The following is a 225,688-nucleotide window of genomic DNA, read 5'->3' as shown; positions in this document are numbered from 1 at the left end:
GCACACCGCTCGCCATGGCCTCCTGCACCGTCTGGCAGAACGTCTCGAACGGGCCGGTGTGCACGAAGACGTCCAGCGAGGCGAAGATCCGGGCGAGTTCGTCACCGGTGCGACGGCCCAGGAAGGCGGCGCCGGGCAGGACGTTTCGCAGGGTGGCCTCGCTCGGCCCGTCGCCCACGACGACGACGCGTACGCCGTCGAGGCCGCAGGCACCGGCGAGGAGTTCGACGTGCTTCTCGGGCGCGAGGCGGCCGACGTATCCGACGATCAACTCGCCGTTCGGGGCGAGCTCCCGGCGGATCGCCTCGTCCCGCAGGTCGGAGCGGAAGCGCTCCGTGTCGACGCCGCGGGGCCACAGCTGCACCCGGGGCACACCGTGCGCCTCCAGGTCCTTCTGGGCCGCGCTGGAGGGCGCGAGGGTGCGGTCGGCGGCGGCGTGCACGGAGCGGATGCGCCGCCAGGCCGCGGCCTCACCGGCGCCCATGTAGGTACGGGCGTATCCGGCCAGGGCGGTCTGGTAGATGGCGACGGCCGGGATGCCCAGCCGGGAGGCGGCCGCCATGCCACGGACGCCGAGGACGAAGGGGCTGGCCAGATGCACGATGTCGGCGCGGTGTTCGGTGATGGCCGCGGCGACGCGTCGGCTGGGGAGTGCCACGCGTACCTGGGGATACCCGGGGAGCGGTAGAGAGGGGATACGGACGATGGGCCACGGCGCATGGGCGTCGGGCCCGCTCCCGGCACCGGTGGCCGGGGCGACGACGAGGGGAGCGTGACCGCGATCGACGAGGTGCCGGGCGGTCTGGAGCGCGCAATGGGCCACGCCGTTCACATCGGGGGGAAAGGATTCGGTCACGATGACGACACGCATACCCGTGTTGTCGCCGTACCGGACGTGGCCGCGTCAACGTCGATCTTTCCGGACGGAGAACGTCCCATGAGCGTTGGGCTGCACAGGTGGGCAAGCCAGCCTGTGTCCACACTCCCCTGACTTCACAGTCACCGAACGTTCATACGGTGGGCATGTCGGGCCCGATCCGGCTGCGAACGGCGGTCTGGACCTCGGCCTCCTCGGCCGGATCCGCCGCCAGCCGGCGAAGCCGCTCGACGACACGGGTGTCACCCGTCTCGGCGTGCCGCGCGGCGATCTCCCGGGTGGACTCTTCGCAGTCCCAGAGGCATTCGACGGCGAAGCCCGCCGGGAATGAGGGGTCGGTCGCGGCCAGGGCTCGGGCGGCGCGGCCGCGGAGGTGGGACGAGGCGGTCTCACGGTAAATATGGCGCAGAACCGGCGCTGCACAGGCGATTTCAAGCCGTCCGGCGCCGTCGACGAGGGTCCACAGCGTCGCCGCGTCCGGGCCCTCGCCGCGTACCGCCTCCCGCAGGGCCGCCAGCACCAGGTCGCTGTCCTGTGCGCCACCGCGGCAGGCGAGCATGCGCCCGGCGGCCCCGCCCAGTGCGTCGGGCCGGTGCGCCCAGCCGCGCGCCCGGTCGACGGCAGCGACACTGCGCATGCGTTCGAAGGCGTCCAGGGCCGCGTCGACGACCAGCGCGGACCCGGTGGACACGGCGCCCTCGATCAGGTCGAGGGCGTCCGGATCGTTTCCGTCGGCGAGATAGCGAAGGGCCGTACAGCGGGCTCCGTCGCCGCCGGAGCGGGCGGCCTCGACGATCTCGGGCCGGTCCTCGGGACCGGCTACGGCGGTGAGACACCGGGCGGCCGGCACATGGAGCACGGCACCGCGTTCGATGCCCTGCTGGGCCCAGTCGAAGACGGCCTGCACGCTCCAACCCGGCCGGGGGCCGCCTGCCTGCAACTGCCGCTGCCAGCGGTCGAAACAGCCGGCCTCCTGGGCGGCACGCACCCGCGTGGCGATGGACTCGCGCGGGTCCTCGGCCCACAGCCGCCAGGGCCGTGGCTCGAAGGCGTCCCGGACGGCGGCGGCGAGTTCGGCCTCGCCCTCGGCGTCGGCCGGGAAACGCGCCAGCACGGGCGCGGCGAGGGAGCGCAGCCCCGCGTCGTCGTCACGCAGCGCCAGCTCGTCCAGGGCCCAGGCCCAGTTGGTGCCCGAGGCCGCGTACCTGCGCAGCAGGTGGAGCGCGTCCAGCCTGCCGTACGAGGCGAGGTGCCCGAGAACCGCGAGGGCGAGCCCGGTGCGGCACTCGTCGGTGTCGAGGACGTCCTCGGCGCCGAAGAGGTGCGCCTCGATCTCGTCCAGCTCGCCGTTCAGGTCCAGGAAGAGCCGGGCGTAGTAGAGAGAGCGGTTCTCCACCTGCCAGTCGTGGCGGGGATCCCGCAGCACACAGTGGTTGAGAGCCGCGAGCGCCTCGGCCCGCGGCGCGGTGAGCGCGTGCAGTGTGCCGTCGCCGCGGCCCCTCTGGAGGAGGCCGAGCAGCGTACCGCTGGGCGCTATGACCGGTTCGAACATGGGAAACAGCCTCACATCAAGCGTCGACGCAACCGGGGGACTTGCACTACCTGGTCGCGTGACAACACGTCGGTGCGCCCGCCGTCTCTTGCTTGCTGTAGACCATCTTCCTCTGCCTCTCGTCGGTGGCCCATGCGGACCGATCACGGCCCGCGCGGTGCGGCAACACCTGCCCAGCCATCGCGTCCGTGAATCACGACGTCATGATGACCCGGCGTCTCGCGCTGCCGCGACCTTATTTCGGGCGGCCCCGTACCGCCTCCCCCGTTTTCGTTGTTTTCGCTGGTCAGAGCAGTCGCATCAATGTGCGCCGAACAACTCGAGCAAGTCGTTCTTTCCGAACATCCGAGCGGTGTCGATGGCCGAGGGGGTGCCTGCGGCAGGGTCTGCACCGCCGTCCAAGAGCGCCCGGATGACCTCGATCTCACCCTTGAAGACCGCGCCGGCTAGCGGGGTCTGACCCCGGTCGTTGACGCGGTCGGCCTCGGCGCCGCGCTCCAGCAGGGCGCGGACGGCGTCGGCGTGGCCGTGGTAGGCGGCGAGCATCACCAGGGAGTCGCCGCGGTCGTTGGTGAGGTTGGCCGGAACGCCCGCGTCGACGTACGCCACGAGCGCCTCGGTCTCGCCTCGGCGCGCAAGATCGAAGATCTTGGTCGCCAACGCCACGACCTCGGGGTCGGGGGCTTCGCTCATCGGCCGGACCGCCTCTCACTACTGCTACTGGGGACTGCGGGCGCATGCGACGGCGAGCGGGGCGGTCGCACACGGCTCGTACGGCGACGAGCGGTGACGTCGTACGGGTGAATCGCCAGCGTACTGGCTTCGGCGGCACATGGCGGGCACCGCACGAGGCAAAGATCACTACAGGCTCCGGCGAGCGCGACAGACGGGCCCGGAGGACGCGGGGCAGCTGCGCCGTTCGGGGGAAATCTGTGCAATTTCACCCAGTTGCAGCTTTTATCCTATGGATACATTCTGTGAACCTGGAAGAACTCATGGTGACTGTCCCCCGTGAACCAGGAGAGAGCAATGATCCTCAACATCTCGGGCGTTGTCGTGCTCGGCAGCGTCGTCTTCCTGTTCTGCCGCAACCACGGGCTGAAGAGCTCGCACGCGACGGTGTGCGGGCTCTTCGGGTTCTACCTCTCGAGCACCGCCGTGGCCCCGAGCATCAAGGCGGGGGGCGCAAGCCTCGCGAGCCTACTGGGCGGGATCAATTTCTGAATCCGCCGCCCCTTCGCACGCACCCCTGGAGCAAGACGTGTCCCGGCGCCCTCTCCCTCGCATTCTGAGCAACGGCAGCGCACAGATCGCCCGCGGCCGGAAGCTGGCCCGGACGGCGGCGGGCGGCGCCACGGATGTCCTCCACCCGCTGATCACCATCACGCGCGGTCTGCGCCGGCTGGCCCTGGCCGGGCGGCGCAAGTGGGCGGAGACACCGAAGGACCGGCGGGGACCGCTCCTCTTCCTGGTCACCTCGGTGATCCTGGTCGTGGCCCTGGTGCCGTACGGGCCGCTGCTCGCCGGCATCGCCCTCATGGCGGCGGCGGGCTGGCGGGGCCGCGAGCGCGGACCGGCGCAGCCGACGGGTCCGGACGACGCCCAGACCAAGCGTCTGCGGTCGCTGTACGAGGCGCTGGCGCCGTACTTCTCGGTCGTCGGCGACCCGGCTCCGCTGTACTCGCCCGGCGGGGACTGGACCCAGACGTTGTCCTCGTTCGCGTTCGACGAGACAGGCCGTATCTCACAGCTCCGGATCCGCTACCCCCCCTACTTCAAGGACGGCGAGGCCGAGTCGCGGGCGCGGATCGAGCAGATCGTACACGTCAAGTCCGGCCGGGGCCGCGAGTACCACTTCCAGTGGGACGAGGAGGGCAACGAGCTCACCATGACCGTGCTGCCCCCGCTGCCCACCGACATCACCGCGCAGCGGTTCGTGACCGCGCCCGGCGAGACGGTCCTCGGCTTCACCGACCCCACCGGAGTCCAGCGCACCCTCCCCCTCACCCACGGCGACGAGCAGCGTGACGTTCCTCCGGTGGTCTGGCGCACGGGGACGCGCTCAACGGAACCTCATCTGCTCATCGCCGGGGCACCCGGCAGCGGTGCGACGACGCTGGTGCGCTCGATCGCCCTCCAGGCCCTGCAGCACGGCGACATCCTGATCGTCGAGGGCGGTGCCACCGGCGAGTACGCGTGCCTGACGGGCCGGGACGGCGTACTCGCGGTCGAGTCCGGCCTCGCGGGCGCGGCGGCGAGCCTGGAGTGGGCCACCCATGAAACCGAGCGGCGGCTGATCGCGGCGAACCGGGCCCGGCAGTCCGGACAAGCCGCACCGGACGACGTCAGGCGCCCGCTGTGGATCCTGCTGGACCGGCCGAGCGTGCTGGGACATCTCGCGGCGGCCGGCGGGCGGGACGATCCCCAGACGCTGCTCCAGGTGCCTCTGCGGCACGGCCGCGCGGCGAACGTCACGGTCGTGGTCGCCGAGCAGTTCGACGGGCTCGACGGCCTGTCCAACGTGGTGCGCCAGTACACCCGCGCACGGGTCGCGCTGGGCCCCGCGACCAGGGAGGAACTGGAGGCCGTGCTCGGCGCGCCGCCGCACACCACGCCCACCAAGGAGGTACCGCCCGGCCGCGGCTACGCCCGCCTGGGCTCGGGCCCGGTCCACCGACTCCAGGTTCCGGCCACCCCGGACCCGTACGACGACGCGACCAGCGAACACCACCGGCAGGCGGTCCTGGGGCTTCTGCCGGGGCGTGGCACGTCCACCCGTGCGGTGACGGCGGAAGCCGTGGCCGCGGAGGGCTGAGCGGACCACTGGGGGCGCCACCCAGGCGCTCCCGGGGCAAGGCCGGGTCAGGCGACGAAGCTGCGCGGCGCCTCGGCCGGACCCGAGGCGCCCGTCTCCACCAGGCGGGCCGCCGCCGCGAGGCGCACCGCCGCCTCCTGCGCCACCGCGCCGCCGACTGTGAACGGCAACCGCACATATCCCTCGAACGCGCCGTCCACGCCGAAACGCGGCCCGGACGGCACCCTGACACCGACCCGCTCCCCCACCTCGGCCAGACGGGACCCCGACAGGCCGCCGGTGCGCACCCACAGCGTCAGGCCGCCCTGCGGCAACGAGAACTCCCACGACGGCAGTTGGGTGCGCACCGCGTCGACCAGGGCGTCCCGGTTCTCCCTGGCCTGCTTGCGGCGCAGGTCGACCGCCTGTTCCCAGCCCCCGGTGCTGAGCAGCCAGTTGACGGCGAGCTGCTCCAGCACCGGTGTGCCCAGGTCCGCGTAGGCACGGGCCGCGACCAGGCTGCGGATCACATCGGGGGCGGCCCGCACCCAGCCGATACGCATACCGGCCCAGAAGGCCTTGCTCGCCGAGCCCACGGTGATCACCGTCGAGCCCGCCGGGTCGAAGCCGCTCACCGGGCGCGGCATCTCCAGGCCCTCCTCCAGGTACAGCTCGCTCATCGTCTCGTCGACGACCAGGACCGTCCCGGCGGAGCGGGCCGCCTCCACCAGCCGGCGGCGCTGGTCCTCGTCGGCCAGCGCGCCCGTGGGGTTGTGGAAGTCCGCCACCACATAGGCGAGTCGTGGTGCGGCCTCCCGCAGCACCTGGCGCCAGCGGTCCAGGTCCCAGCCGCCGAGCCCCTCGGCCATGGCCACGGGGACCAGCCGGGCGCCCGCCTCCCGCATCAGCTGGAGGATGTTGGCGTACGAGGGCGACTCCACCGCGACGCGTTCGCCGCGACCGGCGAAGAGATGGCAGATCGCGTCCATCGCGCCCATGGCTCCCGTTGTCACCATGATCTGCTCGGGCATGGTCGGGATGCCGCGCGCCGTATAGCGGTCGGCGAGCATGGAACGCAGTGCGGGCAGGCCCGCGGGATAGTCGCCGTGCGTGTGGGCGTAGGGAGGCAGCTCCTCCAGCGCACCCTGCACGGCGCGGGTGAGCCAGGGCTCGGGTGCGGGAAGCGCCGCGCAGCCCAGGTCGATCATCGAGCCCAGCGCCTCCGGCGGCAGCGGCTCGAGCCCTCGCGCCGGAAGCGGGTTCCCGGCCGGCACGGCCGTCCAGCTGCCCGCTCCGCGGCGGGACTCGAGGAAGCCCTCGGTGCGCAGCGCCTCGTAGGCGGCCGCGACCGTGGTACGGCTCACGGACAGGGCGAGCGCCAGTTCCCGCTCGGCGGGCAGCCGGGCCGCGACGGGGACACGGCCCTCGAGCACGAGCAGCCGGATGCCGTCGGCGAGCGCGCGGTAGGCGGCCGGGCGGCGGGTGCCTGGGCCTGCGGGTCGGTCCTGCTGGGAGCTGAGCAGCCGCGCGAGCTGTGCCGCACCCATCGCTGAGGTCCACTGCGCCATGTTCCCAGTCCACCTTCCCGGAATTGGCCATGGATGGCTTCTGTTTCCAAGCCACAGAGTGACATGCGTCAGGCCACTGTCACCACAGGGGGGTTCGTTTTGTTCACTGGCATGTCCACGAGGAGCCGGCTCGGACGGCGGTTGATCCAGTTGTACGCAGGTCTCGCGCTGTACGGCGTGAGCTCCGCCCTCCTGGTCGAGGCGGGCCTCGGCCTCGAGCCGTGGAACGTCCTCCACCAGGGCCTGGCGAAGCTGACGGGACTCAGCATGGGTGTAGTGCTGACGATCGTGGGCGCCATCGTGCTGCTGCTGTGGATCCCACTGCGCCAGCGCCCCGGTCTCGGCACTGTCTCCAACGTCCTCGTGATCGGTGCCGCCATGGACGCCACGTTGGCCGTACTCCCCGACGTACGCGCCCTGACGGTACGGGTTCCCCTTCTCCTCGCGGGCATCGTGCTCAACGGTGCCGCGACCGGCCTCTACATCGCGGCGAACTTCGGCCCCGGCCCGCGCGACGGCCTGATGACCGGCCTGCACCGGCGCACCGGGCGCTCGGTCCGGCTGATCCGCACGGCGGTCGAGGTCGCCGTCGTCGCGACCGGGTTCGCCCTCGGCGGCACCGTCGGAGCCGGGACCCTGCTGTACGCGCTGTCCATCGGCCCGCTCGTCCAGCTCTTCCTGCGTGTGTTCGCCGTCCCCTCGGCATCGCAGCGCAGCACGGTCGTTGCCGCCGGGCAACCGGAGGGAGCGATACTGCCCCAGTGACCACGCTCATACGCCATCCCTATCTCGACCACCCCGGCCCGATCGCCTTCGCCCACCGGGGCGGGGCCGCGGACGGTCTGGAGAACACCCTCACCCAGTTCCGGCGCGCTGTGGCGGCGGGCTACCGCTACATCGAGACGGACGTGCACGCCACCGCCGACGGCAAACTCGTGGCGTTCCACGACTCGACGCTCGACCGGGTGACGGACGGGGCCGGGCGGATCGCCGATCTGCCCTGGGAGGACGTGCGGCACGCGCGCGTGGCCGGCAGCGAGCCGGTGCCCCTCTTCGAGGACCTGCTCGAGGAGTTCCCCGAGGTGCGCTGGAACGTCGACATCAAGGCGGAGCCGGCCCTGCACCCCCTGCTCGACCTGATCGAGCGCATCGACGGCTGGGACCGGATCTGCGTCGGCTCGTTCTCGGAGTCGCGTGTCGTGCGCGCCCAGCGCCTGGCCGGGCCGCGCCTGGCGACGTCGTACGGCACCCGCGGTGTCCTGGGCCTCAGGTTGCGCTCCTGGGGCATGCCGGCGAAGCTGCGCCGCTCGGCGGTCGCCGCCCAGGTCCCCGAGTCCCAGTGGGGAATCCCCGTGGCCGACCGCCGCTTCGTGCGCAAGGCCCACGCACTCGGCCTTCAGGTGCACGTCTGGACGATCAACGACCCCGATCGCATGCACCGGCTGCTGGACCTGGGTGTGGATGGCATCATGACCGATCACATCGACACGCTGCGCAAGGTCCTCGAGGACCGGGGCTCCTGGGTCTGAACGCCCCCGCGCACAACCACGTTCCACGGGGAAGCGAGGGGCACGGGTGAGCACCGACACCGTGCAGGCACGGGGAGACGGCGGCGTCGCCGAGCGGCGGCGCGAACAGCGCGGCTGGTACTTCTACGACTGGGCGTGCTCCGTCTACTCGACGAGCGTGCTGACCGTGTTCCTCGGCCCCTATCTCACCTCGGTGGCCAAGTCGGCGGCGGACGCCGACGGTTATGTGCACCCGCTGGGCGTCCCCGTTCGCGCGGGCTCGTTCTTCGCGTACTCGGTCTCGGCCTCCGTCATCGTGGCGATCCTCGTCATGCCGCTTGCGGGCGCGGCGGCCGACCGCACCGGGCGCAAGAAGCCGCTGCTCGGTCTCTGTGCGTATCTGGGCGCCGTGGCCACCACGGGCATGTTCTTCCTGGACGGGCACCGCTATCTGCTCGGCGGCCTCCTCCTCGTCGTCGCGAACGCGTCGGTGGCCGTCTCGATGGTCATCTACAACTCGTATCTGCCACAGATCGCGCCGCCCGAGGAGCGCGACGCGGTCTCCTCGCGCGGCTGGGCCTTCGGCTACGCGGCCGGCTCGCTGGTCCTGATTGCGAACCTGGTCCTGTTCACCGCACACGACTCCTTCGGCGTCTCGGAGACCACCGCGGTGCGCATCTGCCTGGCCTCGGCGGGCATCTGGTGGGGTGCCTTCACGCTGGTGCCGCTCAGACGGCTGCGCGACCGCCGTACGACGTCCGCGCGACCCGCGGTGCACGGCTGGCGGCAGCTGGCGGCCACCTTCCGCGACATGCGCGGCAAGCCCCTCACGCTCGCCTTTCTGCTGGCGTACCTCATCTACAACGACGGCATCCAGACGGTCATCTCCCAGGCGTCGGTGTACGGCTCGGAGGAACTGGGACTGAGCCAGTCGACGCTGATCTCCGCCGTGCTGCTGGTCCAGGTGCTGGCGGTCGGCGGCGCCCTCGGCATGGGACGGCTGGCCCGTACGTACGGTGCCAAGCGCACCATCCTCGGCTCGCTCGTCGCCTGGACCCTGACGCTTTGCGCCGGCTACTTCATGCCGGCGCACGCACCGGTCTGGTTCTTCGTCCTGGCGTCCGGTATCGGGCTGGTCCTCGGCGGCAGCCAGGCGCTGTCCCGCTCGCTCTTCTCGCATCTCGTGCCGCCCGGCAAGGAGGCGGAGTACTTCTCGGCCTACGAGATGAGCGACCGCGGCATGAGCTGGCTGGGCCCGCTTCTGTTCGGAATCACCTACCAGCTGACCGGAAGTTACCGGGACGCGATCATCTCGCTGGTGGCCTTCTTCATCATCGGATTCGTGCTGCTGGCCCGGGTCCCGGTGCGGCAGGCGGTGCGCGACGCGGGCAATCCGGTCCCCGGAATGATTTAGCACCTGAAGGCAAACCGCTGTAGTGTACGCGTTTGGCCTGCCAGGCGTACCGTTACTGCGCGTCAAAGGATTCGAAACGCTGGGTGACATCTGCTAGCAGATGTGACAAACCGGGCGCCGGTGGGTACAACAAGGGGCGGCTACGACGGCGACGCATGACCCGGAACGGGAATCTTTACCGCCGACCGGACGTTGACCGGATGACGACGACAGCGACACCTGTCCTGTGGGCGACAAGCCCGGGAGGCACGATTCATGAGTGAGCGAGCTCTTCGCGGCACGCGCCTCGTGGTGACCAGCTACGAGACCGACCGCGGTATCGACCTGGCTCCGCGCCAGGCCGTGGAGTACGCATGCGAGAAGGGGCACCGTTTCGAGATGCCCTTCTCCGTCGAGGCGGAGATCCCGCCGGAGTGGGAGTGCAAGGTCTGCGGGGCCCCGGCACTCCTGGTGGACGGCGACGGCCCGGAAGAGAAGAAGGCCAAGCCGGCGCGTACACATTGGGACATGCTGATGGAGCGGCGCACCCGTGAGGAGCTCGAAGAGGTCCTCGAGGAACGCCTGGCCGTTCTCCGATCCGGCGCGATGAACATCGCGGTTCATCCGCGGGACAGCCGAAAGTCCGCGTAAGACCTCCACGGCTCGGGCGGTTCTCCGCGCACACGAGCGAGCGATCAGTGGGCGCCGTGCGTCGCTATGACGTGCGGCGCCCACTGTTTGCTGCGCGCACAGGCAAAGCTGTCCGCCGGGCCTCAGTGGGTCAGTGGCGGCCGCGGGTCCTGCGGGGCCCGTGACGGCGGCTCGTCCCTGATGACCTCACCTTGGACGACCTTCCCGTCGGGACGGTGAATACGAGCCTGCTGGAAGGCGTCACCGAAGCTGCCAGGTGTGACCCCGCGGAGCTTGCGGTCGAGAGTGCGCCCGGCGGAGCGGCTCACCAGTCGCTGGACCGGCAGTATGAGAAGCAGCAGGCCGACCGCGTCGGAGATCAGACCGGGCAGCATCAGGAGCAACCCGCCCAGCATCATGAGCCCGTTGCCACGGCCGCCCGTGGGCGCCTCGCCGCCGGCCGGCCGGGGCTGGGCCCCCAGCGTCGCGCTGAGATTGCGGAAGGCCCGGCGTCCGGCCCGCTTGATGACTACGGAGCCGACCACGAAACCGGCGACCAGCAGCAGGAAGACCGTGAGCCCGCCGGCCGCGCGTCCCACCACCGTGAGCAGCCAGATCTCCAGCACCAGCCACGCGGCGACACCGAGCGGCAGGAACGTGCGCAGCCGGGAACGCCGGGGCCGGGTGGAGTAAGGGGGAGCGGGTACGCCAGTCGTCATGCTCCCAGTGTGCACACAGCGCGCTCAGTGCGGGATTAGGGGTCGATCACTCGCCCTCGCGCTCCCGCAGGACCGGCCTGTGCCCACCCGTACGAGCGACGGCGGGAAACGTTCCCCGGTTGACCCGGAGCCCGTCCGTCCCCGCCCCGCGGTGGCGGTCGGTGCCGCCGAACCACTCAGGAGGACTTGCGCCGGCCCGTCACCTTGGCGACACGGTCGCTCACACCCCACGCCGTGACGCGCCACAGCGCCTCGACGAGGATGTTGCGGCTCATCTTGGAGTCGCCCAGCTCCCGCTCGACGAAGGTGATCGGTACCTCGACCACGTGGTAGCCCGCCTTGACGGCGCGCCGGGCCAGATCGACCTGGAAGCAGTAGCCCTGCGAGGCGACCTCCTGGAGGCCGAGTCCCTCGAGGGTCTCGCGCCGGAAGGCGCGGTAGCCGCCGGTGATGTCGCGCAACGGCAGGTCGAGCGCCATGCGCGAGTAGAAGCTGCCGCCACGGGAGATGAACTCGCGGGACTTGGGCCAGTTCACCACCCGGCCGCCCGGCACCCAGCGGGAGCCCAGCACCAGGTCGGCCCCCTTGAGCGCGGTCAGCAGGCGCGGCAGCTCCTCCGGCTGGTGGGAGCCGTCCGCGTCCATCTCGATCAGGACGCCGTAGTCGTGCTCCAGGCCCCAGCGGAAGCCCGCGAGGTACGCCGCACCCAGGCCTTCCTTGCCCTTGCGGTGCATTACGTGGACGTGCTCGTCCTCGGCCGCCAGCTCGTCCGCGAGTTTGCCCGTGCCGTCGGGGCTGTTGTCGTCGGCCACGAGGACGTGTGCCTCAGGCACGGCCGACCGCACCCGGCCGACGATCGTCTTGATGTTCTCCGCCTCGTTGTAGGTCGGAATGATCACCAAGGACGTGCCGAGCGGACCGAACTGCCTCCCCTGGGCCTTTGCCTCAAGGGTCCCGTCGCCGTCGTTCACTACTGCCCCTTCATGTCCGTACGCAGGGGTCCACCATAGTGGCCCCGGCCTGCACCGACGTATCAGCAGGTTCGTATGGCGATGTCGATTCCGCAAGAGTCGGGTAAGAGTGACGGTTTGCGTAACCGTCTGCGGGGCCCGATGCCACCCCGCGGCCAAGAGGCCGCGGCGACCGGGATTCGATGCGCGCCGCCGACGGGGCCGCGCTGCGGATCGGGGCCCGGCGCCCTTCGGGCCGACCTGGGGCCCGCTGGCTGCGGGTCGACCGAAAGCCGTTGTCTACTGGACGTCCGGGCCCCACCCGGGTCACACCCAGCCGACCGACCGGAACGTTGCCCTCGCCGTGGCGCGGGCGCTGAGCCTGGCTCCCAGTGGTGGTGCGCCGGTGCGGCACATCACCCCTGACCCAGCGGCGCCCCGGCGACTGCGCGGAGGTTCTCCGGTCGGGGCGTCGGTGGACCCGGCCGAACCTACCGGCCCCCTGCGCCTCGCTGTCAACAGCCGTTCGACCAGCGGTTTCTCCACCGATGCCCTGGTGAGGGCGGAGGATACGCAGGTCGCGCAGCAAGGTGGCGGCCACAACGCCACCCGGGAGATCACTCGCCCGGACGCACGAACACCGTCCGGCCGCCCACCACGGTGCGCAGGCAGACCGGCAGGTCGGAGCCGGGGGTCAGATCGGGCAGGCCAGGGGTGCCGGAGCGGGGGTCCGTCGACCAGCGGGCCACTCGGTCGTCGGGCGCCTGTACGACCAGCTCGTCGGTGCGCCAGACCGCGTAGTCCGCGGGTGCGCCCGGTACCAGAACACCCGCGTCGTCCCGTCCGATCGCCCGCCAGCCGCCCCGCGTATGAGCGGTGAACGCGGCACGCACGGAGACCCGGTGCTCCGGGGTGCGATGGAAGGCCGCCGCACGGACCGTGCCCCACGGATCCAGCGGGGTGACGGGGCTGTCGGAGCCGAAGGCGAGCGGGACGCCGGTGCGCAGGAGGGCCGCGAACGGGTTGAGGGTGCGGGCCCGCTCGACGCCGAGGCGCTGGGCGTACATGCCCTCGTCGCCGCCCCACAGCGCGTCGAAGGCGGGCTGGACGGAGGCGGTCAGGCCCAGTTCGGCGAAGGCCGCGATGGTCTCGGACGTGAGCATCTCGGCGTGCTCGACCCGGTGGCGGGCGGCCCGGACGGCAGCCAGGCCGATCTTCTCGGCGGCGGCGCGCATTCCGTCGACCACGGCGCCGACGGCGGCGTCGCCGATGGCGTGGAAGCCCGCCTGCAGTCCTGCCTCGGTGCACGCGAGGACGTGCGCCGCGACGGCGGAGGCGTCCAGATAGGCGGTGCCGGTGTGGGGGGCGTCGGCGTACGGCGCGCACAGGCAGGCGGTGTGCGAGCCGATGGAGCCGTCGACGAACAGGTCCCCGGCCGCGCCGATCGCGCCCAACTCCCGCGCCCTGGCGACACCCTCCTCGCCGTGCTGCGCCCAGTAGCCGACCACCCGGGGCCCGGCCTGCTCCGCGGCGACGCGCAGCAACCCGGTGAAGTCGTCCTCCGAGGAGATCTCCGGGCCGGCGCACTCATGGACCGAACCGATGCCGAGGGAGGCGGCGTGCGCGAGGGCGGCACGCTGGGCCTCGGTGCGCTGAGCCTCGGTCACCCCCGCGAAGGCGGCGGCGCGTACGGCGTGGTGGGCGTCCCGTACGAGGGGTTCCCCGTCCGTGAACCCGGCCCTGTCGCGCACGCCCGGCACCAGGTCCAGCAGGGCCGTGGTCACCACGGCGGAGTGGACGTCGATCCGGCTGAGATAGAGGGGACGGCCACCGGTGGCCGCGTCGAGTTCGGCCCGCCGGGGCGCCCGGAATTCGGGCCAGCGGGCCGAGTCCCAGCCGTGGCCCAGCAGGACGCGGTCGTGCGGGCGGGCGGCGGCGAAGTCACGGACGAGCTCGAGGGCGGCGGTCAGCGAGGGCGCACCGGAGAGGTCGAGCCCGGTGAGCGCGAGGCCCGTGGCGGTGGTGTGCACATGTGCGTCGGTGAACGCCGGGGTGACGAGTGCCCCGTCCAGGTCGACGACCTCGTCCACGCCGCCCGCGAAGGCGTCCGCGGCGCCCTCGGAGCCCACCCAGGCGATCTGACCGCGCTCGACGACCATGGCGGTGGCGAAGGGATCCGCGGGGCTGTGGACTTCCCCTCGGCGCAACAGGACGGTCTGCGGCGGGGCGGTGCGCTCGTTCATGGGGAACAGTCTCGCGCCTCGCTTCTGCCGCCCGGCACGCAGGTCGGTCAGATGCGGGGCGGCCGCGACTCGTACGGGGTGGACAGCACCACCGTCGTGCGCGTGGACACCCCCGCGAGGGACCGCAGCCGCGCCAGCAGCTCCTCCAGCTCGTGGGGCGTGGCCACGCGGACCTTGAGGATGTAGTTCTCCTCGCCCGCGACGCTGTGGCAGGCCTCGATCTCCGGGACGCCGGCGAGGCGCTCGGCGATGTCGTCGGGGGCGCTGGGATCGAACGGTTTCACCGAGATGAAGGCGGTCATCGGCAGCCCGATGGCCTCCGCGTCGACGACCGCCGCATACCCGCGAATGACACCGCGCTGCTCAAGCCGGCGCACCCGCTGATGCACGGCCGATGTGGACAGGCCCGTGGCCTTGCCCAGATCGGTGTAACTCATCCGCCCGTCCTTGACGAGCAGCTGCACGATCTGTCGGTCCAGCTCCTCCATGCCGGTAGAACCTACAGTGCGCCCGTTCCCCGCGGATACCCGAGCGGCGCAGGTCATGCCCGGTTTGTCATGGTGCAGGGAGCGTCGTCCGAGCCCCCGGCCGGGGCCGGGATCGCCGCATCCGGCACCTTCGAACGGCATGTGACCAACGCCACAGTGCCCGAACAGGCTTCGTGATGTCTTCGTGATTACCGCCCGGACCGGACGGGAAGTGCTTGCTGTGGTCGAGGCCACAGCTCCTGGCCGGCCCAGCCCGAGGGGGAGAATCCATGCACAGTCTGAAGCGCTCTGGTCGTCCTGCGTCCAAGCGGCAGCAGCCGGTCGTCGAGCCCGAGCCGGAGGGCGTCGAAGTGGGCGACGACGAGCTCGACGCGTACGACACCTTCGAGATGTACCGGGTGATCTGCCCGGACTGCGCGCAGCCCATCGCACTCCTGGCGGACGAGGAGTTCCTGCCCGAGCACGCGCTGTGCGCCTCGCCGTGGAACCCGTTCGGGCTCACGGTCTGCCGCGGCACCGGGCGCGCGGCGTCCGAAGCCCGGCCCGCGGACGAGTCCGCGGTACCCCAGGAGCAGGACACGGCCCTGCTGCTGACGCTCCCTCAGGGGCTCGACTGGCGGATGCAGCCGTTCTCGCACGTCGGCGGCGCGGGTTCGCGCCCGATGCGCATGCCGGTGATGCGGCACCAGGCCGCCTGACCCACACGGCACCCCCCGGCGTCGCACCTCGTCCCGATGACTGCCCCGCCCCGTGGAGCGCGGACCCCCATGGTGCAGAGCGGGCACACCCCCGCCGGCCGCCGAGCCGATACCGTGCGACGGGATCGCCGTGCCCTTTGAACGCGCGCCATGCCCCCGTACGGGCCCGAGGGGAACTCACTCTCGATTAGCGGGGCCGGTGACCTGCGCAGGGGCGCCGGCGTTCCCCCCGCATGACTGCCACGTATTCGGCGCCCGCGCGTCGGCGACGGGTGTTCGTGCCGGCACCCACACGAACGCTCGCGCCGGCGCAGCCCCAGGATCCCCCCATCTACCGCGATCTGATGCGGACCTGGGCCGACGGCGGGCGTACGCTGCCGGGGCGCCACGACCCGGAGTGGGTGCGACTGGTGGCGCCTCAGACAGGCCTGGGCCGGCTCACTGCGGGCCCGGAGCAGCTCAGCGGGACTCGGGACCCGCGAGGTGACGGGCGATGACCATCCGCTGGATCTGATTCGTCCCCTCGACGATCTGCAGGGCCTTGGCCTCGCGCATGTAGCGCTCTGCCGGGAAGTCCGCCGTGTAGCCGTACCCGCCGAGCACCTGGACGGCGTCCGTGGTGACCTTCATCGCGGTGTCGGTGCAGTGCAGCTTGGCCATGGCCGCCTGCTTGGCGAACGGCCGGCCGGCGTCGCGCAGCCGCGCCGCCGACAGATAAAGCGCCCGGCCGGCCTCGATCTGCGTCGCCATGTCGGCCAGCATGAAGCGCAGGCCCTCGAAGTCCGAGATCGGCCGGCCGAACTGCCGCCGCCCGATGGCGTACGCGAGGGCCTCGTCCAGGGCCGCCTGGGCGAGGCCGATGGCGCAGGCCGCGATGCCGAGCCGCCCGGAGTCGAGCGCGGACAGGGCGATCGCGAAGCCCTGGCCCTCCTCGCCGATGCGCCGGTCGTCGGACACGCGCACCCCGTCGAAGTGGACCTGCGCGGTGGGCGAGCCCTTCATGCCCATCTTCTTCTCGGGCGCCGCCCCGCTCAGCCCCTCGGCGTCGCCGGGCACCAGGAACGCGGTGATCCCCCGCGGGCCCTCCTGGCCGGTGCGCGCCATCACGGTGTAGAAGTCGGCGATCCCGCCGTGGGTGATCCACGACTTGGTGCCGGTGATCGACCAGGCTCCCCCGCGGCTGGCTCCGCTCCCGCCGGAGGCGTCCGCATCCTCCCGGACGGCCCTGGTGCGCAAGGCGGCGGCGTCGGAACCGGACGATGCCTCGGACAGGCAGTAGGCACCCAGCAGGTCGCCGCCGAGCATCGCGGGCAGATGCTCGACCTGCTGCTCCTTGGTGCCGTAGTGCGCGAGGGCATGGCAGGACAGGGTGTGGACGCTGACGCCCAGGCCGACGGTGAGGCGGGCCGCGGCAAGCTCCTCGAGGACCTGGAGGTAGACCTCGTACGGCTGGTCACCGCCGCCGTAGTCGGAGTCGTAGGGGAGGCCGAGGAGTCCTGATTCGGAGAGCAGTCGGAAGACCTCGCGCGGGAAACGTCCCGCGTCCTCTTCCTCGGCCGCCTTCGGGGCGATCTCGTGCTGCGCGATGTCACGGACGAGCGAGATCAGATCCCGGGCCTCGTCCGTGGGCAGTTGCCGGTCCACCGGCTGCGGGGCGCGGTCGGGCATGGCGACGCTCTCCTCCCTGTCGGGCGCATCGACGGACGCCTGCCGTGGGTGGGAGTGGCGCCGCCGGGTCTCACTGGGCCTGGCCGATGCTCGTCGCTCCGGGTCTCGGAGGCGGCTGACCAGCAGTTGTGGCGTTTGGAGTATGCCCGATCGGAGGCACCGAGTCACCAGTTAACGACCGCTTACTCGAAGAAAGATCCGGGGCCCGAAATTGGTCCGAACCAATCACCCGAGTGGTCTAGTCCCCTTGGAGATTTCGGGCCCGTCGCTTCCGCTGCCCCTCAGGTGTCGTCCCGGCGGGCCGGCGCCGGCGCAGCGTACGCGGGCTCGAGCTCCTCGATGGCGCGCAGCGTGCCGCCGAGCATCTTCACCAGCAGGTCGCGCAGGGTCTCGCGGGTCAGCTGCGGCCGGGCGATCCAGTCGAGGGTCGCGCCCTCCACGCTGCACACCCATCCGAGCAGACCCATACGCACCAGCGGAGGGATGTCGCGCCGGGCATAGGCCCCCTCGGCGATGGTGGCGACGATCACCTCGCGCACCCCGTCCCGGATGGCGTGCACCTGGGTGTCGAAACCCACGCCGCCGCTGACGATCGTCCGGTAGGCGGCCTGACTGTGCTCGGCGTACCTCAGATAGCGGTCGATCGTGCGATGCACCCGCTCCACCGACGGCAGTTCCAGACCGCCGGCCGCGGAGGTGGCGAGGTCGGCCACCGAATCCTCGACGATGGCCAGGTAATAGCCTCGCTTGGATTTGAAGTAGTAGTAGATCAGTCCTTTCGCCACATGGGCATGGCGCGCGATGTCATCCATCGACAACGCGTCGTAGGAGGTGTCGGCGAACAACTTCCGCCCGATGGCGATGAGTTCGGCGCGGCGCGCCAGCGAGCGATCGGTACCGCGCGGCTGCGCGGATATCGCACCTCGCTGTTGACTGATATTCAATTTCTACCCAAGTCTCCGATTTCCGGCGGGATATCCGCAGTATTGCAGAACCACACCGGCATCATGTTCGACTCTGATCGACCAGTCGGACACTGTTCGGAAAGCGGGGCGCGATCCGGCCACTCAGCTCACAGCAGACCGAGCTGCGTGACGAACATCGCTAGGACCAGCACGAGCGCCCAGCCCGCGACATGCTCGAGGATCTTCGGTCCGTCGTCCTTGGGACCGCCCGTACGGGTGCGGACGCGGGCGGCGGTGGCTGAGTTGGCGGTCATGGCATCTCGCTGGTCTAGGGCTGCACGGTGGACTCCCCCCGCCGATGTGTCCACCTTGCCACCGGAATGCGCCGCTGCGGCGGAGAGCTTGCTCACACGGCGGCCACCGGTCCCCCGGGCCGCACCGGGTGACCGGGGCCGCGTGCGTCAGCGGACGCCGACGGCCGCGAGGGCCTTGCGCTGCCCCGCGGTGGGACGGGCCGGGAAGTACAGGTAGCAGACGCCGCCGGTGCCGGAGACGACCTTGCCCGAGGCGTTGTACCGCTTGGTCCTGAGCCAGATGTTCTCCCACTCACGCCTCTTGTAGACCCGGCGCACCGCCTCGTCACCGGGCGAGGCCGGATCGTTGGCGATCACATCGCCGTCGGCGGTGAAGCCGATCACGGTCATGAGATGGCCCGAGGTGCCGTACCCGGCTCCCGTCAGCTCCTCCTTCAGGAACGACTGTGACGTTATGGCCGGGATGCCCGCGGCGATCAGCGTCTCCAGATCGGTGAGCGAGGACAGCCGGGTGACGACCCCGCGCAGGTCCTTGTACGTCGCCGCGTAGGCGGCGTTGAACGGCCAGTTTCCGCAGCCCTGGTACTGGTGGTCGTAGGTGGAGCGGGCGGCGAGGCAGACCTGAGGGTCGGCATAGGACGGATCGACCCAGGAAAGCTGCTCGGCGGTGGGTTTCCGCCCCCAGTACTCGATGATCATCTGGGAGGAGGTCGGGCTGCACCAGGCCTCGCCACCGTTGTCGTACTGCGGGTACTGGCCCTTGTGGATCTCCTGCGAGTACCGCGGGACGATCAGTTCCTTGGCCAGCGTGGGCGTGGAGGCGGGGACGGTGAAGCGGTCGGGGATGTCGGAGCCCATGGCGCCGAGCCGCCACACGACCGGGGTGAGCTTGGTGCCCGGGGTGCGGTAGAGGGTCAGGCGCAACTGGTACGAGACCAGCCGCAGGCCTGATGCCGCGTCTGCGATGACGAAGGTGTCGGTCGAGATGCTGCTCTTGCCGTCCTTCTGATCGTCGACGGAGGTCCGCTTGATGTCGTCGTCTCCGGCCGCCCAGCGGCCCATCACGTACCAGGGGGTCTGCGTGCCGTCGGAGTAGCCGCCCTGCAGTTCGACCTGGAGCCAGGTGCCGGCCGGGGTCTGGGCGTTCCAGGAGGCGATGGCCTCGGTGGACGGGACGGACAGCCGGTGCACCGGGGAGGTCCAGACGGCGTACTCCCAGGTGGCGGTCTTGCCGGTGTGCGGATCGGTGTAGTCGAAGCGGCCTGCGGGGGTGGCGATCACCACCGAGGGGCGCAGGCCCGCGACGGGCCGGACACCCTGCGCGGACCCGGTGCGCCAGTCGGAGTACGAGGTCCAGGCACGGTAGTCCACCGGAGGCGGGGATTCCTTGGTGGACCCCCCGGCCGGGACGGCCGCTGCCGCCGGGACGGCGGCCGCTCCGGTCGCCGTGGCCGCGGCGACCGCGGCGGCGAGGAGGGTTCTGCGGGACGGCTCTGAAGCTTTGCTCATCGGTGGGTGACTCCCAGTCGTCCTGAAGCGCTGGTTCAGATGCACGGTGTGCGCCAACTATGGCCGCCGTGCGGGCACCGTGCCAGCTGTTCGGCCGTCGGCGCGTCCACCAATATTGGTCTCGACCACTGGCATGACCTGGGGTGCCGCCATCCCCGACAGGCACCGGCGCGCCAGGTCTAACCGGGCGCCGGTGCCCTTCCCGTGCCGGGGCCGCTGTGCCCTCAGACGAGGTCCATCGCCGCCACCTCGTCCGGGCGGCCGTAGCTGACCGGTCCCCGGAAGCGGCGGCGTGCGGTGGCGAACCACCACACGGTGGCCACGAGCAGCACCACCGCGAGGGCGATCGGTGCGTAGTTGAAGGAGTCCACGGTGACCGGCGCGGCCTGGGGCAGCATGAAGAGCACGCTGCTGAGCAGGATCCACACGACGGCGACGACGCCCACGGGGGCGCTCCACCGTCCGAGGTGCCAAGGTCCGGGGCGGAACTCGGCGCCGAGCCTGAGTCGCAGGAAGATCGGCACGGCGTAGGCGAGGAAGAGGCCCACCACGTTGACGCTGACGATCGCCGTGAAGGCGGTGTGGGACCACCAGCCGGGCAGCACCAGGAGCAGCGAGCAGGCAACGGCGAGCCAGACCGCCTTGACGGGTGTGCGGGTACGCGGCGAGACGGAGTGCCACCAGCGGGAGCCGGGCATCGCACCGTCTCGCGAGAACGCGAAGATCTGCCGGGTGTTGCTGGTCAGATTGGCGAGCCCGCAGAAGAGCATGGCACCGATGACGACCAGCAGCAGCACCTTCGCGACGCCCGTGCCGAGCCCGTCGATGAGGATCTGCACGGGCGGCGCCGAGGAACCGGCCACCTTGGCGTAGTCGCCGATGCTGTACACCAGGGCCAGCATAAGGATCAGACCGGTGATCGCCGAGTAGCCGATGGCCCGGGTGATGCCCCGGGGAGCGTTGACCGTCGCCCGTACCGTCTCCTCGGACATGTGGAAGCTGCCGTCGAAGCCGGTGAAGGTCCAACTGGTGACGAGCAGGCCGAGCATGCCGCCGTAGAGCCCGTTGGTGAAGCCGGTGTTGTTCGCGAAGTGTGTGACGAAGGACGCGGGACGGTGCTCGTCCGGGACGGCCACGAGCGCGCCCACGATCGCCACGAGCCCGATCAGCAGCCACCACACCGAGATCCGGTTGAGGACGGCGACCAGCCGCACGGTGTACGTGTTGGCCAGCCCCTGCACCACGATGATCACCGCCGTGATGAGCACGGTCTGGTGCGCGGTCGGCTCGTACGAGGGCCGCTCAAGGGCGATGAACGCCTGGATGAAGGTGGCTGCCGCGTATCCGGTGGCCGCGGTACCGCCCACCTGACCGACGAAGTTGAGCCAGCCCGTGTACCAGGACCAGGCCCCCTGATGCCGCTTGGCGAGCTTTCCGGCGGAGAAATACAGGGCTCCGCTCGTCGGATAGGCGGACGCCACCTCCGCCATCGCCGCGCCGATGAAAAGCACCATGACGGAGACGCCGATCCAGCCGAAGACCAGAACGCGCGGCCCGCCCGCGTTCATACCGAACCCGAACGACGAGAAGATTCCGGAGAGGATGTTGATGATGGTGAAGGAAATGGCGAAATTGTCGAAGGCCTGAAACCTCCGGGTGAGTTTCCTCGGATACCCCATCGCGTGGAGTGTGGCGTCGTCGTCTATCGCGACGGGATCCCTTCCCGCATGTCGTCGCGTACGGGGTGCGGATATCCGTTCTGACACGAGCGGACCTTTCTGTGTGGGGGGTTGAGCGGGACAGCGGACGCACGCGTCAGGCGGTGCCCGGCACGGGCAGTCCGCAGCTGCGTCGGGCGCGAGAGAGCTGCTCCACCGGGTCGCCGAAGACGCTCCAGGGCATGCGCGAGGCGTAGGGCCCCATGGCCATGAGCACGGCGCGTGCCTCGAAGGAGCACTCGGCCATGACCAGTGCGTGCGCCAGATACGCCAGGTCGAGCACCGGGGTGAAGCGGTAGCCGGCGACCTGCGGCAGCCAGTTCTGGTAGATCGCGAGCGCGGCGGAGCGCCACTGGGGCTGCTCCCAGACCCAGTCGGCCAGCAGCCGGGAGGGGCTGTAGCTCTCGACGAGCGCGACCAGAGGCAGCAGCCGCAGCGAGGACGTGGCAGGCGCGCGCTGGCCGAGGAAGGCGGCGACGTCCCAGGCAGCGTTCGCCGAGCCGCCGTTCCGGCCGAAGAAATAGGCGAGGAACCGATGGTGGCCCTCACGGTGGAAGGGGGCGAGCCGCAGCACGTGCGAGAACAGCTGCCAGGGACCGGCCGGTGCGGTGAGCAGTCCCTGCGGGGCGGGCTCATGGACGGCGTGCAGGCGCGTCAGCGCGAGCCGCGCCACCCAGGGCGTGGGGTCGTACGGCGCCGCCGTCGTGGCGCGTTCGCACGCGTTGAGCGCGATGCGCTCCAGCGCACGGGCCCGCTCGTCCTGCGCGTCGGCGGCGCGCAGGGCCCGTAGCACGGCGACCCGCGCCCACATCAGTGCGGCCTCCGGGCCGGGCTCCTCGGCCAGCCAGCGTTCGGCCAGATCGGAGTCGGCGGCTTCGGAGGCGAGGACCAGGGAGCGGTGGGCGCGCAGCCCGGTGTCCTCGCGCGTCTCTGCGAGCAGTTCCCGAGCGCTCAGATAGCGGCCGACCCGTACTTCCACACATACGCTCGCCAGGTCGCGGTCGTCGGCCGCCGGATGCCACACATACTGCCCTTCGAATAACCCAGCGGCCATGCTCCCCCGTCCATCCCCGTACGAACGCCTGGCGGTTGCGCTCCAGGCACCCTACTCAGCAAGGGCAACAACCGGAACGGGCGTTTCCCGAATACTCACCCGGAACACATCCGAGGCCGGGTGCGCACGAATAGAAGGAGCCAAAGATTGATGAATGAACAGTTCAATGTGGCACCAATTTCTTCGCCGCACACCGTCGACTCGGACACCCGCCCGACGGGCACCGACAGGGCCCGATAGAATCTTCCGGCGAAATATGCCAGCCCCTCGTACCCCGGGAATCGCCATTCACGCCCTCGCGTCCCTTCTGCGGCAACTGCCACCGTCCTGCGGCCCCGTCCGTCTCATCGGCGTCGACGGGCATGCGGGCTCCGGGAAGTCCACGTTCGCCGGGCAGTTGGCGACCGCGCTCGACGGCGCTCCCGTGCTGCACCTCGACGACATCGCCACCCACGAGGAGTTGTTCGCCTGGGTCGAGCGTCTGCTGCGGGAAGTGATCGAACCGCTCGGCAGGGCCGAGACGGCGCACTACCGCCCTTACGACTGGCGCGCTCGCGCCTTCGGGACCGCCCGCGCGCTGGCGCCCGCTCCCGTGATCCTGGTCGAGGGCGTCGGTGCCGGCCGCCGGGCCGTGCGGCGGTATCTGGCGGGGCTGCTCTGGATGGAGCTGCCGGCCGAGGAGGCCTGGACACGCGGCCGGTCCAGGGACGGGGAGGAGCAGCGCGCGTTCTGGAACGGCTGGATCGAGGCGGAACGCCGCCACTTCGCCGGGAACCCTTCACGCCCCTTCGCCGATCTCCTGGTGCACCAGAGGGACAAGGGGTACGAGGTACTTCCGGGGCCCGGGAGAAGTGTTGGTCCGGACCGCGTCCTCACCCTCCGTGATGGATCATCCGCAGTGTGCTGAACTGGTGAAGACCCTTGCCGGAGAACTTCTTTGACTGCTCCAAGTCGGCTTGACCCGGGAGCCGTACAGGTCTTACGTTCTCAATGAGCGGCTTTCGTGGCCGCCATCAGAACGCGAAGCCCCCGGTTGTTCCCCCGTGATCGGGGGCTTCGTTCTGCCCGGAACACCTTCTGCGGGCGCCATGAGGCGTGATTCACTCACCCTCAGTCACCATGCGCGACGCGCCCTGTCTGCTCCCACCTCGTCAAACGGCCTGTGCGGCACCCTTCGGTGCGCCGGTGTCCCGCAGGTACGATGCCTTTCGGTGCGACCTTCGGACACTGCTCTGCGCACGGTTGCAACTCCGGTCCGTGCAAAGGCGGTTCGCGCAAGGCGGCCGACGGGCACGGGCTCGCCGGTGAACCAACGGGGGCACGGTTTGTGGGGGACGTGATGGACTTCGGCACGCGAGGCCCCGAGGCTCCGGCCGACCTCGCCTGGCTGCGAGGCGTCGACGCCTACACCATGGGCGCGTATCCGCAGGCGGAGGAGGAGTTCCGCGCCGCGGTGCGGATCGATCCCGGAATGGCCGACGGCTGGCTCGGACTGCACGCACTGCGCGTCGACACCACGACCGCACTGCTGCGGATGTTCCGTCACCGGGACCGTTTCGGGGAGCAGCGGGCGCGGCACCGGCGCACCCTCAACTCCTGGTACTGGCTGGGCTGGTGGGTGCAACCCGTGCTGGAGAGCTCGCGCGACCTGCTGCTCGCGCACGCCTCGCACTGGCTGGACGGCCGCCACGTCCCCGAACTCGACCGGGCGCTCGCGGGACTGCCGCCCGTCGACGCCGACCCCCAGGTCCGCTTCCTGCACTCCTGCCGGGCCTACCTGGTCAAGGACTGGGAGCAGTTGGTCCGGCACACGGATCCGCTGATCGACGACCCGATGCTCGGCATAGAGGCCGGCCTCTTCGGAGGGATGGCCCGGGTGCGTCTGGAGATGTACGGGCAGGCGGAGCCGCTGCTCGCCGCCGCCCTGATGCGCTGCCGCAGCGAGCAGCCCCAGCGCAAGGAGCTGCGGTACTGGCTGGCCCGCGCGCACGAGGGAACCGGCCGTTCCGCGGCCGCACTGCCGCTGTACCGGGCAGTGCACCGGGTGGACCCGGCGTTCATGGACACCTCCGCACGACTCGCGGCGATCGCCGAGGGAGACGGGTACGACGAGGCGGCCGACTTCGCCGCCATGGCGCTCACCGGGGGCGGGGACGTGCTGGACGGGCCGGACGGGCTCGATCCGCTGTTCGGCGCCGAGGGACGGGACGTGAAGCTCTCCGATCCCGAACCGCCGCCGGGCGCGATGCCCGCCCAGCGGGACCTCGTACGGGAGAAGTCCCCGGTGCCGGGACCGCCGCTGCCGACCGGACCGACGGATCCGGCGATGCTGGAGGAAGCGCTCGCCGAGTTGGAGCGCATGGTCGGCCTCGAGCCGGTGAAGCGCCAGGTCAAGGCGCTGTCCGCGCAGTTGAACATGGCCCGGCTACGGGCCGGGCAGGGCTTACCCGTGCAGCCGCCGAAACGGCACTTCGTCTTCTCCGGCCCCTCGGGCACCGGCAAGACGACGGTGGCGCGGATCCTGGGCCGGGTCTTCTACGCCCTCGGCCTGCTCGGCGGCGATCATCTGGTGGAAGCACAGCGCGCGGACCTGGTCGGCGAGTACCTGGGCCAGACCGCGGTGAAGGCGAACGAGCTGATCGACTCGGCGATCGGCGGCGTACTGTTCGTGGACGAGGCCTACTCGCTGTCCAACTCGGGATACGGCAAGGGCGACGCCTACGGTGACGAGGCCCTGCAGGTACTGCTGAAGCGGGCCGAGGACAATCGCGACCACCTCGTGGTGATCCTGGCCGGCTATCCCGAGGGCATGGACCGTCTGCTGGCCGCCAACCCGGGTCTGTCCTCACGGTTCACGACCCGCGTCGACTTCCCCTCCTACCGCCCCCTGGAACTGACCTCGATCGGCGAGGTGCTGGCGGCGGACAACGGCGACCTCTGGGACGAGGAGGCCCTGGAGGAGCTCCGCTCCATCGCCGGTCACGTCGTGGACCAGGGCTGGATCGACGAGCTCGGCAACGGGCGGTTCCTGCGGACGCTGTACGAGAAGAGCTGTGCCTATCGGGACCTGCGGCTGACGGGCTATCCCGCGACACCGACCCGGGACGATCTGTCGACCTTGCGGCTGCCGGACCTGATGCAGGCGTACGGCGAGGTACTTTCCGGCCGGGGGCCGCAGGATCCTCCGGGGCCGTGAGTACCTGACAGCGCGAACCGCCGACCGTCCGGCGGCCGGCGGTTCGCTGTCGTGGGTCGCGTGGTGCGTCCGCGCCCCACGCGGGGCGCGGACGCACCACAGCCGATCAGCTCGGTACCGCTTCCTTCTGCTCCGGTTCCGCCACGAGCTCCTTCTGCTCCGGTTCCGCGACGCGTTCCTGCCGCTCCGGCTCCGCCGTGCGCGGCTGGGGCGGGGCTTCGCGGTGGGCCGGGTCCCTGACCTCGCCGACCAGGAGTTCCAGGACGTCCTCCAGGGCGACCAGACCGAGCACCCGGCCGGAGGCACCGGCGACCTGGGCGAGGTGCGTGGCGGCCCTGCGCATCACCGTCAGCGCGTCGTCCAGCGGCAGCTCCGCGGCGAGCGTGGTCATCGGCCGCCACAGCTGCTGCGGCACCGCCCGATCGGAGTCCTCCAGGTCGAGGACGTCCTTCACATGCAGGTAGCCCATGAAGGCGCCGTTCGCCGCGACCACGGGGAAACGCGAGTACCCGGTGCGCGCCGTGAGCGCCACCACCTCGCCCGGAGTCACCGTGGGCTCCACCGTCACCAGCAGAGCCGAGTCGAGAAGCACGTCGGTCACCGGGCGCGAGCCCAGCTCCAGCGCGTCCTCCAGCCGCTCCTGCTCCTCGGGGTCGAGCAGCCCCGCCTGGCCGGAGTCCTCCACCAGCTGGTTGAGCTGTTCGCTGGTGAAGACCGCCTCGACCTCGTCCTTCGGCTCCACCCGGAAGAGCCGGAGGATCACCTTGGCGCAGGCGCTCAGCGCGACCGTCACCGGCCGGCACAGCCGGGCGAAGGCCACAAGGCCCGGGCTCAGCCACAGCGCGGCCCGCTCCGGCGCCGCCATCGCCAGGTTCTTCGGCACCATCTCGCCGATCACCAGGTGGAAGAAGACGACGGCGGCGAGCGCGATCACATAGCCGAGCGGATGGATCACCCCGTCGGGGATGTGCACCACCTCGAACACCGGCTCGAGCAGATGGGCCACCGTCGGTTCGGCCACGGCGCCCAGCGTCAGCGAGCACACGGTGATGCCGAACTGGGCGGCGGCCATCATCTGCGGCAGCCGTTCGAGTCCGTACAGCACCTGACGGGCCTGTGCGGTCCCGAGGGGCTCGATCTGGCTGCGCCGCACGGACACGAGCGCGAACTCGGCGCCGACGAAGAAGCCGTTCACCAGCACCAGCAGGCAGGCGAACGCCAGTTGGAGCACGCTCATCGCAGCGCCTCCGCGGCCGGGGCGGAGACGTCCGCGAGCTTCACGAGCCTGACCCGCTCGGCGCGGTAGTGCCCCACCTGGCGCACCGTAAGCCGCCAGCCGGGCAGCTCGGCCCGGTCACCGGGAGCGGGGATCCGGCCGAGGAGGTCGGCCACAAGACCGGCCACGGTCTCGTACGGCCCCTCCGGCACGTCGAGGCCTATGCGCTGCAGGATGTCGACACGGCAGCTGCCGTCGGCGTCCCACGCGGGCCGTCCGTCCTCGGCGGGCGCGACGGCGAGTTCGGGCAGGTCCTGCCGGTCGTGCTCGTCACGCACCTCGCCGACCAGTTCCTCGACGATGTCCTCGAGGGTGACGACGCCCGCCGTCCCGCCGTACTCGTCGACGACGACGGCGATGGGCTGCTCGCTGCGCAGTCGCTCCAGCAGGGGCTGCACGGGCAGCGTCTCCGGGACGAGCAGCGGCGTCTGGGCGATCCGGGTGACCGGCGTACGCAGCCGTTCGCGCGAGGGCACCGCGAGGGCGTCCTTGAGGTGCGCCATGCCGACGATCTCGTCGATCTTCTCCCGGTAGACGGGGAAGCGGGACAGACCCGTGGCCCGGGTCAGATTGACCACGTCCTGCGCGGTGGCCGACGACTGCAGCGCGCTCACCTTCACACGCGGGGTCATCACGTGCTGCGCGGTCAGCTCGCCCAGCGACAGCGTCCGGACGAACAGGTCGGCCGTGTCCTGCTCCAGCGCGCCGGCCCGCGCCGAGTGGCGGGCCAGGGAGACGAGCTCCCCGGGGGTGCGGGCGGAGGCCAGCTCCTCGGTGGGCTCGACGCCGAGGGCGCGCACCAGCCGGTTGGCGACCGTGTTGAGGGCCGCGATCACCGGCCGGAACAGCCGCGAGAAGAAGTGCTGCGGACCCGCCACGAAGCGTGCGACCTGGAGCGGCCGGGACACGGCCCAGTTCTTGGGTACGAGCTCGCCGATCACCATCTGCACGGCCGAGGCCAGCAGCATGCCGACGACCACGGCGACACCGGAGAGCGCGCCCTCGGGGATGCCTGTCGCGGCGAGCGGGCCGCGCAGCAGCTCGGCCAGTGCCGGTTCGGCGAGCATGCCGACGACGAGGGAGGTGATGGTGATGCCGAGCTGGGTGCCGGAGAGCTGGAAGGACAGCTCCCTGAGCGCGACGACGACGGTGCGAGCCCGTCGGTCGCCCTCCGCGGCCGCCTTCTCGGCGTCGGGCCGCTCGACCGTCACGAGTCCGAATTCGGCCGCGACGAAGAAGCCATTGGCCAGAATGAGCAGGAACGCCGCCCCGAGGAGCAGCAGGGGGATGGTCATGATGCCGCCGCCTCCGCGTTCACGCGGACACGGTCCGCGCTATGTCGGCAGGGGGCGGCGCAGGTACTACAGGACGATCCGTCCATCGCCGGAGGGAGTCACTCCTCGGATAGCAGGAGCCTCTGAGCACCGGGCGGAACACCAGAGGCGGAGGCGCCACGCAAGCGCCTCTGCATCCAGATTAATCAAGACTTCGGTGTGTGCGGCAGGGTGGACGGGCCCGAGTCAGCTGTGATGTCGCCCGGGGCCGGCCGTGGAACGCGCCTCGGCGAGGGCCCGGAGCGTGCTCGCATCCTCGATGGCCCGGTGTTTTGCGATGCCCGGCTGGATGCCGAGGGCGGGCAGGCTGGTGCCGTCGCTGAGGTCGAGGAAGACCCAGGGGTCACCCGGACGCAGGTTGACCCGCAGGATCTGCGCCCAGGCCAGATGGCGGCTGCCGGCGATGTTGACGACGGTGACCCCGGCCTCGTCGGCCACCACCTTGGGCCGGGCCAGCAGGAGCAGCACTCCGCAGAGAAGGGCCGCCGTGAGGACGAAGCTGAGCCGCTCCCCTGTGCTGAGCTGGTCCAGCAGCAGGGCGACTGTGGTGATGACCACGAATATCGCGGCTCCGGCGCTCAGCAGCACGGCGCGGGTGCGGCCCGGCCGGAAAGTGACCGGGAGACTGGGCAGATCGGGCATCGGTGTGCGGTTCCTCACAGCCGGCAGGCGTGGATGGCCGTGGTCAGGATGGCCCGGGCGCCGATGGCGTACAGATCGTCCATGATCCGCTGGGCCTCCTTGGCCGGGACCATGGCGCGGACCGCGACCCAGCCCTCGTTGTGCAGCGGGGAGACGGTCGGGGACTCCAGGCCCGGAGTCAGCGCGACGGCCTTCTCCAGCTGCTCGACCCGGCAGTCGTAGTCCATCATCACGTAGGTCCGGGCCACCAGGACACCCTGGAGGCGGCGCAGGAACTGCTGGACCTTGGGTTCCTCGATGTCGGCGCCGGTGCGGCGGACGACGATCGCCTCGGACTTCATGATCGGCTCGCCGATGACCTCCAGGCCCGCGTTGCGCAGCGAGGTGCCGGTCTCCACGACGTCGGCGATGACCTCGGCGACACCGAGTTCGATGGCGGTCTCGACGGCGCCGTCCAGGTGGACGACAGAGGCGTCGATGCCGCGGTCGGCGAGGTGCTTGGCGACGATGCCCTCGTAGGAGGTGGCGACCGTCATGCCGTCGAGGTCGGCCACGCCGTTCGCCGTGCCCGGCTTGGTGGCGAAGCGGAAGGTGGAGCGGGCGAAGCCGAGCGGAAGGATCTCCTCCGCGTTGGCGCCGGAGTCGATGAGCAGGTCGCGGCCGGTGATGCCGATGTCGAGGCGCCCGGAGGAGACATAGATCGCGATGTCGCGGGGGCGGAGATAGAAGAACTCAACCTCGTTCTCCGGGTCGACGATCCTCAGCTCCTTGGACTCCCTGCGCTGCTGGTAGCCGGCCTCATGCAGCATCTCCGCCGCAGGGCCGGACAGTGAACCCTTGTTGGGGACGGCGATGCGCAGCATGAGGTCGGCTTCCTTCGTTCGTGCGTCGGGTGTGCGGATGTTCGGTTGGCAGCTCAGAGGTAGGCGTAGACGTCGTCCAGGGAGATCCCGCGCGCCACCATCATCACCTGGACGTGGTAGAGCAACTGGGAGATCTCCTCGGCGGCCGCCTCTTTGCCCTCGTGCTCGGCGGCCATCCAGACCTCTGCGGCTTCCTCGACGACCTTCTTGCCGATGGCGTGCACGCCCTTGCCGACCAGTTCTGCGGTGCGGGAAGTGGCGGGATCGCCGTGGGCGGCCTTCTGCTGGAGCTCGGTGAAGAGCTCCTCGAACGTCTTCTTGGACATGGTGGTCCTTACCCTACGCGCTTCGGACCGTCTCTCAGTGCCAGGGTTCGGATACCGAGCGCAGCGTGGCGGCGGTCGCCACCGCAGCGGTCACGGCCTCGTGTCCCTTGTCCTCGTGGGAGCCCTCGAGGCCGGCACGGTCCAGCGCCTGCTCCTCGGTGTCACAGGTGAGCACGCCGAAGCCGACGGGGACACCCGTCTCCACGGACACCTGGGTCAGGCCCTGGGTGACGCCCTGGCACACATAGTCGAAGTGGGGGGTACCGCCGCGGATGACCACGCCGAGGGCGACGATCGCGTCGTATCCCCGGCCCGCGAGTACCTTTGCGGCAACCGGGAGTTCGAAGCTGCCGGGGACCCGCAGCAGGGTCGGCTCGTCGATTCCCAACTCCCGCAGGGCGCGCAGGGCGCCCTCCACCAGACCGTCCATCACCTTGTCGTGCCACTGTGCCGCGATGACGGCGACCCGCAGGTCGCTCGCATTGCGTACGGACAGTTCCGGTGCACCCTTGCCGCTCACGTCTCTCCTTCGTGCTCTGTTACTGGTTGCCGCAGGCGGACACGGCGTTCGTGTCCAGCCAGGGCAGGTCGTGCCCCATCCGGTCCCGCTTGGTGCGCAGGTAACGGAGATTGTGCTCCCCCGCCTGTACGGGCATGGGCTCCCGGGTGGTGACCGTCAGGCCGTACTTCAGCATCGCCTCGGTCTTGTCGGGGTTGTTGGTCAGCAGGCGCACGCTGTGGACCCCGAGGTCCTGCAGGATCCGGGCCCCGGCGGCGTAGTCGCGGGCGTCGGCCGGCAGCCCGAGCTCCAGATTGGCGTCCAGGGTGTCGCGGCCGCGCTCCTGAAGTTCGTACGCGCGCAGCTTGGACATCAGCCCGATGCCGCGTCCCTCGTGGCCGCGCAGGTACACCACCACTCCCCTGCCCTCCGCCTGGATGCGCTCCAGTGCAGCGTTCAGCTGGGGACCGCAGTCGCAGCGCAGCGAGTGGAAGACGTCGCCGGTGAGGCACTCGGAGTGGACGCGGACGAGGACGTCCTCACCGTCGCCGATCTCGCCGTGGACGAGGGCCACGTGCTCGACGCCGTCGACGGTGGAGCGGTAGCCGTACGCCGTGAACTCGCCGAAGGCGGTGGGCAGCTGGACCTCGGCCTCGCGGCGGACGGTGGGCTCGGAGGAGCGCCGGTAGGCGATCAGGTCCTCGATGGAGATGATCGTCAGACCGTGCTTGCGGGCGAACGGGATCAGTTCCGGCAGCCGCAGCATATGGCCGTCCTCGCCGGCGATCTCGACGATGGCCCCGGCCGGGCGGAGCCCGGCGAGCCGGGCGAGGTCCACGGCGGCCTCGGTGTGGCCGTTGCGGACGAGCACGCCGCCGGGCCTGGCGCGCAGCGGGAAGATGTGGCCGGGGCGGACGAAGTCCCCGGGACCCGCTTCTCCCCCGGCGAGCAGCCGCAGTGTGGTGGCGCGGTCGGAGGCGGAGATGCCGGTGGTCACACCGTGGGCGCCACCGGCGTCGACGGAGACGGTGAACGCGGTGCGCATCGACTCGGTGTTGTGCTCCACCATCTGCGGGAGTTCGAGACGGTCGAGTTCGTCGCCCTCCATGGGGGCACAGATCAGACCGCGGCACTCGCTCATCATGAAGGCGACGATCTCGGGGGTCGCCTTCTCGGCGGCGATGACGAGGTCGCCCTCGTTCTCCCGGTCCTCGTCGTCGACGACCACGACGGGCTTGCCCGCCGCTATGTCGGCGATGGCCTGCTCGACCGGATCGAGCGCGAAGTCCTCGATGTTGTCCATGCTGTACAGGACCGGCGCAGACGTCATGCGTGGGCTCCTTCCAGGACGGGCTGTGCTGCCCTGCGGGAGCGCAGCCACCAGTCGCGCATGCCCCACAGGACGAGCGCGCCGTAGATGACGTAGACGAAACCGGAGAAGGCGAAGCCGTTGGCGAAGTTGAGCGGGACGCCGACGGCGTCCACCAGCAGCCAGGCGAACCAGAACTCGACCATGCCGCGCGCCTGGGCGTACATGGCGACGATCGTGCCGACGAAGATGTACGCGTCCGGCCAGGGGTCCCAGGACAGCGACGGGTAGGCGGTGAACAGGGCCGCCACCGCGAGCGTGCCCACGGCCGCGGCGCCGACCAGGATCGCCCGCTCGCGCCAGGTGGCGAAGCGCACGGCGATGTGGCCGTCCGCCGCCTGGCCCTTGCCGCGGCTCCACTGCACCCAGCCGTACACGGCGACGACCATCACGACGATCTGCTTGCCGGCGCTGCCGGAGAGATGGGCCGTGGCGAAGGCCGCGAACAGGACGAGGCCGGACAGGAACTGAACCGGCCAGCTCCATATGGAGCGCCGCCAGCCGAAGGCGAGGGCGATCAGACCGATCACGTTGCCGATCATGTCCGACCACTTGATGTGCTGGCCGAAGAGGGTGAACGCCTCGGAGTTGAGCCAGTTCACCGGGTGGCCCCCTCACCGGGGGCCAGCAGGCGCTCGACGTACTTGGCGATGATGTCGACCTCGAGGTTGACCGGGTCGCCGGGCTGCTTGAGGCCGAGCGTGGTCAGCGCGAGGGTCGTCGGGATGAGGCTCACGGTGAAGCGGTCGGCGCCCACCTCCACGACGGTGAGGCTGATGCCGTCGACGGTGATGGAGCCCTTCTCCACCACGTAGCGGGCGAGGTGGTCCGGGAGGGAGACGGTGACGAGCTCCCAGTTGTCGGAGGGCCGGCGCTCCAGGACCGTGCCCGTGCCGTCGACGTGTCCCTGCACGATGTGTCCGCCGAGGCGCGCGCCGACGGCGGTGGGACGTTCGAGGTTGACGCGGGAGCCGACCGCGAGGGCGCCGAGGCTGGAACGGCTGAGGGTCTCCGCCATGACGTCGGCGGTGAATTCGTCGCCCTCGTGCTCCACGACCGTGAGACAGACACCGTTGACGGCGATCGAGTCACCGTGCCGGGCGCCTTCGGTCACGACGGGTCCACGGAGGCGGAAACGGGACGAGTCGCCGAGGTTCTCGACGGCGGTGACCTCACCCAGCTCTTCGACGATTCCGGTGAACACTTCCCGGGTCCTCCTGCCTCATTCGGGCACGGACTCCGGGGACTGTCGAAGACGACAGCAGACTACGGGCGAGGACACCGGGACGACGCCTGACGCGGTCCGTCCCACTGGACGAACCGAAACGGCGGCGTGCACTCAATGCCCGCCCGCCGCGCACTGCCTCCCATCCGGACTTTAACCGTCGGTCCAGGAATTCCACCTGGTCAACCGGCCGCTGGAAGCGACCGGGTCGCGGACTATAACCGCCGGTTCGGACTTTCACCGACCCCGGAGTGCGCTGCTTCTGGTACAGCATCAGTGTGCCACGCCCGATCGGCGGCCATGCGGGTGAACCGCTGTGTGGTGGCTCACAGGTTCACATACTGGACTTCTCAGGCTTGCTCGACCGGCGCAGACCCCCCGCCACAGAGGGGCAACAGCCCTCCCGTCTACGGCACTTGACAATTGGTCCATACCTATTGACCGGCATGGTCTAGTCCTTTTAGGGTCAGCGGTCCCGGGACGGCACACCGCCCACGAGCGGCCCGGCGGCGGTGACGGAGGCCCTTGCCCCGCCGCCGGGCCTCCCCCACGGCGTCTGCCAAGCTGACGGTGTGACACCCGTCGACGAGTTCGAGAGCCACCGTCCGCGCCTGTTCGGCCTCGCCTACCGGATGCTGGGCTCCGCCGCGGAGGCGGAGGACACCGTGCAGGACGCGTATCTGCGCTGGAGCCGCACGGACACGCGAGCCGTGGAACGACCGGGAGCCTGGCTCGCGAAAGTGGTGACCAACCTCTGCCTCACCCGGCTGACCTCGGCCCGTGCCCGGCGCGAGCAGTACCCCGGCCCCTGGCTGCCGGAGCCCGTGGCCACCGCGGACGGCACGCTCGGCCCCCTGGAGTCGGCCGAGCAGCGTGACGCCGTCTCGCTCGCCCTGCTCGTCCTGCTGGAGCGGCTCACCCCGGCCGAGCGGGCGGTGTACGTCCTGCGGGAGGCGTTCGCCTACGGCCACCGGGAGATCGCGGAGGTGCTGGGGCTGAGCGAGGCCAACTGCCGTCAGCTCTACCGCCGGGCGGTGCGGCAGGTGGCCGCGCCCGGGACGCGGTTCGAGGCGGCGCCCCGGAGACAGGCCCAGCTCGTCGAGTCGTTCCTCGCCGCCGCCCGGGAGGGAGATCTGGCCGCCCTGGAGAAAGTGCTCGCGGCGGACGTGACCTGGTGGGGCGACGGCGGCGGCAAGGTCACCGCGGCACGGCGGCCGATCGAGGGCCGGGACAAGGTGCTCAGGTTCCTGGCGGGCGCGTCGAGGGGCTTCGCGGCCGACGCGGACCTATCGATCGCGCAGATCAACGGTGCGGCGGGGCTCGTGGCCCGGGACGGCGGGCGCGTCGTCGCGGTCGTCGCCTTCGAGGTCGGCGACGGGCTCGTTTCCCGCATTCGGGCGGTGGTGAACCCGGACAAGCTGGCGTTCGTGGCACGGCAGCTCGAGCACTCCTGAGCCCTGTCACATTTCGCGGGGCCCGGCCAGTCGTAGCGGACGAGGGGCGTTCCACGAGGGGGCGCCCGGTATCCGACAGGGGCTGAACAGCATGACCACGATCCTGGTGACCGGCGGCACCGGAACCCTCGGCCGGCTCGTCGCCGAGCGGCTCCGGACGGACGGGCACGAGGTGCGCGTCCTGTCCCGGCACGCACAGCCGTACGCCGTCGATCTGATCCGGGGCGACGGCCTGGACGCGGCCGTCGCGGGGGTCCACACAATCGTTCACTGCGCCAGCACACCGCGCGGAGGCGACGAGAAGGCCGCCGCCAACCTCATCGCGGCGGCCCGCCGGGCGGGTGTGACCCATCTCGTCTACATCTCGATCGTCGGCGTGGACGTGGTGCCGATCGGTTACTACCGGGCGAAGTACGCGGTGGAGAAGCAGATCCAGGAGTCGGGCCTGGGCTGGACGGTGCTGCGGGCGACCCAGTTCCATGATCTGGTCGTTCAGGTGTTTGAGACCGTGGGCAGGCTGCCGGTGCTGCCGCTCCCGGCAGGCGTGAGCGACCAGCCGGTCGAAGTCGCCGAGGTGGCGGACCGGCTGGTCGAGCTGGCGACGGGCGAGCCGGCCGGGCGGGTCGAGGACATGGGCGGCCCCCAGGTCCGGAGGTTCGCCGACCTCGCCCGCACCTGGCTGCGGGCCACGGGGCGCAGGCGGCCGGTCGTGAGCGTGCCGATCCCGGGCCGGGCGTTCCGCGCGGTGAGGGCCGGCGGGCTGCTGACGCCCGAGAACGCGGTGGGCAAGGGCACGTTCGAGGAGTATCTGGCGGCGCGCTACGGGAACCGCGCGTCCGCGCGCTGAGCGGCCCGGCCACCGGGAGCGCGGCGGGGGCTCATCGGGAGGGCGGCGCGAACAACTCGTCCTGAGCCCCGTCCCGCGCGGTCAGCAGTGCCCCGCGCAGCACGGCCCCGCCGCCCAGCACGCTCGCCCGTACCTCGGTCGGCAGCGGTGACATACGGGTCAGCCGCTCGGCGACGCGCGCGGCGAGCACCTCCCCGCCGGCCTGCCCGATCTCACCGCCGAGCACCACACAACCGGGGTCGAGGACAGCGGTGACGGAGGCCGCCCCGATGGCGAGCCGGTCGGCGAGGGCGTCGAGAAAGCGGGACGCGGGCCCGGCACCGAAGGAGCCGCCGCCCGCCTCGCGCACGCCGGTCGCCTCCGCCCCGTCGCCCGTGGCGGAGCCGGTGCGCGCAGGGCTGACCGCCGCCACCGCCCGCCGCACCAGGCCCGCCGCGGGCGGCTCGGGTCCCGTGCCCTCGGTGGACAGCCCGTGCTCGAGGGCGAGTTCGGCGATGGCCGCCGCGGCCGCGAGGGAGTGGAAGCCGCCCTCGCAGTCCGTCGCCGACGGCAGGGACCGGGTGCCAGGGACCGGTAGGAAGCCGATCTCGCCGGTGCCGCCCGAGGCGCCGCGGCGCAGCGCTCCGTCCAGGACCACGGCCGCGCCCGTCCCGTACCCGAGCCACAGCAGCACAAAGGTGTCCCGGTCGCGGGCGGCGCCCTCGCGCTGCTCCGCCAGGGCGGCGAGATTGGTCTCGTTCTCCACCATCACGCGCGCGGGCAACCGCTCCTGCAGCGCCGCGGCCAGTCGGCGGTGCCACTCCGGGAGCCCGGTGGAGTTGCGGAGTTCGCCGGTCGCGGGGTCGATGAGTCCGGGCGCGCCGATGCCGACCGTGTGCAGCGACCCGGCGCCGGCCTCCTTCGCGGCGCGCTCCACCAGCGCCACCACCTGTTCGACGGCGGTCCCCGTTCCGGTGTCGCCCGCGATGGGCACCGAGGCCTCGGCGAGCACCCCGCCGAGCAGATCGGAGACGAGTACGGAGACTCCCTCGGTGCGCACGTCCAGGGCCGCCAGATGGGCGCGGTTGGCGACGATCCCGTACAGCCGTGCGTTGGGGCCGCGCCGCTGCTCGCCCGACTCCCCCACCACCGTGATCAGACCGGCCGCGGTGAGCCGTTCCACCAGATCGGCCACGGTGGGCCGGGACAGCCCGGTGAGCTGTTTCAACTGCCCTGCCGTCAACGGGCCTTCCTGCTGCATGAGGCGCAGGGCAGCCCGGTCGTTCAGGGCCCTGGCGGTGCTCGGGGATGCGGGCATGCCGGGATCCTCCCAGATCGGCGGAACCGCTCACCGCGGCCGGAGCTGCCCTATCTATCAGGCAGGGTTCCTGATAGTTTACGCCGACAGTGGGGCGACCACCCGGGGAGGGGCGGAGAATGAGCGGAATGGTCGAAGGGATCCATCAGCCGCGTGAGGTGAAGCGCGCCCGGTACGCGGTGGCGGCGGTGTTCGCCGTGCACGGCGCCGTCACCGGCTCGTTCGCGACCCGCGTGCCGTGGATCCAGGACCACGCCTCGGTGAGCGCCGGCCAACTCGGCTTCGCCCTGGCCTTCACCGCCTTTGGCGCCTCCTGCTCGATGCCGCTGGCCGGCCGGATCAGCCACCGCTTCGGCAGCCGCACGGCCCTGCGCGGACTGATCGCGCTGTGGACGATCTCCCTGGTCCTGCCGTCCCTCGCGCCCAATCTCTACACGCTGTGCCTGGCGATGTTCACCTACGGGGCGAGTGCGGGTATGGCCGATGTGGCGATGAACGCGCTGGGCGTGGAGGTCGAGCGGCTGCTCGGCAAGTCGATCATGTCGGGACTGCACGGCATGTGGAGCGCCGGCGCGCTGGTCGGCTCGGCGGCGGGCACGCTCGCCGCTCATCTCGGCGTCGACGCACGCCTGCACCACGCACTCGCGGCGGCCTGCCTCACCCTCCTCGGTGTACTGGCCTGTCGCTGGGTGCTGGATGTGCAGCCCGCGGAGGACGAGGAGCCTCCGCCGCGGTTCGCGCTGCCGCCGAAGTCGGCGCTGCTGATCGGCACGGTCGGCTTCTGCGCGGTGTTCGCGGAGGGCGCGAGCCTCGACTGGTCGGCCATCTACCTGCGTGACGAACTCGAAGCGTCGGCGGGTCTCGCGGCGGCGTCGACGACCGGATTCATGCTGACCATGGCCTTCGCCCGGATCGCCGGCGACTCGGTGGTCAACCGCTTCGGCGCGGTCCGCACCGTCCGCGCCGGCGGCATCCTCGCCGTCCTCGGCGGACTGCTCATCGTCGTCGCGGGCAACGCGGCGGTGGCAATGGGCGGCTTCGCACTGATGGGCCTCGGCATCGCGGTCGTCGTCCCACTGTGCTTCGCTGCGGCGGGCCACAGCGGCCCCAATCCCAGCCAGGCCATCGCGGGTGTGGCGACGATCACCTATACCTCGGGCCTGATCGCGCCGAGCGTCCTCGGCGGCCTGGCACAGGCGACCAGTCTGGTCGTGTCCTTCGGCCTGGTGACGGTGCTGGCCTGCGGGCTCGCCGGTTTCGCCGGGGTGTTGCGCGCAGGAGAGCGCGACCGTCCGAAGATCAGTCGGCCGAGCGCAGCAGTTCCCGACCCACGGCCCTGAACCGCTCGCTCCACGACGTCGGGCGCAGCGTCGCCGCGTCGAGCCGGACCAGGACCCGGGTGCCGTGCGCGTACGTCACCGCTCCGTCGGCCGAGCAGAACCGGAAGCCGTACGTCAGGCCCGTGTTCCCGAGCCGCTCCAGCCACAGGTGCACGGCGTACGCGCCCGGCTTCTTCACCGGCGCCTCGTAGGTGATCCGCAGTTCCTTGACGGCGTTGCAGAAGTCGCCCGCCGCCTCCCAGTCGCCCTCGAAGCCGAAGCCCTGCTCGTGCCAGAAGGCGGTCCAGGCGCGCTCGACCATGACCGGGTAGCGGGCGTTGTGGAGGAGGCCGAGCGCGTCCAGATCGTCGAAGTGGACGGCGACGGGCATCAGCCGGCCGTACGACAGGACGGGCGCGGTCTGGGCTTCGGCGGTCACGACGGGCTCCTCGATATGGCCTGGTGAGGCGCTCGCGACGCTGCGGCGCTGGACCCACCCATGGTAAGCGGTCGCTCAGCCCGGCCCGTCCAGGGGTCAGCCGGCGATCGAGTCCAGCTGCTCGGCGGCGGGCCTGAGGGCCCACAGGTCCCCGCCGGGCGGCGCTTCCAGCAGCAGCGCCGCCTCCTTGGCCCGCGCGTCTCCCGCGTCCGCGGCGGCGTGCACGACGTCGGCCGCCGCGTACTGGTGGAACTCGAGCTCCGGATACGCCCAGGGAACGGCGCCGGTCGCGGCGGGCAGCAGACAGTCGACCGCCTTGAACAGGCTCTGGCCGTCCGGGCCGCGATACGACCACAGGTTCACGCCGACATGGCGGCCGACGGCCGCGAGCCTGGTGTACGCCACCAGGTCGAAGGTCGAGTAGTGCCAGCTGCGGGTCCTGGCGAGCTCCTGCGGCTGGCTGCCGTCACCGGCGATCTGAGGGTCGATGCGCTTCGCGCGCGCGTCCAGGACCGTCTGCCGGGCGAGCCGCTCGTCGCCGGTCGCATACGCGAGGGCGGCGAGCTGCATGTCGTAGAAGGTGCCGTGATTGTTCGCCGCGGCGCCCTCCTCCTTGCCGAAGGCGCTGTCCGTCAGCCAGGTACGGAAGGCGGTGTTCCAGTCCCGCATCGCGGTCCGGTCGGACCTGGACCAGCCGGGGGCTCCGGTGTCCAGGATCGCGATCGCGTCCAGCACGCTGGTGTACGACTGCGAGAAGTCGATGATGCCGATGGCGCGGCCGTCGTACTTGCACGGGATGAACTGCCCGTGGTCCAGGTCGGGGTTCATCTTCGTCGCCGGGTCGAGGAACCAGGTGCGCAGGACCTGGGCGGCCTTCTCGGCGCACTGCTTCTTCCCCGTGTAGTACCAGGCGAGAGAGAGGTCGTAGGTCGAGTCGAAGACCTTCTCCACGTCCTGGCGGTCGGTGCCGGTGTCCACCTCGGGGTTGCGCTGGCCGTCCCGCTGGACGTAGGGGGGTTGTCGGCGGTCTTCAGCCGGCTGGGCCACCAGTACGGCGCCTGGCTGAGGTAGTCGTGGACGTCCCCGCCGGGTGCGGGCTGCGGCTTGTCGACGACCGTCCATGGGCCCTGGTCCAGCCAGGCGTCGGCACGCGCGGTCAGATTCTTGAGCGCGCTCCGCAGCCGGGATCCCCGTGGTCGAGCCGGATTCTGGTCTGCTGCAGCCGGGCGCCGTCGAGGACGGCGGTTCTGGGGACCTTCGGTGCCACATGGGCGGAGGCGGTGGGTACTCCGGCGACGGCGACGGCCGCGAAGGCGGTCACGGCCGCCAGGACGGTGGCCAGTCGGGGTCGTGCACTCATCAAGGCTCCGATCATCCATGTGAACGCAGTTCATGAGTGGAACCGTGTGAGCGTAGGACTGCCAGGTGCCCCTGACAATGGTCCGGACAGTTCTTCACGTACAGGGAAAGAGAAGCTTCACCATGGACCTCGGCGTGCGCTGGAAGCTGCACGGTGACGGGCGTACGCCCGCGCCCGGAGCGGTTGTCCGCCCCGACGAACGGCTCTCCTGGCCCCGAACGGTCGGGCTGGGCGCCCAGCATGTCGTGGCCATGTTCGGCGCTAGCTTCGTGGCGCCCGTGCTGATGGGGCTCGACCCCAATCTCGCGATCATGATGTCGGGCGTCGCGACCGTGCTCTTCCTGCTGGCCACCCGCGGCCGGGTGCCGAGCTATCTCGGCTGCTCGCTCTCCTTCGTGGGGGTCGCCGCGGTGATCCGGGCGCAGGGTGGCACCAGTGCGACCGTGACCGGCGCGGTGTTCGTCGTGGGCGTCGTCCTGTTCCTCGTGGGGCTCGCGGTCCAGCGGTTCGGGGCGCGGATCATCCACGCGGCGATGCCGCCGATCGTGACCGGTGCGGTGGTCATGCTGATCGGGTTCAACCTCGCGCCGGTGACCGCGTCGACGTACTGGCCGCAGGACCAGTGGACCGCGCTGCTGGTGATGCTGTTCACAGGGCTGGCCGTGGTGTGCCTGCGCGGCTTCTGGTCACGGATCGCGATCTTCCTCGGACTGGTCTTCGGATACGGGATCTCCTGGGCCTCCGACCGGATCTTCGGCAAGATCCACTCGGTGGACGCGAGCGGCAGGCTCACCGACCACTGGAGGCTGGACCTCTCGGGCGTCGGCAAGGCCGACTGGATCGGTCTGCCCCACTTCCACGGGCCGTCCTTCCAGTGGTCGGCGGTCCTGGTCGCGCTGCCCGTGGTGATCGCGCTGGTCGCGGAGAACGCGGGGCACGTCAAGGCGGTCGGCGAGATGACCGGCGATCCGCTGGACGACAAGCTGGGCACCGCCATCTCGGCGGACGGCGTGGCCTCCATGCTCTCCACCGCCGTCGGCGGCCCGCCCAACACGACGTACTCGGAGAACATCGGCGTGATGGCGGCCACCCGCGTCTACTCGACCGCCGCCTACTGGGCAGCGGCCGGCTTCGCGCTGCTGTTCGGCGTATGCCCCAAGTTCGGCGCGATCGTGGCCGCGATCCCCGCCGGCGTGCTCGGCGGCATCACCGTCATCCTGTACGGCATGATCGGCCTGCTCGGCGCGCAGATCTGGATCAACTCGAAGGTGGATCTGCGCAATCCGCTGAACCTGGTGCCCGCCGCGGCGGGCATCATCATCGGCGTCGGCAACGTCAGCCTGAAGTTCTCCAGCACCTTCTCACTGAGCGGTATCGCCCTGGGCACACTTGTCGTCATCACCGGCTACCACGCCCTGCGCGCGATGGCCCCCGCGCACCTCAAGACACAGGAACCGCTGCTGGACTCGGGCACCTCGTCGTACGACGAGGAAGGCGCCGCGGAGGGCGAGGGTACGAGGGACCGCGACGCGACCAGGCGCACCGACCGGTAGCGGCGCCCGGCGGCCGGCCTCCGGCTCGGAGCCCGTCCCCCACTCGGACCACCCGTGAGATCCCTCGTTCCGGGGAAGCCCACGGGCCGGAGGCGCTCCGGTGGGCCGGGGCCTGCGAGCCTTCCCCCATGGTGCGGTTGGAGCAGTTCACGACCGAGGTGGACACGGTCGTCTCACGTATGCGCGCGCTCGACGCGGTATGGCCGGAGCACGACGGCGTCGCGGTCTTCAACCGTGTCTACCTCGCGGTCACCGAGGAGGTCGACCGCCGCGTGGACGCCGGTGAATTCCCGGACCGGCGTGCCGCGGCGGCGCTCGGTGTCCGGTTCGCCGAGCGGTATCTGTCCGTCGCCGAGGACGGGCCGGTACCCGCGTGCTGGCGGCCGCTGTTCCAGTTCCGGCGCCATCCCGGCGTTCGCCCGCTGCAGTTCGCGCTCGCCGGGATCAATGCCCATATCGGGCATGATCTCGCACTCGCCGTGGTGGACTCCTGCCGCACGCTCGGCTGCGAACCGGCCGACCTCGAGGACGAGTTCGATCGCGTGGGCGACCTGCTCGGGTCGCTGGAGGAGCGCATCCGCGAGGATCTGATGCCCGGTCCCGATCTGCTCCAGGTTGCCGACCCCCTCACCCACCTGCTCGGCGCCTGGAGCCTGGAGCGGGCGCGCGAGGCCGCCTGGGCGGCGGCCCGCGCCCTGTGGGCCCTGCGGGACCTTCCCGAGGTGGGCGAGGAGTTCGCACGGCGGCTGGACGCGATCGTGGGATTCGCCAACCGGATCCTGCTCACCCCGCTGCCGGACTGATCGAATGCCCCTGCCTGTCGCGGCGAAGAACTGCCGTGACGTCGTTGTACGTTGAGCCGGGGGCACATCCACGGCGAAGGAGCAGCAGGTATGGCGACCCGGCTCGGACTCGGCCTCCCCCAGAACAATCACTACGAGATCGGGCGGGACGTGCCCGACGTGGCACGGGCCGCGGAGGAGATGGGCTACGAAAGCCTGTGGGTGTACGAGCGCGCCCTGTTCCCCACGGCGACCTCTCAGGGTCTGTACGACATCGAGGGGCTGCCCTGGCCGGACAGCTACCGCGGGGTCGCCGAGCCCCTGGTGACGCTCACGCTTGCCGCCGCCGCCACTCATCGCGCCCGGCTCGGCACCAGCGTGCTGGTGGCGCCCCTGCACGTGCCCTTCCAGCTCGCCAGGGCGCTCGCCTCACTGGACGCGGCCGCCGGCGGCCGGGTCGTGGCGGGTCTGGGCACCGGCTGGTCCCTCGACGAGTACGCGGCGTCCGCGGTCCGCCCCTTCGGGGAGCGCGGCAAGGCCCTGGACGAGGTGATCGACGTATGCCGCGCGGTCTGGGGCCCGGACCCCGTCTCTTACGAGGGCACGCTCACCAGGATCTCCTCCTCGGTGGTCGCCCCCAAGCCGGCCCGGCCGATCCCGATCCTGCTGGCGGCGAGCAACAGGACGGCCCGGCGGCGACTCGTCGACAAGGCCGACGGCTGGCTGCCGCTGGCCATGGGCGCCGACCAGGTGGCCGCGCAGTGGAGCGAACTGCAGGACCTGGCGGCCGAGCGAGGGCGGGTGACACCGCTCCGGGCCGTGCTGCGCGTCAATGCGACGTACTCGGCGAAGGCGTACGACGGTCCGGAGCGCTCTCCCTTCCAGGGGAACGTCGACCAGATCGTGGAGGACCTGGCCGCCTACACGGAGATCGGCCTGGACGAGATCCTGGTCGACGTGCAGAGCTCGACGCGGGACGCGGAGGAGCTCAAGGACGTGGCCGCGGAGCTGATGACGACGGCGCGAGCGGCCGGCGTCTGACCGACGGAATCCCGGGCGCCGCCCACCGGCACCGGCGCTGAGGCCCGACCGGCACCGGCATCAGGAGCCCCGCCGGCCGCCGCGACGCTGACGCGCGCGATCCGCGGCGGCGCGTCGCAGCACGGGGGTGCGCCGGCCCAGGCAAGCGCACCACGCCGCTGCTTCGCTCAGGTCCGGATCAGTCCTCCGGCAGTTCCACCGGCGCGATCTCGTCGTAGACGTCACCGGGGCCGGGGTTGGCCGGGTCGGTCGCGCCGCCGAAGTGGTGCATGACGCCCCACACGGCGTTGAGCGCGGTCTGCACGGCGCCCTCGGCCCAGCCGGCGGTCCACGAGATGTCGTCGCCGGCGAGGAAGATGCCCCGCTTGCCGGCGGGCAGCCGGTCCTGCATGAAGTGCGTGAACAGACGCCGCTGGTAGCGGTAGTGGCCGGGCAGGTTCGCCTTGAACGCGCCCATGAAGTAGGGCTCGTTCTCCCAGGAGACCGTCACCGGGTTGCCAATGATGTGCTTCCTGATGTCGACCTTGGGGTAGATCTCGCCGAGCGACTTCAGCATGACCTCCATCCGCTCGCTCGCGGACAGCGGCAGCCACTTCAGGCTGTCGTCGCACCAGGTGTAGGACAGGCAGATGACCGCGGGCTTGTCCGGGCCGTCGTCCAGCAGGTAGGTGCCGCGGGTCATCCGGTCGGTGAGCGTCATCGACATGACGTCACGGCCGGTCTGCTCGTCCTTGTCCAGCCAGAACGGCCGGTCCACCGGCACGAACAGCTTGCTGGACTCCATGTAGTGGGTGCGCTCGATCGCCGTCCAGTGGTCGATCGGGAACAGCTCGTCATCGCAGTCGATCTTGGAGAGCAGCATCCAGGACTGGGCGGTGAAGATCGCCGCGCGGTAGGTGCGGATGTCGCCGTTCGCGTCGGTGACGGTGATCGCGTTGCCTGCCGTGCGGTACAGCCGGGTCACCGCGGGGCGGGGCGCGCCGCCCTCGTGCAGGGAGCTGAGGGACGTCCCGTACGGCCAGTGCACGATCTTCTGCGGCTCGCGCTCCCACAGGCGCAGGGGCAGCTGCTGGGAGCCGCCGACGATGCCGCGGTGGTGGTCGTCGGCCTCGGAGTAGACGACGCGCAGGATCTCCAGGATGGAGTTCGGGAAGTCGGTGTCCCAGCCGCCGGTGCCGAAGCCGACCTGGCCGAAGATCTCGCGGTGCCGGAAGGACCTGAAGGCCTCGGAGTCGCAGAGGAAGCCGTAGAACGTCTGGTTGTCGAGCTTCTCGACCAGCTGGGACCAGATCTCGCGGATGCGCGGCACATCGCGCTCGCGCATGGCGCGGTTCATGTCGGAGAAGTCGGCGCCCTCCTCCAGGCAGGCGTTCCACGCGGCCGCCACGTCGCGGTAGACCTGCGGCAGGTCGTCGGGCGTCTCGGCGTAGTGGCTCTCGCCCTTGAGGTCGACGACGGTGGAGGGGGTCGCCTCGGCCAGCGGGTTGGGGAACGGCCGGGTCTCGAGGTCCACCAGGTCGATGTAGTGCTGCAATGCCGTGGAGGACGGCGGGAAGCGCATGGCGCCCATCTCGGCCGTCAGGGACGGCTCGCAGCCCTCGAAGCCGACGGTGCGCAGCCGGCCGCCGATCTGGTCGGCCTCGTAGACGACGGGCTTGAGGCCCATCTTCATCAGCTCGTACGCGGCCACGATGCCGGACAGTCCGCCGCCGATGACCGCGACCTCGGCGCCGTGCTCGGTCGCGGGTATCTGGCCGAGGCCCGCCGGGTGGGCGAGGAAGTCGTCGTACGCGTAGGGGAAGTCCGGCCCGAACATCGTGATCGGGGGCTGCTGCTCGTCTGCGTGCTGGACGGCGTTGGGCACCGTGGACGTCATGGGGTACGGACTCCTTGCGCGGAAAGAACTCTGGGGAAGGCTGAGGGTCAGACGAGGGACCCGTAGAGGCCGGGGCGGCGGTCCTTGAGGTAGGGGTTCGCCTCGCGGGACGCGGCGAGGTGGACGGGGTCCACGTCGGCGAGGACCAGCTCCTCCACGCGGCCCGCACGTGCCCGGGCGATCCCGTCGGGCCCGGCGAGGGTGGAGAGCCCGACGAACTCGAACTCGCCTTCCTGGCCGACCCGGTTGACGTACGCGACGTACATCTGGTTCTCGAAGGCCCGCACCGGGACGAGGGACTCGGCGACGAACTGGAAGGGGTGCATCTGCGCCGTCGGGACCACGAGGAGGTCGGTGCCGGCCAGGGCGTGGGCGCGGACGTTCTCCGGGAACTCGACGTCGTAGCAGATCATCAGCCCGATCCGCAGGCCGTTCAGCTCGGCCTGCACGACGGGCCTCTCGCCCGGGGTGAAGTGGTCGCGCTCGAAGCCGCCGTAGAGGTGGGTCTTGCGGTAGTTCGCGAGGCGGGTGCCGTCGGCGGAAACGAGCTGCGCGGAGTTGAAGACGCTCTCGCCGTCCCGCTCCGGGTACCCGTAGGCGATCGCCAGTCCGTGCTTGGTGGTGATCTCGGCCACGGCGTCCGCGGAGTCTCCGTCGGCGGGCTCGGCGAGCCGGGCGATGCCGTCGCCGATCGCGTATCCGGTGAGGAACAACTCCGTCGCGATCAGCAGCCCGGCGCCCGCGGCGGCGGCACGGCCCGCGGCCTCGTCGAGGACCTTGAGGTTCTCGACGACCGAGCCGGGCTGTCCGGAGCTCTGGAGCAGGGCGGTGCGCATACGTGTTCTCCACCGGTACCGAAGGGGGTTGGGGGGGCCAGTTAGACGGTACGGTCGCGCCCCCGGCCGGAACAAGGAGAAGCCGTTGCGCGCCAGTGAGCGGATCGTTGCGTCCGGCGAGGGTGGAGCGGCGATTCGTTGCGCACCCCATGTACCGCTGAGGCGCAGGTCACAGCGGTGTCCCTGCGGACGGCCCGCGCCGCCCCTGCTGCCCGGGAAGGTGGCGGCGGGTCGGCGGCCGCTACAGCTCCCGCAACCGCTGCACGATCTCCTGCAGCAGCTCGGGGCCGGCCGCCGCTCCGCCTCGCGGTGAGCGCCGTGGCGGATCGATGCGCACCAGGCCGGCCTCGGCCAGATCGCCGAGCAGCACGCGTACGACCGTCAGCGGCAGGTCGGCGTCCGCGGCGAGCTCGACCACGGGCCGCGGGCCGCGCCGCACAAGGTCGAGGAGCCGGGCACGGGCGTGATCCACCCCCGGCCGGCCGTCCTCCGGCTCCAGGACGGTGACGTAGGACATCAGGTCGATGGTGTGCCTGTCCGAGGGCCGGGTGCGGCCTCGGGTGACGGTGTACGGACGCACCATCGACCCGGTCTCGTCCTCGTACCACTGGTCGTCGGTCACAGCCGGATCAGGAAGCCCCCGGGTCGGCGGCCGAGCGGACGGCGGCGTCCATGTGGCGGCCGACACGGCGGACGAGCAGCGCCATCTCGTGGGCCAGCTGCCCCACGTCGGTCTGGACCTCGCTGAGCACGGCCAGCCGGCTGCCGTCGCCGGCCGGGGTGATGAAGAGGTAGGCGTCATCGAGCATGACCATGGTCTGCCGCACCTCACCGGCCTCGAACCGCTCCCCGGTGGAGCGGGCGAGGCTGTGGAAGCCGGAACAGACGGCGGCGAGGTGCTCGATGTCCCTTCTGCGCATGCCGTCCGAGGAGCTCAGCGGGAGGCCGTCCGCGGTCAGGAGCACGGCCTGGCGCACATGGTCGGTTCTGGCCACCAGGTCGTCAAGCAGCCAGCCGAGGTCCGAGCCTGGCGGCTGACCGGCCTCGTCGGTGGACTCGGGGCTCTGGTCACGGCGCATCGTGGGAGTCCGTCCCTTCCTCGGTTTCGGTTGGCTCCGTGGGGGGCTCGGCCCGCTCCGTGGGTGCGGTGCTCGTGGGGATGCCCTTGCGGCCGCGGTCCAGGCCGCGCTGGAAGGCGCCGAGGATCGACCGCAGCTCGTCGGCACTCACCTCGCGCTCCGCTGCGGCGTCGGCGGAGGGGGATTCGGTGCGCAGACCGGGAGCGAGCGAGGTCTGGCGCACGCGGGTGGGGAGGGCGGGGACATCCGCCGTACCAGCCATCAGCCCACCGCCCGGCCAGTCCGCCGCACGGGACGGGGCCTCGATGTCCGCCGTGGGCATCGGGATCCTGTGCTCCTCCCCCCGGGTCAGCTCCGGGGCCCGCTCGGGGGCGAGCACCGCCGTCCCGCGCCGCGAAGGCAGCGCCCGTGCGGGAGCCTCGGCCGCGGGCGCCACGGCCCCGGCCGCCACGTCCGCCAGCAGCGCCTCGGGCAGCAGCACGACTGCCGTCGTACCGCCGTAGGGCGACCGGCACAACGTGACGTCGATCCCGTGCCGGGCGGCGAGCCGGCCGACGACGTACAGGCCGAGCCGGTCGTGCCGCGTCGGGTCGAAGTCGTCCGGGCGGGTGAGGGTGCGGTGGGCCTCGTCGATCTGCTCGGGGTCGAGTCCGAGGCCGCGGTCGTCGATCTCCAGGACGAATCCGCCGCGGGCACGGCTGGTGCGCAGCGTGACCTGGGCGTTGGGCGGGGAGAACACGGCGGCGTTCTCGACGAGTTCGGCGATCAGATGGACGACGTCGGCGACCGCGTCCGCGGCGATGCCCACCTCCGCCATCGGCGGGATCACGACCCGCGCATAGTCCTCGATCTCGCTGACCGCAGAGGCGACGACGTCGGCGACGGGCACGGGCCGCCGCCATCTGCGGCCGGGCGCCGCGCCGGAGAGGATGATCAGACTCTCCGCGTGCCGCCGCATCCGGGTGGTCAGATGATCGATGCGGAAGAGCTCGTCCAGGACGTCCGGGTCCTCCGTGCGCCGCTCCAGCGTGTCGACGAGCTTCAGTTGTCGGTGCACGAGTGCCTGGTTGCGCCGGGCGATGTTGAGTAGGACGGCGAACAGCCCGCGCCGCAGGGTGGCCTGCTTGACGGCGGCCTCGACGGCCGCGAGACGGGCGGTGTTGAAGGACCGGCCCACCTGCTCGATCTCGTCGGAGCCGGACTCCCCGCCGGCCAGGGGCGGCGCCGCGGCCTGGGCGTCCACCTCCTCACCCGCGCTCAACCGCTCCATCACGTCCGGGAGCTGACGGGTGGCCAGCAGGTCGGCCGCGTCCCGCAGAATCTCCAGGCGACGGGAGATGCGGCGGGCGCCGCGCACCGCGAACCACAGCGACAGACCCGCGGCGGCCAGTCCCAGCGCTCCGACGACGATGGCCTTCGTGAGCTCCCGGTAGGCGAACGCCCGGGCGCGTGCGGCCGCGTTCTTGGCCGACTGGGTGCACAGCAGCATGTAGCGCTTGACGGCACGGTCGGTGGTCGTGCGCCAGGAGTCCGCCGCTACGGCCTTGCCCGCACCGTCGGCGCCAGCCCGCAGCAGGGCGTCCTCGCCCGTGGTCAACGCGCGGTACACGTCCCCGCGTTGGAACGTCTCGAACAGGGTCCGCGAGTCGGAGGGCAGATCGGGCACGTACGTCCGCTGGAAGACCCGGCGGTCCTCGATCGTCGCCGTGAGGGTGTCGTACTGGCGGTCGGTCAGCTTGCCTGCGGCGCGCGCCCCGGCGACCAGGGCGTCCTCGCGCGAGACGAACTCGCGTACCCGTACGAGCTCGCTGACGACCTGCGCCTCCCGCGCCATCTGCCCGGCCTGCAGTGCGGTGAGGGCGGACTGGTTGTCGAAGCCCGGCTCCACCAGCACGCTGTACTCGGCGACCGCGTCGTCCCAGGAGATACGGCCCGCGAGCACGCGCTCGCGCAGTCCCTCCAGCTTGTCGGCGGCGGCGAGCATGGAGTCGAGCACCTGCCGCTGCCGGTCGGAGAGGCGGCCGCGGTCCCCGTTGTGGATCGCGTCGCGCATCGCGCCGACGGCCCGGTCGGTGCGGCGCTGCTGCTGGAGCAGGTCGAGGGCCGCCCCGTTGCGGTGGCCCCCGCCCAGGTACGCGGCCGCGAGCCGCCGTTCGATCTGGATCTGTCCGATCGCCGTGTCGACGGGCGTGCCGAAGTCCACGTACACGCCCTGGACCCGTACCAGCGCGCGGAGTTCGCCGGTGACCGACACCATGGCGAAGCTCCACAGAGTCATCAGGGCGAGAGCCGGCGCGAACGCCAGCGCCACGATCCTGCCGCGGACCGTGGTGGGACGGCCGAAGGACCAGCGCATGATTTCCCCAGAACGACAGGACGATCGGGTGGCCGGGGCAAAAAACCGCTGACCGGCGAGATTTACCCGCCGGTAGCAAGCGCGCACAACCTATGGGATGCCATGTATCACCCGCAATGGTTGCCTCCGGTAACACCCGCCTCAGCCGTCCCCACCGGCGCGCTCAGTCCGCGCGGTACACGGCGAATCTGGTGATCACCGCCGCGTGGTCCGACGGCCAGTCGTTGCCGAAGACATCGGGCCAGGGGCGGGGGGTGCCGCAGACGTATGTCCGGGAGTCGAGCACCGCGAGACCCCGGTGCAGCACGTAGTCGATCCGGTCCTGCGGTTCGGGACGTCCGCTGCCGTCCTCGTTCACCGGGTGGATCGGCGACCAGGTGTGGCCGGGCTCGGCGGCCGGGTCGGGGTTGGCCTCGCGATAGGAGTCGCGCAGGCCCGCCTCCTCGGCCGCCTTCGTCACCGGCCACGCGACGTCCGGCCGGTCGAGGTGCGAGGGGCAGTTGAAGTCGCCCGTGAGCACGACCGGGACACCGTTCCCGGCCGACTCGCCGATCCGCTGGAGGGCGTCCCTCATCTGGGCCAGGCGCACCTCCTCGTGCGCGATCAGCTCGGCCGCGGGCAGCCCGTCGTAGACGGATTCATAGGGCCCGTACGGGGTGTAGTCCAGATGGGCCGTCCAGACGTCCACCTCGCTCCCCCGGCCGATGCGCAGACGGACGCCCGCCGCCCCGTAGAAGCCCACGTCCGGATCGCCGAAGTGCGCGGTGATGGGGTACCGGCTGATGACGCCCAGGTTCTCGCCCGCCCGGTGGTGGTACCAGCCGAGCGCCTCGGCCAGTTCCCCGGCCGCGGTACCGCCCGTCTCCTGCAGGCCCACCACATCGGCCCCGGTCTCCAGGACGGCCTTCAACTGCTTGGCCCGGTGGTCGTCGACCCGGCTGCCGCCGAGCCAGAGGTTCCAGGTCATCACCCGCAGTTCGTACGGCAGCAGCGAGCGCAGCCGCTCGGGCGTGACCTCCTCCAGGCTGGCCAGCACGGTCCGCCCCGGCGCCGCGCCGATCGGCGCGAGCGACGGTACTGCGAGCACGGAGCAGCCTGCGGCCTCGGCGGAGGCGACGCCGGTCTGGGTGTCCTCGACGGCCACGCAGCCGATGGGGTCGACGCCGAGCGCACGGCAGGCGACGAGGTACGGGTCGGGCGCCGGCTTGGTGCGTTCGGTGTCGTCCGCGGTGACGGAGACCGCGAAACGCCCGGCGCCGAGCGCTTCGAGCACGGTGTCGGCGACGGCGCGGGAGGAGGCGGTCACGAGTGCGGTGGGGATGCCCTCACGGGCGAGGGCATCGAGCAGGTCGAGCGCGCCGGGGCGGGGCACGATCCCGCCCCGGACGCGGTCCGCGAACTCACGGTGCAGCTCGGTGGCGAGGTCGGCGGCGTGGGCGCCGGTGAGTCCGGCCAGCCAGTCGGCCGTGTGCTCGACGGGACGGCCGAGCACCTGCGGCTGGTCCTCCTCGCCCAGCGGCCGTCCGAGTCCGCCCGCGACTCTCTCCACCGCCTCCCACCACAGCCGCTCGGTGTCGACGAGCGTGCCGTCCATGTCGAAGAGGACGGCTTGGAGAGGCAGTTGCGTCACGGTGTTCTCTTTCATGTGTGGGGGGATCGGTAGCAGGGATCACATCGGGGGCAGGGGCAGGGGGCAGGGCGCCGGTCAGCGGGTGCGTTCGGCGACCAGAACCGGGCGCTGAGGGAGCGTCACCGTCACCGCGGCACCCGCGGTGAGGGCGGCGGCCTCGTGTGCCGGCAGGTCGGCCTTCACCTCCGTGGCGTCGGACAGGCGTACCGTCAGCCGGATCGTGGCGCCGAGGAAAGCGGTGGCAACCACGCGCGCGCCACCCTCGTCGTCCGGGACCACCCGGACCGCCTCCGGCCGCACCAGCACGTCCACCTCTCCCGCGGCGGGAGCGTCCCCGTCGACGGGTAGCCGCTGCCCGAGCACGTCCACCTCGCCCGAGGTCAGCCGGCCCGGGATCCGGCTCATCGTGCCGACGAACTCGGCGACGAAAGCGGTGGCCGGGCGGCCGTACAACTCGGAGGGGGCCGCGCACTGTTCGAGCTTCCCGGCACGCATCACCGCCACCCGGTCGGCCATGGAGAGCGCCTCCTCCTGGTCGTGGGTGACGAACAGCGTGGTGATGCCGAGTTCCTGCTGAAGCCGGCGGATCTCCTCGCGCAGCGTGAGGCGCACCTTGGCGTCCAGGGCGGACAGCGGCTCGTCGAGCAGCAGGACGCGCGGGCGCAGGGCGAGCGCCCGGGCCAGTGCGACGCGCTGCTGCTGGCCGCCGGAGAGCTGGTGGGGGAAGCGGCCGCCCTTGTCGCCCAGACCCACCAGGTCGAGCAACTCGGCCGCGCGGGCCCGCCGTTCGGAGGTGCGCACCTTGCGCATCCGCAGCCCGAAGGCCACGTTGTCGAGCGCGCTGAGGTGCGGGAAGAGGCTGTAGGACTGGAAGACCATTCCCGCGTCGCGGCGGTGGGCCGGAACACGGGTGACGTCCTCGCCGTCGACGCGCACCTCGCCCGCGTCCGGGTGCTCGAACCCGGCGAGCATGCGCAGCGCGGTGGTCTTGCCGCAGCCGGACGGACCGAGCAGGGCGAGGAGCTCCCCGGGCCGCACGGTCAGGTCGAGTCCGTCCAGGGCGACGGTCGGGCCGAACTCGCGGCGCAGACCGTGGAATTCGACTGTCGCTGCGTTGTCGCGCGCCGCAGCCTTGTCGGTGGTCATGTGGTTCATCCCTTGGCGGCGGTACGGGAGCGCCCGCCGAAGACGGCGAGCGAGAGGAGCAGGGCCCAGGTGACGAGCAGGCTGAGCACGGAGACGGCGACGGACAGCTGGGCCTGGGAGCCGCCGACGCTGTAGATCCACACGACGAACGGGGTGAAGCCCAGCAGCTGGGCGACGGTGAACTCACCGAGGACCAGGGCCAGGGTGAGGAAGGAGGCGTTCAGCAGCGCGCCGCGCAGATTGGGCAGGACGGCCTGGAGCAGGGCCTGCGCCCAGTTCGCCCCGCAGCTGCGCGCGGCCTCGACGAGGGTGCGCACGTCGATGGCGCGCAGCCCCGCGTCCAGGGCCCGGTACACGAAAGGCAGCGCCATCACGACGTACGCCAGGACCAGCACGAACGGGAAGTCCGGGTTCTGGATGGCCACGAACGTCTGGAACAGCGGCGTGCGGGAGAGGTACTCGGGCCCCCATTTGAGCACCGTGGAGATCCCGGCGACGAAGGCGATCGGCGGCACGACCAGCGGCAGTGAGCAGATCACCTCGACGGCCGGCCGCAGCCGGGGCGCCCCGAGCCGCAGCGCGACCAGGGCGGGCACCATCAGCAGCAGGACCAGAACGATCGTGGCGGCAGCCAGCTCCAGCGAGAGCACCAGACTGGAGCCGAATCCGGCGGTGGAGACGATCTGGCTGTAGGCGTCGAAGGTGACGCCCTGGCCGGGCACGTCCACCGTGAAGATCACGGAGGCGGCGAGCGGCACCAGGAAGTACAGGCCGGCGCAGGCCAGGACGGCCCAGCGCCACAGGTTCAGGCGAGCCATCGCGTGCTCCGTCGTTGCAGGGGCAGGTACACGGCCATGACCAGGCCCGCGACGAGGACCATGTCGAGGCTGAGGGCCAGCGCCACATTCTCCTGACCGACGAGGACGTTGCCGGAGATGGCGTCGGCGATCTGCAGGGTGACCAGCGGGACGGCACTGCCCACCATGGCCGCGGCCGTCGCGTACGCGGCGAAGGCGCTGCCGAAGAGCAGGACGAATCCACCGAGCAGCGAGGGCAGCAGCACGGGCAGGGCCACATGCCGCCAGTACTGGAAGGCCGTCGCGCCGTTGTTCTGGGCGGCCTCGCGCCACTGGGTGCGCAGTCCGTCCAGGGCGGGGGTGATGGTGAGGACCATCAGCGGGATCAGGAAGTAGAGGTAGACGATCACCAGACCCCAGAAGCTGTAGAGGTTCCAGCCCTGGTCGGCGAGGCGCAGGTGGCGGGTGAGCACACCGGAGTTGCCGAGCGTGGCGACGAAGGCGAACGCCAGCGGGACGCCGCCGAAGTTCGCGAGCACACCGGACGCGGTGAGCACGGCCTCGCGCAGCGCGCGGAACCGGGAGGTCGCCACCACCTGCGCGAACAGCAGTCCGAACACGGTGCCGGCGGCGGCCGAGACCGCGGACAGTTTCACACTGCCGATCAGGGCCGTGAGGTAGGCGCCGTGCAGAGAGGTGGTCAGGTTGGCCGCGCTGTACGAGGTGGCGCCCGTGGCCGGGTCCTTGACCGTGAAGGCGCCGTTCAGCATGGCGATGGCGGGGATGCCGAAGGCGATCGCCGTGAAGGCGAGCAGCGGGAGGACGGCGAGTGCGCCCAAGGGGCGGCGCCGCCGCTGCTGCGGAGCAGCGGCGGGCGCCACCTCGGCCTCGGTGAGGACGGCGGTCATCCGGAGACGGCCTTCCCCCAGCCCTGCGCGAGGACCGTCTTGGCCTTGTCCTGCTGGGCCTCGGTGGGGAACGACGGCGTGCCGGAGACCGCGGGAAGCTTGGCAGCGGCGGTCTTGTCGAGCGTGCCGGCCGTGTCCATGGCCGTCATCAGGGCAGGGCGGGCGTAACCCGTGAGCCACAGGTTCTGGCCCTCGGCGCTGTACAGGTACTCCTGCCACAGGCGGGCGGCCGCCGGGTGCGGGGCGTCCTTGTTGATGGCCTGCGAGTAGTACTGGGCGTACTGGCCGTCGGTGGGGATGGCCACCTTCCAGTCCAGGCCCTTGGACTTGAACTCGTCGGCGTAGCCGGCGTTCAGGTAGTCCCAGTCGATGCTGATCGGGGTCTCGCCCTTCTCGACGGTGGCCGGGGTCGACTCGACGGGCGTGTAGTTGCCGTTCTTCTTCAGCTTGGCGAAAAAGTCGAGACCGGGCTGGATGTCGTCGAAGGACCCGCCGTTCGCGAGGGCGGCCGCGTAGACACCGCCGAAGGCCGAACCGGACTTGGTCGGGTTGCCGTTGAGCGCGACCTGCCCCTTGTACTGCGGCTTGAGGAGGTCCTTGAAGGTCGTCGGGCACACCTTGACGCGCTTGGCGTCGCAGCCGATGGAGACGTAGCCGCCGTAGTCGTTGTACCAGCGGGCCTGCGGGTCCTTCTGAGCGGTTGGGATGTCACCGAAGGAGGCCACCTTGTACGAGGCGAGCAGCCCCTGCTGTGCGGCGCTGAGCGCGAAGGAGCTGCCCAGGTCGAGGACGTCGGGCGCACGGTCCTGGCCCTTGCGGGAGGTCACGGCGTTGATCTCGTCCTGGCTGGAGCCGTCGGGGTTCTCGACGTCGATCTTGATGCCGTACTTCTTCTGGAAGCCGTCGATCAGGGCGCCGTAGTTGGCCCAGTCGCGGGGCAGGGCGATCGCGTGCAGCGTGCCCTCCTTCTTGGCCGCCTTGACCAGGGCGTCGAGGCCGCCCAGGTCCGCGGCCGAGGTCGCGGTGGCCGCGCTCTTGCCGTCCGCGGAGGTCGACGCATTGTCAGGGGCCGCGCCACAGGCGCTGAGGGCGAGTGCGGCGACGGCAAGGCCACCGGTGAGGACGGCGGTCCTCGGCAGGAACACGGTCACGGGTCTCTCCAGGAGTACGCACGAAGACTCGGGTCGGAAGGAGAACTTGTCTAAACAAGTCGACCCCAGTACGCCCGGCACCGGTGTCCTGTTCATGAACAGCGGCGAAACCCTGAACCTTACTTGCCTGCATATTCACCGCCGGTACTGATCACGTGCAGGTCTCGATTAGGCTGGTCAGGCTGTGCACAGCAGACGACCCAGAGGGGAAGCATGGCGGCGCGACACGAGGAGATCGCCGACGAACTGCGGCGGGCGATCGACCGCGAGGAGTACACGGTGGGCAGTCTGCTGCCCCCGGAGACGGACCTCGCGGCCCACTACGGCGTATCGCGCGGCACGGTCCGCCAGGCGATAGCGGCCCTGACGTCAGAGGGGCTCATCGGGTCCCGGCAGGGTGCCCGCCGGGTGGTGCTGGCCAGCAGGCGCAGCCAGAGCTTCGCGGAACTGCGCAGCTTCGCGCAGTGGGCGCGGGCGATGGGCCGCGAGGCGACCGGGCGGGTGGTGGCACAGGAGTACCGGCCGGCCTCCAAGGAGGACGCGGTACGCCTCCATCTGCCGGAAGGGACCCTGGTGTTGCACGTCCTGCGCGTCCGCGGTCTGGACGGCGAGCCGGTCCTGCTGGAGCGGACCGTGTACGCAGACTGGATCTCCCCGGCGGTCGAGTCCATCGAGCCCGACTGCCCCTCCGTGACCCAGCGGCTGTTCGAGGAGACGGGCCTGGTCTTCGCCTACGGCGAGCACATCATCGACGCGGTCGCGGCCGGCGCCCAGGACGCCGAACTGCTCGGCGTCCGCCGCACCAGTCCGCTGCTGCGGGTCCGCCGCGTCACGACCACACGCGAGGGGCGCCCGGTGGAGTGGTCGGACGACCGCTACCGCTCGGACGCCGTGAGCTTCAGCGTGCACAACTCGATCGGCAACAACGCGCTGGCGCGCAAGACTGCCGAGTGACCGGCCGGGCGGTGGGCGCTCAGCCGGAGGTCGCGGCCACGCAGAACTCGTTGCCCTCCGGGTCGGCCATCACGACGTGGTGGCCGTCGAACTCCCCGAGGATCCTTCCGCCCGCATCCACCAGGCGCCCGGCCTCCGCCCTGATGCGCGCCCACCGTTCCTCGGGAGTGCCGTGCCCCGGGACGCGGACGTCGATGTGCAGGCGGTTCTTGGCGGTCTTGGGCTCGGGCACCTTGAGGATCGACAGCAGGGGGCCGACACCGTCGGGATCGCACAGCCACGCGCCGTCGTCCACGGAGTCGTCCTCCGGCAGGTCGAACTGCGCGTGCCACTCCTCACGCGTCGCGAAGGGGGCGGGCGGCGGCTCGTCGATGTAGCCGAGTGCCGTCTTCCAGAACGCGGCGAGGAGCTGGGCGTCCGCGCAGTCGAGGGTCAGAGTGATTCTGGCTGCCATGGCGTGACCGTACTCCGCGCCACTGACATCGGCAGTCACGGCCGGATTCGCGGTGGCCGTGGTTCCGTCACCGGCCGGCAGCCGGGCCGCCTCAGGTCGGCGACCCCGACGAGAACCGTCGCAGCAGCGGGGACAGCACGAGTACCGACTTGGTGCGCTCCACGAACGGCTCCCCGGCGATCCGCTCCAGCACGCGCTCGAAGTGGCGCATGTCGGAGGCGAAGACCTGGGCGATCGCGTCCGCCTCACCGGTGACGGTGGAGGCGGCCACGACCTCCTGGTAGCGCTCAAGACCCCGCTGGATGGTCTCGGGCGAGGTGTTGCGACGGCAGTAGATCTCGACGAACCCCTCGGTCTCCCAGCCGAGCGCCCCCGGGTCGACCCGGACGGTGAACCCGGTGATGGCACCGGTCGCGCGCAGCCGGTCCACGCGCCGCTTGACGGCGGGTGCGGACAGGCCGACCAGTTGCCCGATGTCCGCGTAGGAGCGGCGGGCGTCCTCGGCGAGGGCGTGGACGATGCGTTCGTCGAGATCGTTCAGCAAGGCGGGTGGTTCACTTCTCTGCGGTGACTGCGGCCGGTGCGGGCTCCACGGCTGCCAGCCGGGAGCGCCGGTGGCCGTACACGAAGTAGAACACGAGCCCGACGGCCATCCAGACACCGAAGACCACCCAGGTGACGGTCGAGAGGCTGCCCATCATCCACACGCACAAGGCGAAGCCGAGCCCGGGCAGGACCGGGGACAGCGGGACCCGGAAGGTGCGCGGCATCTGCGGACGCGTCCGGCGCAGCACCACCACCGCGATGTTGACCAGCGCGAAGGCGAACAGCGTGCCGATGCTGGTGGCGTCGGCGAGCTGCCCGAGCGGGATGGCCGCGGCCAGGACGCCGCAGAAGAGCGACACGATCACGGTGTTGGCGCGGGGCGTGCCGGTCCGCGGGTGGACGCGCGAGAAGACCTTGGGCACCAGACCGTCCCGGGACATCGCGAAAAGAATGCGTGTCTGGCCGTACAGCACGGTCAGCACGACGCTCGCGATGGCGATGACCGCGCAGGCCGCGAGGAGCGTGCCCCAGAAGGTCTGGCCCGTGACGTCCTTCATGATCTGGGCGAGGGCGGCCTCCAAGTCGTCGAACTGCCGCCAGGGCTTCGCGCCCACGGCGACGGCCGCGACGAGGACGTACAGCGCCGTGACGATGACGAGGGACAGCATGATCGCCCGCGGCAGGTCGCGCTGCGCGTTCTTCGCCTCCTCGCCGGCCGTGGAGGCGGCGTCGAAGCCGATGTACGAGAAGAAGAGCGTGGCCCCGGCGGCGCTGACGCCGGCCATGCCGAGCGGCATGAAGTTCGCGTAGTTACCCGAGCGGAAGCCCTGGATGCCGATCAGGCAGAACAGCAGCAGCGCGGCGATCTTCACAACGACCATGATCGTGTTGGCCCGGGCGGACTCCTTGGCGCCGCCGAGGAGGAAGACCATGGCGAGGAGCACGACGATCAGGGCCGGAAGGTTGAAGATGCCTCCGTCTCCGGGCGGCGCGGACAGGGCGGCCGGAATGGTGACACCGAAGGTGCCGTCCAGCAGCTCGTTCAGGTACTCGCCCCAGCCGACCGCGACGGCGGCGACGGAGACGCCGTACTCCAGGACCAGACACCAGCCGCAGATCCAGGCGATCAGCTCGCCCATCGTTGCGTACGCGTACGAGTACGAGGACCCGGAGACCGGGATCGTGCCCGCCAGCTCGGCATACGACAGGGCGGAGAACAGCGCGGTGAGGCCGGCGATCACGAAGGAGAGGGTGACGGCGGGACCGGCCTTGGGGACGGCCTCTCCGAGCACCACGAAGATGCCGGTACCGAGGGTGGCACCGATGCTGATCATGGTGAGCTGCCACAGCCCAAGGGACCGCCGCAGGGTCCCTCCCTCGCCCTGGCCGCCCTCGGCGACCAAGCGCTCCACGGGCTTGCGACGCATCAGACGTGCGCCGAGGCCGGGGGTCGCGTAGGCCGGATGACTGGGGGACTGCGGGGGTGCGCCTTGGTCGAGCACGCGTCGGCTCCTTATCGCTGCCGGTCAAGGGGCAGGCGGGACCGGCGGCACCCTGCGACGGGGACCACCGAGCGGGGTCCTCGCCACGCCACGTACAGGGCATGACCTCCTAATGAGGTTGTCAAGCCGCACCAGTGACGGAGAACGCAGGGTCATAGCACCGTCCGTCACGGATCAGGGCCCACAGGACGTTCACCCGTCGGCGGGCCAGGGCGAGGACTGCCTGGGTGTGCCGCTTGCCTTCGGCGCGCTTGCGTTCATAGAAACGGCGAGAGGCGTCGCAGGCACGGATGCTGATGAGCGCGGAGGTGTAGAAGACACGCTGCAGTCCGCGGTCGTAGCGGCGGGGCCGGTGCAGATTGCCGCTGATGCGGCCGGAGTCACGGGGCACGGGGGCGACCCCGGCCAGGCTGGCCAGCCGGTCCGGGGTGCCGAAGCGGCTGAGGTCGCCGGCGGTGGCGGCCAGGAACTCCGCGCCCAGCAGCGGCCCGATGCCGGGCATGCTGCCGATGACCTCGGCGAGGTCGTGGGCACGGAACCGGGCCTCGATGCGCTTGTCGATCTCGGCGATCTGCTCGCTCAGATCCCGCACCTCCTTCGCCAGGGTGTGGATCACCTCTGCGGTGATCTGTTCCCCGGGCAGGGCGGTGTGCTGACGCTCGGCCGCGTCCAGCGCGGCCGCGGCCAGGGCTTCAGCACCGCGGACCTTGCGGTTGCGCAACCAGTTCTCCAGACGCTTGCGGCCGATCCGGCGCAGTGCGGCCGGGGTCTGGTAGCCGCTCAGCAGGGTCAGTGGGCCGAGGTTGCCCAGCTCCAGCTCTCGTTCCAACGCGGGGAAGATGTTGGAGAGTTGGCCTCGCAGACGGTTGATCTTCCGGGTACGGTCGGCGACGAGGTCGGCCCGCCGGTTGGTGAGGACCCGGAGCTCGACGACCTGTTCGTCCTCTGGTCGCAGGATGGTCAGGTCGTGGCGCATCCGGGCCTGGTCGGCGATGACAGTGGCGTCCTTGGCGTCAGTCTTGCCTGTGCCCCGGTAGCCGGCGGAGGCCCGGTTGACCGCGAGGCCGGGTATGTAGACGAGCTGCTGGCCGTGGTTGAGCAGGAGGCTGACCCACAGGGCGGCCATGCCGTCGGCAACGTCGACCGCCCAGACGACGTCCTCGTCCAGGGCCAGGACGTCGGCGAGCAGCTCCAGCAGTTCCGGCTCGTCGTTCAGCACCCGCCGGGACAGCAGTCGGTTGCCTTCACTGTCCAGCACCACGCAGTGGTGGTGGGTCTTGCCGATGTCCGTCCCCGCCCAGATGTTGGCCACGGGTTCCTCCGGTCGTTCGATGTGCATGTGCGTCCCGGCAACGACCGCGCCGACGTGGTCCTACTCAGCGATGCACCCGCAGGGGCCCGCAGCTCCTAATCAGTGGCCGGGTCGTCGTGAGACACCGGGCGGCCAGGTCAGGCGAACCATCAGGGGCAACCCTATGAAAGCCATACCCGGTGTCTCTGGGCCTCTGGACCTTACGACTGGCCCGTCCAACCCGATGAAGAAGGTAGGACCCTATGAGTCACGCTTCACGGGCGTAATGCAGCAACCTTGCGCACCGTCGCAAGATCATTGCGTTCATCGGAGCGTCGCGGAAATTTGTTGCGCAAGCCCTTTCGCTGTTTTCGCCTGGACACCAGAGCCCGCCGCTCAGCCCTCCTTGCACGCTCCGGCGACCGCTCGCGCCTCGGTTTCGTGCATCGCGTCGCAGCCCGTCCGTGCGGACCTTCCGCGGGCCGTCGGACGTCGATCCAGCGGGTGCGGGCCGCCTGCTCGGCGGCTCCGGGACGCCGGGGCGCGTGCCCAACGGACCGGGCTCCTACGGCGACGGCCCCGTCATCCCGGCCTGGGACAACAGGGCCGTCCGGCGCCTGACGAGCTGTCAGTTCCAGCTGGCGTGCAGCGGCTTGCCCTCCGCGTAACCCGCCGCGCTCTGGATGCCCACCACCGCGCGCTCGGCGAACTCCTCCAGGGAGTTCGCGCCCGCGTACGTGCAGGAGGAGCGGACGCCCGCGATGATCGAGTCGATCAGGTCCTCGACACCCGGACGGACCGGGTCGAGGAACATCCGGGAGGTGGAGATGCCCTCCTCGAACAGGGCCTTGCGGGCTCGGTCGTAGGCCGACTCCTCCGACGTACGGTTGCGCACCGCGCGCGCCGAGGCCATGCCGAACGACTCCTTGTAGAGGCGGCCCTCCGCGTCCTGCTGCAGGTCGCCGGGTGACTCGTAGGTGCCCGCGAACCACGAGCCGATCATCACGTTGGACGCCCCGGCGGCCAGCGCCATGGCGACGTCGCGCGGGTGCCGGACACCGCCGTCGGCCCACACGTGCTTGCCGTACTTCCGCGCCTCGGCCGCGCACTCCAGGACCGCCGAGAACTGCGGGCGGCCGACGCCCGTCATCATGCGCGTGGTGCACATGGCGCCGGGGCCCACACCGACCTTGACGATGTCCGCGCCCGCCTCGATCAGGTCGCGCACACCCTCGGCGGCGACGACGTTGCCCGCGACGATCGGCACCTGCGGGTCCAGCCCCCGGACCGTCCTGATGGCACTGATCATGGACTCCTGGTGGCCGTGCGCGGTGTCGATGACGAGCGTGTCCACGCCCGCGTCGAGCAGCTGCTTGGCCTTGCCCGCGACGTCGCCGTTGATGCCCACGGCGGCGGCGATGCGCAGCCTGCCCGCGGCGTCCGTGGCCGGGGTGTACAGCGTGGCCCGCAGGGCGCCCTTGCGGGTGAGGATGCCGACGAGCCTGCCCTTCTCGTCGACGGCCGGGGCGTAGCGGCGGTTGGCGGTGTCGAGGGTGATGAAGGCCTCGCGCGGGTCGATGCTCGCGTCGAGGATCAGCAGGTCCTTCGACATGACCACTTCGAGCTGGGTGAAGCGGTCCACACCGGACAGGTCGGCGTCGGTGACCACGCCGATGGGCCGGTGGTCCTCGTCGACGACCACACCGGCGTTGTGGGCGCGCTTCGGCAGCAGCGCGAGGGCGTCGGCGACGGTCTGGTGGGGGGCCAGCACGATCGGGGTGTCCAGCACCAGGTGGCGGCTCTTGACCCAGGAGATGACCTCGGTGACCACGTCGATCGGGATGTCCTGCGGTACGACCACCAGACCCCCGCGACGGGCCACCGTCTCCGCCATGCGGCGGCCGGCGATGGCGGTCATGTTGGCCACGACGAGCGGGATGGTGGTGCCCGTTCCGTCGGGTGAGGCGAGGTCCACACCCTGGCGGGAACCGACCGCGGAGCGGCTCGGCACCATGAAGACGTCGTCGTAGGTCAGGTCGTACGCAGGCTGGATGTCATTGAGGAAACGCACGTGCTGCACATCCCAGTCGATCAAAGGCGGCCCCCGGGCAGGACAGCCAAGGGGAAGAGCACGTACTTCATTGTCCCATGCCGGGTGGAATGCGGTCCCCGGACAGATCATCCAGGCAGGTCAGCGCCGTCTTCGTGGGATCCTCCAAGGGCGAGCGCGATACGGAGTCCCGGCTCGCGGTCCACCGCCGAGGTGAACACCTGCTCGGCGATCTCCCAGTCCTCCGGCCGCGCCGTCGCGTAACCTCTCCAACCGGTGACGAGGATCAGCAGGCCTCTGTCGGCGGCGGCCTCCGGCCAGACCGACAGATCGGTGAGTGAGTCGGAGAGTGCGTCCCAGTTGCGCCCGAACCAGCCCGGCAGCTCCAGTGCGCGCACGACCTGCTCCATGAACGCGGCCTTGTCGGTGACCTCATGGAGGTCCAGCGTCACGACGAGCGGGCCCGTCAGGTCCTCGGTCATCTCGGCACCGCCCGGAACGAGTTGCAGTGATCAGCAGGACGGGCATACGAGGGCGGCCCTGGTGGCACACCGGGGACGCGGGACGCACTGCGTCCACACGGCCCGGATGCCGCCACGACCGCCCTCGTATGCCCGGTGGTCAGGGCCCGTCGGGGTCCATCCGGTTCAGGGCGGGCCTGGGCGGCGGCCCCGCCGTCATGAGAACGTCCGCCGCCGACGTGTCCGTCACCAAGCTGGTGACGAGCCCGGACCGCAGGACCGCGTCGATCGCCGTCGCCTTGCGCTGCCCGCCCGCTATCGCGACGACCTCGGGGATACGGCGCAACTGGTCCGCCTTGACGGTGATGCAGCGTTCCCCGAGATCCCGTCCGACCCGGCGGCCCTCGGCGTCGAAGAGGTGCGCGGACATCTCGGCGGCGACACCCAGGGAGGCGTAGTGCGCGCGCTCCTCCTCGGTGAGCATGTCGTGGACCGTCGAGATGCCCGGCTCCCAGGAGCCGATGGAGACGCAGGCGACCGTGACCTTGTCGAAGTACTCGAAGGCGCGGGCGATCCCCGTCTGGTTGCGCAGCGCCGCCGCGGTCGCCGCATCGGGCAGCAGCATCGGCGCATAGATCGGGTGGGCGTCGCCGCCGGAGACCTGCGCGGCCCGACGGACGGCCTCCACCGAGCCGCGCTCGGCGGTCCCGGCGTCGTACACGCCCGTCAGCTGCACCACCGTGCAGGGCGGCAGACGGTCGAGGGCCGCCGCCATGTGGATGGTGGAGCGGCCCCAGGCCAGACCGAGCACATCGCCCTCGGTCACCAGTTCGCCGAGCAGGTCGGCGGCCACCTCACCGAGGTTCTCGGGGTCGGGAGACTCCTCGGCGTCGGCCGGGGACTCCACCACCACGGCGTGCCTGAGGCCGTACCGGGCGCGCAGCGCGTCGGAGCGCTCCGCATCCAGCTCGGCCGGCACCCGGATCTCGATCCGCACGAGATCACGTTCGAGAGCGGTCTCCAGGACCCGGGCCACTTTGAAGCGGCTGACACCGAACTCCTCCGCGATCTGGATCTTGGATTTGCCCTCGAGATAGAAGCGACGGGCCATGGCCGCCGCCTGCACCAGCTCAGCGGGTCCCATCCGCGTGGCTGACCGGCCCGCCGACATACCCGACACGGCCATCTCCTCACTGCTGTTCACACTCTGCATTCGCCTTCATCCTTGCAGATCCGGCGTGCTTGATCAGCCCAGACGGACGGCGTTCAGGTTCCGTTGTCTCACTCGTCGCACGCCCAGGACGCACGGGCGGCCGCCCGCTCCGCCTGGGTGCGCAATGCACGTACCGCGGCAGCCGGGTCGGCCGCCCCGTAGACCGCCGAACCGGCCACGAAGACGTCCGCCCCCGCCTCCGCGCACTGTTCGATGGTGGAGGCCGAGACACCGCCGTCGACCTGCAGCCACAGCTCGAGACCGTGCTTGCTGATCAGCTCCCGGGTACGGCGGATCTTCGGCAGCATGATGTCCAGGAAGGCCTGACCGCCGAAGCCGGGCTCGACCGTCATGATCAACAGCATGTCCAGCTCGGGCAGCAGGTCCTCGTACGGCTCGATGGGGGTCGCGGGCTTGAGGGCCATGGAGGCCCGCGCGCCCTTGGCCCGGATCTCGCGGGCGAGCCGCACGGGCGCGGCGGCCGCCTCGACGTGGAAGGTGACCGAGCCGGCACCCGCCTCGACGTACTGCGGCGCCCACCGGTCGGCGTCCTCGATCATCAGGTGGCAGTCCAGCGGGGTGTCCGTCGCACGCGTCAGGGCCTCCACGATCGGCGCTCCGAGCGTGAGGTTCGGTACGAAGTGGTTGTCCATGACGTCGACGTGGAGCCAGTCGGCCCCCTCCACCGCCCGCGCCTCCTCGGCGAGGCGGGCGAAGTCGGCGGACAGGATGCTGGGGTTGATCTGCACGGCCATGACCCAAGACTGCCATGCCCAGGCCATGCGTGTTGACGTCGGTCCGCCCCGGGGCACCGGGGGCCCGTTCTGCCGGGGCGGCTGCGGGAGGACGGCCGCGAGAGGCCGGAGGGCCGCGTGGAGCAGATCCTGGCCCAAGCCGTCCTCTCCCTCGCCGGAAGGGAACTCGCTCTGTGCGCGCGGGGGCCGGGTCCGCGCCCGTCACCGCGCCGCCGAGGCTCGCGTTCTGCGGCTGGTCGTTTTCCTACCTGCGGAAGAGGCCCCCGGTTCCCTGCGGAAGGGGCCCCTGGCCGGCGGTGACGCCGGCCAGGGGCCCCTTTTTACACGATGTGCCTAGTTTTTACGCGATGTGCCTAGCTCAGCCGTCGGACTCCGACGACGGGATGTAGGCGCCCGGTACGTCGTTCGGCGCGTACATCTTGCTCTCGCCGGGGTACGGCTTGGTCCAGTTGTGCGTCTCGTACCACGTGAAGTGGTTCATCTGCGCGGGGTTCGCGTAGTCCGGCACGGCGTGGGGACCGGTCAGCCGCTGGTGCGACTTCCACGCGTTCCACTGCGCCGCGAGCGCCTGCTCCTTCGCCGGCACCTTCGCCGACGTCGGTGCGGGGGCCGCACTCGCGTTCTGCGGCGCCGGGGTGTCCAGGCCGCAGGAGGGCGGGGTGCTCAGACCGAGGGTCAGCGAGGTCCGGTTGGGCAGCGCGGTGAACGGCGCGTTGTTCGGCGTCTTGGTGAACGCCGTGGCCATGGGGGTGGCCGCGCTGTCCTTCTGGTTCATCGGGTGGATCCCGAGGATCTGCTCGATGGTGCGGATCATCGTGATCTGCGAGTAGTAGCGGTTGTCGACAGCGCCGTGCTGCGCCCAGGGGCTGATGATCTGGATCGGGGCACGGTGGCCGTCGACGTGGTCGAGGCCGGCCTGGGAGTCGTCCTCGACGACGAAGATCGCCGAGTCCTTCCAGTACTTGCTGTGCGAGATCTTGTCGACCATCCGACCGACCGCGAGGTCGTTGTCCGCGACCTGCGCGGCCGAGTTCGCCGGACCACCGGTGTGGTCGTTGGACAGCCAGAACATGTTCAGGTTCGCAGGACCGTTCTGCGCGAAGTCCTGCTCCCAGATCTGCTCCTTGTAGATGTCCGGGACGCTGGTGTCGAACAGCGGGAAGCCAGGCACCGACACCTTGTTGAGCGAGGGGATCGCCGAGCCCGTCTTGATGGGGTAGGCGGTCTTCTGGCCGGTCGCCTGCATGTTCTTGGTGTCGCAGTACAGGTTCTGCCAGCTCGCGCCGGCCGGCTTGCTCTCGATCGACTGGAACTCGCCGTAGTCCTTGACGGACTTGCCGGCCGCCTGCGCCCCGGACCAGATGAAGCCGGACTTCTGGTGGCCGAGGGCGTCGTCCTCGGTGTCGTAGCTGCGCGTGTACTCGCCGGCCGAGGACTCGGTGTACTCCGGGTCGTCGGCCTGCATCAGCCAGTTGTGGCCCTCGGCGGAGTTCGTGCCGATGTCGTACGTGTTGTCGTACAGACCGAACTGCTCGGCCAGCGCGTGCTGGTTCGGCGTCACGTTCTCGCCGAACTGCGTCAGCGCCGAGTCGCCGTTGCCCTGCGGCATGTCACCGAAGACCTGGTCGTAGGTCCGGTTCTCCTTGACGATCAGGAAGACGTGCTTGATCGTCGAGGGGTCGCCGAGCCGCTTCGGGACCGGCACCGCCTTCGCCTTGCTGCCCTTGGCCACCTTGACCGAGCCGTTGGTCCAGCCGTTCTGCTTGAAGACCTTGGCCGTCTCGGACCTGATGACGCTGTCGTCCGGCAGCGTGAACTGCGTCAGGCTCGACGTGGTGTCGTGGGTGCCGTGCCCGGCGCTGCTGGTGGGGCGACGGGCGTCGATGCCACGGGTGTTGGAGACGACCACGTTCTTGCCCACGGTGGTGATCTCCGCGGGGAAGTAGTCCGTCGGAAGCAGGCCGACGTAGCTGACCGGCTCCTGCGCGGACTTGTAGCGGTAGACCGCGACCGCGTTGGCGCGGCCGAGCGTCACCAGCAGGTGACCGTCGTCGGTGAGCGTCACCGCGTCGGGCTCGTAGCCCACCGAGGCCTCCGGCCACGGCTGGGTGGAGATGGTCTGGACGACCTTGTCCTTGCGGCTGTCGATGACCGACACACCGTTGGTGGCGGTGTTGGTGACGAACACAACGCCGTTCTTGGCGTACACCGCGGTCGGGTGCAGACCGACGTCGATGCTCGAGGCGGCCGCGGCCGGGTTCGCCAGGTCGATGACGCTGACCGTGCCGGTGGTGGTGGCACCGGTGTCCGGGTTGGCCGGCACCTGGGTGCCGTAGGAGTTGATCGTGGTGTCGCCGGCCTTCGCCGGACGGCCGCCCTCGTTGCTGACGTAGAGCTTGTTGCCGACCATGGCCATGCCGCGGGGGGCGTTGCCGACGGCCCAGCTCTGCTTGATGGTCCCGGTCGCCGCGTCGATGGCGACCACGCGGTTCTGGCCGTTGACCGCGGAGTACACGGTGGAGCCGTCGGCCGAGAACACCGCCGCACCCACCAGCGCGTGCTTGGAGCCGTCGGCCGGGATCGAGACGGCCGTCGGGTTGGCGAGGGTGCCGTCCGCGTTCACGGTGAACTTGGTGTAGCCGTCGCTCTGACCCAACCACAGCTGCTTGCCGTCGGGCGAGTACGTCGGGCCTTCCTGGCCGACCGCGCTGCTGCTGATGCGCAGGTTGTCGGCGGCGTTGGTGCCGACCTTCTGCTTCACCTGGCCGGTCGCGAGGTCCATGATGACCAGGGCCGCATCGCCGTCGGTGACCGCAGCGGCGAGGTGCGTGCCGTCCGGGCTGACGGAGGACGACATGATCTTGCCGTCGTTGATGACGGTGTGGTTGCCGTACGGCGCGATGTACTGGTCGCTGGAGACGACCTGGCCGTTGGCGGTGACCTGGCCGACCTGGTCGGTTCCGAACTGCTGCGTCTGGGCAACAGCCGTGCCCGTGACGGCGAGGACGACAGCGGTGCCCACCGATACCAGAGTGGTACGGCGGCCGACGCGTCTACCGAAAAGGCTGATCTGTGCCTTCTCGTTGATCCGACGCTGCCGTGTTACCTGCATGGAATTATCCCTTCAGGGTGGTGTGCAGCAGTTCGACGTTGCCGTCGAACTGCCACAACGGGTTCGGAGCGTCACCGGTCGAAGTCCGGACGAGGAAGTAGCCGTTCACTTCCTTCGGACCGTCACCGTCGGCCATGAAACGCCCGTCAGGGGTGACGTCGAGCTGGTAGATGGCCTGTCCCGCGGCCTCGACGCCAGGAAGATGCCAGGACACAACGCACCGCCAGTCATTGCCCGGCCCCTCGGGCACGACCCTGGTGCTCCCCTTGTCACACGCCGCCGTGGCCCGCAACTGCGCCTCTGTCACAGCGGGCCGGTTCAGCTGGTCGGTCTGAAGGCGGTACAGGTGCGCGAACGCCGTCGCCACCGAGCGCTGCACCTTGTCCTGCTCGATCCCCGAGCCCGACGCCCCCGTCGTCGAAGCGAGTACGGCCACCGAGCAGGCCACCACCCCGACCAGCGGCAACACGCCGGCGACGACGGCGCGGCGGCCCGAACCGTCATAGGTCAGGTTGGTGAAGTCACGCCGCACGAACAGCACATACGCCAGCACGCTCGCCACCACGGCCCACACCAGACTGACCACGATGCCGATCCACAGCGCGCCCAACTGCTCCGAACTGGTGAACAGACCATTCCAGGAGATGAAGGCGTAGCTGGGCAGGGCCAGGCGCACGGACACGGGCAGCGGCATCATCTGGGCCAGCTGCATCGCCAACGCGACGACCGCGGGCAGCAGCAGCCCCATCGGGGACCGCCCCAACGCCACCGAGCCCAGGAGTCCGATCCCGGCCAGGGCCAGCGTCGGGGCAAGGACGCACGCCCAGGCGAGGAAGACCCTGGCCGCGGTGTCCCCGGGGGTGAGCAGGTGGCCGTCCAGACCGACCAGCGGCTGGTCGCCGACCGCCACCAGGCCGCCGACCGCGCTGGAGCAGGCGAGCCCCGCCACCAGCAGCACAATGACGGTCAGGCTGGCCAGGGCCTTGGCCAGGAAGATCCGCCGCGGCGAGCGGACGGCGACCAGCAGGTGCCGCCAGGTGCCCAGGCGGTCCTCGGAGGCGAAGACGTCACCGGCGACCACCGAGGTCAGCAGCGGCAACGCCCACGTCCCCGCGAACCCCAGCATCACCAACGGCCCCGCCCACCCCGTCGCATGCATCCAGCGACCGAACAGGGTGTCGACCGGGAGGGTGCTCTGCTGGCTCACCGCGGCCACGAACAACGCCGGAGCGATCCAGCACGCCAGCACCAGGAACCGGATCCGCCACTGCGAGACCAGCTTGACCAGCTCGAAACGGTAGCCAAGCGGCACCGACACCCGCCGGGCACCGGCAACGTTGTCGGCCACAAGGGTCGCGGTCATCGGTCGGCCTCCTGCGGCTCGGTCAGGGCAAGGAACGCCGCCTCCAGCGGCGAGACCACCGGGGCCAACTCACGTACCGCCACGCCCCCTTGCACCAGCGCGACCATCAACTCATCCAGAGCCGGTACCAGCGCGCGTACGACGAGGGCCTCGGTGTCACGCCGGGCCCCGGCGTCGGCGTCCGCCACGACATGGATGCCGGCCGTCTGCTCGGCCAGGCCGCGGGCGGCCTGCGCATCGGAGGTCACCAGCCGGTAGTCCAGCTCACGGTTCTCGGCGGCCAGCTTGCCCAGCGGCCCGGAGAAGACCACCCGGCCGGTGGCGACCAGGGTCACCTCCGAACACAACGCCTCGACATCGTCCATACGGTGGCTGGAGAGCACGACGCTGGTGCCCTCCTTCGCCAGCCGCGTCAGCACACCGTGCACATGCTTCTTCCCGGCCGGGTCCAGGCCATTGGACGGCTCGTCCAACACCAGCAGCCGGGGCTTGGTCAGCAGGGCGGTGGCGAGCCCCAGCCGCTGGCGCATCCCCAGCGAGAAGCCACGGGCCCGGTCGTCGGCGACATCGCTCAACCCGACCTCGGCCAGCGCATCCTCGATCCCGGCGGTGCGCGCGTCCCGGCCCTGCAGCGCGGCCAGCGCGGCCAGGTTCTGACGGGCCGTCAACGACGGGTACAGACCCGGCCCGTCCACAAAGCCCGCCACACCATCCGGAGCGGAAAGCGCCCGCCCCACCGGGGTGCCCAGGATCTCCAGCCGGCCGCTGTCCGCGACCGCCAGACCGAGCAACAGACCCAGCAACGTCGTCTTACCGGCCCCGTTCGGACCGACCAGACCGTGGATCTGTCCCTGTGTCACATCCAAGTCAACACCGTCGAGGGCGACGACATCACCAAAGGCCTTGGTGATCCCGCGGGCCCGGACTGCGAGGAGTGTGTCCATGAGTCCCTTCCTTCGAAAGCACCATGGACATTAGGTGCGGCACACAACGTCTTGCATGGGCGCCCGGTTGAACGCTCATGGAACGCATCGTCAAGGCCTGGCAAGTTGTGTGGACAAGTGACTGGCTTCGAGCCGGGTTTGGACAACGCCTGGACGGCCTGCGGCCGCAATGCGGTGCACTGCTCAGGCTGAGCTCAAGGAGTCCGGTGCGCTGATGACGCCGTCGTCCCTGGTCGGGCGGGCGGCGGGCAGTCAGTCTGGGGCCAGTCCTGAAACTTCCTCAGGTTCCGCTCGATCGCGCGGTTGAGGTAGGTGGGTTCGGCGACGGCGAAATCGGCCCGGTGCCGCTCGGAAAGCGACCGGACTCCTCGGTGCGGCTCGAGGAACGACCGCAGCCATCGGCCGGGTTCGGCTCCGGTGCGTAGAAGGGCATCTGGAAGTGCTGTGACCGGTCCCTGTGTTGGCCGGTGAAGTCGCCGGGTTCCGGCGCCGGATGCACCTTCAGGTGTCCCGAGAACCTACCCCGGCACGCCGGTTCAGCCGGTCCGGCGGATCAGCGCCAGGTACATCGCGTCCGTGCCGTGCAGATGCGGCCACAGTTGTACGTCGGGCCCCTCTCCGAGGGCCGGGACGTCCGGGAGCAGCGGGCGCGCGTCGATGAGCTCGGCCCCGGGGAACTGCTTGAGCACGTCGGCGACCACCGCGCGGGTCTCGGCGAGGTGGGGCGAGCAGGTGGCGTAGCCGACCACGCCGCCGACGCGTACGGACTCGAGTGCCGTGCGCAGCAGGGCGCGCTGGAGCGGGGCGAAGCCGTCCAGGTCCTCGGGACGGCGCCGCCACCTGGCCTCAGGACGGCGGCGCAGCGCCCCGAGCCCGGTGCAGGGAACGTCCATCAGCACCCGGTCGAAGGTGCCGGGGCCCCACGGAGGCCGGGTGCCGTCGGCGGCGATGACCTGGTAGGGGCCGGGGTTCCCGGCGAGCGCCTTGGCCACCAGGCCGGCCCGGTGCGGCTGCTTCTCGGATGCCAGCAGTGCGGCTCCGCGCTCGGCGGCGAGCGCCGCGAGCAGTGCCGCCTTGCCACCGGGACCCGCACACCCGTCGAGCCACTTCTCGTCGGGACCCTCCAGGGGCGCGTTCGCCAGGGCGAGGGCGACGAGCTGACTGCCCTCGTCCTGAACGCCCGCGCGGCCTTCCGCCACGGCCTTCACGGCACCGGGCTCGCCGCCCTCGGTGAGCCGGACGGCGTACGGCGACCAGCGGCCGGGCACCGCGGCCTCCTCGCGCAGCAGCTCCTCCGTGGTGGCGCGGCCGGGGCGGGCGACGAGCGTGACCTCGGGACGCTCGTTGTCGGCCTCCAGCAGGTCTTCGATCCCGGCGCGAGGTCCGCCGAGGGAGTCCCACAGGGCGGAGACGACCCAGCGCGGGTGCGAGTGGACGACGGCGAGGTGGTCCTCCGGGTCCTCGTCGTACGGCGGGGCCACCCGCTCCAGCCAGCCGTCGAGGTCGTCCTGGGCGACCTTGCGCAGCACGGCGTTGACGAACTTGGCCCGTCCGTCGCCGAGCACGACCCGGGCGAGCTCGACGGTGGCGGACACGGCCGCGTGGCTCGGGATCCGCGTCCCGAGCAGCTGATGGACGCCGAGACTCAGTACGTCGAGCACGGGCGGATCGACCTCGCGCAGCGGCCGGTCGACGCAGGCCGAGAGGATCGCGTCGTACGTCCCCTGCCTGCGCAGGGTCCCGTACACCAGCTCGGTGGCGAGCGCCGCGTCCCGCCCGTCGAAGTCGCCCTTGTCCCGCGCCTTGCGCAGCAGCGGCGGCAGCACGAGATTCGCGTACGCGTCCCGCTCGTCGACGGCTCGCAGCGCGTCGAAGGCGAGTATGCGGACGGGGTCCTTCTGGGGACGGCGGTACGGCTTGCCCGGCTTGCGGGGACGACGTGACTGGTCGCTCACGAAAAAGGTGCTCCGGATGTGGGATGACGTGCGCTTCCCAGCGTACGTCCACGCGTGCCGGGCCGGTCGCGGAGGGCGGCCCCCGGTCAGCTACCGAGGGTCTCCCCGTTGCCGATCCGCACCCCGCGCGCCCAGTCCGCGGCCCGCATGGGCTTCTTGCCCTGGGCCTGCACCCACACCAGCTCCACGGCGTACGAACCCGTGCCGACCTGCACGTTGTTCTTGCCGACGGCCAGCTGTCCCGGGGCAAGGTCGGTGCGCTCGGGCACCGGTGTGACCTGGATGAGCTTCAGCCGTTCGCCGCGGAAGGCGGTCCAGGCGCCCGGCGCGGGGGTGCAGGCGCGCACCATGCGGTCCACCCGGAGGGCGGGCGCGGACCAGTCGACGTGCGCGTCCTCCACGGTGATCTTGGGCGCGAGCGTCACGCCCTCGGCGGGCTGCGGGACGGCCTTCAGGCTGCCGTCCTCGATGCCGTCCATGGTGGCCGCGAGCAGTCCGGCACCGGCGAAGGCGAGACGGGTGAGGAGGTCGCCGCTGGTGTCGGTGGAACGGACCTGCTCCGTGATGGTGCCGTAGACGGGTCCGGAGTCGAGCCCTTCCTCGATGAGGAAGGTGGAGGCCCCGGTGATCTCGTCGCCCGCCAGCACGCTGTGCTGCACGGGGGCGGCGCCGCGCCAGGCGGGGAGCAGGGAGAAGTGCAGGTTCACCCAGCCGTGGGCGGGGATGTCGAGGGCGACACGCGGCAGGAGCGCACCGTAGGCGACCACCGGAGCGCAGTCGGGTGCGATCTCCCGCAGCCGGGCGAGGAAGTCCTCGTCCCGGGGCCTGTTCGGCTTGAGGACCTCGATCCCCGCCTCTTCCGCCCGCTCGGCGACGGGGCTGGCGACGAGTCTGCGCCCGCGCCCCGCCGGTGCGTCGGGCCGTGTGACGACGGCGGCCACCTCGTGCCGCTCGGACGCGATCAGGGCGTCCAGCGCGGGAACGGCGACCTCGGGGGTACCTGCGAAGACAAGCCTCATGGGTGGGTGACGGCCTCTCGGGCGGGAGTACTGACGGGCCCGTGCGCCCCCGGCTGCGCCGAGGGGGACGGGCAGCGCACCAGTCTATGGGGCCGGGGCGTGCGACGCGCTGCGGCCGCCTCGTGCCACGACGAACGCCCCATGGCAGCGCACGCCACTCATGGGGGCGTACGCATATGCCCTCGCGCCCCCGCACCGTGACCACAGGCCTGAAGGCGCGTTGGTCAAGTAAGAGTTGACCGCAACGGGCCGCGATCGCGCGGCCCGGCCCTTTTCAACGCCGGTTCGAGAGGCTTGTTCATGGCCGACCATGCAACCCACGACGCCCAGGCCCGGGCCAGCCTGCACTTGCTGGTGCGGGACATCGAGCGGGTCCGTCGGCAGGTGGACGCACTGCGCACCCTCACCGCCCAGTTGGGCAATGTGTACCGTCCGCGCCGCTCCGGCCCCTCCACGGGCTTCGTCGTCTACGGACGCGCCCCCGCTCCTACCGTCCGCCTCGCCCAGGAGTTGCGGGACAGTGTGGAGACCCTGGTGACGGCGGCCGTGGACTTCGACCGCTCGCTCGGCTTCTCGTGGGACGCCGTGGGCTCCGCGCTCGGCGTCACCAAGCAGGCGGTGCACCGCCGTTACGGTGCCCGCCGCGCGGCGGGCACCCAGCCGACCGGCGACACCGAGCGCTCCGCGGACTCGTCCGGCAGCCGCACGATCAATTTGGGCGCCGGTGTCCCCGCGGTCCCCGCGGCCCGCTCGATGCCGACTCAGCCGACGGCGAGCGGCCCCACCCTGCGCGACGAGGTCAGGCCGACGGCCTTCCCCGGCCCGCGCAACGGCTGAGCCGCTCCCCCGCCTGCCTCCCGGAACCTCCGGGAGGCAGCCGCACGGTCGCAGGGCGGGCCTGCGGACCGCGGGATGCCCGGCGGACGGCACACCGGCCACCGCCTCCGGGCCTCGCGGATACCGAGGCATCTCCTGACGCGCCGTCACCGGACGTCCGGCACGGCCGAATCGGCACTGCGCCGGAGGGCCTTGACCCGCTCGCGCGATCCGCTCGTACGACCCGCTCGGTCACCCGATGTCCGGTGGGTCGATCCGGATCCGGATCGGCTCGGCGCCGCCGCTCGCCCCACGTATCGTCCGGGCCGCCAGCGCGGTCTTCAGCGCCGCCGCCAGCGCGGCCCCGCTCCCCGGCGGCACCCGGACGAGCGCCCGTTCCCACCGCTGCCCCGGCGGCGGTGCACCGGCCCGCCGCGGCCGCCCGGCCTCGGTCGCCGGCACAGGCACCGGTCCCAGCACCTCCGCGTCCGCGGGAAGCCGTACCTCGCCGAGGAACCCGATCACCGTCTCGGCCGGACCCGAGACGGCCGCCATCCGCGAGACCGGCGGAAAGCCCAGCTCGGCCCGCTCCGCGAGCTCCCGCACCGCGTGCCCGACGGGATCCCACCGCACGAGCGCCTGCACCGGCCGCAGCGTCGGCTCGGCGACGACCACGACGGTCCCGCCGGCCGGCTGCGGTCTGACGAGCGCGCCCGCGCCGATCCACCTCCGCAGCGCGTCCTCGCCGGCCCGCAGATCCGGTCGCCCGAGCATGGCCCATCCGTCGAGCAGGAGCGCCGCCGCGTATCCGCCCTCGGCGACCGGCTCGGCCCCGGGTGTGCTCACGACCAGCGCGGGCGTCCCCGGCACCGTGTCGAGCACCTGCTCACGCCCCGATGTCCGCACCGGGACGGCCGGGAACGCGCGCCCCAGCTCCTCGGCGGTCCGCCGGGCCCCGACGACCTGGGCCCGCAGCCGGAAGCCGCCGCACTCCGGGCAGTGCCAGGACGTCTCCTCCCGTCCGCACCAGCCGCAGCGCAGCTCCCCCGCGTCCTGGGCGGCCAGCGGCCCGGCGCAGTGCCGGCACCGGGCGGGCGCGCGGCACTGGGCACAGGCCATACGGGGCACGTAACCGCGCCGTGGCACCTGCACCAGCACGGGGCCCGTCCGCAGCCCGTCCCGTACGACCTCCCAGGCGAGCGTGGGCAGGCGTGCCGCCCTCGCGGCCTCGTCCCGCGCAAGGTCGCCGTCCCCCACGGTCCGCACGAGGGGCGCGGCGGCCCGCACCCGCTCGCGGTCGGCGACGAGCGGTACGACCCAGCCGCTCTCGACGAGCTGGGCGGCCTCGACGGTGCAACTCCAACTCCCCAGCAGAAAGGCGCACTTGTCCCGTGAAGCGCGCAGCTCCAGCACTTCGCGGACATGAGGGAAGGGAGCGTTGTCGTCGCTGTGACTGGCGTCCCCGTCGTCCCAGACCACCACGAGCCCGAGATCCCGTACGGGCGCGAACATGGTGGCCCGCGTCCCGACGACGGCCCGCACGGCCCCGCGCCGTACGGCCAGCCACTCCCGGTAGCGGCGCTCCTGCCCGGCATCGGCGGTCAGGACCGCGTGCTGACCTTCTCCCATCAGCCCCTTGAGGGCGGCATCGACCCGCGCGGCGGCACGTCCGGCGGGCACGACGACCAGCGCTCCTCGGCCGGAAGCCAGCGTGGCCTGCACGGCCCGGGCGATCTCCTGCGCCCACTCAGGCCCGGGCAGGGCGGTCCACACGGCCCGGGGCGCCCCGCCGCCGGCCAGCGACTCCAGGAACTGCGTCCCCCGTGCATAGCGCCGCCAGGACCCGGGGTCGGGTGCGGAAGGCGGCGAGAGCGGCGCCCCCATCTCGGTGGCCTCGGCCCGGGCGTGCCGGGGTGGCACGGCGAGCTGGAGCACATCGGCGAGACTTCCCGCGTACCGGTCGGCGACGGCCCGGGTGAGTCCGAGCAGCTCGGGCGAGAGAACCGGCTCGGGAGACACGACCTGCGCCAGCGCGGCGAGCGGCCCGGAGTAGTCGGACTCGGCCACCCGCTCGACCAGGAACCCGTCGATGAGCCCACCGCCCTCGCGGCGCCCTTCCCGCACGGTGCGCCCACCGGCTCCGAAGCGCACCCTGACCCTGACCCCTGGCTGGGCCACCGCGTCGAGCTCCTCGGGGACCGCGTAGTCGAAGTACCGGTCCAGATGCAGCACGCCCTTGTCGACGAGCACGCGCGCCACGGGGCGCTCCTTGGCCAGCGCGGCTCCCCGCCAGGTCCGCGGCTTGGCCCTGGGCTCCTGGGCCTTCCGCACGGCCTCACGCATCAGCGCAAGCTGCTCGGGCGGCGTGGCTTCTTCCCCGCCCGCCCGCTGCTGCCCGTTCGCGCTGCTCACGCTTGCATTCTTACCAAACGTCACTGACACCGGCGCCGGCCCGAGCTCACTCCGCCGCGGCTCACGCACACTCCGAGGGCGCTTCGGGCATGGTCCGCTCGGCCGATACGGGTGCCGAGCCCGGGGCAGGATTCGAGCCTGGGAGGACAGAGGCCACCAGTGCCCGCACGCGCGCCGAGCATGCGATGGCGACTGTCCCAAGCCTTGTGCGAGGACGGCGATCCCGGGCCTCACAGCAGCCCACACGCGACCCTCGCGTTCCCCCGGGGCCCCACCGCAGCCTCCCTACCGCGAAGGGCCTCACACGGCCGTTTCCGGCACGACAAGGCCCGGCGTCCGAAAGACGGGCGCCGGGCCTTGTGCTACGCGTCGGGGGGTTACAGCCCCGCGGCCGTCCGCAGGGCCTCGATGCGGTCCGTGCGCTCCCAGGTGAAGTCGGGCAGCTCACGGCCGAAGTGACCGTACGCCGCCGTCTGGGAGTAGATCGGGCGGAGCAGGTCGAGATCACGGATGATCGCGGCCGGACGAAGGTCGAAGACCTCGGTGATCGCGTGCTCGATCTTCTCGGCGTCGACCTTGGCCGTGCCGAAGGTCTCCACGAACAGACCGACCGGCTCGGCCTTGCCGATCGCGTACGCGACCTGGACCTCGCAACGCGAGGCGAGACCCGCCGCGACCACGTTCTTGGCGACCCAGCGCATGGCGTACGCCGCCGAGCGGTCCACCTTCGACGGGTCCTTGCCCGAGAACGCGCCACCGCCGTGGCGGGCCATGCCGCCGTACGTGTCGATGATGATCTTGCGGCCCGTCAGGCCCGCGTCACCCATCGGGCCACCGATCTCGAACCGGCCGGTGGGGTTGACCAGCAGACGGTAGCCGTCCGTGTCCAGCTTGATGCCCTCGTCCAGCAGAGCCTTCAGCTCCGGCTCCACCACGAACTCGCGGATGTCGGGCGACAGCAGGGACTCCAGGTCGATGTCGCTGGCGTGCTGCGAGGAGATGACCACCGTGTCCAGCCGGACCGCCTTGTCGCCCTCGTACTCGATGGTGACCTGGGTCTTACCGTCCGGGCGCAGGTAGGGGATCGTGCCGTTCTTGCGGACGTCGGACAGCCGCTTGGACAGGCGGTGGGCCAGGAAGATCGGCAGCGGCATCAGCGTGGGCGTCTCGTCCGACGCGTAGCCGAACATCAGCCCCTGGTCGCCTGCGCCCTGGCGGTCCAGCTCGTCCTCGTCACCCTCGACACGGGCCTCGTAGGCCGCGTCCACACCCTGCGCGATGTCCGGGGACTGCGCGCCGATCGACACCGAGACGCCGCAGGAGGCGCCGTCGAAGCCCTTCTTCGACGAGTCGTAGCCGATCTCGAGGATCTTGCTGCGCACCAGCGTCGCGATGTCCGCGTAGGCCTTGGTGGTGACCTCACCGGCCACGTGCACCAGGCCGGTGGTGATCAGCGTCTCCACGGCGACCCGGGAAGTCGGGTCCTCACGCAGAAGCGCGTCGAGAATGGTGTCGCTGATCTGGTCAGCGATCTTGTCGGGGTGGCCCTCGGTCACGGACTCCGAGGTGAACAGGCGACGGGACACAACGCTCCCTGGGGTTGCAGCGGCTGCTGGCTGATCATTGGTGGACGGGACGGGGGCTGCGCCCGGCGTCGTCCGAGAACAGTTTATCGGTCGCGCTCGGCCACCCGCCCATGTGTCTCGCCTCTCGGGAACGCTGTGACCTGCGGCACGGGCATTCTGCCTATGCCGCGGGATCTTTTCCAGGGTCGCCACGCCTGAATGTTCCGAGCCGGCAGGTGTCCGAGGGCGGGTGAGATCCTCAGGTCAGACGGCGGGCGACCAGGTCCCACACCGTGTCGGCCAGTGCTTCCTTCGGGCCGTAGGGCACCGGGGTCTCACTGCCGTCGGCGCCCAGCACGACGGCCTCGTTCTCCTCGGAGCCGAAGGTCTTGCGCTCCCCCACCTCGTTCACCACGAGCAGGTCGCAGCCCTTGCGCTCCAGCTTCGCGCGGCCGTTGGCCAGCACATCGTCCGTCTCCGCGGCGAAGCCCACGACCACCTGGCCGGGACGGGCGCGCTCGGCGGAGATCTCCGCGAGGACGTCCGGGTTCCTGACCAGGACGACGGGCTCCGGGTCCCGGCCGTCCTGCTTCTTGATCTTCCCCGCCGCATAGGCCGCCGGGCGGAAGTCCGCCACCGCCGCCGCCATCACCACGGCGTCCGCCTCCGCGGCCGCCTTCACCACCGCCTCGCGCAGCTGGACCGCGGTGCCCACCCGGACGACATCCACTCCGGCCGGGTCGGGCAGGTCCGCGTTCGCCGCGATCAGGGTGACGCGGGCGCCTCGTGCCGCGGCCGTACGGGCCAGGGCGTAGCCCTGCTTGCCGGAGGAGCGGTTGCCGAGGAAGCGGACGGGGTCGAGAGGCTCCCGGGTGCCACCCGCGCTGACCACCACATGACGGCCCGCGAGATCCGGCTCGGTCACACCCCGGGCCAGCACCCGACGGCAGACCTCGAAGATCTCGGCGGGGTCGGGCAGTCGGCCCTTGCCCGTGTCCACACCGGTCAGCCGGCCCACGGCGGGCTCGATCACCACGGCACCGCGGCGCCGCAGCGTCGCCACGTTCTCCCGGGTGGCCGGGTGCTCCCACATCTCGGTGTGCATGGCCGGGGCGAAGACGACGGGGCAGCGTGCGGTCAGGAGCGTGTTGGTCAGCAGGTCGTCGGCCAGGCCGTGGGCGGCCTTGGCGAGCATGTCGGCCGTCGCCGGAGCCACGACCACCAGGTCGGCGTGCTGGCCGATGCGGACGTGCGGGACCTCGTGGACGCCGTCCCAGACCTCGGTGGAGACAGGGTGACCGGAGAGGGCGGACCAGGTCGCGGCACCCACGAAGTGCAGCGCGGACTCGGTCGGCACGACACGGACGTCATGGCCGGACTCGGTCAGTCTGCGCAGCAGCTCGCACGCCTTGTACGCGGCGATGCCACCGCTGACCCCCAGAACGACATTCGGCTTGCCCACCGGGCCTCCCGCACTCGACACCCGTACGCCGAGGTTCACCGGCGTACGGGTCTATGACACACCACGGGCCCGACAGCCGAGCTGCCGGGCCTGTGGAAAAACCCATCGCGACCCGCAGATATGACTACCTGCGAACGCGGTCCTGATGCGTACTGCTGTTACTGCGCCGGGCCTTCGATGGCCTCGGAGGTCAGCAGACCCGCGTTGATCTCGCGCAGGGCGATCGAGAGCGGCTTCTCGTGGACGTGGGTGTCGACGAGGGGACCGACGTACTCGAGGAGGCCCTCACCGAGCTGCGAGTAGTACGCGTTGATCTGACGGGCCCGCTTGGCCGCGTAGATCACGAGGCTGTACTTCGAGTCGGTGGCCTCGAGGAGCTCGTCGATCGGCGGGTTGATGATGCCCTCGGGCGCGGTGATGGAAGAGGACACGCTCTACCTTCCGAAGATGGGAAAGATCAGACCTGATCACACAACCCTGATCACACAACGTTCATCAAGGCTAGCAGCTCGCGCGCCACGCCTTCGACCGAGGTGTTGACCAGGGTGACATGGAACTCGGGCTCGGCCGCCAGCTCGATCTTGGCCGCCTCCAGACGGCGCTCGATCACCTCCGGCTGCTCGGTGCCCCGTCCGGTGAGTCTGCGCACGAGCTCCTCCCAGGTGGGAGGAGCCAGGAACACCAGCTGGGCCTCGGACATGGACTCGCGGACCTGCCGGGCGCCCTGGAGGTCGATCTCCAGCAGGACCGGCACTCCGGCCTCCAGGTGCTGGAGCACGGCGGCCCGGGGCGTGCCGTAGCGGTTGCCGGCGAACTCGGCCCACTCCAGCAGCTCCCCGTTGGCGATCAGCTTGTCCATCTCGTCGTCGGTGACGAAGAAGTAGTGGACTCCGTGCCGCTCGCCGGGGCGTGGCTTGCGGGTCGTCGCCGACACCGAGAGCCACACCTCGGGGTGTTCCTTGCGCATATGGGCGACGACCGTGCTCTTGCCGACCCCGGAGGGGCCGGAGAGCACGGTCAGCCGCGGACGTTCACTCATGCAGCGATTATTCCAGCAATACCGGAGTGCACCGGACTCAGCTGGTGGCGCCGCCGAACTCACGCTCCAGCGAGGCGATCTGGTTGGAACCGAGACCGCGCACGCGGCGGCTCTCGGAGATGCCCAGTCGCTCCATGATCTGCTTGGCGCGGACCTTGCCCACGCCGGGCAGAGACTCGAGAAGGGCGGAGACCTTCATCTTGCCGATGACGTCGTTCTCCTGGCCCTGCTTGATGACCTCGTGCAGAGAGGCGCCGGAGTGCTTGAGTCGATTCTTCACCTCGGCCCGCTCCCGGCGAGCCGCGGCGGCCTTTTCGAGCGCGGCTGCGCGCTGTTCAGGGGTAAGGGGCGGAAGAGCCACGCCTACGTCACCTCGGATGTCGAACTGTCGGATACGGACCGGTGAGGAACCTAGTCGGCCCACACCTGGGGAGCTACGAGCAACACGCTTGCCCGCTCTCTCGTCGGAGACTAGCGGGCGAGCGCGCCGGAGTCAGCGAGAACAGCGGAAAAGTCCTGGTCAGCCTCCATCGAGCCGGACTTTTCGGACATATTGCCCCGAATTTGAGGATGTATTCAGACTCAAGCCCTCCCGGAGACCCTCGTCGGAGGGCTGCTCGTGAAGCCAGAAGGGGACTAGAGGGCCGCCACGGCGGCCCTGATCTCGTCCGCGAAACGTTCCGCAGCGTCACGCAGAGCGACGACGTCGGGGCCGTGGCGCAGCACCCCCCGGCTCACGTTCGGCACCACGTTGCGCACCGCCGCCCCGAAGACGCGCGGCAGATCGGCCGCGGTGGCCCCCTGGGCCCCAATGCCCGGGGCGAGCAGGGGTCCGTTGATGTCCAGGTCGTACGACGACAGGTCGCCGAGCGTGGCACCCACGACGGCGCCGAACGAGCCGAGGGGCTTCTCCCCCGCGTTCTCGGCGGCGAGGTGTGCGAGCATCGTCGCCCCCACGTTCCGGCCGTCGGGTCGCACGGCGTGCTGCACCTCGCCGCCCTCCGGATTGGAGGTCAGGGCCAGCACGAAGAGACCCGCCCCGCTCTCCCTCGCCAGGTCCACGGCCGGCTTGAGCGATCCGTAGCCGAGGTACGGCGAGACCGTGAGCGCGTCGGAGAACAACGGGGAGTCCTTCCTCAGGAAGGACTCCCCGTAGGCGGCCATCGTCGAGCCGATGTCGCCGCGCTTGGCGTCCATGACCACCAGTGCCCCGGCCGCCCGCGCCTCCTCGACCGTCTTCTCCAGGACCGCCACGCCGCGCGAGCCGAAGCGCTCGAAGAAGGCGCTCTGCGGCTTGAGCACGGCGACCCGCCCGGCCGTCGCCTCCACCACCGTGCGGCTGAACCACTCCAGGCCCGCGACGTCGTCGTTCAGGCCCCACTCGGCGAGCAGCGAGGCGTGCGGGTCGATGCCGACGCACAGCGGACCGCGCTCGTCCATGGCACGGCGCAGGCGCGCGCCGAAGGGTTCCCAGGAAAGCCGCTGCGGCCCGCCGGCCTCCGCCGGAGAGTGGTGGCCCGGTGTCGGGTGGGCGGTCATACGGTCTTCCTCACGTCGGCGCCGACCGCGTCGGCGAGGGTGGCGTAGGGGCTCGTACGGAGCCGGGCGAGGAGCCCCTTGTGGATGGCTCGGCTCCAGAAGGGCCCTTCGTAGATGAACGCGCTGTAGCCCTGCACCAGCGTGGCACCGGCCAGAATGCGCTGCCAGGCGTCCTCGGCGCTCTCGATGCCGCCCACGCCCACCAGGGTCATGCGGTCGCCCACGCGCGCGTAGAGGCGGCGCAGGACCTCCAGAGAGCGCTTTTTCAGCGGCGCGCCCGACAGTCCGCCGGTCTCCTTGACCAGGGAGGGTTCGGAGCTCAGGCCGAGGCCCTCGCGCGCGATGGTGGTGTTCGTGGCGATGATGCCGTCCAGCCCGAGTTCCACGGCGAGATCGGCGACGGCGTCGACGTCCTCGTCTGCGAGGTCCGGGGCGATCTTGACCAGGAGCGGCACCCGCCGGCTGGTGACCGTGCGGTCGGCGGCCTCGCGGACGGCGGTCAGCAGCGGACGCAGTGCCTCGGTCGCCTGCAGATCGCGCAGCCCGGGGGTGTTCGGCGAGGAGACGTTGACCACCAGGTAGTCGGCGTACGGCGCGAGCCGCTCGGTCGACTTCACGTAGTCCTGGACGGCCTCGGTCTCGGGGACGACCTTGGTCTTGCCGATGTTGACGCCGACGACCGTCCGGAAGACCGGGGTGCGCGACGCCAGACGCGCGGCGACAGTCAGCGAGCCCTCGTTGTTGAAGCCCATCCGGTTGATCAGCGCCCGGTCCCCGACCAGGCGGAACAGCCGCTTCTTGGGGTTGCCCGGCTGCGGCTCCCCCGTCACCGTGCCGATCTCGACGTGGTCGAAGCCGAGCATCGACATCCCGTCGATCGCGACGGCATTCTTGTCGAAACCGGCGGCGAGCCCGAAGGGGCCGTGCATCCGCAGACCGAACGCCTCGGTGCGCAGTTCCCGGTGGCGGGGCGCGAGGGCCGCCGCGACGAAGGTGCGGAGCACAGGGATGCGCACGGCCAGGCGGATCCAGCGGAAGGCCAGGTGGTGGGCCTGCTCGGGGTCCATCCGTGTGAAGACCAGACGGAAGAACAGCTTGTACATGTCTCGGGAGTCCTCAGGGTCCGGGGTCCTCATGAGGAGGGGGACACCGTTTCCGGTGTCCCCCTCATCGGCTGCTAGTCGCGGGCCGCGATCAGGTGTTCCGCGTGCTCCTGGAGCGAGCGGACGCCCACGTCTCCGTGGTTGAGGGCGTCGATGCCCTGGACCGCCGCGGCGAGCGCCTGGACCGTGGTCAGGCACGGCACGGAGCGAGCCACCGCCGCGGTACGGATGTCGTAGCCGTCGAGGCGGCCGCCGGTGCCGTACGGGGTGTTGACGATGAGGTCGACCTCGCCGTCGTGGATCAGCTGGACGATGGTCTTCTCGCCGTCCGGGCCCGTGCCCTCGGACTGCTTGCGCACGACGGTGGCGTTGATGCCGTTGCGCTTGAGGACCTCGGCCGTCCCGGACGTGGCGAGCAGCTCGAAGCCGTGGGCGACCAGCTCACGCGCCGGGAAGATCATCGACCGCTTGTCCCGGTTGGCGACCGAGATGAAGGCGCGGCCCTTGGTGGGCAGCGGGCCGTACGCCCCCGCCTGCGACTTGGCGTAGGCCGTGCCGAAGACGGAGTCGATGCCCATGACCTCGCCGGTGGAGCGCATCTCCGGGCCGAGGATGGTGTCCACGCCGCGACCGTGGATGTCGCGGAACCGCGACCACGGCATGACGGCCTCCTTCACGGAGATCGGCGCGTCGAGCGGCAGTTCGCCGCCGTCGCCTTGCGCGGGCAGCAGCCCTTCGGACCGCAGCCCGGCGATCGTCGCGCCCAGCGAGATCCGGGCCGCGGCCTTCGCGAGCGGCACCGCCGTCGCCTTCGAGGTGAAGGGCACGGTGCGCGACGCGCGGGGGTTGGCCTCGAGGACGTAGAGGATGTCCCCGGCCATCGCGAACTGGATGTTGATCAGTCCCCGGACCCCGACGCCACGGGCGATGGCCTCCGTCGAGGCGCGCAGCCGCTTGATGTCGAAGCCGCCCAGCGTGATCGGGGGCAACGCGCACGCCGAGTCGCCGGAGTGGATGCCGGCCTCCTCGATATGCTCCATGACGCCGCCGAGGTAGAGCTCCTCGCCGTCGTAGAGGGCGTCGACGTCGATCTCGATCGCGTCGTCGAGGAAGCGGTCGACCAGCACCGGCCGGGAGGGGCTGATCTCGGTCGACTCGGCGATGTACGAGGCGAGCCGGGTCTCGTCGTAGACGATCTCCATGCCGCGTCCGCCGAGGACGTACGAGGGCCGGACGAGGACCGGGTAGCCGATCTCGTCCGCGATCGCCTTGGCCTCGTCGAACGTGGTGGCCGTGCCGTGCTTGGGCGCCGGGAGGCCGGCCTCCGCGAGCACGCGCCCGAACGCCCCGCGGTCCTCGGCGGCGTGGATCGCCTCCGGAGAGGTGCCCACGATCGGCACGCCGTTGTCCTTGAGCGCCTGGGACAGGCCCAGCGGGGTCTGGCCGCCCAGCTGGACCACGACACCCGCGACGGGGCCGGCCTGCTGCTCGGCGTGGACGATCTCCAGCACGTCCTCGAGCGTCAGCGGCTCGAAGTAGAGGCGGTCGGAGGTGTCGTAGTCCGTGGAGACGGTCTCCGGGTTGCAGTTGACCATCACGGTCTCGTACCCGGCGTCGCTCAGCGCGAAGGAGGCGTGGACGCAGGAGTAGTCGAACTCGATGCCCTGGCCGATGCGGTTGGGGCCGGAGCCCAGGATGATCACCGCGGGCTTCTCGCGCCGGGCGACCTCGGTCTCCTCGTCGTAGGACGAGTAGAAGTACGGCGTCCTCGCCGCGAACTCGGCGGCGCAGGTGTCGACTGTCTTGTACACCGGGCGGATGCCCAGCGCGTGCCGCACCTCGCGCACGACGTCCTCGCGCAGCCCGCGGATCTCACCGATCTGCTGGTCGGAGAAGCCGTGCCGCTTGGCCTCGGCGAGCAGCTCGGGGCCGAGCTTGTCGGCGGCGGCGAGCTCGTCCGCGATCTCCTTGATCAGGAACAGCTGGTCGACGAACCAGGGGTCGATCCTCGTCGCCTCGAAGACCTCCTCCTGCGTGGCACCGGCGCGGATGGCCTCCATGACCGTGTTGATCCGGCCGTCGGTGGGACGCCCCGCCATCTGGAGGAGCTCGGCCTTGTCCCCCACCTCGCCCACGAACGTGAACTGGCTGCCCTTCCTCTCCAGCGAGCGCAGCGCCTTCTGGAAGGCCTCGGTGAAGTTGCGGCCGATCGCCATGGCCTCGCCCACCGACTTCATCGTCGTGGTCAGCGTGCTGTCCGCGCTCGGGAACTTCTCGAAGGCGAACCGTGGTGCCTTGACGACGACGTAGTCCAGGGTCGGCTCGAAGGAGGCCGGGGTCTCCTGGGTGATGTCGTTCGGGATCTCGTCGAGGGTGTAGCCGACGGCGAGCTTGGCCGCGATCTTGGCGATCGGGAAGCCGGTCGCCTTGGAGGCGAGGGCCGACGAGCGCGAGACGCGCGGGTTCATCTCGATGACGATCACGCGACCGTCCTCGGGGTTCACCGCGAACTGGATGTTGCAGCCGCCGGTGTCGACGCCGACCTCGCGGATGACGGCGATGCCGATGTCGCGCAGGACCTGGTACTCGCGGTCCGTCAGGGTCATCGACGGGGCGACGGTGATCGAGTCTCCGGTGTGCACGCCCATCGGGTCGAAGTTCTCGATGGAGCAGACGACCACGACGTTGTCGTGCTTGTCGCGCATCAGCTCCAGCTCGTACTCCTTCCAGCCGAGGATGGACTCCTCCAGGAGCACCTCGGTGGTCGGCGAGAGGGTCAGGCCCTGGCCGGCGATGCGGCGCAGCTCCTCCTCGTCGTGCGCGAAGCCGGAGCCGGCGCCGCCCATGGTGAACGAGGGACGGACGACGACCGGGTAGCCGCCGAGCTGCTCGACGCCGGCGAGCACCTCGTCCATGGAGTGGCAGATCACGGACCGGGCGGACTCGCCGTGCCCGATCTTCTTGCGGACCTCCTCCACAACGTCCTTGAACTGGTCGCGGTCCTCGCCCTTGTGGATCGCTTCGACGTTCGCGCCGATCAGTTCGACGCCGTGCTTCTCCAGAACGCCGTTCTCGTGCAGCTTGATGGCCGTGTTCAGGGCCGTCTGACCGCCCAGGGTGGGCAGCAGCGCGTCCGGGCGCTCCTTGGCGATGATCTTCTCGACGATCTCCGGGGTGATCGGCTCGACGTACGTCGCGTCGGCGATCTCCGGGTCGGTCATGATCGTCGCCGGGTTGGAGTTCACGAGGACGACGCGCAGGCCCTCGGACCTCAGGACCCGGCAGGCCTGGGTGCCGGAGTAGTCGAACTCGGCGGCCTGGCCGATGACGATCGGGCCCGAGCCGATGACCAGGACGGACTGGATATCGGTGCGCTTAGGCACGCTGGGCCTCCATCAGGGATACGAAGCGGTCGAACAGGTAGGCGGCGTCATGCGGACCCGCGGCCGCTTCGGGGTGGTACTGGACGCTGAAGGCCGGCTGGTCGAGCAGCTGGAGTCCCTCCACCACGTTGTCGTTGAGACAGACGTGGGAGACCTCGGCGCGGCCGTAGGGCGTGTCGGACACCTGGTCGAGCAGGGCGTCGACGGCGAAGCCGTGGTTGTGCGCGGTGACCTCGACCTTGCCGGTCGTACGGTCCTGCACCGGCTGGTTGATGCCCCGGTGGCCGTACTTCAGCTTGTAGGTGCCGAAGCCGAGCGCGCGGCCCAGGATCTGGTTGCCGAAGCAGATGCCGAACAGCGGCGTGCGGCGCTCCAGTACGGCCTGCATGACGGAGACCGGGTGGTCGGCGGTGGCCGGGTCGCCGGGACCGTTGGAGAAGAACACGCCGTCCGGGTTCACGGCGTACACGTCCTCAGCGGTCGCCGTCGCGGGCAGCACGTGCACCTCGATGCCGCGCTCGGCCATGCGGTGCGGGGTCATGCCCTTGATACCGAGGTCGACCGCGGCGACGGTGAACTTCCTCTCGCCGATCGCGGGCACGACATAGGGCTCGGTGGTGGCGACCTCGGCGGCGAGGTCCGCGCCCTTCATCTCGGGGGCCTGGCGCACCTCGGCGAGCATGGTGCCCTCGTCGGGCAGCGCGTTGCCGGAGAAGATGCCGACGCGCATGGCGCCGCGCTCACGCAGGTGTCGGGTCAGCGCACGCGTGTCGATACCGCTTATGCCGACGACGCCCTGGTGGCGCAGCTCCTCGTCCAGCGAGCGCCTGGCACGCCAGTTGGAGGGCACCCGCGCGGGGTCGCGCACGACGTAGCCCGCCACCCAGATCCGCTTCGACTCGGGATCCTCGTCGTTGACACCGGTGTTGCCGACGTGGGGGGCGGTCATCACGACGACCTGGCGGTGGTACGACGGGTCGGTGAGGGTCTCCTGGTAGCCGGTCATACCGGTGGAGAACACGGCCTCTCCGAAGGTCACCCCCACGGCCCCGTAGGCACGGCCGCGGAAGATGCGGCCGTCCTCCAGGACGAGTACGGCGGGAACCCTCGCGGCTCCCTTAGTGGAGGTCGTCATCGTGCGCCTTCCGTCTTGTTGATCATCTGGTTCAGGGTGTCGACCCATTCGTTGTGCTCGGCCGCCCGGTCGGAGCGGAACCCGGAGTCGATCAGCCTGTCGCCGTGCGCCCAGGTCACCACGAGGAGCCCGCCCTCGGTGAGGACCTTGCCTGCGATCCCCTTGTCCAGCCGGGCCTCGCGCAGCTGTGCGGCCGGCACGAAGAAGTCCGTCGCCCCGGGGCGTACGACGTCCAGGCCCGCGTCCGTCAGCGTGAGCTCGACACGGCTGCGGGTACCCAGGCCGCGCGCCACGATCCGGTCCAGCCACTGCCCGGCGGTCGTGGAGCCGTGGTAGCGGCCGCTCATGCTCAGTCTCGCCGGGCCGGGGTCGTCCGGCGCGGTGGGAAGTTCGGGCAGGTCGCCCTGGAGGGTGCCGCGCCACTTCCAGCCCTCGCGCATCAGCCAGTAGACGAGCGCGATGAAGAGGACGAGTCCCACGAGCCAGCCGATACGGGCGGCCCAGTCGGTCACTTCCGCCGATTTCTTCTCTGCGGCGAACAGGATCACAGATGTCACGCGAGCTTCCCGTCGATCAGCGTGGCCTTGCCCCGCAGCCATGTGTGCGTGACACGGCCCGGCAGCTCACGGCCTTCGTATGGGGTGTTGCGGCTGCGCGAGGCGAAGCCCGCGGGGTCCACCCGGCCACGGTATGCGGTGTCGACAAGCGTGAGGTTGGCGGGCTCGCCTGCCGAGACAGGGCGGCCGTGGCCGGCCGCCCGGCCGATCCGCGCGGGCTTGAAGGACATGCGGTCGGCGACGCCCGCCCAGTCGAGCAGGCCGGTGTCGACCATCGTCTCCTGGACCACGGACAGCGCGGTCTCCAGACCGACCATGCCCATGGCGGCCGCGGCCCACTCGCAGTCCTTGTCCTCGTGCGGGTGCGGGGCGTGGTCGGTGGCGACGATGTCGATCGTGCCGTCGGCGAGCGCCTCGCGCAGGGCCGTCACATCGCGCTCGGTGCGCAGCGGCGGGTTGACCTTGTAGACCGGGTCGTAGCTGCGCACCAGCTCGTCGGTGAGGAGGAGGTGGTGCGGGGTGACCTCCGCGGTGACGTCGATGCCGCGGGACTTGGCCCAGCGGACGATCTCGACGGACCCGGCGGTCGACAGATGGCAGATGTGGACGCGCGAGCCGACGTGCTCGGCGAGCAGCACGTCCCGCGCGATGATCGACTCCTCGGCGACCGCAGGCCAGCCGCCGAGCCCCAGCTCGGCGGAGACGACGCCCTCGTTCATCTGGGCGCCCTCGGTCAGCCGCGGCTCCTGCGCGTGCTGGGCGACGACCCCCCCGAAGGCCTTCACGTACTCCAGGGCCCGGCGCATGATCACCGCGTCGTCGACGCACTTGCCGTCGTCGGAGAAGACGGTGACGCCCGCCGCCGACTCGTGCATGGCACCCAGCTCGGCGAGCTTCTTGCCCTCGAGGCCGACGGTGACGGCTCCGATGGGCTGCACATCGCAGTAGCCGTGCTCCCGGCCGAGCCGCCAGACCTGCTCGACCACACCGGCGGTGTCGGCGACCGGGAAGGTGTTGGCCATGGCGAACACGGCGGTGTAGCCGCCGCTCGCGGCGGCCCTTGTACCGGTCAGGACGGTCTCGGAGTCCTCGCGGCCGGGCTCGCGCAGATGGGTGTGCAGGTCGACGAGGCCTGGGAGCAGCACCTTGCCTTCGGCCTCCACCACCTCGGCGCCCTCGGCGCTCAGGCCGGTGCCCACGCCGGCGATCGTCTCGCCGTCGATCAGCACGTCCTGCGGCTCACCGCCGAGTACCTTCGCACCGCGGATCAGGGTCTTGCTCATCGTTCTTACTTCTCCTCGGTGGTACGGGCAGGGGCGCCGGCGGGCGTGCTCTTCGCGTCGAACACGGCGCCTCCGAGCAGCAGGTACAGGACCGCCATGCGGATCGAGACGCCGTTCGCCACCTGCTCGATGGCGGTGCAGCGGTCGGAGTCGGCCACCTCGGCGGTGATCTCCATGCCGCGGACCATCGGCCCGGGGTGCATCACTATGGCGTCCTCGGGCATCTTCGCCATGCGGTCGCCGTCGAGGCCGTAGCGCCGGGCGTACTCGCGCTCGGTGGGGAAGAAGGCGGCGTTCATACGCTCGCGCTGGACGCGCAGCATCATCACGGCGTCGGACTTGGGCAGGGTGGAGTCGAGGTCGTAGGAGACCTCGCAGGGCCAGGATCCGACGCCGATCGGCAGCAGGGTCGGCGGGGCGACGAGGGTGACCTCGGCGCCGAGCGTGTGCAGCAGGTCGACATTGGAGCGGGCGACCCGGCTGTGCAGGACGTCTCCGACGATCGTGATGTGCTTGCCGGCGAGGTCGCGGCCGATTCCCGCGTCCCGTCCGACCAGGCGGCGGCGCATGGTGAAGGCGTCGAGCAGCGCTTGGGTGGGGTGCTGGTGGGTGCCATCGCCGGCGTTGATCACGGCGGCGTCGATCCAGCCGGAGTTGGCCAGACGGTAGGGGGCTCCGGAGGCGCCGTGCCGGATGACGACAGCGTCGACGCCCATGGCCTCCAGGGTCTGCGCGGTGTCCTTGAGGGACTCGCCCTTGGACACGCTCGATCCCTTGGCGGAGAAGTTGATGACGTCCGCGGACAGGCGCTTCTCGGCGGCTTCGAAGGAGATCCGGGTTCGGGTCGAGTCCTCGAAGAACAGGTTGACGACGGTGCGGCCGCGCAGGGTCGGCAGTTTCTTGATCGGCCGGTCCGCGACCCGGGCCATCTCCTCGGCGGTGTCGAGGATCAGGACGGCGTCGTCGCGGGTGAGGTCGGCGGCCGAGATCAGATGGCGCTGCATCTTTCAGGCTCCGTAAGGCAGTTCATCATTCGGGAGGATTCGGGCAGGCGGGCGCGCGCTGGGGCGCACTCGCGGGGCGTGAGCTTGTGGCGTACGCCGGAGTGCTAGTGCTGTGCGCCCGGGGCGGTCTGCTTGGCGCCGAGCAGCACGGTGTCGCGACCGTCCTCCTCGGCGAGCTGGACCTTGACCGTCTCCCGCAGCGACGTGGGGAGGTTCTTGCCGATGTAGTCGGCGCGGATCGGCAGTTCGCGGTGGCCGCGGTCGACCAGGACCGCGAGCTGGACCGCACGCGGCCGCCCGATGTCGTTCAGGGCGTCGAGGGCGGCGCGGATGGTGCGGCCGGAGAAGAGCACGTCGTCGACGAGGACCACGAGGCGGCCGTCGATGCCGTCACCGGGGATCTCGGTGCGGGCCAGCGCTCGCGGCGGCTGCATGCGCAGGTCGTCGCGGTACATGGTGATGTCGAGGGAGCCGACCGGGATCTTGCGGCCGGTGATCTGCTCCAGCTTGTCGGCGAGCCGCCGGGCGAGGAAGACGCCCCGGGTCGGAATGCCGAGGAGCACCACGTCGTCGGCACCCTTGGCGCGCTCGACGATCTCATGGGCGATACGGGTCAACACCCGTGCGATGTCGGGGCCTTCGAGGACGGCCCGCGCATCGGAATGCTGCGTGTCCATACGAAACGGACCTCCTTCTCCGCCTCACGGGACGGACCTTAAAGGACGTCGGAATTGCGCCATACACGCTACCAGGCCGCCGGCGGTGACCCGTCACCCCCCTGGCCGCACGCGTCACCCGTCCGGCGGCACGGCGGGCCGTCTACCACGGAAGGGTCGGTCCGGACCATTCGGCTTGACGGGGGAGAGTCACGCTGCGTAACCTCACAGTGAGTCACCAGCCGCGCGGCCAAGCCGCACGTCGACACCGTGTCCGGGGAGCTATATGTCCAGCGAATACGCCAAACAGCTCGGGGCCAAGCTCCGGGCCATCCGCACCCAGCAGGGCCTTTCCCTCCACGGTGTGGAGGAGAAGTCCCAGGGCCGCTGGAAGGCAGTCGTCGTCGGTTCGTATGAGCGCGGCGACCGCGCCGTCACCGTCCAGCGCCTCGCCGAGCTGGCGGATTTCTACGGGGTTCCGGTGCAGGAACTGCTGCCCGGCACCACGCCCGGCGGCGCCGCGGAGCCGCCGCCGAAACTGGTCCTCGACCTGGAGCGGCTGGCCCATGTGCCGGCCGAGAAGGCCGGCCCGCTGCAGCGGTACGCGGCCACGATCCAGTCCCAGCGCGGTGACTACAACGGCAAGGTGCTGTCGATCCGCCAGGACGACCTGCGCACCCTCGCGGTCATCTACGACCAGTCGCCTTCCGTCCTCACCGAGCAGCTGATCAACTGGGGTGTCCTCGACGCGGACGCGCGCCGCGCCGTCTCCCACGAGGAGAGCTGACCGCCCCCGCCCTCAGCAGAAACGTGCCGCCCTTGTGCGCTGCCCTCACCGGCACCGCGCGGGGGCGGTTCTGTTGCGCCCTGTGAGGACCCGCCGACGCGGCCCCGGCCCACCCGCCACGCCGTACACACCGGCCCCGGTGGTCACCGTTGCCACGACCTCCCGGTCGACCTCGCGGGAGGCGGGATCGCTGGCCGAGAGGGCCGTGACGGGGCCCTAGAGGCCCGCGCGGAAGGCGGGCGGGGCGGTTTGCAGGCGGAGCGGTGACCGTGCCTGCCACGGAGGCGACGACGGCCGGCGGTCCGGGGCTTCCCCGCGGAACCGCCGGCCAGTCGTCGGTCGCCAGGCGTGTCGGCCGCACGCCTAGTCGCGACGCAGGCTCGGCTTCAGGTCCTTGAGACGGCCCAGCAGTCCGTTGACGAACGCGGGCGACTCGTCCGTGGAGAACTCCTTGGCGAGCTGCACCATCTCGTCGAGCACCACCGCGTCCGGGGTCTCGTCGACCCAGATCAGCTCATAGGCGCCCAGACGCAGGATGTTGCGGTCGACGACCGGCATCCGGTCCAGCGTCCAGCCGACCGCGTACTGCGCGATCAGCTCGTCGATGCGCTGCGCGTGCTCCGCGTAGCCCTCGACGAGCTGCATCGTGTACTCGCTCACCGGCGGCTGCCGGGTGTCGTCGCGCGAGAGCCGGATCCAGTCCGCGAGGACCGTGAGGACGGCGGCCCCGCGCTGGTCCCCCTCGAAGAGGATCTGGAAGGCGCGCTTACGTGCCGTGTTACGGGCAGCCACGGTTAAGCGTTCACCCGGCCGAGGTAGTCGCTCGTGCGGGTGTCGACCTTGATCTTCTCGCCGGTGGTGATGAAGAGCGGGACCTGGATCTGGTAGCCGGTCTCCAGCGTGGCGGGCTTGGTGCCGCCGGTGGAGCGGTCGCCCTGGACACCCGGCTCGGTCTCGGCGATGGTCAGCTCGACAGCGGCGGGCAGCTCGACGAAGAGCACCTCGCCCTCGTGCTGCGCGACGACTGCCGTGAAGCCCTCGATGAGGAAGTTCGCGGCGTCACCGACGGCCTTCGGGTCGATGTGCAGCTGGTCGTACGTCTCCATGTCCATGAAGACGAAGTAGTCGCCGTCCTTGTACGAGTACTGCATGTCGCGCTTGTCGACGGTGGCCGTCTCGACCTTGACGCCGGCGTTGAAGGTCTTGTCGACGACCTTGCCGGAGAGCACGTTCTTGAGCTTGGTGCGCACGAAGGCGGGGCCCTTGCCGGGCTTGACGTGCTGGAACTCGACGACGGACCAGAGCTGGCCGCCTTCGAGCTTGAGCACCATGCCGTTCTTGAGGTCGTTCGTGGAAGCCACGGTTGCGGAATCTCCTGGACTGGTACGACCCCGGGGCGCGCGCTACAGCGCGAGCAGCTCCTTGGTCGTGATGGTGAGTAGCTCGGGTCCGCCGTCCGCCTCGGGGCGTACGACGAGCGTGTCATCGATCCGAACACCGCCCCGTCCCGGGAGGTGTACCCCCGGTTCGATGGTGACCGGCACGCAAGCGTCCAGTTTACCCATGACTGTGGGAGCCAACTGCGGGTCCTCGTCGATTTCGAGCCCCACCCCGTGTCCCGTCAGCGGCGGAAGGCACCCGCCGTACCCCGCGGAATCCAGTACCTGACGCGCCGCGCGGTCCACCTCGCGGTTGGCGGCGCCGGGTGTCAGGGCCTGTCGTCCGGCGCGCTGGGCAGCGAAGACCAGGTCGTACAGCTCGATCTGCCAGTCGGCGGGCGAGGTGCCGATCACGAACGTGCGGCCGATCTCGCAGCGGTAGCCGCGATAGGCGGCCCCGAGGCAGACGGAGAGGAAGTCGCCCTCCTCCACCCTCCGGTCGGTGGGTCGGTGACAGCGGCGGCCGGAGTTGGGCCCGGTCGCGACCGAGGTGGCGAAGGCGGGTCCGTCGGCCCCGTGGTCGACGAGCCGCCGCTCCAGTTCGAGGGCGAGATGGCGCTCGGTGCGCCCGACGAGGATCGATTCCAGCAGCTCGCTCAGGGCCTGGTCGACGATCTCGGCGCCGATCCGCAGCAGGGCGATCTCCTCCTCGTCCTTGACGACCCGCAGCTGCTCGACGGCACTGCCGAGATCGCTGAGCCGCAGCCGGGGGGCGACGGATCTGAGGGCCCGGTGCCGGGCCACGGTGAGGTGGTGCTCTTCGAGCGCCAGGGACTCGGCACCCTGCGAGGCGGCCAGATCGGCCGCGGCGACGGCGGTGTCACCGGCGGGCACCGGCAGCGCGTGCACCCGTAGCGCCTCGTCGGGCCGTCCGTCGGCGATCTGGTCGTCCGGCGGTCCGGCGCACACCAGCACGTCGTGGCCGATGCCCAGCAGCAGTACGGCGCTCCTGGGCGCGGCGCCCGCGAGATAACGAACGTTGGCGGGGCGGGAGACCAGCGCCGTCGCGCTGCCGCCCGCACTGCAGCGCTCCCTCAGCCGCTCCCGGCGGGCCGCGTACACCTCTGACATGACCCGAGCCTACGAGCGTCAGCCGAATGTCGCCGTTCCAGAGGTCCGGACGGGCGGCTCTCACCCGTGGAGGCCGCATCGCGGGCCCGGCGGTCGGCCGTCCGGAGGATGCCTGTCCAGTGGGATCTCACCCGCGTGGGGTCCGACGGACCCGTCTCCGGGAGGGGCCCGTCAGGGCCTCACCACTGCGGTGGGCTCGCGATCGAGCGGGCCAGTACCTCGTCCAGGACCCGGGCCGTGCCCGGGACGTCGAGCTGAGAGTTGTCGATGATCGGCAGTCCGGAGCCGTACCACCCGGCCATACGGCCGTGGATGCGCGCGACTTCCTCGTCGGTGAGCCGGCGGTTGCCGGTGCGCTCGGCATTGCGCTCCAGGACCACCTCCAGGCCGGGCAGCAGCACGACCGGCAGCAGGCCCGGGCCCACATGCCGCTTCCAGCCGCCGAGGCCGACGACCGGGCGGTCCGGGAAGACGGCGTCGTCGAGGATGCAGGAGATCCCGTTCGCCAGGAAGTTGCGGGCGGCGAAGCCGCAGGTACGACGGGCGAGACGATACTGCGCCTCCGAGTGGTCGTTCCAGCCCGACTGCGGGTCGGCGAAGCCCGAGCGCACCCATTCGCGTACGTCGTCGAGGCTGATGTGGGCCGTGGGGGTCCTGCGATGGTCGGCCCAGTACTTGGCGACGCTCGTCTTGCCCGCACCGGCCGGGCCTATGAGCAGTACGGCGAGCGTGGTGGCCGCGAGGTCGGGTGCGCCCGGGGCCGGAGGTGCGCTCGGCATGCCGACCGGGCCGCCGGGTGGTAGTTGCACATGGCCCGTGGTGTCCGGCGCGGGCGGAAGAGGCGGCTGGGCCGGCGGGACGTGGGCGTGCGGGGCACCGGCGGGCGCGGGCGGTACCGCGAAACCCGGCGCGGGCGGGGCCTGCGGTACGGGGCCCGGCTGGGCGCCGGGCTGTCCCGGATGGTGTGCGGCCGGTGCCCAAGTGGTCGCCGGACCGTGCCCCGGCTCGTGGGGCGGCGGCAGCGGAGCTCCCACTGCGTCCTGCATCCGGTGCAACTCCGTCTCGTGTTTCGGTTCGCCTCCGGCGGGCGATCGGCGCTGGCAGCGGGGCCTGCCGCCCCGCTGCCTACCGAACGGTACCGTCCCCGGCCGCCGTTGTGTGAACGGCCAGGAGCGGCCCGAAGTGCCCGTCGCCGCAGGCGGATCGGGGCAGCCGGGCAGAGCGGAACGCGTCGCCCGCCGCGCAGACCCGGCGGACGCGCGGCGACCGCAAGGCAGGCCCGCAGGCGCCCGGGAAGGGGCTACTCCCCCACTTCTCCGTACGCGGCGAGCAGGACCGCCGGGTCCGGGCCCTCGAGCACGGTGGGCTTGGCCAGACCGTCCAGGACGATGAAGCGGAGCAGGTCGCCGCGGGACTTCTTGTCGACCTTCATCGTCTCCAGCAGCTTGGGCCACTGGTCGTAGCGGTAGTGCAGCGGCAGCCCGACCGACTCCAGGACCGTACGGTGCCGGTCGGCGGTCGCGTCGTCCAACCGGCCCGCCAGACGCCCGAGTTCGGCGGCGAAGTGCATACCGACGGCGACCGCGGCGCCGTGGCGCCACTTGTACCGCTCGTTCTTCTCGATCGCGTGGCCGAGCGTGTGCCCGTAGTTGAGGATCTCGCGCAGGCCCGACTCCCTCAGGTCCGAGGAGACGACCTCGGCCTTGACCTTGATGGAGCGTTCGATCAGCTCGGCCGTGTGCGGTCCGGCCGGGGTGCGGGCGGCCTGCGGGTCCTCCTCGATCAGATCCAGGATCACCGGGTCGGCGATGAAACCGGCCTTGATGACCTCGGCGAGCCCGGAGACGTAGTCGTTGACCGGCAGGGAGTCCAGCGCGGCGAGGTCGCACAGCACGCCCGCGGGCGGATGGAAGGCGCCCACCAGGTTCTTGCCCTCGGCGGTGTTGATGCCGGTCTTGCCGCCGACCGCGGCGTCCACCATCGCCAGCACGGTGGTCGGGACGGCGATCCAGCGCACCCCGCGCAGCCAGGTCGCGGCCACGAACCCGGCCAGGTCGGTGGTCGCGCCGCCGCCCACGGCGACGATGACGTCGGTGCGGGTGAAGCCGGACTGGCCGAGCGCCTTCCAGCAGTAGGCGGCGACCTCGGCCGTCTTGGCCTCCTCGGCGTTCGGCACCTGGATGGCGATCGCCTCGAGGCCCTGCTCGGCGAGGTCGGCACGCAGGACCTCGCCCGTCTCGGTCAGCGCCTCCGGGTGGATCACCGCGACCCGCCTGCTCCGGTCACCGATCAGACCGGGCAGCTCGCCGAGGAGTTGACGGCCGACCAGGACCTCATAGGGGTCGGTCCCCGCCGTGCCACCGACCTGGATCCGCGTCACTGCCTCGCTCATGCTTCCTTCAACTCCAGTGCGTCCAGGGCGGCTTGGGTGACCTCTTCGGGGCTGCGGCCATCGGTGGCGACGACGGCCGTCGCGACCTCCTCGTAGAGGTGGCGGCGGGCCTCCATCAGTTCGCGCCACTGCCGGCGCGGGTTGACGGCGAGCAGCGGGCGGGCCGTGTTGAGACCGGTGCGCCGGACCGCCTCCTCGACGTCCATGGACAGATAGACGACCCGGTGCCCGCTCAGCAGGGCCTGTGTCTCCTCGTCCAGGATCGCGCCCCCGCCGAGGGCGAGAACCCCCTCGTGCCCGGCCAGCGCGTCACGCACCGCCTGCTTCTCCAGGGCGCGGAAGACCGGCTCGCCCTCGTCCACGAAGATGTCGGAGATGGACCGGCCCTGCTCGGCGACGATGTCGTCGTCCGTGTCCCGGTAGCCGACGCCGAGCCGCTCCGCCAGCAGCTGCCCGACCGTGGACTTGCCCACCCCCATCGGGCCCACCAGGACCACCACCGGCGCGCTCACCGGATCGCCAGGCTCTCGAGGTAGGAGCGGACGTTGCGGCGCGTCTCGGCCACGTTGTCACCGGCGAACTTCTCCGCCACCGCGTCCGCGAGGACCAGGGCCACCATCGCCTCCGCGACGATGCCGGCCGCCGGGACCGCGCACACGTCGGACCGCTGGTGGTGCGCCTGCGTCGGCTCGCCCGTGGCCACGTCCACGGTCTGCAGCGCCCGGGGCACGGTGGCGATGGGCTTCATGGCGGCGCGTACGCGCAGCAGCTCACCGGTGGACAGCCCGCCCTCGGTGCCGCCGGAGCGGCCGGTCGCCCGCTTGATGCCGTCGGGCGTGGTGACGATCTCGTCGTGTGCCTTCGAGCCCGGCACGCGCGCCAGCTCGAAGCCGTCGCCGACCTCGACGCCCTTGATCGCCTGGATGCCCATCAGCGCGGCCGCGAGCCGCGCGTCGAGCCGGCGGTCCCAGTGGACATGCGAACCGAGGCCCACCGGCACGCCGTAGGCGAGGACCTCGACCACACCGCCGAGGGTGTCGCCGTCCTTGTGCGCCTGGTCGATCTCCGCGACCATCGCCTTCGACGCGTCAGCGTCCAGGCACCGCACCGGGTCGGCATCCAGCCGCTCCACGTCCGCCGGGGTCGGGTACACGCCGTACGGCGCCCTCGCCGACGCGAGCTCGACCACATGGGACACGATCTCGATCCCGGCCGTCTCCTTCAGGTACGACCGCGCCACCGCGCCCAGCGCCACGCGCGCCGCGGTCTCCCGGGCCGACGCCCGCTCCAGGATCGGCCGAGCCTCGTCGAAGCCGTACTTCTGCATACCGGCCAGGTCGGCGTGCCCGGGCCGCGGCCGGGTCAGCGGGGCGTTGCGCGCCAGCCCCTCGAGCACCTCCGGATCGACCGGGTCGGCGGCCATCACCTGCTCCCACTTGGGCCACTCGGTGTTGCCGACCATGACCGCGACCGGGGAGCCCAGTGTGAGTCCGTGGCGGACCCCGCCCAGGAAGGTGACCTCGTCCCGCTCGAACTTCATCCGGGCACCGCGCCCATAGCCCAGCCGACGCCGCGCCAGGTGATCCGCCACCATGTCCGTGGTGATCGGCACGCCGGCGGGAAGGCCCTCCAGCGTCGCGACAAGTGCGGGACCGTGGGACTCCCCCGCGGTCAGCCAGCGCAACCTGCTCAACGGTGCTCCTCAGTGCTCGCGCTCTGGTACTGCCCTGCGTACACGCGTCCTCGCGTACGGCGACGGCGACACCGGGTGCGCGGTCCCGGCCCGCCACCTCCGATCCTCCCACGTCCGGGGGCGGGAACCGGTCCCAGGTCCATCAGGCGGACGGGAGCGGACCGGGCGGGAGGGCCGGTGCCGGTCACGTCCGGCGGGCCTCCAGGGCGTGCTCGCCCGCCGTGCGCATGGCGTCCACGGGGGCCGGGGCGTGGCCCGTCATCTGCTCGACCTGCAGCACGGCCTGGTGCACCAGCAGGTCGAGACCGCTGATCACGGCACCGCCGTACATGGACCAGCGGGCGGCGAGAGCCGTGGGCCAGGGGTCGTAGAGCACGTCGAAGAGGGCGGCTGGGCGTTCGGGAACGGCGGCGGCCAGCGCGTCCGTCGTCCCGGCCGGCGTGGTGGCGACGACCAGCGGCGCGCGCAGCGCCCGGTCGGCCAGTGACCAGTCCGCGGTACGGACGTCGACCTCGAGCCGCTCGCCCCACCTGCGCATCTCGGCGGCCCGCGCCTCGCTGCGCACATAGGCGACGACCTCGCCGGTGCAGATCCTGGCGAGCGCGGCCAGCGCGGAGGAGGCGGTGGCGCCCGCACCCAGGATCGCGGCGGAGCCGACCTGCTCGATGCCCCGCTCGCGCAGCGCGGCGACCATCCCGGGGATGTCGGTGTTGTCGCCGAGGCGCCGCCCGTCCTTGTCGAACACGACGGTGTTCACGGCCTCCACCAAGGCGGCGGTGTCGCTGACGGAGTCGAGCAGCGGGATGACGGCCCGCTTCAACGGCATGGTCAGCGACAGCCCGGCCCATTCGGGTCCGAGCGCCTCCACGAACCGGGGCAGCGCCTCCTCGTCGACCTCGAAGCGGTCGTACGACCAGCTCTCAAGGCCCAGTTCCCGGTATGCGGCGCGGTGCAGCACCGGGGAGAGGGAGTGGGCGATCGGAGAGCCGAGGACGGCGGCCCGGCGCTTGCCGACGGTGCCCGTCATTGACCCTTCTTCTGCTGTTCGAGGTACTTCTCGCGGTTGCGGTTCTGCTCTGCGTTGGTCTCGGCGAACAGTGTCTCGTTCTCGTTGATCGAGACGAAGTAGTACCAGTTCCCCTTGGCCGGCTTGAGGGCAGCCTTGATCGCCACTTCGCCGGGGTTGTCGATCGGTCCGGGCGGCAGGCCCTTGAACTTGTACGTGTTGTACGGGTTGTTGATCTGCCGCAGATCGTTGACCGACCCGGTGGCGAGTTTGGACTGACCGCGGAAGTAGTTCACCGTCGAGTCGAAGTCGAGCAGGCCGTAGGTCTCGGTGTTGTCCGGTTTGAGCCGGTTGTAGACGACCGTCGCGACCTTCTCGAAGTCGCGCTTGTACTTGCCCTCCGCCTGGACGAGGCTCGCGACTGTCAGGACCTGCAGCGGATTGTCCAGGTTGAGACTCTTGGCCTTGGCCTGGATGCCGAACTCGGCGTACTTCTGCTTCGACCTGTCGACCATCTGCTTGAGGACGTCCTCGGGCTTCATGCCCTTGGCGACCGGATAGCTCGACGGGTACAGGAACCCTTCGAGCGGGTCCTTGATGTCCTTGTTGGTGTTCGCCCAGTCGGGCAGTCCGAGGGTCTTCCACTTCTTCGCGGCGATGTCCTTGGTGGTGCCCGCCTTCAGCTTCAGACGCTCGTCGATCGCCGCGTAGATCTCCGCGTTGCGCCGCCCCTCGGCGATGATCAGGTTGTTCTTGCTCTTCGGGCTGAGCATCAACTGGACGGCGGCGGCCGCGGACATGTGCTGGTTCAGCGTGTAGGTGCCCGCCTGGAGGGTCTTGCCCTCGGGGTTCTGCCCCTGCGCCGCCACGAACGCGTCGACGCTCTTGACCACACCGGCCTTTTTCAGCACCTGTCCGATGATGGCCCCGGTGGCACCGTCGGGAATGGTGACCGTGACCTGCTCGCCGTCGCCTTCGCCGGCGTAGTCGGGAGCCGGGCCGAAACGATTTTGGTAGAACTGGTACCCGAAGTAACCGACCACGCCGACACCGCCGCCGAGGACCAGCACGACCACCAGGCAGGCACATCCGCTGCGACGCTTCTTGCCCTTGTTGTCCTGGTCGCCCCGGCCCCGCCGGCCGCGGCGGTCACCCGGCTCGTCGTCGTCATCGTCGTCGTCCCCGCCCGTGAAGAAGGCGTGTTCGCCCTGGTCGGGGCCCGGGTCCCAGTCGGTCTCCGGTTCCGGCTCGGCACGTCGCCGACTCGGCGGCTCTGGGGGCGGATACGCGCCCGGCGTCGGGTAGAAGTCGGGCTGCTGAGCGCCGGACCGGGTGCCGTACGGGTCCGCCGGGTCCGAGTGCTGGGGAACCTGGCTCTGTCCGTTCCAGCCGGAGTTGTCGTACCCCTGCTGCTGCCCCCCGTACTGCGGCCCGCCGCCCTGCGGCTGCCCCTGCTGCGGGTACTGCTGCCCGCCCTGCTGCGGGTACTGCTGCTGCGGGTACTGCTGCTGCGGGTACTGCTGCCCGCCCTGCTGCGGGTACTGCGGCTGTCCCTGCTGCGGGTACTGCTGCTGCCCGTGGCCCGGGTACTGCTGGTAGCCCTGGTGTCCCTGGCCGTAGCCCGGCTGCTGGGCGCCGCCCCACTCGCCGTAGTGCTGCTGCGGCTGCTCCGGGTACTGCTGCGACCGGTCGCCGTACGGGGACTGGTCCGCGCCGGACTGCTGTCCTTGCCATCCGCCGTCCCCGTACAACGGGTCCTCGGGATGCCACGGTGCGGAGCCCGGGCCCCGGCCATACTCAGTCATCGATCCCCTCGAGCCGAAAGCGGCGGTCGCAGGAGCTGGTGGCTCGGCTTCCGTTCCGCCTCATTGCTGTGCGGTAGCTGTTCGAATGCCATCGCACCGCGCGGAACGTTACCGTATCGCGATCAGATGACCAGTTCGACGCCCTCGCCCGGTGCTTTACCTGACACTCGTTCGGATTCCAGCGCTTGCTGGAGGATGATGACGGCGGCGGCCTGGTCGATCACGGACCGGCCCTTCCTGGACTTCACTCCCGAGGCGCGCAGCCCCTGACCGGCCGTCACCGTGGTCATCCGTTCGTCCACGAGCCTCACCGGCACGGGCGCGATCAAACGCGCCAACTCCTGCGCGAAGCCGCGGACCTTCACCGCGGCCGGACCCTCACCCCCCTTGAGGGAGCGGGGGAGGCCGACGACGACCTCGATCGGCTCGTACTCCTCGACGAGCTGCTTCAGCCGCCGTTGAGCCGCCGGGACGTCCCGGCCCGCGACCGTCTCCACCGGAGTGGCCAGGATCCCGTCGGGGTCGCACGAGGCGACCCCGATACGGGCGTCACCGACATCGATCGCGAGCCGGCGTCCTCTTCTCATATTTCTTGACCGATTTCTTACTTGGCGGTCTCGACGACCAGCCGTTCGACGGCCTCGACGGCCTCGCCGACGGCGGCCGGGTTCTGGCCGCCGCCCTGGGCCACGTCCGGCTTGCCGCCACCGCCGCCGCCGAGCGTCTTGGCAGCGGTGCGGACCAGGTCACCGGCCTTGAGACCGCGCTCGCGGGCGGCCTCGTTGGTGGCGATGACCGTAAGCGGCTTGCCGTTGTTCACGGTGAACAGGGCGACCACGGCAGGCCGTCCGCCCTGGATGCGACCGCGCACGTCGAGCACCAGCTTGCGCAGGTCGTCCGGGGTGGTGCCGTCCGGGACCTGGCCGGTGACGACGGCGATCCCGTGCACGTCCTTGGCGGACTCGGCGAGACCGGCGGCGGCCTGGAGCACCTTCTCGGCGCGGAACTTCTCGATCTCCTTCTCGGCGTCCTTCAGCTTGCCGAGCATCCCGGAGACCTTCTCCGGCAGGTCCTCCGGACGGCCCTTGAGGAGCTCGGTCAGCTGGTTGACGACCGTGTGCTCGCGGGCGAGGAAGTTGTAGGCGTCGACGCCGACCAGCGCCTCGATACGGCGGACACCGGAGCCGATCGAGGATTCGCCGAGCAGCTTCACCAGGCCCAGCTGGGCGGTGTTGTGCACGTGCGTGCCGCCGCACAGCTCCTTGGAGAAGTCGCCGATGGTCACGACGCGGACGCGCTCGCCGTACTTCTCGCCGAACTCGGCGATGGCGCCCTGCTTCTTGGCGTCGTCGATGCCCATGATCTCGGCCTGGACGTCCAGGTCGCGGGCGAGCACCTCGTTGATCTTCTGCTCGACGTCGGTCATCACGGCCGTCGGAACGGCGGAGGGGGAGCCGAAGTCGAAGCGGAAGCGACCGGGCTGGTTCTCGGAACCGGCCTGGGCGGCCGTCGGGCCGAGGGCGTCGCGCAGGGCCTGGTGCGTCAGGTGCGTGGCCGAGTGGGCGCGGGCGATGGCCTTGCGGCGACGGGTGTCGATCGAGGCCTGGGCCTTGGCGCCGACGATGACCTCACCGACCTGGACGACGCCCTTGTGGACGTACACGCCCGGCACCGGCTTCTGGGTGTCGCGGACCTCGATGACGGCGCCGGAGTCGATCTTGATGCGGCCGGTGTCGCCGATCTGGCCGCCGCCCTCGGCGTAGAACGGGGTGCGGTCGAGGACGATCTCGACCTCGTCGCCCTCGGTGGCGGCGGGGGACGAGACACCGTCGACCAGGATGCCGACGACCGTGGACTCGCCCTCGGTGTCCGTGTAGCCGATGAAGTCGGTCTCGCCGGAGGTGTCGGCGATCTCACGGTAGGCGCCGAGGTCGGCGTGGCCGGTCTTCTTGGACTGGGCGTCGGCCTTGGCGCGCTCCCTTTGCTCCTTCATCAGGCGGCGGAAGCCGTCCTCGTCCACGGACAGGCCCTGCTCGGCGGCCATCTCGAGGGTGAGGTCGATCGGGAAGCCCCAGGTGTCGTGGAGCAGGAAGGCCTTGTCGCCGGACAGGACGGTGCCACCGGCGGACTTGGTCTCGGTCACGGCGGTGTCGAGGATGTTGGTGCCAGCCTTCAGCGTCTTGAGGAAGGCGTTCTCCTCGGCGAGGGCGACCTTCTCGATACGCTCCCGCTCGCTGACGAGCTCCGGGTACTGCTGACCCATCATCCCGATCACGGTGTCGATGAGGTCCTTCACCACGGGGCCCGTGGCGCCGAGCAGACGCATGTTGCGGATGGCGCGGCGCATGATGCGGCGCAGCACATAGCCGCGGCCCTCGTTGCCCGGGGTGACACCGTCGCCGATGAGCATGGTGGCGGTGCGCATATGGTCGGTGACCACGCGCAGCGACACGTCCGAGGCGTGCGAGTCGCCGTAGGCGACACCGGTGAGCTCGGTGGCCTTCTTGATCACGGCCATGGACGTGTCGATCTCGTACATGTTCTGCACGCCCTGCAGAATCATGGCGAGCCGCTCCAGGCCGAGGCCCGTGTCGATGTTCTTGCTCGGCAGGTCGCCGAGGATCTCGAAGTTGTCCTTGCCGGTGCCCTCGCCGCGCTCGAACTGCATGAAGACGAGGTTCCAGATCTCCACGTACCGCTCGTCGTTGACGGCGGGGCCGCCCTCGGCGCCGAACTCGGGGCCGCGGTCGTAGTTGATCTCGGAGCAGGGGCCGCAGGGACCGGGGACGCCCATGGACCAGAAGTTGTCCTTCATGCCCAGGCGCTGGATGCGCTCCTTGGGCACGCCGACGACCTCGTGCCAGATCTGCTCGGCCTCGTCGTCGTCCTTGTAGACCGTGATCCACAGACGCTCGGGGTCCAGGCCGTAACCGCCCTTGTCCTGGGGCGCGGTGAGCAGCTCCCAGGCGAGCTTGATGGCGCCTTCCTTGAAGTAGTCGCCGAAGGAGAAGTTGCCGCACATCTGGAAGAACGTGCCGTGGCGCGTGGTCTTGCCGACCTCTTCGATGTCGGGCGTGCGCACGCACTTCTGCACGCTGGTGGCGCGCGGGAACGGCGGCTTGACCTCGCCCAGGAAGTAGGGCTTGAAGGGCACCATGCCGGCCGGGACGAGAAGCAGAGTCGGGTCGTCCGCGATGAGCGACGCCGAAGGGACGACGGTGTGCCCGCGCTCCTCGAAGAAGCTCAACCAGCGGCGGCGGATTTCAGCCGACTCCATCAGTGGTCCTCATTCCGGTTGTACGAGTGCGCCGAGCTCTCGACGTACTTCGGGTTGTCGCGGTTCTCGATGGCGGGGTGCCGCCGGGGCGCCGGGAGTTCGGGGTCGCCGGATGCGGTCAGGCCCAGCGCGTCACCGAGTTCGGCCTCCCGCTGGGCCATGCCGGCCCGGACGTCGGACGCGAAGTCGAGCGCGCGGTCCTTGAGCCGGTGCCCCGCGTCCAGCGCCTTGTTGGCGGCCTGCGCGGCCAGGCTCTCGGGGGTCAGCTGCCTCAGCTTGCGGTTGACCTTGGTGGTGGCCCACACACCGGCGGCGACGCCCGTGGTGAACCAGAAGGTACGGCGGAACATCGCTCGGTCAGTCTCTCTTTTCCCGGGTGTTCCGCTTACCCCGTCGCGCGGACGGGACGGTGCGGCCCACGATCACGGTACGCCGGGGCGCCTTGGCGGGCACATTCTCACCACGGCCGGCCAGCGCCCTGCGCACGCCGTAGCCGAACGCCGCGACCTTGACCAGGGGGCCGCCGAAGGTGGACGCGACGGTCGTGGACAGCGCCGACGCGTTCGACGTGACCTCCTGGACGTCCGACGCGATGGCGTCGACCCGGGCGATCTGGGTCTGCGCGGAGCGCACCGCCTCGGAGGCGTCGGCCAGCAGCGGGACGGCCTGGTCGGTCACATCCGCCACCAGCTTGGTGGTCGCCCTGAGCGTCTGGGCCAGCCTCGCCAGCGCGACGGCGAGGAAGGAGACCAGGATCGCCCAGAAGACGGCCACGAGGATCCCGGCAACCTCTCCACCGGACACCGCGCGCACCCGCTCCCTAGAACGTGCCTGAACATCGAAAAGTCGTCCCCCGAGCCTATCGCGCCGGGACGGCCGGTCCGTACCGGATTTGGGACCGGGTACGGAAGACGCGGCAGCCCGCCGCCCCGCTCGCCCGGAAGGGCGGGGGACGACGGGCTGCGCGTGGGGAGTGCTACGTCCGCGGACGGATGATCAGCGGGCGTAGTACTCGACGACGAGCTGCTCGTCGCAGATCACCGGGATCTCCTTGCGGTTCGGCTCGCGGTCCAGGCGGAACGCCAGGGCCTTGAGGTTCACCTGGAGGTAGCGCGGGGTCTCACCGTCGGGGGCGAAGCCACCCTCGCGGGCGATCTCGAACAGCGGCTTCTGACGGCTGCGCTCGCGGACCATCACGACGTCGTCGGGACGGACGCGGAACGACGGCTTGTCCACCTTCTGGCCGTTGACCTCGAGGTGGCCGTGGACGACCATCTGGCGGGCCTGGTAGATCGTGCGGGCGATGCCCGAACGCAGGACCAGCGCGTCGAGACGACGCTCCAGCTCGATGATCAGGGCCTCACCGGTCTTGCCCTGCACCTTGGAGGCACGCTCGTAGGCACGGACCAGCTGACGCTCGGAGATGTCGTACTGAGCGCGCAGACGCTGCTTCTCCAGCAGACGGACCTTGTAGTCCGAGTTCTGCTTGCGGCCGCGGCCGTGCTCGCCCGGCGGGTAGGGGCGGGCCTCGAAGTACTTGACGGCCTTCGGGGTCAGCGCGATGCCGAGGGCACGCGACTTCTTGACCTTGGGGCGGGACTGGTTCGCCATGAACCAAACACCTCGTGTTTCTCTGTGTATTCGGCTTCACCAGGGTTAGGGGAGGTCGCATCCGCAGCCGGGGAATCCCCGCGGGTCACATGGACCTGCCGGGCAGCCGCTCCCCTGGTCTGGGCACATACGTGCAGCACGCGAGTGGCCCACCGACCCGTACCCCGGGGCTGCCGGGGAGGTGGTGGGCTGCCCGCGACACCGTTCGACGGTGCGCGACGCTCCTGGATCCCCGCGCGGTGAGGCGTGGGGTTCCGGCTGGATGTCCCGCTCTGGTGGTGCCGACTCCCCTTTTGTGAGGTACCGGACACGGGACGCAGCGCTTCGAGAAAGTCTACAGGCTGCTTACGGCTGCTTGCGACGCAGGTGCTTGCGGGTCCACTCCACGGCGTCCGCGTACCGCGCCTCCCCGCCGTGCCGGGTCGGCGTGTAGTACTCGCGGTCCTTGAGTGCGTCGGGGGCGTACTGCTGGGCGGCGATGCCCTCCGGCAGGTCGTGCGGATACACGTACCCCTGCGCGTGGCCGAGCTTGGCGGCGCCCTTGTAGTGCCCGTCGCGCAGGTGCGGGGGCACGGGGCCGGCCAGTCCCTTGCGGACGTCCTCCATGGCGGCGCCGATCGCCGTGGTCGCCGCGTTGGACTTGGGGGCCAGGGCGAGGGCGATGGTGGCGTGGCTGAGGGTGAGCGCGGCCTCCGGGAAGCCGATCATCGCGACGGCCTGGGCGGCGGCGACGGCTATCGGCAACGCGTTGGGGTCAGCGAGGCCGATGTCCTCACTGGCGGAGATCATCAGGCGGCGGGCGATGAAGCGGGGGTCCTCCCCTGCCTCGATCATGCGGGCCAGATAGTGCAGCGCGGCGTCGACGTCCGAGCCGCGGATGGACTTGATCAGGGCGCTCGCCACGTCGTAGTGCTGGTCGCCGTCGCGGTCGTACTTCACCGCGGCGCGGTCGACGGTCTCCTCCAGGGTCGTCAGACCGATCTCCGACTCGCTCTTGTCGAGCGCGGCCCCGGCGGCGGCCTCCAGGGCCGTCAGGGCACGGCGCGCGTCGCCCCCGGCGATCCGCAGCAGATGGGCCTCGGTGTCCTCGGGCAGCGTGACGGCGCCCGCGAGGCCGCGCTCGTCGGTCAGGGCCCGGCGGAGCAGGCCGCGTACGTCGTCGTCCGTGAGCGGTTCGAGCGTGAGCAGCAGGGAGCGGGACAGCAGCGGGGAGATCACCGAGAAGTACGGGTTCTCGGTGGTCGCCGCGATCAGGGTCACCCAGCGGTTCTCTACGGCCGGGAGCAGGGAGTCCTGCTGGGCCTTGCTGAAGCGGTGGATCTCGTCCAGGAAGAGGACGGTCTCCTTGCCGAAGCCGCCGGTGGCGCGGCGGGCGCCGTCGATGACCGCGCGGACCTCCTTGACGCCCGCGGTGATCGCCGACAGTTCGACGAAGCGCTTGTTGGTGGCCTTGGAGACGACGTACGCAAGGGTCGTCTTGCCAGTGCCGGGCGGGCCCCAGAGGATCACCGAGGAGGGTCCGGCGGGCCCGCCGTTGCCCTCGCCGACCAGTCTGCGCAGCGGGGATCCCGGCTTGAGCAGGTGCTGCTGGCCCACCACCTCGTCGAGGGTGCGCGGGCGCATACGGACCGCCAGGGGGCTGCCGGTCGGGTCCTTCTCCTGGCGTTCTTCGGCGGCGGCGGTGAACAGGTCGGGCTCCACGGTGAAACCCTATGTCACACCACTGACAACGCCGCCGGGCCAGATGCCCGGCGGCGTGCGGCGATGATGGAGAGGCTCAGGCCCAGAGCTGGCTGCCCCACCGGGTCAGGATCAGCATGGCGATGATGCCGGCGTGGGTGAGCGGGAGCACCCAGGTGAACTCGGCGAGGAAGTTCTTCACCGGGCGCGGGGCGGGCAGCAGGTCGTTGCGCACGTTGAACGAGGTCACGTACCAGAACATGGTGATCGTGGCGACCCAGGCCAGCGAGCACCACAGGCAGAGCGCGTTGATGCGGTACAGCGACTGGAACTGCAGCCAGGTGCAGAAGGCGACACCGAAGAGCGTGCCGAAGTTGAAGGTGAGCCAGTACCAGCGCGGGAAGCTCACGCGGGTCAGCAGGGTCATGCCGACGCAGATCACGATGCCGTAGCAGACGAGGCCGAGCATCGGGTTGGGGAAGCCGAAGGCGGCGGCCTGCTTGCTCTCCATGACGCTGCCGCAGGACACGATGGGGTTGATGCTGCAGCTGGGGGTGAACGTCTTGCCGCTCACCTTGCCCTCAAGGATCTTGAACTTGTCGATCGTGATGACCCACGCGGCGAGCAGGCCGGCCGCACCTGTGATCACCAGCAGCAGGGCGAACGCACGGCTGCCACCCACCGTCCGGGGTGCCTGCGTGCGCTCCGGCTCGGTCGACTCGGTGGAGACGTCCTTCACTGTCGTCTTGCTCATCACGTCGATTCCGATACTCGAGAGTTGGACCGGGGGTCACGGGTCATTGTGCCGCACGCGTCTGTGTGACCACCGTTCGATGGACATAAGGAGATACGCGAGATCGGACCGGAGCGTTCGGTTTCAGCCGGTGCCCGTGGGCTGCGACACATGCGGTCACGGCCGCCGGAATCCCTCCCGGCGTCCCCCGCGCCACCGGCGATTTCGCCTGTCCCGGCCCCGATCTTCCGGGCGGCACCGTTGTAGTGGAGATCCTCCGGGTCGGGTGATCCGCGACTGGGTCCGAGGCTGGTACCCGGCCTGGATCTTCACCCGGCAGGCTCGCACGCCTCTGAGAACGAGCATCGTCCGGCCGGACTACCCGGCGCGCACGGAGTTGACGTTCAGCGTGAGGCGCGCCCTCCGTCTCGCTCGGAACGAAGGGCCCGGGTAGCTACCCGGGCCCCAGGCACCGGATCAGCCGAGCTTCGACTCCAGCTCCGCCACGATCTCGTTCACGCCGACCGCGACCTGCTCCCCGGACTCCATGTCCTTCAGCTGGACCACACCCTCCGCGAGGTCCCGCTCGCCCGCCACGATCGTGTAGCGAGCGCCGCTGCGGTTCGCGTTCTTCATCGCGCCCTTGAGGCCCTTGGCCCCGTATGAGAAGTCGGCCGCGATGCCGAGCTTGCGCAGTTCCATGACCTTGGTGAACAGGACCCGGCGGGCCTCCTCGCCCAGCGGGACCGCGAACACACTGGTGGACGCGGGCAGTTCGAGTTCGACGCCCTCCGCCTCGAGGGCCAGCACCGTGCGGTCGACGCCCAGCGCCCAGCCCACGGACGGCAGCGCGGGACCGCCGATCATCTCCGACAGGCCGTCGTAGCGGCCGCCGCCGCCCACCGCGGACTGCGAGCCCAGGCCGTCGTGGACGAACTCGAACGTCGTGCGCGTGTAGTAGTCCAGACCGCGCACCAGCTTCGGGTCGTCCTCGAAGGAGACGCCCGCCGACGTGAGGAGCTCGCGCACCTCCTCGTGGTACGCCTTGCAGGCGTCGCACAGGTAGTCGCGCAGCAGCGGGGCGCCCGTCAGCTGCTTCTGCACGGACTCCCGCTTGTCGTCGAGCACCCGCAGCGGATTGATGTCGATGCGGTGCCGTGTGTCCTCGTCCAGGTCGAGGCCGCGCAGGAAGTCCTGGAGCGCGCTGCGGTAGACCGGGCGGCACTCCTTGTCGCCGAGGCTGTTCAGCAGGATGCGGAAGTTCCGCAGGCCGAGCGAGCGGTAGGCCTGGTCGGCCAGGATGATCAGCTCGGCGTCGAGGTACGGGTCCTCGGCGCCGATCGCCTCCGCGCCGACCTGCGAGAAGTGACGGTAGCGGCCCTTCTGGGGGCGCTCGTAACGGTAGTAGGAGCCCGAGTACCAGAGCTTGACCGGCAGGTTGCCGGCCTTGTGCAGGTTGGCCTCCAGCGCCGCCCGCAGCACCGAGGCGGTGCCCTCGGGGCGCAGGGCCAGCCTGTCGCCGCCCTTGGTCTCGAAGGCGTACATCTCCTTGGTGACGATGTCGGTGGACTCACCGACACCGCGGGCGAAGAGTTCGACGTTCTCGAAGCCGGGCGTCTCGATGTAGCCGTAGCCGGAGTTCCGCAGCGGGGCGGCGATCGCCTCGCGCACGGCGAGGTACCTGGCGGACTCGGGCGGAATCAGGTCGTACGTGCCCTTGGGGGCCTTGAAGGTGCTCACGGAAGGTCTCTCGTCACATTCCTCGTCGGGGAGCGGGCTGGGCTCCCTGGCCGGCGGCCACCTGCCGCAGATACGGGTTGGTGGCGCGCTCCTGGCCGATGGTCGTCTGGGGGCCGTGGCCGGACAGCACCACGGTCGAGTCGTCGAGCGGCAGGCACACACGGGCCAGCGAGTCGAGCATCTCGGCCATGTCACCGCCGGGCAGGTCGGTGCGTCCGATGGAGCCGGCGAACAGCAGGTCGCCCGAGAAGAAGACCGGCGGGATGTCCGCCGCCTCGGGCAGGCCGAAGGTCACCGACCCCTTGGTATGACCGGGCGCATGCGCGACGGACAGCTCCAGACCGGCCAGCTCGAGCCTCGCACCGTCGGTCAGCTCCTTGACATCGTCGGGCTCCCCCACGGTGAGCTCACCCATGAGCGGCATCCCGATGGACCGCCCGAGCGCCTTCTCCGGATCGCTCATCATGTACCGGTCCCGGGGGTGGATCCACGCCGGTACGTCGTGCGCGCCGCACACGGGGACGACCGAGGCCACATGGTCGATGTGGCCATGGGTGAGGACGACAGCGACGGGCTTGAGCCGATGCTTCCTGAGCGCCTCCTCGACTCCCTGGGCGGCCTGGTGGCCCGGGTCGATGATCACGCACTCCTCACCCGCGGCGGGGGCGACCAGATAGCAGTTGGTCCCCCAGGCCCCGGCGGGGAACCCGGCAATCAGCACGATCGTCCTTCGTTGTGTAGTACGGGGGTGACTGGCTGTGGGTCAGAGCCTACCGGCGCTGCCGATTCCTCAGCGAACCCATATACGGTACGGGGCACGCGCATGCAGTCGGCACACAAGACGCACGCGCACCGGACGCGTACCAGACGCATGAGGAGAGAACCCCGTGGTCAGCCAGGAACAGCGGCGGCGACAGCTCGCCCGGGAGAAATTCTTGCGGCAGCAGCAGCGGCGTACCGACGCACGGCGCAAGTCACGCATGCGCACGTCCGTCATCGCGTCAGTGGTGGGCGTGGTCGTGGTGGCCGGCCTGGCCCTGTACACGACCGGGGCGCTGAAGAGCGACGAAAAGAAGGCCAACGCCGGCGCGGAGGTGACGCCGAGCGCCTCCGCGGCGGCCAGCAAGGCGCCGGACCCGTGTGCCAAGCCCGCCGAGGGCCAGGTCAAGTCGCTGAGCTGGAAGAAGGAGCCGGCGATGACCATCGACACCTCGGCGAAGTACACGATGAAGCTCGCGACCACGTGCGGTGACATCGGTATCGCGTTGAAGACTGCCGCGGCCCCGCACACCGTCAACTCGTTCAACTTCCTTGCGGGCCAGGGCTTCTTCGACCACACCAAGTGCCACCGGCTCACCACCAACGGCATCTACGTGCTGCAGTGCGGCGACCCGCAGGGCACCGGTGCGGGCGGTCCCGGCTACACGATCCCCGACGAGAACCTGAAGGACGCGAGCCTGAAGGGGAACGTGTATCCGGCGGGCACGATCGCCATGGCGAACACCGGCCAGAAGCACACCGGTGGCAGCCAGTTCTTCCTGGTGTACCAGGACAGTCAGTTGCCGCCCACCTACACTCCGTTCGGCACCATCGACGCGGCCGGCATGAACGTACTCAAGAAAATCGCCGCCGCCGGCGAGAGCACGGGTGCGGGTGACGGTGCACCGAACGCGACGGTCGTGATCAACAAGGCCACAGTGGCGAAATCCTGACCGTCAACTGCGAAATTTCGGTCGCGCGGGATGCGGACAGCCGCCCCGCCGGTCGCCTATGTTGGCCGTGACGAAACTGTGGACGATGCCCGGGGGCGCTGAGGCTCCTCGCAGGCATCATGTGGAGGAGGCGCTGTGAGCAGCGACCCGTGGGGCCGCGTCGACGAGACGGGGACCGTGTACGTGCGTACGGCCGACGGCGAGCAGGTCGTCGGTTCCTGGCAGGCCGGCTCCCCTGAGGAAGCGCTGGCCTATTTTGAGCGCAAGTACGAGGGCCTGGTGGTCGAGATCGGCCTCCTCGAGAAGCGAGTACAGACGACCGACCTGTCGGCGAAGGACGCCGAGACCGCGATCGGCCACCTGCGCGAGCAGGTGGAGGCGCACCACGCGGTCGGCGACCTCGCCGCGCTGCGGACGCGACTGGACAAGCTCGTGGAGTCCGTCGAGGCGCGCCGCGAGGAGCGCAAGGCGCAGCGGGCCAAGCAGTCCGACGAGGCGCGGCATGCCAAGGAGTCGCTGGTCGTCGAGGCCGAGGAGCTGGCCCAGTCCGACCAGTGGCGGTCGGCCGGCGAGCGGCTGAGGTCACTGGTGGACACCTGGAAGGGGCTGCCGCGGCTCGACCGGAAATCGGACGACGAGCTGTGGCACCGCTTCTCGCATGCCAGGTCGGCCTTCTCCAAGCGTCGCAAGGCGCACTTCGCGCAACTGGACGCACAGCGCGAGGACGCCCGCAAGACGAAGGAGAAGCTGGTCGCCGAGGCCGAGGGGCTGTCCGCCTCGACCGACTGGGGTCCCACGGCCGCGCGCTATCGCGAGTTGATGGCCGAGTGGAAGGCCGCGGGCCGGGCCCAGCGTGAGCACGAGGACGACCTGTGGAACCGCTTCCGCGGCGCACAGGACGTCTTCTTCGCGGCACGCAGCTCGGTCTTCGCCGAGCGGGACGCCGAGCAGTCGGAGAACCTCAAGCTGAAGGAGGAGCTGGCTGAGGACGCCGAGAAGCTCCTGCCGATCACGGACCTGAAGGCCGCCCGGGCCGCCTTCCGCTCGATCAACGAGCGCTGGGAGGCCATCGGCCATGTGCCGCGCGACGCCCGTCCCAGGGTCGAGGGCCGGATGCACGCGGTCGACCGCGCCATCCAGGAGGCCGAGGAGAACGAGTGGCGCCGGACCAACCCGGAGGCGCGGGCCCGCGCCGAGGGTCTCACCGGTCAGCTGCAGGCGGCCGTGGACAAGCTGCAGGGCCAGATCGAGCAGGCTCGTACCGCGGGCAACACCTCGAAGGCCGAGAAGCTGCAGAAGGAGCTTGAGGGGCGCCAGGCCCTTCTGGACCAGGCGCTGAAGGGCCTGCAGGAGTTCGGCGGCTGAGGACCGGGCGGACCGGGCCCGGGCTGCGCCGCCCGGGCTCCACGTCTTCCTGTGCGGACGCGCATGAGAAAGGGGCTCCCGTACGTGGTGTACGGGAGCCCCTTTCGTGTGCCTACGGGCTAGGAGGGCCTGCGGGCCGAGGTCACGCGGTACACGTCGTAGACGCCCTCCACGCCCCGTACCGCCTTCAGGACGTGGCCCAGATGCTTCGGGTCGCCCATCTCGAAGGTGAAGCGGGAGGTGGCCACGCGATCGCGGGACGTCTGGACCGCGGCCGAGAGGATGTTGACGTGCTGGTCGGACAGGACCCGGGTGACGTCCGAGAGCAGTCGTGAGCGGTCCAGCGCCTCGACCTGGATCGCGACGAGGAAGACCGACGACTGCGTCGGGGCCCACTCGACATCGAGGATGCGCTCCGGCTCCCGGGACAGGGACTCGACGTTGACGCAGTCGCTGCGGTGAACGGACACACCGCTGCCGCGGGTGACGAAGCCGATGATCGGGTCGCCGGGGACGGGCGTACAGCAGCGGGCCAGCTTGACCCAGACGTCGTCGACGCCCCTGACGACGACACCGGGGTCCTGGTTCCGGCGCCGCTTGCGGGCACGGCCCCGGGCCGGCGGAACAGCCTCGTCGATCTCCTCGGTGGCGGCTTCCTCGCCGCCGAGCGCCTGCACCAGCTTCTGCACGACGTTCTGCGCGGCGACATGGCCCTCGCCGATGGCCGCGTAGAGGGACGAGATGTCCGGGTAGCGCATCTCGTGGGCCAGGGTGACGAGGGAGTCGCCCGTCAGGATGCGCTGGATCGGCAGGTTCTGCTTGCGCATCGCCCGTGCGATCGCGTCCTTGCCCTGCTCGATCGCCTCCTCGCGGCGCTCCTTGGAGAACCAGGCACGGATCTTGTTGCGGGCGCGCGGCGACTTGACGAAGCCGAGCCAGTCGCGGGACGGCCCCGCCCCGGTCGCCTTGGAGGTGAACACCTCCACCAAGTCCCCGTTGTCCAGGGTGGATTCGAGCGGGACGAGCCGGCCGTTGACCCTGGCCCCTATGGTCCGGTGGCCGACCTCCGTGTGGACCGCGTACGCGAAGTCCACCGGGGTGGCACCGGCCGGAAGCGCTATGACGTCGCCCTTCGGAGTGAAGACGAAGACCTCGTTGCGGGACAGGTCGAAGCGCAGGGACTCGAGGAACTCGCTCGGGTCCTCGGTCTCCTTCTGCCAGTCGAGCAACTGGCGCAGCCACGCCATGTCGTTGACGGCGTCGTGGTCCTTGGCGTTCTTGGCGCTCGAACGAGGCGCGTCGGTACGGATCTTGGAGGCGCCCGCGACGGCCTCCTGCTTGTACTTCCAGTGCGCGGCGATGCCGTACTCGGCGCGGCGGTGCATGTCGAAGGTGCGGATCTGGAGTTCGACGGGCTTGCCGTTGGGTCCGATCACCGTCGTGTGCAGCGACTGGTACATGTTGAACTTGGGCATCGCGATGTAGTCCTTGAACCGCCCCGGAACCGGGTTCCAGCGGGCGTGGACCGTGCCCAGTGCCGCATAGCAGTCGCGGACCGTGTCCACGAGGACGCGGATGCCGACCAGGTCGTAGATCTCCGCGAAGTCACGGCCGCGGACGATCATCTTCTGGTAGACGCTGTAGTAGTGCTTCGGGCGCCCCGTGACCGTCGCCTTGATCCGGGCGGCACGCAGGTCGGACTGCACCTCGTCGGTCACTATGGCCAGGTACTCGTCGCGCTTGGGGGCACGCTCGGCGACCAGCCGGACGATCTCGTCGTACATCTTGGGGTAGAGGATCGCGAAGGCGAGGTCCTCCAGCTCCCACTTGATGGTGTTCATGCCCAGCCGGTGGGCGAGCGGCGCGTAGATCTCCAGGGTCTCGCGCGCCTTCTTCTCCTGCTTCTCGCGCTTGAGGTAGCGCATGGTGCGCATGTTGTGCAGGCGGTCGGCGAGCTTGATGACCAGGACGCGCGGGTCCTTGGCCATGGCGACGACCATCTTGCGCACGGTCTCGGCCTGCGCGGCCTCGCCGAACTTGACCTTGTCCAGCTTGGTGACGCCGTCGACGAGGAGGGCCACGGTGTCGCCGAAGTCGCGGCGCAGCTGGTCCAGGCCGTACTCGGTGTCCTCGACCGTGTCGTGCAGCAGGCCCGCCATCAGGGTGGCCGGGTCCATGCCCAGCTCGGCGAGGATGGTGGTCACCGCCAGCGGATGCGTGATGTACGGGTCGCCGCTCTTGCGCTTCTGGCCGCGGTGCCAGCGTTCGGCGACCTGGTAGGCACGCTCGACCTGGCGGAGCGTCGCGTTCTCGATCTTCGGGTCGTTGCTGCGCACTATCCGCAGCAGGGGCTCGAGGACCGGGTTGTACGGGTTGGCGCGCTGCACCCCGAGGCGGGCCAAGCGGGCGCGTACGCGGTTGGAGGAGCCGGAGCGGGTGGGCGGGGCCGGAGCGGGGCGGACCGCCGCGGAGCGCTCGGCAGGGGCCGGCTTGGGGCGCGGCTGCTCGGCCGCCTGGTCGACGGGCGCCGACTGGGCGTGCTCCACCGGCCCGTGCGGGGCGTTCTTCGCGCTCCGCGCGGGCTGCGCCGCGGCCTTCGAAGGCGGCTCGGGCTTGGCGGCGGTCAGTGGCTGGGCCTCGTCTGCCAAGAGGGCTCCTCTGCGCGTTCCGGGTCCCCCGGTCAGGCTCCGGAGACCCCATGGTAGCGATCCCTGGCGCCGGGCTCGCCTTCAGGCCGTTGAGACGGCTTCACCTTGGGGAAACGCACGAGACGGGCGCCGGATTCCTCCGGGCCCGTCTCGTGCGTACAGCGGCCGTCCTCCACCTGGCGCGGCGGTGTATCCGGCGGCGCTCAGATCTGAAGCAGTGCCTCCAGCGGCGCCCCGGCCAGAGCCGGCTCCAGGCGGGCACGGCCGCCCAGGAAGCCCAGCTCCATCAGCACGGACACTCCGGCGACCCCGGCCCCCGCCCGGCGGATGAGCCGGAGGGAGGCCTCGGCGGTGCCGCCGGTGGCGAGGACGTCGTCCACGACCATCACGCGGTCCGCCGCGGAGAGGTCCTCGGCGTGCACCTCGATCTCGGCGGAGCCGTACTCGAGGTCGTACGCCTGACGCAGCGTGGCTCCGGGAAGCTTGCCCGCCTTGCGCACGGGGACGAAGCCGACGCCCGCGCGGACGGCGGCCGGCGCTCCGAGGATGAACCCGCGGGCCTCCAGACCGACGATCTTCGTCGCGCCGTGCCGCACGGCCAGCTCCGCCAGTGCGTCGGTGAGCGCGGTGAACGCCTTTGGATCCGCGAGCAGCGGGGTGATGTCCTTGAACATCACGCCCGGCTGCGGGTGGTCCGGCACATCCCGTATGCGGCTCAGCAGCAGCGCCGTTATGTCGGTCATCGGCGCTTGCCGGAGGGCCGGCCGCGACCGCGAGTGCGGGACGCGGGCTGGTGGCGCTGGCCCACGAAGGCGGGCGCGGAGTCCTCCGGTTCGCCCTCGTCCGGTTCGACACCGGCCCGGGCCGCGGCGAGCTCGCCCTCGGCGGGGGCCTGGGCGCGCTTGGCCAGGACCCGCTTCCTGAGGGTCTTCATCTGCGGCTCGCGCTCCTTGAGGTCGGCGACGAGCGGCGTGGCGATGAAGATCGACGAGTACGCACCGGCCGCGAGACCGACGAACAGCGACAGCGAGATGTCGTTCAGCGTGCCCGCGCCGAGGAAACCGCCACCGATGAACAGCAGACCGGCCACCGGCAGCAGCGCCACCACGGTGGTGTTGATGGAGCGGACCAGGGTGCCGTTGATCGACATGTTGGCGACGTCGCTGTAGGTCCAGCGGGTCTGCTTGGTGAGGTCCTTCGTCTGCTCCTTGAGGCTGTCGAAGACGACGACCGTGTCGTAGAGCGAGTAACCGAGGATCGTCAGCAGACCGATCACCGTACCCGGCGTCACCTCGAAGCCGACGAGGGCGTAGATACCGGTGGTGATGGTGATGTCGTGGATCAGCGCGACCAGGGCCGCGACGGCCATGCGCCACTCGAAGGCGATCGCGAGGTAGATCACCACGAGCACCATGAAGATCGCCAGACCCTGCCAGGCCTTGCTGGCGATCTGCTCGCCCCAGCTGGGACCGACCAGATCGGCGTTGATCTTCTCGGCGTTGACGTTCAGGTCCTTGGCGAGTGCGTCCCTGATCTGGTCGGCCTTGCCGGTCTCGATACCGGCGATCTGGATGCGCAGACCGCCCGTACCGAGCTTCTGCACGACCGCCTGGTGACCCGAGGAGTCCTGGGCGTAGGTCTCGGCCTGCGCCACGGAGACACTCGTGCTGGGCGTGGTGAAGACGGCACCGCCCTGGAACTCGATGCCCATGTTCAGACCGCGCACCGTCAGGCCGAGGATGGCCGTGATGGTGATCAGGATCGAGATGCCGTACCAGATCTTGCGCTTGCCGACGAAGTCGTAGGAGACCTCGCCTCGGTGGAGCCTGGCGCCGAGGTTGCCGAGCTTGGACATCTCTCACGCCTCCTTCGGGTCGACGGGGGCGGAGGGACGACGGGTGCGCCGCAGCGGCGGCTTGGCGCCCAGGCGCTTGGGGTCGAGACCGGACCAGCTGTGACCGCCCGCGAAGAACTGCCGGCGGGCGAGGATGGTCATCAGCGGCTTGGTGAACAGGAAGACGACCACCACGTCCAGGACCGTCGTGAGACCGAGGGTGAACGCGAAGCCCTGGACCTTGCCGACGGTGACGATGAACAGCACCGCGGCGGCGAGGAACGACACGAAGTCGGAGACCAGAATGGTGCGCCGGGCACGCGGCCAGGCACGCTCGACGGAGGGCCGCAGCGAGCGCCCCTCGCGGATCTCGTCCCGGATGCGTTCGAAGAACACGATGAACGAGTCCGCGGTGATACCGATCGCGACGATGGCACCGCAGACGGCCGGCAGGTTCAGCGCGAAGCCGATGGTCGGGCCGAGCAGCGACATGATGACGTAGGTCAGGACGGCCGAGATCATCAGCGACGCGATCGCGATCAGCGACAGACCCCGGTAGTAGACCACCAGGTAGATCACGACGAGGGCGAGACCGATCGCACCGGCGATCAGACCGGCGTGCAGCTGCTCACCGCCGAGGGCGGCGGTGACGGTGGTGACGCTCTGCTCCTCGAAGGAGAGCGGAAGCGCACCGTACGACAGGACGTTCGCCAGGTCCTTGGCCTCGGTCTGGTCGAAGCTGCCGGTGATCTCGGCGCTGCCGCCGGTCAGCGCCTGGCTGACGTACGGGCTGGAGACGACCTCACCGTCGAGGACGATGCCGAACTCGTTCTGCGGCGCCTGGTTCTGCGCCAGCTTGCCGGTGATGCTCGCGAACTTCTTGGACCCCGCGGACGTGAAGTCCATGGTGACCTTCCAGCCACCGGCGCCCTGGGTGTCGTAGACCGCCTGGGCCTTCTTGACGTCCGTTCCGGCGACCTCGGCCGGGCCGAGGAGGTACTTCTGCCACTGCTTCTGCGAGTTCTGGCCGCAGGCCACCGTGGGGTCGGTGGGCTTGGTGCCCACGCCGGTCTTGGCGCGGACGGCGCTGTCGGCGCAGTTCAGCTGGGCGTACTCGGCCTGGAGCTTGCTGGTCGCGTCGGAGGCGCCGCTGCTCGCCGACGGCGAGGCGCTGGCGGAGGGGCTCGCGCTCGAGGTTGCCGACGGCGAGCCGGACGGCGACGGCGACGAGGTGGCCTTCAGCGCGTCGGTGACCGCGCGGCCCTGAGAGGTGGCGCTTGCCGAGGGGGTCGCGGAGCCGGACGGCGTCGCGGAGCTGGAGGAGCTCGCCTTGCTGCCGGTACCCGGCGAGGCGCTGCTGGACGGGCTCGCCGTGGGGCTGCCCGAGGCGGCCGGGCCGACGACCTCGGTGGCGAGGACGGGGCGGAAGTACAGCTTGGCCGTGGTGCCGACCTGCTCCCGGGCCTGCTTGGAGTTCGTGCCCCGCGGGATGTTGACGATGATGTTGCGATCGCCCTGCGTCTGGACCTCTGCCTCGGACACGCCCAGACCGTTGACACGGCGGTTCATGATGTCGACCGCGGTGTCCATGTTGGTCTTGTTGATCGCGGATTCCTGGCCGCTCTTCGCCTTGAGCGTGATGCTCGTACCGCCGGCGAGGTCGATGCCGAGACGCGGAGTGGTGTGCCCGGAGGCGAACATGCCCCCGGTGAGCGCCACGATGGCGATCAGGATGAGGGCCAGCGAGCGCCCTGGCTTGCTCTGGGCGCTCGCGCTCCGGCCCTTCTTCGGTGCTGCCACCTTCTCGTACTCCCTCTCGTGCCGCCGCGCGCGGGGTCGGCGTGCGGGCGGCCATGACATTGTGTCGGGTCTCCGGCGAAAACCGCACAATCCGGGACCGGAGCGCGTGTCTGCGCTCCGGTCCCGATGGGCGGCTACTTCGCGTCGGCCTCGCCGTCGGTCTTCTTGGGCTCTGCTTCGTCCGCCTTCGCGTCGGCCGCCTCGTCGGCGGCCTCCTCGACGGAGTCCTTCTTGCCGAGGTCGACGGGCTTGTCGTCGGAGGCGTCGGCAGCGGAGTCATGGGGCTCGGTGAGGGAGGAGACGTCGTCCGGCACGACGGCGCCCTCGGCCTTCAGGTCGTGCTCGATGCCGTGGACGATGCGGTTGTACTCGTCGTCGGTGAGGACGGCACCGATCGCGTTCTTCGCGAAGAGGAGCTCCACGCCCGGGCCCGCGTCAACGAGGACCGTGTCCTCGTTGACCTCCTTGACCGTCGCGTACATGCCCCCGATCGTGCGGACGCCGCTTCCGGGCTGCATCTCATTGCGCATCTGGACGGCCTGCTGCTGCTTGCGCTTGGCCGAGCGGGTCATCAGGAGCATGGCCCCGAACAGCACGATGAACAGGAGGAGGGTCACGATATTCACGGGACGGAATTTTCCTTCGCACGACCGCTCGATCGGCGGCCTGGTGGATGGGAGGGGACGGCGCCGCTTATAAGGGCGGCATCGGCGGAGTCTAAGCGAGTCCGCACGCAAGGAACAACGCTCAGCATGGCACCGGGGTTCCTGCCGGTGCGAGTCCCGCGCCGTCAGGCCCCGAACAGGTCCTGTTGTCCGTTTCCGCCGGTGACACCGCGTGGCGCGGTGAGCCCGAGGTGTGCCCACGCGGCCGGAGTGGCCACCCGTCCGCGCGGGGTGCGGGCGAGCAGGCCCTCCCGGACCAGGAAGGGTTCGGCGACCTCTTCCACGGTCTCTCGTTCCTCCCCCACCGCGACCGCGAGCGTGGACAGGCCGACGGGGCCGCCGCCGAACAGCTTGAGCAGGGCCTCGAGGACCGCACGGTCGAGGCGGTCCAGGCCCCGGGCGTCGACCTCGTAGACGGTGAGCGCGGCGGCCGCGATCTCGCGGTTGATCACTCCGTCCGCCTTGACCTGCGCGTAGTCCCGCACACGGCGCAGCAGACGGTTGGCGATGCGAGGCGTCCCCCGCGAGCGTCCGGCGATCTCAGCGGCGCCGTCGGGGTCGATCTCCACGTCCAGCAGGTTCGCCGAGCGATGGATGACACGCTCCAGCTCGGCCGGCTCGTAGAACTCCATGTGCGCGGTGAAACCGAAGCGGTCACGCAGCGGAGGCGGCAGCAGGCCGGCCCTGGTGGTGGCGCCGACCAGGGTGAACGGCGGCAGCTCCAGAGGGATGGCGGTCGCACCGGGTCCCTTGCCGACGATCACGTCGACCCGGAAGTCCTCCATCGCCATGTAAAGCGTCTCCTCGGCGGGCCGGGACATGCGGTGGATCTCGTCGAGGAAGAGGACCTCGCCCTCCTGCAGGGAGGAGAGGATCGCGGCGAGGTCGCCCGCGTGCTGGATGGCGGGGCCGCTGGTGATCCGGATCGGGGCGCCCATCTCGGCCGCGATGATCATGGAGAGGGTGGTCTTGCCGAGGCCGGGGGCGCCGGACAGGAGCACATGGTCCGCGGTGGCGCCGCGGGCTCGGGCCGCGCGGAGCACGAGGTCGAGCTGCTCGCGGACCTTCTCCTGGCCGATGAACTCGCCCAGGTCCTTGGGGCGCAGCGCGGCCTCGACGGCCTGGTCCTCACGGTCGGCGGACGCACCGACGAGCCGCTCGGGGGCGGGAGTGTCGGGCGTGTCGTCCCAGTTCATCGGTTCCTCTGCCTTGCGGTCTCGTGGTGGCGCGGGTGATTCAGCGGGCTCGGTTCAGGCTCTGCAGGGCCGCCTTGAGCAGGGCACCCACCTGGGGCGTGCTTCCGGCGGCCTCGGCCTGCGGGGCGACCGCGGCGACCGCCTCCTCGGCCTCGCGGGTGGCGTACCCGAGGCCGATGAGCGCGGCGTGCAGCTGGTCGCGCCAGCCGGAGGTGACCGGAGCACCGACCGCCGGGGCGCCGATCGGCTCGCCCAGGCGGTCCTTCAGCTCGATCAGCAGCTTCTGCGCGCCCTTCTTGCCGATGCCCGGGACGGCGATGAGCGCCTTCTCGTCACCGGTCGCCACGGCTCGGCGCAGGGCGTCGGGGCTGTGGACCGCCAGCATGGACTGGGCCAGACGCGGGCCCACACCGCTCGCCGTCTGCAGCAGCTCGAACACCTGGCGCTCGTCGTCGTCCGCGAAGCCGTAGAGAGTCAGCGAGTCCTCGCGCACCACCAGGGACGTGGCGAGCTTGGTCTGCTGTCCCATCCGGAGTCCGGAGAGCGTGTTCGGCGTGCACTGGACGGCGATACCGATACCGCCCACCTCGACCACCGCGGAGTCCGGGGCGAGGGCGGCGACCGGGCCGCTGACGAAGGCGATCATGCGGTACGGCCTTTCGATGCGTGCAGGGCGACTGCCTGCTGGAGCCGGTTCTGGGCGGGCGCGCGCCAGATGTGGCAGATGGCGAGGGCGAGGGCGTCGGCGGCGTCAGCCGGCTTGGGCGGCGCGTCGAGCCGCAGGAGCCGGGTGACCATGGCGCCGACCTGCGCCTTGTCGGCCCGTCCCGTGCCGGTGACGGCGGCCTTGACCTCGCTCGGGGTGTGCAGGGCGACGGGGATGCCGCGGCGGGCGGCACAGAGCATGGCGACGGCGCTGGCCTGGGCGGTGCCCATCACCGTACGAACGTTGTGCTGGCTGAAGACCCGCTCCACGGCGACGAATTCGGGCCGGTGCTCGTCCAGCCACTGCTCGATGCCCTGCTCCACGGCGACGAGGCGCAGGCCGAGGTCGGCGTCCGTGGGCGTGCGGACGACACCCACTCCGAGCATGGTCAGCTGCCGTCCTGGAACGCCCTCGACGACGCCGACCCCGCACCGGGTCAGCCCCGGGTCCACCCCCAGTACGCGCACGTACGCCCCTTCCCCTCTGTGCGGCCGGCCTCGCCCCGACTACCGCTGGGCGGCGCCCCCGGCCGCGCTCGCGGACCTGGCCGGGCGCCACCGGGTTTACCTAGGCACGGTCCGTGGGCGGTGATCATTGACTGACGCCAGGCTATCGGCTGCCACTGACAACGACGGCGGGCCGGGGGACGTGTCCCACCGGCCCGCCGTCGACGTCGAGCTCGCGGCAGCGTTACGCGTCGACCTTCTCCATGACCTCGTCGCTGACGTCGAAGTTGGCGAAGACGTTCTGCACGTCGTCGCTGTCCTCGAGCGCGTCGATCAGCCTGAAGATCTTCTTGGCGCCCTCCTCGTCCAGCTCGACCTGCATGGTCGGGACGAAGTTCGCCTCGGCGGAGTCGTAGTCGATCCCGGCGTCCTGAAGAGCGCTGCGGACCGCGACCAGGTCGGTGGCCTCGCTGAGCACCTCGAAGGACTCGCCGAGGTCGTTGACCTCCTCGGCGCCCGCGTCCAGCACGGCACCGAGAACGTCGTCCTCACCGAGCTCAGCCTTGGGGACGATCACGACGCCCTTGCGGTTGAACAGGTACGAGACCGAGCCGGGGTCGGCCATGGAGCCGCCGTTGCGGGTCATGGCGACACGGACGTCGGAGGCGGCGCGGTTGCGGTTGTCGGTGAGGCACTCGATGAGCACCGCGACGCCGTTGGGACCGTAGCCCTCGTACATGATCGTCTCGTAGTCGGCGCCGCCGGCCTCGAGGCCCGCGCCGCGCTTGACCGCGGAGTCGATGTTCTTGTTCGGGACCGACTGCTTCTTGGCCTTCTGGATGGCGTCGTAAAGAGTCGGGTTGCCTTCGGGGTCCGAGCCCCCCGTCCGGGCCGCGACCTCGATGTTTTTGATCAGCTTCGCGAAGAGCTTGCCACGCTTGGCATCGATGACGGCCTTCTTGTGCTTCGTCGTGGCCCATTTAGAGTGGCCGGACATCTGCCTGTCTCCTTCGCGTAACCCAACTCTGTACGAACGTCAGAGATCCTACAAGGACTCCGCCCCTCGCTTGGCGAGCACCATGTCGACGAACAGCGCGTGCACTCGGTGGTCGCCCGTCAGCTCCGGGTGGAACGACGTGGCCAGCGCGTTGCCCTGGCGTACGGCGACGATGTGACCGTCGTACTCGGCGAGCACCTCGGCCTCGGCGCCCACGGACTCGACCCAGGGCGCCCGGATGAAGACGCCCTCTACAGGATCGCCCTCGACTCCTTCGACGTCGACCGCCGCCTCGAAGGACTCGTTCTGACGCCCGAAGGCGTTGCGGCGCACGATCATGTCGATACCGCCGATGGTCTCCTGGCCCGAGCGCGGGTCGAGGATCTTGTCGGCCAGCATGATCATGCCGGCGCAGGTGCCGTAGACGGGCATGCCGTCCCGCACGCGCGCGCGGAGGGGTTCCATCACTCCGAAGAGGACGGCCAGCTTGGAGATGGTGGTGGACTCGCCGCCGGGGATGACGAGGCCGTCGATCTCGGCGAGTTCTTCGGGGCGCCGCACCGGCCTGGCCACGGCGTCGGCCGCGGCCAGGGCGATGAGGTGCTCCCGTACGTCGCCCTGGAGAGCCAGGACGCCTATGACGGGTGCGTCGGTCATGTACGTGGTGTCCTCGGTGATGTCGTGCGGTGTCCGGACAGACGGGTACTACCAGCCGCGGTTGGCGTAGCGCTCGCTCTCGGGGAGGACGTCGCAGTTGATGCCGACCATGGCCTCGCCGAGGTTGCGGGACGCGTCCGCGATGATCTTCGGGTCGTCGTAGAAGGTGGTCGCCTTCACGATGGCGGCGGCGCGCTTGGCCGGGTCGCCCGACTTGAAGATGCCGGAGCCGACGAAGACGCCCTCGGCGCCGAGCTGACGCATCAGCGCTGCGTCGGCCGGGGTGGCGACACCACCGGCGGAGAACAGCACGACCGGGAGCTTGCCCAGCTCGGCGACCTCCTTGACCAGCTCGTACGGGGCGCGCAGCTCCTTCGCGGCGGCGTACAGCTCGTGGTTGTCGAAGCCGCGCAGCTTGGCGATCTCGTTCTTGATCTGGCGCAGGTGGCGGACGGCCTCGACGACGTTGCCGGTGCCCGCCTCGCCCTTGGAGCGGATCATCGCCGCGCCCTCGGCGATACGGCGCAGCGCCTCACCCAGGTTGGTGGCGCCGCAGACGAACGGCGTGGTGAAGGCCCACTTGTCGGAGTGGTTGACCTCGTCGGCCGGGGTGAGGACCTCGGACTCGTCGATGTAGTCCACGCCGAGGGCCTGCAGCACCTGGGCCTCGACGAAGTGGCCGATGCGGGACTTGGCCATCACCGGGATGGAGACGGCGTTGATGATGCCCTCGATCATGTCCGGGTCGGACATGCGGGCCACGCCGCCGTCCTTGCGGATGTCGGCCGGGACCCGCTCCAGAGCCATGACGGCGACGGCGCCCGCGTCCTCGGCGATCTTCGCCTGTTCCGGCGTGACGACGTCCATGATCACGCCGCCCTTGAGCTGCTCGGCCATGCCGCGCTTGACGCGGGCGGTGCCGGTCTCGGGGGTCTGGGGGGTGGAGAGCGTGCTGGACACGGGTTTCGACCTCACTCTGAAAAAGAGGGATTTCTGCTGGACCGAGGAAACGTGAGGTGAACGGGCCACTGCAAGGGCCAATACGGAGGCGGTGGATCATTTTGCCCCGCACATCGGATGCGGCCCGGCGGCTTCTGCCCCCGAACCCCGGCCGGGCGAGGCCTTCAGACAGCGGAACGGTCCGTGAGCGCCGCAGGCGGCTCGTCGTCCATTTCGAAGGCCATCGGGAACGGGGCATGGCCCGCCAGGCGGAACCAGCGCACCTTGCGGTGGCGCCGCAGCGCCCGTGCCGCCCCCACCGCGTCGTTGTGGAACCGCCGGGCCATCGGCACCCTGCGCACCGCCTCGGTCAGCTCCCGGGCGGCCGCCTCACCGCCGGGGGCCTCGCGTACCGCGTCCACCTGCGAAGCCTCTCCGAAGACGGCCCGCAGCGCCTGGCTCAGCTCGCTCTCGGCGACCTCACGCTGCTCCTCCTCCGCCTGCCGGGCCCCGTGCGCGGCCTCGTACAGGACGATCGACGCGGCCGGGTCCAGCACGCCGGAGGTCGCGAGCTCCTGGGCGACCGAGGCCCGGCGCAGCAGCTGCGCGTCGAGCGCGGCGCGTGTCGCGTCGATCCGCGAGTGCAGCCGGTCGAGGCGGCCCGCCGTCCAGCTCAGGTAGAGGCCGATCGCGATGAGGGCGACAAGGATCCAGATGAGGGTTGCGGTCACGGGCGGCAAGGCTACCGGTGCGCCCGCTGGGCTCGGCCGGACCGGGTCCTCCTTGTGCGGCGGGACCCCCACCACGGGCCCGTCGCGTCAGGGACCGGCTCAGGAGGCGCCCCGGGCGCCTTCCACGTCAGTCCCTCGCGAGCGCCCCAGCCGAGCCCGCAGGCCCGTCCGTTCGTCGGCCGCCACCGCGGCCGCGCCGTCCGTGACCGTCTCGTAGACCGAGAGGATGTCCGCCCCGACCCTCGACCAGTCGAAGCGCCGTACATGGGCGCTGCCCCGCGCGCTCAGTTCCGCGCGGCGCTCCGGGTCCCCCAACAGCCGCACAGCCGCGTCGGCCAGCGCGTCGGCGTTCTCGTTGGCGAACAGCTCGCCCGCCGCGCCCCGGTCGAGGACCTGGGCGAAGGCGTCCAGGTCGGAGGCGAGCACCGGCGCCCCCGCGGACATCGCCTCCACCAGGACGATCCCGAAGCTCTCGCCGCCGGTGTTGGGCGCCACGTACAGGTCGACGCTGCGCAGAAGGCGCGCCTTGTCCTCGTCGCTGACCATCCCGAGGAACTCCACGCGGGAGCGCAGCTCGGCGGGGAGCGTCTCCACGGCCGCCTCCTCGTCGCCCCGTCCGGCGACCAGCAGCCTGGTCCCGGGGCGCGCGGCCAGGATCTTCGGCAGCGCCCTCATGAGGACCGGCAGGCCCTTGCGCGGCTCGTCGATGCGTCCTATGAAGCCGATCGTCTCGCCCTGCCATTCGGACTTGGGCTCGGCCTTCGCGAAGAAGTCGACGTCCACCCCGTTCGGGATCACCACCGCGTCGCCACCCAGGTGTTCCACCAGCGTGCGCCGGGCGTACTCGCTGACCGCGATGCGTGCGCTGATCTTCTCCAGGGCCGCCTGGAGGATCGCGTACGCGGCGACCATCGCCCGGGAGCGCGGGTTCGAGGTGTGGAAGGTCGCCACGATCGGGCCCTGTGCCGCCCAGCAGGCCAGCAGACCGAGCGACGGCGAGGCCGGCTCATGGATGTGGATCACGTCGAACCGGCCCTCGTGCAGCCAGCGCCTCACCCGGGCCGCACTGAGGAAGCCGAAGTTCAGGCGGGCCACCGAGCCGTTGTAGGGCACCGGGACGGCACGGCCGGCGGAGACGACGTAGGGCGGCAGGGGCGTGTCGTCGTCCGCGGGGGCGAGGACGGAGACCTGGTGTCCCAGACGGATGAAGTAATCGGCCAGATCACGGATGTGGAACTGGACGCCGCCCGGCACGTCCCAGGAGTACGGGCAGACGATGCCGATCCTCACGAGGTCCCCTTCTCGGGCCCAGGGGGAGCCTTGGCTGGATTCAGGTCAGCAAGCCACAGACGCTGCAGCATGTGCCAGTCCTCCGGATGTTCTGCGATCCCCGTGGCGAAGGCGTCTGCCAGCGCCTGTGTCATGACAGACGTCTTCTCGGCCCGGGTACCTGTCTCCGGTACCTCGATCGGGGGATGTACGCGGCCCTGCATCACCGGCGAGTCGTCGTACCAGAGCGTCACGGGGAGCAGCAGCGCCCCTGTCTGCTGGGCGAGCAGCGCAGGTCCCGCGGGCATACGGGCCATCTCGCCGAAGAAGCCGACCTCGATCCCGGAGGCGGACAGGTCGCGGTCGGCGACCAGGCAGACGAGGCCTCCGTCGCGCAGCCGCCGGGCCAGGGTGCCGAACGCGGAGCCGCCGCTGTGCGGGAGCACCTCCATGCCGAGGCCCTCGCGGTAGGCGACGAAGCGGTCGTAGAGCGTCTCCGGCTTGAGTCGCTCGGCGACCGTCGTGAACGGGATCTGCAACTCGGTGGTGACCCAGGCTCCCGCCAGATCCCAGTTGGCCAGGTGGGGCAGCGCGAGGACGACGCCCCGCCCGGCGGCCAGTCCGTCGGTCAGGAAGTGCAGGTCCTTGGGATCGAAGCCGTTCTTCACCCGCTCGACGCTCCAGGCCGGCAGGCGGAAGGACTCCATCCAGTAGCGCAGGTAGGAGCGCATGCCCGCCCGGCTGAGCTCGGCGAGCCGCTCGGGCCCGGCGCCGGGCACCACGCGCGCGTAGTTGCTCTCGAGTCGTTGCACGCCCTTGCCGCGCTGCTTCCAGGCGAGGTCCGCGATGCCGCGGCCGAGCCGCGCGGCGACCGGTTCGGGCAGGGTCTTGACCGTGCTCCAGCCCAAACCGTAGAGCCCGTCCGTCAAACGCTCCCGAGGACTCGTCACGCCGCCGCCCCGTTCTCCCGGCCGTCCCGCCCGCCGCTCACGTCGCAGCCCCGCTCCCGTGCGAGGCGTTCTCGTCCCGCTGCGCCGCCGCGGCATCCGCCTCGGCCGATTCCCGGCGCACGGTGACCACGCGCTGGATCAGGGTGACGAGGCTGCCGACGGCGACGATCCACAGCGCGATCGGCAGCAGTACCTGGATACCCGGCACGCCGAACTTGTGCAGTCCCGCGAAGCCGGCCGCGACCAGCGAGATCACCAGGCGTTCGGCGCGCTCCACGAGCCCGTTGACCGCGACGGGCAGGCCGATCGACTCGCCGCGGGCCTTGGTGTACGACACCACCTGGCCGCTGGCCAGACAGAAGATCGCGACCGCGCACAGAAGGTTGTTGTCGCCGTTGCCCGCGTACCACAGGGCGAATCCACCGAAGATCGCTCCATCGGCCACCCGGTCGAGCGTGGAGTCCAGGAAGGCGCCCCAGCGGCTGGAGCGGCCGAGCTGGCGCGCCATGTTGCCGTCGACGAGGTCCGAGAACACGAACAGGGTGATGACGACAGTGCCCCAGAAGAACTCGCCCCGGGGGTAGAAGACCAACGCGCCCGCCATCACGCCGGCGGTGCCGATCAACGTGACCGTGTCGGGACTGACGCCCCTGCGGATCAGAAACGCGGCGAACGGTGTGAGGACACGCGTGAAGAATGCACGCGCGTACTTGTTCAGCATGGCCTTCCCGACGGTCGTGTCGCCGCGCGGCCCTGCTGGCCACCGGCGCGCCCATCGTAGCCACGCGCACGCGTGCATGACCGCCGGGCACCCGCACCGGGAGCATGAGCCGGCCACCGCGTGGGCCAGGACGGATCACGGCGGGCGCGGTACGGAGGGCGGCGGGAACACGTCCTTCGTATGGACGCACCGTGACGGGAGTGCAAAGCTCGAAAGACACCGCGGGCGTCGTCGGAGCCGCCGGCGCCGGGGTACCTCCCCGACCAGGTCCGGCGAGGATCCGTACGTCCGCGCCCACAGTGACCTCACCGTGCACGGGAGGCAAGGCCATGGGCGACAAGGCGAACCCCCACCCCGGAGCCGCCGGCAGGGCAACGGCGGCCGACCACCCCACGTCCGTACGGAATGTGGTGCTGGTCGGCCCCAGCGGATCGGGCAAGACCACTTTGGTGGAGGCTCTCGCGCTGGCAGCGGGAGCGGTGAACCGGGCGGGCCGCGTGGAGGACGGCGGCACCGTCTCGGACTACGACGAGATCGAGCACCGGCAGCAGCGCTCGGTGCAGCTCTCGCTGGTGCCCGTCGACTGGGACGGAATCAAGATCAACCTTCTGGACACTCCTGGATACGCCGACTTCGTCGGGGAGCTCCGGGCCGGTCTGCGAGCCGCGGACGCGGCCCTTTTCGTCGTCTCGGCCTCGGACGGAGTGGACGGTTCGACCCGCATGGTGTGGGACGAGTGCGCGGCCGTCGGCATGCCGCGCGCCATCGTGATCACGCACCTGGAGGCGGCGCGGGCGGACTTCGAGGAGATGACCCGGATCTGCGGCGAGGCGTTCGGAGGCGACGACCCCGACGCCGTCCTGCCGTTGTACCTGCCGCTGCACGGCCCGCAGGCACCTGACGGGCACGCGCCCGTGACCGGACTGACCGGGCTGCTGACGCAGAAGCTCTTCGACTACGCGTCCGGCGAGCGCAAGGAGTCCGAGCCCGCGCCGGACCAGCTGCCCCCGATCCAGGAGGCACGCAACCGGCTGATCGAGGGGATCATCGCGGAGAGCGAGGACGAGACCCTCATGGACCGCTATCTGGGCGGCGAGGAGATCGACCTGGACAGCCTGGTGCAGGACCTGGAGCGAGCCGTCGCGCGCGGGACGTTCTTCCCGGTCCTGGCCGCCGCGCCCGCCACCGACGGCGGCCGCCAGGGGCTCGGCACCGTCGAACTCCTCGAGCTGGTCGGGGGCGGGTTCCCGACTCCCCTGGAGCGCGAGGCGCTCGCCGTCAGCTCGCCGGACGGCAAGCCGCGCGAGCTCGCGCTCTGCGACCCCGGCGGACCGCTCGTGGCGGAGGTCGTCAAGACGTCGTCCGATCCCTATGTGGGCCGGGTCTCGCTGGTCCGGGTGTTCTCCGGCACGCTGCGTCCCGACGAGACGGTGCATGTGTCCGGGCACGGACTGGCCGATCGCGGCCACGAGGACCACGACGTCGACGAGCGCATCGGCGCCCTGTCCGCGCCCTTCGGCAAACAGCAGCGTCCCCTCTCGCACTGCATCGCGGGCGACCTCGCGTGCGTGGCGAAGCTGAACAGAGCCGAGACGGGGGACACGCTTTCGGCCAAGGACGACCCGCTGCTCCTGAATCCCTGGGAGATGCCCGATCCGCTCCTGCCGCTCGCCATCCAGGCGCACAGCAAGGCGGACGAGGACAAGCTCAGCCAGGGACTCTCCCGGCTGGTCGCCGAGGACCCGACCATGCGACTGGAGCAGAACCAGGACACCCATCAGGTGGTGCTCTGGTGCCTGGGCGAGGCGCACGCGGACGTGGCCCTGGAGCGGCTGCGCAGCCGCTACGGCGTCCAGGTCGACGAGGTCCCGCACAAGGTCTCCCTGCGGGAGACGTTCGCGGGCAGGTCCACCGGGCGCGGCCGTCATGTGAAGCAGTCCGGCGGGCACGGCCAGTACGCGATCTGCGAGATCGAGGTCGAGCCGCTGCCCGGCGGCTCGGGCATCGAGTTCGTCGACAAGGTGGTCGGCGGGGCCGTCCCCCGGCAGTTCATCCCGTCCGTCGAGAAGGGCGTCCGCGCCCAGGCCGCCAAGGGCGTGGCCGTCGGTCACCCGCTCGTCGACATCCGGATCACGCTCCTCGACGGCAAGGCGCACTCCGTGGACTCCTCCGACGCCGCATTCCAGACGGCTGGCGCGCTCGCCCTGCGCGAGGCGGCGGCCGACACGACGATCCACCTCCTGGAACCCGTCGCCGAGGTGTCGGTGCTCGTCGGCGACGACTACGTCGGCGCCGTGATGAGCGACCTGTCGGGGCGGCGCGGCCGGGTGCTGGGCACCGAGCAGACCAGCGGCGGCCGCACCCTCGTACGGGCCGAGGTGCCGGAGATCGAGATCGGCCGGTACGCGGTCGATCTGCGTTCCCTCTCGCACGGCACTGCGCGCTTCAGCCGCTCCTACGCGCGGCACGAACCCATGCCGCCGCAACTGGCGGTGAAGATCCGCGAACAGATGCGGGACGCCTCGTAGTCGTCCCGGTGTTTCCCGAGTCCCCTCGGCGGGCGGCTTCTTGGCCGTCCGCCGACGGATGTCGGTGCCTGCCGATACGCTGATCACCTGATCACGTCGAGGCGCGATCAGTGCGATGGCCTGTTCAACAGGTGTGCAGAGCAAGGAAGTCGGGAAGGCCGCAGGAGCGGGTTCGGCGGCGAGGGGGCGGCAGTGACGGACGGATTCGATTTCAGCCCCGGGGCCCAGGTGCCTCTCTCGGGCTCCGCGGGCCAGACGGCGGCGACCTACGCGCTGGCCTCGGCGGCCTACCGGGACGCGAGCGTCGAGAAGATCCTCGACGCCAACAACGAATGGCACGAGTCGGCCGTCACCCCCGGCCGCTCGTGGGCGAAGATATTCCGTCCCAACCTCGGTGAGGCTTTCTCGCTTGCGGTGCGGGACCGCATGCTGGGCGCCAACCGCAAGCCGCTCATCCAGTCCTTCGGCACCGAGCCGCAGGTGGTCGTGGAGCACTGCCTGGCCGCCCACCGCATCCGCAGGGAGCGCGACAACTGGCTCTCGGCGGTGACGGTGCTGTGCGGAGTGCTGTTCCTGCCGGGGATGCTGGTGTGGCTGCTGGTCTTCCAGATCCGCGCCACCGTCGCCAAACGCGACGACCGGCGCAGCACCGCCCTCGGCTCGTCGCTGCTGGTCGCCGTGGGCGCCCTCGCCGTGATCTTCCTGATCCGCATGCCGTTCACGGGCTTCTGGGCGTGGCACGCACGTGCCTCGGTGGTCATGCCGGTCGTGGGCTGGTTCTGGGCCAAGCAGATCTGCGAGCGCACGGCACAGGACCTGCGCGACCGCTGGGACAGCCTGCTCGCCGGCGGCGGCCTCGGCGCCAAGATCCCCGAGGCGGTGCCCGGCAGCCCCGGTGAGACGTCGGCCGAGCGGCTGCGCCAGGCGCTGGCCCGGCTCAGCGCCGAGCAGCAGTCCAACTCCGTCTTCTACGCCGGGCCCAAGGGCATCCTCGGCATGGGCACCCGCTGGGGCAGCTGGCAGCTCGCCGAGGACCTCGTGCCGCGTGAGAAGGACAAGGAGATCCACCCCTTCCGCAGCTGGGACGTGATCAAGGCCATCCACGACCAGCTGCGGATGCTGGAGCGCGGCCCGCTCAACACCGGCGGTTTCCCCACCCCTTCGATACGTCACTGGGTGGTCAGCCCCATCGGCGAGAAGGCGAAGGAGGTGTCCCGTCCCAAGGGCACGGACGTGGACGCCTACCAGGTCAAGCCCCACGCGATACAGGAGATCTGCAACAAGCAGCAGTTCGGCAGCGGTGAGCGGCACTACCTGGGGGTCCAGTGGACGCTCTGGGACGGCCAGTTGATCATCACCATGCTGATCACGGTGACGGTGCTGCACGAGACGCTGCGCATCGAGGTCACCGGGCACGCGCTGGGCCCGGTGCACTCCCTGTTCACGTCGAAGCCCGAGGCGCCGACCAAGAAGGTGCAGAAGCAGGTCAGGTTCTGGGAGACGCGCGAGGTGAAGCTCCCGCTCGTCGACACGGACGAGGTGGTACGCCTCGCGGTGCGCGCTCCCCTTACCGGGTACCCGCCGGTACTGAACTGGCTCGGCGGTTCGCTGACCCTGCCGGAGCCCTTCGGTCTGCGTCACGCGTGGGCGGACCAGCCGTGGCGCCACCGCTTCATGGCGGACGACGCGCTGCGCGCCGCCACACCGGTGCTGCGGGTGGTGCATGCGGCCACGATCCGGGTGCTGGAGGAGAACGGCGTGGACACGGAGAAGTTCGGCACACGGTCGTCGTTCCTCAGTACGCAGGTGCAGGACACGATGCCGAGGAAGGCCGACGTCTACGACGCGTAGTGCGCGGGAGGTGAGCCGGTCCGTGCCGCGGGCCGGCCGTCACTGGGGACCGACGCCCCAGACCCCCGCTCCGGCCTGAACGGCCTCGTCCTCAAGCTCCCCGACGACCGGCAGAACAAGCTCCCCGACGACCGGCAGAACACGACGGGCTGAGTCAACCGGATCCGGGACGGGACCTCAGACCGCGGGCCACGCCTCCGCCAGCATCTTCCTGGTGTCCGCCAGCAGCTGCGGCAGCACCCTGGTGTGGCCGATCACCGGCATGAAGTTCGTGTCGCCGCCCCAGCGGGGGACGATGTGCTGGTGCAGATGGGCGGCGATGCCCGCGCCGGCCACCGCGCCCTGGTTCATGCCGATGTTGAAGCCGTGGGCGCCGGACGCGGTGCGCAGGGCGGTCATGGCCTGCTTGGTCAGCTCGGCGAGTTCCACGGTCTCCGGACCGGTCAGATCCGTGTAGTCGGCGACGTGGCGGTAGGGCACGACCATCAGATGGCCGCCGTTGTACGGGTACAGGTTGAGCACCGCGTACACCTGCTCGCCGCGCTTGACGATCAGTCCGTCCTCGTCGGACTTGGCCGGGATGGAGCAGAACGGGCAGCCGTCACCGGCCCCAGGACCGGTCGGCTTGTTCTCGCCCTGGATGTACGCCATCCGGTGAGGCGTCCACAGGCGCTGGAAGGCGTCCTGCGTGCCCACTCCGATCTGCTGTTCCGGCTCACTCGTCATGCTGTGCAGCATATGGCTTCGCCCGTTCGCGGCGTGTCGGCAGGGCACGGGCAGATCTGCCGGCGGCGAAGCTGAACCGGTGGACGACGACGGCCTCACTGCGCGCTGGGAGCGGCGGGCTGGGACCCCGCTCGCGGTGGCCTCAGTGCTCTATCTCGCCTCGTACGCGGTGCGCGTCCTCGGCCATGGGCTGCCCGAGCCGGTGCGCAATCTGTGCCTGGCGCTGACCTGCGCAAGCTGGGCGATGTTCGTCGTCGACCACGCGGTGCGCAGGCGCCAGAGCGGTCAAGGGCTCCACTTCGTCCACCGGCACTGGCTGGACTCGGTGGTCGTGCTGCTGCCCCTGCTGCGGCCGGTCCGCATCGTACGGGTCCACGACGCCGTGCAGCGCCGCCACGGACATCCCCCGCGGATGTCCCTGCAGGGCCGGGTGATGCTGTACGCGGGGATGTCGGCGGTGCTGCTCGGCTTCACCGCCGCTCTCACCGTCTACGACCTGGAGCGCACGGCCCCGCACACGACGATCCACACGTTCGGCGACTCACTGTGGTGGACCGTCTCCACGCTGTCGACCGTGGGCTACGGCGACTCCGTCCCGGTGACACCGGCCGGGCGGCTGGTCGCGACGGGCCTGATGGGCTGCGGACTCGGTCTGCTGGGCGCGGTGGCGGGATCGTTCTCGTCGTGGCTGATGCAGGCGTTCTCGCGGCGCGACGACGGCGGAGGGCCCCCGGGGAGCTGAACCCCGGGGGCCCTCCGACAGGTCTCCGTCAGATCTGCGCCCGCTCCTCGACCACCTTCGCGATCTTCGCGATGGCCTCGTCGAACGGGATGCCGTTCTCCTGGGAGCCGTCCCGGTAGCGGAAGGAGACCGACTCGGCCGACATGTCTTCGTCGCCCGCGATGACCATGAAGGGCACCTTCTGCTTCTGGGCGTTGCGGATCTTCTTCTGCATACGGTCCGAGGACGAGTCCACCTCGACGCGCAGCCCCTTCTTGCGGGCCGCCGCGGCGAACTTCTCCAGGTACTCCACGTGCGCGTCGCCGATCGGGATGCCGACCGCCTGCACCGGGGCCAGCCAGGCCGGGAACGCGCCCGCGTAGTGCTCCAGGAGCACCGCGAAGAAGCGCTCGATCGAGCCGAAGAGAGCGCGGTGGATCATGACCGGGCGCTGCTTGGAGCCGTCGGGCCCGGTGTATTCGAGGTTGAAGCGCTCGGGCAGGTTGAAGTCCAGCTGGACCGTCGACATCTGCCAGGTGCGGCCGATGGCGTCCTTGGCCTGGACCGAGATCTTCGGCCCGTAGAAGGCCGCGCCGCCCGGGTCGGGGACCAGCGGGAGGCCCTGCTTCTCGGCGACCTGCCGCAAGGTCTCGGTGGCCTCCTCCCAGGCCTCTTCGGAGCCGACGAACTTCTCCGGGTCCTTGGTGGAGAGCTCGAGGTAGAAGTCGGTGAGGCCGTAGTCGCGCAGCAGGTTCAGCACGAACGTGAGCGTCTTGTCGAGCTCGTCGGCCATCTGCTCGCGGGTGCAGTAGATGTGCGCGTCGTCCTGGGTGAAACCGCGGGCGCGGGTCAGGCCGTGCACGACGCCCGACTTCTCGTACCGGTACACGGTCCCGAACTCGAAGAGGCGCAGCGGCAGTTCACGGTAGGAGCGGCCGCGCGCGTCGAAGATCAGGTTGTGCATCGGGCAGTTCATGGGCTTGAGGTAGTAGTCCACGCCCTCGTCGAGTTGCATGGGCGGGTACATGCCGTCGGCGTACCAGTCCAGGTGGCCCGAGGTCTCGAAGAGCTTCCCCTTCGTCGCGTGCGGGGTGTAGACGAACTCGTAGCCCTCTTCCTCGTGACGGCGACGCGAGTAGTCCTCCATCACCCTGCGGACGATGCCGCCCTTGGGGTGAAAGACGGCGAGGCCGGAGCCGATCTGCTCCGGGATGGAGAACAGGTCCAGCTCGCTGCCCAGCTTGCGGTGGTCGCGCTTCTCCGCCTCGGCGAGGAAGTCCAGGTACTCCTTCAGCTCGTCCTTGGACGGCCACGCGGTGCCGTAGATGCGCTGGAGCATCGGGTTCTTCTCGCTGCCGCGCCAGTACGCGGCCGCGTTGCGCATCAGCTTGAACGCCGGGATGTTCCGGGTGGAGGGCAGGTGGGGACCGCGGCAGAGGTCCTTCCAGCACAGCTCGCCGGTCTTGGCGTCCAGGTTGTCGTAGATCGTCAGCTCGCCCGCGCCGACCTCGACGTCCGCGCCGTCCTCGCTGGACACCGAGCCCTTGAGGCCGATCAGCTCCAGCTTGTACGGCTCGTCCGCCAGTTCCTCGCGGGCGGCCTCGTCGGTGACGACGCGGCGGGAAAAGCGCTGGCCGCGCTTCTGGATCTCCTGCATCTTCTTCTCGACGGCCTTGAGATCCTCGGGCGTGAACGGCTTCTCGACGTCGAAGTCGTAGTAGAAGCCGTCCCTGACCGGCGGGCCGATGCCCAGCTTGGCCTCGGGGAACAGCTCCTGCACCGCCTGGGCCATGACGTGCGCGGTGGAGTGACGCAGGATGTTCAGACCGTCCTCGGAGGAGATCTCGACACCCTCGACGGTCTCGCCGTCCTTCACCTCGTAGGCGAGGTCCTTCAGGTCACCGCCGATACGCGCGGCGATGATCGAGCGCTCGCCGGCGAAGAGATCGGCGGCCGTGGTGCCCGTCGTCACCGTGCGCTCTTCCCGGTCGGAATCGCGTTGGATGATCACACGGACGTCTGACACCGGTCTCTCCTGACTGCAGGCGGGTGCGGCGCCATACCTGGAGCGCGCGCATGACTGGGATCGTACCGACCGGGCCCCGCCCTCCGCGAAAGGGTTGTCGTCAGTCCCCGCCGCATGCCTCTTCGAAGAAGTCCAGATTCTCCTGCAGCGACTTCATCAGCCGGTCCCGCTCGGCCTCGTCGACCTGGACCGGCGCCACCCCGGACGGCGCGACGAGACGCCGGAACCCGCCCCGGCTCTCCAGCCGCCCGTGCACCCGCACCGGCAACCCGATGAGATGGGCGTGGCCCGCGATCCGGTACGCCTCCTCGTCCAGGGTCATCCGGACGTGGGGCACCTCGGCGCCAGCGATGACCCGCAGCCGCACGGTCCCCTCACCGCGCGGTCCCGACCTGCGCAGACGGACGACGGCCCCGGTGATCCGCACCGGCACGGACGGCTCCTCCCGCTGGTAGCGCGCCGAGGCCTCACGCAGCACGGGCAGGTCGCCGGGCGAGAACTCCACCGGTTCGGCGGGCGCCGCGCAGCCCTCGGGGACACCTGCGGCGGGCGCCCACTCCACGGCGATCCGGGCACCCTCGGATCCGCGTACGAGGGCGACCAGCGCCTCGGTCAGCTCATGACTCACGCCCGCCTCGACCGCGGCGTCGAAGGCGTCCATCCCGCCGGTGGCCCGCCGGTAGTCGATGGCCTCCCGGGCCGCGTACAGGGCCTGGTGCAGTCGCACGGCCAGCGGCCTGCCGGTGGACGCGGGCACGAACGCGGTGAGCCTGCGGCCGCCCGGGGCCGCGCCGACCAGGACCGGTTCCAGGGACGCTGCTGCGGGCCTGCGGTGCCGGGCGCCGTAGTAGCCGGCACGCGCGCGTGTGGCGAGCGCGCCCGCCATCAGCATCTGGCGCGCGGCGGTGCGCAGCTGGTCCTCGACGGCCCAGGGCGCCGAGCCCGCCGGCCCCGAGGGAACGTCCCGCCACCAGTGGATCTCGTCGCTGGGCACGGCGAGCCCCACCAGCACGTCGCGCGCCGCGGGCGAGCCGCTGCGGTACAGGGCGACGAGGGCTTCGCCTATGAGGTCGTCGCTGTCCGGGAAGGCCCGGTTCTCCGGGACCAGCAGGCTCGTACGGCCGTTGCCCGGGCCTGGTGGGGTCCAGCGGCCGTAGCGCCCGGCGGCTCCACCACGGCGCTGCCAGCCGTGGCGGTGCAGAAGGGCGCTGAGTACGGCGGGGTCCACCTGGTCGGGCGCGGGCGGCTGGTTCCACAGCGGTTCGGCCGGGTGCGGCCGGACGGCGCGGGCCGACTCGTCAAGGGGACGGTGTGTCACGGTCTGCCTCCCGTTCCGACCCGGGTCATGATCTCGCACAGCGCGCGGTCGTCGAAGATGCGTGAAGTGGGAATGCGCACGGTGGTGCGGCGCCGGCCTGTGATCGGGTGTCCTGCCAGGTTGACCCAGTAGCAGCAGTGCCGCAGGTCGAGCCGGTCGTGCCCGGCCCGCAGCCACTGCTCCTGAGACCGCGGGACGATCATCACGACCAGGATCTTGTGCACGGAGACCGGGGTGCGGGCGAGCTTCGCCAGGTGCGCGTTGTCGAGCGTGAAGGAGAAGGAGCGCCCCGGCGGGTTCGGCGGGATCTGGTAGGTCGCCTTGAGCTGCACCTTGATGGTGACCTCGTCGTCCACCGTGTGGCCGGGTGCGCTGTGGCTGACGTGCCAGTCGATGCCGTTGTCCGGAAAGGGCTGCGACAGCGAACAGCCGGCCGCGGCCGCAACCGCGTGCAGATAGCCCACCTGCAAGGTCTCCATGCAGGCGGTGGTGGCGAGGGTGCCGCGACGGGTTGCCGTCCTCTCGGGCAGCAGCCCGCCCCGTTCGGGCTGCGCTATCGCCATGACCAAAAGCCTTCCCAGCCAGATGAGTCCCCGTGACGGGCCCGTGAACAGCAAAGACCCGTACTCCTGTTGTCTCCTTCCGGCGTACGGCGCAAACGGCCCGGGTATCACCAAACGGGCAGAAGACGGTACGTCAGCTGCCAAGGGTGAACGAGGAGTTGTGTACGCATGACGTGCTGGTACGAGGGGCCTCTGGCCGCGTTCGATACAGAGACGACGGGCGTGGACGTCGAGACCGACCGGATCGTGTCGGCCGCCGTCGTCGTCCAGGACACCCCGGGAGCCCGGCCGCGGGTGAACCGCTGGCTGGTGAACCCGGGTGTGCCGGTGCCCGCCGAGGCGACGGCGGTGCACGGGCTGACGGAGGAGTATCTGCAGCGCAACGGCCGCTGGCCGTCGCCTGTGATGGACGAGATAGCGAGGGAACTGAGCGAGCAGGCCACGGTGGGCCGGCCGCTGGTGGTGATGAACGCGCCGTTCGATCTGACCTTGCTCGACCGGGAGTTGCGCCGGCATCGTGCGTCCTCGATCGAGCGGTGGTTCGCGTCGGCTCCGCTGCTGGTACTGGACCCGCGGGTGCTGGACAAGCATCTGGACCGGTACCGCAAGGGCCGCCGCACGCTCACCGACCTGTGCGCGCACTACGAGGTCGTACTGGACGGAGCGCATGACGCGGCTGCGGACGCGGTGGCGGCCCTGGAGGTGGTACGGGCCCTGGGACGTCGTTTCGCCGGTCGTCTGGAACGACTGACTCCGCCCGAACTGCACACGCTTCAGACCGGGTGGCACGCGGCGCAGGCGCGCGGGTTGCAGGCGTGGTTCGCGCGCAGCGGCACGGACGAGCTGGTGGACCCGGCCTGGCCGGTGCGTCCGGAGCTGCCGGCCGCCGCCTGAACATGTCACGGGAGGTCGCGGAACACCTCATGACATGCGAAAAGCCGGTCCGTCGATGACGGACCGGCCATTTCCGGGTGGGCGATACTGGGTTCGAACCAGTGACCTCTTCGGTGTGAACGAAGCGCTCTCCCACTGAGCTAATCGCCCGGGAACGCACTGAACAATACAGGTCCCGGCGGGCTTCCTTCAAACTGCTTCGAGGTACGCCACCAGTCCGCGCCGCCCGGCCCGCGTCATCAGCCGGTGGTTGGCCCGGAAGAACGGGCGTCCCGGCACGGCGAACCGCCTGAGCAGCGGCTTGTGCACGTCGACCACCTGCTCGTAGTCGGCGTGCGAGCCGCGGGCGGTGGCGGTGACCGTCCAGCGGGCCCAGCCGTCGATGTCGCCGGACATCGCGATCTGCAGTATCCGGGCGGCGGGATCCTGCCGTATCCGGCGTGCGGTGAAGGTGATGTCGTACGGGAGCAGGGAGCGGATGGAGATCACGGCGCTGTCGTCGTCGATCCGGTGCACCGTGCGCACCTGCGGCCACCACCGCGGATAGTCCTCGGCCTGTTCCAGCACGGCGTAGGCCCGATCGGGCGGGACGGGCAGCGCCCATACGCTGCGGAAGCGGTAGTGGTTCCAGTCCATGGGCCGAGTGTGCCGGTCCGTGATGCCCGGCGGTACGGATCCGGAGGGATACGGGCAACCGCCCTCGTCCCCTCACAGATGGCACGCGCCGCGGGGGGGCGTGGCCCATCCGCCGCTTCCGCCCGAGGAGTTGCCGGACCCTCGACGCCGGACGGCGGCCGACCCCGACACAACCTGCGCTCACCGGCTGCGGGCGCCGGGCGGCGCTGGAACGCGTGCGCTCAGGGGCTTGTGGCACCTCGTCAGCCACCAAGTGCCGGGCCTCTCGAAGGCGAAGTCCGTGGACCGAAACAGGACCGGAACCGAACCAGAAGTCGCTCGTCCTCGAATTCCCCGCACCCGGCTGTGACTTGAGGCCGTGCCAGACATCGCCGTACTGGTTCCGTAGAAATCCGGCGAAATCCGACGGTGTTTCGGAATTCGTACGGAGGATTTCCGGCCATAGGGCGCTTTTGTCATGAATCCATTCCGTGTGATACCCGGCATTCGGGCCGACGCGCATACCACGGGAACAGCGGAGACGCCAGTCGCCGGGCCGGACACGCGACGAGGGCGGCATGACACACGGTGACTGTGTGTGCACGCCGCCCTCGATACTGTGGGCGATACTGGGTTCGAACCAGTGACCTCTTCGGTGTGAACGAAGCGCTCTCCCGCTGAGCTAATCGCCCGGGCCCAGGAAGAAGATTACCCCATGTCAGGGGGTGCCTCCGACACGGTGACCACAGCCACCGGATCACTCTTCCCTGATGTTCCAGGGCATCGCGACGCCGAACTTCCAGACGTAGACGCCGACGAGCCCGCACACGATCACCGTGCCGGCCGTCGTCAGGATGATGTTGCGGCGGCGCACCCTGGGGTCGAGTGCACGCTCTGCCGCCTCGGTGACCTTCCGCTTCGTCCAGCGGAGCACCAGCTGGGCCCAGACGAACTCGGTCGCCCAGATCGCCACGCCGGCGAAGATCACCAGCCAGCCCGGCCCGGGCAGCGGAAGCAGGATCAGGCCGCCGCCGACCACCGCGAGGCCGACCAGGAAAACGCCCACCTGCCAGCTGCGATGCAGCGCCGGTCGCACCTTGATGAATGCGGGCGCCCGCGAACCGAGGCCCGGCCCGGCTTTCGATTCCTGCCCGGCAACGGCGATCTTGCCTTGTTCGTCACTCCCCGTATCCATACGTACAAACCCTACCCGAGAGAAACCGGTCACCAGAATGGCCGTATGGTGCGAAACGTGTCTCCGCCGGACGAGCTACGTAAAGACAGGCAAAACTCTCAGAGGGGTTTACAACGGCACCGTAGGTGGCATGTCGATTTCGCCGACGTGCGAATCCCCGAGCGCACACTGAGCGAAAGGCCCTGGCGCTTATGAACACCACGGTCAGCTGCGAGCTGCACCTGCGCCTCGTTGTGTCGAGCGAGTCCTCACTGCCTGTTCCCGCGGGACTGCGGTATGACACGGCCGATCCCTATGCCGTGCACGCCACCTTCCACACCGGAGCCGAGGAGACCGTCGAGTGGGTGTTCGCCCGCGACCTCCTCGCCGAGGGCCTGCACCGGCCCACAGGGACCGGCGACGTCCGCGTCTGGCCGTCCCGGAGCCATGGTCAGGGCGTCGTCTGCATCGCCCTGAGTTCCCCTGAGGGCGAGGCCCTGCTCGAGGCCCCGGCGCGGGCCCTCGAATCGTTCCTGAAGCGAACCGACGCGGCCGTGCCCCCCGGCACGGAGCACCGTCACTTCGATCTCGACACGGAGCTTTCCCACATCCTTGCCGAGAGCTAGCGACACCTCGAACCGCCCGGCGCCGTCCACTCGGGGAGACGGCTCGGGCCATGACAACCGCATACGGCACACCCGGGCGCCGTCGCCGCGAGCTCTCGCGGCGACGGCGCTTCAGTCGCCTACGGACGGTGACGGCCATGCGCAGGCCGTGGTGGGGTGAGCTGCGGCGGGTGCCGCGGAGGTTTCCGCCCGGTCCGGCGGGTGCGGAACCGCGCCACCGCGTGCCTGCGCGCTATCGAGAGTGCCTCGTGGGCCGAGAGCGCGTGCGGCACTCCTGCGCGCCTGCGGCGGGCTTTCCCGCGCGTGCCGCAACCCTTCCACGGCTGGGACGGCCTCCACGCCTGGGGCGGGCTTCCCCGCGCATGCGGCAGCCCCTCCACGCCTGGGACGGCCTCCACGCCTGCGTGGCCACTGCGCGCGGGGTTCCGGGGGGTGCGGTCTTCCGAACGCGCCGCAGCCCGACCCCGCGCGTGCAGCGCCCTCCGCGGGCGCCGGGGCCTACCCCGCGCACCGCGCGAACTCCCGCGCGCCGCGGCCCCTCCGCGCGTGCCGCGGGCTTCCACGGGCACCAGGCCGTGGCGGGGGCCGCGGAGGGAGGCGGAGAGATGTCCCAGGGGGAAGTCGAGGTGGTCACGGCACGGAGAAGCCGGCGAGGTCGCGCAGGGAGCCACGGAAGCCACCGGCGTCGACGGGGTGCCGTCCCGACGAAGACCGGGGCGACGTCGTGGCGCCCGCCGAAGCTCCCGGCACGCGCGGGGCGGGCCTGCCGCGTACGGGAGGCGGGCGAGGAGATCGCAGAGGAAGCCCGGGAGGCTACGGAGACGTCGCGGGGAGCCGGAGTGAGGTCGCGGAGGGAGCGAGCCATGGCGGGCGCGGAGGGAGTCACGGAAGCCGCGGACGTCGACGGGGTGTCGGCCCGGCGAAGCCCTCCGGAACCTCCCGGCTCCCTCCGCGCTCTCCCCCGCTCCCTCCCCCCTCCCCGTTCGCCGTGAGCCGCTAGGCTCGGCCAGCATCGGCGGGCGCCCGCCCGACCCCCAGGCCAGGGAGCGACACGTGCTGATCACCCACGACACCCGGTGCGCGCTCGACCTCGTGGTCGATCTGGTGAACACCACACCCGAGGGTGCGGAGACGGACGGGCTCCCGGATGTCACCGCCCTCGACGCCTTCGCACGCGAGCACGACCTGAGCGACGTCGGCGTCCTCTCGGAGTTCGACCTCTCGGCCGTGCGCAAGATCCGCGGGCGGTTCGCCGCGATCTTCGCCGCGACGGACGCCAGGACAGCAGCCGGGCTGATCAACGATCTGGTCGCCGCCGCGGGGACGACGCCCCGGCTGACGGACCACGACGGCTACGACTGGCATGTGCACTACTTCGCCCCGGGCGCCTCGGTGACCGACCACATCGCCGCGGACTGCGGGATGGCGCTGGCCTTCTTCGTGGTCGCCGGTGAGCAGGAGCGGCTGCGTCGCTGCGAGGCGCCGGACTGCCGGCGCGCCTTCGTCGACCTCTCCCGCAACCGCTCGCGCCGCTACTGCGACAGCCGTACCTGTGGGAACCGGCTGCACGTGGCCGCGTACCGGGCGCGCCGCAAGGAAGCCGCGGGCTGAGCGGAGCGGCACTGCCGCCGATCGACAGGGAGAGCCCTTTGTTCGCGCCGAGGTGGTGGGACTGACGGAGCCCTCGGCGGGTGGCGCCAGGGGCTCCGCATACGGCTCAGAGCATCAGCAGGTCGTGCAGTGATGCCATGAGCAGCAGGCAGCCGATCACCGCAAGGAAGATCATCAGCGGTGGCTGGGAAATCGCGAAGAGACAACCCCGGCGCTCCTCGGGAGGAGCAGCGGTGTCGCTCTGGGTTCTGTCCAGCATCTCGCGGCGATGATGGCGCAGCCCCCACCCGCTACGCGATCAACACGCCCGGAATGACGGGGTGTTCGCCAATATCCGTGATCTACGGAACGAAGATGATCTCGACGTGTGCGACCTTGATCGTCCCGGGCCCCCGCCCGACCGTCCTGCCGTGTCGACGCGTCAGATGCCGTGCTTCTTCAGAATAGCCTCGATGTCGCTGAAGTCGTCCGTGGAGCCGGTCGAGCGGGGTGCGGCCGCGGGCCGACTCGGGGCGCCCAGCGCCGGCGCGGAGGACGACGAAGGCGCTGCTTCGCGCTGCGCGGCCCGCGCCGCCTTGCGTTGCTCACGGGTCCCGCCTCTGCGGCGCTCCACGGTCCGCGTGGTCGCGAACAGCAGCCAGGCGGCAGCGAGCACGGCGAAGCCCGCCCATGCCGTGGGACTGAAGGCCGTGTCGGCCAGCCAGCCCACGACCCCTGTCATCACCAGCCCCACGGGCACCAGCGAGTAGGCGGCGATGCGGGCCGCCGACAGGAAGCGCTTGCGCCAGGCTGTGACCGCGGCAATGCCCAGGCCGGCCGCGGAGACGGCGGCACAGACTGTCTCGGCAATCATCCGGTCCTCCACACAGGTCGGTCGGCGGGGTCGGTTCGTCCCTTCCATCCTGCACCGCCGCGGGCCCCGCAGGCCACGGCCAGGCCGGACTTCAGGGAGATCTCCGGGTCGTCTCCTCCTCAGGGCGGCCCCGGGTCTCCACCCGCGACGGCAACCGGGCACCCGGGCGTCCTCCTTCCCCCTCCACGCGCCCCGCTCCGGTCGTACTCCGGTGCTCCGCCTGCGGTGACGGAGGTCCCGTTTGGGCCGCGTGCGCGATCCTGGGAGACTGGTGACCATGAGTGACTCCTCCCCTGCCCCGGCCGCACCCCCCGTCCTTGACGTCTGGTGCGAACTCCAGTGCCCCGACTGCCGTACCGCCCTGGACGATCTGCGCGCACTGCGGGCCCGCTACGGCGACCGGCTGGAGATCCGGCTGCGGCACTTCCCCCTGGACAAGCACCGGCACGCGTTCGCCGCCGCCCAGGCCGCCGAGGAAGCGCTGGAGCAGGGCAAGGGCTGGCCGTACGTGGAGTCGGTGCTCGGCCGGGTGGAGGAGCTGGACCGCCAGGGAGAGGCGTTCCTCGTCCAGATGGCAGGCGAACTCGGCCTGGACGCGGAGGAGTTCGACACGGCACTGGTCGACGGCCGGCACATCCTGATCGTCGACGCCGATCAGGCCGAGGGCAAGGCGATCGGAGTGACCGGCACGCCGACGTATGTGATCGGCGGCGAGCGCCTCGACGGCGGCAAGAGTCAGGCCGGGCTGCGCGAGCGAATCGAGGAGATCGCCGACCGGCTGCTGGCCGAAGGGGTCTGAGCCTCAGACGAGCTGCTTGGTCAGGTGATACTCGGTCGTCTCGTACCCCAGTGAGGTGTACAGCTGCTCGGCCGGGGTGTTGCCCGCGAAGACGTTGAGGCCGACGCGGTCCTTGCCGCCCCCGGCCGCCTGTGCCTCCGCGAGCAGCATCAGCGTGCGCCCGTGGCCGCGGCCGCGCCGGTCCGCATCGATCTCGACATCGAGAACGAACGCGGTCTCGGGCCAGAGCCCCAGCCACAGGGTGCCGACCGGTTCCCCCTGCTGCTCCAGCACGCTGATCACCGTGTTCTCGGACGACAGTCCGTCCGGCAGGAATCTGGCGTGACCCCGGTCCGCCTTGGCGTACGCCTCGGCCGCGGGCACGCCCCGCTCGATCAGATCGCGTGCGAAGCCCTCCCGGCCCCTGGCCAGCCAGGGACCGAATTCGGCCTCGGTCATGGGCCGGGCGGCGATTCCGGCCGGCAGCCGGGGCGAAGGCCCGGCCAGACGCTTCTCCATGTTCCGGTTCCGCAGGACATACCCGAGCGCCGTCGCCAGCCTGAGCCCGGCCTCGGTGTCCCCGGGCACCGACATCTCGATGCGGCGGCAGCCCCAGCCGCGCGCGACCTCCTCCGAGGCGAGCGCGGCCACCGTGCCCCGCCCCCTGCGGCGATCCGGTTCCTCGATGGTCAGGTCCAGGATGCGAGCCGTGCCGAGGCCGTACTCGGGATCCGTGGACAGATGCAGCCGGCCCACGGGGCGACCGTTCACACACACCTGGAAGTGTCGCGAACGTGCCCCGTCCGCGCTGAGCTGAAGCGGCTCGGCCGGCCGCAGTGTCGTGGTCATCAGAGGTGTTCTACCCGGTGCCGCGCCGCGGGTCAGCCGATTTTGACCGCGGGCCCTCAGGGATCGAGGTCGTCGCCGGACCGCTCGTCGAAGATCCGCATGGCCTTCGCGGTCACGGGTCCGGGTGCACCCGCGAGTTCACGGCCGTCGACCCGGTGCACGGCCTGGACGTCCCGCAGCGTGGAGGTGAGGAAGATCTCGTCCGCGTGCTCGAGGACGTCCAGCGGCAGGTCGGTCTCCTTGGCGCCCGTCCACTCGGCCGTGAGCGCACGGGTGATGCCCGCGAGGCACCCGGAGGCGAGCGGCGGGGTGTGGATCTCGCCGCAGAGGACGACGAAGACGTTCGATCCCGTGCCCTCGCACAGCTGCCCCACCGTGTTGGCGAACAACGCCTCGGTGGCGCCCTGTTCGGAGGCCCGGGCGAGGGCGACGACGTTCTCGGCGTACGAGGTGGTCTTCAGGCCGGCCAGGGCGCCGCGTTCGTTCCGGGTCCAGGGGACCGTGATCACGGCGGTGGAGTCGGGGCGCCGACGGGTCTCGCCGATCGCCACCACCAGGGTCGGACCCCGGTCGCCGCGGTCGGAGCCGAGCGGGCCGTAGCCGCCGGTGTAGGTGATGCGCAGGCGCCCGAGGGGCATCGGGTTGGCCTCCAGGACGGCGGCGCAGGCGCGACGGACCTCGTCGGCGTCGGGGTCCGCGAGTCCCAGGCCGCGTGCCGAGCGGGTGAGCCGGTCGAGGTGTCGGGTCAGCGCGAACGGCCGCCCCTCGACGGCCTTGACGGTCTCGAAGATGCCGTCGCCGACGGTCAGTCCGTGGTCGAAGACGGATACGCGGGCGGACTCGGTGTCCTGGAGCCCGCCGTCGAGCCAGATCTTCACGAAAGGGTCCCTCCACTCACCTCGTACGACCCCGACGCTACCGCGAGCAGCCGGGCGGCCTTCAGTTCGGTCTCGTACCACTCCCCCTCGGGGTCGGAGCCCCAGGTGATCCCCGCACCGGCGCCGAAGCGCAGTACGGGGGCGCGCTCGGCGGTTCGGTCGATCCAGAAGGTACGGATGCCGACGGCGAGCTGGCCCGCGCCGCGGTCCGCGTCGACCCAGCCGATGCCGCCGCAGTAGGGGCCGCGGGGCGCGGTCTCCAGGGCGTCGATGATGCGCAGCGCGCTGGACTTCGGTGCCCCGCTGATCGAGCCGGCCGGGAAGGTGGCCTCGAGCAGGGCGGGCCAGCCCGTCTCCGGGCGCAGTTCGCCGCGGACCGTGGAGACGAGGTGGACCAGGCCGGGGTGCTTCTCGACGACGCACAGATCGGGCACGGACACGCTGCCGGTGCTGCAGACACGCCCGAGATCGTTGCGGACCAGGTCCACGATCATCACGTTCTCGGCGTAGTCCTTGTCCAGGAGGTCCGCCTCGGTGCGCCCGGTGCCCTTGATCGGCCCGGATTCGACGATCCGGCCCGTGCGGCGCAGATAGAGTTCGGGGGACGCGGTGGCGATCTCCACACCGCGCTCCGGCAGACGGATCGTTCCTGCGTACGGCGCCGGGTTGCCGCGTGCCAGCACGGCGGTCAGCGCGTCCACATCCGCGTCGGCAGCGACCGGCGCGGACAGCACCCGGCAGAGGTTGACCTGGTAGACCTCTCCGGTCGCGATGTGCTCACGGATCCTGCGCACCCCTGCCGTGTACGCGGCGCGGTCGAGCGAGGACTCCCAGTCACCGGCCGACGGTCCCCGCCATCCGCCCGGGCGCGGGGCGGGCACGTGTTCCTCCCGCACCTCGGCGAACCGGGCGCAGGTCACACGCCCTTCGTAGTCCGCGCAGACCGCCCAGAAACCGGTGGAGTCCAGGGCCGCCGGGTCGCTGGTGACATCGAGGAGACCGGTGGCGACGCGATCGCCGAAACGGGCAAGAGGAGGCAGGTGGGGCACGTGTCGAGTCTATGGCGGGTGTCCTGCGGGTGGCCCGGACATGTCCCCGTGGGTGCCCTGACCATGTCGTTGACCAGGTGCAGCGCAGCACGCTGCACAAACGCGTTTTTGTACTGGCCCGGGAATCCGCTAGAGTTCAACTCGTCGCCGGGACGCGTGAGCGTCCGAAACGACAAGCGGACGTAGCTCAGTTGGTAGAGCGCAACCTTGCCAAGGTTGAGGTCGCGAGTTCGAGCCTCGTCGTCCGCTCGAAGGAACCAGGGGACCTCCGGGTCCCCTGCACTCCTGGTGGAGTGGCCGAGAGGCGAGGCAACGGCCTGCAAAGCCGTCTACACGGGTTCAAATCCCGTCTCCACCTCCATGGACGATTAGCTCAGCGGGAGAGCGCTTCCCTGACACGGAAGAGGTCACTGGTTCAATCCCAGTATCGTCCACCAGGTCAAGGGCCTGATCCACTCGTTGGATCAGGCCCTTGACGTATCCGGGGAGCCACACGGGGAGCCACCGGCCGATTGATCAAGGCTCCGAATCATCCTCGCCGAAGATCACATCCATGGTGTCGGCCCCCTCGGTGATCACCGGCCGGAGCTGCTTGCGGTAGACGACCTCCGTCGTGGTCGTGCTGCTGTGGCCGACCACGCGAGCGATCTTTTCCACGGGGATACCGTGATCGGACATCAGCGACACGAAGCTGTGCCGCAGCTCCCGAGGCGTCCACTCCGGCGCCAACCCTGCCGCCTTGACGATCGACCGAAAGGCCCGGCGCACGTTGGCAGCATCGAGCACCTGGCCGGTGGTCGTGGCGAACACCAGGTCGGAGGGGTCCCACAGCAGTCCGTACGCGATCCGTTCGTCTTGCTGCCGGCGGCAATGCTCTATCAAGGCTGCGACGACCAGCGCAGGCAGCTTGAGCGTCCGACGGCTCTTGCGAGTCTTGGTGTCTCCATGCCGCCGCACCGACCGCCACACCTCCACATGGGGTGGCACAGCGCCAGAGGGCCGCAGGTGAACGTGTTTCCAGGTCATCGGCCGAGCCTCCTCGGTGCGCACGCCAACCAGCAAGGAGAGCACCACGTAGGCATAGAGCCGAGACTCCCGCGCCGCAACCAGCACCGCCCGGGCCTGGTCCAGGGCCAGCGCCTTGCTGAGCCGTCCGGCCTGCCCCTCGGGCACCTCGACGAGCAACGTGACGTTGCGCCGCACCTTGTCCCGCCGCATCGCGTGATCGATGGAGCGGCGAAGGATCGACAGCACGCTACGGAGTGAGGACGTGGCCAGCACCTTTGCGCGATCATCCAACCAGTCGTCCACGGCGTCGGCGGTCAACTCCCGCAGCTTCGCCCGGCCCAGCAGAGGCAAGACGTGTTGCTCGGCCAAGATGCGGTTCTTGTTGACCGTGGCCGTGTCGCGCCCTTTGAGTCCCCGGGCCAGCCAGTCGTTCACGGCGTCTGCCACGGTGTAGTTCGCTGGCGTCCGGTCACCAACCTCCAACTCTTTCCGCAGCTCACGGAGTTTGCCGCGCACCTCGGTCTTGGTCTTGCCGTAGACCTTTGGGCGGCGGCGCTTGCCTGATGGCGTGTAACCCAGCGAGATCGCACCGACCCAGCGCTGTTTCGACTCCTCCCAGTAGATCGAGTCATCGCCATTGCCCGCCTTTGAGCGACGCCTCTCCGCAGTCATGCCGCACCTTCCCTGACAACGCGCAGCCAGGGTCGTTGTGCCGCATCCTCGGCCAGCGCCTCGCGCTTGAGCAGGTCAACGTACTCGTCTACATACTCGGTCGGGATCAGACGACGACGCCCGATCCGGACCGTACGCAGTCGCCCAAGTCGGATCTCCTCGTAGACGGTCGAACGAGCCAGGTCGAGGAGCTGTGCCACGGCCTCTACCCGAAGGAGACGCTGAGGCTCAGTCAGTGCCTCCATGGTCACCACTCCCTCGCGTCGTTCAGGTCGGCGAGTGCTTCGCGGGCGGTTTCGCGGTTGCGCTGGATGTCGCGGCGGATGGTGTCGGCGAGCCAGGATTCGCCGGGGGTGTGGCCGTGTCCGGCGTAGGTCCAGTGCGCGAGCACCAGCGTGGAGCCCTCCGTTTCATCAAGATCTTCCAAGAGTCCGCGTTCCCGGCGTTCCTGCCGGGCGCGGTAGTCGGCGCGCACCTGGCGCAGAGCTCCGAGGGTGGTGGAGTAGCGGCGGGACTTGGTGGAGAAGTGGCCTCGGAAGCCGAGCATGTGAGCCCAGCGGGCCAGCAGCCGTTCCGGGTAGGCGTCGTCCAGGTCCCAGCAGGCCTCGATCAGCCGTCGCGTGTGCGCGGGCAGGCCGGGCAGCCTGTCCAGCTCCGAGAGCTCCCCAATGCGCCGGTCGACCGTGCCGGTGGTCTCGGCCGCCTTGGTGGCGTACTTGGCCACGTACGAGGCCACGGCCTGTTCCGTCAGCTCCTCATGCCCCAGGGCGCCGATGGGTTGCACGTCGACCTGCGAGCCCCACCGCAGGCTGCGGGCGGGGAAGTCCCCGGCCGCGGGCACCGGTACGGAGACCCGAGCGGCGGCGGCGCGGATCGCGTCGTCCAGGAGCGCGACCGTGGCCCAGGCCGGCGGGGACGTGTCGGGACCGTCGGGTCCGTCCAGGCGCACCACGGCATGGAAGTGCGCAGCCCCGCGCTTTTGGAACTCGGCGACCTTGCCGAAGGAGACCCGGCACACCTCTTTCAGCGCGGACTGGGTCAGACCCGCACGGGTGGCGATCTCCCGGCGGAGGTAGATGGTGAAGCGCCGCCACAGGTCCCCGGCGTGGTTGTTCCACAGCACGGCCCCGGCGTAGTCGTACCGCTCCGGGTCGAGCGCCGTGCCCAGCGCCGGGTCATCGTCGCCATGCCGGGCGCCGCACCGGCAGCGCCCGGAGTCGGGTCGGTTGTGGACGGGCCCGAACGAGGGGGCCGTGAGGGTCGCGAAGACGCGGGGGTGATCCCGGACCGTGGCGGGCACGTCCTTGCGTTCATCGCCGGTGATCCCGGCACGGATCAGGTGGTAGGTGTCGCCCGCATAGGTCCAGGCGCACGAGGGGCAGCGCGAGGCACGACGGTTGCCGCAAGCGACCCGGAGCACGCCGCCCGGTTCACGCTCGGTGCTGTAGGAGTACAAGACGTCACCGGTCTTGGCGTCACGGGTGACCGTCTGGCCCTGGAGGTGGATCGGGTTGGAGCAGCCGCCCGTGCGGCGGACCTGTTCCTGCCAGCGGTTGAAGCCGGGGGCGTTGGCGACCCGGAGGAGGTCGGCGAGGGTGAGGGGGTCGGTGCCCAGGGAGGCCGCAGCACCGGCTACGGCCTCTGGGGCGACGGGGAAGACCGTCACGCAGCCACCTCCACCAGGACCACGGGCGAGGCAGGCGACGCCGACGCGCCGAAGGTGGGATCGGCTGGGCAGATCAGGTCACCGTCATGGGTCAGGACGCGCAGCCCGTCCACCGGGACCCGGTCCCAGCCGGGCGCGTGAGCGCGGCAACCGGGGCATGTGGTCGGGCGGTCCAGGAGCTCGAGGCAGGAGGGGAGGAGGCTCATGCCGCCACCGCCGCTTCGAGCTGGGCCGTCAGGTCGGACACCAGGTGTTCCAGGGCGTCGATGCGGTCGGCGAGCGTCGCGTTGCCGGTACCGGTGAAGCCGAGGTCCTGCGGCGTGGCCCGGAACAGGGCACAGAGGAGAACCTGGTAGGTCTGGCTGGGCCGGTTGACGCCGTTTTCCCAGCGGGACATCTGCACCTTGAGGGAGCTCTCGGCAGCCACCTCCCAGCCCCAGCTCTCGGCCAGCAGGCGCAAGGCCCGCACGACCTTGTGCTGCGACCAGCCACGAGCCACCCGAGCGCGGCACAGCGGAGTGCCTGTAGCCCGAAGCGCGCTGCGCAAGGGCTGTACCGGCGGTGCGGTCACGTCGGTCAGGGGTGTGATCACGGCGGGGCTCATGCCTCCACCCCCGCTTCCACGACCTTGGCGCCGCCGCAGATGGGGCACCAGATCTGAAACTCGCTGGTGTCGTAGCCGGTGCCGCCGCAGTCCAGGCAGTTGATCCAGTCCCGATCCGCGAAGTAGGCGCGGCAGAACGCCGCGTCGGCGCAGCGAGGCTCCGCGCACACCGGGCAGCAACGGCCCGTCCCAGTACGGCGGATCGGCTCAGAGCGCGGGACCGGTAACGGCAATACCGGAGCAACGTGCGCGGCGGCCAGCGTCGCAGGCATCATGGAACTTCCCTTCGTGGGAACCAGGGGCGACGCGCTTGCTTGGCGGTAGGAGCGTCGCCCCGCTTCGTCACTTCGTGAGTTTGTCCACAAACCCACGATGCTGAAGTTAGCGGCCCAAGAAGGAACTCCGCAAGGGTTTGCCCACAAACCGGCGAACCTGCAAGGATGGTGGCCATGGAACCGCGACGCACTACGGTGGAACCGCCGATCCATCTCAAGATCGCCGATGACATCCGTCTGAAGATCGAGAGCGGCGAACTCGCGCCGGGCGACTCGCTGCCGACGCTGAGCGACATCTGCGAACAGTGGGAGTGCTCAGCCAACTCAGCGCGCGGGGCGATCTCGCTCCTCAGGTCGCAAGGTCTGATCACCGGCGGTCGCGGTAAGGCTCCCATCGTCCGTATCCCGCCTGGCAGGGTTGTTCGCTCCTCAGACCGGCACCAGGCAGAGAAGGACCTTGCTTACCGCCCCGAAGAGGAGCGGGCCAAGGTTGGCGAGGCTGAGACGAACCTAGGGATGTCGATCGAGAACCAGCAGTTCTCGACTCGATACGAAATCGTGGAGGCCGGTGCCGAGATCGCCGAACTCTTCGGGATTGCGCCCACAGACGAGGTTCTACGGCGCCACTTCGAGGCGACCACCGAGAAGACCGGGCACCTGCTGTCCTACAGCACCTCGTACATCCCCAAGGCGCTGGTAAGTTCGAACCCTGCCCTGCTGGACGAGCGCAATGAGCCTTGGCCCGGCGGTACCCAACACCAGCTCTCGACTGTGGACATTGAGATCATGTGCATGGTCGATCAGGTCACAGCCCGCATGCCTACCACTGCGGAAGCCCAGCTCTGGGGACTTCCTGACGGTGTGCCGCTGATCATCTGCCGCCGGATCTCCCTGGACGCCGATGACCGCAACGTCGAGATTTCGGATGCCACGTACCCCGCCGACCGTACGGAACTTCGTTTCGTGACTCCGCTGGAACCGTGGCCTAAGAAGCCGACACCAATCAAGGCGTAGGAAGGTCAAGCAATGACCACCCTGAACGACGTTGATCAGAAGTTCCTGAAGCGAGCGATCTCTGTTTCCCGCCATGCCCTGGAAGACGAGGGTAAGACGCCTTTCGGAGCGATCGTGGTAGTGGACGGGGTGATCGTCGGCGAGGGGACAAGCAGTGTCGTAGAGCTGCGCGACCCAACCGCGCACGCGGAAGTCATGGCACTGCGGAGTGCCGGTGAGAAGCTGCAACGGCACCTGTTTGAGGACGGCGTCATGTACGCCAGTAGCGAGCCATGCCCGATGTGTCTGGCAGCTTGCTACTGGGCCCGCATCCCCCGACTTGTGTTTGGGGCAACGAGCCGGGACGTAGCAACATGGGGTTTCGAGGATCTCTGGTTCTACCAGGAGATGGCGCGGCCGGCGGGCCAGCGGACCATGCGCGAGGAAACAGCCGAGGGAGAGCTCCGCGACGAGGCCGTCAGCGCCCTTGAAGCATGGGCCGCCAAGCTCCCCGAGCCGGTAGTCCCCAAGCTCTGACCCGGAGCGCGCCCGATGTCGAGTCTCAGTTGATGGTTGACGGGTTGGCGTCGGGTGATGCTCGACGTCTGCCCTAGCTAGTAGGGCTTGGTCAGGTAGGGGGCGAGCGTGTCGTATCAGGGCCAGGGTCTTCGGCAGGTGGGGCACGCCCCGGCCCAGCAGACGAGGAGGACTTGGAGCCCGGCCACGACCTGGTAGATCGTCAGACCGTGGCCGGTGCTGGCGGGCACAGTCGCTCCAGGGTGCAGAACGCCTGCGCCACCGAGGCCAGCGTGAGATGTCGCAGGAAGCCCTGGTAGGTGCGTCCCTCGAAGTGGCCCAGCCCCAGGGCGGTCTTCAATTCCCGGTAGTCGTGCTCGACCCGCCAGCGGATCTTCGCCAGCCGCACCAGGCGCCGCAGGGGAACGTGGGCGGGCAAGGTGGACAGCCAGTACTTGGTCGGCTCCGGCTCTTTGGCGGGCCACTCGGCCAGCAGCCAGCACACCGGCAGGTCCTCACCGGGGTGCGCCCGGCGGACCCGCGCTCCGGCCGGCCGGACCCGCAGCGCGACGAAGTACGAGCGCAGCGGCCCCTTCGAGCCGCGCCGCCAGGTGACGCGGTGCCGTGCGCCGCGCCCGGCGGCCAGCACGATCTCGCGGACCGACACCGGCTTGTCCCGGTAGCAGGGCACCGGCGGCCGCCCGGTGCCCGACCACGGCGGGGCGGTGCGCGCCGCCGTCTGGGGCAACACCGCGGTATCCGACCGCACCCCGACGACATACGCGATCTCCCGCTCCTCCAGTGCCAGGCGAAAGGCCCCGTCCTGCCCGTAGCCCTCGTCGGCCACCACCAGCGGCGGATCCAGGCCCCAGCAGCGCAGCTCGTCGACCATGTCCACGGCCAGCTGCCACTTCGGCACGTGCCCGACCTCATCGGGGACGCGCGCCCGACGGCGCCGCAGGACGGCGCTCTCGGGCTCGTCTGCGGTGGCCGGATCCCATTCGGCGGGCAGGAACAGCCGCCAGTTCACCGGGCAGGAGGCGGCGTCGGTGACCAGGTGCAGACTCGGCGCGACCTGGCAGTTGGCGGTCTTGCCCAGCGCGCCGCAGTACTGCGCGGCCACCCCCGGGGAGGCATGACCGTCCTTGGGGAAGGACACGTCGTCGATCACCCAGGCTGCCGGGTGGATGGCCGGCTCCATCCGCCAGGCCAGCTCGGCCAGCACCATCTGGTGCGACCACGGGGAGTCGGCCAGGAACTGCTGCAGGCCCTGCCGGTCCACCCCCAGCCGGGCGGCCATCGGCTCCATCGACTTGCGCCGCCCCGCGCCCAGCAGCCCCCGCACATACCGCTCGCCCCACCGCCGCTGATCCACCCGCCCGAACGAGCCGAACACCTCGGCCGCGAGCGACTCCAACCGCTGTTGGGCCTCCGTGAGCTCCTGCGGTGTCATTCCCCTCACCTCCGAGAGACGACACACCGCTACTCACCCAAGGTAACCAAGCCCTACTAGTGCCGCATCAGGCAACGTTCGCCCTGTTCGAGTACCAAGCGAACACACCCGCGCCGGCAGGTGCACCGACAAAGAAGCCTGCAAGGAGACCGATTTTGTGGTCAGCCAGCGACGGAAAGGCCCAGTCCGCTGCTGCGCCGCAAAGCATGGTCACCGTCATCGTCGCAAGGAGGGCGGCCAGAGCGGCGAGCCGACGAGGCGGCCCTGTGCGGTACAGCTCGCCCACGGGCCCCGCCGCGAACATGGCAGGGATGGCGAGGAAAAAAGCCCAGTCAGGCGGCCCTTCGAACGGCCAGAAGAACAGGGCGATAACCCCGCAGGCAGCGAGGCCGTAGAGTTCCCGCACGGTGGTGCAGAGCATCAGGTACCACGGCTGGCGCCGGGTCGAGCCGCTATCGCTGCCCTTCTCATCGGCCACATCGAAAGAGTAGCCGTCATCAGGGCGAATGTTGCCTGGCGGGGCACTAGTTGGCCTCGCGGCACTGCAAGCTACCGGCTCGCTCGCCTGCGGCGACGGTGTCTGGGTAGCAACGCAGTGCGTCGAGAAGAGCCTCGCTGGGGGCAATTGTCGGCCGGCCCGCGCGATCCCACGGGCCGACCGTTCCGGCGTCTGGGGGACGAATGCGCGTTCAGTGGCTGGGCGTCGCCGTCGGGTGGTTGGACGTCACCTGGAAGCAGGCCACGTCATACTGCGATACGGACTTGGGGTTATTCGAGTTTTGCGGCTGTTCTCCTGCATAGACCGTTCCGGCGTGGCCGTCCGGGTTGAACGGGGCACCGGTAGCCCCCATCGCCTGACCTGGCCTTAGCGGTTGGTCTTCGCACGACTGGTTTGGCTGGCCAGTACTGGATGGGTTGGGTGCGGCGGACACTGCACCGCCGATCGCTACGAGCGCGACCGTGACTACGGCACCGCCGGCACAGAGCACGGCGCTACGCGCAAAGGTTCGCATGTCCTTCTCCTCGTGTTGTGAACAGCCCGGAGCTAAGCCCGCGCCAATGCGCACGACCGGGCTCGCGAGCAGCCGACGTCACGGAACGATCAGGCCGGCCGGGCAGGAGTGTATGACCGACTTGGAGACCTTTACGGGAATTCGCGGAGTTTGCAGGTAATTCGGACGCGTCGATCACCTGCCCGTAGCGAGCCCTTTGCATCGTGGTCAAAGACCAGCGAGACGAACAGGCCGCCGAACGGGACCGTCTCGACCATCAACACCGCCCCGGCCTGCGAGACCGCACCCGGGCCGCCGCCCTGGACGCCGACAGGCGGATACGACCCGCTACGCATCTTCACCTGGAGTGCTTCTTTCCCTGCGGCGACATAAATAGGACGCCGGAGCGCGCCCGAGACTGTTACAGGTTTCCCTACCTCATCAAGCACCCGGCTGCGCTCCGCTCCGCCGGGCGCGCTTCCCGGCTCCGCTGCGGGCGCCGCTCCTGCCTCCGGCCCGCTCCGCCCGCGCTGCGCCGACGCGCGCCCACGTGTGGATAGGACCGGAGGCCATGAGTCGAACACCGCACGGAGCGGCCACCGTCAGAACGAGCCTCCGGCGGGGGCGCTCAGGCTCCGAGATGGAGGGGGCGCCGTTCGCGAGTGCCGGCCGGACAGTGGCGTGCGCGGGGAGCTCCCATCCCGCCTGCCATCGACCCAGGCAGAGCCGAGCAGACGCGGCCCCTGGCGTCCAGGTCGTTCGTACAGTGGCGCGCTCCACCTGGACGCCAGGGACCACGCCCGCTCCACGGTGTGTGGGTCGACGGCAGACGGGATGGGAGCTGGGGAGGGTGGTGGGTGGAGGTTGATCGTTGACGCGCTCAGGGCAACCCGACAGGATGCGCGTCATGTTGCAGCTCAGCGAGCAGACCACCCACGGCAGTCGGGTGTTCCTGTTGATTTGGGGCGTGGGCGCGCTGGCCATTGGATCGGCCTTCGCCTCGAAGAAGGGGTCCGGCTGGATTCGCGAATTGATCGTGTCCGGGCTGGAGGGGAGGCCCGTACAGCAGGCCCGCGCGAAGAACTTCGGTGGTGTGCGGCTGATAGCCGCAGCGATGGCCGGAGCCGGTCTGATCGGGATCGTGGCGGCCGTGGTCCTGCTGACACGAGGCTAGACCCGGTCGTGCCCCAGACGTGCCCGATCGAGCGGCGACCGCCGGGGAACACCGGGGAATAGCAGCGAACACCCCGGGAACACGCAGGTCACCGTCTCCCCAGCTCAGCAGCCACCCGCATACGCGATCTTCCAAGCTGGTGCTCCATGGCACCGTCACCACAGACCGAAGCCGTTCCGCCCGTGCAGTAGCCTTCCCATGGAGGGGTGCCATGTCCGCGTGGATCATGTTGGGTTCCGGCTGCTTCATCGTAATTCTGGGCGTTTTGACCTTGAATGGCCGGGGAACCGCGGCGTATGCGCGGTCGCCTAAGGCTGGTTGGGGTTCGATAGCAATGGGTGGCGGCTTCGTCTTGGACGGAGGAACCAAGCTCCTCGGCTTCCCGCCCGAAGCGGCGTGGGTGCTTTCTATCGCAGCTCTGGGGCTCGTCCTGCTTGGCGTAGTGCTTCAGGCCCGGGGCGGAGCGTTCACCAAGGCTCGTCGTGCTGGCGACGGCGACTGAGTGGCGCCGCTACTGCCTGCTTAGAGCGACAGTCAAGTTGGCCACTGATGTCTGACACCAGCGGCTGACACCAACAGCGGCGGATGAAGGCGGATCACGGCGAACCCTGGCGACCATTCCCGCGCCGCAAGGCGACCAGGATCCAATGCTTAGGGGCCACGGTGATCGACCTGATAAGGATGAGGCTAGATCTCAATGCCGATGCCAGCGTGGGCGTCGTCATCGACCGCTGGGCCTGCTTGACGCCGTTATGTGCGTCGGATGACCAGCACGGCCACGTCGTCGAGGTGGTCGACCGCGACCGCGGTGTCGAGGATGCGGTCAGCAATCTCCTCGGCGTTCAGCCCGTCGTGTACGGCCTGGGCGGCCAGTGTTCCGGCTCGCTCCAGTCCGGCTTCCAGCGTCAGGCCCGGTCCCTCGACCACCCCGTCGGTGACCATGACCAGGGCACTGTCCTCGTCCAGGGTGAAGGTCTCCTCGCGGTAGTCGGTGTCGGGCACGACTCCCAGGACCGGCCCGCCCGGCAACTCCAGGACATCGTGGCTGCCGTCCCTGTGCGCGCACAGCACCGGCACATGGCCCGCGCTGGTTGCGGTGACCCGTCCGTCGCGCGAGTCGACATGCAGGAGGGTGCAGCTGGCGAATCGTGCGAGGTCCATCGTCATGAGCAGCTCGTTCGTGCGCGTCAGCACGGTTCCCGGATCCGGTTCCTGGACGGCGAGCGCACGCATGAACGAGCGGACCTGTCCCATGAAGGCCGCGGCGTCCACGTCGTGCCCCTGAACGTCGCCGATTTCCAGGGTGATCGCGCCGTCCGGCGTGACGAAGGCGTCGTACCAGTCTCCGCCGATATCGAGCCCGTCCCGGCTCGGCCGGTAGCGAGCGGCGACCTTTAGGCCCGGGAGGTGCTCGGGCAGCGTGGGGAGCATGGTCTGCTGCAGCGCCGTGGCCAACTCGACACGTGCCTGCTGCAACCGGATGCGCCGTAGTGCCTGGCCGGCCAGGTCGGCCAGCGCGCCCATGAGGGTCCGCTCCTCCAGGGACGGCCGGTATTCGCTGCCGTAGGTCATCAACCACGCCCCAAGTGGCTGATTGCCGGTCTCGCCGAGGGGGGTGATGGAGACGGTGTAGTCGGAGCCGAGCCGGTCCATCCACGGCAAGCTGGCCCCATGCGGCCAGCGGCGGACGTAGTCCGCCCGGTCGAGGACGAACAGCGGCTTGCCGGTGCGGATCGCCTCGGGCAGTGGGCTGGGATAGTCCAACGACATGCCGTGCACGGCCTGGGCCTCACACATGGATATCCCGGCGTCGGTGGAGACGCTCAGGCGGCCGTCGTCGACGAGTGCGAACAGGACGCCGCTGGCGCCGAAGGTCGCGGCGAGCCGGGTCAGGACGACCTGCTGCAGTTCCTGAATCGTGGCCGCGGTGATCAAGGCGGAGGAGAAGTCGGCGATATCTTTGGCGCGCCGTCGCTCGGCAGCCAGTGCGGCCTGCGCCTTCTGCTTGCGCTTCTCCTGCTTGGTGTCGTCCCGGAGCACCCCGAAGTTCCGCTCGGGGCCGCCATACCCCAACTGGAGCCGACGGGTCTGAAGAGCCAGTTGGTGCCAGCCATCCTGCGGGGTGAAGTGCCGCAACCTCAACCAGGAAGACTGGACGGGAGCCGAGCGCACGAGCTGCCGGAATACCTCCCGGTCGTCAGGATGCAACGCCGAGATCACTCTGGAAAGCGGCGTAGTGAGATCCGGCGAGAGCGCGACCAGGGCGGGTGCGCCACCGAGCCACTCCAGCTGATCCCGCTGGGGTGAATACATCCACAGGCCGAGGTCGGCGGCCTCAGCGGCCAACCGGAACGGGATCAGCAGGCTGGCCAGGTCGTTGTGCGCATCCAGGGAGTGCACCCAGACCAGCTGCTCGCCACAGGCGGGATCCTTCACCGGCCGCGCCTCGAGCAAGCAGGCAACGGGTGCTCCGCCCGGCCCGGGGAACTCCAGCACCCGCATCGCGACCGCCTTCGTCCTGGCGGCGGTCACCACGAGACTCTCGGCCGACAGCCGCTGGCTTGCAGGCCACAGATCACCGAAGCTCCGTCCCAGGCACTGTTCTGCCGGCCTCCCCAGCGCCGTGGCCATTGCGGCGTTGAGACCGCTGATGACACCATCCAGAGTCAGCAGAGCCGCCGGGTCAGGCTTGTGAAGGAGTTCGTCCGAGGCATCCATCTCTGGCTCCCTGGCACATACCGAAACAGCCTCTTCAGCCATATTCGCCCATTTTGCCGTGATGTATCGGACAAGGGTGTGTTTGACCGCCTGCGTCAAGTGACGATGGCAGGGCCCGCTGGAAACGGAGGACGGCAGCCCGTGAAGAGGGGGCGACAGAGCTTGGTTGCGGTACAGCAGCGGAGTACAGCAACCCCAGCAACGGCCTGTGCCCTGTAGCGTCCGGTGGAGACTTCGACGCGACCGCTATGGCCGGGCAAGGGAGCCACCGGGGGAGCCAGAGAGGGAGCCACCCGACGCAGACGCTCCTGGACGACGGCGGACGGATGCGGACGCCGGAGCCGAATTGGCGCAGGTGGCGGAGGATGCGCTACTGTCTTCCACGTCGCCAAGGCGACGAGGACGATTAGCTCAGCGGGAGAGCGCTTCCCTGACACGGAAGAGGTCACTGGTTCAATCCCAGTATCGTCCACACACCGAAGCCCCCGGCCCTGCGGCCGGGGGCTTCTTCGCGTCTCAGCTGGAGAACAGCATGTGGGCGAAGCTCTTGTGACCGTGATGGCCGTAGTGGCCGTGACCGCCGTGGTGGCCGCCGTGCGGGGCACCCCAGGCGGGAGCCGCCGGGTAGGCCTGAGGGGCGGCCGGGGGCGGCGGGGCGGGCTGTGCCCACTGGCTCTCCAGACGGGTCAGCGTCTCCAACTCCCCGTAGTCGAGGAAGATGCCGCGACAGCCGCTGCACTGCTCGATCTGGACGCCGTTGCGGTTGTACGTGTGCATCGGCGCATGACACTTCGGACACTGCATGGTCGGCTCAACTCCTCGCCGGTCGGTGGTGCTTCGCCAGGTAAGGACTCGCTCCCACGCTGGCCGGTTGCAGCCTACGTCGCACATCCTTGCGTCAATCCGGGTGGGGTGGTGCCCATTCGGGCGCAGGCGTCGACCACGGCCTGCTCGACCTCGTCCAAGGGGCGGCGGGCGGCCGCGGACTTGGCCACGGCCAGGGCCGCCGTCTGCACGGTGAGGGCGCGGGCGGGCACGTCGAGGGCGGGCCAGGGATCGCCGGCGGACGGAACGGCGGGGCCGCCCTCGCCCCGGTACGCCGAGAGGAAGCGGGACCATTCGTCGGGCGGGAGCAGTCCGCATGCGTACCAGGCGGCCGGGCGGGCCAGGTCCCAGGCCGGGTCGCCGACGCCGAGGTCGTCGACGTCGATGAGGAGCCAGGGGCCCGTCTCGGCGGGGTGGCGCACGAGCTGGCCGAGGTGGAGATCACCGTGGCAGAGGGTGCGGGCGGACGGTGCGGGAGCCTCCGCACGGGCCCAGGCCGGGAGCGCGGCCCAGGCGCGGAGAACGGGCTCGGCGGCGGGGTGCGGGCCGGCCGCGCTCAGCCGCCGGATGGCCCGCGCGGCCTTGGCGGGTCCGCGCATCGGCGGAAGGCCGGGCGGGGCGGGTGCCCGGTGCAGCCGCGCGAGAAGGGCCGCGGCCGCCTCCCAGGGGGCGGCCTCCGGGGTGTCGGGGTCCACGGGGGTTCCGTACGGCCAGAAGGTCACCAGACGGCCGTGAAGGAGGACGGGGGCGAGGCGGAGGGGGGCGAGGAGGGTGTCCGGCAGCCCGGCAGCGGCGGTGAGGCGGAGCTTGAGGTGGCCGGGGTCGGTGCCGGGGGCGTGGGCCTTGGCGACCGTGGCACCGTGGCGGACGACGGTGGCACTGTCGCTGCGCTCGGCGAGGACCGTGTGAGCGGTCGGGCAGTGGCAGTCGGTGCCGGGACTCGTGTGCACCGCGGCACGTGCGGTCGCGGCGAGTGCGGGCAGGAGTGCGTTCACGGGTCCCCTCGGATGCATACGGCTCTGTCCGGGAGCGTACGTGGAGGGGTTCGGCCGCAGATCAGGTGTGCCGGCGCCGGGACGGCGATCGACCCGATCCGCGAGCGCGGCGCCGCTCCGGCCCGGAAAACGGCGCAACGCCCGCGCAGCTCCCCAGCTGCGCGGGCGTTTGTGCCGTCCGCCGCACCCCCGTCCCCACGGGGTTTCATGGGTGGATGTCCCCGCCCGGACCGCTCTTCCGGGCCCGGGGCGCCGCTCAGCGCCCCAGCATCACTCCCACGGACGACGCTTGTGTGACCACTGCCTCCCAGCCGCCGAAGGCGTACACGAGCAGGGCCGCCAGGGGGAGGACCATCGCGGTCGCCACCAGCGGGTGGCGACGGCCCTGACGGTGCGTACCGAACGCGAGGCCGAACGCCTTGCGTCCCTGCGTGCGGACCAGCGTCCGCGGTGCCGTCTGGGCCATGGTCCCTCTCCTGACCGTTGTGTGGTTGTCGTCGGCAGCGGCGGGTGACCGACCTCGGGGGACGAGTGCTGCACCCGCCGCTTGACCTCAAATCTAGGATCCTGGCGCCCCCGGGGCGTCATGCCCTCGTATCGATTGCCTGGCCTCCCGGAGGATGAGCGATGACCTGTGGTGTACTCCCCTGGGTGGAGACGAGGTCCTAGGTCTCAGGGTCATCCCCGAGGGGGCGTCCGCTATGCCCCTTCTGCTCGGATCCTTCCTCCCGTGGAACCGGCTGCTCCACCAGTGCGAGCACCCGGTTCGCCATGAAGCGGGCCGTCCGTACGACAGTCCCACTTCGGGTGACTTCGCTCACTTCCACGACTCCCCTGCGCACCGCCGTCTCCACCCGGCGGCCCGCCCTGCTCGCCACCACCTCGTAGGTGCGCGTCGTGTCACCGGCGTCCACGACTATCTCCACACGATCACCCTTCACGGGCTCAAACCCCCTTCGACGTAGGGTGGTTGAGATCAAGGGTGATGCGAAACCGCCCTGCTCGCACGCCCCCTGACCACCTCTCAATTCTCCCACCCGGCACTGACAATCGATCGATGGGAGAGGGCGCGGCCTCTGCGCGCACCCGGCCGCGAAAACGTAAGCTGTGGCTCGTCAAACGGACCGGGCAGCGGGGATGGACATGGCGATGATGCGCCTGAGGCGTGAGGACCCGCGTGTCGTCGGCTCGTTCAGGCTTCACCGGCGGCTCGGCGCGGGCGGGATGGGCGTCGTCTACCTGGGCTCGGACAAGCGCGGCCAGCGCGTCGCCCTGAAGGTGATCCGGCCGGATCTGGCGGAGGATCAGGAGTTCCGGTCGCGGTTCGCGCGTGAGGTCTCGGCGGCACGGCGGATCCGCGGCGGATGTACGGCGAGACTGGTGGCCGCCGACCTGGAGGCGGACCGTCCGTGGTTCGCCACGCAGTACGTGCCCGGCCCCTCCCTGCACGACAAGGTCGCCGATGCAGGCCCCCTCACCGCCGCCGAGGTGGCCGCGGTGGGCGCCGCCCTGTCCGAGGGGCTCGTGGCGGTGCACGAGGCCGGGGTCGTCCACCGCGACCTGAAGCCGTCCAACATCCTGCTGTCCCCGAAGGGGCCGCGGATCATCGACTTCGGCATCGCCTGGGCGACGGGCGCCTCGACGCTCACGCACGTCGGCACGGCCGTCGGATCGCCCGGCTTCCTCGCCCCCGAGCAGGTGCGCGGAGCCGCCGTCACCCCGGCCACGGACGTGTTCTCGCTGGGCGCCACGCTCGCGTACGCGGCGACGGGAGACTCGCCGTTCGGGCACGGCAGTTCCGAGGTCATGCTCTATCGGGTGGTGCACGAGGAACCCCAGCTGCACGGCATGCCGGACGCGCTCGCCCCGCTCGTCCGCGCCTGCCTGGCGAAGGACCCCGACGAGCGGCCCAGCACGCTCCAACTCTCGCTGCGGCTCAAGGAGATCGCGACCCGGGAGGCCCAGGGGCTCGGGGGGGATGTGCGGCCGCCGTCGCAGCGGGGCGAGCCGGACCGGCCCACGGGGCGGCTCGCGGAGCAGTACGCGGATCAGCCCACCGTGCGGCGGCCGCCGGGGCCGGGTACTCCCCCGCCCCGCAGCAACGGCTCCCGGCCGGGTGCGCGCCCGACACCGGCGCAGCGCAACTCGACCCGCTCCGGCGGCCGGCCCGTGCCGCGCAGCGGCGCCGGACGCCCCGCCCCCCGGACCACCGGAACCGGGCGGCGCCCGGCCAACCCGCGGCTGCTGCGCCAGCGCCTGTTCGTCTTCGTGGTGGTGACGCTGCTGGTGGCACTGGGCATCGCGGCGGCCCAGGGCTGCCAGGGGCCCGCGCGAGGGCTGGACGACGGGAGCGCCCACCGGGACGTCCGGCCTGAGCGGTCGTACGCCTCCCCGGCCGCCGCTCTCGTGACCGACCGGCACCGCGGCGGGCTGATCCAGGCCGGCTGACGGGTGCGCACCGAGCGGCGCCCGCGCTGATCCCGGCGCCCGCGCTCGGACGCCGGGGGACCGTCACAGCTGCGGCAGGATCCGTTCGAAGAACTCGCGGTCGCCGTCGAAGACCGGGTCCATCGCGAGGAACTCCTCGGCGGTCACCCAGCGGGCGTCGCCGACCTCCCCCGGGTCGGCGACCACCTCGTCCGTGCCCGGGTCCGCGGTCCACCAGTGGAGTTGGAAGATCCCGTCGTCGGTCTCGGACTCCCAGACCTTGGCCAGCGGGCGGACGGTCAGACCGACCTCCTCACGGACCTCCCTGACCAGCGCCTCCTCCTGGGTCTCGCCGGGTTCGAGCGTGCCGCTGAGCGGGGCCCAGTAGCCGGGGCGGCGCGCCGCGGGACCGCGTTTGATGACGAGCAACCGGTCGGCGCGGCGCAGCACCGCGACGATCGCGTCTCGCTGGGCCATCGGCCTGTCCGATCAGAGCTGGGGGCGACCGGTGGCCACCGCGTAGAAGGCGACGGCCGCCGCCGCGCCCACATTGAGGGAGTCCACGCCGTGGGCCATGGGGATGCGGACCCATTCGTCCGCGGCGACGAGCGCCTGGGTGGACAGACCGTCGCCCTCCGCGCCGAGCATCAGCGCGACACGGTCCATCCGGTGCGGCGCCGCCTCGTCGAGGCTCTTGGCCTTCTCGTCGGGTGTGAGCGCGAGCAGCGTGAAACCCGCCTCGCGCACCGAGTCCAGGCCCTTGGGCCAGGTGTCGAGACGGGCGTAGGGCACCGAGAAGACCGCACCCATGGAGACCTTGACACTGCGGCGGTAGAGCGGGTCGGCGCAGTCGGGCGACAGCAGGACCGCGTCCATGCCGAGGGCCGCGGCGGACCGGAAGATGGCGCCGATGTTGGTGTGGTCGTTCACCGACTCCATGACCACGACCCGGCGAGCGGTCGCCAGGAGTTCGTCCGCCGTCGGCAGCGGCTTGCGCTGCATGGAGGCGAGCGCTCCGCGGTGCACGTGGTAGCCGGTGACCTGTTCGGCGAGCTCCGGGCTCACCGCGTACACCGGGGCCGGGAGTTCGTCGATGACGTCCCGCATGACGTCGACCCACTTGGCCGACAGCAGCATGGAGCGCATCTCGTAGCCGGCTTCCTTGGCTCGCCTGATGACCTTCTCGCCCTCGGCGATGAACAGGCCCTCGGCGGGTTCGCGCTTGCGGCGCAGCTCTACGTCGGTCAGGCCCGTGTAGTCGCTCAGGCGCGGGTCGTCGGGGTCCTCAACGGTGATGAGATCGGCCACAGGGTGATACTGCCTTGTCCTGGGGGCGGTGCCAACGGCTGGAACGGGCCGGGTTACCGCGGGTTACGAATGGGTCTGTCCGGTTCCTGTCAGCCCACCGGGCGCGGGCCTGTCTGCACGACCTCGCCGATGACGATGACGGCCGGGGGCTTCACGTCCTCGGTCCGCACGGCCTCGGCGACCGTCGCGAGCGTGGCGTCGACCCGGCGCTGGGCCGCGGTGGTGCCCTCCTGGACCAGGGCGACGGGGGTCTCGGGCGCCTTGCCGTGGGCGACGAGCGTGTCGGCGATCTTCCCGATCTTGTCGACGCCCATGAGGATCACCAGCGTCCCCCTGAGCCTCGCCAGCGACGGCCAGTCGACCAGCGAGCGCTCGTCGTCGGGAGCGACATGACCGCTGACCACGGTGAACTCGTGTGCGACACCGCGATGGGTGACCGGAATGCCGGCCGCACCCGGCACCGAGATCGAGCTGGAGATGCCCGGGACCACGGTGCACGGGATGCCCGCCTCGGCGAGCGCCTGGACCTCCTCCATGCCGCGGCCGAAGACGAACGGGTCGCCGCCCTTGAGCCGTACGACCGACTTGCCCTGCCGGGCGTGCTCGATCAGCGCGTTGTTGATCGCCTCCTGGGCCATGAAGCGGCCGTAGGGGATCTTCGCCGCGTCGATCACCTCGACATGCGGCGGGAGTTCGGCCAGCAGGTCGCGGGGGCCGAGCCGGTCGGCGATGACGACGTCCGCCTCGGCGAGCAGGCGCCGGCCGCGCACCGTGATCAGATCGGGGTCGCCGGGGCCACCGCCGACCAGCGCCACGCCGGGCGTACGCGTGCGGTGGTGCGGGGCGACGAGCGTTCCGTCGCGCAGGCCCTCCACGACGGCGTCGCGGACGGCGGCGGTGTGACGGGGGTCCCGGCCCTGCGGCCGCGTGGTGAGCACGGCCACCGTGACGCCTTCGCTGTGACCGGTCGCCGGGGTCCAGGCGGTGGCCGCGTCGGCGTCGTCGGAGCGCACGCACCACACGCGGCGGCGCTCGGCTTCGGCGGAGGCGGCGGTGTTGGCCTCGGGGTCGCTGGTGGCGATCAGGGCGTACCAGGCCTCTTCCAGGTCCCCCGGCCGGTACGGGCGCTGCAGCCAGGTGATCTCACCCGCGTCCGCCATCGCCTCCACCGAGGGAGTCGCTTCGGGAGACACCAGGTGGACGTCCGCGCCGGCCGCGATCAGCGCGGGCAGACGGCGCTGCGCGACCTGGCCGCCGCCGAGGACGACCACACGGCGACCGGTCAGACGGAGCCCTACGGGGTATGGGGGGTGTTCGGCCATGGAGGTGCGGCTCCTCGTCCAGGCGGTACGGAAGGGGCCTCTGCGGCGTTGGAGCGGCCCTGACATGGGGATTTTAGGCGCGACGGGCAAGCGTGGAGCCGAGCGGGGCCGGACGGCGCGGTCCGATGCGGGCGTCATGCGCGGGCTGTGTCCACCCGTTCCGCCAGAACGGAACGGGTGGACACAGCCCGCAACTGCTTCGCCGGGCCCTACTTCTCGGTGACCCCGGCCGAATCGAAGGTCGCCACCTCGTGCATCGCCCTTGCCGCGCTCTGCACGAGCGGCAGGGCGAGAAGCGCGCCCGTACCCTCGCCGAGGCGCAGGTCCAGGTCGACCAGGGGGCGCAGTCCCAGCTTGTTGAGGGCGGCCACGTGGCCGGGCTCGGCGCTTCGGTGGCCGGCGATGCAGGCCGAGAGGGCCTCGGGGGCGATGGCACGGGCCACCAGGGCCGCGGCGCCCGCGCTGACACCGTCCAGGATCACCGGCGTGCGCAGGGAGGCGCCGCCGAGCAGCAGACCGACCATCGCAGCGTGCTCCAGGCCGCCGAACGCGGCCAGGACGCCGATCGGGTCGGCCGGGTCGGGCTGGTGGAGTTCGATGGCGCGGCGCACGACCTCGGTCTTGCGGGCCAGCGTCTCGTCGTTGATGCCCGTACCGCGGCCCGTCACCTCCGACGGGTCGGTGTCCGTGTAGACCGCGATCAGGGCGGCCGAGGCCGTCGTGTTGGCGATGCCCATCTCGCCCGTGAGCAGCGCCTTGTTGCCGGCCGCGACCAGGTCCCGGGCGGTCTCGATACCGACCTCGATCGCCTGCTTGACCTCCTCGCGGGTGAGCGCGGGGCCGGTCGTCATGTCGGCCGTGCCCGGGCGGACCTTGCGCGGCAGCAGGCCGGGGGTCGCGGGCAGGTCGGAGGCCACACCCACGTCGATGACGCAGACCTCGGCGCCCACCTGGCTGGCGAAGGCGTTGCAGACCGCTCCGCCGCCGAGGAAGTTGGCGACCATCTGGCCGGTCACCTCCTGGGGCCAGGGGGTCACGCCCTGGGCGTGCACCCCGTGGTCGCCCGCGAAGATGGCGACGGCCGCGGGTTCCGGGATCGGGGGCGGGCACTGCCGGGACAGTCCGGACAGCTGAGCGGAGATGATCTCCAGCATGCCGAGCGCACCCGCCGGCTTGGTCATCCGCTTCTGCCGCTCCCAGGCCTCGCCGAGCGCCTTGGCGTCCAGCGGCCGGATGCTCGCCACGGTCTCGGCGAGCAGGTCGTGCGGCTCCTCGCCGGGCAGTGCGCGACGGCCGTACGTCTCCTCGTGCACGACCCAGGACAGCGGGCGGCGCTTGGACCAGCCCGCCTGCATCAGCTCGGGCTCCTCCGGGAACTCGTCGACGTAGCCCACGCACAGATAGGCCACGACCTCCAGGTGCTCGGGCAGACCGAGGGCTCGGACCATCTCGCGCTCGTCGAAGAAGCTGACCCAGCCGACGCCGAGGCCCTCGGCGCGGGCCGCGAGCCACAGGTTCTCCACCGCGAGCGCGGAGGAGTACGGGGCCATCTGCGGCTGGGTGTGCCGGCCGAGGGTGTGGCGGCCGCCGCGGGTCGGGTCGGCGGTGACGACGATGTTCACCGGGGTGTCGAGGATGGCCTCGATCTTCAGTTCCTTGAACTGCTTCGCCCGGCCCTTGGGCAGCGACTTGGCGTACGCCTCGCGCTGACGCTGGGCCAGTTCGTGCATGGTGCGGCGGGTCTCGGCCGAGCGGATGACGACGAAGTCCCACGGCTGGGAGTGGCCCACGGAGGGGGCCGTGTGGGCTGCCTCCAGGACACGCAGCAGCACGTCGTGCGGGATCGGGTCGCTGCGGAAGCCGTTGCGGATGTCGCGGCGCTCGCGCATCACGCGCAGCACGGCCTCGCGCTCGACCTCGTCGTAACCGGGCGCCGCCGGGCCGGTGGACTCTCGTACCTCTTCCACTGCGGCCGTGCTCTCTTCCTGGTCGGCGGCCCTGGTGTCCAGGTCCTCCGCCTGCTGTGCGACTACGGGCTCCGGCTCCGCGAGGAGCGGCTCCGGGGCGGGTGACTCGCCCTCACGGGGGGCGGGAACCGTGGCGACGGGTTCCTCCGCCGCCGGCCCGGCGGCCGGCTGCTCCTGCGGGGCGGCCGCCGCGGCGGGTTCTTCGCCGGTCTGCTGCTCCCGCTCGGGCAGCGGCGGCACACGCAGGGCGTGGGGCGGGGTCGGGGCGAGGTACAGCGTGGTCGGCACCGTGCCCTCGACGGGCACGAAGTGGCCGAGCGAGTGGTCCGCGGAGAACTCCGCTCCGGCACCGGGGGCACCGGACTGCTCGCCGGACGCGGGCGGTTCGCCGTGCGCCTGCACGCCGTGCGGCGGGGTCGAGGACGCCTCGGACTCCGCGGACCGGGCGGCACCCACCGGCTGGACCAGTTCGGGCTCGGCGACCGCAAGGCGCCGCCGCCGGGCGGTGCGTTCCGGCGCGGGCTTCTCGAAGTGCGCCTCCGCGCCTTCTGCTTCTGCCGTGGTGTCCTCGACGGAGCCGACGGGAGCAGCGGGGCGAAGCTCGGGCGCGTGCGGGTCCGGTACGAGGGGCACGGCCTGGGCGGGGTCCTCCTCAGCCGGAGCCGAGGCGGCGGCGACGGGCTCGGCGGCCAGCGGAGGAGACAGCGCGATGTCGTCGAGGGCGGAGGCGTGAATCCCGGCGCCGTGGGAGGGCGTGCCGATGCCGGCGGCGTCGGCCGGTCCGGCGTGCGGGGTCTCGTCCGCCGGATGTGCGGTGTCCGGTACCGGCGCGAAGGACGCGGCGTCCGGCGCGGCTTCCGGGAACGGCGGGGGGACCTGAACGGGCGTGGCGTCCGCGGACGCCGCCGGCTCGGCGATCGGGGTGTGCGGGAAACGCGGGCCCTCCGGGGCGGGCGCGGCCTCAGCCGTCGGCATGCCCTCGGGAGTGGGTCCGTTGTGCGCCGCCCTCGGGGTGTGCGGGGCCGCCTGCTGGGCCGCAGCCGTGCCCGCGAGGTCGTGGGGAGCGGCCGGGCCGTACAACGGCTCGGGGCCGAACGGCGCTCCGAGGGCCTGGAATCCCGCCGAACCAGCCGGGATCGCCTGTGCGTGGAACGCACCGGACCCCTCCGCGACCATGACCGCGGCCTCGGGCGCGGCCGGCACCGGCTCGGACGCCGATGCAGGGACGCCCATTTCTTCGGCCGTCGCCCCGGAACCCGCCGCCGGCACGAACTGCGTCTGCGCGGACCCGTCCCACGGCGCCGCCGCCTGCGGGGAGTTCTCCCCCAGCTGGTGCACGTCGAGGTACTCGGGGCCGGTCGTCGGCGGCCCGGAGGGGCGCATCGGCGCGGCGGCCGGGCCCCGGTCGGCGAGCGAACGCACCAGGCTGGAGGAGTTGTCCGGGGTGGGCGGACCGAGGTGCAGCGGGCGGCGGGCCGGCGTCGCGGGGGGCGGCATCCGCACCGCGCCGACGTCGATCGAGCCGCTGTCCCGGCCGGACGTCTCGTGCGGGCCCGGCTCGTGGTGGAACGACGCCGGGGCCGGGGCGGGCTGCGGCATCTCATTGCCCCACGCGCCCTGCTGGCCGGGCATCAGGAGCAGGTCGTCGTCTTCCACGGCGGCGGTGTCGGAGTGGTCGAGGTAGGTGTACGCGCCCGGCGCGAGGACGCCCGGCTGCTCCACCATGCCTGCGTTCTCCGGCAGCCCCTCGCCCGGGACCTGGCCGGTGTCGGTCATGCGTACCCCTCGCCCATCGGTTTAGTGCTTCCACGGCCAGCTCGCCCGGAACGTCGCGCCGACCGCCCGCAGTGAAGAACGAGCGTGCGTGCCCAGCGGCACGAACGACCCGGCAACAATGACGACAAAGCCCTTGAACGGCATTGTCGCGGTCGTCCCGCCGTCACGGCAGGTTGATCCGCGACGACCCGCTGTGGACTGCGCCACGTTGCGCGCCCTCCGGTTCTGCCGTACCACACTTGCCTCAAAAGGGGCACGGTTTCCGGACATTGGCTGACGAATGCCGGATCACCCTAGTGCGGTGCGACGGTCGGCCAGCCTACCGCGCCGGTACGACAACCGGATCACGGGGCGCGTTCAGGCAGTCGCCCACTGAGCAGGAACGCGACACTCCGTTCCTTCTCCGTCCAGGCACGCGTGTCGAGTTCGACGGACTGCAGCAGCGCGCATTCGACGTCGTAGCCGTGCTCCGAGAGGTCCCTGCCGACAAGTTCGGCCGCGTCGCGGGTCGCGGCATGCGCGACGATGCACTGCGGGCGGCGGTCGGCGACGGCCGAGACCACCGCGGCTCCCCCGCCCCCGACGCGCACGACGTCCGGTTCGGGCAGGTTCTCCAGGATGTGCGGGGCGGTGCCGTGCACGATCTGGAGCTGGACCCCGAAGCGGCGGGCGACGGCAGCCGTACGGCCGCAGGCGTCCGGGTCGCTGTCCACGGCGATGACGGCGGCTCCGCAGCGGGCGGCCTCCGCGGCGAAGGCCCCGCTGCCACTGCCGATGTCCCATACGAGGTCACCCACCCGCGGCCCGAGGCGGGCGAGTTGCGCGGCGCGCAGCAGATCCGTTTCGCCTTCGCCGAGTCCCCCGCCGTACGCGTCGGCGGGCAGCGCCCAGCCGCGCGGTCCCGCACCCGGATCGCGTCCGGCGAGCCAGCCGCCGCCGTCGGCCGCGGTCACGGGTCCGCCGATGACGATGACGACGTTGGGATCGCGCCAGGTGTGGTCGGCCGCCTTGTCGGAGGTGACGACCGTGACCTGCTCCCGCTCGGTGCCGAGTTCCTCGCAGATGACGAAGGTGCGGTGGACCCCGTCGAGCAGCAGGCCGAGTTCGGCGGGCCCGGCGCCCGGAGAGGTGAGTACGGCGACCTTCGTATGGGCACGGCATACGTTCACGGCCCGTCGCAGGGTGCGGCGGTGTGTGACGACCACCTGTGCGTCGTCCCAGGGCATCCCGGCACGGGCGAAGGCGGCGGCGACCGAGGAGACCGCCGGCACGACTTCGACCTCGAGGCCGAACTCGGGGGCCCGCAGTGTGCGCACGACGCCGAAGAAGCCGGGGTCACCGTCGGCGAGCACGACGGCGGTGCCGCGGTGCGCGGCGATACGGCGGGCGGCGAGGCCGACGCTGCCGAGGCGGATGCGCTCAGCCGTCGCCGGCACCTCGGGCAGCGCGAGGTGGTGGGCGGCGCCGGCGACGAGCGTGGCGGCACCGAGGGCGGAGCGCGCCGCGGCGGTCAGCGGCGAGCCGTCCCAGCCGATCACCGTGACCCGGTCGGCCATCGTCGTCAGTCTCCAGGGGGTTTGCGCAGGTCGTCAGGAGGGCAGCCCGCACGGCAGGCACCGTGAGGGTACCCGGTGCGGCTCGGAGCCCCCGCCCCGGGCCCGGCCGGTGGGAGCGGTCCCCCGGTGTCAGTTCCAGTTCGAGAACGACGTGAAACCACCGGTGTCGGCCAGCTCCTCACTTACCCCGTCGAGGTCCTCGGGCAGCAGGCTCCAGATGATGAGGTCGGTGCGGACGTCGGTCCACGCGCCGTCATCGCCCCTGGTACGCGCTATCCAGGCCCCGCGAAGGACGCCCTCACTGATGCAGCCGATCTTCTGGGCGACCTGCTGGGAGGCGGTGTTGTCGGCGGCGGTGCGCAGCTCCAGGCGCTCGAACCGCTGATCGCGGAAGAGCCACTGCGCGGTGGCGAAGGCCGCCTCGGAGGCGTACCCCTCTCCGCGCGCCCAGGGGGCGATGACGTAGGCGATCTCGGCCGAACGCACGCGCCAGTCGGTGTTCCGCAGGTGGAGCGTGCCGACCAGGCGCTGGGTGAGGAACTCGGTGACCGCGAAGACGATGCCGCGGCCCTCGGCACGCTCCGCCGGCGCGAGTTCGGTGATCCAGGTGCGGGCATGGGCCTCGGTGTAGGGCTGCGGCACGGAGGTCCAGGCGGTGACGAGCTCGTCGTTCATCATCTCGGCGAAGGCATCGATGTCCGGCTCCTCGAGAGGGCGCAGTACCAACCGCTCCGTGCTGATGGAGACGTTGGGGAAGGTGCCAGTCATGCGCCGCTCCGTATCCTTCGGAAGACCTTCAGGGCCTGCTGAACTGCCCAGCATGCAGCATGAAAGCACCGGACCGCACCACGGGGTCCGCTCCCTCATGAGGGAGCGGACCCCGTGCGTGGCGATACGCGGTATACGCGTCGTCAGCGGTGGGCCGGGGGTGTTCAGAAGGACGGGAGGACGGAGCCGGCGTACTTGTCCTCGATGAACTTCTTCACCTCGGGAGAGGTGAGGAGCGCGGCCAGCTTCTTCACGCGCGGGTCCTTCTCGTTGCCCTTCTTGACCGCGAGGAAGTTGCCGTACGGGTTGTTCTTGGCGGACTCCAGGACCAGGGCGTCCTTGGCGGGCTTGAGGCCCGAGGAGAGGGCGTAGTTGCCGTTGATCACCGCGGCGTCCACGTCGTCCAGGGAGCGCGGGGTCTGGGCGGCCTCCAGCTCCTTGAACTTCAGGTTCTTCGGATTCTTGGTGATGTCCTGCGGGGTCGCCTCGGTGCCCACGCCGCTCTTGAGCTCGATGAGTCCGTTGGTGGCGAGCAGCTTGAGGGCCCGCGCCTCGTTCACCGTGTCGTTGGGGATGGCGACGGTCGCACCGCTCTTCAGGGCGTCGGCGCTCTTGACCTTGTGGGAGTAGAGACCGAGCGGCTCCAGGTGCACCGTGACGACGGGCACGATGTGGGTGCCGTTCTTCTTGTTGAAGTCGTCGAGGTACGGCTGGTTCTGGAAGTAGTTGGCACCGACCGACCCGTCCTCCGTCGCCGTGTTCGGCGTGACGTAGTCGGTGAACTCCTTCACCTCCAGGTCGAGGCCCGCCTTCTTCGCCAGGTTCTGCTTGACGAAGTCGAGGATCTCGGCGTGCGGGGCGGGGCTCGCGGCGACGACCAGCGGGCCGCTGAAGTCGGCGGAGGCGGAGGAGCTCTTGCCGGAGCCGCAGGCGGTAAGCCCCACGGTGAGGGCTCCGGCGGCGAGGACGGCGGCGGTGATCTCGGCAGTGTTACGCACGAAAAGTGCCTTTCCTGATGGGTGGTGCGACCCCGTCGCGGGTGGGAACGGGGAGATCGGGGCGAAGGATTCAGGCGGCCTTGCTCGCATCGGCCGTGGCGGTGGCCGCCGGTGCGGCGGGCGCCTCGTCCTTGAGCAGCCTCAGCCGGGGCGCGGCCGACGAGCCACCGCCGCGGCGGTGCAGGGCGCGGGCCGCGTAGTCGCCGGCGAACTGGATCAGCGAGATGACGACGGCGAGGATCGCCACGGTGATCCACATCATCTGGGTCTCGAAGCGCTGGTAGCCGTAGCGGATGGCGATGTCGCCCAGGCCGCCGGCTCCGACCGTGCCCGCCATCGCCGAGTAGCCGATGAGGGCGACGACCGTGGTGGTGGCGGAGGAGATCAGCGAGGGCAGGGCCTCAGGGACGAGGACCTTGCGCACCACGGTCCAGGTGTTGCCGCCCATCGCCTGCACGGCTTCCACCAGTCCGCCGTCCACTTCGCGGACAGCCGTCTCGACCAGGCGCGCGAAGAAGGGGATCGCGCCGATGGCGAGCGGCACGATGGCGGCCTCACGGCCGATCGTCGTTCCCGTGATCGTGCGCGTGAAGCTCATCAGCGCGACCATCAGGATGATGAACGGCATCGAGCGGGCGACGTTCACGACCTGTCCGATGACCTTGTTGGCGAGGACGTTCTGAAGAAGCCCGCCGCGGTCGGTCAGTACGAGCAGGATGCCGAGCGGCAGACCGCCGGCGACCGCGATCAGGGTGGACCAGCCGACCATGTAGAGGGTGTCCCAACACGCCTGGGACAGCAGCGGCTGCATCTCGGACCAGGTCACTGTGCACCGTCCTTCACCAGCACGGGCTCCTGGCCCAGCACGTCGATCTGCAGCCCCTGCTCGCGCAGGAAGCCGATCGGCACGACGTTCTCCTCGTAGGCGCCGGGCAGTTCGATGCGCATCCGGCCGACCTGCCTGCCGCCCACGGTGTCCATCGCGGCGCCGAGGATCGAGATGTCGATGTTGTACGTGCGCGCGAGCTGCGAGACGACGGGCTGTGTGGCGGCGTCGCCGTGGAAGGTGACGTCGACGACGGTGCGGTCGTCGCCGGACGCGTCGCCGCTGACCGGGAAGAGCGCGGCGGCCAGTTCGGAGCCGGGGGTGGCGAGCAGCTCGCTGACCGTGCCGGACTCGACGATGCGGCCCTTCTCCATGAGGGCGGCCGAGTCGCAGATGGTCTTCACGACGTCCATTTCATGGGTGATGAGCAGGACCGTCAGGCCCAGCCGGCGGTTGAGGTCGCGCAGCAGCTGGAGGATGGAGCGCGTGGTCTCCGGGTCGAGCGCGCTCGTCGCCTCGTCGGAGAGGAGCACCTTGGGGTCGCCCGCGAGGGCGCGGGCGATGCCGACGCGCTGCTTCTGACCGCCGGAGAGCTGGGCCGGATAGGCCTTGGCCTTGTCTGCCAGGCCTACCAGATCGAGCAGTTCCAGGGCCTTGCGGGAACGTTCCTTCCCAGACCGGCCGAGGATTTCGAGGGGCAACTCGACATTGTCCTGCACGGTGCGGGAGGACAGCAGATTGAAGTGCTGGAAGACCATGCCGATACGGCTGCGCGCCTGCCGGAGCTCCTTGCCGGCGCGCGGTCCGCGGCGGGCGAGCGCGGTGAGGTCCTGGCCGGCCACGGTGACCGTGCCGGAGGTGGGGCGCTCCAGGAGGTTGACGCAGCGGATGAGCGTGGACTTGCCGGCGCCGGACTGGCCGATGACGCCGAACACCTCGCCCTCGCGTACATGCAGGTCGACCCCGTCGAGGGCGGTCACCTCGCGGTCGCGCGAGCGGCCGGCCCGGTAGGTCTTGGTAAGGCCCGATGTGGTGATCACTGGGTTTCCGTCACTGTCGAGTGCAGGCGTGGATGTGCGCCGGGCACGGGTGCATGCGTGGGAACGCGGCACGGTTCTCGCGTCGGCGATCGAACCGGGGAGAACGTGTGCGCACTGAGGCTCAGTCACGTACGAAGAAGGCGTACGGACATGCCACGGCGGTCTCGCTTCGGGGCGCGAGGCTCTGGGCGGTGCGGGGGCCCTCTAGCAGGCGCACATTCGACACATACAACGAGCACCGGGCGTCATGGTCGCCTCGGTCGCAAAGGTGCGGTCGCTCGTCGTGGTCATGGGCCAAGTAAAGCAGACGCACAACCGCACCCTGGCCACGGCTGTCCGCATGGCGGACAGCCGTGGACACTTCAGCCGCGGGTGCGGACCTCCACGGAACCGCCCTCGACCAAGGCGGACAAGGCCGAGAGGTCCTTCACCACCAGGTCGGCGTCCAGTTCATGGGCGCCGTGTGTTGTGGCCAAGGCCACGGTGGTCATACCGGCGGCGCGTCCGGCCGCCAGGCCCGCGGGGGCGTCCTCGAAGACGACGCAGCGGGACGGCTCGACACCCAGCGCACGGGCGGCGAGGAGGTAGGGCTCGGGATCGGGCTTGCCGCGCGTGACGTCCTCCGCGGCGACGAGGGTCTTGGGCCGGATGCCGACGGCCTCGAGACGGGCTTCGGCAAGGCGGCGCGTCGCGGAGGTGACGACGGCCCAGCGGTCGGCAGGCAGCGAGTCCAGGAACTCCCGGGTGCCCAGCAGCAGACGGACACCTCCGTTCGACACGTCCTCGACCTCCAGTCGCTCGATACGCGCGACGGCCTCCGGGACGACGTCGGCGGGCAGCAGGTCGGCCGCTATGTCCACGGCGGTACGGCCGTGCAGCTGGATGCGCCCGAACTGCTCGGCGGTGACCCCGTACTCGTGCGCCCACCGCGTCCAGCACCGCCTGACCGACTCGAGGGATGAGACGAGCGTCCCATCGTTGTCGAACAGCAGCGCGTCAGCATGGATCTTCATGTCCCCGACCCTACGGAGTCGGCCCGGGGTCGAGCGCATCGGGCCTTTTGGCCCGTAATAGGGTCACGGCATGCTTGATGCCCTGACACTGGTGACCGGTGTCGCCGCGTTGCTGCTCGCCGCCTGGTGCGGCTGGGCGGCTCACCGAGATCAGCCCACCAAGGACTGGCACTTCATCGGCATGGCCGTGCTGACGTTGCTGGTCCTGGTCCAGCTGGTCGTCGGCATCGTCCAGCTGGCGCGCGGCGAGAAGGCGGAGCAGGGCACGACGATCTTCGTGGCGTATCTGATCGGCGCCTTCGCATGCATCCCGGCGGTGGGGTTCATGTCGCTGGCCGAGCGCACGCGCTGGGGCTCGGTGACGGTCGCGGCCGGCGGTGTGGTCCTCGCCGTGCTGGAGGTGCGGCTCTATGACATCTGGGGAGGGTGAGATGACGGCCACACAGGACAAGCCGGTGAGGACGCGGCTGATCAGCGGGCCGGGCATGCTGCTCGTCTGGCTGTACGGCGTGATGGTGGTCGGCGCGGTGTCGCGTTCGGTGGTGCAGATCTCGACCGAGTTCGACAAGGCTCCGCTGGCGTACTCCCTGTCCGCGGTCGCCGGCCTCGTCTACGGCTTCATCACGTACTCCCTGGTCCGCGGCGGCGAGACGGCCCGGCGGGCGGCACTGGTGTGCTGCGCGGCCGAGTTGGCGGGAGTTCTGATCGTGGGCACGTGGACGCTGGTGGAGCCGTCGGCGTTTCCGGACGCGACCGTGTGGTCGGACTACGGCATGGGGTACATCTTCATTCCGGTGCTGTTGCCGTTGTCCGCCATGTACTGGCTGCGCAAGGCGCAGGCGCGGCAAGAGGGCGTCTGAGGCGATCGGGGCGCGCCCCTTGCGGGGCGCGTTCCCTCAGGCCGTCGTCGCGTAGGAACCCGCCGGTACCTGCTTCTCCAGGATGATCATCGGTACGCCGTCGGCGCCCTGCGACGTGCCGACCGTCTCGTAGCCGACCCGGCGGTACAGGCGCAGATTGCCCTCGCTGCGGTGGCCGGCACTGAGGCGGAGCTTCTTCGCGCCGCGCTCCTCGACCAGCGCGGCCTCCGCGGCACGCAGCAGCCGGGCGCCGATGCCGTGACCCTGGAGCCGCGGGTGCACACAGAGCTTGCCGATGGACGCCGCGCCGTCCTCGGTCACGCTGCCGCGCACCGAGCCGATGACCTCCTCGCCCAGCCGCGCCACGAAGACGCAGTCGGAGGTGACCTCCTCGCGGACCGATTCGAGGCTCTGGACGAGCGGGTCGATGCGGTAGTTGCCGTACAGCGCGGCCTCGCTCTGGAAGCACAGGTACTGCAGCCTGAAGATCTGCTCGGCATCCTGCTCGGTCGCCACCGAGATGGTCACGCTCATGCCCATGTGCGCACTCCTCCCGCTCACCTGATCGCCTGTTGTTCCACACTCCTATCCCCGCACTTCGTGAGCCGCAACCTCCACCGTCATCAATCGACGTAGACATCCCAGACATTTAGAGCGTTCCGGTCCGAGACTGCCCTGTGAGATACCCAACTCCCCCGCGATTTCCCGGTAGGTCAGATCCCGCGGGGAGAGCAGCGCGGCCACGAGACGGGGGCAACGCCCGGGCAACCGGCGCACAGCCGCGTACAGGTCCCGGCGGCGGGCCGCGATGAGCGCCTGCTGCTCTGGGCCGGGACACAGTTCGTCCGCGGGCTCGGTGCGGTGGGACAGTTCGAGACGAGCGGTGCGGCGGCCGCGGCGCGCCTCGGAGCGCACGGCCCGGCGCAGCCATCCCGGGGCGTCGACCGGCGGCCGGTCCACCGCGAGCCGTTCCAGGAGCCGTAGCCAGACCGCCTGTTCCAGGTCGCCCGGCTCCATCCCGAATGTGTACGCCTCCGCCGACGCCTCGGCGGCGAGCAGGGGACGCAGGGCCGTGAGCATCTCGTGGGTCACGTCCGGCGTGACGCGGCCGCCCCGGCAAGAGGTTGCCGGGGCGGCCGTAAGTCACCCCAACCAGGGCGAGAGTCCGCTGCGTTGACGCGGGCCCGCTGTTCAGCCGCGGAGGAAGTCCGCGCGGGCGAGCAGTCCGGTGTCGGCGTTGTCGGTGAAGACACCGTCGATGCCGGTGGCGAAGTACGTCTTGAAGGCACCGAAGGCGTCGCCGTAGCCGTCCACGTCCGTGCCCTTGCGGAATTCCGCGGGCAGGAACGGGTTCTCGTTGCGCATCGTGTACGGGTGCAGGATCAGGCCCACCTTGTGCGCGTCGGCGACGAGCGTGGTCGGCTTGGTGAGGCGGCCGTTCGCGTCCTTGGGGATGATCAGGTCCAGGGTGGGACCGATGCCCTGCGCGTAGCCGGCGATCTCCCGCAGGCCCCGCGGCGTGATCAGGTCGGCGACGGTGCGCGGGTCGCCCGCGTCCACGAAGTCCCAGGGGCGGCTGTCGGCGGTGGAGAGCAGGACGACGAGCGGGTTGTCGACCAGCTTGTTCAGCCGCTCGATGCTGCCGGGCTCGAAGGACTGCAGGATGACCGGCGAGTTCCGCTTGTCCTTGCCGTACTTGCGCAGCAGCTTGGCGACCCGCTCCTCCAGGCCCAGGCCGAGCTTGCGGAAGTAGGTGGGGTGCTTGGTCTCGGGGTAGATCCAGACCTGCTTGCCGCGCTTACGGGTCTGCTCGTCCTGCCACTTCAGGACCTCTTCGAAAGTGGGGATCTCCCAGTGGCCGTTGTAGAGGGTGTTGTGCGGGCGGTTGGCCGGGATCCGCTCGATCGCGCGCAGGGTCTTCAGCTCGGCGAGCGTGAAGTCCTCGGTGAACCAGCCGGTGGTGGGGACGCCGTCCAGGACCTTGGTGGTCTTGCGGCCCGCGAACTCGGGGTGGTCCGCGACGTCGGTGGTCCCGCCGATCTCCGGCTCGTGCCGGCACACGAGGTGACCGTCCTTGGTGGGCACCAGGTCGCCGGCCTCGACGATGTCGGCACCGAGGTCGAGGGCCAGCTGATAGGAGCCGAAGGTGTGTTCCGGCCGATAGCCGCTCGCCCCGCGGTGCCCGATGATCGCGGGCACGGGCAGGCTCTTCAGCCCGGCGCTGGGCCGCGCGTCCGCCGTCGCGGCACCGGGCAGTCCGAGGACCGCTCCGCTCGCGCCGAGGACCGCGGCCCCGAGCAGCGCCCGTCGTCCCGTTCCTCGCCCCTGCTCGTACGACTCCTGGGTCGCCATGAGTGCCCTCCCGTGACATCTGTCGAAGCGGGTCGATCGTAGGTCTGTACCGATGACGGCCGGGAGACGCGCGCGGGAACGCGTGGCGGACGTGCGCCGTCCTGCCGGATGCATGACGGAGGGCTTACGGGGCACTCGTAGTGACGGACCGTCACCCTCCGGCGCGATGTCCGTCACACCCGTCCGGCGGATGACGAACGTGCGACAAGGCGTCGTCGCAGGTAAACACTCGTCAACGACGCGATTTCGCAGTGTGACCCGATGTGCGACACGGCGGTTGTCGCGAGTATCGTCCTCACCTGCACAGACTCATACCGCATCCCTTGGCACCGGAGGGTACGTTGTCCCGCTTCGCGCTCATCAAGGCAGTGCTCGGACCGATCATGCGCCTGATGTTCCGCCCACAGGTGGAGGGCGCGGAGCGCATCCCGGGCGACGGCCCCGTCATCCTGGCCGGCAACCACCTGACGTTCATCGACTCGATGATCCTGCCCCTGGTCTGCGACCGTCAGGTCTTCTTCATCGGCAAGGACGAGTACGTCACCGGCAAGGGCCTCAAGGGCCGGCTGATGGCCTGGTTCTTCACCGGCGTCGGCATGATCCCGGTCGACCGCGACGGCGGCAAGGGCGGTGTCGCGGCGCTGATGACCGGGCGCCGGATCCTCGAGGAGGGCAAGCTCTTCGGCATCTACCCGGAGGGCACGCGGTCTCCCGACGGCCGCCTGTACCGGGGGCGCACCGGTATCGCGCGGCTGACGCTGATGACCGGGGCGCCCGTCGTCCCCTTCGCGATGATCGGCACCGACAAGATCCAGCCCGGCGGCGCCGGCCTGCCCCGGCCGAGCAAGGTCACGGTCCGCTTCGGCGAGCCGATGGAGTTCTCGCGGTACGAGGGGATGGACCGGGACCGGTATGTGCTGCGGGCCGTGACCGACTCCGTGATGACGGAGGTCATGCGACTGTCGGGGCAGGAGTACGTGGACATGTACGCCACGAAGGCGAAGGAAGCGGCGTAGCGGAGGCCGAGGGCTCATCCGTGCCGTCGGCGGCGTCCCGCTGGGCGGGCGCGGGTGCGTCGTGAGGGTTCGCGCGGTTTCCGCGCCCGTCGTGGGCGCGGACCCTCCGCCCGCCCGGGGACGGGACTAGGAGTCCCCGAGCCGCTGGCCCCGCAGCAGGAACCACGCCGCCACCGCCGTGGCCAGCAGCACCGCCGCACCGACGCCCGTCGCCAGCGTCAGGCCGTCCACGAACGCCTCCCGCGCCGACGACAGCAGCGCGCGGCCCGGCTCGGGCGGCATGGCCGACGCCGCCTCGACCGCGCCGCCCAGTGACTCGTGTGCCGCGGCCGGGGTGCCCGCCGGGCCGGTGAAGCCGCGGTAGACGCCGGTCACGATGGAGCCGAGCAGTGCGATGCCGAGAGCCGCGCCGAGTTCGTACGCCGTCTCCGAGACCGCGGAGGCCGCGCCCGCCTGGTCCTTGGGGACGCTGGAGAGGATGACGTCCGCGGTCACCGTGAACGACAGGCCGGCGCCCACGCCCACGACCAGCAGTGCGGCCCCGATGAGCGGGTAGCCCGTGGTCCGGTCGACCACGGTGAGGGCGGCGAGCGCCAGGCCCACCGTGGCGAGCCCGGCCGAGACCACGGCCCGCACCGAGAAGCGACGGGCCGCGGCGCCCGCGGCCAGCCCCGCCGCGACCGCGCCGACGGCGGCCGGCAGCTCGGCGAGGCCCGCCTCGAACGGCCGCCTGCCCTGCACCAGTTGCAGGAACTGCGAGAGGAAGAAGACCAGCCCGGACATGCCGAGGACCGTCAGCAGGTCGGCGAGGACGGCACCGCTGAAGCCGCGGCTGCGGAACAGCCGCATGTCCAGCAGCGGTACCGGAAGACTGAGCTGGCGGCGCACGAATCCGTACAGCGCGGCGATGCCCAGGACACCGGTGGCCAGGGCGGGCCAGGCGAAGCCGTGCGCGGCCGCTTCCTTGACCGCGTACACGATGCCCACCATGCCGACGAGCGACAGCACGACACTGTTCAGGTCCCAGGGGCCGGGGTCGGGGTTCCGCGACTCCGGCAGCGTCCTGATGCCGACGAGGACCAGGACCACCATGACGGGCACATTGATGAGGAAGACCGAGCCCCACCAGAAGTGCTCAAGGAGGAAACCGCCGGTGATCGGGCCGACCGCCGTGCCGGCCGAGGCGGCCGCGCCCCAGATGCCGACGGCGACGCTGCGCTCGCGCGGGTCGTGGAAGAGATTGCGGATCAGGGCGAGGGTGGCCGGCATCAGGGTCGCGCCCGTGACACCGAGCAGCGCCCGCGCCAGGATCATCATCTCCGGCGTCGACGCATAGGCGTTGAGGACGGATATCAGTCCGAAGGCCGTGGCCCCAACCAGCAGGATCCGCTTGCGGCCGATGCGGTCGCCGAGACTTCCCATGGACACCAGCAGCCCGGCGATGACGAAGGAGTAGACGTCGCCGATCCAGAGGAGCTGCGTGCCCGAGGGCTCCAGGTCCTCGCTGAGATAGGGGGTCGCGAGGCCGAGGACGGTCGCGTCCACGGCCACGAGCAGCACGGCGAGCACGAGGACGCAGAGCGCGAGCCACCGGCCCGGACGCCTCTTCGCCCGCGGCGCGGCGGCCGGCTGCAGGGTGCTGGTCATGGTCCCTCTCTCCGGAGTGCGCCGCCGAGCACCAGCTCGACGATCATGTAGGTGAAGTCCTTGCGGGCCAGACGCCCCTCGGCCACGGCCCAGGCGCCCGAGGCCATCAGGCCGTACAGGGCCTCGGTGAGCCATGCCGGGGTGAGGTCGATACGGAACTCGCCGCTCGCCTGGCCGCGTCGGAACAGCGCCGCGATCCGGGCGTCGAGCCGGGCCCAGCCCTCGTTCTGCTCCTCGCCCTCGAAGAGCTGGTTCTCGGTGTAGAGGAAGGCGAGCAGGCCCGCGGCCGGCTCGATCTCCGACACGAAGCGGCGCAGGGCCTCCTGGGCCGTGCCTTCGTCCAGCCGGGCGGCGTCCAGCGCCGACTCGCACTCCTCGATGCCGAGCGCCTCGAGCGCCCGTACGAGGGCGTCGCGCCCGGCGAAGTGGCGGTGCAGAGTGGCCCGGCTGATCCCGGCCGCCCTGGCGACCTCGTCCATGGTGGCGGTGGATTTCCGGGTGAGCAGGGCTGCCGCGGTGCGCAGCACGTGATCGCGATCGACGGCCATGAGACAACGATAACCCGTGTGAGACATTCTTGTCTCATCAGAAGCGTGTGTGTCTCACGATCTCCGTCGGCGGGCGTTGGTCAGTGCCAGGGCAGCCGGCCCCGCTGCTCCCAGTACGCGCCCGGCTCCTCGGCGAGGGCTTCGAGCCGCGCGATCTGCTCCTCGCCGAGGTCGACGGCGGCGGCGTGCAGGTTGGAGGCGAGCTGACCGACGGTGGCCGCGCCGGAGAGAACGACGCCCGCCCAGGGCAGCCGCAGGATCATCGCGAGGGCGACCGCGTCGCTGCCGAGGGAGGTCTCCGCCGCCACGGCCCTCAGCGCCTGCGGCGCGTGCGGGTCGGCCAGGCGCCCGTTGGCCATGCCCTCCTTGACGATCACCGTGAGCCCGGCGTCGTGGGCCTCGGCGAGCGCGGGGGCGGCCGAGGTCTCCAGCAGGTTGTACGTGGACTGCACCGTGCGGAAGAGAGGTTCGCCGTCGACCGTCACCTCCAGCGCGGCGCGGATCGCAGCGGCCTGCGCGGGCCCACTGGTGGAGAAGCCGATCGTGGTGCCTCCCGCGGCTGTCTCGGCGAGCTTGGCGTGGAGTTCCTTGTCGGTGAGGGCCGGGCTGTCCGGGGTCACCGAGTGGATCTGGTAGAGGTCGAGCCGGTCGCCGAGCAGGGCCGTGGTCTCGGCGTGCTGCCGTTCGAACGTGGCGAGACCGTGGTCCTTGACCTCGTGCTGCTCGGCGTCGGTGCTCCAGGCCGCGGTGTAGGTGTAGCCCCACTTGCTGCCGACCACGACGTCGTCGATGCCGGGGCGTGCGTGCAGCCAGCCGGCGAGGAACTCCTCGGAGCGCCCGTAGGAGCGGGCGACGTCGAAGTAGCGGACGCCTTGCGCGTAGGCGGCGTCGAGCAGTTCATGGGTGCGTTCGCGCAGGGCGTCGACGCTGCGGTCGGGCGGGAGGTCCTGCTCCCGGCCGAGGTTGATGTAGCCGGGCCGGCCGATCGCGGCAAGGCCCAGGCCGAGGTGGCAGGTGGGAGTCGTTGCTGAGGCCAGTCGGGCGAAGGGCATCGCGGGCTCCGTTCGGTCGGCTCCTTGCGGCTGCCGACCAACCTAACCCGCGACGCCCTTCCTGTACGCGACCTGCTACTTCTTCTGCTTTGCCGTCGCCCACGCGTGCTGGGCCGCCACGTCGGCCTTCACCTCGGCGAGTTGCACGGCGACCGCCTCGGGCGCCGTACCGCCGCGGCCGTTGCGGGAGGCGAGGGCACCCGGCACGTTCAGCACGGACCGCACCTCGGGGGTCAGATGCGCGGAGATCTTCGCGAACTGCTCGTCCGTGAGCTCGTCCAGTTCCTTGCCCTCGGCCTCGGCGGCCTTCACGCACTCACCGGCGACCTCGTGCGCGACCCGGAACGGCACGCCCTGCTTGACCAGCCACTCGGCGATGTCGGTGGCGAGCGAGAAACCGGCCGGCGCCAGCTCCTCCATCCGCTCACGGTGGACGGTCAGCGTCGCCATCATGCCGGTGAAGGCCGGGAGCAGGACCTCAAGCTGGTCGATGGAGTCGAAGACCGGCTCCTTGTCCTCCTGCAGGTCGCGGTTGTACGCGAGCGGGAGTGCCTTCAGGGTGGCCATGAGCCCGGTGAGGTTGCCGATGAGCCGGCCGCTCTTGCCCCGCGCGAGCTCGGCGATGTCCGGGTTCTTCTTCTGCGGCATGATCGACGAGCCGGTGGAGAAGGCGTCGTGCAGGGTGACGAAGGAGAACTCCTTCGTGTTCCAGATGATGACCTCCTCCGCGATACGCGACAGGTTCACCCCGATCATCGCGGTGATGAAGGCGAACTCCGCGGCGAAGTCGCGGGAGGCCGTGCCGTCGATGGAGTTGGCCGAGCTGCCGTGCTCGAAGCCGAGGTCCTTGGCGACCGCCTCCGGGTCGAGGCCGAGGGAGGAGCCCGCGAGCGCGCCCGAGCCGTACGGGGACACGGCCGTGCGCTCGTCCCACTGGCGCAGCCGCTCGGCGTCCCGGGACAGGGACTGCACATGAGCGAGAATGTGGTGCGCGAAGAGCACGGGCTGGGCATGCTGCAGATGCGTACGGCCGGGCATCGCCACGCCGGGATGCGCCTCCGCCAGTCCGACCAGCGCGTCCTGGAGGTCGGCGATCAGACCGCCGATGATCCGGGCGTGGTCGCGCAGGTACATACGGAAGAGGGTGGCGACCTGGTCGTTGCGGGAGCGGCCCGCGCGCAGCTTGCCGCCGAGGTCGGGGCCGAGCCGCTCCAGAAGGCCCCGCTCCAGGGCGGTGTGCACGTCCTCGTCGGCGACGGTGCCGGTGAACTCGCCGGAGGCCACGTCGGCCTCCAGCCGGTCGAGCCCGTCGATCATGCGCGCCAACTCGTCGTCGGTGAGGAGCCCCGCCGTGCGCAGCACGCGCGCATGGGCACGAGAACCGGCGATGTCGTACGGCGCGAGGCGCCAGTCGAAGTGGACGGATGCGGACAGCTTCGCCAGGGCTTCGGCGGGACCGTCGGCGAAACGGCCGCCCCAGAGCCGTACGTCACCGCTGTTGCTGCTCACTCTGCGTTGCTCCTCGAAGGTGGCGGTGTGCGACCGCCTCCCCACTCTCGGCAAGTGAGGAGGCGGCTGTCAGGCTAGTGCGTGCCAGGTGGCCGGGCGGTCAGACCAGGTCGCGCTTGGCGGCGATCTTCGACGACAGGCTGTAGATGTCGATGAAGCCCTTGGCCGCGGCCTGGTCGAACGTGTCGCCCGTGTCGTAGGTCGCGAGGTTGAAGTCGTACAGCGACTTCTGGGAGCGCCGGCCGGTGACGACGGCACGGCCCCCGTGCAGGGTCATACGGATGTCGCCCGAGACATGCTCGTTGGCCTCGTTGATGAAGCCGTCCAGCGCGCGCTTGAGCGGGGAGAACCACTGGCCGTCGTAGACCAGTTCGCCCCAGCGCTGCTCGACCTGCCGCTTGTAGCGGGCGAGTTCGCGCTCGACGGTGACGTTCTCCAGCTCCTGGTGGGCGCTGATCAGGGCGATCGCGCCCGGAGCCTCGTACACCTCACGGGACTTGATGCCGACCAGCCGGTCCTCGACCATGTCGATCCGGCCGATGCCCTGGGCGCCGGCGCGCTCGTTGAGCTGCTGGACGGCCTGCAGGACGCTGACGGGCTTGCCGTCGATCGCGACCGGGACGCCCTTCTCGAAGGTGATGATCACCTCGTCGGCCTCACGGGGCTCGGCCGGGTTGGAGGTGTACTCGTAGATGTCCTCGATCGGGGCGTTCCAGATGTCCTCGAGGAAGCCGGTCTCCACGGCGCGGCCGAAGACGTTCTGGTCGATGGAGTACGGCGACTTCTTGGTGGTCGCGATCGGGAGGTTCTTGGCCTCGCAGAACGCGATGGCCTTGTCGCGGGTCATCGCGTAGTCGCGGACCGGTGCGATGCACTTCAGGTCGGGGGCGAGGGCGACGATGCCGGCCTCGAAGCGGACCTGGTCGTTGCCCTTGCCGGTGCAGCCGTGCGCGACCGTCGTGGCGCCGTGCTTCTTGGCCGCGGCGACGAGGTGCTTGACGATGGTCGGCCGCGAGAGCGCGGAGACCAGCGGGTAGCGGTCCATGTAGAGGGCGTTGGCTTTGATCGCCGGGAGGCAGTACTCGTCGGCGAACTCGTCCTTGGCGTCGGCGACCTCGGCTTCCACGGCACCGCAGGCGAGCGCGCGCTTGCGGATGACGTCCAGGTCCTCGCCGCCCTGGCCGACGTCCACGGCAACGGCGATGACCTCGGCGCCCGTCTCCTCGGCGATCCAGCCGATGGCGACGGAGGTGTCCAGACCGCCGGAGTAGGCGAGTACGACGCGCTCGGTCACGGGTTTCTCCCTCACAGTGCATTCGCTGATATGCATGAGTATGCAGCACCATGCATGATTCGTCAATCCAGCCACGCGCGGCGCCACGGGCCTCGCCACGGAGGGGCTTCGACCGGGCCTGCGGACACGGGCAACCGGAAGCGGCGATTCATTAGACAGCCGAACGACTTTCACCAATAATCGGTGGACATGGGTAAGACCTATGAACGCATTGACGGCAGACTGCGTACGTTCATCGAGGCGCAACCCGTCTTCTTCACCGCCACCGCACCGCTGTCGGGCGATGGCACGGTCAACCTCTCCCCCAAGGGACTCAGGGGCTCGTTCGCCGTCGTCGACGAACTCACGGTCGCCTACCTGGACTTCGCCGGGAGCAGCGCCGAGACCATCGCTCACCTGCGGGAGAACGGCCGGATCACCCTCATGTGGTGCGCCTTCCAGGGCCCGCCGAACATCGTGCGGGTGCACGGCCGCGGCGAGGCCGTCTTCCGCGACGACCCCCGGTTCCCGGGACTCCTCGAGCACTTCCCGGAGATCGACCCGACTCCTCACGGTCTGCGCGCGATCATCGTCGTGACGGCCGAGCACGTGCGGGACTCCTGCGGCTACGCGGTGCCCTTCATGTCCTACGAGGAGGACCGCGACCTGCACGGCAAGCGGTTCGCACGTGAGGACGACCCTTCCCTCAGCGACTACTTTCGGAGGAAAGAACACGTCGAAACCAGCCTCGACGGCCTGCCGGGCCTGCCTCTGCCGCTGCCGCCGTCTACGTTCTGACGCATGCGTCCTGGTGTCGTAGCCGCCCTCGCCTTCGCCTCCCTCCTTCTGCTCGGTGCCGCGCCGGTCCCCCGTGAAGACGCCCCGCTGCCGGAGCGGCTGACGGACACCGGCGGCGGCACCCAGCTGATCACCGCCCTGGCGCCCACCACCGGCGCGACGTCGGGCACGGTCAGCTGGTGGGACCGCCGGGACGGACGGTGGGTGAAGGCCGGTTCGGCACCGGCACGCTTCGGCGCGCGCGGGCTCGTCGAGGGCGGCTCGCGCACTCAGGGCACCAGCACGACACCGACCGGCCTGTACGACCTGCCGTACGCGTTCGGGATCAAGGCCGCCCCCACGGGCACCAAGACGCTGTACCGCCCGGTCCACCAGGATTCGTGGTGGTGTGAGGACAGCGCTTCCACCTCCTACAACCGCTGGACCGAGCCCCTCCCGCCCGACTGCCGCGCCTCCGAGTCGGAGCACGTGGCCGCTTATGACCCCCAGTACGGGCATGCCTTGGTCATCGGCTTCAACTACCACCATCCGGTGCGCGGCCGCGGCGCCGGCATCTTCCTCCACGTGAACGGCAAGGGCGCGACGGCCGGTTGTGTGTCGGTGCCGGAGGACGCGATGCGGCGGCTCCTGCAGTGGGCGGACTCTTCGCGGCGGCCGCACATCGCGATCGGGACGGCCGGCGGGACGACCGCGATCAGCCGCTACTAGCCCGGGCCGCGGGCAGCCGCACGGTGAACGTCGTCGATCCCGCGCGGCTCTCCAGTCCCACGCTCCCGCCGTGCGCCTCGGCCACCGCCGCCACGATCGACAGGCCGAGCCCGGCGCCGCCGCCGTGGTTCTCCGGGCGGCGGCGATGTTCGGCCCGGGTGAAGCGCTCGAAGACACCCGGCTGGATGTCTCCCGGGACCCCCGGCCCGTCGTCGTGGACCGTGAGCACGGCCCCGGCACCGCCGCCCTCCAGCGAGACGGTCACCTTCGAGCCCTCCGGCGTGTGCAGACGGGCGTTGGCCAGCAGGTTGGCCAGCACCTGGTGGAGGCGGTGCTCGTCGCCGGTCACCGTCACCGGCTCCTCGGCCAGCTCCAGCGTCCAGCGGTGACCGGGACCGGCCGCACGCGCGTCGGTCACCGCGTCCAGGACCAGACGGGTCAGGTCGACGGGGCGCCGCTCCAGCGGGCGGCCCGCGTCCAGACGGGCCAGGAGCAGCAGATCGTCCACCATCTCACCCATGCGGGCCGACTCGGCGGCGATCCGCTCGAGTGCCCGGGTCACCTCCGGCGGGACCGGGCCCGGGTGCAGCAGCGCCAGCTCCGCATGTCCGCGGACCGAGGCGACCGGAGTGCGCAGCTCGTGGCTGGCGTCGGCGGCGAAGCTGCGCAGCCGTTCCTCGCTCGCGTGCCGCTTGGTCAGGGCGTCCTCGACATGGCCGAGCATGCGGTTGAACGCGGTGGCGACCCGGCCCACCTCGCTGCGCGGCTCGTTCTCGGGGGCGCGCGGCGGCAGGGCGACCTCACCGCTGGCGAGCGGGAGTTCGCTGACCCGCGTGGCGGTCGCGGCCACCCGGTTCAGCGGCCGCAGGGACCAGCGCACCCACAGGGCGCCGGCGACCCCGGTGACCGCGAGGGCCGCGCCGAAGACGACCACGGCGACGAGCTCCAGGCGGTGCACCGCGGCCTCGACCGGCTCCAGCGGCAGTCCGGTGATCAGCACGTCGCCGTCCGGGGCGGCCGCCGCCATCAGGCGGTACCCGCCGAGGGAGGCCAGACGGACGGTGTGGCCCCGGCCGTCCGTCGGGATCGCTGCGAGCATGCGCCGGTCCCGCGTGTCCAGCGGGGCGCTCAGATGGGTGCTGTCGCTGAGGGGGCGCACCACCGCCGCGCTGGTGACCGTGCCGTGGACCACACAGGCGCCGAAGGTCCCGGTGGACTGCTTGCGGGTGTCGCCGTGCTCGTCCCCGTCGTGGTCCGAGAGCCTGACGCCGTGCTCCAGGCTCGCCGGGAAGCGCGGGCCGACGTCGCGCAGCTGCTGGTCGAGCCGGCCGGTGAGGAAGCCGTTCAGCTCCACCACGGCGGCCACCCCCACCGTGGCGCAGCAGAGCGCGAGCAGGACGACGAGCCCGGCGGTCAGCCGGGATCGCAGCGTGCGCGGCCAGGGCAGGTGCCGCACCCACCGCAGCCGGGCCCTCACCGGGCCCCCGGCTTGAGCACGTATCCGGCCCCGCGCACCGTGTGGATCATGGGCTCACGGCCGGCGTCCACCTTCTTGCGCAGGTAGGAGATGTACAGCTCGACGACATGGGCCTGGCCGCCGAAGTCGTAGGACCACACCCGGTCGAGGATCTGCGGCTTGCTGAGCACCCGCCGCGGGTTGCGCATCAAAAAGCGCAGCAGTTCGAACTCGGTCGGCGACAGCTCGATCAGCCGGCCGGCCCGGGTCACCTCGCGGGCCTCCTCGTCCATGACCAGGTCGCCGACCGTCAGCCGGGGGCCCTCCTCCAGCTGGCGCGCCATGCCGGCCCGGCGCAGCAGTCCGCGCAGCCGGGCGACGACCTCCTCGAGGCTGAACGGCTTGGTCACATAGTCGTCTCCGCCCGCCGTGATGCCGGCGATCCGGTCCTCCACGGCGTCGCGGGCAGTGAGGAAGAGCACACAGACCTCGGGCTTCACCTCGTGAAGGGAGCGCAGCACGGCGAAGCCGTCGGTGTCCGGCAGCATCACGTCCAGGACGACGGCGTCGGGCAGCAGATCGCGGGCCTCGGTGACGGCCGAGGCGCCGTCGCCCGCCGTGCGCACCTCCCAGCCCTCGTACCGCAGGGCTCCCGACAGCACCTCGGCGAGGTCCGGATCGTCATCGACGACGAGAACGCGCAGGGGCGTGCCGTCGGGGCGGGTGAGGGCGGGGCGGCCGGAGCGGGGTGTGTTCATCGCGCTCTCCAGGATCCCCCCTCCCGGCGGCGTCCGTGGAGGCCGCTTCCTCTGAGTTCGCCATGAATGCCGGGGCACGCCCGCCGAGGGTCCCCTGCCCAGGGGCCCCTCCCCCGGTTTCTTCAGCACGGGCTCAGATTCCTCAGAGCCGCCACAGAGGTTCCGGCGGCACAGTTGCGTTCCCGATGTCCGAAAGGAACGGATCATGACCACGGTCCACCAGCAGCAGGCGCCGCCCGCGCCACCGCTCGTCAGGCGCTTCCCGGCAGGCCTGGTGCCGGCCCTGCTGTGGGCCGGGGCGGCGGCCGTGGTGGCCCTGTGGTGGCAGAGCACCGGCTCGGTCGTGGGCACGGCCGGCCGGCTGCAGGGGGCGGGACGGATCGCCGGTCTGCTGTGCGGGTACTCCTGCGCGGTGCTCGTCGGGCTGATGGCACGGGTGCCGCTGCTGGAGCGGCGGATCGGTTCGGACCGGGTGGCGCGCTGGCATGCGATGGCGGGGCGGTACACGGTCTGTCTGCTGGTCGCGCACATCGTGCTGATCCTGGCCGGGTACGCCGCGCAGGACCGGGCCTCGATCGTGCACGAGACGGTCAACGTGGTCCTGCACTACCCCGAGATGCTGAAGGCCGCTCTCGGGACCCTCGTGCTCTTCGCGGTGGGCATCACCTCGGCGCGTGCCGTCCGCCGCAGGATCAGCCACGAGTTCTGGTACTACACGCATCTGCTGACCTATGCGGCGGTCTTCCTCACCTTCGGGCACCAGCTGGCGCTGGGCGCGGAGTTCATCGGGAACAAGGCCGCGCAGGCCGCCTGGTACGTGCTGTACCTGGGCGTCGCGGCCCTCGTCGTGTGGTTCCGGCTCCTCGTCCCGGTGCGGGCCAATCTGCGCCACCGCTTCCGGGTGGAGTCGGTGCACCAGGAGGCACGGGGCGTCTGGTCGGTCGTCGTGCGCGGCCGGCGCCTGGACGAGCTGGACGCCGAGCCGGGGCAGTTCTTCCGGTGGCGGTTCCTCACCCGCGGCCTGTGCTGGACGTCCACGCCGTACTCGTTGTCGGCACCGCCGCGCCGCACCCAGTTGCGCATCACTGTCAAGGCGCTCGGCGACCACAGCACATTGGTGGCCCGGCTGCGGCCCGGCACCCGGGTGTGGGCGGAGGGCCCGTACGGGTCGCTGACCGCGGGCCGGCAGACCACGGGCAGGTCGCTGCTGATCGCCGCCGGCGTCGGGATCACCCCGCTGCGCGCCCTCTTCGAGACCCTGCCGGGCGAGGTGACCTTGCTGTACCGGGCCGGCGCGGCCGAGGACCTGGCGCTGGGGGCCGAGCTCGAGGCGATCGCCCGCTGGCGCGGCGCCCGGGTGCTGTACGCCCTCAACGGCGAGAACGGCTCGCGCCCGCGCCTGACGCCCGGGGCCCTGCACTCGGCGGTGCCCGGTCTCGCCGACCACGACGTCTTTCTGTGCGGCCCGCCCGGCTTCGCCGAGGACATGTACGAGGCGCTGCACGCGGCCGGCGTCCCCGACCGCCGTATCCACCACGAGTCGTTCGAGCTGTGAGGCCGTCATGCACCCGTTGAAGAGGAAGAGCCCGCTGCGCCGGATCGTGCTGGCGAGTGCCGCCACCGTCACCGGGATGGTGCTGCTGCTGTCGCTGAAGCCGCACACCCCGCCCGCTCCGGCCGTGGCCGCACCTGCCCCGACCAGTACTGCTAGCGCGTCGGCCGGATCCGGCGGGTCCGCTGGGTCCGGCGACGCGGGCGGTTCCAGCGGATCGAGCGCGCCGGCCACGGCGAGCACGGCGGGCACGAGGACCGTCACCGGGGACTCGGTCGAGACCCGCTACGGCCCCGTCCAGGTCCGGATCACGGTGAAGAACGGCGAGCTGACCGATGTGACGGCGGTGACGTACCCGCAGGAGAACCCGAGGGACCAGGAGATCAACAGCTATGCCGTCCCGCAGCTGAACCGGGAGGCGCTGGCCGCCCGGAGCGCGAACATCGACGTCGTCTCCGGGGCGACTTACACGAGTCAGGGTTACCAGCAGTCACTCCAGTCGGCACTGGACTCTGCGAAGGGTTGAACGCGTGGCCGTTCCGCCACGTACCTGTGGGCCAAGGGGGCCACTGGCCTCACCCGTCCCACGGAGGACCACGGAGGAGACCGTGTCCACGATCGCCGGTGGCCGCGCCGCGCGGCGCCAGACGATGCGCGCCATCCGCCCACGCCGCTCCCCTGCCGTCCCGCTGGTCGTCGCCGTCTGGGCGGGCGCGGCGGGCGTCATCTGGCTGTGGTGGATGAACACCCCGTCCATCGCCGACAACACCAGCAAGATCCTCAACGCGGGCCGGATCACCGGCCTGCTCGCCGGCTATCTGATGGCGCTGGTCGTGCTGCAGATGGCGCGGGTGCCCGCCCTGGAGCGCCGCGTGGGCTCCGACCGGGTCGCCCGCTGGCACGCGATGACGGGCCGCTACACCATCTGCCTCGTCCTCGCCCACCTCTTCCTGACCATGTGGGGCTACGCCCTCCAGGCGGGCAGGAGCCTCGGCGGAATCGTGCAGCAGACCATCGACTCGATCAACCAGCTGCCGGACGTCGGCCTTGCCGCCATCGGCACCGGTCTGCTGGTGCTCATCGGGCTGATCTCGATCGGCCCGATCCGCCGCAGGATCTCCTACGACCTCTGGTACCACGTCCATCTGCTCACCTACGCGGCCACGTACCTGTCGTTCTGGCACCAGCTGTCCACGGGCAACGAGTTCGCCGCCCAGCCGGAGGCGAAGACCGCCTGGTACGCGCTGTACGGGTCGGTGACCGCGCTCATGGTCTGGTACCGGATCATCACCCCGGTACGGCTGAACATGCGCCACCGGCTGCGGGTCGAAGCCGTCATCGAGGAGACGCCCGGGATCGTCTCGGTGCTGATGAGCGGGCGCAAGCTGCACCGGATGGGCGCGGAGGCCGGGCAGTTCTTCCGCTGGCGGTTCCTCGCGCCCGGCATGCGCTTCAGTTCGCATCCGTACTCGCTGTCGGCGGCGCCCCGCCCCAACATGCTCCGCATCACCGTGAAGGCGATCGGCGACCACAGCTCCGCGCTGCGTGACCTGGAGCCCGGCACCCGGGTGTGGGCCGAGGGCCCGTACGGGGCGCTGACCGCCGACCGGCGCAGCCGCGGCAAGGTGCTGCTGGTGGCGGGCGGCGTCGGCATCACGCCGATGCGGGCGCTGTTCGAGACACTGCCCGGCGCGGCGGGTGATCTGACGCTGCTGTACCGGGCCAACAGCACTCAGGACCTGGCCCTGTGGGACGAGCTGGCCCAGATCGCCGAGGAACGCGGGGCACGGCTGATGTACGCGGTCAACAGTCCGGACGGCGAGCGCCCGGACATCTCCGCGGACACTCTGCGCCGCAAGCTGCCGGACATCGACCGGCACGACGTCTTCATGTGCGGGCCGCCCGGCTTCGCCCAGCAGGTGTACGAGGCACTGCGCGGCGCGGGGGTCCCTGCCCGCCGCATCCATCACGAGTCGTTCGAGATGTGAGCGACGGACATCAGGAGCTCAGGAGAGATGAGGAACAGCCACCCCATTCGGCGTGCCGTGCTGGCGGGCGCCGCGACCGTGTCCGGGATCGTGCTGCTGCTGTCGCTGAAGCCGGCGTCCGACCCGGCCTCGGCCCAGGCGGCCGACGGAGCCGCCCCCCAGCAGACCGCGGCGGCGCAGGAGTCGCCGCAGGGCGGCAGCGGGCAGCAGACGGGCACGCGGACGGTCACCGGTGACGTGGCCCGGACCCAGTACGGCAACGTCCAGGTCCGCCTCACCGTCAGCGGCGGGAAGATCACCGAGGCCGAGGCCGTCCAGGCACCCAAGGGCGGGGTCAGCGACCAGAAGACCGCCCTCGCCGTGCCCAAGCTCAACCAGGAGGCCGTCGCCGCGCAGAGCGCGCAGATCGACGCCGTCTCCGGCGCCACGTACACCAGCGGCGGATACAAGCAGTCGCTGCAGTCGGCGATCGACAAGGCGAAGGCCGCCTCCGGGAGCGGTTCGTCGGGGGTGGCAGGCGGTTCCGGGTCCCGGAGCGGTTCGTCGGGGGCGGCAGGCGGTTCCGGGACCTCGGCCCAGGCACGTACGGTGACGGGTGATGTGTCCCAGACGCAGTACGGCAACGTCCAGGTCCGCCTCACCGTCAGCGGCGGGAAGATCACCGAGGCCGAGGCCGTCCAGGCACCCAAGGGCGGGGTCAGCGACCAGAAGACCGCCCTCGCCGTGCCCAAGCTCAACCAGGAGGCGGTGAGCGCGCAGAGTGCGCACATCGACGCGGTCTCCGGCGCCACGTACACCAGCGCCGGATACAAGGAGTCGCTGCAGTCGGCCCTCGACAAGGCCGGTGGCTGAGTGGTCGGCGAGATGACCGACCCCGCCGGGGCACCGCCCGCGCTGCGCCATGTGGAAGAGGTGATGGGCACCGTCGTCTCCTTCGACGTGCGCGGAGGCGCGCCGGGTACCGTACAGACCGCGCTGGAGCAGGCGGTCGCGGGCCTGCACCGCGTCGACGAGGTGTTCAGCACCTACCGGGAGGACAGCCAGGTCTCGCGGCTGGCCCGTGGAGAGCTGACGATCGAGGAGTGCGACCCGGAGGTCGCCGAGGTGCTCGCCCTCGGCGCCGAGGCGGAGCGGGTGAGCGACGGCTGGTTCAGCACGAGGTTCCAGGGCGAGGTCGACCCGACCGGGATCGTGAAGGGCTGGGCGGTCGAACGGGCGGCCCGGCTGCTGGCGGCGTCCGGGGCGGACGGGGTCAGTGTGAACGGCGGCGGAGACGTGCAGATGTACGGCATGCCCGCACCGCACCGGCCCTGGCGCGTGGGCATCGCGGACCCGCTGCGGCCCGGCGGGCTCGCGGCGGTGGTCTCCGCGGCCGTCGACCGTGAACTGGCCGTGGCCACGTCCGGGACCGCGGAGCGCGGCGCGCACATCGTCGACCCCCGCACCGGCAGATCCGCTGTCACGGACCTGGTGGCGGTGACCGTGGTGGGCCCCCGGCTGACCTGGGCCGACTGCTGGGCCACGGCCGCGTTCGCGATGGGCTCGCGGCAGGCGCTGGACTGGCTGGAGTCCCTGCCGGACGTGGAGGCCCTGCTGATCACGGCGGGCGACGAGGTGCGGTGCACCGGAGGCCTTGCGGCGCGCCTGGGATAAAGGGCACGCCCCCTGGGGTGAGCAGGAGAGACGAACGCGGGAGGGCGTACCGGTCCGGTACGCCCTCCCGAACGTGTCTCAGTGGTTGTTCTGCGCCAATCGCAGCAGATGGTCCGCCAGCGCCTGGCCACCGGTCGGGTCGCGGCTGATCAGCAGCAGTGTGTCGTCGCCCGCGATGGTTCCGAGGATGTCGTGCAGTTCCGCCTGGTCGATGGCCGAGGCGAGGAACTGGGCCGCACCCGGCGGTGTACGCAGGACCACGAGATTGGCGGAGGCCTCCGCGGAGATCAGCAGCTCCTGGGACAGGCGCCGCATCCGCTCCTCCTTGGCCGACTCGCCGAGCGGCGCGCGCGGGGTGCGGAAGCCGCCCTCGCTGGGGACCGCGTAGATGAGGTCTCCGTCGGTGTTGCGGATCTTCACCGCGTTCAGCTCGTCCAGGTCCCGGGAGAGCGTCGCCTGGGTGACGCTCAGCCCGTCGTCGGCGAGGAGTTTCGCCAGCTGGCTCTGGGAGCGCACCGGCTGCCGGTTGAGGATGTCAACGATCCGGCGGTGGCGTGCGGTGCGGGTCTGCGGCAGGGCGGGCCCCGCGTGCTCGTGGTCCTGCGCCTGACTCATCGTCGTCTCATTCTCCGGCTCGTCCGTCCCCGTTCACTGCGTCGAGGACACCGGGAAGCGCCCGGAGGAACACCCCCACCTCGTCGTCGCCGAGGTTCAGCGGCGGCATCAGCCGTACGACGTTCGGGGCGGGCGCGTTCACCAGGAGACCGGCGTCCTGAGCCGTCTGCTGCGCCCGCGGCGCGAGCGGCTCGGTGAGCACGATACCCAGGAGCAGGCCGGAGCCCCGGACATGGCTGACGAGCGGGTGCCCCAGGGACTCGATTCCGTCGCGCAGCTTCTCGCTCTGCCGCTTGACGTTGTCCAGGAGACCCTCGCCCGCGATGGTGTCGAGGACGGCGAGCCCGGCGGCGCACGCGACGGGGTTCCCCCCGAAGGTCGTGCCGTGCTGTCCCGGCTGGAGCAGGTCCGCGGCGCGGCCGAAGGCGACGGTGGCGCCGAGCGGCAGGCCGCCGCCGAGCCCCTTGGCAAGCGTGACCACGTCCGGCAGGACGCCTTCGTGGGCCTGGTACTCGAACCAGTGCCCGGTGCGTCCGACACCGGTCTGCACTTCGTCGAGGACGAGCAGCGCCCCGGTGGCGGCGGTGATCGCGCGTGCCGCCTTGAGATAGCCGGCGGGCGGGACGACGACCCCGTTCTCGCCCTGGACCGGCTCGATGATGACCAGGGCGGTGTCCTCCGTAACCGCGGCGGCCAGGGCCTGCGCATCGCCATAGGGGACGTGCGTGACATCGCCGGGCAGCGGAAGGAACGGTTCCTGCTTGCCGGGCTGGCCGGTCAGCGCGAGGGCGCCCAGGGTGCGCCCGTGGAAGCCGCCCTCGGTGGCGACCATATGGGTGCGCCCGGTCAGCCGTCCGATCTTGAAGGCGCCCTCGTTGGCCTCGGCTCCGGAGTTGCAGAAGAAGACCTTGCCGTCCCGGCCGAAGAGCTGGAGCAGCCGTTCGGCCAGGGCGACGGGCGGTTCGGCGATGAACAGGTTGGAGACATGGCCGAGCGAGGCGATCTGCCTGCCGACCGCCTCCACGACGGCCGGGTGGGCGTGGCCGAGCGCGTTGACCGCGATGCCGCCGACGAAGTCGAGGTACTCCTTGCCGTCGGCGTCCCACAGCCGGGTGCCCTCACCTCGGACGAGGGGCAGCCGGGGGGTGCCGTAGTTGTTCATCAGCGCACCCTGCCACCGCTGGGTGAGCTGCTCGTTGGCCGAGCCGGCGGTCATACCGCGTCCCCCTTGTTCCCCTGATCGGATGCGTCGGGCAGGACCATCGTGCCGATGCCCTCGTCGGTGAAGATCTCCAGCAGGATCGAGTGCTGGACCCGGCCGTCGATGACGCGGGCGGTGTTGACGCCGTTGCGGACGGCGTGCAGGCAGCCCTCCATCTTCGGCACCATGCCCGAGGACAGCTCCGGCAGCAGTTTTTCCAGTTGGGTGGCGGTCAGGCGACTGATCACCTCGTCGGAGTGGGGCCAGTCCTCGTAGAGGCCTTCGACGTCCGTGAGGACCATGAGGGTTTCGGCGCCCAGTGCCGCAGCCAGAGCCGCAGCCGCCGTATCAGCATTGACGTTGTAGACATGTCCGTCGTCCTGACTGCGGGCGATGGAGGAGACGACCGGGATGCGGCCGTCGGCGAGCAGGGCCTCGATCGCGCCCGTGTCGATCTCGGTGATCTCGCCCACCCTCCCGATGTCGACGGACACGCCGTCGATCTCGGGCCGGTGCTTGGTGGCGGTGATGGTGTGTGCGTCCTCGCCGGTGAGGCCGACCGCGAGCGGGCCGTGCTGGTTGAGCAGCCCGACCAGCTCACGCTGCACCTGCCCGGCCAGCACCATCCGTACCACGTCCATGGCGTCCTCGGTAGTGACCCGCAGGCCCGCCTTGAACTCGCTGACGATGCCGTGCCGGTCCAGGGCGGCGCTGATCTGAGGTCCGCCGCCGTGTACGACGACCGGCTTCAGCCCCGCGTGCCGCAGGAAGACCACGTCCTGGGCGAAGGCGGCCTTCAGCTCCTCGTTCACCATGGCGTTGCCGCCGAACTTGATGACGACCGTCTTGCCGTGGTGGCGGGTCAGCCAGGGCAGTGCCTCAATGAGGATCTGCGCCTTGGGGAGCGCGGTGTGCTTGCGCGTCGTTCCGTTGTTCATGAGGAGTAGGCGCTGTTCTCGTGGACGTAGTCGGCGGTGAGGTCGTTGGTCCAGATGGTGGCGGTCGCTCCGCCCGCGGCGAGGTCGGCAACGATGTGCACCTCGCGGTAGCGCATGTCGACGAGCTCCCGGTCCTCGCCCACGGAACCGTTCTTGCAGACCCAGACGCCGTTGATGGCGACATTGAGCTGGTCCGGCTCGAAGGCGGCCTTCGTGGTGCCGATCGCCGACAGGACACGGCCCCAGTTGGGGTCTTCGCCGTGGATCGCGCACTTGAGCAGGTTGTTGCGGGCGATGGAGCGGCCCACCTCGACGGCGTCCTCCTCGGTCGCGGCGTTGATCACCTCGACCTTGATGTCCTTGCTCGCGCCCTCGGCGTCGCCGATGAGCTGCCGGCCGAGGTCGGCGCAGACCTCGCGGACGGCCTCCGCGAACTCCTCGTCGCCGGGGGTGATCCCGGACGCGCCCGAGGCCAGGAGGAGCACGGTGTCGTTGGTCGACATGCAGCCGTCGGAGTCGACCCGGTCGAAGGTGACCTCGGTGGCGGCTCGCAGGGCCTTGTCCAGCGTCTCGTCGTCGGCGTCGACGTCCGTGGTGATGACCACGAGCATGGTGGCGAGGCCGGGGGCGAGCATGCCGGCGCCCTTGGCCATGCCTCCGACGGTCCAGCCCTCCTTGCTCACGACGGACGTCTTGTGCACGGTGTCGGTGGTCTTGATGGCGATGGCGGCCTTCTCGCCGCCGTGCTCGGACAGCTGGGCGGCGGCCGTCTCGATGCCCGGGAGCAGTTTGTCCATCGGCAGCAGGACGCCGATGAGGCCGGTGGAGCATACGGCGACCTCGATGGCGCCCCGGCCGAGGACCTCGGCGGCCTTCTCCGCGGTGGCGTGCGTGTCCTGGAAGCCCTTCGGACCGGTGCAGGCGTTGGCGCCGCCGGAGTTGAGGACGACCGCGGAGACCTGTCCGGCCTTGAGGACCTGCTCGGACCACTGCACCGGTGCGGCCTTCACGCGGTTGGAGGTGAAGACGCCCGCGGCGGCACGGCGGGGCCCGTCGTTGACCACAAGGGCCAGGTCCGGGTTGCCGTTCTCCTTGATCCCGGCGGCGATCCCCGCCGCCCGGAACCCCTTTGCTGCCGTGACACTCACGGTGCGACTCCGATCGTGGAAAGCCCGGTGCTCTCGTCGAGCCCGAGGGCGATGTTCATGCTCTGCACGGCGCCGCCCGCGGTGCCCTTGGTCAGGTTGTCGATGGCGCTGATCGCGATGATGCGGTGCGCGGCGACGTCGTACGTGACCTGCAGTTGAACGGCGTTGGAACCGTAGACATACGCGGTGGCGGGCCACTGCCCCTCGGGCAGCAGCCGGACGAACGGCTCGTCGGCGTACGCCTTCTCGTACGCGGCGCGCACCGATTCGGCGGTGACGCCGGGCCTTGCCTTCGCGCTGCACGTGGCGAGGATGCCCCGGGGCATCGGCGCGAGGGTCGGCGTGAAGGAGACGGACACGTGCTCGCCGGCGGCGGCGCGGAGGTTCTGGACTATCTCCGGGGTGTGCCGGTGGACACCACCGACACCGTACGGGGACATCGACCCCATCACCTCGCTGCCGAGCAGGTGCGGCTTGGGGGCCTTGCCCGCGCCGGAGGTGCCGGAGGCCGCGACGATGACAGCCTCGTTCTCGGCGAGCCCGGCGGCGTACGCGGGAAAGAGCGCGAGCGAGGCGGCGGTCGGGTAGCAACCGGGCACCGCGATGCGCTTGGACCCCTCCAGCGCGGCGCGGGCGCCCGGCAGTTCGGGCAGGCCGTAGGGCCAGGTCCCGGCGTGCGGGGTGCCGTAGAACCTCTCCCAGTCGGCCGCGCTCTCGAGCCGGAAGTCCGCGCCCATGTCGACCACGAGCACCTCGGGCCCGAGTTGCTCGGCGACGGCGGCGGACTGCCCGTGGGGCAGGGCGAGGAACACGACGTCGTGTCCGGCGAGGACCGTGGGGGTGGTCTCCTGCAGTGTCCGGTCGGCGAGGGGCAGCAGATGCGGCTGCAGCGCGCCGAGCCGCTGACCGGCGTTGGAGTTCCCGGTCAGGGCACCGATCTCGACCTCCGGGTGCGCCAGCAGCAGACGCAGCAGCTCCCCACCCGCGTAACCGCTCGCTCCGGCCACCGCCACGCGTACCGCCATGGAACCCTCCTCCTGTATGGCATGACTATACGTTCTGTTGCACGTTTATGCAATCCTCGACAGCGGGACTCTGTCGAAGCCCGTGTGACTGAGCGCTTCAGTTGGCCCATGAGCGGTCGAGTTGGCCTGTGAGTGTCTGGGGTGGCCCGCAGGGTAGCGGTCGCCGCACTCACCTGCTGGGTTTTCGTGGGAAGTTGTACGGGAGGCCGCTCGGGCGGGCTGTGCTGGTGGCATGGAGGTATCGGCCCGTACTCTGGCCCTTGAGCCGGGACCCGTGTGGTCACACAACTGCACCCTCGATGACCTCGTCGTTCCGTACGCCGTCGACCCGACAGCAGCCGCAGGGCTGGAGACGGGGCCGGGGTGGACGTGTCGGTGGATCACGGCGTGGAAGGCGGCTCGGGCTGAGGTGATCTGCCCCGTCCGGGACCTGGCCGGCTTTCCGGTGTTCGTGTCGGCCCCAGTACGCGCCTTCACCTGGCAGGCGGGACAGCGGCACCGTCCCGGATTGCAGTACATGCTGGCCACAGGCCGGATGCATGGCTTCGAGAGCCTGGCTGAGCGCCGTCTGCTGCTGGCGTTGGACTTCGTGGGTGGTGTCGAGGAGGTGCTGGCCCAGCCGTTCAGGTTGCGGTTCACCACCGCCGACGGCACCGAGGACCACACCCCGGACTTCCTGGTGCTGCTGCCCGGGACAGCGGTGCTGATCGACGTCCGGCCCGGCCATCTGATCAAGGACAAGGACCTAGTAGGGCTTGGTTAGGTTGGGATGGGCTTGGTGTGTCTGGGTGGGGGCAGCGGCGTCCGGCACAGCGGGCAGCGCCCGGCCCAGCAGGCCAGCAGGACCTGCAGTCCGGCCACGACCTGGTAGGTCGTCAGGCCGTGGCCGCCGCTTTCGGGGACAGTCGCTCCAGGGTGCAAAACGCCTGGGCGACCGAGGCCAGGGTGAGGTGCCGGTGGAAGCCGTTCCAGGTGCGGCCCTCGAAGTGACCCAGCCCCAAGGCGGTCTTCAGCTCGCGGTAGTCGTGCTCGACCCGCCAGCGGAGCTTCGCCGAGCGCACCAGGTGCCGCAGGGGGGTGTCCGCGGGCAGCGTGGAGAGCCAGTACTTGGTCGGCTCCTTCTCGCCGGCGGGCCACTCGGCCAGCAGCCAGCACACCGGCAGGTCCTCGCCGGGGTGCGCCCGGCGCAGCCGCACTCCGGCGGGGCGCACCCGCAGTGCGGCGAACCGCGAGCGCAACGGGCCCTTGGAGCCCTGCCGCCAGGTCACCCGGTGCAGGGCGCCGTGCCCGGCGTCCTGCACCAGCGTGCGCACCGAGGTGGGTGCCTGCCGGTAGCGGGGCACCGGGGGCCGGCCGGTGCCCGACCAGGCCGGAGCGGTACGCGTGGCGGTCTCGGGCAGCACCGCAGTGTCCGAACGCACCCCGACCACGTAGTCGATGCCGCGCTCTTCCAACGCCAGCCGGAAGGCACCGTCTTGACCGTAGCCCTCGTCGGCCACGATCAGCGGCGGGTCCAGCCCCCAGCACCGCAGCTCGTCGACCATGTCGACGGCCAGCTGCCACTTGGCGACATGCCAGACCTCGTCGGGGATGTGGGCCCGGCGGCGGCGCTTGGCCACCTGGTCGGCGTCCTCGGCGGGCGCGGCGGTCACGTCCCACTGCTCGGGCAGGAACAGCCGCCAGTTCACCGGACAGGAGGCCGCGTCGGTGACCAGGTGCACGCTCGGGGCGACCTGGCAGTTGGCGGTCTTGCCCAGCGCCCCGCAGTACTGCGCGGCCACGCCGGGCGAGGCGTGGCCGTCCTTGGGAAAGGACACATCGTCGATCACCCAGGCGGCCGGGCGGATGACCGGCTCCATGCGCCAGGCCAGCTCGGCCAGCACCATCTGATGGGACCACGGGGCGTCGGCCAGGAACTGCTGCAGGCCCTGCCGGTCCACCCCCAGCCGGGCCGCCATCGGCTCCATCGACTTGCGGCGGCCCGCACCGAGCAGCCCGCGCACATACCGCTCGCCCCACCGCCGCTGGTCGGACCGTCCCAACGGGGCGAACACCTCGGCCGCGAACGCCGCCAACCGGTCCTGGGCCTCCACGAGCTCCTGCGGAGCCATGGCCCTCACCTCCGCGAGGCCAACACGCCCTCCTTCCCCCAAGATAACCAAGCCCTACTAGTGAAGTTCGCCGCGGCCGAGCGGGCGGCAGCCGCAGCCGGATGGCGCTACCTGGTGGTGACCGGCTGGCGCCATAACGTGGTCACCGGGCTGGACGCGCTGTCTGCCCGACGTCGGCCGATGGCCGACCGTCTCGGCCTGCACGGTGAACTGCTGGAGTTGGCCTCCGAACGTCCACGGCGGTTGGGAGAGCTGACGGACGCCACGTCGCTGCCTGCGGTCGCTCGCGCGCATGCTGTCCATCTCCTATGGCACCGGCGCCTGGCGGTGGATCTTGCCCAGCCGTTGGGTGACGCTGCGTGGATCTATCCGACGGGGAGGCCGTGATGCTTGAGGGGCGCCAGCGATCAGGGGCCGAAGATCTCCAGGAACATGATCTGACCAGGGCACGGATCAGGATGGCGCATCTCCTGGAGGTCCAGACCGGCTACCGCAGCGGCAGTCGGCATTGGGCACAGCCGGGAGAGCCCAGGTCCGAGTACGACCCGTCGCACACCACGTTGACCGAGCGACGCCAGACCAAGGCGGCCGAGCTGAGGCAACTGGACCGCCAGGAGGCCAAGCACCTGGGACTGGAATGGTTCAGTGAACGCACACTGAAGCGGATGGCCGCCCAGTACGCCGAGCACGGGCTGATGGGCCTGGCGGACGGGCGGTGGACGCCGCCCCTGCGAGGGCGGCGGGCGGTCACCGAGGAGGTCGCCGAGGCGATTCGGGCCGTTCACGCCGAGTGCCTGCACCGCTCAAAGGTGAGCATGAAGACCAAGGAACGGATGATCCACCAGTACGTGGCCGAGAAGTTCGACGCCGAGGTACACGTCCCGCACTACACGACGCTGGCGAACGTGTGGAAGGAGTGGTTCGGGAGCGGCGGCACTCGTCAGCGCTATGTCCGCTCCGCTGCCGCAGTGGAGACGGGGAAGGCGAAGGTCGTGGTCACCCGACCAGGCCAGGTGGTCGCGCTGGACACCACGCCGCTGCCGGTGAAGGTCCTCGACGACATCTTCGGCCTCCCGATCACCGCCCACCTCACCCTCGCGCTCGACGCCTACTCGCATTCCCTGGTCGCGTTCCGCCTCACGCCGGTGTCGGAGTCGTCGGTGGAGGTGGCGATGCTGCTCCGGGATGTTCTGCGGCCGCTGCCAATGCGCCCCGGCTGGGGCCAGGAGATGGAGTGGCCCTACCCTGGCGTCCCGGCCGCGCTGGTCGCCCAGTTCGCCGGGCACGAGGTGGCCGGACTCCCGTTCTTCGCCCCGGAGACGGTGACCAGTGACCACGGCAGCGTCTACAAGAACCATCACATCGTCTCCGTAGCCCGCCGACTGGGAATCGATCTGCTGCCGGCCCGCGCCATGCGGCCGACCGACAAGGCCGCCTGCGAACGCGCGTTCTCAGGAATCCAGTCACTGCTGCTGGAGATGCTGCTCGGCTACCGCGGCGTCGATATCGCCGACCGCGGCGCCGACCCGGAAGGCGACGCGGTCTGGACGCTCGCGGAGATGGAACATCTACTGGCGACCTGGATCGTCGCGGTCTGGCAAAACCGCAGGCTGGGCCAGTACGCACCGGCCTGGGACCCCGGCGGGCGGCACAGCCCGAACACGCTGTTCGCCGCTGCGGCAGCCCGCGACGGGATCAGCCTGGAGATTCCCGAGCCGGATCTGTACTACGAGTTGCTGCCCGCCCACTTCGTGAAGATCGACCGACGGCGCGGGGTGAAGATCGGCGGACTTTGGTACGGCGGCACCGACCCCGTGCTGGACGCCTTCCGCGGCCGACGCTCCGGCCGCGGCGGACGTCACGCAGGCAAGTGGGCGGTCAACTGCGATCCACGGGACTGCCGGCGGGTCTACTTCGAAGATCCCGAACGGTCCGGGTGCTGGCATGCTCTGGATTGGAACGGACTGCCGCCCGGGGATGACGTCCCGGCCTTCGCCGACACACGCGTACGCGAACTCCTCCGCGAGGCGGCCCGCACTGGGCTCAAGCCGCAGGATGACAGGGAACTGCTGCCGGTCCTGCTCAAGCTGCTGGCTGCACGGACACCGGTTGCGGACTGGCCGACCCAGATGACAGCCCAGCAGAAGACCGAACGGGCCCGCGAGATGGAGCGGGCACGTGCTGCCGCCGCCGACCGGCCGTCCACTCCGCTGAATAGGCTTCCTCCACCCGACCGGCCCGCTGAGCTCGCTCAGCGAACCCGCCGGGCCGTCACGGAGGATCGCCAGCGTCGCCGCGAAGCCGCCGTCTCCCAGCCGCCGCCGCCTCCGCCGCTGCTGGGGGACTCCCTGCGGGCCCGAAATCTGTTCCTGCTGCCCGACGAGGATGAGGACGATGGTCAGGCCCCCGAGCTGAGTCCGGAGCCTGCATGAGCACCCCGGGAGACGACGGGCCGGTCCCATTCCTCCTGCCCGGCTCTCCGCCTATGCGGGACACCGTGAGTGGATGGGAGCACTGGCGAACGACCCGCAACAGCTTCGTGCCCGCGCCCCGACTGGGCCTTGCCGAGTGGCGACGCTTGAGCGGACGGAGAAGGTCTCTGCATGATCTGCACCGCGCGGCCACTCACGCCAACCTGCCGCTTCTGCAGACTCCGATGACCAAGGCCGTCACCAAGCTGCTGCACGGACGCATCATGACCAACGCGCTCAAGCGGAAACCCAGCACGAGGGCCGGCGTGATGGTGACCGGCGGCGGCTACCAGGGCAAGACAGAGACGATTTGTGAGATCGCTGCGACCTTCGAGGACTCGTGGCTTGAGCTGCACCGACACCTCAACCCCGCGGCGGTTGCCGGGGCCCGCGATCTGCACATCCCTGTCGCATACGTCCAGACGCCAGTGACCGCGAAGCCGAAAAGCACCTGTAAGGCCATCCTGAACTTCTACGGCGCGCCGCTCAACCCGCGGATGGATCTACCCGACCTCATCCGCCAGGTCGCCAACTCTCTGCACGATCACGGCACAAAAGCCTTGATTCTGGACGATATTACGAGGCTTCGCCTGCACAGGGCCGATGATCAGGACACCCTCGATTTGATCCGGGCCTTCATGAGCATGCACGTCACCCTCGTCCTGGTGGGTGTCGACATTCCCGGCTCGGGCCTGCTGAGAGAGGGGCGCCACGATGCCCGCTCCCGGCAGGTAATCTTCCCTGCGTCACGACATGCCAGAACCCACGGTCTGGAGTCGACCCAGACGGAACGACGCTTCGATCTGGTCGAACTGGACCGATTCCGCTACGACACTCCGGCTCAGATGACGGCTTGGATCAGCCATCTGACCGGCGTCGAAGCCCAGTTGAGACTGCTAAAAGCGCCCTCTGGAATGCTCACGGACGGCCACATGCCCGAGTACCTCCTCGAGCACACAAACGGAGTGGTCGGCCTGCTGGAGCGACTGGCCGAGGACGGCTGCCAGGAAGCCATCGACTCGGGCGCGGAATGCCTCACAGAAGCTCTGCTGGACGGCATCGACATCACGGTCGACGATGCACCGGGCCGTGACCCCAGTGCAGGCGAGATCCCCAACGTCCCGGGCAGTGGCGGCAGGAGGTCGTCCGGCACCAGCAAGCGCAAGCGCCCCAGGAATACGGTGTTCGACGACCGCGGCCCTGCCGCGACAACGGGCACGTGAAGGGAGACGAGCCGTGCATCCGCTTCCTCGAAGCCTGGTTCCGCTCACCGGCGAGTCGCTTCCGGGGTTCATCCTGCGTCTCTCACACCGGCTCAGCGTTCCCCCACTGCATATTGCTCGCATGGCAGACGGCCGTTCCGAGCCCGTTGGCGGCCACATCCGCCACAGACTTCTACTGGAACTCGATCCCAGCGACGCCGTCGCCTTCGCCCGCGCGACAAGGCTCAGCCTGGCCGAGGTCATGGAACTCACCTTGGCCGGCTGGAAGGACCGCTACCCGCCGGTCGGCGCCTCCGGCGAACCAACCACCCGGGCCGGGCGGGATCCGTGGCTTTTCATCAGCCCTCGACACTGCCCGAAGTGCCTGGCCGGGGACGCCTCGCCCATCCAGAAGCAACTCGGAGGTGCGTGGCAAAAGGCATGGCATCTCCCGGTCGTCTTCGCCTGCCTGGATCACAAGCGCTATCTCGAGCATCACTGCCGACGATGCGGCGGCGCCGAAAGCGGAACCGACGCCCTGATTCACCGAGCGAACGACCCCGCCCTGCATCCGGCCCAGTGCCGCCGACAACCCGCCCAGCCATCTCCCGCCAAACGCAAAACGCCGGCATGTGGCACCAGGCTGGACAGGACGCCCAGCAGGGCAGCGCTCCAACCCACGGAACGGCTCCTCAGTCTTCAAGCACACATCCTCGGTCTGCTCACCTCAGATCGTCCCCCCGAAGATGCCTCGCAGTACTTCACCGATCTGCGACTCATCGCCGCACTGGTGACCTCTTCGTGGCCACAAACCCGGTCACTCGTCGACGAAGACGTCGTTGCGCTGATGAATACGTACGTCCAGAACGCCCAGGCCGTGGGGAGCACCGCTGGCGAGCGCAACCGTGTGCTCTACACGCCGCCACGCGACGCCGCCCTCTGCGCAGCACTCCTCAACGCGTCCCACACGCTCCTGAAGGCGCAAGACCTGCGGAACACGCTGGCAGAATTGCTCGTCGAGTCCTCCCGCAGGAACCGCATGCCCAGAGACGCCTGGGGGCGTCTGTTCAACCGCCTGGAAAGTTCCTGCTCGGCACGGATGCGCCACGCGGCAGAACCGCTGACGCGCACGTTCCGGCGCGCGAGTGGCTCCCACGGACTGACTGGCATGTTCCGCAGCGACTACGGGCCCGAACACATCCCGGCCTTTCTCGAGCCCCGCTGGTTCGAGGAGCACTTCAGTCACCTGGAAGGCATCACCCCCAAGATCCTGCGGCGGACTGCTGCCGTCCGCCTCGTTCACTGGGTCTCCGGAGGCTCCATGAACGAAGCAGCCGAGTTCCTCGGGATCTCGCCCGGCCGGATGCAGTTCACCCCGGCCAACGACGCGCACCGCTGGTCACGCGCCCTACAAGGCCCGGCAGCCTTTGAGAAGGCACTGCATAACCTCGCCGACCAGCTGGCCGCCGAGACCGACCCCGTCGACTATCAATACCGCCGTTCGGTCCTTGAGGACTGGAACCTCAGCCGCGGTGAATGGCAAGCGCTGATCAACCGCTTGCCGCCCACCGCAGGGTCCGCGCAGCCGGTGCTCGATGACCGTAAACGGCAGGACGCCTCCATCTTCATCTGGAGCTGCGTCACTCGAGGCGAACATCTCTTCGCTCCCCGTCCCATCGAGGCCGGGAAGACGGAGCACGTTCAACGCGCCTGGGCGAATCGGCGTCACACCACCTGGTTTCAGCTGACCCGGCCCGATGCCCTGCCCCACTACGCTGAGCTGCGAGAGCTTCTCGTCGAACACGCAAACTCGCTGGCTCGGCAGATCGACGCGGGTGCGCCGATTCCCCGCGCACAAGAGCGGCTTTGGCTCCCTCGACAACTCTCCCCTGACCCTCCACCGCGACAGACAAGGACCCCGGAAATCAGCGGCACGCGATGGATACGCTCCTACTACGACGATCTCGACACCTGGTCCTACTTCGAGCTCGACTCCGAGGGCTGGGCACTCCGCCATGTCGATCTCCAGGGCCCCACTCTGAAGCCGGTGACCGCAGCGGCTTTGAGCGAGGTCCTCGACATCCGCGACCGCGGTGACCGAACCGCGATGGCCGTCTACCAGCACAAGTACGGCATCCTCGCCGAGGGCAGCCTGGACGGCTGGCAGGAGACCGACTCCGCAGCCGAGATTACGTCGGCCGAGTTCGAACGCGTCTGGGCTTCAGCGCGCGAGGCCATCACGAGATGGCCCGCCTGAGATCTAGGCGCTGCGCAGCAAGGCGGGCCAGCAGGTGGGTACCGACCGGTTGCACCGAAGCCGATCACTAGGCTCCCCGTCATGACCAGTGATCTCGGATTCGCCTGCTCGTGCTGCGGCGCGCACCACCCTGAGCTGCCCATGAACTACACGGCCGAAGCCCCAGCTGTCTGGGATCCGACCTTCGCTAACGCCGACGACTGCCTGCTCTCGTCAGACCAGTGCGTGATCCAGGCGCAGCACTACTTCGTCAAAGGCCTGATCGAGATACCGGTGATCGGTAGCGACGAGGTGTTCTCCTGGGGTGCCTGGGTGTCTCTCAGTCGCGAGAACTTCTCCCGCGCGGCGGACCTGTGGGACACGCCAGGCCGGGAGTCCGAGAAGCCGTACTTCGGCTGGCTCACAACCGACCTGCCGGTCTACTCGCCCACGACCCTCAACCTCAAGACCAACGTCCACACCCGCCCGATCGGCCAGCGCCCCTTCATCGAGCTCGAACCTACCGACCACCCTCTCGCCGTTGAACAGCGCACGGGGATCACCCAGGACCGCGTACGGGAGATCGCCGCGGCAGTGCTGCACCCCTCCCGCGGCAGGAGGCAGCAGTGACGGGGGACGCACGAGTGCCGCTGACCCCTCGGGCGCCAGAAGGCCTGAGCCGCCGAGCCCGATATTTCGTAGAGGGGCATGGGCTGCGGGTCCTCCGCCGCGACCTCACGCTCTGTCGGGAGGTATGGCTCAAACGGGGGATACCGGCTGCCGAGATCGACCGGGCCGTGGCCTTCCAAGAGCGCTGGGGCGGCATCGCTCTGCCCCCGGCCCCCGCATACGAGGGTGGCCCACGCGTTCTGGAAGCCGATGTTCCCGAAGGCTCGGCCGCGGACGGATGGCGGTTCCCGGCCGGCGGCTGTCGCGTCTCCATGGCTCACGGGTTCATGATCGGGCCGGGAGGAGAGTTCGGGATCGACGCTGACCGCTGGACACCGCTGCACGCCAGCACAGAGGGATGGGTGGAAGCCCTGGCGTTGGCCGACCACGCGGGCTACTGGGCCAAGACCATCACGAAGATCAAGGGCAGTGCCGTCGATGAGCTGGACCTTGACGGATTCGAGCCGGTACCTGAAGTCCAGGGCCTCGCTGACACCTGGTGGCGGGGCAAGGATTCGCTGATCGCCGTCTACCGCGGCGAAGCCTCAGGCTTTGACGCCCCCCACTGCCTGAGGGCCCATATCTACGGCGGACTCGATGCATGGGGCCTCAGCGGCAGTTAACACGCGGATGGCCAAGTGTGCCGGGCCACGATAGTTGCCACCAACTCGCCCTCTGGCCTGGGCGTTCAGGTGAGCCGGCCACGATAGTTGTCACCATCCGGCCAAGATTCTTGGCATCACCAGCGAATTGCCACGCTTGTTGGTACCGCACCGGCTACCAGATCCACATCGCTCTGGAGTCCGTCTGGCCTCTCTCGTCAACGCTGATCAGATGTGCGGCCTCGGGACCCACGCGTGAAGCCTGGTCCAGCGGGATGGCGAATCGGTGCTCGCCGAAGTCCACGGCGAGGATCCGATCCGGGTCCAGCTCATAGTCGTCGACGGTCTTGCCGATGTAGCAGCGCATGAGCTCCAGCGACCCCCGGGCAGGGAAGCGCCACCCGCGGCAGCCGTACAGCCCGAAGGGATTGCTCAGCGCCCTCAAGACCGGTCCGTCGAAGTGCAGCTCGACGTAATCGCGCACGAAACACACGGCGCTCACCTCCTGGCCCATCAGTAGCCGGAGTGGGTCACCCGAGTCGTCGACGGTCTCCACGTGCCCATGCTGCCAGAAGCCTCAATGGATCTGCCCGTGCGACCGCTGAGGATCCGAACAAACCGGCTCCACCTGCTCGGTGCCAACCATCCTGGCCAGGTTCCACCTATCGTGTCTTGGCTCACCAAGCTCTCCGGCCCGGCGCCGCCAGCTGAGCATCTACTTGGCCGAAGGGGCCAACTAGAGCACGCAGTCACAGCCCGTGTGACGAGGATCGACAGTCGGCCCCTCCGATCGACAGTCGACCCCCCTTGGAGTCGGGGTGATCGTCTCCCGATCATCCAGCCTCGCCAGACTCCCCTGGCCGCTGCCCTGGAGCCAGGGACACGGAATCCGAGCTGGTGGTGCGGTCGGCACGGTGCGGCCCGGTAGGCCAGATCAAACCGTACGTGCCTGCCGAGTCCTCGCCCGCGTCACTGCCGGATCCGCTCTGAGGGCGCCTGCGATTCCGTCCGGCACTCTGACAGACAACGTGACTGAAGAATGTCGTTCGTCGAGTAGCACGACTCTGAGTGTCCTGCCATCCACCAGACGCCAATCGACTACAAATTCGTGTAGGCCAGGCCGGAGAGTCACGATGGCCCGCGCCTCATGATGGACATACGGGCCCGATGAGCATGGGTCGCCGGGCCGCATCCGCGGGGCGGAGCGGCACCGGAAGGTGTAGACGCCAGGCGCGGCGCTCGCACAGATGCATCAGCGCACCCTGACGGCGCTCGGCCCGCGCTGTACAGCCCACCCATACCGGCGCTCGGGTCTTGTCCCGCGACTCCACAGCAACCGAAAGGCATCCGACACCGATGAGGACCAACGTTCCCGGCGTGCCGAAGGCCACCGCCTGGCGCCTGCTGGGCCGACGAAGCCTCTGGTTTTTCCCTGCGCTCGTCATGATCGCCGTAAGCGTGGTGGTGTCGCTGTCCTACATCGGAGGCATCATCAATCCCGCCGGCAACCTCCACCGCTTCCCGATCGCCATCGTCGACGAGGACCGGGGAATTCACGCCGGCGACCGAAAGGTGAACCTCGGTCCGCAAATCGCTCACGGCATCACGACCGCGCCGGATTCCCGTCAACGCGTTGAATGGCGATCCTTGGGTTTGGCTGAGGCGGAAGCCGAGATGGACAAAGACGCGGTCTACGGCGCCTTGATCATTCCGGCGGATTTCAGCAGCAACGTCGTTGCCTTGACGGGTCCTGTCGCAATGCCGCGTAGCGTAAGTTGATCAAGGGCATGGGGTCGCCCTTCGGCTGGGGCGGTAGGTTGCTGATCGTGAGTCAGGGTGGGGGTGCAGGCGGGCGGTTGCCGGAGTGGATCTCGATCGGGCTGCTGGCGGGTTCGGTCCCGCGTGATGTGATCGACGACGCGGTGCGGGCGTTCGGACGGCAGGCCAGACGGTCGGACGGGAAGCTCCCGCCGCATGTGGTGGTGTACCTGGTGATGGCGTTGGCGCTGTTCGCGGACGACGACTACGAAGAGGCCATCACCCGTCTTTCGGAGCCGCTGGAGCGGTGGGGCTGCTGGGACCGGGCCTGGGAGGTGCCCACGACCAGCGCGATCACCCAGGCCCGCAAGCGCCTGGGCTCCGAACCGCTCGCGGAGATCTTCGACCGCATCACCGAGCCGGTCGCGGAGCAGCTCACCCGCGGGGCCTGGCTCGGGCCCCGCCGCCTGGTCTCCATCGACGGCATGGAGTGGGACCTGCCCGACACCGAATCCAACGCCGAGGCGTTCGGCCGCTCCGGGACCGCCGCCAATCCCTCCGCCTTCCCCAAGGCGCGGGTGCTCACCCTGGTCGAGACCGGCTCCCGCGCCCCGATCGGGGCAGCGATCGGGCCGATCGCCGGCAAGCGCGCCGGCGAGCAGACCCTGGCCTTCCAGCTGTTCGAGCGCCTGGAAGAGGACATGCTGCTGCTGGCCGACCGGGGCTTTTTCGGCTTCGAGCAGTGGTGCGCTGCCGCCGGGACCGGCGCGGACCTGCTCTGGCGCGTCGGCGACACGCTCACCCTCCCGCTGGTCGCGGACCTGCCCGACGGCTCCTACCTCTCCCTGGTCTACTCCCCCCGCCTCAACACGGCGGCGCGGGGCCGACTGCTGGAAGACGCCCGCGCCGGGCGGGAGGTCGATCCCGCAGCCGCCCGAGTGGTGCGCGTGGTCGAGTACGAGGTCCCCGACCGCGGCACCGACGCCGAGCGGGAGCTGGTCTGCCTGATCACCACGATCACCGACCACGCGAACGCCCCCGCCCCCCTGCTCGCTCACGCGTACCACCAGCGCTGGGAGCACGAGCAGTCCAACGATGACCTGAAGACCGCCCTACGCGGCCCAGGCCGCATCCTGCGTTCCAAGAGCCCGGACCTCGTCCGGCAGGAGCTGTACGGCTACCTGCTCACCCACTACGCGATCTCCGCCCTGATCTGCCGGGCTGCCACCGAGGCCGACATCGACCCCGACCGGGTCAAATTCACCCGCACCCTGCGCATCGTCCGCCGCCGCGTCGCCGACCCGGCGGCTATTTCCCCTGAGGACCTGGACGCCGTCCTGGCCAGGGTCCGCGCCGACATCACCCGCAAGAAGAACCTCAACCCCGCCGCCGCCATCGCAGTTACCCCCGTGTCGTCAAGCGCGCCCGGCACAACAGCTACCGCGTCAAGCGTCCTGCCGACACCGGCACCCGCCATCCGGCGCCGCCCACGATCCACCTCGTCAACGCCCGAGCACTCACTCTCACAGCATGATCAACTCACGCTACGTGGCATTGGGTCCTGTCGCACCGCGCCGGACAGCCCCCCGGCAGCCGACCGTCCGCCTGCTCACCAATCCCCGTTCCGGCAGCGTGGCCACCTCATTGGTTCAAGCCATCGGGGAGCACACCACTCGAACCATCTCAAGTCGTGTCGCCGCGCAGCTGGCCGAGCAGGTGAAGCTCGCACCTCACGAGAGCCACCGACCGATTCCCACAGCCGAGGGGATTCTGCTGGCCCACCCCGTCACGTTGCACACGTCCGAACACCGCCCTGTCGGCGACCACTCCGGCTTCGGCCTCAGCGCCTTCTACGTCAGCCTTGTCCTTACCCTTGGCGCGTATCTGGGCGCGGGTGTCGTCAGCAGCTCGGTCGATTTCGCGTTGGGGTACCAGTCGTCCGAGCGTGGACGTCGCTGGTTCAGCAGGCTCCCGGTACCGATCACACGCACTCAGACACTGGTGGCCAAGACCGCCGTGTCGAGCGTTCTGTCGTTGGTCACCGCCACCGCGGTGCTGCTCACGTGCACATGCGTCCTTCATATGGACACACCCCACTTCGGCCAACTGTGGATCTACTCCGTATGCGCCTCGATCGCTGTCGGGGTGAGTGCTCAGGCCGTCATCTCGCTGGTCGGAGGGCTCGGGTCGCTCGTCGGCATGCTCTTTTTCGTCGCCCTGGCAGTGCCCTCGTCCGGCGGCAGCTTTCCACTCCAGACCGTTCCCGGCCCCTATCGCTGGCTGGCCGAGTTCGAACCGATGCGGCAGATCAACGATGGCGTTCACGCGATCCTCTACTTCGACGCCCGAGCCGATGCCGGCCTGACGCGTGGCTGGATCATGATCGCCGTGGGTTGTGTCCTCGGCCTGGGTCTGGGCTTGGTCGTCGCGACGATCCGCGATCACGGCGGTCACCAGCGTCTCACGAGTGATCAGATCGCCGCCGCGCACTCCGGTTCCCAGACTTCCCCCGAAGCCCCGGCCGCCGTCACACCGCACCAACCCGCTGGGAAGCATGCCCTGCGAACTGCGGCGTCCGACCAGCGCATCGCCGCCACGCCACCTCCTCCTTCTCAGGCGGTGTCTCGCGTGTTCGGCCGGGTGCGGAACTCGCACGGAGACGTCGTGCCCACGGCAGCCATAACCCTTCTCTCGCTGGGCGGAAGCCAACTGGGCCGGATCAGCGCGCAATCTGATGGCTGGTACGAAATTGTTCGGCCGGGATCCGGATCCTGCCTCCTTCTTGCAACGGCGGACAGCTACCAGCCCCACGCCGACATCGTCCAGATCGGCGCCGGATCACTGTGCCACGACGTTGTACTGAACGGGACGGCCGTAGCATGACCTGCGGCGATCCGGCGCCTCAGTTTGGCATCACTGAGCCTTTCTCGGTAACCGGCGGTCGCTGAGTGTGATCGCCTCCGGGTGTCTCGTGGTGCACTCCCAACTCCGGGCAGGCGTAAGGCCCCTGGTAGGAACGATCTTGCAACAGAAAGATCCGACCGAGGGGCCTCACGTGCCGACCAGTGTCACATACACCGCCGTGCTCGATGTCCGGCGCTCCACCGCCGAGCACCTGGCCCGGCTCCTGCGAAGCCATCGAACCGAGGTCGGCACCCGCCGCGGGCGCCGCGCCCTGGGCTGCTTCAAGCAGGCCGTGCTGATCCTGCGCTGGTTCATCGACGGCACCCGCCTGGCCCAACTCGCCCGCGACAACGCCCTGTCCACGTCCACCGCCTACCGATACCTGCACGAAGGGCTGACGGTCCTGGCGGCCGGGGCACCGGACCTGGCCACCGCGCTGGAACGGGCGAAGGCGGCCGGCCTGACCCATCTCAATCTGGACGGCACGGTCATCCGCACCGACCGTGTCGCGGCCCCGGGGCCCAACGGGGCAGACCTCTGGTGGTCCGGGAAGCACAAGCATCACGGCGGCAACGTGCAGGTCATCTCCGCCCCGGACGGCTGGCCGATCTGGGTCTCGCCGGTGCGGCCCGGCCGCGAGCACGACACTACCTGCGCCCGCCACCACGGGCTGCTCGATGCGCTGAACCGGCTCGCCGACCAACTGGGCACCCTCACCCTGGTCGACCTCGGCTACGAGAACGCCGGAGACGGCTTCCGTCACCCGGTCAAGAAGCCCGCGGGCGGTGAACTCACCGAAGCCCAGCAGACCTTCAACAAGGTCATCCGAGGTATCCACGGGATGTGCGAACGCGCGAACGCCCTGCTCAAGACCACCTTCAAGGCCCTGCGGCGGGTCAGCCTCGATCCCAGCCGCATCACCCAGATCGCCGCCGCAGCCCTCGTCCTACTCCAACTTGAATACGACCGCACCATCTGAACGTTCACACACAGGCATGATCGCTTACCGGGAAAGGTTCACTGACCTCGATGCCGCGGTTGCCTGGCTTCACTGGCTTTCCTATGAGTCAGGGGGCCAGGACGTGGGGCGCAGAAAGCCGAGGACATATGCCTTGGCGACCAGCGCGGTTCTGTTCGGAACTTTCAGCATGCGGCACAGGCGGGAGAGATGGTAATTCACGCCGTCCGCGGTAAGACCGACCGACCGGGCGATCAGCGCGGACGTGGCTCCGGATGCGACCAGTGCCAAAATACGGGCTTCCAGTGGGGACAAAGCCTGCGCCGGCATCGGTTCCGCGCCGTGTGCCGTCGGGTCGACGTCCAGGGATGCGATCAGCAGCGTCGGAGCGATTACCTCGTCGCTGACGGCTTCCACAGTGAGTTGCCCACTTCTGGTCGGACCTTGGGCATTCCACTCGACACGAATCGGGTAACGGGAGCGACGCCCGTGCCGAAGCCCCTCGGTGAGCTTGAGCAACGACTCCTCGTCCATGGAGACCAGTAGATCGAGCAGATTGCGATCGCGTATTTGTCCTGGCGTCAAGCCCCACAGTGCGGAAAATGCCGGGTTGGCGATCACCAGCAGGCCGTCGGGACGGCTTATCGCGGTCGGTGCCGGTGTCCGGTCGAGCAAGCGCAGGAACCGATTGCGCCAGACCGCCATCTCCTGCTGCAGCCCGGTCGATTCATCCAATTCATTGATCACGGACAACTTGCGCACTTTTTGCCTCATCTGGTCAAGTCGGTCGCCAGACCGGAACACCGGGTCTGGATTCGATAGCTCACACTTCGCGCATTCGGACGGGAAATTCCGGACCCAGGGGAATACCGGACTGGACGCCATGGCAGACGTCCAGTTGGATCAGGCGGCGGCGACAGCCGGGGACGCCCCCGGTACCTGGATCGCCGACGTCAGGTGTTGCTCCTGGCTTAGTGGGTCTTCGAACTTGATGGGGGTGCGGCGGTGACGGGCGGGCTGGCCGGTCACTCTGTGTGAGGTGGTTGGGGTGCGGGTGGCCCAGATGCAAGGAGCCCGCGGGTCTTCGTGATCATGGTTGTTGTCTAGGCAACCGATCATGAAACCCCACGGGCTTGAACATCGACGATACCGGGATCAACGAGGCGGCAACGCGACTTCTGGGGCTGGAGGGGGTGAGTGTGACGCAGGTCAAGGACGATGGGGCGGGCGGTTCGACGGTGTACGTGGTCACGAACGAGGACTCCGCCCGGGCCTGCCCCGCCTGCGGGGTCTTCGCCACCCGGCTGAAGGACTACCGCACCACCCGGCCCAGACACCTGCCCAGCGGTGGGCGCCCGGTGAGCATCCGATGGCGCAAGGCACGCTGGCACTGCACCGACCCCGCGTGCCCACGCGGCTCGTTCACCGAGGCGATACGCGCGGTGCCCGCGGGGATGCGCACCACCACCGCCCTGCGCCAGGCGGCGGGGGCCGCGGTCTGCGACGGCGGCCGCACCGTCGTGCAGGCCGGCCGCGACCTGCACCTGAGCTGGCCGATCGTGCAGCAATGCTTCGAGGACTACGCCGCCCAGGTCCTGCCCGAGACCCCGCCCGCGACCTCGGCGATAGGGATCGACGAGACCCGGCGGGGCAAGCCGGTGTGGAAGCAGAACCCGGCCACGGAGAAGTGGGAACTCGTCGCGGACGCCTGGCACATCGGTTTCGTCGACGCGATCGGCGGACAAGGGCTGTTCGGCCAGGTCGAGGGCCGTAACGCGGCCTCGGTCGCCGACTGGCTCACCGCCCAGCCCGCCTCCTGGCGCGAGCAGGTCCGCTACGTCGCCATCGACCTGTGCTCCACCTTCCGTGCCGCCGTCCAGCGTGCCCTGCCGCATGCGGCCGTGGTCGTCGACTGCTTCCACATCGTCCAACTCGCCCAGCGCCACCTCGCCGACCTGCGCCGCCGCCTCACCTGGAAGCAGCACGGCCGCCGAGCCCGCAAAGGCGACAGCATCTACACCGTCCGCAAACTCCTGCGCCGAAACAAAGAAGACCTCACCGAGGACCAACACACCCTCTTTAAGGTCGAGTTGGACCACATGGGCACCTACGGCCGACAGATCTACACCGCCTGGCAGGCCAAAGAACTCCTGCGCGACCTCCTGCACCTCGCCGTCAGCCGCGCCCACACCACCCCCGACCACTCCGCGATCTCCGCCGCCCGCCACCGCTTCCTCGCCCACGTCGCCGACCACGCCCACCTGCCCGAACTCGTCACCCTCGCCGAGACCATCGAGCAGTGGTGGGACGGCATCGAGACCTACCTGACCACTGGAATCACCAACGCCGCCTCCGAAGGCAACAACCGCCTCATCAAACTCGAAGCGCGTAACGCCTTCGGCTTCCGGAACCGAGCCAACCAACGACTCCGGTCACGCTGTGCAACCACACGCCGGAGCCGCCGGGAGGCGCACCCCCACTAAATTCGAAGACCCGGCTTAGTCGTCGTCTGCGGTCGCGATGAGGCCGCGCTGCCGGCGGCGTTCGGCGCCCAGGCGAGCGAAGTAGGCGACCAGGTCAGGGTTGTCGACCGCCGCGGGATTGAGGACCTGCTCGGGCGGGGCGCCCTGGAGGAGGCGCTTGACGGGGACCTCGAGCTTCTTGCCGGTCTTCGTGTGCGGGATGGCCGGCACGGCGACGATCTCGTCGGGGACATGGCGGGGTGAGGCGCCGGTACGGATCGCTTCGCAGATCCGGTCGCGCAGGGCGCCGTCCAGGGTGACGCCGAGGGCGGGGACGACGAACAAGGGCATCCAGTAGCCGCCGTCGGGTTCCTCCGCACCGATGACGAGGGCCTCGGTGATCTCGGGGAGGCGTTCGACGATGTCGTGGATGTCGGCACTGCCCAGGCGCACACCGTTGCGGTTGAGGGTGGCATCGGAGCGGCCGTGGACGATCACCGAGCCGTGAGAGGTGAGGGTGATCCAGTCGCCGTGCCGCCATACACCCGGGTAGGTGGCGAAGTAGGCGTCGCGGTAGCGGTTGCCGTCGGGGTCGTTCCAGAAGTACAGGGGCATGGACGGCATGGGGCGGGTGACGACCAGTTCGCCGACCCGGTCGCGGACCGGGGTGCCCGTGGCGTCGTAAGCGGCCAGCGCCACGCCCAGGTTGGGAGCGGACAGCTCCCCTGCCCAGACAGGGGTCGTGGGGGCACTGCCGGCGAAGCCGGAGACGACGTCGGTGCCGCCGCTGGTCGAGGCCGGCTGGACGCCGGCACCCACATGGTCACGGACCCAGGAGTAGGCGGAGGCGGGCAGAGCGGAGCCGGTACAGCCGACGATGCGGATGGCCGACAGGTCGTGCACGGAGGGTTCGATGCCCAGCTTGGCCATGGCCAGCAGGTACTGGGGGCTGGTGCCGAAGACGGTGACCTTGTGGCGGGCCGCCAGCTCCCACAGGATGTCCGGGTGCGCATGCGGCGCCGGGCTGCCGTCGTAGGTGCAGGTGGCGGCACCGGTCAGCAGGGTGGAGACGACCAGGTTCCACATCATCCAGTGGGTGGTGGTGTACCACATCAGGCGGCCCTCGACGCCCAGATCGCAGTGCAGGCCGAGGGTCTTGAGGTGCTCGAGCAGGACCCCGCCGTGCCCGTGGACGATGCCCTTGGGCAGGCCGGTGGTGCCGGAGGAGAAGACGACCCACAGAGGGTGGTCGAACGGAACCGGAATGACGGTGAGGGTCTCGATCCGGGTGGCCGCGTCCTCCCATGGAACTGTCAGCCCCGCGTGGCCGCGCTCGGGCCACGCGAGGTCCACGTGGTCCACGAGCACCGTGCCCTTCAAGGAGGGCAGGGCGCACGCCAGTTCGAGCGAGGAGGCGCGGCGGTCGTGAGTGGTGCCGTTGAAGAGGTAGCCGTCCGCGGTGATGAGCACCGTCGGTTCGAGCTGGGCGAAGCGGTCGGCGGCGGCCTTGGGTGCGTAGTCCTGGCCGCACACCGACCACACCGCGCCCAGGGCGGCGGTGGCGAGGAAGGCGATGACGGCGTGGGGGGTGTTGGGCAGGTAGCCCACCACTCGATCGCCCTGTCCGACGCCCAGATCGCGCAGGGTGGCCGCGACGGAGGCGACCTGGGCGCGCAGCTGCCGGCCCGTGATCTCGTAGGAGGCGCCGGTCTCGTCCAGCGCGGTGATCGCGGGGGCGTCCGGGTGCAGGTTGCGCAACGCGTGGTGGGCGTAGTTGAGGGTGGCGCCGGGAAACCAGCGGGCTCCGGGCATGGTCTCCTGGGCCAGCACCAGCTCGTACGGGGTTGTCGCATCGATGGCGAAGTACTCCCATACCGCGGCCCAGAACCCTTCCAGATCGGTGACGGACCAGCGGTACAGCGCCTGGTAGTCGGTCGGGTCGGGGGCGCCTTCGGCGCTCCGGTGCCGGGCGGCCCACCGGGCGAAGTCCGCGATGCGGCTTCCGGAGGCCGCCTTCGGGTCGGGAGACAGGAAGGGCTGCGGGTACGGCGTGGGATGCGGGATGGTCATGCTGCGTTGCTCCTCGGCAGGGGAACGGGTGGGCATCGGCGGTACAGCGAAACCCTGGCCGGTAATGCGGAGCCGTGACGAGGGAGCGTGAACCACCCCGCCGGCCCGGGTGCCGTCGGGGTCAGCCGGCCAGGCCGGAATCGTCGGTGGCGGCGAGAGATCGGACCGCGGCCCGCAGCACGTCCGGGATGTCTGTCGCGGGCAGTACGGCCTCCAGCAGCACCAGATCGGTCGGATCAGCGGCGCGGGCCAGCGCCGCGTGCAGCTCGTCGGGTGTGCTCGCCCGCATGGTGGTCACGGACTCGCCTCCCATGGCCGCAGGAAGCAGCGTCCAGTTCCACCGGGAAATGTCGTTGTAGCGCCGCTCCTTGCCGTGGATTGCGTTTTCGATGGTGTAGCGGCCGTTGTTGATCAGCAGCACGATCGGCGTGCAGCCCTCCCGCAGAAGTGTGCCGAGCTCCTGTGCGGTCACCAGCGCGGAGCCGTCCCCGATGAGCAGGATCGTGCGCCGCCCGGGCGCCGCGAGCTGCGCGCCGAGGGTCGCCGGGAGGGTGTACCCGATGGAGGCCCACAGTGGCTGGCCGATGAAGGTCGCACCGGCCGGTAGCCGCATCGCCTGTGCTCCGAACAGCGAGGTGCCGAGCTCGGCGAGCACTATGTCGCCCGGCCGCAGGAAGCTCTCGACCGCCGGCCACAAATCTGCCTGGCGCAGACTGTCCGCACCGCTGGAGGCTGTGTCGCCGACCAGGTCGTAGGCCGGATCCGGCGGAAGATCCGAGCGTGCCCACGACCGGCCGGACTCGGCCACCAGTGCGGTCAGTGCACGGACCGCCTCACGCATCGGCAAGGGCGCAAACACCCGGTCGCCGATGCGGGTGGCGAAGGGCTGCACGTCGATGGTCCGGTCCGGGTCGATACGGTGGCTGAACCCGGTGGTGCTGTCGCTGAGCCGCACACCCACTGACAGCAGCAGATCAGCCTGCTCGACGGCGGCGAGCACCCGTTTCGCGCTGAAGGCGCCGCTGTAGGTGCCGACGAAGTTCGGGTCGCTCTCGTCGAGCACGCCCTTGCCCATGGACAGCGTCGAGTTCGGGACCTGCCCGGCGGCGACCAGCTCGGCAAGCTCGGCCTGGACACCGAACCGGTCGACCAGGAAGTCGGCAAGCACACCCAGCGTGCCGGCTTCGGCCAGCATGGTGCGCACGGCATCGGTGAACCGGGCCGGTACCCGGGCCGAGACCTCCGGCGCCGGCACGACCAGCGGCCCCGCCGGCGGCTCGGCCGGGCTCGCCGCCACATCCGTGGGCAGCGCCAGGTAGCCGGGACGGCGTTCCCTTTGGCTGGTGGCCAGTACCCGGTCGATCTCGGCGATCGCATTGCCCGCACTCAGGTACGCCTGGGCCACGGTGACCTCAGCGTGCGCCCGGAGGAAGTGCCGGTAGTCGCCGTCACCGAGGGTGTGGTGGGCCAGGGCGCCGGCCTGTTCCACCGCCGTGGACGGTGCGCCCACGATGTGGATCACCGGCACGTACTCGGCGTAGGCACCCGCGATCCCGTTGATCGCACTGAGCTCGCCCACCCCGTACGTGGTCAGCAGGGCACCAGCCCGGTTGACGCGGGCGTAGCCGTCGGCAGCGTAGGCCGCGTTGAGCTCGTTGGCGTTGCCGACCCAGGCGATCCGGTCGTGGTCGACGACGTGATCGAGGAACGCCATGTTGTAGTCGCCCGGCACCCCGAACACGTGCCGGACACCGATCTCGGCGAGCCTGGCAAGAAGGTAGTCGCCAACGGTGTAGTCGCCCGACATGTCTGACCTCGATTCCGGCGGGTGCGCCCGTCGCACACTGCTCGCCTCGACACATCGAGCTTTCCACCACGTATTCAGCGGATCTACAGGGAAAAACCGGAAATGCTAGGATCCGATTTGTGGAATCCACGAACTCCACTGATCCATCGACGCCGCTCTCGGACGCGGCCCGGCAGGCCGTCGCCCAGATCTGCGCACAGATCACCGAGGATCTGCCGGGGATCAGTCACGAGATGGTCGGGCGCATCCGGGCCGAGATCCCCGAATACGCCTTCATACCGGCGGAGGAACACCGCCAGTTCGTGCTGTATCAGGGCCGCATGCTGCTGGCCGGCATCGCGGAGCAGAGCCCGCCGCAGCAAGAGCACATCGCACACGCCCGCGAACTCGGCCGGCGGCGCGCCGAGCAGGGCCTACCCATCGAACTGATGCTCGGGGCCTACCACATCACCTTCCGCGAGGCCTGGAACACCATCCTGCGACGGGCCGCGGCCGACCACCCCGAGCACGTCGGCGACCTGGCCTATCTGGTCACTCTCATCTGGACCTGGATCCGGGTCCTCACCGGCAACGCGTCCGAGGCATACGGGGAGGAGATCCAGCGCGCCCAGGTCACCCGGGCCACGCTCGCCCATCGGCTGCTCGCGGCGCTCACCGCCGACCCGGTCCAGTTGGAGCCCGCGGCCACGCTGGCCGAGTCGCTCGGCTACCAGTCGGACGGCGAGTTCCAGGCGCTGTGCCTGCCGGCGGAGGACTGGCCGGACGACCGCACCGAACAACTACGGCACCGTCTGACCACCGTGCCCGGCGAACTCCACTGTGCCACCGCCGGCACCCGGCTCCTGGTCCTCGGCCAGCGGCACGACCCGGACACGGTCGCCGCGGCCGCCGCAGCAATCCCGCCGCCGGGCGCGGGTGCCGCCGTCGGCGTCGGTCTTCTGCGGCCCGGCCTGGCCGGGGCGGTGGACAGCATCACCGACGCGACACAGGCGCTGTCTCAGACAGGCGGGCAGCACCGCGTCGTCCGTTTCGCCGACGCCTGGCTCGCAGCCGGCCTCGGCGGGCAGGCAACCCGGCTGGCCCCGCTGTTCACCAAGGCCGTCTCCACCGCGCGCACGGATTCCCACCTGGCCGAGGCGGTGGTCGCATTCGCCGACCACGGCCTGTCGGTCGCCGCGGCGGCCCGCGCGCTGCACCTGCACCCGAACTCGCTGGCCTACCGACTCAGCCGGTGGCACGAACTCACGGGATTCGATCCGCGCAGCGGCGACGGGCTCGTCGCGTCCCTGGTCGCGCTCCGCCTCTATCGGACGGCCTGACGTCATGTGCCTTGTCTGCCTCACGGCGGGACGCGGCTGCGCCTAGGAACCCCGCTCGGTCGAGCAGACCGACCAGGCGTCCCGGGAAGAGCACCTCGTCGTCGCCGGCACGACCTGTTGTGGATTGCTGTTGTCCGCTCCTGCCCTCTGCCGTTCCGGCCTGAGGTGGTGAGACCACAGTGTTCAGCCGCCGGCCGATACGCGGCACTGGGCCGTCAGTCGCCGGCCAGGACAGCCGCGATCACACGCTGCGGCGCCTCCAGTGACGGCCAATGGCCCACGTCCGGCAGCTCGAGCAGCCGCGCCCCAGGCAGGCAGTCGCGGATCCGCTCGGCGATGTGGGCGCCGGAGACCGGGTCCTGAAGCCCCCACACGAACTGCAGCGGTAGGTCGGCGCCCTCGAGCGCGCCGATCCACCGATCGCGGTGCGTCTCCCGATCGCGGATATAGCGGATCAGCAGATAGGAGTTCAGGTGTCCCTCGTCACGGCTGTACGTGCGCCACATCTCCACGCTGTCGGTCTGCGCGTCGTAGGCGGGCGCGAACGTGACGGCGAGGTCGGTGACGAATCTGTCTTCGTTGACCTGCGCGCTCAGCAGGCGGCCGACTTCGGGGTCCAGGAACCGGCTCTGCGCGTCGGTGCGCCGGTGCAGCTCGGGGTAGATCCCGGCATTCATCAGTGCCATGTCGGCCAGAGCCACGGACAGCGAACCCTCCGAACGTCGTGCGAGCAGCTCCTGCGCGACCGAGCTGCCGTAGTCGTGAGCGACGACCCGGGTGGCACTCAGGCCGTCGTGCGCCCACAGCGCCTCCACCAGATCGGCCTGCTCGATCAGCGAGTAGTCGTGCTCGCGCGGCTTGGCGGACGCGCCGAAGCCGAGGAAGTCCGGCATCACCAGAGTGTGTCTGCGGGCCAGCTCGGGCGCGATCTTGGCCCACTGGTGGGAGGACGCCGGGTATCCGTGCAGGAGCGTGAGCGGGGGGCCGCTGCCCATCCGGCGCACGAAGATCGCGCGCTCCACACCACGCAGACGCAAAGACACGTACTCGCCTTCGGACCACCAGTCCTCGACGGGGTCGACGGACATTGAGCGCCTCGCTCTCAACTCGAGTGACAGCTCGCGGGACACAGCAGCCAGGAGCGACTCACCTCGTTGAGTTGACCGCTGCCAGGGCGCCGTGCCCCATGACATCGGTTTTTGGCAGATCTCCGACTCGGCTGAACGGCCACACCCTCGTCCGGCCGCAGTAGCACTCTGCCCGGACTACGGCACTGCGCCGGAAGGAGAAGAACTACAAGAATATGCAGTCGGACATCACTGAGTCGCCGAAGCCGAAGCCTAGTTTGGCAAGGCCGAAGCCCAGATTGGCAAGTCGAAGAGCATGCCACGGTTATGGGCCCGGACTATCGAGCAATTGCCTATCCGCTGCCTCGCTCACCAGTACCTCGCTGTCACATTCCCAGAAGGAGCCGTCGTGTCTCGTCTTCCCTACCCCGACCGGCAGGATTTCCCCAAGGTGCTGCGCGACTTCCTCGACCAACTGCCGCATCACGCCGCATTCGACATGCTGTCGCACTCGCAGGCCACCGTTGAGGGCTTCTCCGGCAGGGCCAGGCGCAGTTCACCCGGCTGGCTCTCTCCCCACAAAACCGTGAGCTGACCATTCTGACCGCGGCCAGCGCGACGGACTGCGAATACGAGTTCATCCAGCATGTGCCGATCTCAGCATCCTGCGGCGTCCCGGACGCCGTACGGGACGCGATCAAGCGCAAGGACTTCAACGCCCCGGAACTCCCCGACAACGACCGCGCGATCGTCCGCTTCGTGGCCGCGGTCGTCGCCGCCCCGACCGTATCCGATGAGATCTTCTCTGCCGTCAAGGAACGCCTCACTCCACGCGAGATCCTCGAGATCATGCAGGTGACCGGGTTCTACTGGTCCTTCGGGCGAGTCTGCACCGTTCTCGAGGTCGAGGTCGAGAACGACCACGGCGATGCCGTGATCGACGCGAGCCGGCGGCTGGAGGGGGCGGCGCAGCGACCCTTCGGAGCAGGCGCGTGATTCAGCGAAATCGCAGTCCGCACCTGCCCGCACGACGGGATCAAAGCGGCCCTCAATGATCCCTCGAGGCAGCTCCCCGACCCCACACCGCCTTTCAACACTTCATGCATCGTCGCGAGCGACGCGCACTACCCGAAGGAAGCGCACACCATGAGCACTGTGAAGGCGGAATCCTTCCGCAACATCACCATCGTCGGCGCCGGCGTCATCGGCATGTCCTGGGCAGCACTGTGTCTCGCCCACGGACTTGAGGTAACTGTCACCGACCCAGCCCCCGCAACTGAGAGCCAGGTGCGCGCAGGTCTGGCTGCTATCGTCCCCACGCTGGAAGAATTGGGATTGCAGACTGAGGATCTGACTGCCCATCTGCGATTC

207 protein-coding genes, 6 tRNA genes, 2 pseudogenes and 1 riboswitch (2 of these 216 running past the window's edge) are annotated in these 225,688 nt (G+C 70.4%); of the genes and pseudogenes, 62 read left to right on the top strand and 153 right to left on the bottom strand.

Annotated features, from left to right (window positions below):
• The 3 genes from ACQEXA_RS44060 to ACQEXA_RS44050 all read right to left on the bottom strand — a co-directional run.
• Positions 1 to 871 carry the 5' portion of a glycosyltransferase family 4 protein gene (locus ACQEXA_RS44060; protein ID WP_433132780.1) on the bottom strand. The gene continues 257 nt to the left of window position 1, outside the view, so the window shows 871 of its 1,128 coding nt (coding positions 1-871); its start codon is at positions 869 to 871; its stop codon lies beyond the left edge, outside the window.
• 139 nt (positions 872 to 1,010) lie between these two features.
• Positions 1,011 to 2,429, bottom strand: a complete 1,419-nt coding sequence (locus ACQEXA_RS44055; RefSeq protein WP_432925512.1) for a HEAT repeat domain-containing protein — start codon at positions 2,427 to 2,429, stop codon at positions 1,011 to 1,013.
• Between the two features lie 300 nt (positions 2,430 to 2,729).
• The gene (locus ACQEXA_RS44050; protein WP_359397798.1) at positions 2,730 to 3,122 is read right to left on the bottom strand and encodes an ankyrin repeat domain-containing protein; all 393 of its coding nucleotides are present in this window, start codon (positions 3,120 to 3,122) and stop codon (positions 2,730 to 2,732) included.
• A gap of 336 nt (positions 3,123 to 3,458) precedes the next feature.
• Between ACQEXA_RS44050 and ACQEXA_RS44045 the strand changes: the two genes are divergently transcribed.
• Entirely contained in the window at positions 3,459 to 3,653 is a 195-nt protein-coding gene (locus ACQEXA_RS44045; RefSeq protein ID WP_432925514.1) for a hypothetical protein, read from the top strand.
• Positions 3,654 to 3,690: 37 nt separating this feature from the next.
• The gene (locus tag ACQEXA_RS44040; protein WP_432925516.1) at positions 3,691 to 5,244 is read left to right on the top strand and encodes a hypothetical protein; all 1,554 of its coding nucleotides are present in this window, start codon (positions 3,691 to 3,693) and stop codon (positions 5,242 to 5,244) included.
• Positions 5,245 to 5,291: 47 nt separating this feature from the next.
• On the opposite strand, the gene ACQEXA_RS44035 is transcribed toward ACQEXA_RS44040, so the two are convergent.
• Complete coding sequence (locus tag ACQEXA_RS44035; RefSeq protein WP_432925518.1) at positions 5,292 to 6,791, bottom strand: PLP-dependent aminotransferase family protein; 1,500 nt, start codon at positions 6,789 to 6,791, stop codon at positions 5,292 to 5,294.
• 111 nt (positions 6,792 to 6,902) lie between these two features.
• On the opposite strand from ACQEXA_RS44035, the gene ACQEXA_RS44030 reads away from it, so the two are divergent.
• The 4 genes from ACQEXA_RS44030 to ACQEXA_RS44015 all read left to right on the top strand — a co-directional run bounded on the left by ACQEXA_RS44030 (position 6,903) and on the right by ACQEXA_RS44015 (position 10,343).
• Positions 6,903 to 7,556, top strand: coding sequence for a YczE/YyaS/YitT family protein (locus ACQEXA_RS44030; RefSeq protein ID WP_432925520.1), 654 nt, complete (start codon positions 6,903 to 6,905; stop codon positions 7,554 to 7,556).
• Positions 7,553 to 8,320: a glycerophosphodiester phosphodiesterase gene (locus ACQEXA_RS44025; protein ID WP_432925522.1), complete on the top strand. Its 768-nt coding sequence runs from the start codon at positions 7,553 to 7,555 to the stop codon at positions 8,318 to 8,320. The genes ACQEXA_RS44030 and ACQEXA_RS44025 overlap by 4 nt, the downstream gene beginning before the upstream one ends.
• Before the next feature lie 46 nt (positions 8,321 to 8,366).
• Positions 8,367 to 9,713 carry an MFS transporter gene (locus ACQEXA_RS44020; RefSeq protein ID WP_432925523.1) on the top strand — a complete coding sequence of 449 codons (1,347 nt, stop codon included), beginning with the start codon at positions 8,367 to 8,369 and terminating at the stop codon, positions 9,711 to 9,713.
• A 255-nt stretch (positions 9,714 to 9,968) separates the two neighbouring features.
• A complete protein-coding gene (locus ACQEXA_RS44015; RefSeq protein WP_009187548.1) occupies positions 9,969 to 10,343 on the top strand; it encodes an RNA polymerase-binding protein RbpA in 375 nt (124 codons plus the stop codon).
• Between the two features lie 122 nt (positions 10,344 to 10,465).
• Here the strand turns inward: ACQEXA_RS44015 and fxsA are convergent, their stop codons facing one another.
• From fxsA to ACQEXA_RS43995, 4 genes are all read right to left on the bottom strand, one after another.
• A complete protein-coding gene (gene fxsA, locus ACQEXA_RS44010; protein WP_433132778.1) occupies positions 10,466 to 11,041 on the bottom strand; it encodes an FxsA family membrane protein in 576 nt (191 codons plus the stop codon).
• Positions 11,042 to 11,217: 176 nt separating this feature from the next.
• Positions 11,218 to 12,012 carry a polyprenol monophosphomannose synthase gene (locus tag ACQEXA_RS44005; protein WP_432925527.1) on the bottom strand — a complete coding sequence of 265 codons (795 nt, stop codon included), beginning with the start codon at positions 12,010 to 12,012 and terminating at the stop codon, positions 11,218 to 11,220.
• A gap of 596 nt (positions 12,013 to 12,608) precedes the next feature.
• The gene (locus ACQEXA_RS44000) at positions 12,609 to 14,234 is read right to left on the bottom strand and encodes an amidohydrolase (RefSeq protein WP_432925529.1); all 1,626 of its coding nucleotides are present in this window, start codon (positions 14,232 to 14,234) and stop codon (positions 12,609 to 12,611) included.
• 47 nt (positions 14,235 to 14,281) lie between these two features.
• On the bottom strand, positions 14,282 to 14,722 hold the full coding sequence (locus ACQEXA_RS43995; RefSeq protein ID WP_432925531.1) for an Lrp/AsnC family transcriptional regulator: 441 nt from the start codon (positions 14,720 to 14,722) through the stop codon (positions 14,282 to 14,284).
• A 269-nt stretch (positions 14,723 to 14,991) separates the two neighbouring features.
• On the opposite strand from ACQEXA_RS43995, the gene ACQEXA_RS43990 reads away from it, so the two are divergent.
• Positions 14,992 to 15,420 (top strand): hypothetical protein, encoded by a 429-nt coding sequence (locus ACQEXA_RS43990; protein WP_432925533.1) that lies wholly within the window; start codon positions 14,992 to 14,994, stop codon positions 15,418 to 15,420.
• 459 nt (positions 15,421 to 15,879) lie between these two features.
• On the opposite strand, the gene ACQEXA_RS43985 is transcribed toward ACQEXA_RS43990, so the two are convergent.
• The 6 genes from ACQEXA_RS43985 to ACQEXA_RS43960 form a co-directional block, all read right to left on the bottom strand.
• A complete protein-coding gene (locus ACQEXA_RS43985) occupies positions 15,880 to 17,088 on the bottom strand; it encodes an acyl-CoA dehydrogenase family protein (protein ID WP_432925535.1) in 1,209 nt (402 codons plus the stop codon).
• A gap of 281 nt (positions 17,089 to 17,369) precedes the next feature.
• On the bottom strand, positions 17,370 to 18,032 hold the full coding sequence (locus ACQEXA_RS43980; RefSeq protein ID WP_433132776.1) for a TetR/AcrR family transcriptional regulator: 663 nt from the start codon (positions 18,030 to 18,032) through the stop codon (positions 17,370 to 17,372).
• A 128-nt stretch (positions 18,033 to 18,160) separates the two neighbouring features.
• On the bottom strand, positions 18,161 to 18,307 hold the full coding sequence (locus ACQEXA_RS43975; RefSeq protein ID WP_359397826.1) for an SCO1431 family membrane protein: 147 nt from the start codon (positions 18,305 to 18,307) through the stop codon (positions 18,161 to 18,163).
• Positions 18,308 to 18,454: 147 nt separating this feature from the next.
• A complete protein-coding gene (locus ACQEXA_RS43970; protein ID WP_432925539.1) occupies positions 18,455 to 19,816 on the bottom strand; it encodes a peptidase C39 family protein in 1,362 nt (453 codons plus the stop codon).
• Positions 19,817 to 20,040: 224 nt separating this feature from the next.
• Positions 20,041 to 21,582 carry an amino acid permease gene (locus ACQEXA_RS43965; RefSeq protein WP_432925541.1) on the bottom strand — a complete coding sequence of 514 codons (1,542 nt, stop codon included), beginning with the start codon at positions 21,580 to 21,582 and terminating at the stop codon, positions 20,041 to 20,043.
• A 49-nt stretch (positions 21,583 to 21,631) separates the two neighbouring features.
• Positions 21,632 to 22,588: a hypothetical protein gene (locus ACQEXA_RS43960; protein WP_432925543.1), complete on the bottom strand. Its 957-nt coding sequence runs from the start codon at positions 22,586 to 22,588 to the stop codon at positions 21,632 to 21,634.
• Between the two features lie 256 nt (positions 22,589 to 22,844).
• Between ACQEXA_RS43960 and ACQEXA_RS43955 the strand changes: the two genes are divergently transcribed.
• Both ACQEXA_RS43955 and ACQEXA_RS43950 read left to right on the top strand, forming a co-directional pair.
• Entirely contained in the window at positions 22,845 to 23,495 is a 651-nt protein-coding gene (locus ACQEXA_RS43955; protein ID WP_433132774.1) for a uridine kinase family protein, read from the top strand.
• A gap of 432 nt (positions 23,496 to 23,927) precedes the next feature.
• Positions 23,928 to 25,784 carry an AAA family ATPase gene (locus tag ACQEXA_RS43950; protein WP_432925547.1) on the top strand — a complete coding sequence of 619 codons (1,857 nt, stop codon included), beginning with the start codon at positions 23,928 to 23,930 and terminating at the stop codon, positions 25,782 to 25,784.
• A 106-nt stretch (positions 25,785 to 25,890) separates the two neighbouring features.
• Here ACQEXA_RS43950 and ACQEXA_RS43945 read toward each other — a convergent pair whose 3' ends face one another.
• The 9 genes from ACQEXA_RS43945 to ACQEXA_RS43905 form a co-directional block, all read right to left on the bottom strand.
• Positions 25,891 to 27,021, bottom strand: coding sequence for a hemolysin family protein (locus tag ACQEXA_RS43945; protein ID WP_433132772.1), 1,131 nt, complete (start codon positions 27,019 to 27,021; stop codon positions 25,891 to 25,893).
• Complete coding sequence (locus ACQEXA_RS43940; RefSeq protein ID WP_359397840.1) at positions 27,018 to 28,355, bottom strand: hemolysin family protein; 1,338 nt, start codon at positions 28,353 to 28,355, stop codon at positions 27,018 to 27,020. The genes ACQEXA_RS43945 and ACQEXA_RS43940 overlap by 4 nt, the downstream gene beginning before the upstream one ends.
• A 225-nt stretch (positions 28,356 to 28,580) precedes the next feature.
• Positions 28,581 to 29,036, bottom strand: a complete 456-nt coding sequence (locus ACQEXA_RS43935) for a PH domain-containing protein (RefSeq protein WP_432925550.1) — start codon at positions 29,034 to 29,036, stop codon at positions 28,581 to 28,583.
• A 14-nt stretch (positions 29,037 to 29,050) separates the two neighbouring features.
• A complete protein-coding gene (hisG, locus tag ACQEXA_RS43930; protein WP_359397844.1) occupies positions 29,051 to 29,899 on the bottom strand; it encodes an ATP phosphoribosyltransferase in 849 nt (282 codons plus the stop codon).
• Positions 29,900 to 29,952: 53 nt separating this feature from the next.
• The gene (locus ACQEXA_RS43925) at positions 29,953 to 30,225 is read right to left on the bottom strand and encodes a phosphoribosyl-ATP diphosphatase (protein WP_360992087.1); all 273 of its coding nucleotides are present in this window, start codon (positions 30,223 to 30,225) and stop codon (positions 29,953 to 29,955) included.
• Positions 30,226 to 30,259: 34 nt separating this feature from the next.
• Entirely contained in the window at positions 30,260 to 30,745 is a 486-nt protein-coding gene (gene ribH / locus ACQEXA_RS43920; RefSeq protein ID WP_432925552.1) for a 6,7-dimethyl-8-ribityllumazine synthase, read from the bottom strand.
• Positions 30,746 to 30,764: 19 nt separating this feature from the next.
• The gene (locus ACQEXA_RS43915; protein WP_432925554.1) at positions 30,765 to 32,054 is read right to left on the bottom strand and encodes a bifunctional 3,4-dihydroxy-2-butanone-4-phosphate synthase/GTP cyclohydrolase II; all 1,290 of its coding nucleotides are present in this window, start codon (positions 32,052 to 32,054) and stop codon (positions 30,765 to 30,767) included.
• Positions 32,051 to 32,695 carry a nicotinamide mononucleotide transporter family protein gene (locus ACQEXA_RS43910; protein WP_359397852.1) on the bottom strand — a complete coding sequence of 215 codons (645 nt, stop codon included), beginning with the start codon at positions 32,693 to 32,695 and terminating at the stop codon, positions 32,051 to 32,053. The genes ACQEXA_RS43915 and ACQEXA_RS43910 overlap by 4 nt, the downstream gene beginning before the upstream one ends.
• Positions 32,692 to 33,297 carry a riboflavin synthase gene (locus tag ACQEXA_RS43905; protein WP_359397854.1) on the bottom strand — a complete coding sequence of 202 codons (606 nt, stop codon included), beginning with the start codon at positions 33,295 to 33,297 and terminating at the stop codon, positions 32,692 to 32,694. The genes ACQEXA_RS43910 and ACQEXA_RS43905 overlap by 4 nt, the downstream gene beginning before the upstream one ends.
• A 149-nt stretch (positions 33,298 to 33,446) precedes the next feature.
• Positions 33,447 to 33,577: riboswitch (FMN riboswitch) on the bottom strand.
• A gap of 313 nt (positions 33,578 to 33,890) precedes the next feature.
• On the opposite strand from ACQEXA_RS43905, the gene ACQEXA_RS43900 reads away from it, so the two are divergent.
• A complete protein-coding gene (locus tag ACQEXA_RS43900; RefSeq protein WP_432925557.1) occupies positions 33,891 to 34,772 on the top strand; it encodes an RNA polymerase sigma-70 factor in 882 nt (293 codons plus the stop codon).
• Positions 34,773 to 34,863: 91 nt separating this feature from the next.
• Positions 34,864 to 35,619, top strand: coding sequence for an SDR family oxidoreductase (locus tag ACQEXA_RS43895; RefSeq protein ID WP_432925558.1), 756 nt, complete (start codon positions 34,864 to 34,866; stop codon positions 35,617 to 35,619).
• Positions 35,620 to 35,650: 31 nt separating this feature from the next.
• Here the strand turns inward: ACQEXA_RS43895 and ACQEXA_RS43890 are convergent, their stop codons facing one another.
• Positions 35,651 to 36,916, bottom strand: a complete 1,266-nt coding sequence (locus ACQEXA_RS43890) for an ROK family transcriptional regulator (RefSeq protein ID WP_433132770.1) — start codon at positions 36,914 to 36,916, stop codon at positions 35,651 to 35,653.
• Between the two features lie 128 nt (positions 36,917 to 37,044).
• Here ACQEXA_RS43890 and ACQEXA_RS43885 point away from each other — a divergent pair, with 128 nt between their 5' ends.
• Entirely contained in the window at positions 37,045 to 38,256 is a 1,212-nt protein-coding gene (locus tag ACQEXA_RS43885) for an MFS transporter (RefSeq protein ID WP_432938995.1), read from the top strand.
• Here ACQEXA_RS43885 and ACQEXA_RS43880 read toward each other — a convergent pair.
• Complete coding sequence (locus tag ACQEXA_RS43880) at positions 38,216 to 38,674, bottom strand: acyl-CoA thioesterase (protein ID WP_432925562.1); 459 nt, start codon at positions 38,672 to 38,674, stop codon at positions 38,216 to 38,218. The genes ACQEXA_RS43885 and ACQEXA_RS43880 overlap by 41 nt on opposite strands.
• Before the next feature lie 96 nt (positions 38,675 to 38,770).
• A pseudogene (locus tag ACQEXA_RS43875) lies at positions 38,771 to 40,034 on the bottom strand (alginate lyase family protein).
• A gap of 122 nt (positions 40,035 to 40,156) precedes the next feature.
• Between ACQEXA_RS43875 and ACQEXA_RS43870 the strand changes: the two are divergent.
• The 3 genes from ACQEXA_RS43870 to ACQEXA_RS43860 all read left to right on the top strand — a co-directional run bounded on the left by ACQEXA_RS43870 (position 40,157) and on the right by ACQEXA_RS43860 (position 43,410).
• Positions 40,157 to 41,587: a uracil-xanthine permease family protein gene (locus tag ACQEXA_RS43870; protein ID WP_432925564.1), complete on the top strand. Its 1,431-nt coding sequence runs from the start codon at positions 40,157 to 40,159 to the stop codon at positions 41,585 to 41,587.
• Between the two features lie 128 nt (positions 41,588 to 41,715).
• Positions 41,716 to 42,390 carry a DUF5995 family protein gene (locus ACQEXA_RS43865; protein WP_432925567.1) on the top strand — a complete coding sequence of 225 codons (675 nt, stop codon included), beginning with the start codon at positions 41,716 to 41,718 and terminating at the stop codon, positions 42,388 to 42,390.
• A 90-nt stretch (positions 42,391 to 42,480) separates the two neighbouring features.
• On the top strand, positions 42,481 to 43,410 hold the full coding sequence (locus ACQEXA_RS43860) for an LLM class F420-dependent oxidoreductase (RefSeq protein WP_433132768.1): 930 nt from the start codon (positions 42,481 to 42,483) through the stop codon (positions 43,408 to 43,410).
• A gap of 178 nt (positions 43,411 to 43,588) precedes the next feature.
• Here the strand turns inward: ACQEXA_RS43860 and ACQEXA_RS43855 are convergent, their stop codons facing one another.
• From ACQEXA_RS43855 to ACQEXA_RS43810, 10 genes are all read right to left on the bottom strand, one after another.
• Complete coding sequence (locus ACQEXA_RS43855) at positions 43,589 to 45,286, bottom strand: flavin monoamine oxidase family protein (protein ID WP_432925571.1); 1,698 nt, start codon at positions 45,284 to 45,286, stop codon at positions 43,589 to 43,591.
• Between the two features lie 47 nt (positions 45,287 to 45,333).
• Complete coding sequence (locus ACQEXA_RS43850; RefSeq protein WP_432925573.1) at positions 45,334 to 46,122, bottom strand: carbon-nitrogen hydrolase family protein; 789 nt, start codon at positions 46,120 to 46,122, stop codon at positions 45,334 to 45,336.
• A gap of 241 nt (positions 46,123 to 46,363) precedes the next feature.
• On the bottom strand, positions 46,364 to 46,744 hold the full coding sequence (locus ACQEXA_RS43845; RefSeq protein WP_432925575.1) for a DUF742 domain-containing protein: 381 nt from the start codon (positions 46,742 to 46,744) through the stop codon (positions 46,364 to 46,366).
• Between the two features lie 7 nt (positions 46,745 to 46,751).
• Positions 46,752 to 47,201 (bottom strand): roadblock/LC7 domain-containing protein, encoded by a 450-nt coding sequence (locus tag ACQEXA_RS43840; protein ID WP_432925577.1) that lies wholly within the window; start codon positions 47,199 to 47,201, stop codon positions 46,752 to 46,754.
• A complete protein-coding gene (locus ACQEXA_RS43835) occupies positions 47,191 to 49,557 on the bottom strand; it encodes a sensor histidine kinase (RefSeq protein WP_433132766.1) in 2,367 nt (788 codons plus the stop codon). The genes ACQEXA_RS43840 and ACQEXA_RS43835 overlap by 11 nt, the downstream gene beginning before the upstream one ends.
• 163 nt (positions 49,558 to 49,720) lie before the next feature.
• Positions 49,721 to 51,187: an HAD-IA family hydrolase gene (locus ACQEXA_RS43830; protein ID WP_432925580.1), complete on the bottom strand. Its 1,467-nt coding sequence runs from the start codon at positions 51,185 to 51,187 to the stop codon at positions 49,721 to 49,723.
• A gap of 75 nt (positions 51,188 to 51,262) precedes the next feature.
• Positions 51,263 to 52,333, bottom strand: a complete 1,071-nt coding sequence (locus ACQEXA_RS43825) for an ABC transporter ATP-binding protein (protein ID WP_433132764.1) — start codon at positions 52,331 to 52,333, stop codon at positions 51,263 to 51,265.
• A 5-nt stretch (positions 52,334 to 52,338) separates the two neighbouring features.
• Positions 52,339 to 53,151 carry an ABC transporter permease gene (locus ACQEXA_RS43820; RefSeq protein ID WP_432925584.1) on the bottom strand — a complete coding sequence of 271 codons (813 nt, stop codon included), beginning with the start codon at positions 53,149 to 53,151 and terminating at the stop codon, positions 52,339 to 52,341.
• Positions 53,139 to 54,038, bottom strand: coding sequence for an ABC transporter permease (locus tag ACQEXA_RS43815; protein WP_432925586.1), 900 nt, complete (start codon positions 54,036 to 54,038; stop codon positions 53,139 to 53,141). Before ACQEXA_RS43815 ends, ACQEXA_RS43820 begins: the two co-directional genes overlap by 13 nt.
• Positions 54,035 to 55,189, bottom strand: coding sequence for an ABC transporter substrate-binding protein (locus ACQEXA_RS43810; RefSeq protein WP_432925588.1), 1,155 nt, complete (start codon positions 55,187 to 55,189; stop codon positions 54,035 to 54,037). Before ACQEXA_RS43810 ends, ACQEXA_RS43815 begins: the two co-directional genes overlap by 4 nt.
• 213 nt (positions 55,190 to 55,402) lie before the next feature.
• On the opposite strand from ACQEXA_RS43810, the gene ACQEXA_RS43805 reads away from it, so the two are divergent.
• Entirely contained in the window at positions 55,403 to 56,143 is a 741-nt protein-coding gene (locus tag ACQEXA_RS43805) for a GntR family transcriptional regulator (protein WP_433132762.1), read from the top strand.
• Positions 56,144 to 56,162: 19 nt separating this feature from the next.
• Here the strand turns inward: ACQEXA_RS43805 and ACQEXA_RS43800 are convergent, their stop codons facing one another.
• The 13 genes from ACQEXA_RS43800 to fmt all read right to left on the bottom strand — a co-directional run bounded on the left by ACQEXA_RS43800 (position 56,163) and on the right by fmt (position 72,808).
• On the bottom strand, positions 56,163 to 56,597 hold the full coding sequence (locus tag ACQEXA_RS43800) for a VOC family protein (RefSeq protein ID WP_432925592.1): 435 nt from the start codon (positions 56,595 to 56,597) through the stop codon (positions 56,163 to 56,165).
• Between the two features lie 91 nt (positions 56,598 to 56,688).
• Positions 56,689 to 57,141, bottom strand: coding sequence for an Lrp/AsnC family transcriptional regulator (locus ACQEXA_RS43795; protein WP_263228900.1), 453 nt, complete (start codon positions 57,139 to 57,141; stop codon positions 56,689 to 56,691).
• A 10-nt stretch (positions 57,142 to 57,151) separates the two neighbouring features.
• Positions 57,152 to 58,645: an amino acid permease gene (locus tag ACQEXA_RS43790; protein ID WP_433132760.1), complete on the bottom strand. Its 1,494-nt coding sequence runs from the start codon at positions 58,643 to 58,645 to the stop codon at positions 57,152 to 57,154.
• A gap of 121 nt (positions 58,646 to 58,766) precedes the next feature.
• Positions 58,767 to 59,984: an IS110 family transposase gene (locus tag ACQEXA_RS43785; RefSeq protein WP_432925596.1), complete on the bottom strand. Its 1,218-nt coding sequence runs from the start codon at positions 59,982 to 59,984 to the stop codon at positions 58,767 to 58,769.
• Between the two features lie 580 nt (positions 59,985 to 60,564).
• Entirely contained in the window at positions 60,565 to 62,007 is a 1,443-nt protein-coding gene (locus ACQEXA_RS43780; protein WP_432925597.1) for a GuaB1 family IMP dehydrogenase-related protein, read from the bottom strand.
• Positions 62,008 to 62,114: 107 nt separating this feature from the next.
• Positions 62,115 to 62,468 carry a barstar family protein gene (locus tag ACQEXA_RS43775; protein WP_432925598.1) on the bottom strand — a complete coding sequence of 118 codons (354 nt, stop codon included), beginning with the start codon at positions 62,466 to 62,468 and terminating at the stop codon, positions 62,115 to 62,117.
• A 139-nt stretch (positions 62,469 to 62,607) separates the two neighbouring features.
• On the bottom strand, positions 62,608 to 63,651 hold the full coding sequence (locus ACQEXA_RS43770; protein WP_432938997.1) for a sugar-binding transcriptional regulator: 1,044 nt from the start codon (positions 63,649 to 63,651) through the stop codon (positions 62,608 to 62,610).
• 77 nt (positions 63,652 to 63,728) lie between these two features.
• Positions 63,729 to 64,415, bottom strand: a complete 687-nt coding sequence (rpe, locus tag ACQEXA_RS43765; RefSeq protein ID WP_432925600.1) for a ribulose-phosphate 3-epimerase — start codon at positions 64,413 to 64,415, stop codon at positions 63,729 to 63,731.
• A gap of 358 nt (positions 64,416 to 64,773) precedes the next feature.
• Entirely contained in the window at positions 64,774 to 67,527 is a 2,754-nt protein-coding gene (locus ACQEXA_RS43760) for an alkaline phosphatase family protein (protein ID WP_433132758.1), read from the bottom strand.
• Between the two features lie 4 nt (positions 67,528 to 67,531).
• Positions 67,532 to 68,890 (bottom strand): ABC transporter permease, encoded by a 1,359-nt coding sequence (locus ACQEXA_RS43755; protein WP_432925604.1) that lies wholly within the window; start codon positions 68,888 to 68,890, stop codon positions 67,532 to 67,534.
• On the bottom strand, positions 68,887 to 69,834 hold the full coding sequence (locus ACQEXA_RS43750) for an ABC transporter ATP-binding protein (protein ID WP_432925606.1): 948 nt from the start codon (positions 69,832 to 69,834) through the stop codon (positions 68,887 to 68,889). The genes ACQEXA_RS43755 and ACQEXA_RS43750 overlap by 4 nt, the downstream gene beginning before the upstream one ends.
• Positions 69,835 to 70,370: 536 nt before the next feature.
• Positions 70,371 to 71,789: an RsmB/NOP family class I SAM-dependent RNA methyltransferase gene (locus tag ACQEXA_RS43745; protein WP_432925608.1), complete on the bottom strand. Its 1,419-nt coding sequence runs from the start codon at positions 71,787 to 71,789 to the stop codon at positions 70,371 to 70,373.
• Between the two features lie 86 nt (positions 71,790 to 71,875).
• Positions 71,876 to 72,808, bottom strand: a complete 933-nt coding sequence (fmt, locus tag ACQEXA_RS43740) for a methionyl-tRNA formyltransferase (protein ID WP_432925610.1) — start codon at positions 72,806 to 72,808, stop codon at positions 71,876 to 71,878.
• Between the two features lie 300 nt (positions 72,809 to 73,108).
• On the opposite strand from fmt, the gene ACQEXA_RS43735 reads away from it, so the two are divergent.
• Positions 73,109 to 73,645, top strand: a complete 537-nt coding sequence (locus ACQEXA_RS43735) for a hypothetical protein (RefSeq protein WP_432925612.1) — start codon at positions 73,109 to 73,111, stop codon at positions 73,643 to 73,645.
• 231 nt (positions 73,646 to 73,876) lie between these two features.
• Here the strand turns inward: ACQEXA_RS43735 and ACQEXA_RS43730 are convergent, their stop codons facing one another.
• From ACQEXA_RS43730 to pyrR, 14 genes are all read right to left on the bottom strand, one after another.
• On the bottom strand, positions 73,877 to 76,036 hold the full coding sequence (locus ACQEXA_RS43730) for a primosomal protein N' (protein WP_432925613.1): 2,160 nt from the start codon (positions 76,034 to 76,036) through the stop codon (positions 73,877 to 73,879).
• A 377-nt stretch (positions 76,037 to 76,413) separates the two neighbouring features.
• A complete protein-coding gene (metK, locus tag ACQEXA_RS43725) occupies positions 76,414 to 77,622 on the bottom strand; it encodes a methionine adenosyltransferase (RefSeq protein WP_432925615.1) in 1,209 nt (402 codons plus the stop codon).
• Positions 77,623 to 77,860: 238 nt separating this feature from the next.
• Positions 77,861 to 79,063, bottom strand: a complete 1,203-nt coding sequence (gene coaBC / locus ACQEXA_RS43720; RefSeq protein ID WP_432925617.1) for a bifunctional phosphopantothenoylcysteine decarboxylase/phosphopantothenate--cysteine ligase CoaBC — start codon at positions 79,061 to 79,063, stop codon at positions 77,861 to 77,863.
• 158 nt (positions 79,064 to 79,221) lie between these two features.
• Positions 79,222 to 79,494, bottom strand: a complete 273-nt coding sequence (gene rpoZ / locus ACQEXA_RS43715) for a DNA-directed RNA polymerase subunit omega (RefSeq protein ID WP_005319902.1) — start codon at positions 79,492 to 79,494, stop codon at positions 79,222 to 79,224.
• A 50-nt stretch (positions 79,495 to 79,544) separates the two neighbouring features.
• On the bottom strand, positions 79,545 to 80,102 hold the full coding sequence (gene gmk, locus ACQEXA_RS43710; protein WP_432925619.1) for a guanylate kinase: 558 nt from the start codon (positions 80,100 to 80,102) through the stop codon (positions 79,545 to 79,547).
• Positions 80,103 to 80,139: 37 nt separating this feature from the next.
• A complete protein-coding gene (locus tag ACQEXA_RS43705) occupies positions 80,140 to 80,463 on the bottom strand; it encodes an integration host factor (RefSeq protein ID WP_059125536.1) in 324 nt (107 codons plus the stop codon).
• Between the two features lie 275 nt (positions 80,464 to 80,738).
• Positions 80,739 to 81,641 (bottom strand): orotidine-5'-phosphate decarboxylase, encoded by a 903-nt coding sequence (gene pyrF, locus ACQEXA_RS43700; RefSeq protein ID WP_432925621.1) that lies wholly within the window; start codon positions 81,639 to 81,641, stop codon positions 80,739 to 80,741.
• Positions 81,638 to 82,744: a quinone-dependent dihydroorotate dehydrogenase gene (locus ACQEXA_RS43695; protein ID WP_432925622.1), complete on the bottom strand. Its 1,107-nt coding sequence runs from the start codon at positions 82,742 to 82,744 to the stop codon at positions 81,638 to 81,640. Before ACQEXA_RS43695 ends, pyrF begins: the two co-directional genes overlap by 4 nt.
• A 74-nt stretch (positions 82,745 to 82,818) precedes the next feature.
• A complete protein-coding gene (gene carB, locus ACQEXA_RS43690) occupies positions 82,819 to 86,127 on the bottom strand; it encodes a carbamoyl-phosphate synthase large subunit (RefSeq protein ID WP_433132756.1) in 3,309 nt (1,102 codons plus the stop codon).
• The gene (carA, locus tag ACQEXA_RS43685) at positions 86,120 to 87,262 is read right to left on the bottom strand and encodes a glutamine-hydrolyzing carbamoyl-phosphate synthase small subunit (protein WP_432925626.1); all 1,143 of its coding nucleotides are present in this window, start codon (positions 87,260 to 87,262) and stop codon (positions 86,120 to 86,122) included. The genes carB and carA overlap by 8 nt, the downstream gene beginning before the upstream one ends.
• Positions 87,259 to 87,819 (bottom strand): hypothetical protein, encoded by a 561-nt coding sequence (locus ACQEXA_RS43680; protein WP_432925628.1) that lies wholly within the window; start codon positions 87,817 to 87,819, stop codon positions 87,259 to 87,261. The genes carA and ACQEXA_RS43680 overlap by 4 nt, the downstream gene beginning before the upstream one ends.
• Positions 87,816 to 89,102 carry a dihydroorotase gene (locus ACQEXA_RS43675; protein WP_432925630.1) on the bottom strand — a complete coding sequence of 429 codons (1,287 nt, stop codon included), beginning with the start codon at positions 89,100 to 89,102 and terminating at the stop codon, positions 87,816 to 87,818. The genes ACQEXA_RS43680 and ACQEXA_RS43675 overlap by 4 nt, the downstream gene beginning before the upstream one ends.
• Before the next feature lie 5 nt (positions 89,103 to 89,107).
• Positions 89,108 to 90,106, bottom strand: coding sequence for an aspartate carbamoyltransferase catalytic subunit (locus tag ACQEXA_RS43670; RefSeq protein WP_432925631.1), 999 nt, complete (start codon positions 90,104 to 90,106; stop codon positions 89,108 to 89,110).
• Positions 90,107 to 90,210: 104 nt separating this feature from the next.
• Complete coding sequence (gene pyrR / locus ACQEXA_RS43665; protein ID WP_432925633.1) at positions 90,211 to 90,783, bottom strand: bifunctional pyr operon transcriptional regulator/uracil phosphoribosyltransferase PyrR; 573 nt, start codon at positions 90,781 to 90,783, stop codon at positions 90,211 to 90,213.
• 265 nt (positions 90,784 to 91,048) lie between these two features.
• Here pyrR and bldD point away from each other — a divergent pair, with 265 nt between their 5' ends.
• On the top strand, positions 91,049 to 91,549 hold the full coding sequence (bldD, locus tag ACQEXA_RS43660; protein ID WP_432925635.1) for a transcriptional regulator BldD: 501 nt from the start codon (positions 91,049 to 91,051) through the stop codon (positions 91,547 to 91,549).
• 363 nt (positions 91,550 to 91,912) lie between these two features.
• Here bldD and nusB read toward each other — a convergent pair whose 3' ends face one another.
• From nusB to ACQEXA_RS43570, 18 genes are all read right to left on the bottom strand, one after another.
• Positions 91,913 to 92,341 (bottom strand): transcription antitermination factor NusB, encoded by a 429-nt coding sequence (gene nusB, locus ACQEXA_RS43655; RefSeq protein WP_359390073.1) that lies wholly within the window; start codon positions 92,339 to 92,341, stop codon positions 91,913 to 91,915.
• A 2-nt stretch (positions 92,342 to 92,343) separates the two neighbouring features.
• Positions 92,344 to 92,910: an elongation factor P gene (gene efp, locus ACQEXA_RS43650; protein ID WP_432925637.1), complete on the bottom strand. Its 567-nt coding sequence runs from the start codon at positions 92,908 to 92,910 to the stop codon at positions 92,344 to 92,346.
• Between the two features lie 42 nt (positions 92,911 to 92,952).
• Entirely contained in the window at positions 92,953 to 94,059 is a 1,107-nt protein-coding gene (locus ACQEXA_RS43645) for an aminopeptidase P family protein (protein WP_432925639.1), read from the bottom strand.
• A 179-nt stretch (positions 94,060 to 94,238) separates the two neighbouring features.
• Complete coding sequence (locus ACQEXA_RS43640) at positions 94,239 to 95,105, bottom strand: Pro-rich N-terminal domain-containing protein (protein WP_432925641.1); 867 nt, start codon at positions 95,103 to 95,105, stop codon at positions 94,239 to 94,241.
• Positions 95,106 to 95,359: 254 nt separating this feature from the next.
• The gene (gene aroB / locus ACQEXA_RS43635) at positions 95,360 to 96,451 is read right to left on the bottom strand and encodes a 3-dehydroquinate synthase (RefSeq protein WP_432925643.1); all 1,092 of its coding nucleotides are present in this window, start codon (positions 96,449 to 96,451) and stop codon (positions 95,360 to 95,362) included.
• A complete protein-coding gene (locus ACQEXA_RS43630; RefSeq protein ID WP_432925645.1) occupies positions 96,448 to 96,963 on the bottom strand; it encodes a shikimate kinase in 516 nt (171 codons plus the stop codon). The genes aroB and ACQEXA_RS43630 overlap by 4 nt, the downstream gene beginning before the upstream one ends.
• Complete coding sequence (aroC, locus tag ACQEXA_RS43625; RefSeq protein WP_432925646.1) at positions 96,960 to 98,144, bottom strand: chorismate synthase; 1,185 nt, start codon at positions 98,142 to 98,144, stop codon at positions 96,960 to 96,962. Before aroC ends, ACQEXA_RS43630 begins: the two co-directional genes overlap by 4 nt.
• Before the next feature lie 184 nt (positions 98,145 to 98,328).
• Positions 98,329 to 99,171, bottom strand: coding sequence for a shikimate dehydrogenase (locus tag ACQEXA_RS43620; protein WP_432925648.1), 843 nt, complete (start codon positions 99,169 to 99,171; stop codon positions 98,329 to 98,331).
• Complete coding sequence (mltG, locus tag ACQEXA_RS43615; RefSeq protein WP_432925650.1) at positions 99,168 to 100,955, bottom strand: endolytic transglycosylase MltG; 1,788 nt, start codon at positions 100,953 to 100,955, stop codon at positions 99,168 to 99,170. The genes ACQEXA_RS43620 and mltG overlap by 4 nt, the downstream gene beginning before the upstream one ends.
• 122 nt (positions 100,956 to 101,077) lie before the next feature.
• Positions 101,078 to 101,542, bottom strand: a complete 465-nt coding sequence (gene ruvX, locus ACQEXA_RS43610; protein WP_432925652.1) for a Holliday junction resolvase RuvX — start codon at positions 101,540 to 101,542, stop codon at positions 101,078 to 101,080.
• A gap of 17 nt (positions 101,543 to 101,559) precedes the next feature.
• On the bottom strand, positions 101,560 to 104,232 hold the full coding sequence (alaS, locus tag ACQEXA_RS43605) for an alanine--tRNA ligase (protein WP_432925654.1): 2,673 nt from the start codon (positions 104,230 to 104,232) through the stop codon (positions 101,560 to 101,562).
• Positions 104,232 to 104,582, bottom strand: coding sequence for a DUF6167 family protein (locus tag ACQEXA_RS43600; protein WP_359390042.1), 351 nt, complete (start codon positions 104,580 to 104,582; stop codon positions 104,232 to 104,234). Before ACQEXA_RS43600 ends, alaS begins: the two co-directional genes overlap by 1 nt.
• 7 nt (positions 104,583 to 104,589) lie before the next feature.
• Positions 104,590 to 105,036 (bottom strand): DUF948 domain-containing protein, encoded by a 447-nt coding sequence (locus ACQEXA_RS43595; RefSeq protein WP_433132754.1) that lies wholly within the window; start codon positions 105,034 to 105,036, stop codon positions 104,590 to 104,592.
• Between the two features lie 192 nt (positions 105,037 to 105,228).
• On the bottom strand, positions 105,229 to 105,843 hold the full coding sequence (rpsD, locus tag ACQEXA_RS43590) for a 30S ribosomal protein S4 (RefSeq protein WP_359390036.1): 615 nt from the start codon (positions 105,841 to 105,843) through the stop codon (positions 105,229 to 105,231).
• 345 nt (positions 105,844 to 106,188) lie between these two features.
• Positions 106,189 to 107,544: a replication-associated recombination protein A gene (locus ACQEXA_RS43585; protein WP_432925657.1), complete on the bottom strand. Its 1,356-nt coding sequence runs from the start codon at positions 107,542 to 107,544 to the stop codon at positions 106,189 to 106,191.
• Positions 107,545 to 107,620: 76 nt separating this feature from the next.
• Positions 107,621 to 108,277, bottom strand: coding sequence for a vitamin K epoxide reductase family protein (locus ACQEXA_RS43580; protein ID WP_432925659.1), 657 nt, complete (start codon positions 108,275 to 108,277; stop codon positions 107,621 to 107,623).
• A gap of 456 nt (positions 108,278 to 108,733) precedes the next feature.
• Positions 108,734 to 109,996, bottom strand: coding sequence for a histidine--tRNA ligase (gene hisS, locus ACQEXA_RS43575; RefSeq protein ID WP_432925661.1), 1,263 nt, complete (start codon positions 109,994 to 109,996; stop codon positions 108,734 to 108,736).
• 13 nt (positions 109,997 to 110,009) lie between these two features.
• A complete protein-coding gene (locus tag ACQEXA_RS43570) occupies positions 110,010 to 110,717 on the bottom strand; it encodes an MBL fold metallo-hydrolase (protein WP_360991973.1) in 708 nt (235 codons plus the stop codon).
• 166 nt (positions 110,718 to 110,883) lie between these two features.
• Here ACQEXA_RS43570 and ACQEXA_RS43565 point away from each other — a divergent pair, with 166 nt between their 5' ends.
• Entirely contained in the window at positions 110,884 to 111,708 is an 825-nt protein-coding gene (locus ACQEXA_RS43565) for a peptidylprolyl isomerase (protein WP_432925663.1), read from the top strand.
• A 135-nt stretch (positions 111,709 to 111,843) separates the two neighbouring features.
• On the top strand, positions 111,844 to 113,073 hold the full coding sequence (locus tag ACQEXA_RS43560; protein ID WP_432925665.1) for a DUF349 domain-containing protein: 1,230 nt from the start codon (positions 111,844 to 111,846) through the stop codon (positions 113,071 to 113,073).
• A gap of 119 nt (positions 113,074 to 113,192) precedes the next feature.
• Here the strand turns inward: ACQEXA_RS43560 and ACQEXA_RS43555 are convergent, their stop codons facing one another.
• The 15 genes from ACQEXA_RS43555 to pgsA all read right to left on the bottom strand — a co-directional run bounded on the left by ACQEXA_RS43555 (position 113,193) and on the right by pgsA (position 128,632).
• The gene (locus ACQEXA_RS43555; protein WP_432925666.1) at positions 113,193 to 115,721 is read right to left on the bottom strand and encodes a RelA/SpoT family protein; all 2,529 of its coding nucleotides are present in this window, start codon (positions 115,719 to 115,721) and stop codon (positions 113,193 to 113,195) included.
• 203 nt (positions 115,722 to 115,924) lie between these two features.
• Positions 115,925 to 116,464, bottom strand: a complete 540-nt coding sequence (locus ACQEXA_RS43550) for an adenine phosphoribosyltransferase (protein WP_432925668.1) — start codon at positions 116,462 to 116,464, stop codon at positions 115,925 to 115,927.
• Positions 116,461 to 117,576 carry a protein translocase subunit SecF gene (gene secF, locus ACQEXA_RS43545; RefSeq protein ID WP_432925670.1) on the bottom strand — a complete coding sequence of 372 codons (1,116 nt, stop codon included), beginning with the start codon at positions 117,574 to 117,576 and terminating at the stop codon, positions 116,461 to 116,463. The genes ACQEXA_RS43550 and secF overlap by 4 nt, the downstream gene beginning before the upstream one ends.
• Before the next feature lie 3 nt (positions 117,577 to 117,579).
• Entirely contained in the window at positions 117,580 to 119,355 is a 1,776-nt protein-coding gene (gene secD / locus ACQEXA_RS43540; protein WP_432925672.1) for a protein translocase subunit SecD, read from the bottom strand.
• 134 nt (positions 119,356 to 119,489) lie between these two features.
• Positions 119,490 to 119,981, bottom strand: a complete 492-nt coding sequence (gene yajC / locus ACQEXA_RS43535; protein ID WP_432925674.1) for a preprotein translocase subunit YajC — start codon at positions 119,979 to 119,981, stop codon at positions 119,490 to 119,492.
• A gap of 164 nt (positions 119,982 to 120,145) precedes the next feature.
• Positions 120,146 to 121,216 (bottom strand): Holliday junction branch migration DNA helicase RuvB, encoded by a 1,071-nt coding sequence (gene ruvB / locus ACQEXA_RS43530; RefSeq protein ID WP_432925676.1) that lies wholly within the window; start codon positions 121,214 to 121,216, stop codon positions 120,146 to 120,148.
• Between the two features lie 40 nt (positions 121,217 to 121,256).
• Positions 121,257 to 121,862, bottom strand: coding sequence for a Holliday junction branch migration protein RuvA (gene ruvA, locus ACQEXA_RS43525; RefSeq protein ID WP_432925678.1), 606 nt, complete (start codon positions 121,860 to 121,862; stop codon positions 121,257 to 121,259).
• The gene (gene ruvC, locus ACQEXA_RS43520; protein ID WP_432925680.1) at positions 121,859 to 122,389 is read right to left on the bottom strand and encodes a crossover junction endodeoxyribonuclease RuvC; all 531 of its coding nucleotides are present in this window, start codon (positions 122,387 to 122,389) and stop codon (positions 121,859 to 121,861) included. The genes ruvA and ruvC overlap by 4 nt, the downstream gene beginning before the upstream one ends.
• Before the next feature lie 223 nt (positions 122,390 to 122,612).
• Positions 122,613 to 123,365, bottom strand: a complete 753-nt coding sequence (locus ACQEXA_RS43515; protein WP_432925682.1) for a YebC/PmpR family DNA-binding transcriptional regulator — start codon at positions 123,363 to 123,365, stop codon at positions 122,613 to 122,615.
• Positions 123,366 to 123,413: 48 nt separating this feature from the next.
• Positions 123,414 to 124,022, bottom strand: coding sequence for a pyridoxal 5'-phosphate synthase glutaminase subunit PdxT (gene pdxT, locus ACQEXA_RS43510; protein WP_432925684.1), 609 nt, complete (start codon positions 124,020 to 124,022; stop codon positions 123,414 to 123,416).
• Positions 124,023 to 124,070: 48 nt separating this feature from the next.
• Complete coding sequence (gene pdxS / locus ACQEXA_RS43505) at positions 124,071 to 124,982, bottom strand: pyridoxal 5'-phosphate synthase lyase subunit PdxS (protein WP_311696060.1); 912 nt, start codon at positions 124,980 to 124,982, stop codon at positions 124,071 to 124,073.
• A 164-nt stretch (positions 124,983 to 125,146) separates the two neighbouring features.
• Complete coding sequence (locus ACQEXA_RS43500) at positions 125,147 to 125,692, bottom strand: hypothetical protein (RefSeq protein ID WP_359389983.1); 546 nt, start codon at positions 125,690 to 125,692, stop codon at positions 125,147 to 125,149.
• Positions 125,693 to 125,791: 99 nt separating this feature from the next.
• Positions 125,792 to 126,982, bottom strand: coding sequence for a glycosyltransferase family 4 protein (locus ACQEXA_RS43495; protein WP_432925686.1), 1,191 nt, complete (start codon positions 126,980 to 126,982; stop codon positions 125,792 to 125,794).
• Positions 126,979 to 127,911, bottom strand: a complete 933-nt coding sequence (locus tag ACQEXA_RS43490; RefSeq protein WP_432925688.1) for a phosphatidylinositol mannoside acyltransferase — start codon at positions 127,909 to 127,911, stop codon at positions 126,979 to 126,981. The genes ACQEXA_RS43495 and ACQEXA_RS43490 overlap by 4 nt, the downstream gene beginning before the upstream one ends.
• Positions 127,912 to 127,948: 37 nt before the next feature.
• Positions 127,949 to 128,632, bottom strand: coding sequence for a phosphatidylinositol phosphate synthase (pgsA, locus tag ACQEXA_RS43485; RefSeq protein WP_432925691.1), 684 nt, complete (start codon positions 128,630 to 128,632; stop codon positions 127,949 to 127,951).
• Positions 128,633 to 128,961: 329 nt separating this feature from the next.
• Here pgsA and ACQEXA_RS43480 point away from each other — a divergent pair, with 329 nt between their 5' ends.
• Both ACQEXA_RS43480 and ACQEXA_RS43475 read left to right on the top strand, forming a co-directional pair.
• Positions 128,962 to 131,160 (top strand): elongation factor G-like protein EF-G2, encoded by a 2,199-nt coding sequence (locus ACQEXA_RS43480; protein ID WP_432925693.1) that lies wholly within the window; start codon positions 128,962 to 128,964, stop codon positions 131,158 to 131,160.
• Between the two features lie 192 nt (positions 131,161 to 131,352).
• A complete protein-coding gene (locus ACQEXA_RS43475) occupies positions 131,353 to 133,011 on the top strand; it encodes a hypothetical protein (protein ID WP_432925695.1) in 1,659 nt (552 codons plus the stop codon).
• Between the two features lie 177 nt (positions 133,012 to 133,188).
• Here ACQEXA_RS43475 and ACQEXA_RS43470 read toward each other — a convergent pair whose 3' ends face one another.
• A complete protein-coding gene (locus ACQEXA_RS43470) occupies positions 133,189 to 133,749 on the bottom strand; it encodes an HIT family protein (protein WP_359389965.1) in 561 nt (186 codons plus the stop codon).
• Positions 133,750 to 133,816: 67 nt separating this feature from the next.
• On the opposite strand from ACQEXA_RS43470, the gene ACQEXA_RS43465 reads away from it, so the two are divergent.
• Positions 133,817 to 134,479: a potassium channel family protein gene (locus ACQEXA_RS43465; protein ID WP_432925697.1), complete on the top strand. Its 663-nt coding sequence runs from the start codon at positions 133,817 to 133,819 to the stop codon at positions 134,477 to 134,479.
• Between the two features lie 28 nt (positions 134,480 to 134,507).
• Here the strand turns inward: ACQEXA_RS43465 and thrS are convergent, their stop codons facing one another.
• The 3 genes from thrS to ACQEXA_RS43450 form a co-directional block, all read right to left on the bottom strand.
• Positions 134,508 to 136,484 (bottom strand): threonine--tRNA ligase, encoded by a 1,977-nt coding sequence (gene thrS / locus ACQEXA_RS43460; protein WP_432925699.1) that lies wholly within the window; start codon positions 136,482 to 136,484, stop codon positions 134,508 to 134,510.
• A gap of 100 nt (positions 136,485 to 136,584) precedes the next feature.
• Positions 136,585 to 137,802, bottom strand: coding sequence for a hypothetical protein (locus tag ACQEXA_RS43455; protein WP_432925701.1), 1,218 nt, complete (start codon positions 137,800 to 137,802; stop codon positions 136,585 to 136,587).
• Positions 137,799 to 138,365, bottom strand: a complete 567-nt coding sequence (locus ACQEXA_RS43450) for a DUF4365 domain-containing protein (protein WP_359389955.1) — start codon at positions 138,363 to 138,365, stop codon at positions 137,799 to 137,801. The genes ACQEXA_RS43455 and ACQEXA_RS43450 overlap by 4 nt, the downstream gene beginning before the upstream one ends.
• Before the next feature lie 168 nt (positions 138,366 to 138,533).
• On the opposite strand from ACQEXA_RS43450, the gene ACQEXA_RS43445 reads away from it, so the two are divergent.
• Complete coding sequence (locus tag ACQEXA_RS43445) at positions 138,534 to 139,259, top strand: 3'-5' exonuclease (RefSeq protein WP_432925703.1); 726 nt, start codon at positions 138,534 to 138,536, stop codon at positions 139,257 to 139,259.
• A gap of 78 nt (positions 139,260 to 139,337) precedes the next feature.
• Here the strand turns inward: ACQEXA_RS43445 and ACQEXA_RS43440 are convergent.
• The 4 genes from ACQEXA_RS43440 to ACQEXA_RS43425 form a co-directional block, all read right to left on the bottom strand.
• Positions 139,338 to 139,409 (bottom strand) — tRNA-Val (locus ACQEXA_RS43440).
• 39 nt (positions 139,410 to 139,448) lie between these two features.
• Positions 139,449 to 139,895 (bottom strand): SRPBCC family protein, encoded by a 447-nt coding sequence (locus ACQEXA_RS43435; RefSeq protein ID WP_433132752.1) that lies wholly within the window; start codon positions 139,893 to 139,895, stop codon positions 139,449 to 139,451.
• A gap of 599 nt (positions 139,896 to 140,494) precedes the next feature.
• Positions 140,495 to 140,566: transfer RNA gene (locus tag ACQEXA_RS43430), tRNA-Val, on the bottom strand.
• A 65-nt stretch (positions 140,567 to 140,631) separates the two neighbouring features.
• Complete coding sequence (locus ACQEXA_RS43425; protein ID WP_432925706.1) at positions 140,632 to 141,069, bottom strand: TIGR02611 family protein; 438 nt, start codon at positions 141,067 to 141,069, stop codon at positions 140,632 to 140,634.
• A 191-nt stretch (positions 141,070 to 141,260) separates the two neighbouring features.
• On the opposite strand from ACQEXA_RS43425, the gene ACQEXA_RS43420 reads away from it, so the two are divergent.
• Together ACQEXA_RS43420 and ACQEXA_RS43415 are read left to right on the top strand one after the other, a co-directional pair.
• Positions 141,261 to 141,674 (top strand): SsgA family sporulation/cell division regulator, encoded by a 414-nt coding sequence (locus ACQEXA_RS43420; protein WP_003959770.1) that lies wholly within the window; start codon positions 141,261 to 141,263, stop codon positions 141,672 to 141,674.
• Between the two features lie 1,053 nt (positions 141,675 to 142,727).
• Complete coding sequence (locus ACQEXA_RS43415; protein ID WP_359389947.1) at positions 142,728 to 143,285, top strand: CGNR zinc finger domain-containing protein; 558 nt, start codon at positions 142,728 to 142,730, stop codon at positions 143,283 to 143,285.
• A gap of 106 nt (positions 143,286 to 143,391) precedes the next feature.
• Here ACQEXA_RS43415 and ACQEXA_RS43410 read toward each other — a convergent pair whose 3' ends face one another.
• Positions 143,392 to 143,544, bottom strand: a complete 153-nt coding sequence (locus tag ACQEXA_RS43410; protein ID WP_432925708.1) for a hypothetical protein — start codon at positions 143,542 to 143,544, stop codon at positions 143,392 to 143,394.
• A 162-nt stretch (positions 143,545 to 143,706) separates the two neighbouring features.
• Entirely contained in the window at positions 143,707 to 144,138 is a 432-nt protein-coding gene (locus ACQEXA_RS43405) for a hypothetical protein (protein ID WP_432925710.1), read from the bottom strand.
• Between the two features lie 277 nt (positions 144,139 to 144,415).
• On the opposite strand from ACQEXA_RS43405, the gene ACQEXA_RS43400 reads away from it, so the two are divergent.
• Positions 144,416 to 144,937: a DsbA family protein gene (locus tag ACQEXA_RS43400; protein ID WP_432925712.1), complete on the top strand. Its 522-nt coding sequence runs from the start codon at positions 144,416 to 144,418 to the stop codon at positions 144,935 to 144,937.
• 3 nt (positions 144,938 to 144,940) lie between these two features.
• Here the strand turns inward: ACQEXA_RS43400 and ACQEXA_RS43395 are convergent, their stop codons facing one another.
• Genes ACQEXA_RS43395 through ACQEXA_RS43385 form a run of 3 tightly spaced genes read right to left on the bottom strand, consistent with a single transcriptional unit; the run spans position 144,941 to position 147,692 of the window.
• A complete protein-coding gene (locus tag ACQEXA_RS43395) occupies positions 144,941 to 145,765 on the bottom strand; it encodes a GNAT family N-acetyltransferase (RefSeq protein ID WP_432925714.1) in 825 nt (274 codons plus the stop codon).
• 56 nt (positions 145,766 to 145,821) lie between these two features.
• A complete protein-coding gene (locus tag ACQEXA_RS43390; RefSeq protein ID WP_433132750.1) occupies positions 145,822 to 146,643 on the bottom strand; it encodes an aminotransferase class IV in 822 nt (273 codons plus the stop codon).
• Positions 146,640 to 147,692, bottom strand: coding sequence for a chorismate-binding protein (locus tag ACQEXA_RS43385; RefSeq protein WP_432925717.1), 1,053 nt, complete (start codon positions 147,690 to 147,692; stop codon positions 146,640 to 146,642). The genes ACQEXA_RS43390 and ACQEXA_RS43385 overlap by 4 nt, the downstream gene beginning before the upstream one ends.
• A 176-nt stretch (positions 147,693 to 147,868) precedes the next feature.
• Between ACQEXA_RS43385 and ACQEXA_RS43380 the strand changes: the two genes are divergently transcribed.
• The 3 genes from ACQEXA_RS43380 to ACQEXA_RS43370 all read left to right on the top strand — a co-directional run bounded on the left by ACQEXA_RS43380 (position 147,869) and on the right by ACQEXA_RS43370 (position 148,129).
• A tRNA-Gly gene (locus ACQEXA_RS43380) sits at positions 147,869 to 147,941 on the top strand.
• A gap of 38 nt (positions 147,942 to 147,979) precedes the next feature.
• Positions 147,980 to 148,053 (top strand) — tRNA-Cys (locus tag ACQEXA_RS43375).
• A 1-nt stretch (position 148,054) separates the two neighbouring features.
• Positions 148,055 to 148,129: transfer RNA gene (locus tag ACQEXA_RS43370), tRNA-Val, on the top strand.
• Positions 148,130 to 148,208: 79 nt separating this feature from the next.
• On the opposite strand, the gene ACQEXA_RS43365 is transcribed toward ACQEXA_RS43370, so the two are convergent.
• The 6 genes from ACQEXA_RS43365 to ACQEXA_RS43340 are packed head-to-tail and all read right to left on the bottom strand — an operon-like array spanning position 148,209 to position 151,917.
• Complete coding sequence (locus ACQEXA_RS43365) at positions 148,209 to 149,372, bottom strand: site-specific integrase (protein ID WP_433132748.1); 1,164 nt, start codon at positions 149,370 to 149,372, stop codon at positions 148,209 to 148,211.
• A complete protein-coding gene (locus ACQEXA_RS43360; RefSeq protein ID WP_433132746.1) occupies positions 149,369 to 149,617 on the bottom strand; it encodes a helix-turn-helix domain-containing protein in 249 nt (82 codons plus the stop codon). The genes ACQEXA_RS43365 and ACQEXA_RS43360 overlap by 4 nt, the downstream gene beginning before the upstream one ends.
• Positions 149,618 to 149,619: 2 nt before the next feature.
• Positions 149,620 to 151,038 (bottom strand): replication initiator protein RepSA, encoded by a 1,419-nt coding sequence (repSA, locus tag ACQEXA_RS43355; RefSeq protein ID WP_433132744.1) that lies wholly within the window; start codon positions 151,036 to 151,038, stop codon positions 149,620 to 149,622.
• Entirely contained in the window at positions 151,035 to 151,244 is a 210-nt protein-coding gene (locus tag ACQEXA_RS43350) for a hypothetical protein (protein WP_433132742.1), read from the bottom strand. The genes repSA and ACQEXA_RS43350 overlap by 4 nt, the downstream gene beginning before the upstream one ends.
• The gene (locus tag ACQEXA_RS43345) at positions 151,241 to 151,642 is read right to left on the bottom strand and encodes a helix-turn-helix domain-containing protein (RefSeq protein WP_433132740.1); all 402 of its coding nucleotides are present in this window, start codon (positions 151,640 to 151,642) and stop codon (positions 151,241 to 151,243) included. Before ACQEXA_RS43345 ends, ACQEXA_RS43350 begins: the two co-directional genes overlap by 4 nt.
• The gene (locus ACQEXA_RS43340; RefSeq protein WP_433132738.1) at positions 151,639 to 151,917 is read right to left on the bottom strand and encodes a hypothetical protein; all 279 of its coding nucleotides are present in this window, start codon (positions 151,915 to 151,917) and stop codon (positions 151,639 to 151,641) included. The genes ACQEXA_RS43345 and ACQEXA_RS43340 overlap by 4 nt, the downstream gene beginning before the upstream one ends.
• 174 nt (positions 151,918 to 152,091) lie before the next feature.
• On the opposite strand from ACQEXA_RS43340, the gene ACQEXA_RS43335 reads away from it, so the two are divergent.
• Positions 152,092 to 152,931: a GntR family transcriptional regulator gene (locus ACQEXA_RS43335; protein WP_433132736.1), complete on the top strand. Its 840-nt coding sequence runs from the start codon at positions 152,092 to 152,094 to the stop codon at positions 152,929 to 152,931.
• Positions 152,932 to 152,943: 12 nt separating this feature from the next.
• Positions 152,944 to 153,447 (top strand): nucleoside deaminase, encoded by a 504-nt coding sequence (locus tag ACQEXA_RS43330; protein ID WP_433132734.1) that lies wholly within the window; start codon positions 152,944 to 152,946, stop codon positions 153,445 to 153,447.
• 202 nt (positions 153,448 to 153,649) lie between these two features.
• Here the strand turns inward: ACQEXA_RS43330 and ACQEXA_RS43325 are convergent, their stop codons facing one another.
• On the bottom strand, positions 153,650 to 154,879 hold the full coding sequence (locus ACQEXA_RS43325; protein WP_432923500.1) for an IS701 family transposase: 1,230 nt from the start codon (positions 154,877 to 154,879) through the stop codon (positions 153,650 to 153,652).
• A gap of 67 nt (positions 154,880 to 154,946) precedes the next feature.
• A complete protein-coding gene (locus ACQEXA_RS43320) occupies positions 154,947 to 155,357 on the bottom strand; it encodes a hypothetical protein (protein WP_433132732.1) in 411 nt (136 codons plus the stop codon).
• Positions 155,358 to 156,778: 1,421 nt separating this feature from the next.
• Between ACQEXA_RS43320 and ACQEXA_RS43315 the strand changes: the two genes are divergently transcribed.
• Both ACQEXA_RS43315 and ACQEXA_RS43310 read left to right on the top strand, forming a co-directional pair.
• Positions 156,779 to 157,045, top strand: coding sequence for a hypothetical protein (locus tag ACQEXA_RS43315; protein WP_433132730.1), 267 nt, complete (start codon positions 156,779 to 156,781; stop codon positions 157,043 to 157,045).
• A gap of 211 nt (positions 157,046 to 157,256) precedes the next feature.
• The gene (locus ACQEXA_RS43310) at positions 157,257 to 157,547 is read left to right on the top strand and encodes a hypothetical protein (protein WP_433132728.1); all 291 of its coding nucleotides are present in this window, start codon (positions 157,257 to 157,259) and stop codon (positions 157,545 to 157,547) included.
• Between the two features lie 248 nt (positions 157,548 to 157,795).
• On the opposite strand, the gene ACQEXA_RS43305 is transcribed toward ACQEXA_RS43310, so the two are convergent.
• Positions 157,796 to 159,763 (bottom strand): SpoIIE family protein phosphatase, encoded by a 1,968-nt coding sequence (locus ACQEXA_RS43305; RefSeq protein WP_433132726.1) that lies wholly within the window; start codon positions 159,761 to 159,763, stop codon positions 157,796 to 157,798.
• A 400-nt stretch (positions 159,764 to 160,163) separates the two neighbouring features.
• Here ACQEXA_RS43305 and ACQEXA_RS43300 point away from each other — a divergent pair.
• A tRNA-Val gene (locus ACQEXA_RS43300) sits at positions 160,164 to 160,235 on the top strand.
• A gap of 44 nt (positions 160,236 to 160,279) precedes the next feature.
• On the opposite strand, the gene ACQEXA_RS43295 is transcribed toward ACQEXA_RS43300, so the two are convergent.
• The 4 genes from ACQEXA_RS43295 to ACQEXA_RS43280 all read right to left on the bottom strand — a co-directional run bounded on the left by ACQEXA_RS43295 (position 160,280) and on the right by ACQEXA_RS43280 (position 162,524).
• Positions 160,280 to 160,567 carry a zf-TFIIB domain-containing protein gene (locus ACQEXA_RS43295; RefSeq protein WP_359389927.1) on the bottom strand — a complete coding sequence of 96 codons (288 nt, stop codon included), beginning with the start codon at positions 160,565 to 160,567 and terminating at the stop codon, positions 160,280 to 160,282.
• 74 nt (positions 160,568 to 160,641) lie between these two features.
• Positions 160,642 to 161,601 carry a phosphotransferase family protein gene (locus ACQEXA_RS43290; protein ID WP_432925719.1) on the bottom strand — a complete coding sequence of 320 codons (960 nt, stop codon included), beginning with the start codon at positions 161,599 to 161,601 and terminating at the stop codon, positions 160,642 to 160,644.
• A 238-nt stretch (positions 161,602 to 161,839) separates the two neighbouring features.
• Complete coding sequence (locus ACQEXA_RS43285; protein WP_360991917.1) at positions 161,840 to 162,049, bottom strand: hypothetical protein; 210 nt, start codon at positions 162,047 to 162,049, stop codon at positions 161,840 to 161,842.
• 199 nt (positions 162,050 to 162,248) lie between these two features.
• The gene (locus tag ACQEXA_RS43280; RefSeq protein ID WP_432925721.1) at positions 162,249 to 162,524 is read right to left on the bottom strand and encodes a hypothetical protein; all 276 of its coding nucleotides are present in this window, start codon (positions 162,522 to 162,524) and stop codon (positions 162,249 to 162,251) included.
• Between the two features lie 196 nt (positions 162,525 to 162,720).
• On the opposite strand from ACQEXA_RS43280, the gene ACQEXA_RS43275 reads away from it, so the two are divergent.
• Entirely contained in the window at positions 162,721 to 164,031 is a 1,311-nt protein-coding gene (locus tag ACQEXA_RS43275; protein WP_432939000.1) for a serine/threonine-protein kinase, read from the top strand.
• Positions 164,032 to 164,094: 63 nt separating this feature from the next.
• On the opposite strand, the gene ACQEXA_RS43270 is transcribed toward ACQEXA_RS43275, so the two are convergent.
• The 10 genes from ACQEXA_RS43270 to ACQEXA_RS43225 form a co-directional block, all read right to left on the bottom strand.
• On the bottom strand, positions 164,095 to 164,487 hold the full coding sequence (locus tag ACQEXA_RS43270; protein WP_432925723.1) for an NUDIX hydrolase: 393 nt from the start codon (positions 164,485 to 164,487) through the stop codon (positions 164,095 to 164,097).
• A gap of 12 nt (positions 164,488 to 164,499) precedes the next feature.
• Positions 164,500 to 165,318, bottom strand: coding sequence for a TrmH family RNA methyltransferase (locus ACQEXA_RS43265; protein ID WP_432925725.1), 819 nt, complete (start codon positions 165,316 to 165,318; stop codon positions 164,500 to 164,502).
• A gap of 89 nt (positions 165,319 to 165,407) precedes the next feature.
• Positions 165,408 to 166,640: a uroporphyrinogen-III C-methyltransferase gene (gene cobA / locus ACQEXA_RS43260; RefSeq protein WP_432925727.1), complete on the bottom strand. Its 1,233-nt coding sequence runs from the start codon at positions 166,638 to 166,640 to the stop codon at positions 165,408 to 165,410.
• A gap of 209 nt (positions 166,641 to 166,849) precedes the next feature.
• Positions 166,850 to 170,383, bottom strand: coding sequence for a nicotinate-nucleotide--dimethylbenzimidazole phosphoribosyltransferase (gene cobT / locus ACQEXA_RS43255; protein WP_432925729.1), 3,534 nt, complete (start codon positions 170,381 to 170,383; stop codon positions 166,850 to 166,852).
• Between the two features lie 344 nt (positions 170,384 to 170,727).
• Complete coding sequence (cbiE, locus tag ACQEXA_RS43250; protein ID WP_432925731.1) at positions 170,728 to 171,939, bottom strand: precorrin-6y C5,15-methyltransferase (decarboxylating) subunit CbiE; 1,212 nt, start codon at positions 171,937 to 171,939, stop codon at positions 170,728 to 170,730.
• Positions 171,940 to 172,068: 129 nt separating this feature from the next.
• Positions 172,069 to 172,707, bottom strand: a complete 639-nt coding sequence (locus tag ACQEXA_RS43245; protein WP_432925733.1) for a GNAT family N-acetyltransferase — start codon at positions 172,705 to 172,707, stop codon at positions 172,069 to 172,071.
• Positions 172,708 to 172,871: 164 nt separating this feature from the next.
• Positions 172,872 to 173,705: a MetQ/NlpA family ABC transporter substrate-binding protein gene (locus ACQEXA_RS43240; RefSeq protein ID WP_432925735.1), complete on the bottom strand. Its 834-nt coding sequence runs from the start codon at positions 173,703 to 173,705 to the stop codon at positions 172,872 to 172,874.
• A 70-nt stretch (positions 173,706 to 173,775) separates the two neighbouring features.
• A complete protein-coding gene (locus ACQEXA_RS43235; RefSeq protein WP_432925737.1) occupies positions 173,776 to 174,531 on the bottom strand; it encodes a methionine ABC transporter permease in 756 nt (251 codons plus the stop codon).
• A complete protein-coding gene (locus ACQEXA_RS43230; RefSeq protein WP_360991884.1) occupies positions 174,528 to 175,571 on the bottom strand; it encodes a methionine ABC transporter ATP-binding protein in 1,044 nt (347 codons plus the stop codon). The genes ACQEXA_RS43235 and ACQEXA_RS43230 overlap by 4 nt, the downstream gene beginning before the upstream one ends.
• Positions 175,572 to 175,933: 362 nt before the next feature.
• On the bottom strand, positions 175,934 to 176,584 hold the full coding sequence (locus ACQEXA_RS43225; protein ID WP_433132724.1) for an HAD-IA family hydrolase: 651 nt from the start codon (positions 176,582 to 176,584) through the stop codon (positions 175,934 to 175,936).
• A gap of 70 nt (positions 176,585 to 176,654) precedes the next feature.
• Between ACQEXA_RS43225 and ACQEXA_RS43220 the strand changes: the two genes are divergently transcribed.
• Both ACQEXA_RS43220 and ACQEXA_RS43215 read left to right on the top strand, forming a co-directional pair.
• Positions 176,655 to 177,014 (top strand): hypothetical protein, encoded by a 360-nt coding sequence (locus ACQEXA_RS43220; RefSeq protein WP_360991878.1) that lies wholly within the window; start codon positions 176,655 to 176,657, stop codon positions 177,012 to 177,014.
• Between the two features lies 1 nt (position 177,015).
• On the top strand, positions 177,016 to 177,444 hold the full coding sequence (locus ACQEXA_RS43215; RefSeq protein WP_359389885.1) for a hypothetical protein: 429 nt from the start codon (positions 177,016 to 177,018) through the stop codon (positions 177,442 to 177,444).
• A 36-nt stretch (positions 177,445 to 177,480) separates the two neighbouring features.
• Here ACQEXA_RS43215 and ACQEXA_RS43210 read toward each other — a convergent pair whose 3' ends face one another.
• The 3 genes from ACQEXA_RS43210 to ACQEXA_RS43200 all read right to left on the bottom strand — a co-directional run bounded on the left by ACQEXA_RS43210 (position 177,481) and on the right by ACQEXA_RS43200 (position 179,796).
• Entirely contained in the window at positions 177,481 to 177,984 is a 504-nt protein-coding gene (locus ACQEXA_RS43210; protein WP_432925741.1) for a GNAT family N-acetyltransferase, read from the bottom strand.
• A 45-nt stretch (positions 177,985 to 178,029) separates the two neighbouring features.
• A complete protein-coding gene (locus tag ACQEXA_RS43205) occupies positions 178,030 to 178,536 on the bottom strand; it encodes an RNA polymerase sigma factor (RefSeq protein ID WP_432925743.1) in 507 nt (168 codons plus the stop codon).
• Positions 178,537 to 178,635: 99 nt separating this feature from the next.
• A complete protein-coding gene (locus tag ACQEXA_RS43200) occupies positions 178,636 to 179,796 on the bottom strand; it encodes a glycerophosphodiester phosphodiesterase (RefSeq protein WP_432925745.1) in 1,161 nt (386 codons plus the stop codon).
• A 341-nt stretch (positions 179,797 to 180,137) separates the two neighbouring features.
• Between ACQEXA_RS43200 and ACQEXA_RS43195 the strand changes: the two genes are divergently transcribed.
• A complete protein-coding gene (locus ACQEXA_RS43195) occupies positions 180,138 to 180,812 on the top strand; it encodes a lysophospholipid acyltransferase family protein (RefSeq protein WP_359390244.1) in 675 nt (224 codons plus the stop codon).
• Positions 180,813 to 180,938: 126 nt separating this feature from the next.
• Here ACQEXA_RS43195 and ACQEXA_RS43190 read toward each other — a convergent pair whose 3' ends face one another.
• The 5 genes from ACQEXA_RS43190 to ACQEXA_RS43170 all read right to left on the bottom strand — a co-directional run bounded on the left by ACQEXA_RS43190 (position 180,939) and on the right by ACQEXA_RS43170 (position 186,862).
• Positions 180,939 to 182,459, bottom strand: a complete 1,521-nt coding sequence (locus ACQEXA_RS43190; RefSeq protein ID WP_432925747.1) for an MFS transporter — start codon at positions 182,457 to 182,459, stop codon at positions 180,939 to 180,941.
• On the bottom strand, positions 182,456 to 183,007 hold the full coding sequence (locus ACQEXA_RS43185) for a TetR/AcrR family transcriptional regulator (protein WP_432925749.1): 552 nt from the start codon (positions 183,005 to 183,007) through the stop codon (positions 182,456 to 182,458). The genes ACQEXA_RS43190 and ACQEXA_RS43185 overlap by 4 nt, the downstream gene beginning before the upstream one ends.
• An 80-nt stretch (positions 183,008 to 183,087) precedes the next feature.
• Entirely contained in the window at positions 183,088 to 184,059 is a 972-nt protein-coding gene (locus ACQEXA_RS43180; RefSeq protein ID WP_432925751.1) for an aldo/keto reductase, read from the bottom strand.
• A 75-nt stretch (positions 184,060 to 184,134) separates the two neighbouring features.
• Positions 184,135 to 185,568 (bottom strand): argininosuccinate lyase, encoded by a 1,434-nt coding sequence (gene argH / locus ACQEXA_RS43175; protein WP_432925753.1) that lies wholly within the window; start codon positions 185,566 to 185,568, stop codon positions 184,135 to 184,137.
• A 100-nt stretch (positions 185,569 to 185,668) separates the two neighbouring features.
• The gene (locus ACQEXA_RS43170; RefSeq protein WP_432925755.1) at positions 185,669 to 186,862 is read right to left on the bottom strand and encodes an argininosuccinate synthase; all 1,194 of its coding nucleotides are present in this window, start codon (positions 186,860 to 186,862) and stop codon (positions 185,669 to 185,671) included.
• Between the two features lie 189 nt (positions 186,863 to 187,051).
• Here ACQEXA_RS43170 and ACQEXA_RS43165 point away from each other — a divergent pair, with 189 nt between their 5' ends.
• Both ACQEXA_RS43165 and ACQEXA_RS43160 read left to right on the top strand, forming a co-directional pair.
• On the top strand, positions 187,052 to 187,639 hold the full coding sequence (locus ACQEXA_RS43165; protein ID WP_432925756.1) for a pyridoxamine 5'-phosphate oxidase family protein: 588 nt from the start codon (positions 187,052 to 187,054) through the stop codon (positions 187,637 to 187,639).
• A gap of 3 nt (positions 187,640 to 187,642) precedes the next feature.
• Positions 187,643 to 188,347, top strand: coding sequence for a L,D-transpeptidase family protein (locus ACQEXA_RS43160; RefSeq protein ID WP_432925758.1), 705 nt, complete (start codon positions 187,643 to 187,645; stop codon positions 188,345 to 188,347).
• Here the strand turns inward: ACQEXA_RS43160 and ACQEXA_RS43155 are convergent.
• Both ACQEXA_RS43155 and ACQEXA_RS43150 read right to left on the bottom strand, forming a co-directional pair.
• Positions 188,334 to 189,824, bottom strand: coding sequence for a sensor histidine kinase (locus tag ACQEXA_RS43155; RefSeq protein WP_432925760.1), 1,491 nt, complete (start codon positions 189,822 to 189,824; stop codon positions 188,334 to 188,336). The genes ACQEXA_RS43160 and ACQEXA_RS43155 overlap by 14 nt on opposite strands.
• Positions 189,821 to 190,561: a response regulator transcription factor gene (locus ACQEXA_RS43150; protein ID WP_359389850.1), complete on the bottom strand. Its 741-nt coding sequence runs from the start codon at positions 190,559 to 190,561 to the stop codon at positions 189,821 to 189,823. Before ACQEXA_RS43150 ends, ACQEXA_RS43155 begins: the two co-directional genes overlap by 4 nt.
• 205 nt (positions 190,562 to 190,766) lie before the next feature.
• On the opposite strand from ACQEXA_RS43150, the gene ACQEXA_RS43145 reads away from it, so the two are divergent.
• The 5 genes from ACQEXA_RS43145 (at position 190,767) to ACQEXA_RS43125 (ending at position 195,754) form a co-directional block, all read left to right on the top strand.
• On the top strand, positions 190,767 to 192,116 hold the full coding sequence (locus ACQEXA_RS43145) for a ferredoxin reductase family protein (protein ID WP_432925762.1): 1,350 nt from the start codon (positions 190,767 to 190,769) through the stop codon (positions 192,114 to 192,116).
• Positions 192,117 to 192,123: 7 nt separating this feature from the next.
• Positions 192,124 to 192,639 carry an FMN-binding protein gene (locus ACQEXA_RS43140; RefSeq protein ID WP_432925764.1) on the top strand — a complete coding sequence of 172 codons (516 nt, stop codon included), beginning with the start codon at positions 192,124 to 192,126 and terminating at the stop codon, positions 192,637 to 192,639.
• A 124-nt stretch (positions 192,640 to 192,763) separates the two neighbouring features.
• On the top strand, positions 192,764 to 194,101 hold the full coding sequence (locus ACQEXA_RS43135) for a ferredoxin reductase family protein (protein ID WP_432939003.1): 1,338 nt from the start codon (positions 192,764 to 192,766) through the stop codon (positions 194,099 to 194,101).
• 27 nt (positions 194,102 to 194,128) lie between these two features.
• The gene (locus ACQEXA_RS43130) at positions 194,129 to 194,953 is read left to right on the top strand and encodes an FMN-binding protein (RefSeq protein ID WP_432925766.1); all 825 of its coding nucleotides are present in this window, start codon (positions 194,129 to 194,131) and stop codon (positions 194,951 to 194,953) included.
• A gap of 12 nt (positions 194,954 to 194,965) precedes the next feature.
• On the top strand, positions 194,966 to 195,754 hold the full coding sequence (locus ACQEXA_RS43125) for an FAD:protein FMN transferase (RefSeq protein ID WP_432925767.1): 789 nt from the start codon (positions 194,966 to 194,968) through the stop codon (positions 195,752 to 195,754).
• Between the two features lie 78 nt (positions 195,755 to 195,832).
• Here ACQEXA_RS43125 and ACQEXA_RS43120 read toward each other — a convergent pair whose 3' ends face one another.
• From ACQEXA_RS43120 to argC, 5 genes are read right to left on the bottom strand one after another with little or no spacing between them, the layout of a single operon-like run.
• Positions 195,833 to 196,369, bottom strand: coding sequence for an arginine repressor (locus ACQEXA_RS43120; protein ID WP_359389835.1), 537 nt, complete (start codon positions 196,367 to 196,369; stop codon positions 195,833 to 195,835).
• A 7-nt stretch (positions 196,370 to 196,376) separates the two neighbouring features.
• Positions 196,377 to 197,585 (bottom strand): acetylornithine transaminase, encoded by a 1,209-nt coding sequence (locus ACQEXA_RS43115; RefSeq protein ID WP_432925769.1) that lies wholly within the window; start codon positions 197,583 to 197,585, stop codon positions 196,377 to 196,379.
• The gene (argB, locus tag ACQEXA_RS43110; protein ID WP_432925771.1) at positions 197,582 to 198,508 is read right to left on the bottom strand and encodes an acetylglutamate kinase; all 927 of its coding nucleotides are present in this window, start codon (positions 198,506 to 198,508) and stop codon (positions 197,582 to 197,584) included. Before argB ends, ACQEXA_RS43115 begins: the two co-directional genes overlap by 4 nt.
• Entirely contained in the window at positions 198,505 to 199,656 is a 1,152-nt protein-coding gene (gene argJ, locus ACQEXA_RS43105; RefSeq protein WP_432925773.1) for a bifunctional glutamate N-acetyltransferase/amino-acid acetyltransferase ArgJ, read from the bottom strand. The genes argB and argJ overlap by 4 nt, the downstream gene beginning before the upstream one ends.
• Entirely contained in the window at positions 199,653 to 200,681 is a 1,029-nt protein-coding gene (gene argC, locus ACQEXA_RS43100; RefSeq protein WP_432925775.1) for an N-acetyl-gamma-glutamyl-phosphate reductase, read from the bottom strand. Before argC ends, argJ begins: the two co-directional genes overlap by 4 nt.
• A 232-nt stretch (positions 200,682 to 200,913) precedes the next feature.
• Between argC and ACQEXA_RS43095 the strand changes: the two genes are divergently transcribed.
• The gene (locus ACQEXA_RS43095; protein ID WP_432925777.1) at positions 200,914 to 201,444 is read left to right on the top strand and encodes a hypothetical protein; all 531 of its coding nucleotides are present in this window, start codon (positions 200,914 to 200,916) and stop codon (positions 201,442 to 201,444) included.
• A 112-nt stretch (positions 201,445 to 201,556) separates the two neighbouring features.
• Here ACQEXA_RS43095 and ACQEXA_RS43090 read toward each other — a convergent pair whose 3' ends face one another.
• Positions 201,557 to 202,792, bottom strand: coding sequence for an IS701 family transposase (locus ACQEXA_RS43090; RefSeq protein WP_433132447.1), 1,236 nt, complete (start codon positions 202,790 to 202,792; stop codon positions 201,557 to 201,559).
• 60 nt (positions 202,793 to 202,852) lie between these two features.
• Here ACQEXA_RS43090 and ACQEXA_RS43085 point away from each other — a divergent pair, with 60 nt between their 5' ends.
• The 6 genes from ACQEXA_RS43085 to ACQEXA_RS43060 all read left to right on the top strand — a co-directional run bounded on the left by ACQEXA_RS43085 (position 202,853) and on the right by ACQEXA_RS43060 (position 209,993).
• Complete coding sequence (locus tag ACQEXA_RS43085) at positions 202,853 to 203,179, top strand: hypothetical protein (protein ID WP_432925780.1); 327 nt, start codon at positions 202,853 to 202,855, stop codon at positions 203,177 to 203,179.
• 71 nt (positions 203,180 to 203,250) lie between these two features.
• Positions 203,251 to 205,224: a transposase gene (locus tag ACQEXA_RS43080; RefSeq protein ID WP_433132722.1), complete on the top strand. Its 1,974-nt coding sequence runs from the start codon at positions 203,251 to 203,253 to the stop codon at positions 205,222 to 205,224.
• Positions 205,225 to 205,448: 224 nt separating this feature from the next.
• Positions 205,449 to 206,486 (top strand): TniB family NTP-binding protein, encoded by a 1,038-nt coding sequence (locus ACQEXA_RS43075; RefSeq protein WP_432925784.1) that lies wholly within the window; start codon positions 205,449 to 205,451, stop codon positions 206,484 to 206,486.
• On the top strand, positions 206,392 to 208,722 hold the full coding sequence (locus tag ACQEXA_RS43070; protein ID WP_433132720.1) for a TniQ family protein: 2,331 nt from the start codon (positions 206,392 to 206,394) through the stop codon (positions 208,720 to 208,722). Before ACQEXA_RS43075 ends, ACQEXA_RS43070 begins: the two co-directional genes overlap by 95 nt.
• A 141-nt stretch (positions 208,723 to 208,863) precedes the next feature.
• On the top strand, positions 208,864 to 209,331 hold the full coding sequence (locus tag ACQEXA_RS43065) for a DUF2199 domain-containing protein (RefSeq protein ID WP_432939005.1): 468 nt from the start codon (positions 208,864 to 208,866) through the stop codon (positions 209,329 to 209,331).
• A 14-nt stretch (positions 209,332 to 209,345) separates the two neighbouring features.
• Positions 209,346 to 209,993, top strand: a complete 648-nt coding sequence (locus ACQEXA_RS43060; protein ID WP_432939007.1) for a hypothetical protein — start codon at positions 209,346 to 209,348, stop codon at positions 209,991 to 209,993.
• Between the two features lie 154 nt (positions 209,994 to 210,147).
• Here ACQEXA_RS43060 and ACQEXA_RS43055 read toward each other — a convergent pair whose 3' ends face one another.
• Positions 210,148 to 210,528 (bottom strand): hypothetical protein, encoded by a 381-nt coding sequence (locus ACQEXA_RS43055; RefSeq protein ID WP_432925786.1) that lies wholly within the window; start codon positions 210,526 to 210,528, stop codon positions 210,148 to 210,150.
• Between the two features lie 821 nt (positions 210,529 to 211,349).
• Between ACQEXA_RS43055 and ACQEXA_RS43050 the strand changes: the two genes are divergently transcribed.
• The 4 genes and pseudogenes from ACQEXA_RS43050 (at position 211,350) to ACQEXA_RS43035 (ending at position 215,613) form a co-directional block, all read left to right on the top strand.
• On the top strand, positions 211,350 to 211,751 hold the full coding sequence (locus tag ACQEXA_RS43050; RefSeq protein WP_432925788.1) for a YhgE/Pip domain-containing protein: 402 nt from the start codon (positions 211,350 to 211,352) through the stop codon (positions 211,749 to 211,751).
• An 8-nt stretch (positions 211,752 to 211,759) separates the two neighbouring features.
• A pseudogene (locus ACQEXA_RS43045) lies at positions 211,760 to 212,929 on the top strand (IS4 family transposase); the annotation flags it as partial.
• A gap of 433 nt (positions 212,930 to 213,362) precedes the next feature.
• Positions 213,363 to 214,613: a DUF3533 domain-containing protein gene (locus ACQEXA_RS43040; protein WP_432925790.1), complete on the top strand. Its 1,251-nt coding sequence runs from the start codon at positions 213,363 to 213,365 to the stop codon at positions 214,611 to 214,613.
• Positions 214,614 to 214,785: 172 nt separating this feature from the next.
• Positions 214,786 to 215,613: an HARBI1 family protein gene (locus tag ACQEXA_RS43035; protein ID WP_432922256.1), complete on the top strand. Its 828-nt coding sequence runs from the start codon at positions 214,786 to 214,788 to the stop codon at positions 215,611 to 215,613.
• 81 nt (positions 215,614 to 215,694) lie between these two features.
• On the opposite strand, the gene ACQEXA_RS43030 is transcribed toward ACQEXA_RS43035, so the two are convergent.
• Positions 215,695 to 216,354: a helix-turn-helix transcriptional regulator gene (locus ACQEXA_RS43030; RefSeq protein WP_432925792.1), complete on the bottom strand. Its 660-nt coding sequence runs from the start codon at positions 216,352 to 216,354 to the stop codon at positions 215,695 to 215,697.
• A 371-nt stretch (positions 216,355 to 216,725) separates the two neighbouring features.
• Here ACQEXA_RS43030 and ACQEXA_RS43025 point away from each other — a divergent pair, with 371 nt between their 5' ends.
• Positions 216,726 to 218,075 carry an ISL3 family transposase gene (locus tag ACQEXA_RS43025; RefSeq protein ID WP_432920902.1) on the top strand — a complete coding sequence of 450 codons (1,350 nt, stop codon included), beginning with the start codon at positions 216,726 to 216,728 and terminating at the stop codon, positions 218,073 to 218,075.
• A gap of 15 nt (positions 218,076 to 218,090) precedes the next feature.
• On the opposite strand, the gene ACQEXA_RS43020 is transcribed toward ACQEXA_RS43025, so the two are convergent.
• Both ACQEXA_RS43020 and ACQEXA_RS43015 read right to left on the bottom strand, forming a co-directional pair.
• The gene (locus ACQEXA_RS43020; RefSeq protein WP_433132718.1) at positions 218,091 to 220,124 is read right to left on the bottom strand and encodes an acetoacetate--CoA ligase; all 2,034 of its coding nucleotides are present in this window, start codon (positions 220,122 to 220,124) and stop codon (positions 218,091 to 218,093) included.
• Positions 220,125 to 220,245: 121 nt separating this feature from the next.
• Positions 220,246 to 221,931: an alpha-keto acid decarboxylase family protein gene (locus ACQEXA_RS43015; protein ID WP_433132716.1), complete on the bottom strand. Its 1,686-nt coding sequence runs from the start codon at positions 221,929 to 221,931 to the stop codon at positions 220,246 to 220,248.
• Positions 221,932 to 222,050: 119 nt separating this feature from the next.
• Between ACQEXA_RS43015 and ACQEXA_RS43010 the strand changes: the two genes are divergently transcribed.
• The gene (locus ACQEXA_RS43010; protein ID WP_433132714.1) at positions 222,051 to 223,250 is read left to right on the top strand and encodes a PucR family transcriptional regulator; all 1,200 of its coding nucleotides are present in this window, start codon (positions 222,051 to 222,053) and stop codon (positions 223,248 to 223,250) included.
• Positions 223,251 to 223,465: 215 nt separating this feature from the next.
• Here ACQEXA_RS43010 and ACQEXA_RS43005 read toward each other — a convergent pair whose 3' ends face one another.
• Positions 223,466 to 224,338: an alpha/beta fold hydrolase gene (locus tag ACQEXA_RS43005; protein WP_433132712.1), complete on the bottom strand. Its 873-nt coding sequence runs from the start codon at positions 224,336 to 224,338 to the stop codon at positions 223,466 to 223,468.
• Positions 224,339 to 224,726: 388 nt separating this feature from the next.
• Here ACQEXA_RS43005 and ACQEXA_RS43000 point away from each other — a divergent pair, with 388 nt between their 5' ends.
• The 3 genes from ACQEXA_RS43000 to ACQEXA_RS42990 all read left to right on the top strand — a co-directional run.
• On the top strand, positions 224,727 to 224,912 hold the full coding sequence (locus ACQEXA_RS43000; protein WP_432925794.1) for a hypothetical protein: 186 nt from the start codon (positions 224,727 to 224,729) through the stop codon (positions 224,910 to 224,912).
• A gap of 53 nt (positions 224,913 to 224,965) precedes the next feature.
• Entirely contained in the window at positions 224,966 to 225,313 is a 348-nt protein-coding gene (locus tag ACQEXA_RS42995; RefSeq protein WP_432925796.1) for a hypothetical protein, read from the top strand.
• Between the two features lie 150 nt (positions 225,314 to 225,463).
• On the top strand, positions 225,464 to 225,688 hold the 5' portion of the coding sequence (locus ACQEXA_RS42990) for a 3-hydroxyacyl-CoA dehydrogenase NAD-binding domain-containing protein (protein WP_433132710.1). It continues 714 nt past the right edge of the window; 225 of the gene's 939 nt are visible here — the first part of the coding sequence; the start codon lies at positions 225,464 to 225,466; its stop codon lies off the right edge, out of view.

Source organism: Streptomyces sp. CA-106110 (genome assembly GCF_050936285.1).
GTDB lineage: Bacteria > Actinomycetota > Actinomycetes > Streptomycetales > Streptomycetaceae > Streptomyces.
Note: the sequence above shows the minus strand (reverse complement) of the source record. Positions and strands in the feature narration are given on the sequence as shown.

What these genes read in the sequence shown, in the direction of transcription:
- mltG (WP_432925650.1), bottom strand. Translation starts at nt 100,955, where the DNA reads ATGACTGAGTATGGCCGGGGCCCGGGCTCCGCACCGTGGCATCCCGAG.
- ACQEXA_RS43425 (WP_432925706.1), bottom strand. Translation starts at nt 141,069, where the DNA reads ATGGATACGGGGAGTGACGAACAAGGCAAGATCGCCGTTGCCGGGCAG.
- ACQEXA_RS43325 (WP_432923500.1), bottom strand. Translation starts at nt 154,879, where the DNA reads ATGACACCGCAGGAGCTCACGGAGGCCCAACAGCGGTTGGAGTCGCTC.
- ACQEXA_RS43140 (WP_432925764.1), top strand. Translation starts at nt 192,124, where the DNA reads ATGCACCCGTTGAAGAGGAAGAGCCCGCTGCGCCGGATCGTGCTGGCG.
- ACQEXA_RS43005 (WP_433132712.1), bottom strand. Translation starts at nt 224,338, where the DNA reads ATGTCCGTCGACCCCGTCGAGGACTGGTGGTCCGAAGGCGAGTACGTG.
- ACQEXA_RS43270 (WP_432925723.1), bottom strand. Translation starts at nt 164,487, where the DNA reads ATGGCCCAGCGAGACGCGATCGTCGCGGTGCTGCGCCGCGCCGACCGG.
- fmt (WP_432925610.1), bottom strand. Translation starts at nt 72,808, where the DNA reads ATGAGGCTTGTCTTCGCAGGTACCCCCGAGGTCGCCGTTCCCGCGCTG.
- cobA (WP_432925727.1), bottom strand. Translation starts at nt 166,640, where the DNA reads ATGGCCGAACACCCCCCATACCCCGTAGGGCTCCGTCTGACCGGTCGC.
- ACQEXA_RS43080 (WP_433132722.1), top strand. Translation starts at nt 203,251, where the DNA reads ATGGCGCATCTCCTGGAGGTCCAGACCGGCTACCGCAGCGGCAGTCGG.
- ACQEXA_RS43125 (WP_432925767.1), top strand. Translation starts at nt 194,966, where the DNA reads ATGACCGACCCCGCCGGGGCACCGCCCGCGCTGCGCCATGTGGAAGAG.
- ACQEXA_RS43445 (WP_432925703.1), top strand. Translation starts at nt 138,534, where the DNA reads ATGACGTGCTGGTACGAGGGGCCTCTGGCCGCGTTCGATACAGAGACG.
- ACQEXA_RS43995 (WP_432925531.1), bottom strand. Translation starts at nt 14,722, where the DNA reads ATGGAGGAGCTGGACCGACAGATCGTGCAGCTGCTCGTCAAGGACGGG.
- ACQEXA_RS43395 (WP_432925714.1), bottom strand. Translation starts at nt 145,765, where the DNA reads ATGACCACGACACTGCGGCCGGCCGAGCCGCTTCAGCTCAGCGCGGAC.
- ACQEXA_RS43365 (WP_433132748.1), bottom strand. Translation starts at nt 149,372, where the DNA reads ATGACTGCGGAGAGGCGTCGCTCAAAGGCGGGCAATGGCGATGACTCG.
- hisG (WP_359397844.1), bottom strand. Translation starts at nt 29,899, where the DNA reads ATGCTGCGCATCGCCGTCCCCAACAAGGGTTCACTGTCCGGCCCTGCG.
- ACQEXA_RS43860 (WP_433132768.1), top strand. Translation starts at nt 42,481, where the DNA reads ATGGCGACCCGGCTCGGACTCGGCCTCCCCCAGAACAATCACTACGAG.
- ACQEXA_RS43330 (WP_433132734.1), top strand. Translation starts at nt 152,944, where the DNA reads ATGACCACCCTGAACGACGTTGATCAGAAGTTCCTGAAGCGAGCGATC.
- alaS (WP_432925654.1), bottom strand. Translation starts at nt 104,232, where the DNA reads ATGGAGTCGGCTGAAATCCGCCGCCGCTGGTTGAGCTTCTTCGAGGAG.
- ACQEXA_RS43165 (WP_432925756.1), top strand. Translation starts at nt 187,052, where the DNA reads ATGGGTAAGACCTATGAACGCATTGACGGCAGACTGCGTACGTTCATC.
- ACQEXA_RS43335 (WP_433132736.1), top strand. Translation starts at nt 152,092, where the DNA reads ATGGAACCGCGACGCACTACGGTGGAACCGCCGATCCATCTCAAGATC.
- ACQEXA_RS43695 (WP_432925622.1), bottom strand. Translation starts at nt 82,744, where the DNA reads ATGTACAAGCTGTTCTTCCGTCTGGTCTTCACACGGATGGACCCCGAG.
- ACQEXA_RS43640 (WP_432925641.1), bottom strand. Translation starts at nt 95,105, where the DNA reads ATGCAGGACGCAGTGGGAGCTCCGCTGCCGCCGCCCCACGAGCCGGGG.
- ACQEXA_RS43805 (WP_433132762.1), top strand. Translation starts at nt 55,403, where the DNA reads ATGGCGGCGCGACACGAGGAGATCGCCGACGAACTGCGGCGGGCGATC.
- argC (WP_432925775.1), bottom strand. Translation starts at nt 200,681, where the DNA reads ATGGCGGTACGCGTGGCGGTGGCCGGAGCGAGCGGTTACGCGGGTGGG.
- ACQEXA_RS43935 (WP_432925550.1), bottom strand. Translation starts at nt 29,036, where the DNA reads ATGCCCGATCTGCCCAGTCTCCCGGTCACTTTCCGGCCGGGCCGCACC.
- ACQEXA_RS43190 (WP_432925747.1), bottom strand. Translation starts at nt 182,459, where the DNA reads ATGACCAGCACCCTGCAGCCGGCCGCCGCGCCGCGGGCGAAGAGGCGT.
- ACQEXA_RS43835 (WP_433132766.1), bottom strand. Translation starts at nt 49,557, where the DNA reads ATGCGCTGGTCCTTCGGCCGTCCCACCACGGTCCGCGGCAGGATCGTG.
- ACQEXA_RS43890 (WP_433132770.1), bottom strand. Translation starts at nt 36,916, where the DNA reads ATGCCCGCATCCCCGAGCACCGCCAGGGCCCTGAACGACCGGGCTGCC.
- ACQEXA_RS43290 (WP_432925719.1), bottom strand. Translation starts at nt 161,601, where the DNA reads ATGCATCCGAGGGGACCCGTGAACGCACTCCTGCCCGCACTCGCCGCG.
- ruvA (WP_432925678.1), bottom strand. Translation starts at nt 121,862, where the DNA reads ATGATCGCCTTCGTCAGCGGCCCGGTCGCCGCCCTCGCCCCGGACTCC.
- cobT (WP_432925729.1), bottom strand. Translation starts at nt 170,383, where the DNA reads ATGACCGACACCGGCCAGGTCCCGGGCGAGGGGCTGCCGGAGAACGCA.
- ACQEXA_RS43075 (WP_432925784.1), top strand. Translation starts at nt 205,449, where the DNA reads ATGACCAAGGCCGTCACCAAGCTGCTGCACGGACGCATCATGACCAAC.
- ACQEXA_RS43600 (WP_359390042.1), bottom strand. Translation starts at nt 104,582, where the DNA reads ATGTTCCGCCGTACCTTCTGGTTCACCACGGGCGTCGCCGCCGGTGTG.
- ACQEXA_RS43840 (WP_432925577.1), bottom strand. Translation starts at nt 47,201, where the DNA reads ATGCGCCGTGACCAGAGCCCCGAGTCCACCGACGAGGCCGGTCAGCCG.
- ACQEXA_RS43310 (WP_433132728.1), top strand. Translation starts at nt 157,257, where the DNA reads ATGTCCGCGTGGATCATGTTGGGTTCCGGCTGCTTCATCGTAATTCTG.
- ACQEXA_RS43800 (WP_432925592.1), bottom strand. Translation starts at nt 56,597, where the DNA reads ATGGCAGCCAGAATCACTCTGACCCTCGACTGCGCGGACGCCCAGCTC.
- ACQEXA_RS43760 (WP_433132758.1), bottom strand. Translation starts at nt 67,527, where the DNA reads ATGCAGGTAACACGGCAGCGTCGGATCAACGAGAAGGCACAGATCAGC.
- ACQEXA_RS43220 (WP_360991878.1), top strand. Translation starts at nt 176,655, where the DNA reads ATGCTTGATGCCCTGACACTGGTGACCGGTGTCGCCGCGTTGCTGCTC.
- ACQEXA_RS43825 (WP_433132764.1), bottom strand. Translation starts at nt 52,333, where the DNA reads ATGACCACCGACAAGGCTGCGGCGCGCGACAACGCAGCGACAGTCGAA.
- cbiE (WP_432925731.1), bottom strand. Translation starts at nt 171,939, where the DNA reads ATGGCCGACCGGGTCACGGTGATCGGCTGGGACGGCTCGCCGCTGACC.
- ACQEXA_RS43245 (WP_432925733.1), bottom strand. Translation starts at nt 172,707, where the DNA reads ATGACTGGCACCTTCCCCAACGTCTCCATCAGCACGGAGCGGTTGGTA.
- ACQEXA_RS43160 (WP_432925758.1), top strand. Translation starts at nt 187,643, where the DNA reads ATGCGTCCTGGTGTCGTAGCCGCCCTCGCCTTCGCCTCCCTCCTTCTG.
- ACQEXA_RS43675 (WP_432925630.1), bottom strand. Translation starts at nt 89,102, where the DNA reads ATGAGCAAGACCCTGATCCGCGGTGCGAAGGTACTCGGCGGTGAGCCG.
- ACQEXA_RS43515 (WP_432925682.1), bottom strand. Translation starts at nt 123,365, where the DNA reads ATGTCCGGCCACTCTAAATGGGCCACGACGAAGCACAAGAAGGCCGTC.
- bldD (WP_432925635.1), top strand. Translation starts at nt 91,049, where the DNA reads ATGTCCAGCGAATACGCCAAACAGCTCGGGGCCAAGCTCCGGGCCATC.
- ACQEXA_RS43870 (WP_432925564.1), top strand. Translation starts at nt 40,157, where the DNA reads ATGGACCTCGGCGTGCGCTGGAAGCTGCACGGTGACGGGCGTACGCCC.
- ACQEXA_RS43785 (WP_432925596.1), bottom strand. Translation starts at nt 59,984, where the DNA reads ATGCACATCGAACGACCGGAGGAACCCGTGGCCAACATCTGGGCGGGG.
- ACQEXA_RS43945 (WP_433132772.1), bottom strand. Translation starts at nt 27,021, where the DNA reads ATGAGCGTGCTCCAACTGGCGTTCGCCTGCCTGCTGGTGCTGGTGAAC.
- ACQEXA_RS43960 (WP_432925543.1), bottom strand. Translation starts at nt 22,588, where the DNA reads ATGGCCGCTGGGTTATTCGAAGGGCAGTATGTGTGGCATCCGGCGGCC.
- ACQEXA_RS43200 (WP_432925745.1), bottom strand. Translation starts at nt 179,796, where the DNA reads ATGGCGACCCAGGAGTCGTACGAGCAGGGGCGAGGAACGGGACGACGG.
- ACQEXA_RS43015 (WP_433132716.1), bottom strand. Translation starts at nt 221,931, where the DNA reads ATGTCGGGCGACTACACCGTTGGCGACTACCTTCTTGCCAGGCTCGCC.
- ACQEXA_RS43820 (WP_432925584.1), bottom strand. Translation starts at nt 53,151, where the DNA reads ATGGCTCGCCTGAACCTGTGGCGCTGGGCCGTCCTGGCCTGCGCCGGC.
- ACQEXA_RS43435 (WP_433132752.1), bottom strand. Translation starts at nt 139,895, where the DNA reads ATGGACTGGAACCACTACCGCTTCCGCAGCGTATGGGCGCTGCCCGTC.
- ACQEXA_RS43975 (WP_359397826.1), bottom strand. Translation starts at nt 18,307, where the DNA reads ATGACCGCCAACTCAGCCACCGCCGCCCGCGTCCGCACCCGTACGGGC.
- ACQEXA_RS44050 (WP_359397798.1), bottom strand. Translation starts at nt 3,122, where the DNA reads ATGAGCGAAGCCCCCGACCCCGAGGTCGTGGCGTTGGCGACCAAGATC.
- ACQEXA_RS43150 (WP_359389850.1), bottom strand. Translation starts at nt 190,561, where the DNA reads ATGAACACACCCCGCTCCGGCCGCCCCGCCCTCACCCGCCCCGACGGC.
- ACQEXA_RS43955 (WP_433132774.1), top strand. Translation starts at nt 22,845, where the DNA reads ATGCCAGCCCCTCGTACCCCGGGAATCGCCATTCACGCCCTCGCGTCC.
- ACQEXA_RS43925 (WP_360992087.1), bottom strand. Translation starts at nt 30,225, where the DNA reads ATGTCCAAGAAGACGTTCGAGGAGCTCTTCACCGAGCTCCAGCAGAAG.
- aroB (WP_432925643.1), bottom strand. Translation starts at nt 96,451, where the DNA reads ATGAGCGAGGCAGTGACGCGGATCCAGGTCGGTGGCACGGCGGGGACC.
- ACQEXA_RS43315 (WP_433132730.1), top strand. Translation starts at nt 156,779, where the DNA reads ATGTTGCAGCTCAGCGAGCAGACCACCCACGGCAGTCGGGTGTTCCTG.
- ACQEXA_RS43480 (WP_432925693.1), top strand. Translation starts at nt 128,962, where the DNA reads ATGGGCGACAAGGCGAACCCCCACCCCGGAGCCGCCGGCAGGGCAACG.
- rpsD (WP_359390036.1), bottom strand. Translation starts at nt 105,843, where the DNA reads ATGGCGAACCAGTCCCGCCCCAAGGTCAAGAAGTCGCGTGCCCTCGGC.
- ACQEXA_RS44055 (WP_432925512.1), bottom strand. Translation starts at nt 2,429, where the DNA reads ATGTTCGAACCGGTCATAGCGCCCAGCGGTACGCTGCTCGGCCTCCTC.
- ACQEXA_RS43340 (WP_433132738.1), bottom strand. Translation starts at nt 151,917, where the DNA reads ATGATGCCTGCGACGCTGGCCGCCGCGCACGTTGCTCCGGTATTGCCG.
- ACQEXA_RS43295 (WP_359389927.1), bottom strand. Translation starts at nt 160,567, where the DNA reads ATGCAGTGTCCGAAGTGTCATGCGCCGATGCACACGTACAACCGCAAC.
- ACQEXA_RS43410 (WP_432925708.1), bottom strand. Translation starts at nt 143,544, where the DNA reads ATGCTGGACAGAACCCAGAGCGACACCGCTGCTCCTCCCGAGGAGCGC.
- ACQEXA_RS43275 (WP_432939000.1), top strand. Translation starts at nt 162,721, where the DNA reads ATGGACATGGCGATGATGCGCCTGAGGCGTGAGGACCCGCGTGTCGTC.
- ACQEXA_RS43420 (WP_003959770.1), top strand. Translation starts at nt 141,261, where the DNA reads ATGAACACCACGGTCAGCTGCGAGCTGCACCTGCGCCTCGTTGTGTCG.
- ACQEXA_RS43305 (WP_433132726.1), bottom strand. Translation starts at nt 159,763, where the DNA reads ATGGATGCCTCGGACGAACTCCTTCACAAGCCTGACCCGGCGGCTCTG.
- ruvX (WP_432925652.1), bottom strand. Translation starts at nt 101,542, where the DNA reads ATGAGAAGAGGACGCCGGCTCGCGATCGATGTCGGTGACGCCCGTATC.
- ACQEXA_RS43450 (WP_359389955.1), bottom strand. Translation starts at nt 138,365, where the DNA reads ATGGCGATAGCGCAGCCCGAACGGGGCGGGCTGCTGCCCGAGAGGACG.
- ACQEXA_RS43850 (WP_432925573.1), bottom strand. Translation starts at nt 46,122, where the DNA reads ATGCGCACCGCCCTGCTCCAGAGCTCCGGACAGCCCGGCTCGGTCGTC.
- pyrF (WP_432925621.1), bottom strand. Translation starts at nt 81,641, where the DNA reads ATGACCGCCCACCCGACACCGGGCCACCACTCTCCGGCGGAGGCCGGC.
- ACQEXA_RS43985 (WP_432925535.1), bottom strand. Translation starts at nt 17,088, where the DNA reads ATGCCCGACCGCGCCCCGCAGCCGGTGGACCGGCAACTGCCCACGGAC.
- ACQEXA_RS43950 (WP_432925547.1), top strand. Translation starts at nt 23,928, where the DNA reads ATGGACTTCGGCACGCGAGGCCCCGAGGCTCCGGCCGACCTCGCCTGG.
- carA (WP_432925626.1), bottom strand. Translation starts at nt 87,262, where the DNA reads ATGACGACCTCCACTAAGGGAGCCGCGAGGGTTCCCGCCGTACTCGTC.
- ACQEXA_RS43115 (WP_432925769.1), bottom strand. Translation starts at nt 197,585, where the DNA reads ATGACCGCCGGCTCGGCCAACGAGCAGCTCACCCAGCGGTGGCAGGGT.
- ACQEXA_RS43065 (WP_432939005.1), top strand. Translation starts at nt 208,864, where the DNA reads ATGAACTACACGGCCGAAGCCCCAGCTGTCTGGGATCCGACCTTCGCT.
- ACQEXA_RS44000 (WP_432925529.1), bottom strand. Translation starts at nt 14,234, where the DNA reads ATGAACGAGCGCACCGCCCCGCCGCAGACCGTCCTGTTGCGCCGAGGG.
- fxsA (WP_433132778.1), bottom strand. Translation starts at nt 11,041, where the DNA reads ATGACGACTGGCGTACCCGCTCCCCCTTACTCCACCCGGCCCCGGCGT.
- ACQEXA_RS43855 (WP_432925571.1), bottom strand. Translation starts at nt 45,286, where the DNA reads ATGACGTCCACGGTGCCCAACGCCGTCCAGCACGCAGACGAGCAGCAG.
- ACQEXA_RS44045 (WP_432925514.1), top strand. Translation starts at nt 3,459, where the DNA reads ATGATCCTCAACATCTCGGGCGTTGTCGTGCTCGGCAGCGTCGTCTTC.
- ACQEXA_RS43940 (WP_359397840.1), bottom strand. Translation starts at nt 28,355, where the DNA reads ATGACCATCCCCCTGCTGCTCCTCGGGGCGGCGTTCCTGCTCATTCTG.
- ACQEXA_RS43815 (WP_432925586.1), bottom strand. Translation starts at nt 54,038, where the DNA reads ATGACCGCCGTCCTCACCGAGGCCGAGGTGGCGCCCGCCGCTGCTCCG.
- ACQEXA_RS43135 (WP_432939003.1), top strand. Translation starts at nt 192,764, where the DNA reads ATGCGCGCCATCCGCCCACGCCGCTCCCCTGCCGTCCCGCTGGTCGTC.
- ACQEXA_RS43645 (WP_432925639.1), bottom strand. Translation starts at nt 94,059, where the DNA reads ATGTCAGAGGTGTACGCGGCCCGCCGGGAGCGGCTGAGGGAGCGCTGC.
- pgsA (WP_432925691.1), bottom strand. Translation starts at nt 128,632, where the DNA reads ATGCTGAACAAGTACGCGCGTGCATTCTTCACGCGTGTCCTCACACCG.
- secF (WP_432925670.1), bottom strand. Translation starts at nt 117,576, where the DNA reads ATGTCCAAGCTCGGCAACCTCGGCGCCAGGCTCCACCGAGGCGAGGTC.
- ACQEXA_RS43095 (WP_432925777.1), top strand. Translation starts at nt 200,914, where the DNA reads ATGGAGGTATCGGCCCGTACTCTGGCCCTTGAGCCGGGACCCGTGTGG.
- ACQEXA_RS43470 (WP_359389965.1), bottom strand. Translation starts at nt 133,749, where the DNA reads ATGCTGCACAGCATGACGAGTGAGCCGGAACAGCAGATCGGAGTGGGC.
- ACQEXA_RS43550 (WP_432925668.1), bottom strand. Translation starts at nt 116,464, where the DNA reads ATGACCGACATAACGGCGCTGCTGCTGAGCCGCATACGGGATGTGCCG.
- ACQEXA_RS43090 (WP_433132447.1), bottom strand. Translation starts at nt 202,792, where the DNA reads ATGGCTCCGCAGGAGCTCGTGGAGGCCCAGGACCGGTTGGCGGCGTTC.
- ACQEXA_RS43895 (WP_432925558.1), top strand. Translation starts at nt 34,864, where the DNA reads ATGACCACGATCCTGGTGACCGGCGGCACCGGAACCCTCGGCCGGCTC.
- ACQEXA_RS43225 (WP_433132724.1), bottom strand. Translation starts at nt 176,584, where the DNA reads ATGAAGATCCATGCTGACGCGCTGCTGTTCGACAACGATGGGACGCTC.
- rpe (WP_432925600.1), bottom strand. Translation starts at nt 64,415, where the DNA reads ATGGCCGTGCAGATCAACCCCAGCATCCTGTCCGCCGACTTCGCCCGC.
- ACQEXA_RS43885 (WP_432938995.1), top strand. Translation starts at nt 37,045, where the DNA reads ATGGTCGAAGGGATCCATCAGCCGCGTGAGGTGAAGCGCGCCCGGTAC.
- pyrR (WP_432925633.1), bottom strand. Translation starts at nt 90,783, where the DNA reads ATGGACACGCAGCATTCCGATGCGCGGGCCGTCCTCGAAGGCCCCGAC.
- ACQEXA_RS43735 (WP_432925612.1), top strand. Translation starts at nt 73,109, where the DNA reads ATGGCCGACCATGCAACCCACGACGCCCAGGCCCGGGCCAGCCTGCAC.
- ACQEXA_RS43120 (WP_359389835.1), bottom strand. Translation starts at nt 196,369, where the DNA reads ATGAGTCAGGCGCAGGACCACGAGCACGCGGGGCCCGCCCTGCCGCAG.
- gmk (WP_432925619.1), bottom strand. Translation starts at nt 80,102, where the DNA reads ATGAGTGAACGTCCGCGGCTGACCGTGCTCTCCGGCCCCTCCGGGGTC.
- ACQEXA_RS43215 (WP_359389885.1), top strand. Translation starts at nt 177,016, where the DNA reads ATGACGGCCACACAGGACAAGCCGGTGAGGACGCGGCTGATCAGCGGG.
- ACQEXA_RS43865 (WP_432925567.1), top strand. Translation starts at nt 41,716, where the DNA reads ATGGTGCGGTTGGAGCAGTTCACGACCGAGGTGGACACGGTCGTCTCA.
- ACQEXA_RS43345 (WP_433132740.1), bottom strand. Translation starts at nt 151,642, where the DNA reads ATGAGCCCCGCCGTGATCACACCCCTGACCGACGTGACCGCACCGCCG.
- ACQEXA_RS43970 (WP_432925539.1), bottom strand. Translation starts at nt 19,816, where the DNA reads ATGAGCAAAGCTTCAGAGCCGTCCCGCAGAACCCTCCTCGCCGCCGCG.
- ACQEXA_RS44035 (WP_432925518.1), bottom strand. Translation starts at nt 6,791, where the DNA reads ATGGCGCAGTGGACCTCAGCGATGGGTGCGGCACAGCTCGCGCGGCTG.
- ACQEXA_RS43915 (WP_432925554.1), bottom strand. Translation starts at nt 32,054, where the DNA reads ATGACGTCTGCGCCGGTCCTGTACAGCATGGACAACATCGAGGACTTC.
- ACQEXA_RS43750 (WP_432925606.1), bottom strand. Translation starts at nt 69,834, where the DNA reads ATGGACACACTCCTCGCAGTCCGGGCCCGCGGGATCACCAAGGCCTTT.
- ACQEXA_RS43185 (WP_432925749.1), bottom strand. Translation starts at nt 183,007, where the DNA reads ATGGCCGTCGATCGCGATCACGTGCTGCGCACCGCGGCAGCCCTGCTC.
- ACQEXA_RS43775 (WP_432925598.1), bottom strand. Translation starts at nt 62,468, where the DNA reads ATGACCGAGGACCTGACGGGCCCGCTCGTCGTGACGCTGGACCTCCAT.
- ACQEXA_RS43990 (WP_432925533.1), top strand. Translation starts at nt 14,992, where the DNA reads ATGCACAGTCTGAAGCGCTCTGGTCGTCCTGCGTCCAAGCGGCAGCAG.
- pdxT (WP_432925684.1), bottom strand. Translation starts at nt 124,022, where the DNA reads ATGACCGACGCACCCGTCATAGGCGTCCTGGCTCTCCAGGGCGACGTA.
- ACQEXA_RS43130 (WP_432925766.1), top strand. Translation starts at nt 194,129, where the DNA reads ATGAGGAACAGCCACCCCATTCGGCGTGCCGTGCTGGCGGGCGCCGCG.
- ACQEXA_RS43350 (WP_433132742.1), bottom strand. Translation starts at nt 151,244, where the DNA reads ATGAGCCTCCTCCCCTCCTGCCTCGAGCTCCTGGACCGCCCGACCACA.
- ACQEXA_RS43580 (WP_432925659.1), bottom strand. Translation starts at nt 108,277, where the DNA reads ATGAGCAAGACGACAGTGAAGGACGTCTCCACCGAGTCGACCGAGCCG.
- ACQEXA_RS43755 (WP_432925604.1), bottom strand. Translation starts at nt 68,890, where the DNA reads ATGACCGCGACCCTTGTGGCCGACAACGTTGCCGGTGCCCGGCGGGTG.
- ACQEXA_RS43400 (WP_432925712.1), top strand. Translation starts at nt 144,416, where the DNA reads ATGAGTGACTCCTCCCCTGCCCCGGCCGCACCCCCCGTCCTTGACGTC.
- ACQEXA_RS43285 (WP_360991917.1), bottom strand. Translation starts at nt 162,049, where the DNA reads ATGGCCCAGACGGCACCGCGGACGCTGGTCCGCACGCAGGGACGCAAG.
- ACQEXA_RS43145 (WP_432925762.1), top strand. Translation starts at nt 190,767, where the DNA reads ATGACCACGGTCCACCAGCAGCAGGCGCCGCCCGCGCCACCGCTCGTC.
- ACQEXA_RS43360 (WP_433132746.1), bottom strand. Translation starts at nt 149,617, where the DNA reads ATGGAGGCACTGACTGAGCCTCAGCGTCTCCTTCGGGTAGAGGCCGTG.
- ACQEXA_RS43020 (WP_433132718.1), bottom strand. Translation starts at nt 220,124, where the DNA reads ATGACCATCCCGCATCCCACGCCGTACCCGCAGCCCTTCCTGTCTCCC.
- ACQEXA_RS44015 (WP_009187548.1), top strand. Translation starts at nt 9,969, where the DNA reads ATGAGTGAGCGAGCTCTTCGCGGCACGCGCCTCGTGGTGACCAGCTAC.
- ACQEXA_RS43210 (WP_432925741.1), bottom strand. Translation starts at nt 177,984, where the DNA reads ATGGGCATGAGCGTGACCATCTCGGTGGCGACCGAGCAGGATGCCGAG.
- argB (WP_432925771.1), bottom strand. Translation starts at nt 198,508, where the DNA reads ATGAACAACGGAACGACGCGCAAGCACACCGCGCTCCCCAAGGCGCAG.
- ACQEXA_RS43405 (WP_432925710.1), bottom strand. Translation starts at nt 144,138, where the DNA reads ATGATTGCCGAGACAGTCTGTGCCGCCGTCTCCGCGGCCGGCCTGGGC.
- ruvB (WP_432925676.1), bottom strand. Translation starts at nt 121,216, where the DNA reads ATGAACTGGGACGACACGCCCGACACTCCCGCCCCCGAGCGGCTCGTC.
- ACQEXA_RS43180 (WP_432925751.1), bottom strand. Translation starts at nt 184,059, where the DNA reads ATGCCCTTCGCCCGACTGGCCTCAGCAACGACTCCCACCTGCCACCTC.
- ACQEXA_RS43620 (WP_432925648.1), bottom strand. Translation starts at nt 99,171, where the DNA reads ATGACGGGCACCGTCGGCAAGCGCCGGGCCGCCGTCCTCGGCTCTCCG.
- ACQEXA_RS44030 (WP_432925520.1), top strand. Translation starts at nt 6,903, where the DNA reads ATGTCCACGAGGAGCCGGCTCGGACGGCGGTTGATCCAGTTGTACGCA.
- ACQEXA_RS43670 (WP_432925631.1), bottom strand. Translation starts at nt 90,106, where the DNA reads ATGCAGCGCCATCTGATCTCGGCCGCCGACCTCACCCGCGACGACGCC.